Origin of the sequence: Acinetobacter guillouiae CIP 63.46 (assembly GCF_000368145.1) — a bacterium.
In the GTDB taxonomy this organism is placed as follows: Bacteria; Pseudomonadota; Gammaproteobacteria; order Pseudomonadales; family Moraxellaceae; genus Acinetobacter; species Acinetobacter guillouiae.
In genome coordinates, this window is sequence record NZ_KB849283.1 from 230,686 (window position 1) to 461,371 (window position 230,686).

Consider the following 230,686-nt stretch of genomic DNA (forward strand, 5'->3'; position numbering starts at 1 on the left):
TGTCGGTGCAACAACAACCAAAGTGAGACGATCCGCACGAAGATGTTTTTGAATGGCTTTTTGGACTTGCTTGGTGGTGACTTGGCTCAATTGCTTTTGATATTGAGTCAAATAATCCGCAGGAAGTTGATAAAAACCAATTGATGCGATTTGGGCATTGATATTGGCATTGGAACTAAAGGTCATTGGAAATGAACGTAACATGCCTTCTTTGGTTTCTTCGAGCTGTTTTCTTTGGATTGGATTTTTTACAAAATCACGTAAGGCTTGATGTGCAACTTTGATACTGTCCATCAATTGATTTTGTTCAGTAGAATAACTCAAACTAAAAAAACCCTGAGCCAATGTGGAGGTTAAATTACTATAAGCTCCATAGGTATAACCCCGTTTAACCCGAAGTTCTTTCATTAAAATGGAATTAAATCCGCTTCCGCCAAACATTTGATTGGCAACTTCTAATGCAACACGATCAGGATCGCTGCGCTGAATAGCTAAGTGTCCCATCATCACATTGGCTTGCGTTGAGTTAAACGGAATGTAATGGATATTAAAATCACTTTGATCTTGTGGTTCAGGAAGTGCTTGAGCAGCTTCACCTTGGGTTAGATTTTGACTGATTAAATTGGCCAGTTGGGTTGCATCGGCTGAAGTTAAATTACCAGTAATGGCAATATTCATGTTTTGGGCAACAAGCAGTTTCTGTCGATAAGCCCTAAGTAGTTCTGGGGTAATTTTTTTAAGGCTCCCATTGGTCCCCACAGTCGGTTCGGCATAAGGATGTTGTCCATATAACGCACGATAAAAGCGAATATTCATAATCCGACTTGGATTTTCTTGGATTTGCTTTTGCCCAACCTTGGTATTATTTAGCACAAGATTTAAACCCGATGGATTAAATTGTGCATGATTCAGCACATGCAACATGGTATTGATAGCAGGGTTTAATTTTTCAGGATCTGACAAGACCCGGAGTCGGACGACAAACATATCACGGTACGCGGTAACGCTAAATTGAGCGCCTAATCCTTCAAATGTAGATGCGATCTCTTTTGCTGTATATTGATCTGTGCCTTCAGTGATCAGCTTGGCTGCCATATTTGCCATACCATACAGACCTTTTCCTAGTGCTTCATCCTGTGACGAACCTGCATTAAAGGTGAGTTGAATATCCACAATAGGCAGGTCGGTGGCTGAAACAAACAGTGTTCTGACTTTTTGGTTGTTGGAGAGGTCTTGAACAAAGGGCGCTTGGTATTGTTGATGTTTATCTAAATTTTTTAAACTTTGTAAGGTCAAATTTGCCTTAAGTGCTGAATCATCTATAACCGCATCGGTTTCATCATGATTGTCTAATTCAACCTCCGCATGGTTAAGAGGAGAGTAGAGTAAGCTGATGAACACAAACAGGGGTATTTTTATCGAATAGGTCGAAAATGGATTAAAATTCATGAGAGATCCTTTTTTATTCTTTTGTACTTTCAGGCATTAAATACAAACTACTCAGATTGGCTTTGACAAAATAAATATTGGCAATTCGTTGTAAATCTTGTGGCGTCACTTTGTCATAATGTTTGGGTAACTCATCCATTAAACGAAAACTTAGGCCGTTTACTTCCAAATTCCCAATCATATTGGCTTGTCCACCAATATCATCCTGACTATAGATTAAATTTGAAACGAAGTTGTTTTTGACACGATCGAGTTCAGCTTGATTGACCAATTCTGTTTTAAATAAATTCATCTCTTTTTCAATCGCTTTTTGTGCCTCATCCAGAGAAACATCATCACTTGGGATCGCGGAGATCATAAATAAACTGTCGCCGCGATTATAGGGGTCGTATCTGACACTGATTGCGGTCAGCACTTTTTTATCTCGAATCAGACGGTCTTGTAAGCGAGCGGAGATTCCGCCATCCAGTAAGGACTGGATAATGGTCAGGGCGTAGGCATCTTGTGGGTTTTTTGCTGTAGCAATGGATTTGACATTCCAAGCCATAAACAAGTTGGGGACTTGTACTGGCAACTGCACTTCCATGTGTCGATAACCCATTCGATCAAACTCTAAAACATCATTACGGTCAGGAAGTTCCTTTTTGGGAATTGCCGCAAAATATTTTTCAACCTGTTTAAGTGCTTGTTCTGCATTGACATCTCCCACGATGACCAAGGTCGCATTATTGGGGGTGTACCAAGTTTGATACCAATGTTTAAGATCATCCAGACGAATATTCTGTAGGTTTTTCATAAAGCCAATCACCGGTTGACGATGGTGACTGGTTGGATAGGCGATCCATTTAAAACGTTCGTAGGCTAGATTTCGTGGATTATCATCTGTCCGTTGTCGTCTTTCCTCCATAACCACTTTGATTTCAGGATCAAAGTCTTGTTGTTTGAGGACCAGATTTGTCATACGGTCTGCTTCAAGTTCCAAAGCCAATGGAAAATACTTCTTGGGGTAAAGCTGATAATAGTTGGTGTAATTTGTATATGTGGCAGCGTTGGTGCGGCCACCATAAATTCGACTCAAACGCGCAAACTCATCATCAGGAACTTTTTTGGTTCCTTTAAACATCATATGTTCAAGCACATGCGAAATACCCAGTACATTACCTGACTCATCACTACTTCCCACGCCGTACCAGATTTGGGTCATAACAATTGGTGAACGATGATCTTCACGGATAATCACTTTTAAACCATTTTTCAGTGTGGTTTCAAAGGTGGTCCTAGAAAGTTGGCTTTGAGGTGCTGCCTGAAGTTGCGTATTTACCGTGTTAAAAGATAAAAATAAGAGTGGCGCAAGGATAACTTTGGATTGTCTAAGAAGATTTAAGAATTTAGATTTCAGAATATACACAGATAACCCAAAAATTTATTTTAATTTAGAACTATTCTTAAAAAATTAATGATTTAAAGCAAGGCTGGAATGTTGCATTTTGGTTTGCTTGTTTTATCGCTGCTTTAACGCTAAAAATGATGCAATCTATGCTAAACTCATTCTTTTTTAACGCTATGCTTTTCAAGGAATCGGCATGCAAGAACAGCAAAATAAATTCTTGATTGATGCGGATATCGGGGATGACGATGTCACATTACCTAGTTTACCAGCCGTCAATGTGCCTATTATTGAAAATAATGTAGAAACACCTAAAACGGAACCTGTTCAAACTGAGAGCCAAGACGCACAGATTGAATCGGCAGATGAAAAATCTAAAGGTGGCTTTTTTAGCCGCATGAAAGAAGGTTTGACCAAATCGCGTAAAAGCCTTGCCGATGGTATGGTCAATATCCTGATTGGTGGTAAAGAAATTGATGATGAGTTGCTCGAAGAAGTAGAAGAGCAACTTTTGGTTGCTGATATCGGGGTAGAGGCGACTAAAACCATTATTGCGAATTTGACTGAGCGTACAGAACGTGGTGATTTGATTTACTCACATTCATTGTATAAAGCGCTACAAGAAGAGCTGGTTGCTTTACTTGCACCTCGGGTAAAACCATTGCATATCGATCCCAATAAAAATCCATTTGTGATTTTGGTGGTGGGGGTAAATGGTGTGGGTAAAACCACCACGATTGGTAAATTAGCCAAACGTTTACAAGGTGAAGGCAAGAAAGTCATGCTTGCAGCAGGAGATACCTTCCGCGCAGCGGCAACTGAACAACTTCAAATCTGGGGTGAACGTAACAATATTGCTGTCGTGGCTCAAGGTCATGGTGCAGATAGTGCTTCAGTCATTTTTGATGCCTTTGAAAGTGCACGTGCCAAAGGTGTGGACGTTTTAATTGCTGATACAGCAGGGCGTTTGCATAACAAAAGTAACTTAATGTCTGAGTTGACTAAAGTAAAACGTGTGATGCAAAAAATTGATGCAACTGCGCCACATGAAGTGATGTTGGTGGTGGATGCTGGTACTGGTCAAAACGCGATTAACCAAGTTGAAATGTTTGACGAAGCTGTAGGCTTAACAGGTTTAACCATTACCAAATTAGATGGAACGGCAAAGGGTGGTGTGTTGTTTAATATTGCCAGTCGTACTCATGTACCAATTCGATATATTGGTGTGGGTGAGAAGATTGATGATTTACGTCCATTCTCTGCAAAATCATTTGTCGCTGCACTGTTTGAAACAGATAAGTAATTTAGAAAATTATTTATCTTAAATGAGACTCCGCTTTATGCGGAGTTTTTTATTTTCTAAGATTGTGATTGATGGTGGTATGTTATTGAAAGAAGGCATCATAAGAATGTCATCAAGTTGTACTTTAATGCGATGTCTAGAATCGTATGTCCAGATTTGCAATATTTTTACCACAAAACAAGCAATGAAAAGTATATAGGATATTTGCCATATTCTTATCGTTGTAAAGCTCAAAGCAATAGGCTGGGTTTAATGGTAAATTTTAATTGAATTGTTTGATTAATAAATACTTTAATTGCAATTTAAAAAGGGGACCACATAAACACGATGGCATTTATAAATGCCCGATTTCACATATTGTTCTAAATATAGAACACATTGTTATGTATATAAGCATGACGAAACTAAGAATGATGCAATACACTCAAACCATGTTAAATAACACGACCCATTTGGTCATAGAAGGATTAACACAATGTCATTTTTAAATCAAATCAAACAACGCCGTACAATTTATGCAATTGGTAGAGATTTAAGCTTAGACCAAGCGAAAATTGAAGAAATCATCAAAGATGCAATCAAGCATAGCCCATCCTCATTTAACTCACAGTCTTCTCGTGCTGTGATTTTATTTGGTGATTCACATGTTAAATTCTGGACAATCGTTTTAGAAACTTTACGTAAAATCGTTCCAGCTGAAGCATTTGAAGGAACTTCGGGTAAAATTAACAGCTTTATCGCTGGTGCTGGTTCAGTGTTGTTTTATGAAGATTTAAGTGTGATCAAAGCTTTACAAGAACAATTCCCATTATATGCAGACAATTTCCCAGTATGGTCTGAGCATTCAACAGGTATTGCACAATTTGCAACTTGGACTGCATTGGCTGAAGCGGGTATTGGTGCATCTTTACAACATTATAATCCAATCGTAGATGAAGAAGTGGCGGCAACATTTGATGTACCTGCTGACTGGAAACTTCGCGCACAATTAGTATTTGGTTCAATCGAAGCACCAGCGGGCGAAAAAACATTTATTGATGATGCAACACGTTTTAAAACTTTTAACTAAGTGAAACATTTTGTTTTAAGCTGAGGTCTATTGCTTATTTAGCTTAGACCTTGCTATTCCAGAAACCTGTTTAGAATGTAAATTTTAAACAGGTTTTTTATGTGCAGTGCGTTATCCCTGCTTGTCGCCAGACAATAGGTAGAAGCCGTATGATTAAATAATCTAAAAAAGCTTAAGTGGTTTAAAAAATTATGCGATTCCATCTTGTTGCTAAAGATTCTAATCATCTAAATTGAAACAATAAGATGAGATTTGAACAAACAGAAAAAAATATAAGTGAATCGAACAATTCTTTACACAGAATTATGGATTGGTTTTATCGACATTTAGCGCTATTCATGGCTTAATCTTTGCTCAAGGAATAAAAGTGTATAAAAAAATGGGGAAATTAGGGTTGATTCAGCACTTTGGTCTAATTTAGACATTTTAAAAAATTTATACACTGTTAAAAAGCGATTTAAGTTGATGATTTAGTTGAGGGTGTTGCTGTATTTTTGATCGTTATTTTTTAAGTTAATATAGCTATTTTTTTTAATTAAAATGATCACTATTTAGCAATGTGATAATACTATTCAGCATGGTTTAAATCGGTATACTAGAAACTCTTGTTATAAAAAGTAGCAATATCAGGAAAGACAATGACTGCACGTATTCAAAAAGGCAAGTTAGCGATTGCTAAAGAACTTTACGATTTCATCGAAAATGAAGCACTACCAGGTTCTGGTTTAGATAGTGAAACATACTGGAAAAACTTTGAGCAAGTTGTTGTCGATCTTAGCCCTAAGAATAAGGCGCTTTTAGCGAAGCGTGACGAGATTCAGGCTAAAATTGATGAATGGCACCGCAACAATAAATTTGAACTCCAAGCTTATAAAGCTTTCCTTAAAGAAATTGGCTACTTATTACCAGAAGTAGAAGATTTTCAAATCAGTACAGAAAATGTTGATGAAGAAATCGCATTATTGGCTGGTTCGCAATTGGTGGTACCTGTGCGTAATGCACGTTATTGCTTAAATGCGGCAAATGCACGTTGGGGTTCTTTATACGATGCGCTTTACGGTTTTGACGTGATCTCTGAAGAAGGTGGCGCGGAAAAAGGTAAAGGCTATAACCCAGTTCGTGGCGATAAAGTTATCGCATTTGCTAAGAATTTCTTAAATGAAACATTCCCATTGGCAAATGGTTCACATGCAGATGCAACAAAATATGCTGTTGAAGGCAAAAAACTTGTTGTAACCCTTAAAGACGGTTCAACCTCGACTTTGGCGAAAGAATCACAATTTGTCGGTTTTAATGGCGACGAATCTGCACCCGTTGAAATTGTACTTTTAAATAACGGCTTACACGTTGTTATTGAAATTGATGCAAATAGCCCAGTGGGTAAAACTGATGCGGCTGGTGTTAAAGATCTTGTTTTAGAAGCTGCTGTTACCACGATTCAAGATTTGGAAGACTCGATTGCTGCTGTAGATGCAGAAGAGAAAGTAGAAGGCTACCGTAACTGGTTAGGTCTAATGAAAGGTACGCTTGAAGAATCAATTGAGAAGAACGGTAAAACCGTGACGCGTACATTGAATAAAGATCGTACACATAAGAATTTGATCGGTGGTGAAACAACACTTCATGGTCGTTCATTGATGCTTCTTCGTAACGTTGGTCATTTAATGACGAACCCTGCGATCCTTGTAGATGGTGCTGAAATCTACGAAGGTATTATGGATGCTTTAATTACACCATTATTGACTTTCGCAGACATCAAAGGTCAAAACGAAAACAAAAACTCGCGCAAAGGGTCAATGTATATCGTTAAACCAAAAATGCATGGTCCAGAAGAAGTTGCATTCGCTGTTGAATTGTTTGAACGTTCTGAACAAGCACTGGGCTTACCAGCGAAAACTTTGAAAATCGGGATTATGGATGAAGAACGCCGTACATCTGTAAACTTGAAAAACTGTATTGCACAAGCGAAAGACCGTACTATTTTCATCAATACTGGTTTCATGGACCGTACAGGTGATGAAATTCATACCTTTATGGAAGCAGGTCCTTTCGTTCGTAAAGGCGAAGTGAAAAGCCAAATTTGGTTCCCAGCTTATGAAAACCGTAATGTGATGGTAGGTCTACAAGCAGGTTTACGTGGTAAAGCACAGATTGGTAAAGGTATGTGGCCTAAACCTGACATGCTTTTAGACATGTATAAAACCAAAATTGAACATCCTGAAGCGGGTGCGAGCTGTGCATGGGTTCCTTCACCATCAGGTGCTGTGATTCACGCGATTCATTATCATCAATGTAATGTTTCAGCACGCCAACAAGAGTTATTGAAAACTGAAGCGCTTCCGTTAGATGACTTGTTGACACCGCCTTTAGCGACAGATACAAACTGGACTGAAGAAGAGAAGACCAAAGAGCTTGAAAATAACCTTCAAGGTATCTTGGGTTATGTTGTTCGTTGGGTTGATTTAGGTGTGGGTTGTTCTAAAGTGCCAGACATTAACAATGTCGGTTTAATGGAAGACCGTGCAACGTTACGTATTTCTTCTCAACACGTTGCGAACTGGTTGCGTCATGGTATTGTGACTAAAGCGCAAGTTGAAGAAGTTATGCAGCGTATGGCGAAGATTGTTGATGAGCAAAATGCCAACGATCCTGAATATAGCAACATGGCGCCTGGTTTTGACGGTTATGCATATAAAGCTGCTTATGATTTAGTATTCAAAGGTGGTGAACAGCCGTCTGGTTATACTGAGCCATTATTGCATGCGTATCGCTTAAAGTTAAAAGGCTATACAGGCGATTAATTTTATCGTCTAATTTATCCTATTAGCTTATCAATAAAGCCTCTTCGGAGGCTTTATTCTTTTTATGGTTTATTTTAAATGTTGCTTTGCTTTCATATATAAAATTTGTAGACCCGACTTTGAGTTTTAAGCCAATAAGATAAAATCTCTGATACAATTTAAGGGAATTAATCATTAAGCTGAATTATAAATGACATCAATTCTGAAATTAGATGCGCTGAAAAATGCTGAAGTTGCAAGTACGCCTTATCCGTATTTTGTGGTTGAAAATGCTTTGGCTGACAGTGAAGTCCAGGCAGTAATCCAAGACTTTCCTAAAATTGAACAGGGCGGAAGCTTTAACATCGAAGATGTAGAAATTAAGCCTAATTTTGATCGCTTTCTAAAATCATTGGATACACCAGAATTTCGTCAAATTTTAACAGATAAATTTGATGTCAATGTGATGGAACATCCGATGATGATTACTTTACGTGGCTACTCTCGTCAAAAAGATGGGCGGATTCATAGTGATTCAAAAAGCAAATTGTTGACGGTTTTGATCTATTTAAATGAATCTTGGGATGCACCAAATGGACGTTTACGTATCCTCAATGACGATAAAGACATCAATAACTATGTGACTGAAATCAATGCAGGACCAGGCTCACTGGTTGCATTTAAAGTGACTGACAATGGTTGGCATGGCTATATTCCTTATGAAGGGCAACGTCAATCTATTCAAATTAACTTTTTGACCAGCGAAAAAGCCAATGCAAAACATAAGTTTTTCCATGGTTTAAGTGCCAAGGTAAAAAAGATTTTTGGATAAAAGCAAAGAGGATAAATTTCGGTTTATCCTCAATTTAAATTGCGAACTGTCTCAACTTTTTATCAATGTCTAAGGTTCTTATCAATGGATAGCGGCGATAGATAGATTCCACAATTATAAATTAATCATTTAAAATCTTATTATTATGTGTGCTAATTTTAAACCGATCAGCTTAATACAAGTTCAGCAGCTTGGCTTACCCGCGATACCTTTCTCGTATGAAGATGAAATATTTCCAAGCTTTCAAACGCCGTTATTATTTAAATCTAATCAAGGGATTGAATGGCGTTTAGTCAACTTTGGTTTAGTGCCAAAATGGGCTGAGGATAAAGAAGCAGCAAAACATACTTATAATGCAAGAAATGAAACCCTGATGGAAAAGCGCAGTTTTGTCGAGGCTTTTAGCAAGTGCCAGTTTGGCGTGATCCCCGTGACAGAGTTCTATGAATCCAAATACATCAATGGCCGACCACAGCGTTGGGGGGTAAGGCGTAAAGATGATCAAGCTTTTTATATTGCGGCATTGTATGAGATTACCCGATTAAAAACCGGTGAAGTTGTTCGTTCAGCGACCATGATCAGTATGGACGCCCACACCCATCCGATGATGAGTGAATTCCATGAACCTCGAACAGATAAGCGTTCGGTGGTAGTCATTCCACATCATCGACTTGATGAGTGGTTGGGTTTACAACAGCCCAATATTTCGAGTTTTATTGAGGGTTTCCCTGTGGCGGAGTTTGAGTGTTTTTATTGCCCCAAAATATCAAATAACAAAAACTCGCCACAGTTGAACATCTTTGATGAAGAATCTTAAGGATTAATGTGCAAGATTCTTAAAGATGATTTTTAAATTTTCCATGGTTTTTTCAATTTGTAGTGGTGTTAAACCGTCAAATGACTGTTCAAGTACAACACTCATTAAATCATTAATTTTTAGCGTCATTTGTTGACCAGCTTCTGTTAAATGTACCCGTGTAATACGTGCATCATGTTCACAAGAGTAGGTATCTACAAAGCCTTCCTCTTTTAAGCGATAAACAATTTTGGTTGTCGTCGACATTTTTGAAACGATCATTTCCGAAAGCTCAGAAACACTTGCATCTGGTTTGGCTTCTAAAGCAACTAATAATCGTCGTCTAGAATTGTCTACCCCATACTTTTTAAGTACGTGATCTAAATTTAAAACATACTGAGAATGAACTTGGCTGATCCAATAGTATGGGAAATTTTCGATATTAAAATTTTCAGCTGCAGGTAAAAATTTTGCATATTTTTTAGTCATTTAGAGGTCCCTGTTTTTTGTAATTATTGCCATATATTAAGCGGTAATCATATTTTACTTTGAATACTTGAATCAATATGTGATAGATCACTTAATGAAAAAAACAAGTAAAATCGACGAAATGTAAATTTTGCTTGAACCAAACTTAAGTTAAAGTATTCAGTAAAGGCATTGTATAACTGTCTTAAATTAGATAAAAAGTAGTAATACCTTGCGTAAATTTAGTCGCTTCTTCATGCAATTTAGAATGAACAGAGTTCATTCTCTAGTTGTTAGTGTGGAATCGAAAGTTTCAAAACAACCGCAAAGGTTGATTTTATTGAAAGTCATTGAATGTCCCTGTGTCATAGTGGCTCCTCCTACGTATATTTCAGCTTGCTTAAGTATGAAAATTACCAAGAAGATGTTGTTAAAAGCAAGCTTATTAGTTAAAAAAATTAACATCTGATGTTATTTTAACTGAAAAATAAGAAAAATCAACTTGGCTTTACTGTTAATAATTAGGTTTGATTACGTCATAATGGGAATAAATCTAAGTATTTCCTCCCTAAATGCCCATATATCCGATTGAAAATCATTAATTAAATTAAAGCGATTTATACCGTTAGAAGGTAAATAGCATTTAATAACTATAGTTATACACAATTTATATTGAAAAAAGCTAATGACATTTTTGTTAGATTGAGTGAAAAATAATTTGAATAAGATGAACCGGCATCTGTAAAGCATCGAATTGATCATGCGAGGCAGGGATTACTTACAATTCACCCGTATCGCAAGGTTAATCATAAGAAAAATCTTAAATAAATGTAAAATTTTTGTGAAAATTAATTACAACTGCAAGATATTGTGCATAATTAATCTAATTTAGTTGAAAAGGTTTCATTCATGGATCCGTCGTCGTGTAGGTCAAATTTATTTTTCTTCTTATATATTGATAATAATAAGCAGGAGCTCTAATAATGGAATTTTTATTAGACCCTGGAATTTGGGTTGGTCTTTTAACCCTGATTGTTTTAGAAATTGTACTGGGTATTGATAACCTGGTCTTTATCGCCATTCTTGCAGATAAACTTCCTCCTGAACAACGAGACAAAGCACGTATTATTGGTTTATCTTTAGCCTTAATTATGCGTTTAGGCTTGCTGTCTATTATTTCGTGGCTGGTCACATTAACCAAGCCTTTAATCGCTTTTGGCGGGTTGTCTTTCTCAGGTCGAGACTTAATTTTATTATTCGGTGGACTGTTCCTTGTCTATAAAGCTGTCACTGAACTACATGAAAAAATGGAAGGAAAACCTGAGGTTAAAAGTTCAGGTGCAGTTGTTTATGCAAGCTTCTGGGCAGTTGTGGCGCAAATCATCGTTTTAGACGCAGTATTCTCTCTTGATTCGGTGATTACCGCGATTGGTATGGTCGACAATATCTATGTGATGATGGCCGCTGTAACGATTGCTGTGGTTGTGATGTTGATTGCTTCTAAACCGTTAACAGCATTTGTCAATAAGCATCCGACAGTCGTGATTCTATGTTTAAGTTTCTTATTGTTGATTGGTGTGAGTTTAATCGCTGAAGGTTTTGGTTTCCATATTCCGAAAGGCTATATTTACTCGGGTATTGGTGTGGCAATTTTAATTGAAGCCTTTAACCAATTTTCCAGCCGTAATGTTGAAAAGCATCAGTCGAAAACGCCGTTGCGTCATCGTACCGCAGACTCAATCTTAAAATTGATGGGAAGTAAGCTGGATGCAGATTTATTACAAAGCCCTGAAGCTTTAGCTGCTCAAAAAGCCTTTGGTGATGAAGAGCGCTATATGGTTGGTGGTGTATTGACACTTGCTGAACGTTCAGTTGCCTCAATTATGACGCCAAGAAATCAAATTTCGTGGATCAATCTTGAAGATGATGCGGAAAGTATTCGTCAGCAAATCTTGGCTGTACCACATAGTTTATTCCCAGTATGTCGCGGACAATTGGATAAAGTGGTTACGGTTGTACGTGCTAAAGAGTTAATTGATGTACTGGATGAACCAGAACAATTACAAGCCTTGCTTAAACGTAGTCGTCCGATTTTTATTTTTGAAAAAATGAAAGTGATTGATGCTATTCATACTTTAAGAACGTCTAAGGGTTCTTTGGTCTTGGTGAGTAACGAATTTGGTAATATCCAAGGTTTGATTTCTCCGTTGGATGTGTTTGAAGCAATTGCGGGTGAATTCCCAGATGCAGATGAACAGTTAGAGTTGATCAAACTGAATGATACAACGTGGAAAGCATCAGGTATGCTTGACTTGTATCAGCTTGAGCTGGAACTTGGCATGTTGGATCTAGTTCAAGAAGACTCAGGTTACTTTAGCGTAGCAGGTTTGATTTTAGACAAAACTCAAGGCGAAGCAAAAGTAGGCACTCAGATTGAACAAGAGGGCATTTGGTTTGAAGTCATCGAAATGGATGAAAATCGGATCAAGACGGTAAAAATTACCCGTCCAGAGCAATTTTCGTAACTGTTTTACGATTAAATCGCAAACAGATATAAAAAACTAAAAAAAATGCCTCATTAATGAGGCATTTTTTTTGAATAAAAAGAGCACTTAGATAGGATTACTTATCTAAGTATTTAAAACTAAAAATTAATTTAAAATATTTTGTGCCATTGTTGGCCATAAATTTTGATGTGACTTCTTAAACATTAACATATGACCAATGGCTTTATGACCTGTATCTTTCGGTTTAAGCTCTATCATTTCTGTGGTGGCTTTTGGATACAAGCGAAGTAAGTCTTTGACATTGGCTTCAGTGGCGATCTCATCATCCGATGACCAATACACAGTAATTGGGCATTGAATTTCGTTGTGATAGTCCTCGAAAATCGTTTTACCTATAGCGTTCATCACATAACCGGGTTTACTGCAAAATTCAGCCCATTGTTTTGCAACATTTTTGGGTAAATTTTCTCCCATGCCTAAAAACTTGGTTGCGCCATAGCCTTTGACTAAGCTTGAAACAGGGAAGATCATTTTAAACATGACAGGCGCCATACGTTTGGTTCGCCCTTTAAGTCCTTTTACATGTCCTGTAGAGCCTGAAATTGCAATCACTTGTGCCACTTTCTTGTAATTAGAAACAATGCCTAGTAATTGTCCTCCAGCACTATGACCTAAGAGTATGACTTGTTCTTTGCCTGTTTTATTCAGCAATGTTTCAATAGCAGCAGGAATATCCAGTTGTCCCCAGTCTTGGATACTTACAGTGGACTGACGAATAGGACCATGTAAGGACTCACCTATACCACGAAAATCGAAGACCAGCACATCTGAACCTTGTTGGGCAAGCCATTCTATAAAATGATGATAGAAACCTTGGGTAATACCTGTTGCAGGACAAACCAAAATAGGCAATTGATGGGTTGATTGTTTTGCCGGATAAAAACGTGCAGTTAAGCTATAGCTATCTGCACAAGTTATGGTTAAATTTTCAAATGTATTCATGACAATTCAATGGGTATGCTTTAATGATTACTTTACATAAGTTCTAAAAAGAAACTTGATGAAAGTATGACTTATGAGTCAAAGGTAATATAAATATTTTAAGCTGTTGGAATTAGGATGTTTTAAATGGATTTAGTGTGTTTAAGTTTGTCGGTAAAGTTAGCTTTAATATTTAGTGGGATTTATCTATGGGTGGGTATGCTAACAGGGGTTTGGAAATATTACCAAATTAGTCGATCAGAAATGGCTCGAGCTCATTATTATGTCGATATCGCACATCGCAGTAGCTTGCTTTATGCTCCAGCTACTTTGATTTTAGCGGTGATGGCCTATTGTTCAAGCTGGACAGAAACCACAAATTTAATATTTGTCTTGATTAATTTATTCTTTTTTAGCTTTTCAATTGCCAGTTATGTTTTGCATGGTTTTTTAAAAGATACGACAAATCAATTCAAAGAGCCGCACCAATTAGGAACAATGCACTTACCGAAAATATTGTTACGTATAGCAATGCTGTTATTGGTACTCGGGGAGATTGTTGCGACTGGAGGATTATTACTAGGAATGTTTAATACTTTGTTTTAATACTTAAATTTTTATGATTTTCTTATTTAAGATGGATGCATGGCATCCATCTTTTATTCTGTAATCTTCGCGAGTTTACGAGATTTATGGTCGACTACATCCCAAACATAGAAGGCAGCAGAAACGACTAATGCATAGGCAAAAAATTCAGGTTTTAAATTGCCTTGAATGAGTCCATGAATAAACAGAGTCACTAAAAGTGCAAGTGTTGTACTTAGATAGATGACCAGTTTTGTATTTGTCTTCAAAGAATTAATGAAGACTTGCTTATTGAAATGTATTGATAACATCCCCATTCCTCCTGTCTGCTCGACAAAAACCACATTGTTTTAGTCTGGATTGGTTTATTCAGTTGTACCATATCTAATTATTATTTCAAGAGCAAATAGCTCTATTATTCAAAATAATTATGACATATTTATTACAAGTGATGATTATTTTATAAAAAAAGAAAATATAAGTGATTTTTTTGATAAATGATGTAATTGTTGTTGAAGTAGTGTGAGCTAGTTATCAAAATAAAATACAATAACTGAATAGGTCTTGAAAGTATTTTCGACTAAAGTTGATAAAAATTATGCAATATTTATGCAAAAATCGAAAAAAATGACTATTTTTTCAAAATAATTCAATTTTGGCATGGAGAACGGTTCACTCATTCAAAAAAAGCAACAACGCGACTGAATTTATCTTTGTTGAATTAAAATTAAGTTTTAGTATTTTTAGCCAAATGTTTTTTATACATAGCGCAAAGCTTGATTTGATCTATTCAGGTGCATTGATCACATGTTTGAAGCACTAAGATGGATCAAACAACGCTTTAAAAATTGTGTCGCAAACAATAACGGCCTGTGGGGTAAACATGACAATTATTGATCACTGTTAAAATAAGATTTGGGTAAAATCAAATTTTAAGGATGATAATTAAAAAGCTTTATTTTTTAACTTTATCAATTACGACACAGATGATTAACACGATCAATGATGGGATCACCCATGCAAGATTCTGTTCATTTAACGGTAAGTTTTGAATCATCAAAGGTAAGCTGTCTTTAAAGCTTGTGACTTTAATTCCTTCAATAAGACCAAATAAAAATGCAACGCCAGTAACAGGTGCGATAACCGTGGTTGGGTTATTGAATTTACCCCAAAAGAAGCTCAATAGAATGACCACAATTGCGGGTGGGTAAATTGCACTGAGTACGGGAACTGAAAAAGCAATCAGTTTGGTTAAACCTAGATTTGAAATCACCAATGAAAACAACACCAAAATAACCACTAAAACTTTATATGGAATTTTTGTCAGTTCAGAGAAGTATTCAGCACATGCGCAGGTTAAACCAATCGCAGTAACCATACATGCAATAAAAATCAAAGCTGTCAGGAATAAAGAGCCTAAGTCACCAAAAGCATGTTGAACATAAGCATGCAGGATCACTGCGCCATTTTCAGCATTTGGAGCAGCATCATGACTGCCTAAACCAAGTTTAAATAAGCTGAGATAAACCAGCGTTAAACCTACACCAGAAATCAAACTTGCAATAATGGCATATTTGGTTACGAGCTTTTTATCTGTGACACCACGAGAGTGGATAGCGTGGATAATCACAATACCGAAAACCAAAGCGCCTAAAGTGTCCATGGTTAAATAACCATTTACAAAACCTTCAGAAACAGGGCTGGTAGCGTAATTGTTGATCGCAGGAGAAATTGAACCAGTCGGGATCAGAAATGCTGCAATACCTAAAATTGCCAGTGCAATAATTTTTAGCGGCGCAAGAATATGACCCACTGTATCCAATAATTTATTTGGATAAAGAGAAACTAAAGTCACAAATGCAAAATAGATAACGCTATAAATGAATAATGCTGTACCACCATTTCCAAAGTATGAGGAAAAACCAATTTCATAAGAAACAGTTGCAGTACGAGGTGTAGCAAATAATGGCCCAACCGAGAGATAACACACTACAGTCAATATTAAACTTGCAACTTTACCTAAAGGCGAGCTTAAAATCGCAATAGAACCTTCAGTTTTAGAAAGTGCCATAATGGTAATAACAGGTAAGCCTACAGCTGTGACTAGAAAACCTAGCGCTGCGAGCCATACATGTTCACCGGCTTGTTGAGCAACAATGGGTGGAAAAATAATATTACCTGCCCCAATAAATAAGGCAAAGGTCATAAAACCTAAAGCAATAATATCCTTTGTACGGAGATTAGTCATAAACTGTGGTTGAAAAAGCAAAACAGCGATTTTAGTAGAAATAGCTTATTTTTTGTATTTTATTTTATGGATAATATTCCCGTTTTTTATAAATTTTAACCAATTAGTCATATTGATTATATTTATGTGGATGATTCACAGTTAATTTTCAAAAATTGAAAAAATCAAAATTTTCAAAAAATATAGAATAGATAAAATCATCATATGGAAAGATTATACTTATTCTAAAATTTATGTGTTTGATTTTGCATTTTTATTGAATAAGATAGGCGGTAAATTGCCCTAAATGTATTGAAAAGGCATATAATATTTTTTCACTTTTGCGGACAGATCCAATGAAAGCTTCTACAGTCACCATTAAAACCGAACAAGACCTTGAAAAATTAAGAGTGTCGGGGCGTTTAGCTGCTCAAGTTTTAGCAATGATTGGTGAATATGTGGAGCCAGGGGTGACGACTGAGTATTTAGACGATATTTGCAATGATTTTATTGTCAATACGCTGAAAGTGATACCTGCAAATATTGGATATTATGGTTATACCAAAACCACCTGTATTTCTCCAAATGAAGTGGTCTGTCACGGTATCCCATCAAAACACAAGGTTTTAAATGATGGTGATATTATCAATATAGATGTTGCGATTATCAAAGATGGTTATTTTGGTGATACCAGCCGTATGTACTATGTGGGTACAGTTAAACCTGAAGCGAAAAGACTGGTTGAAACGACTTATGAGGCAATGGTGGCTGGGATTCATATGGTCAAACCCGGTGCAACACTCGGGGATATTGGCCATGCGATCCAACAAGTTGGGCAACGTGAAGGTTATACGATCGTTCGTGAATATTGTGGTCATGGGATTGGTAAGATTTATCATGAGCAACCTAACGTATTACATTATGGTCAACCCGGACAGGGCTTAGTGCTTAAAAAGGGTATGGTTTTTACCATTGAACCAATGATTAATGCGGGGAAATCCAGTGTCAAAGAGTTGAAAGATGGCTGGACTGTGGTTACTGCAGATAAGTCACTGTCAGCACAATGGGAACATATGGTTGCTGTTACAGATACAGGCTTTGAATTGCTTACACCTTGGCCTGAAGGCACTGGCAGCTACCCTGAGATTTAATCTTTAGACTTTGGTCTAATGAATGAATTATGATCGGCGATTTATTGTTTTTTTATCTTTGAAAATGAGATTTTTCTCACTTTATTTGCTGGAAATGTGGTTCTTTTAGGGGATGTTTTCGGTTGAGAAATATCCAATAAGTGTTTTTAAGTATTGGTTTAAATATTAACCAATCGCTAAGATAGCTTCCAGATTCTCGCTGTAGTTTCTATTGTTGTTTCAAGCTTTCTAGCTTACCCATCCTAGGGTAAGCTTTTTTTTGTCTATCGCTTCTCGATTTGCTTTGATTCGACGATTGAAAATTTAAAATAAGATGAATGAGCCTCCATTCATCTTATTGATCAAAATGCTATTTTTTAAGTTTAAAGTTTAAAATAAATGAAACAGCGAAGCCAAATAGTAGTCCCCAAAAAGCGGAACCAATACCAAAAAACTGAACACCTGATGCACTGAATAAAAAGGTGAGCAGTGCGGCTTCACGATCTTTGACTTCATGAAATGCAATCGCAATATTATGGCTAATCGTACCAAACAAGGCGATCCCCGCTAATGCCACGATAAAAAGATGTGGAAAAGACATCAATAGACTTGTCAATGTTGCCGCAAATAGCCCCATCAAAATATAAAAGAAACCACAGCTAATGCCAGCAATATAACGCTTTGCAGGGTCTGGGTGAACTTGGTCATCCAGACTGACAGCAGCACTGATTGCCGCAATATTCACGGTATAACAGCCAAATGGTGCAAGCAAAGTCTGCGCTGTACCAGTCCAACCAATAAGTTGGTTAACATGGGGTTTATAGCCATAACTTTTAATCATCGCAATCCCCGGTAAATACTGAGATGCCATATTGATTACAAATAAAGGCAGTGCCAATCCGAGAATTGCAGACCATGTGAACTCAGGTGTCATCCATACTGGTTTTGCCAATCCCCACTGTAAGGTTGGAACATGAAACTCCATAAAAAATGGACAAATGGTGATTCCAGCGATCACGGTAATCACAATACAATAACGTGCCCATAGCCGTTTAGTGATGATATAAACCGCCAAGAGGCTAAGAATAAATGCCCAGTCGTTTTGCATACTGGCAAATAGAGCAATACCAAACTTGAGTAATACACCTGCCAGCATGGCACTGGTCAAACTCTGGGGAATATACGAAATAATTTTTTCAAATATGCCTAAAAAGCCTAGTGTGGCGGTCAGTAAACCACTCACTAAGAAAGCACCAATGGCTTCATAGAGTGAATAGCCGCTGGCAGTGGCAATGATGAGTGCAAGTGCAGCGGTTGACCATGAGGTGGCAACAGGATATTTGAATTTCCAAGAAAGAATTAATCCTGAAAGACCTATACCTAAACCGAGTGCCCAAAACCAAGAGGTAATTTGTTCAGGGTTTGCGCCAAGTAATTGAGCCGCTTGTATGACGAGTACAGCCGAAACACTGATACCAATTAAGAAGGTAATGAAACCTGCAAATACAGCAGGTATAGAGAAGTCTTGGAGTAACTTTTGCATGATCCCTTGCTTTTAAATTTGATTGAATGGTTGAAAATGCAACCATCATACATGGATCATTTTAAAGCTTATAGGGTTAATTGGAATTAAATAGCAAAAGGAAAAATAAAATTGAATAAATTCTCATTTTGGGAGAATTTGGCTTTTTTAATCTAGAACTGTTTTAGTTGAAAGTAATTTATACTTACTTATAAAGATTAGATATTGCCTTGAATAGAAAGCGCAGTTTATCCAAAAGAACGATCCAAAAAGAATGCTTTAATCGGGAGATTTATTTAGCTAAAGCAGCTTACATCGTTGAAACAGCAAGCTTTATTCCAAAAGCACAGAACAGTAAGCCTACACAAGCAACACAACCTGCAGCAATTTTGTAGCGTGTATTAAAAAAAGTGGCGAGTTTAACGCCTGAGAAGATCAAGATCGTCAAATAACTCATACTGATGATTTGCAGAATCACTGAAAGTGCTGCAAAGCTTAAAGCAGGGTAAGGGTAATCAGGGTCAACAAACTGAACAAAGAACGAGAGATAAAATAAAATTGCTTTTGGGTTGAGTAAGCTAATGGTTAGCGCTGTTCGAAATGGGTGGAATTGTTTGTTAGTTGCAGTATTCGATGTATTTGTTTGTAGCGTTTGTGGTTTGCTCTGCCAAGTTTTGATACTTGCGATCAGTAAACGAATACCGAGATAAGACAGATAGCTTGCACCAACAACTTTGAGAATGATAAATAACCAAGGAAAGGCATGTAGTAGAGAGGCAGCACCTAAAACAGTGCAGAGAATCAGGATTAAATCTCCTGTAAATACGCCTAAAGCACCGATATAGCCCGTTTTAATTCCAAATCGAGAGGCAATTGACATCACATACAATGAGTTAGGACCGGGTAAAATGACGATAAAAATAGTCCCTAGTATATATGTCACAATATCGGTAATACCAAACACAACATTCTCACTGTATAAGAAAAGCGAAATAAAAAAGCCGAGTGTTTATGATAACAAACTCGGCTTTAGAGTGTGAGCGATTTTAGTGCAATTTTAACCAAAAGCGCATCTACAATTTAGATTTATATAAATCATTCTAAATACATAGATTAGTCAATAAAATCAGCATCTAGGCCAAAAGATTGACGCAATAATAATGCAAGTTGTTCACGCGCTTTGATAAAACCGTCAATCCCGCTTTGCAATAATTGGAATGCCATTAAATCAGCTTCCAATTGTTGTTTAAATTCTGCTTTAGAGATCTCTTGATGTTCTTGAGCAGTCTGATCAGTGTCTAAGCTGAGTTGAGAAACAACATGACGTTGATCATTGTTCAATTTTTCAAGCAGACCCGGTGCAACGGTTAAAAGGTCGCAACCTGCTAAACCTAAAACTTGGTCAATGCTACGGAAGCTTGCGCCCATCACTTCAGTTTTGATTTGATGTTGCTTGTAGTAATGATAAATTTGTTTAACAGACAATACGCCTGGATCTTTCTCAATTGGATAGCTTTCTACATTTTCAGCTTTTTTAAACCAATCTAAAATACGACCGACAAATGGAGAAATCAAAGTAACATTGGCATCTGCACAGGCTTTGGCTTGGTGTAAACCAAAAAGCAGGGTTAAGTTACAATGAATACCTTCTGCTTCAAGTACTTTCGCTGCCTGAATACCTTCCCATGTAGAGGCAATCTTGATCAAAATACGGTCTTGGTCGATCCCATATTCTTTATACAATGCAAGTAGCTCTTTAGCCTTGGCAATGGTTTCTTCGGTATTATAGGAAAGGGCTGCATCCACTTCTGTTGAAACACGACCTTCTACAACATTTAAAATTTCGACACCCAATTTGACGGTGAGAATATCGATGGTGCGTTCGACGAGTGCATCTAATTCATAACCTTCTTTTTTTGCTTGAGCATAGGCATCTTCAATTAGCTCACGACTTTCAGGCTGTTGTGCTGCTGCTGTAATGAGTGAAGGGTTAGTCGTTGCATCCAAAGGGCGAAATTGTTGAATTGCGTTTAAATCACCTGTATCAGCAACGATAGTGGTTAAGCGTTTTAATTGATCTAATGCAGATTGTGTCATTACCGATTATTTCTTAGTTAAAATATTTGTGATTTATTTATAACACAATGCGATTTGAGCAAAACAGGAAAATGTACTGAAAGGCCTATTATTTTGTATGAATTCTTTGATTTCGAATGTAATTAATCAAAAAACGAGCAGCTGAGCCTAAGTTGCTCTCACGACTCCAGACTAAGTCGACAAAATATTCAAATTTTGGTGTGAAATCGAGCAAATCTAAGATTTTTAACTTATGTTTGAGCTCTGGATTTTCATTAAACATTTCTAAGGGAAGTACCCCCCAACCCAGTTCTTTTAAAATTAAAGCACATGCTGAGTGGTGATTGTCTGTCCGCCAATAGTTTTTAGAATAGAGTAATTCGGGTTTAATGGTTCGATCACGACTTGCCACGACAATTTGTCTGGATTGTAGGATTTGTTCAAAAGTAACTTGTTTATGTGCTGATAATGGGTGATGAATAGCTGAAACAGGAACCAAGGCTTCTTTTTTAAATTCGACAAATTGCTCACGGCTTTCAAGTATTTCACGTTCAAACATCAATGCCAGTTGTGCCGTCTGATTCATCAGCATTTTCAGCGCATCTTCTTGTGGTGCTGAGAAGATATTAATTTCTAAAGTTGGAAAGTGCTCTCCCAGCAGTGCAATGTATTCAGCCCAGTCTGTATGCAATAATTCTGAAACCACCACGATATTTAATGAGGATTCCAAGCCTTCGCTAAGCGCAATCGCTTGTTGTTTCCACTGATTCATTTCTACCAGCAGTTGTTCAGTTTTTTCATATAAGCGTTGAGCTTGAGGTGTGGGTATTGGTTCCCGCCCTACACGATTAAAGAGTTTTAGATTTAAGTCTATTTCCAAGTTGGCGATAGACATACTGACAGCGGAGGGAACTTTGCCAAGCTGTCGTGCTGCTGCTGAAAATGAACCTGTTTCCATCACCGTTTTAAAGATGGTGAGTTGTTCTTGGTTGATATTCATGCGCTTGGCACCATTATGTTTAGTTTTTCAGTCATTAAATTTACTCCAATTCACGCAACCTTTCAATAAAATTGAAAGAACCTGACTCGATTGATCAATATTATAAAAATATAATGCAACCATCGAATCAAGAAAGAGTAGTTTTAAATGATGATTTCCAAAAGAAGGATTATTCATGCATTAAGCTATGAAGTCATCCTGTTGGTGATCATAGCGATTGCATTAAGTTTTATTTTTGAAGTGCCAATGGAAGTTACCGGCGTATTAGGTGTTGCAATGGCCGTGACTTCAGTGGTTTGGAATATGGTGTTTAACCATTTCTTTGAGCAATTTGAACGTAAGAGAAAGCTTAAACGTACCATTGGTGTACGTATTCTACATGCCATTGGTTTTGAGGGTGGTTTGATGTTAGCCACGATTCCAATGGTTGCTTACGCAATGGATATGTCTTTGTGGCAAGCAATTTTATTGGATTTCGGAATGACCACCTGTATTTTGGTGTATACCTTTATTTTCCAATGGTGTTATGACTTGATTGAAGAGCGTATGGGGGCAAAACCTGTACATTCTTAATTAAGCCTGCAATGCATTTATTTTAAATTTTAGTGAAAATTTCAGATGTGTTGCGATAAAGCTCCCCTTAGTTTTATTGAAAACTAAGGGGAGCTTTTTTATAAAAATTTAATTAAATCAATTTTCTGGAAAATTTGTTTGATTATAAAAAACTGCAATGCCACACCTTACATTCAAAGTTTAAATGCCTTTGCGTAGGCGATGCCTCACTTTTCGTAAGAGATTCCAAACCTTGCGCTGCAAACAAAGCTATGCTTTGTTTTTGCTCATGTTTGGCGAGGGGTACGTCCTTTACCCCCGCCCAACGGCGACATCCCTGTCGCCCCACTATAGGATCACCATCTATGATTCAAAAGTACAAAAATGAATTGATAACCAATTGTTACTCAAAGTTCATATAAAAACATAAGCTTCATTTATGATCAGTTGCTTGATAGAAGTCACTTGTATAAATAATTAGGTGGTTTGACTATAAGGAATAAAAACTAGGTAAAACATAATCAATAAAATAAAAACCCGTTACACGATCACAGCTCAGTTTAAACAAACTTTTGCAAAAGATAATTGAATTCAATTTGTTTTGTAAAATTGTTCGCCTACAATAGGGTCTGTTAACATTTCATAAATGGCTTGCGTTGTAGGCTAAAATTGAGCAGGCAAGGCATGAAACGAAGAGAAGAGCGAGACTATTTTCGAGTTTCATAACACAGACTGAGATAATTTTAACCACAACCCTTCGGGACTAGAGTTTTTTTGTCGCTACGTCGTTACGAACTACTCATTTAGCTGACTAAATTTCGTATTTCGTGCCTCGAATCGTCTAAAAAAACTCGTTGTCGCAAACATAGAAGAAGTGGCAACAGACCCTAATAAATTCAATATATGTAAGAGATGGATTGAGGCAAATATGGTGCAGACAGTTCAGGAGCAGCTGCCACATAGACACCAGCTTGCTGCTCAAGAATTACTTCAGGTTTCAGCAAATTTAAATAAGATTTATCTTGATCAATTTGACTATTTGTCCGAGATTACTGCGCACAACTTTTTCCAGTTTGATCCACAACAGCATAAATTCAGTCTGGCAAATCAGTTACTCAATATCTATTTTGATGAAGAAAAGGGTTTAATTTTTGATTTAAATTTTGAAAAGTTACCGCGTTCTTTAGAAAATAAAATCAATATCAATCGTTTTGTTCAATATTTCTCTGAAAATATTTATTTTTATACAACAAAATATCATGAGATACATCTGACTGATTTAAAGACCAAAGCCCAAATCATTCGCCAAACACTGATTGAACAGGTTTTTGAGTGGGTGGATGGTGAAAATCGGGTAGAGCAGTATTTATATAATATTAGTGAAGTAGATGCAGAACGTATTGATCAAATTTTGCTGCACTATGAATATTTTGATTATGCCTATGTTTCTGATTTTGCTAAATATGGTAAAGCAATCCCTTTAAGTGTTGAAATTAATATTAAGCATTTAGTGCTGATTAATTCTGTATTGGGTCAAGAGTTTTTACCGATTCAGTCATTGGTACCTAAATTTCAACAGGCCATTTTTTCTTTAGATCAGTTTATTCCAGCGCATTATTTGCGTATTTTAAAGATTTTCCACCCAGAATCATTACGCTTACACGAACTCAGTCAGTATTTTGCAAGTTATCAATTACTGGCTGTACATGCTCAAGAACAACCGCAAATGCTTGCTTATGCAAAATATATGAAACGGGGCTTTTGGCAATATCAGGATTTATTGAGCAAGCAGCACTTTTTACAAAAAGATGCTGAATATTGGGAACAGGATCAAGTTCCACAATTTCCAATTTGTAGCCTTAAGCGCACTGCAAATTGGCTATTTAAACAAGATGAACAGGTCAATGATTGGATTAGTCGACATATAAAGGATCCCAATGTCAGGATCACGATCACAGCATTAAGTCTGATTGATACTTCAAAGATTTATCCTGAAGTCACTATAAGTGTTTTAAAGTATTTTAAAAATATTGTAGCGCGGCTATTTTTAATTGAATGTCATTCCTTTGCAATTACAAATGAATGGCAAAATCACCAAAAGAACAATCGTTATAGTTTTTTAAAAACAGAGATTGAAAATAAATCGAATAAGAAAATAATTTCTAATTCTTATTTATATATCGAAGAATGGTTGGATTTCGCTGCGTTGATGTTGGCGGATCAACCACAGATGTATAAAAAAATATACCTTAAGATAAATCGTATCATTCAAGCATTTATGCTGTTTGTACAACACATTGCTCAGGGCTTGCCCACGCAACTGATTAAGTTTATTGATCCGCAACGACAACAACATGCTGAATTTTTTATTCAGTTGCAAAAGCACAATATAACAGTCGATGATTTCCGTAAAAAACTGAAACACATGCAGATTGGTCGTGCATCTAACCATAGTATTTACGACAGCTTTGTTTTGGACTATGTGATGCATTTATTTAATGATCATCACGATATAGAGCGGAATGTCACTTGGTCTGGTCTATATCAACAAGCACAGCGTTGGCATCAACATCATTATTTTGTTGATACCTTATCAACACTTAAAGAAAAAATAGATGTAGAGCATTGGGATCGCGTTGCACCAATGCAAAAGATTTATTTTGAAGAGTGGTGCTATGAAGAACTGAATAGCCTAAAACGAATTATTCAAGAGTCGTTGGTGTTTAAACACTGTTTGGCATTGTCCTATTGTGCACGGATTGTAGATCGTGAATATGTAGCATTTCATGTATCGAAAGTTGATGATGCGACTCAGGAAATGACTTTGGGTTGTTATTATAAATTAGGACGTTTGGTCTTTGATCAATTGCGTTTACCCAACAATCATATTCCTGATGAGTTTTATATATTGAAAGCTCAAGCTTTTATTGATGATGTAAATCAGCATTTAAAATGGAAAAGCAGTATTCAACCCAATGAAGAATTGGGGAATTTATAGTTTGACGCAGATCATTTTTGAGTGAGCGACTTGGCTTTAATTCACTTTTCATGATGCATTTGGCTTAACTTTTTATGCAAAAATCGTTAGGCTATAGCCGTCCCATCCTGTTTAGGTAATTCAAGGCTGTTATGAAACAAGAAACTGCACTCAAACTTATGAAAGCGGGTGAAAATGTCTTTTTGACTGGATCTGCTGGTGCAGGAAAAACCTATACGCTTAATCAGTACATCAATTATTTAAAAGCACGCAAAGTCCCTGTTGCAATTACAGCATCTACGGGGATTGCAGCAACACATATGAATGGCATGACGATTCATACTTGGGCAGGCATTGGGATTAAAGATACGCTGACTGATGATGATTTAAAGCGTATGAAAGAGCGTAAATACTTAAAAGAGCATTTAGAAAATGCCCAAGTCTTGATCATTGATGAAATTTCAATGTTACATGCCAAACAGCTTAATTTGGTCAATCAAGTTTTAAAATATTTTAAAGAATCTGATGATGCTTTCGGTGGTATTCAAGTGATTGCAGCCGGAGACTTTTTTCAGCTGCCGCCTGTAGGAAAAAATAGCGAACTAAATCGAGATAAATTTTGTTTTATGTCAACCGCTTGGGTTGAAGCAAAATTTCGTGTTTGCTACCTGACAGAGCAGCATCGTCAAGATGATTCGGCATTGAATGATGTACTCAATGCGATTCGTGCCCAGAATATTCAGCCACAGCATATTCAAGCGCTACAAGATACCCGTAATCAAGACATTGGCGATACCTACACGCGTTTATATACCCACAATATGGACGTGGATAGCATCAACTTTCAGCATCTCAATGCGATTGAAGGGGATGATTATCAATTTGTAGCGGTGACAGATGGTAATGAAAAGCTGATTGAAACATTGAAATCTTCTGTACGTGCACCTGATGAGTTGACGCTTAAAAAGCATGCCAAAGTTATGTTCGTTAAAAATAACTTCGATATGGGCTATATCAACGGTAGTTTAGGTGAAGTTATTGGTTTTGAAGAAGACGATGAACTAGGAATGTTACCTAAAGTCAAAATGACCGATGGTACAACCTTGTTGGTTGCGCCAGAAACATGGTCTGTTGACAATGAAGGTGGTAAAACCATCGCCAGTCTACAACAAGTGCCATTACGGTTAGCTTGGGCGATTACTATTCATAAATCACAAGGGATGACCTTGGAAGCCGCGGAAATCAACTTAAGCCATACCTTTGAAAAAGGTCAGGGTTATGTGGCTTTATCCCGGCTTAAATCGATTCAGGGTTTAAGATTATTGGGTTTTAATGATCAGGCGTTGGAACTGGATAGTCTTGCAATTAAAGCAGATCGCCGTTTTCAAGAGTTATCCAATGAAGCCGAAGTGCATTATGCAGATTCAGACTTAACCACACAGCACAATGCCTTTATTCGTCATTGTGGCGGGACGTTAAATACCACTGAAATTGAACGTAATGAAAAGAAGCTGGCGCGTAATAGTGGTAAAACCAATTATGCTTCGGCAACACTTGATGAAACACGTGAATTGTTTGAAAGTGGCTATGAGATTCAGGATATTGCGGTTGAACGTGGATTAACTCCTGCGACGATTATCAATCATTTGGCTCGTTTACATCGAGAACAAGGTTTAGATATCTCGATTGCAAATCCCGGTGAAGAAGTTGTAGAAAAAATTCGTGTAATTTATAAAAAATTAAAGAAACGCCAAGATCCAAGTCATTTTAATGATGATGGTGCGATTAAATTGCGTCCAATCGTTGATTTAACCAGTCCCAAAATGGGCTATGATCAGGTACGTTTGGCATTGTTATTTGTTGAGTGATAGATGTTTTTAGTGATGAATTAATGGCTAAATTTGAGAAAAAGTTATTAAGTCCACGTTTAGCTATTTTGTCTAAATGCAAATATTCTAATAGTTATAATCTCTGCTTTCAGTTGTGCCCATTTTATTATGCGCATGAATTGATAGATTCAAATATTTCTTTTGAAGGGTTGGAGCTACCATATCCATTTTTAAAAGATTTGCTTGGTTGACGTTGGTTTTTGATGAAAATGAATGTGATGCATTTAATGGGTGTTTTACCATTAAAAGTATCCATAATCCTGTCGATTTATACCAATTGGCATTTATTGAAAGTCGTGACGGTTATCTAAAAGTGATTGCGAAAATCAAGATTGATTTTGAGTTTGAGCAATTTGATGATTTTGAAAATCTAGAATTGGTGATCAATGCTACTGTTGCATCTCAGATCTTATGATTCAATCGTTTTAAGTGAAAAAGAATGCATTAACACAGATGCTTATTGATGATTTTGTTAAGGTCTATCAATAGAATACAATAGATGTCGTGCTTTGAATGAGATAAAGAACCATAAAGCGCCCTAGTCCAGAAATGTTTCATCTCATGGTTATTCATATTCTAAAATTAAAGTGAATTTCAGCATCGTATAGCTGTGTAGTAAATTTGGATGCTATACTCGCACTTTAACTTCCTTCAAAACCAGCGCTTTTTTATGACACTTACGCCACCTTAAGTTTATTTACCTCTTCTAATTTGTAAATAACTCATCACTGTCTAGTGATGTGGTGTAGTCGTTTGTGTGTCGTATATCACATCACTAGCCTATCAAAAAATCAAAAAAATAGGCGCTATTTATGTTATCTAATATCCGAGAACAATGGTTCTCTAACATCCGTGGGGATGTGCTTGCTGGACTTGTTGTGGGGCTTGCACTCATCCCCGAAGCTATCGCTTTTTCAATTATTGCTGGTGTAGATCCAAAAGTGGGTTTATATGCATCATTTTGTATCGCCGTCGTGATTTCGTTTGTTGGGGGACGGCCAGCAATGATTTCGGCAGCAACAGGCGCTATGGCATTGCTTATGGTCACTTTAGTAAAAGAGCATGGCCTTGAATATTTACTTGCTGCAACAATTTTAACGGGTGTGATTCAAATATTTGCAGGCTATTTGAAGTTAGCGAAGTTAATGCGGTTTGTTTCTAAATCTGTAGTGATTGGCTTTGTGAATGCTTTAGCTATCTTAATTTTGATGGCTCAGTTGCCTGAATTTGTGAATGTGACGTGGCATGTTTATGCTTTGGTTGCATTAGGTTTGGTAATCATTTATTTATTTCCGCTCATTCCAAAATTAGGAAAAATACTGCCTTCACCGCTTGTGTGTATTATTGCAATTACGATATTGGCAATGAGTCTTGGATTTGATGTGCGAACAGTTGGGGATATGGGGGCTTTGCCTGATACGCTTCCAATATTTTTACTTCCAGACATCCCTTTGAATGTTGAAACATTGAAAATTATCTTGCCGTATTCATTCGCATTAGCGGCAGTTGGTTTACTTGAATCTATGATGACAGCGACGATCGTGGATGAAATGACTGATACACCAAGTGATAAATATCAGGAATGCAAAGGGCAAGGAATCGCGAATATTGCATCTGGTTTTATGGGAGGAATGGCGGGTTGCGCAATGATCGGTCAATCTATGATTAATGTGAAATCAGGCGGTTTTTCTCGCTTATCAACATTCTCAGCGGGTATTTTTCTTCTTATTCTTGTTGTGTTTATTAGTGACTGGCTCAAAGTGATTCCAATGGCTGCATTGGTTGCTGTAATGATTATGGTCTCTATTAGTACCTTTGAATGGCGTTCTCTAACTAGCTTTAAAGCAAATCCTAAAAGTAGTAATGCTGTGATGATCGTGACCGTCATAGTGGTCGTGGCTACTCATAACCTCGCATTAGGTGTACTCAGTGGCGTTTTGCTTTCAGCGCTATTTCTTGCCATTAAATTAGAAGATGATATTCAGGTGAAGTCTGCTTTTGAAGGATCAGCACGTTTATATGATTTAAGCGGTCAGATTTTCTTTAGCTCTTCTGAAAAATTTATGCAAAGTTTTGACTTCAAAGAGAAAATTTCAGATGTCATTATCGATTTGACTCACTCCCATATTTGGGATGTCACATCTGTTGCGATGTTGGATTCTGTTGTAAGCAAATTTCGTAAGAATGGAATCAACGTCACAGTACGTGGTTTAAATGAAGCGAGTTCAATTATGATCGATAAGTATGGCACACATGCCAGAATTTAAATTAAGGAGACTCTATATTTATGTAGAGTCTCTAAAATCGGTATAATCTTAATTATGCAAGTACTTCGTAATATGAATTAGCTAAGATTCATTTATGGGATATATGCCACAAATGCTAAAACTAAAATTAGCAAGAGAGAATGGTTTTAGCTTGTGGAACAGTGATACAGCTGAAAAATATAATCAATGTAGTGTAAAAAAATAAAATGTTTGAAATAGTTAAGATGTTAACTTAAGCCCAATGTCTAGCTTTTAAAAAAGATTCAAACTTAAAGTAATATTTACAGATTAAAATCAACGAAATATAGATTAGTATTTGATTTATCTCGAATTCCTTATTATTTAGAAAATTTAGTATTTGGAAGTAAATTTGTAGAGCTAAAAGTAAGCTAAAAAAAATAACACCTCTATGACTTGCTTTTTCTTTTACAGTTCTCATAAATCTAAGCGCTAAAATGCTAATTTAGTGTTAATTTTACAGTTTTTTTATATGTTAATGCTATAATTCTTATCAATATCTAGTGCTTTCAAACGGTTAATACCATGCCACAAATGTTTATTGATTATTCTGACAATATTCAAAATTTAGATAAAAAGAAATTGATGTTGGGCTTAAATCATGCACTGTTTGATACAGGTTTAGTGGGGCAAGCACATGATATTAAATCCCGTATTCAATCAGTTTCGGATTATTTGATTGGCTTTGGGGATGAAAGTGGCGAGCAGAGTAATCAAGCATTTATTTTCGTACGTTTACAAGGTCTAAGTGGTCGTACTGAACCACAAAAAGACTTAATGACTGAAAATTTATCGCAATTTTTACAGTCATTTGAAGATTATTCTGCACAGGGTTTAGAAATTCAGCTCTGTGTAGAGTTTGCTGAAATGCCACGAGAAATTTATAAAAAAGTTTTCGTGCAAAAATAATCAACTTGGGGCTTAAAAGATAGGCCCCAATCTTTTACTTATTCATTTCTGAGTTCGCATATTGCTTTAACCAGTTTTGGATATCGCGCTTGTAACTCAACACCATTGAGTAAATCTCTTTCAATCTCGCCCGCCGCAAAATCATAGTGATGTTCTGGATGTTGTAAATATACCGCATCACGAATCTCAGACTCTTCTTCATTTTCATGATGGACGCTATATGCTTCATCAGCAACATAGAGTAGACCCTCAGCCCAAGTGTCGCCTATATCAAAACTATATTTCCCGCTAACAAAGTTTTGAATATCTTCTTGTATGTCATCAAAGAATTCCTTGCCTTTGAGGATTAACCAACATCTAAAATAAATAAAACCATCATCAGATAAATAGGCATCGAAATTGAAAATACCATCTTTTTCAGTAAAATCAGATTCTAAAATTGTCGAGAGTTCTGCGATTTCAGCGCTATAGAGTTGTGAGAGTTTGAGCTGGAGTGTTTTTTCAAAAGTAATCAGTTGTTGTTTATCTAATTGAGATAAATATTGCACAAGATCTTGTAAATGCTGGTCAATATCATAATCAGACCAGTGAGCATCTTTGTTGTGGTTCGACTGGTCTATTGCATCCCAAAACAATTTTTCTTCTTCTCGTAATGACATCAGTGATTCCATCGGTTTAAGCTTAATTTTAATGCTAAAAAGCAAGTTTATCTGTTTAGTCTAAAGACTTAAGACTTCTATGTCTGCATATTGCCAAATTTTATCTGCACTCATTTGATATATTTCATCTAAAAATGCGACATTAAAGCTTCCAACAGCTTGGGCTTTTTCAAAAGCTAATTTTCCTGCAATCGCAAAATGGATATGTGCAGAGATTGTTGCAATCGTGGCTGTTGTGACTGCACTATAAGCTGCAATTAATGCGCCTAAAGCGCAACCTGTTGCAGTGACTTTCGGCTGTAAAAAGCTTCCACCATTGACCTGAATCACACTATTAAATTCTTTAGATAGAATAAAGTCAGATTCACCAGAAATTGCAACACATTCGGTATGGGTTAAAAGTGCTAAAGCCTGTAAATACACTTCATTGCTTGATACAGTACTGTCTACACCTTTGGATTCAACTTGATTGCCTGCAAGTGCACTGATCTCTGAGGCATTACCACGAATAACAGTTGGTTTGAGCAAAATCAATTGATCGACCATTTCACTGCGCCATTTGAGAAATGCACCATAACCAACAGGGTCGAGCACCCACGGTGTATTTTTACTTGCTACAGTTTGTGCTGAAATTTGCATGGCCTGCATTTGTTCAGAGGTTGGTGTTCCCACATTGATACTTAATGCCGCAGCAATAGAAGCAAAGCTTTCCGCCTCAAATGGGTTATCAATCATTGCAGGTGAAGCCCCAGCAGCCAATAAGACATTGGCAGCATAATTTGCTGCAACACTGTTGGTGATACACTGGACTAAGGGCTGTTGAGTTTGTAACTCAGTCCAAGCATCCACAACTTTTTGTAAAATGACATCAGTGTGGGTATGAAGTTGATCCGTTTGAGAATGTGTAATATTTTCAGGATGATTCATAAATGCTCCTTACTGAGTAAAGTAGTGGTCTTGGTGTTTGCAACTGCGACAAAATAATGTCACATAATTTTGTGCATCATACTCAACCGTTAATTCGTTTGAGCCACAATACATACAGCGCTTTTGCGAATAGAAATTTAAGCGTGGTTCAATCTTTTTCCAAGATTTCCACACAGGTTGAAAGAAGATACCTTCATCGTAGCCTAAAAACCGATAAAACAGTATTTCACTCATCCTACTTAATGGAATATTCGGTGGACGTGGCAGGGTTGAGGTTTCCCATTTTTCTGCAATTGCGCGTTCTCGATATTGTTGCACTGTTTTTTTGAGAATATTGGTATTAATAAAGTTTTCGTTACGAACTTGTAGCGCCTTTTTTTGATATAAATATTCAAGCGCAGTTTGAATGAGATAGAAAATTTGCCCAACGGCTAATGTGTCGAGTAGGTGATAACAGAAGATTTGGAAGTTTTTATTGCCCGAAATCTGGATACCCCACGTGCGACAATAATGTTGGGTAAACTGTACAATTTCTTGATACAGCACAACATAGAGTGCATTTTTGACTTCTTCGGATGTTTTAAATGGGATACCTTGGCTTAGATTTTCATAGAACCAATGGCGTAGTTGTGTTGCGATACTAAACATACTCGGTTCGGAATAACCATCCAAACGAACATTGATATAGTATTGATGTGCATCATCACTAAAATCTTTGGCAACAAAAACATTGTCTTTAATCAGTTGATTGAGAAGTTGACTTTGAAAATAGTAATTGGGGGTAATGGGATGATATTTAATCACTTCCCAATCAATAAACTCTTGATGGTTGGTATTTTCATGCACCTGATTGTCTAAAATACTCAGTAAAAATAATTTATGTAAAAAACTGAGCTGGTCTAAACCTAATTCAAAATTATCTTTTTTCTTTAGCTTACGGGTTTCTTGCAAGCGAGTTTCTTTAATCAGTTTACGCCGTTTGCTTTGGCATGTTTCACAATGACAGTTGCGTTGATTGTTTTGAAAAACTTGATGATTGCAATGGCTACATTGGTGAAAACTCACTTCTTTCTCAAATTCTTCAGCTTCAACATAATACATACTTGCCTGACAAAGTGGGCAAAATGTACTTTCATCCAGCTGTTTTTGCAGAATTTGAAGCATAGAGATAAATATATAAATTATTAAGGACTTTTCATTATACACATCTATATAGATGAAAGCTGATTGCTTAAAATGAATGTTTTATAAAATATACAATTCAATGATGATTGAACCCATTGTATGATTATTCAATGATATTCAAAGACTAAATCTCAACGAGCGAATCCATTTGAGTGCAAGTTTAGATGTTTCGGAATGGGATCATTTTTTAATCTTTTTATCTGGACTGTACGTAGAATGCCATTATGGTATTTTCTTGCTCAAAGCACTTAAAAATATTCAAATTGATCCGATTGAGAACCGTTATATGGGGCGCTTCGTTGCGTCAAAACATATTGACCATTCGGAATTATTGCAGGATAAAATAGCGCAGTCTGGTTTACATTATCATTTTGAAAAGCAAATATTCGTAATCCCTTTACAAAAGTAACAATGTGGAGCTTTGGGGAAATGAAGATTGTATGGTTTATCAGTTTATATGGTTTAAATGCGGTAAATAGAACGTATCTATTGATTCTATTTACCGATAAAAGGTGATTTAAACAATAATCCTAACGCTTATCTGCCTCAATAAGCAGCAGGGCATGGTAATTCAGAATCCTCAAAATGCTCCATTTTAGCCTGAAGCAATGCCTTGGCTTTTTTAGCTGGAACTTTGTGCTGTCCTAGCATTTCATATTGTTTTAAAAGCGCAGTCACTTCACTGGTTTTTAAAGGAATGCCTTCACAAGTCATAAACATCGCAATAACCTGATGATCTAACTTCGCTTTATCCAGCATTTGCATCGTTTTAATGTTTTCAACACGGACTATATGGTCTTTAAAAATCATGTTGCACCTCATTTTTTGTTGAGTATTTTTATTGTGCGATATACACAACATTAAACAAGCAAGAACTGTGCTCAAAATGTAGTCGCTTTGAAAAAAGTGTAATGTTGTGCATCGAGGTGTTTAATGATTTATCGCGCACCAACGGGTTGGTACAATCCATTACCCTTACCAATATGTGATTGATAGATTGGAATCCATGGTGCGAAGAATATATTTTGTTTCCATTCATTTAGCACATTAAAACCGTTACGTGCAATTGCGATACGATGTTGTACATTGGCCAGATTGGTTGCTGTGAATGGTGCGCGTATAATCAGATAGGGGGTGAAAATTAATTTAAATTTATTGATGCCCACAAAGATATCACCACGTAAGCCTAAATTCTCTAAACTCAGCGAGAGCATAAAATTATTAATTTTAGCAAAATCACGCATTATTGGCTTATCCCACATCGGCTGTAGAATTTTTTCCTGTTCATGAATACTAAAGCTGATAGCTGCATCTGTAGCCAACTTTTTAAATTTTGATGAATAAATACCTGATCTAAGCGCTTCTTCATCTGCGATTTTTTGTAATTGAAACGCTTGTGTCAGGGTTGATCCATAGCCAGTCAGTTGTTGTGCTAACACCAAAGCATCATAGTGTTGATGCATAATACTGAGTCCACCAATATCTGCCATCACATTGGCTTGCCCATTAATTAATTCATTATTGGCTTGGGCAATGGTGGACTGTAATGTCGGTACATTCATCCCTGCAATAATGACACTTTGACCATTGGTGACATTTAAGGGATCTAAAGCATTGGACAATGAGAAGGTTAATGCATACGTAGAACGGACATCATTGGCTACAAAAATACCCAGATTTGGCCAGAAGAATTTTGGATTGTTACGACTGAGTGCATCGTAATACATTAAAATAAAAGCATTAGTTGCAAGTAATATTTTTTGTTGTGACTGGTTGCCATAAGTATTTATAGCAAGCTGCCTAACTGTGGAAAATTGCTGGCGAATTTTGCTTCGGATACTTTCGTACTGTTGAATAGTGGTAGTAATGGATGGGTCGAATAGAAAGGTTTGATTATTGGCAATGTTGTAAAGTTGCTGGTACAGGTTTTTTTCAGATGTGTTGAGGTTACGTTGTGCCATATTGGCATTCATCTTGTATGCAAGTTTTGAGAGCTGTGCTGGGCTCGCTTGAGTGGCATAGCTGGTTGCTGCCATTGTTTGTGTGGCATAAGGTACGACCAAAACAGCTGTAATACCGATGATACATCTCGTTAATATTGCTTTAAATCTGGATATGGTTTTCTTATTCATGGGGAACATCCTGTTAATTTGTTTTTTAGAATTATGCTTATTTTGAATGTGTGCTATTCAAAGGGTATAGGGTCTGCTGATAATTCGTCTATGTTTGCGACTACGTGTGTTTTTTAGGTGATACTAGGCGCGAAATACGAAATTTAGTCATTCTAAATAAGTAGTTCGTAACGACGTAGCGGCAAAAAACACACAAGTCCCCCGCTGCGCCTTGCGCTGCAAACAAAGCAGTGCTTTGTTCTTGCTCAGGGTTGTGGCTAAAATTATCTCAGCCTACGTTATGAAACTCGAAAATAGTCTCGCTATTCTCTTCATTTCCTGCCTTGTCTGCTCAATTTTAACCTACAACGCAAGCCATTTATGAAATGTCAACAGACCCTAGTTATAAATAAGAAAAAATAAATTTAAAATGTGCTTTTAGGACAAGCAGATGAATGGTTTTTCCAGTAAATGATAAAATTATGTGATAAGTAAAATGAATATAGTTTCATTATAAAAATCAGAACAAATCGCCATTGTCATAAAACTGTCATCACGACATTGCATAGTGCAATAAATTTTACATATATTTGACATAAGAGTAGAGCAATATGGCATTTAAATACGGCGTTGCTGCATTAGCTTTAATGCTAAGCGGATCAGTTTTTGCAGCAGTCACCTTATCTGCGCCAGAAGAAATTGTAGTATTGGCGGTGAACGATCAAGAAGTGAATTCAGGTTTAATCCGTAAAAAGAATGAATATAAAGTCGATGCAGGTCAAGTTGCGGTAAGTGTTCGTTATCAACAATATTTTGAACATTTAAATGGTGAACATGATATTTTAAAGTCGGGTGTGGTTACAGTGACTGCGCCAGATTTAAAAGATGGTCAAACTTATAAAATTGCTTTAGTGAATCCGCCTCAGCGTTTTGAAGATGCAAAAAAATATGCAGAACAACCAACGATTGCGATTTATGACAATAAAAACCGTCTCGTGGTGCAACAGACTGGTGTAAATACTGAAGCGAAGCCTTGGTTAGGTTCTGGTTTATTTGGCAAAGTGATTGATTTAACTTCAAGTAAAAAAGCGCCAGTAAATCAACCCGCAGCTGTATATGCAACAACGACAAGCCAATCACCAGCAACAACCTCAGTTGCTAAGACTACTCAAACCGTGAGTGATGCGAATTCAGCAGATCGCCAATTGATTCAAATTTGGCAAAATGCAACTAAGGCGGAACGTCAGAAATTTATGACTTGGTTAGCTGAGCAATAATTTTAAGTACATGTAAACGACCATTTCGATGGTCTTTTTTTGTATCTAACTGAATAATACAATTTTATAAAAGTTAATTTATAGTACTGTGGGGTTTGCAATGCCACATCTTTCCTTGAAAATTTAAATATCTTCGTGTAGGCAATGCCTCACTTTTTAGAGATAAAAAGTGACAAAAATCTTTCGTTTGGCGAGGGGTACATCCTATACCCCCGCCCAACGGCGACATCCATGTCGCCACACGACAGACACACCAGATATGATTAAATAATGCAAAAAGCATAAATGGATTGATTGATATAATCTTCATCATCTTGATGAGTATAAATTATTCTATGGGTAAGACGGAATTGAGTGAGAATAAGGCTTTTCTCTCTATCATTTTTGTTTTATAAAATACTTTGCTCAGCCTTAAAATGATAGAAATAAAACTTGATAAAATATCAGCTTAATTTTAGAACAGCACGAATATCTGATATTACAAATTTAGTTGATTTGATTAATTCTGCTTATCGACAACAAGACGGTCGTAGTTGGACGAGTGAATCAGAGATTGTCACGGGTGATCGAATCAATACCGAGCAATTAGAACAAGCATTGGCTCAAGATAATTTTCAGTTATTTGTTGCTGAATTGGATGAGCACATTGTGGCATGTATTGGTCTGACTTTTATCCAGTATGATGTGGAAATCGGCACATTTTGTATTGCAGCTCAATTACAAAATCAAGGTATTGGCAAATATGTTTTAGATTTTGCTGAACAGTATGTGCATGGCAAGGTTCTATCCAACCATTGTCATTTTACGCATTTCGTTATGTGGGTTTTAAGTGTACGTCATGAATTGATTGCTTATTATCAGCGCCGTGGCTATATACGAACAGGAAGAGTGGAGGATTATCCTTTAAATGCAAATGTAGGCATACCTATTGTAGATTTGCATTTAATCGAAATGAGAAAGAGTGTCGCGAGTAAAGCTTCATCCAATTAAAATAAAACCCTGAATAAATCAGGGTCTTATTTTTTCAAATATAGGACTTAGCTAAAGAACCAAGTGTAATAGCCCCATAGCATGAGTGGCCATGCGACATAGGGACTAAATAACCATTTCCATAACCAAAACTGTGGTAGAAATCCTACCCCATGTATAAAGCCACCTGAAATACCAATCATCACCATCATGAGCGCACTATGGTTATAGTGACCATTGGCATCAAGCATGGCGCCAGGGTGAATCAACAATACCGCAGCAAGAGGCAATGCCATCAAAAACGAAATGGCCATTGCAAACTTATTCGGCTTTCTTTGTTTTGTTGTCATTGCGATCTCTGTCATGGTTTATTCCTCATCCAAATCTTGATGATGTTCAATATAGAGTGCACTTAACACACCTGCAAAACACGCCATCAAGATCCCAAGAATCCAAGCGAAATACCACATAAATATTCTCCTATTTGCTTAGACACAGCCTTAGTACAGGCTGTGTGAGTTATCTTGAACATGTTTGTTGGTGATAACGCCCCACATTTTGTAATAACACCATGTGGTATAGATTAAAATAATTGGCACAAATATAGAAGCAACCACAGTCATTACTGTCAATGTATTCTTACTCGAAACCGCATCCCACATTGTTAAACTTACAGTTGGGTTGATACTTGATGGCATTAAGAATGGGAACAGTGCAAAACCAGCAGTTAAAATTGAACCAGTCACCGCTAAGGTAGAACCTGTAAAGCTCACGCCAGCTTTGTTTTTACCAGCACCAAAGATAATCAGGATTGCGCCAAGGATTGCAGAAATAGGTGCAAGCATTGTGATTGGGTAGATTGAATAGTTATTCATCCAACCATGGTTACCTGTTGTTAATACTTCTTTCGCAAGCGGATTGGCAACAGCATTGGTATTAAATGGCTGTACCAAAGTATATCCTTCGATGCCACCAAAATATAACCAAGCACCCACGCCCAAGAAGGTAACTAAGAAGAGTATACCCATCAATTGCGTTGCTTTAGCAGAACGTTGACGTAATACACCATCTGTACGTAGCATTAACCATGCGCCACCATGTGCACACAGCATCGACAAGCTTACTATACCGCAAACCAATGCAAATGGATTAAGCAGGGCAAAGAAGCTACCTGTATAAGTTGAACGTACAGTCTCATCTAAAGTAAACGGTACACCTAAGAACATATTACCAAATGCAACACCGAAAACTAGCGCAGGTACAGCACCGCCGATACATAGGCCCCAATCCCAGGAATTGCGCCATTGGGTATTTTGCAGTTTAGAGCGATAGTCAAAGCCAACAGGTCTCAGGAAGAGTGCAAATAAGACCAGCAACAGCGCCCAATACATACCGGAAAAAGCCGTTGCATAAACCATAGGCCAAGCAGCAAATAGTGCGCCACCCGCAGTCACGAACCAAACTTGGTTACCTTCCCAATGCGGTGCAATGGTATTGATTGCTGCACGGCGTTCATCATCAGTTTTACCTACAAATGGCATCAGTGCCATTGAGCCCATATCGAAACCATCTGTGAGGGCAAAGCCAATCAGTAGAACACCGACTAAAACCCACCAGATAATTTTGAGAAGTTCATATTCGATCATGATTGATTCTCCCCAGTTTGAGCTTGCTGAGCTTCAAGTTTCTCGAAGTGATATTTACCTGTATGTAAAGAGCTTGGTCCTAAGCGTGAGAATTTGATCATTAAATACATTTCAATAATCAATAACACAGTATAGAACGCGGCTAATGCAATGATTGATCCCCATACATCGCCAGTGCTTAAACTTGAGGCAGAGAGATGTGTAGGCAACACTTCACCAATGGTCCACGGTTGACGACCACCTTCTGCTACATACCAACCTGTTTGTGCTGCAATCCAAGGTAAAGGTAGTGCAAACAATGCAAATTTAAGTAACCATGGTTTATTTTCTGCATTGCGTTTTGCCACAGCAAATGTTGCAAGAATAAACAGGAGTAGCATTAAGAAACCAGAAGCGACCATTGCACGGAAAGAGAAGAACAATGCGGTTACATTTGGAATGGTATCTTTTGTTGCTGCTTGAATATGTGCTTCAGAAGCATCTGTTACATTTTCAGTATATTTTTTAAGAAGTAAGCCATAACCTAAATCTTTTTGGTTTTCTTTGAACGATGCCATAAGTTCAGGTGAGCGGTCACCAGCACGAAGTTTTTCAAGTTCGCTATATGCCACCATACCATTACGGATACGGGCCTCATGTTGAACCATCAAATCTTTAAGCCCAGTGACTTCTTTATCGAGTGAACGTGTGGCAATAATACCCATCGCATACGGGATTTTTATGGCATAGTCAGTACGTTGTTCTTCCTGATTTGGAATACCAAATAAAGTAAATGGCGCAGGTGCAGGATGTGTTTCCCACTCAGACTCAATTGCAGCCAACTTGGTTTTTTGAACATCACCAAGCTCATAACCAGATTCATCACCCAATAAGATGACTGAAAGTGTAGACGCTAAACCAAAGATTGCAGCGATGGCGAAAGAGCGACGCGCAAATGGTAAATCACGTTTTTTCAATAAGTAATAACTTGAAATGGCGAGAACAAAGATTGCACCAGTCACATAACCTGCAGACACCGTGTGAACAAATTTCACTTGAGCAACTGGGTTAAAAATCAAAGCACCAAAGTCGACAAGTTCCATACGCATGGTTTCAAAATTAAATTCTGAACCGACAGGATTTTGCATCCAACCATTAGCAACTAAAATCCATAATGCGGATAAATTCGAACCCAGCGCAACTAACCACGTCACACTTAAATGTTGAACTTTTGAAAGGCGATCCCAGCCAAAGAAGAATAAACCAATAAAAGTTGATTCTAGAAAGAATGCCATCAATCCTTCAATGGCAAGTGGCGCACCAAAAATATCACCCACATAGTGAGAGTAGTACGCCCAGTTTGTACCGAACTGGAATTCCATGGTCAGACCAGTGGTTACACCTAAAGCAAAGTTAATACCAAAAAGTTTGCCCCAGAATTTGGTCATGTCTTTATAAATTTCTTTACCAGAAATCACATAAGTGGTTTCCATAATGGCAAGAATAAAAGCCAGACCTAGAGTAAGTGGTACAAATATAAAGTGATACATCGCGGTCATTGCAAATTGGAACCGCGAAAGATCGACCACGCTTTCAGAAATCATCAACGTGTCTCCTTGATTTGGGAAGGACTGCCAGCAATACGCTCAGCAACTTGGTTATCAAAATCTTTAGGAATAGTCGGCGCATCAAACCAGATATGTTTGATCGTCATTAAAAGGGCAATCTTAATTATTAATATGACTGCAATTTCTCTGACAAGCCGACGGTTTAAATCGTTAGGTTTTAAGCTCATGCGTTAAGCCTATTATTTAAATATGCTTATATTATTAAACAAAACGCAACAAGAAATAAATAGATAAAACAGTTAAAATAAAAATATATTATTAAATTTAAATTAAACAATGACTTAAAAAATTGTGTTGTTAAAAAATATACTAATTTTTATTGATTTTAAAGTTGATTAAAACACTTGTAATTAATAAAAATAAAACCTAGTAAAATAGTATTGTTTAGATTTTATTAAACCAACCAAATTGGTTTGAATTAAATTTGGTGAAAAATTATTCCGATTAAAACGGTTGGTTTTAAAGCTCAGTTAATTGTTATTTAAAATATGTTAATCAATGGATCTCTTTCATAAACAAAAAAAATGATCGTGTTGACTGAATCGCATTGGTCTTGAAAGTTACTTTTTCTTTTTGAGAGAAGGTTAGGATGAGAGGTGTTTATGTTGATTTATGGTTTTAAAAAGGATTGATGAAAGAAGCTTAATCATTGCTGACTAAAAATTTATTGAATGACTTTCATCTACTCGAATATTTTTATGTAGTATTTAAATTTTGCTATAGATCTCTGAAAGAATTGATCATGAATTGCCGTTTTTGATTTGAAGGGCGCGTTAAATTTTGTTTATTTTTTCGATGTAAAACTATGACTTCATTATGTTTTATGGAAGTAACTAAGTTTAAAAATACAATGAGTCATTGAGCCTATGCGTTACACAAACGAAGGTTGAGTTGAAAGAAGACATTGGAAATTAATGTTGTAAATTAATACTGATCTGAACTAAATAGATGATTTGAGGTCGAAATTTTCTTGGCAATATAATGTGATTTTCTAAAACGTATTAAGATGATTTGCGATTGAAATTCTAATTCACCAAATTCTGGTTCGACTTGGATATAGTGCAGTTGTCCATTTTCATCACGGACCCGTGCTTGAGCTGAAAACCCTGGTCGTGCATTACCACTAGAGACTGTGGCCAGTCGTCCAAGCAAGTCAACTTGATTCAATGCAACTTTAGGTTTTATCACCTGATCCAAACAATGAATCATAAACACGGTAAAGAAGATTGCAATCACCAATGCGGGTAAAACCACATAATACCAAGCGGCAAATACTTGTTTGCTTGCAAAGATAGAGAGCTGTAAAAAATAGCCTGCAAAACTAAAATTTAATAATAAAAAAACGAAAATAAGTACTTTAGAAAATTTGACTTGTAACAGAGGCGACTCAATGAGCCAATCTGGTGAAATTTTTTTCAGAAAGGTACTTGGCCGTAAGCCAATATAGTAGCCAAAAGTTTCTGCCATACTCAGCAGAATTAAAGCCAAGACACTGAGGTGAAAGGGCATTAATTCATGTTCAAATAAGAATCCAAGCATGGCAGTTTCCAACCTTATTCGTCCTCGATGTAAATACCACCATCTGAATGGACTGAAATATTTACTTTTTCAAGTTTATCACCCAGACATGGTCCTGAAATACATTCACCTGTTTCAACTTCAAACAAAGCACCATGCGTAGAGCATTGAATATATTCGCCGTCTTGGTCTAAAAACTGATTTTCAAGAAATTCTAGTTCAGTTTGTAGGTGAGGGCAGACATTTTGGTAGGCATAAAATGCACCATCACGTTGAGTGATAAAAATGGTGTCGCCAGTCATTGTGTCAAACGCACGTGCCTTACGCTCTTCAATTTCATCGGTCATTGCAATTTTTTCAGACATTTATGCACATTCCTTTTTGAACGTTTCGAGTAGATCTGCGTATTCTGCAACGTCTAGGCGTGGTCCAAACTTAGACACCACTTCACTTGAAATAAGAATAGCAAGTTGTGCCGCAGTTTGTAAATTTTCACCATTATTTAAAGCATATAAGAAAGCACCTGAGAATGCATCACCAGCACCATTTGCATCTACTGCATTTACTTTACGACCTTGAGCATAAAAATGCTGTTTTTGATCTGCGACTAATGCACCTTTTTCACTTAGTGTAATCACCACATCAGTACTTAGTGTTTTTAATTTATTCAGCGCAGCTTCAACAGAGTCAGTTTCTGTATACATCATGGCTTCTTGTTCATTACAGAAAATTAGATCCACACCATCATCGATTAGTTCATTTAGACCTTGACGTGCATATTGCACCATTGCCGGGTCAGATAGGGTCAATGCGATTTTAACCTTGTGATCACGGGCAATTTGACGTGCTTGTTTTACGGCTGCGCGTGCTGAATCACTTGTAGACAAGTAACCTTCGATATATAACCATTGCGCTGTTTTTAAAGGTTCAAAATCCATTTGTAGATCTGAAAGTTCTGCAGTAATGCCGAGATAAGTTTGCATCGTACGTTCTGAATCTTCACTGACCAGAACCATACATGTACCCGTAACACCTTCACTGATCGATTTTTTCGAAGTTTTGATGCCTGCTTCATTTAAGCCGTCGAGATAAATTGTGCCTAGATCATCATTTCCAACACGGCATGCATAAAATGCTGAAGAACCTAATGCACTGAATGCCACTGTGGTATTGGCGGCTGAACCGCCAGATGCTTGACCTTTATAATTTTGGCTGGCTTTTAAATTATTGTATAGCTGAGTTTGGGACTCACCATCTGCGAGTTGCATGGTGCCTTTTTGCAAATTTTGTTCAGCTAAAAAGAGATCTGATACTTTAAATTCTTGGTCAATGAGCGCGTTACCAATTGCAAAAAGGTCAACTATAGCCATGTTCTTCATCACATCAATGTTAAAAATATAAAGTTTACACGAATGCTCAGCTTTACAGTAGTTTGTTGAAAAAATTTCAATTACATTTGTCAAATATGGTTTGTTGGAATTTTATAACTTGATGGTGTGCTGAACAAAACCTGTTTTTGAGATGATTATTACGTAATTTAAGCCATTGTGTTGATCAGTGTGCGTGATTAAATTAGATTGTTTCACGGTGATTGATTGAGATCGCTGGGGTAGGTTTTGTTTAGAAATAAACATAGGCATAAAGTTAAAACTGTCTACAGACCCTAAATATATTGGAGGTTGAGTGAATATTTTAATTCAACAGGTAGATCAATTGCCTGCGCAAATTCAAGATTTAGCCGTAGTTGCTGAAAAAGAAGGGTTTCATTTTATTCAACGTTTGGTTGATGAATTTCAGCAAGGCACCAATAAATTTAATCGACATGGTGAATTTTTATTGGTTGCGTTTGATGGAGATAAACTGGTTGCATGCGGTGGTTTAAATATTCAAATCAGTGAAGATGGTGATACAAAGCAGAACCCTGAAACTCAGCATAAAATTGGTCGGGTACGTCGTTTCTATGTATTGCCTGAATACCGAAAAACTGGATTGGGTAAAAGTTTATTGCTCGAACTTGAAAAAAGAGCAAAATCTAATTTTTCTGCCTTGTGCTTAAGTAGTGAAAAAGATGCAGCGCCATTTTATCAAAAGCAAAATTATGTTTTTGTCTCAAATCACCCAAATTATAATTACTTTAAATATTTAATTTAGTGAATTTGGAAATCCCTTGGCCTATAGCGCTTAACTTTGAGTAGCAGCATAATTCGATCAAGGGGCTGCTGGTTTATAGCTATAGGCTTTAAGATACTTTTTATTCTTGGAGATGAATCCATGTTGATCTCCAAAAATTTTTCTTGGTAAACATACTATAAATAGCCTAAGCAATTCTTTTCTATAAAAAGCTCTTAATACAGATAACACTTGTTTAATCATTTTCAGGGAAAGCCTATTTAGATTGGTTCACAATCTTTACTCATTATCAGAATACATAGAAAACATTAGCCTAAAAAGGCTCGAAGCATCACTAATTAAAATATTGAGTTAAAAAAGTTAAGTTTTACAGTGATGATAGAATCTTTTGATCATCACTTTTTTATTTATCTCATTGCTGATTCTTGATATTTGAACAGCAAGTCGCGATGAATCCTGATTGATTTACTAAGAATTAGTGTTAGGAATGAATCGCATTTATTAAAGTTTCGGTTATACTTAAACGTATAGATAAACATTTAATATTGGAGATCGCATGACTGTAGATGTCACTGAAACCTTATCTCAAACTGTTCATCCTGCGTTTCAGCTGGTACGTCAACACCATGTAGAAGCTTTAGACATTTTAGTGTCTGAATATAAACATAAAGTGACTGGTGCAATGCACTACCATTTAGCAACTGATCACGACGAAAATGTGTTCCTTGTTGCTTTCCGTACTCAACCAATGGATTCCAAAGGTGAGGCACATATTCTTGAACATACAGCATTGTGTGGTTCAGAGAAATTCCCAGTACGTGATCCATTCTTTTTGATGATTCGTCGTTCATTAAATACTTTTATGAATGCGTTTACAGCAGCTGATTGGACCGCTTATCCATTTGCAACCCAAAATAAAAAGGATTTCCAAAACCTTTTGGAAGTCTATTTGGACGCGGCTTTTGCGGCCAATTTAAATCCATTGGATTTTGCTCAAGAAGGTATTCGTATTGAGCTGGAAAATGGTGAGCCTGTTTATAAAGGCGTGGTATTTAATGAAATGAAAGGGGCAATGAGTTCACCGTCAGATCAGCTTTATCATCAGCTTGCGCATCATTTGTTCCCGAAAACAACCTATCATTATAATTCTGGTGGTGATCCGAAGGATATTCCTGACCTAACTTATGATGAGTTAGTGGCGTTTTACAAATCACATTATCATCCGAGTAATGCAGTATTTATGACTTTTGGTGATGAGCCTGCTTATAAACTGCAAGAACAATTTGAAAAGTTGGCGCTGTCTAAATTCAGCAAAGGTGAAACGATTTACTCTAAAGAAGAGCAAAGACTAACAGCTCCGATTGAAGTACAAGAAACCTATGCTGTTGATGCAGAAGATTTAACAGACAAGACCTATCATATTTTGTCTTGGTTATTGCCAAAAACCAGTGATGTTAAACTTCGCCTGGGTATGCGTTTGGTTGAAGGGATTCTTTTAGAAAACTCTGCTTCGCCGTTGCGCCATTATTTAGAAACATGTGGTTATGCACAGTCTACAGGTCCAATCATGGGTGTAGATGATTCTAACTATGAAATGACGTTCTATTGTGGAGTTCAAGGTTCAAATCCTGAGCATACTGAAGAATTTAAAAATGGCGTGCTTAATATTCTTCAAGATGTTGCGTCTAAGCCTATCGATAAAGACATGGTTGATGCAATTTTGCATCAAATTGAATTACATCAACGTGAAATCAGTGGTGATGGTACGCCGTATGGTTTAACACTGATCCTCAATGGTTTGGGCAATGCAATTCATCATAATGATCCAATCCATGCTTGGGATGTAGATACTGCCATTGCAGAAGTAAAAGAAGAACTCAAAGATCCGATGTGGTTATCTAACTTGATTCAAGTTCATTTATTGGATAACCCGCATCGTGTACAAATGACTTTAGTTCCAGATGCAAATAAATCTGCTCAAGAAGCAGAAGATGAAAAAGCACGATTGGCGAAAATTGGTGAGGCTTTGTCAGAAGCAGATAAAGCTGAAATTATCGCACAAACTGAAGCTTTAAAAATTCGTCAAGAAACTCCAGATGATTTGAGCTTATTGCCTAAAGTCGGTTTGGAAGACATTCCAGCTGAATTGGCCATTGTTCAAGGTCAATTGCGTGAAGTGATTTGCAATGGGGTAGATACACCATTAAATCTGTACCATGCAGGTACAAATGGAATTTACTACCAACAAGTATTGATTCAAATACCAGATCAAATTGTAAAATCGCCTTATTTTAACTTACTGTCTGTTCTCATGGGAGAAGTCGGTGCGGGCGAATATGATTATCTTGAACTTCAACAGTTACAGACGGCAGTCAGTGGCGGTTTGGGAATGGGCGCTTCACTTCGTTCTAAAACCGATGACAAAGGTCAAATTAGTGCATGGTTGACCTTAACAACCAAATCTTTAACGGATAAGTTTGATGCAATTCAGTTGCTTAAATTGGCTTTTGAGCAACTACGTTTTGATGAAAAAGATCGTATTATCGAACTTTTACAACAACGTAAAACACGTTGGGCTTCTCGTTTATCGGGTTCTGGACATAGTTATGCCATGCAAATTGCCTCACGTCATATGAGTGCGTTGGCAAAACGCGATTATGACAATACAGGCCTGGGCGCATTGAATTGGCTAGGTGATTTGATCGCAAAAATTGAAAAAGATGATGCGGCATATGATGCGTTTATAGATGAGTTAAAATCAATTCATAAGGGCTTAATGCTTGCACCAAAACAATTTTTATTGGTGTGTGAAGAGCATCATTCAGAGCGTTTAGTTGAAGAAGTGCAAACGGTTTGGGATAAAGTTGCAGTTGATCAATCTCCTGTCTATTTAACGCAAGTGGCTATGGATGAGAGCAATGCAGATCAAGCTTGGTTAATTCAAGCCAATGTTCAATTTTGTGCTTCTGCTTACCAAGCTGTAGATGTTGCCCATCCAGATGCAGCGCCGTTGATGGTGCTTGCAGGCTATTTACGCAATGGTTTCCTACATAGTGCTATTCGTGAAAAGGGTGGTGCATATGGTGGGGGCGCAAGTTATGATGGCAATGCTTGTTCGTTCCGATTCTATAGTTATCGTGATCCACGCCTTGCAGAAACTTTCCAAGACTTTGAAGCAAGTTTAGATTGGTTGTTAAACAAAGAGCAGCATGATTATCAGCTTGAAGAAGCTATTCTCGGTCTGGTTTCCAGTATGGATAAACCTGGTTCACCAGCAGGTGAAGCCATTACTGCATGCTATGCATTGCTTCATGGACGCACACCTGCGTTTAGAAAGCAATTACGCGAGCGCTTATTAAACGTTACTATTGACGACCTTAAGCGTGTCACACAAACTTATTTACTTGAGCAAAAGCCTGTAAGAGCTGTAGTCGCTCCAGTTGCCAAAAAAGAAGTGTTGGAACAATTAGGTTTTGAAATTAAGAAAGTAAATTAACCCTATAAATTCTTTCTGGAGAATTCTATGTCGTTCAAAAATTTTGAACGTACACCATTGAATCTGAGCATCTTAATGATGCTCAGTTTTGGTTTGGTGACCATTGCTCATGCAGATGATACTGCACAAGTGAATCCTGCAAGTACGCAAGCCTGTGTTGCACTCGAATCTAATGCTGACCGTTTGGCTTGTTACGATAAAATATTTAAAATACCTACAGTTGCTCCGCAAGTTTTGGTGTCAGAGCAACGTGCTGCTTTAGATATTCAAAAAGCCGATGTTGAACCTGAAACCCTCAAAGATAAAATCACCCAGAAAGCAGAAAATTTATTTGCGATTCATGGCGATAAAATTGATCCGAATACCTCATTACTTGATCGACGTTGGGAGCTTTCTCAAGACAGTAAATTAGGTACGTGGAATATTCGAGCGAACCAACCTGTATATTTACTTCCCGCATTTTGGACCAGTAAGAAAAATGAATTTCCACAGAGTCCAAATCCTCAAAACACCGTGGATGAAGATCAAAATTTAAAGTCGATGGAAGCGAAATTCCAGATTTCTTTAAAAACCAAAGCTGCCGAAAATCTGTTTGGGAACAATGGTGATGTTTGGGTCGGTTATACCCAATCTTCTCGCTGGCAAGTTTATAACAGTGAAGAGTCTCGTCCATTTCGTGAAACAAATTACGAACCTGAAGCGAGTTTGATTTTTAGAACCAATTATAATTTATTAGGTTTAAATGGTCGCTTACTGGGTCTGACTTTGAATCATCAGTCAAACGGACGTTCTGATCCGCTATCACGTAGTTGGAATAGGGTCATTTTAAATCTTGGTTTTGAAAAAGATAATTTTGCCTTAATGGTACGTCCGTGGTATCGCATTGAAGAAGATTTTCAGGATGACAATAACCCTGATATTAAAAATTATATCGGTCGTGGTGATTTGACCGCATTCTATCGCTGGAATGACAATGATTTTTCTTTGATGCTACGTCACTCTTTAAAAGGTGGGGATGACTCGCATGGTGCAATGCAATTTGATTGGGCATTTCCAATTAAGGGCAAGTTACGTGGGCATTTTCAATTGTTTGATGGTTATGGTGAAAGCTTGATTGATTATAATCACCGTGCGACCTATGTTGGTCTAGGTGTTTCGTTAATGAATTGGTATTAATCATTTAAAATAGCGTTGATTGGCTAGATTTAAATAAGAAGCTGTCTTTATATAAGGATATAAGACAGCTTTTTTGCTTCTGATTATTGAGTTATAGGGAAGAGTTGTTGTTTTATTTGGATAAGTAACGGGAAAGCTCAAGAGTGCTGTTTGCAGTATAAGATGAGGCATAGACTACGCAAAGAGATTAAAATTTTAAAAGTAAACTGTGGCATTGCTAACTTTTTTATAATCAAATATTTTTACATATAATTGATTTAATTTAAAATATTAATTATGAAAAATTATATTCTTGAGTCTGAGTTTTTCGACAGGTTGACTATATAATAAAAAACCACGCTATTTTTAACATGGTTTTTATAATTTGGCTATTTAAACACTTTATTTACGAAGTGCTGACTGTTGAATCTTCATCTTCTGTGGCTTTTGGTTCAGGTTCAACTAAAAAACCACCAGTCTGTCTATGCCATAAATGTGCATAAATACCATTTTGTGCAATCAGTTCCTCGTGAGTACCTTGTTCTGCAATTTGACCTTGATCTAACACAATCAAACGATCCATTTGAGCAATGGTTGAAAGACGGTGAGCAATCGCGATCACAGTTTTATTTTGCATTAACTCATCTAAGCTCGATTGAATTGCAGCTTCAACTTCGGAGTCTAAAGCACTGGTTGCTTCATCCAAGATTAAGATAGGTGCGTCTTTTAAAAATACACGTGCAATGGCAATACGTTGACGTTGACCACCCGAAAGTTTTACTCCACGCTCTCCGACATAAGCATCGTAGCCAGTACGACCTCTTAAGTCTGAAAGTTGTGGAATAAACTCATCTGCTTTGGCTTTTCTTACTGCTTCATACATTTCTTCATCAGTCGCATCAGGACGACCATATTTGATATTTTCCGCAACTGTACGATGTAATAAAGAGGTATCTTGGGTCACAAGCGCAATATTTTTTCTTAAACTATCTTGAGTGACTTCTTCAATATTTTGACCATCAATGGTAATTTTTCCATTATTGATGGTGTAAAAATGTAAAAGTAATTGAATTAATGTAGATTTTCCAGCGCCTGAACGTCCAACAATACCAATTTTTTCACCTGGTTGAATGTTTAAATTAAAGTGATCAATGACTTTTTTGCTGTTATAAGCAAATGTGACATCACTAAATTTAATATTGCCTTGAGTCACAACAAGTGGTTTGGCATCTTCTTTGTCTTGGATATTAATCTGACGACCTAAAGTTTGCATGCCATCTTGAATTGTGCCGACATTTTCAAATAGGGCAGAAGTTTGCCACATCATAAACTCAGCCATACTGTTAAGTTTAAGAATCATGGCTGTTGTTGCTGCAATCACACCAATCGCTGCTTGACCCTGTAACCATAACCAAACGGCAGTACCTAAAACACCAAAGAATAAAACGGCTGTTAGCAAATTGATGCAAAGTTCGTATGCAGTGCCTAAACGCATTTGTTTGAACACTGTACGCATAAACTCTTTCATTGACTCTTTTGCATACTGGCTTTCGCGGCCTGCATGTGCAAAAAGTTTTACTGTCTGAATATTGGTATAGGCATCGGTTACACGCCCAGTCATCACCGCACGCGCATCGGCTTGTTCTTTGGAAATTCGTCCTAATCTTGGAATGTAATATAAGGCTGCACTAATAAACAACGCCAACCATAATAAAAGTGGAATCAATAGAATAGGAGAAATTGATCCCAATACAATGCTGATGGTGATGAAATAGATGACAACATAAGTCACCATGTCGCCCAAAATCACCCAAAACTCACGTACCGCTAGTGCCGTCTGCATGACTTTGGCAGATAAACGTCCAGCAAAGTCATTATGGAAGAAGTCTAAGCCTTGGCGTAGCATTAGATTATGGAATCTCCAACGCAAACGCATTGGAAAACTACTGTATAAAATCTGATGTCTGATAATGGATTGCATACTGGCAAAAAAGATATTTGCCAATAAAATACAGCTTAAAAAGATCAAATTTTCACGATGATTTACTAAAAAGTCTTGAGGTTTAGACTGTGTTAACCAATCGACTAAATGTCCGATTTGTGAAAAAAACAAAGCTTCAAAACTTGCTGTTGCAGCAGTGAATAATATTAAAATCAATAAATAACGCTTAACACCAGTCGCGGCTTGCCAAACAAATGGAAAGAACTTGGTGGGTAATGGTTCGTTTAAACCTTTCGACGGATATGGATCGACTAACTTTTCAAACCATTGCAGCAACATAAAATCCTCGTGGAAATTTTATAGATTGATTAAATTGTAAAATATTGAAATGAAGTTACAACCTGAATAGCTTAAATTATTTTAAGGCAAATTCAGCAGAAATTGGGAGAATAGTGGGGTAATGTAGATTGTATAGTTTTCGCGGAAATTACACCAGTTATTTATATCGAATAAAAACGATTTATAGTATAGCCAAAGATAATTAAAAAATTATTGTACTTTGACAATCTAATCGTAAATTGAACATTAATCTTCTAACACTTTAACAATCATAAGAAAGTAAAAACACTGCTCGAATGTTTTTTACATGAGCGTTCAATTCTTAAAAGAAACTTTGCCTTTCTATAAGTACTATATTAAAATATAGATTACAGTCTATATTTCTAGGTTTCGCATGTGGACAGTCATTACAACGGATTTGTTTAATGAATGGCTTGAACAGCAAGATGATTCAACACAGGAAAAAGTCTTAGCTGCATTGGTCGTTCTACAACAGCTGGGGCCAAGTTTAGGTCGCCCTTTAGTTGATACCGTAAATGACTCGAAATTCACGAACATGAAAGAATTACGTGTTCAGCATAGAGGTAAACCACTAAGAGCCTTTTTTATATTTGATCCATTACGACAGGCTATTGTGCTTTGTATTGGTAATAAGGGCGGTAAAAAGCGTTTTTATAAAGAGATGTTAGATATTGCAGAACAGCAATACGAACTTCATCTTTCAACCCTAGGAGATCAATCTAATGGCTAAAACCTTACAGGAACTATTGGCTGGTCGCTCTCCAGAGAGTCAAGACCGAATTCAAAAAATGGCTGATGAACTACGTTTACAAACGCAGCTGCATCTTATTCGAGAAGAATTAGAGATTTCGCAAAAAGAATTAGCTGAGATACTTGGAATCAAGCAGCCTTCACTTTCAGCAATTGAAAATCGTGGTCATGATCTTAAAATTTCAACAATAAAGAAATATGTTGAAGCAATGGGAGGGAAGCTTCGCATTGATGTAGAGCTTCCCACAGGAAAACATATTGAATTTAATGTTTAACTGTTGAAAATGGAAGCGATAAGCTTCCTTTTTTTGATAGGAATGAGCACGATTATGCTGAAAATTATCTAAACTTAAATTTAATTGAGTCTAGAGCTGTGTTAAAACGCTAAATGTCTACTTTTTTATTTTGGGTTTTAAATCATTTACAAAGAGTATCAATCCAAACAGTATTGGACTACTCAGTATGCACAAGGCCACAAAAGAGATGCTATTGCCATAATTTAAACTGAATAAAAATAAAGCCAAGATGATCAACGCAAACGAGATAACTTTTACCAATTTCACATGTTGCGCTAAAACAGACAATTTACTTTTCTGAGTCTTGGCGATCTGCTTTGAGCTGATCAAATACAAGCTATAACTGGCAATCAGGATCAGGAGAAATGCAAATACCAATATCATGACACAGACTCCTGCGCTGATTTTTGTTCCAGTTTTTTCTTGATCTTCGCCACAGCTTTGTTTTGAATCGGTGTGATTCTTTGATGTAAAAAAATCGCTAAAATGGCAAATAACCAGATCATTAAGTCCACACGTAAAAATAACCAATAGTCCTGTAATGAATGAATATATTGATTAGAAATTAGATAATAGACATTTAAAATAGGCAAGGCTAATGTCATGGCAATCAGCAACTTGAGCTGAGTTTTCCAGAGATATTGTTGTTTTGTACAGAGCGCAATTATAAAACTGAATAACCACAAAGTGAAAAATGTATAGACTTCATAATTCGGTGTATCTGCTTGAAGTTGCACAAAACGATTAGCATATAAATAACCCAACATCGCAATGGGTAAACCAATAATCATCGTGGTATTAAGTCGATTTACCAGATAATGCCCAAAGTGAAAATGATCATTTTTCTTTTGTAATTGTCGTTTTAAACTCCAGAGCAATAAGCCCGAAGCAATCATTGCACAGCCCAGAAGACCAGAGAAAAATAAACCTAAACGCAATAAAGGTTGGGCAAAATTCGCCATATGCAGTCCATACATACTGGCATTTAATGTTGCTATTGCACTGTTATTACGAGTATTCCCAATTAAAGCACCAGTAGCGCCATTAAAGCTAAGTTGTGCTTGATTACGTGTAATCGAATGATCTTCTAAGGCAGTAATCGTGAGCTTGGCAAGCTGTGTATTGGGTTGATCTACGGTAATGTTATCAATATTAGTTTTTCCCCATTGCTGTTGGGTTTGTTGCAGGAAATGTTGAATAGATAACATATTCTTCGGCTGTGCTTCTTGAGCCTTGTTAGCTGTTGAAACATGACGAATTTCATCAAAATACTGATATGGATTATCTGGATAGGCTTTTTTCATCCCTGCGGGGAAAAGCAGATAGAAAAAGATCGCTAAGCCGGTAAATGTAATGGTTAAGAAAAAGGGCAATGCGATTACCGAACTTACATTATGAAAATCTAAATATGAACGCTGACCTTTAAATGCTCTTAAGGTAAAGAAATCGGTAAATATCTTTTTATGGGTAATAATGCCTGAAATTAAGGCTATAAACATGATTAAAGCTGCAAAAGTCACAATCAAACGCCCAATCGAATAAGGCATTCCATAAAGCTGATAATGAAACCCATAGAAGAAATCACCGCCTTGTGTGGCAGAAAGACTCAATTCTTTACCTGTATTGGCATCTAAAGTTTTACTTTCATAACCACCATCTGCTTTTTGCCAATAAATTTTATTTGCAGGGGTATTCTGGTTTGCAACGCCGATATACCAACTTTTTGCATCTGGCGCATTTTTTTGCAAATAAGTAAACGCAGACTGTATAGCGGATTCCTGTTTGATTTGCATACTCGCGAATTGTGGTTGCATCCACATACTAATTTCATGGCGATAATATGTTACAGAACCCGTCAAAAAAATTGCAAATAACAGCCAGCCGAAGGTAAGCCCGATCCAAGAGTGTAACCATGCCATAGATTGACGAACAGATTTATGCATGAGTTAACCTATAAACTTGGAAAATAGGAAAAAAGTAGCGACCAGAGCTAGGCTGATCAGCGTAAGTTTCTTTAAAGAATGTATGCAAAAGCTTAGAATCACAAAAAAAATGTAAAAAATAAGTGCGCTAAATGCCGCCAAGTAAATAGATTCAGCTTTGGCAAAATAAGGATAAAACACATCAATTAAAGCTAAGGATACTAAATAACTGCACACATAGCCCATACCAAAAGCCAGTATAAAACGATAGAGCACTGATAAAGGGTAGAGCACAATCTGCATAACGATCACTTTCTTGCAATTGAAAACGCCTTAATCTTAAAAGATTAAGGCGAATTCAGATTAGTATTTAAATTTTACAGCAACACTATAGTTTGCAGATGGGCCATAAAAAGCCTGACCATCTGGGAAGCTATATAAATATTTTTTGTCTGTCACATTGTTTGCATTTGCCTGTAGCGAAATATGCTTATTCAAGTCATAGCTACCCATCAAATTCACTAAAGCATAAGCATCTTGGGTAATTGTACTCTTTACAGAAGAGTCATACAGCTTGGTCGCATCTTGCCATTGTAACGCTGCGCCAATTTTCAGTTTAGGTATAGCTGGAATAGTATAGGTGGTTAAAAGATTAATGGTTTGGTTAGGGTTGTAAGTACGTGCCTCTCCACCATTTTTTAAATCTTTTAAACTAAATTGGCTATAACCGAATGTCAGATTTAAATGATCTGTTAATTGTCCAGCCAGTCCAACTTCTACCCCTTGAGAACGCAAGTCACTGGTTTCAACTTTTCGATTGAGAGGGTTTCCGTCAGAGTTACGTAATGGGTAATTACTTTGTTCTGTACGAAACACCGCCAAAGTTCCAGTGAGTTTGTCATCTAGCCATGAACTTTTAATACCTGCCTCATAGCTTTCGCCTTCAACTGGTTTGAGTGCTTTATTATCAGTACCTAATCCAGATTGTGGGCGGAAAATGGAGGTATAGCTTAGATAACCCGTGTATTCAGGGTTAAAGTTATAGGTAATGCCAGCATAAGGAGATACTTTGTTTTCATCATAGGCCATTGATGAACCATAACTTTCACCTTCACTTTTAGCTTGAACATAATTTAAACCGAGTAAAAGTTTTAAATCATCGTTTAAGTGTAGGCGTGTTGCAGCATATACAGAATTGAGCTTTTGAGTATAGTTTGCAGCATCACTAAACGCTGACCAAGTTACTGATTGAGGTGTCCAGCTTGCCCAGTCCGTGGTTTGATTATTATTTATATTGCTGTCATTAATTGTGCCTGAAGTCTGTTGATCATATTGTTTACTTTGTAGATAACTATAACCCAGTGTCGCTTCGTGTTCACGGCCAAATAATGAATATGAGCCTTGTAGATTTAAGTCAGCAAAATGTCTTTTTAGACTTTCTTTTCCGCCCCAAGCGGTAAGGGCTACACCCGCTCCATTTTGATCAGGGTAACCAAAATAATAGAGTAAGTTACTGTTGTGATCGGTTTGGGTATAATTATAGCTAAGCTTTGCTGTCCACTTATCATTAATTTTTTGCTTTAGCTCAGCAAAAGCATTTTGTGACTTATTGTCCCAATAGGCCCAATCTGGATTAGGATTATAATTTCGGTTATAAGAAAGTTGATTTCCATCTGCACCGAGAAGTGGTAAAGCACCCCAATTATTTGCATTAGGTTTGTTTTGTTGTTGGCTATAACCGACTGTCAATAATGTGCTATCACTTAAATCCGCATCAATGATGCCAGAAAATCCATTTTTCTCGGATGAATAGCGATCTAGATAAGAATCTCCAGTTTGTTCATAACCCATCAAACGTCCGCGGATGCTGCCTTCTTTGTTTAATGCACCTGAAACATCTGCTTCATAGCGTTGGGTATTCCAAGAGCCATAACTTAGCCCAGCATTGGCTTGAAATTCTTGGGTAGGACGCTTACGGATATAATCGATTGTTGCGCTTGGATCACCAAAAGCATTGGTTAAGGCATCTGCACCTTTAATCACATCAATACGATCATAAAAATATGTATCAGGGTTGGTATTATTATAATTGTAGCTGCTAGAAGGGAAGCCGACACCATCAGTTAAAATATTTGAGATTTCAAAACCACGAGCAGTGTAGGTTGAACGTTCGGTTTCTTGACTGCTGACAGTAATCCCAGGTGTATTGCTTAAAGCTTCACGCGCACTATTGAGCGCAAAATCATTTAATTGCTGACGTGTCACCACATTCACTGTCTGTGGTGTTTCTTTAACAGGAATATTCAGCTTGGCAGCGCTTGCAGATTTTTTAACGATATAAGATTTTGATTGTTCAGAGCTTAATTCAGTTTGATCAGCTGTGGCTTGAACTGAAATCGTGGGTAGATTTTCAATATCTGCAGCAAAACTCTGCTGAGCACTGAATACCGCTAAACTAAGAAGAGAGAACTTAAAACTGTGTGGGAGAGAATTCAGCATTGCTTATCTTAAATGATAATAATTATCGCTTAGTTTATTGTTAGTAGCATGAGCTTACAATAGTCGTGCAATTGAAAATATAAATAGAAAATAAAATAACGATAGAAAATTAGATGAATTGTTATATAAATTCACGCATTTGCCATACCAGTATCCTGTTTTGACTATTCACAATTAAATCCTATGAATATGCTATCATGCACTTATAGTGCTGATCAGGAAGAATATCTTGCAAAATCGAAAGCTTAAAATTGGAATTGTCGTAGGTGAGGTATCGGGGGATACTTTAGGCGCAAAACTTATTCGTCGTTTTCGTGAACAGGGTATTGATGCAGAATTTGAGGGGATTGGTGGTCCTCAAATGATTGCAGAAGGATTTAACAGTTTTTATTCAATGGATATTTTATCTGTGATGGGAATTGTTGAAGTGCTTAAAGATTTAAAAAAATTATTTGCAGTACGTGATGGTTTGGTCGAGAGATGGTCTGCCAATCCCGTAGATGTTTTTATCGGTATTGATGCGCCAGACTTTAACTTACGCCTTTCAAAAAGTATAAAACAGAAAAACTTGCCTATTAAAACGGTGCAATATGTCAGTCCATCTGTATGGGCTTGGCGACAAGGACGGGTGCATGGCATCAAAGCCAGTGTTGATTTAGTGCTTTGTCTATTTCCTTTTGAAAAAGGCTTTTATCAACGGTATGACGTACCAGCAGCCTTTGTTGGGCATCCACTGGCAAGTCAATTGCCATTACAAAATCCAATTTTGGATGCAAAGCAAGAGCTTGGTTTAGATATCAGTCAAAAGCATATTGCCTTGTTACCGGGAAGTCGGCGTGGTGAGATTGAACGACTTGGACCGTTAGTTTTGGATGCAGCAAAAATTCTTTATCAAAAATATCCAGATTATCAGTTCCTGATTCCTGCTATTAATGATTTACGCAAACAGCAAATTCAGGAATTATTAAAGCATTATCCAAGTGATTTGGTCGCAAAAATTCATTTACTGGAAAATACCGATAAAGAATCAAAAATTGGTCGTCAGGTCATGAATGCTGCCAATATTGTGGCTTTGGCATCAGGGACAGCGACACTTGAAGCATTATTGTTACATCGCCCAATGGTGACTTTTTATAAGTTGAATTGGTTAACTTATGTGATTGCTAAATTTTTAGTGAAAATTCCGTATTATTCATTGCCGAATATTATTGCGGGTAAAAAAGTGATTCAAGAGCTTATTCAACAAGATGCCACAGCAGAAAATTTGGCCAATCAAATTGAAAAATTAATGAATATTGAAACTGCACAAATTCAGGTGATGCAATTGATCACCATGCACAAGCAACTTTTGGCTGGAAATAGTGAAGATCCGGTTCAGGCGATTTTAGCAATTTTAACACCTTGATTTTTAACGCTAGCAACTGATTAAGCAAATATTCGTTTGCTTAATCAGTTGCTGGAAAACCTTGTAATCAGTTTAGAAAACATTTAACCAATAAAAACTCCTCTAAATCTAAGATAAAGAGGAGTATGTATGAATCAATTTTTGGGTTTGGGGGTAAAACTATTCCGCCCGAACTTTAAGTTCATAACCTGTATATTTACGAATATTGATGACACCCGTATCCATAATCAAGTATTGACCTTTGATTCCTTGTAGCTTGCCCCGAATGATTGGGGTTTTATCTAAATTGTGCGATTTAACTTTTTCAGGGTAAATATCGACAGGGTAGATGAATTCACGAGGTAATTCATTTTCTAACAATTCAACCGTCTCATTAAATTCAAGATTTTGTGCAAATTCATCGCGAATACTTTGAATCTTAGGGGAAAATTCTTGAACCAATTCATTACGAATTTCAATCAGATCAATCGGTTCAGCTTCACCTTTAAGTAGCTTTCGCCAATCCGTTTTATCTGCAACCTGTGTTCCAAACATGACTTCAAGTTGACCTGAAAGACGGCGCGAACCGACTTTTAAAATAGGCAGTGCTTGGGTCGCACCTTGGTCTAACCAGCGTGTTGGCATTTGACCTAGACGGGTAATCCCCACTTTTAAAGCACTTGAATTTGCTAGATAGACAATATGTGGTTGAAAGCAAACTTCATGAGCAAAATCATCTTCACGGCAAGTACCTAAATGATAATGGCAAGTTTCAGGCTTCATGATACACATGTCGCAAGACGCCTTGGTTTTCATGCATTTAAAGCAGTGGCCTTGCGAATAAGACTTCGGTGTTTTTGCGCCACAAGAAACACAATAAATATTTCCTGTCGCTTCAATCTCAATTTCCTGGCCTAAACTAAATGGTAGCTCGGTTTCTGAGCGATCTAATATAAATTTATATTCAACATTTGCCTTATGTGTTTGTTGATCAGTTACACTAAGGTCTTTAAGACCTGCATGCATTTTATGACAAATGCCTTGTAGTTCCATGTTTAATTACTCGCTTCAAAAAAGGTGCAGTTATGGCTGAGCAAAATGTCATCACTTCAATGCTAGACGATTTATCGCAAGAACAGCCAATTCAAACTGCATTGTGTATTGGGCAAAATTTGGCGCAATACCCTACAAATTATTCAATTCAATGGTCCTATTTTAACGTATCTGAGTTTTTAAGTCTGCCTTTTACGCAACGATATGATTTAGGATTTGTACTTTTAGATACAGATGAAATGTCTGGGGTGACTGATTTGCAGAAATCCCAGTTATTGGTCAAGTTGCGTGATTTACTGGCAAAACGAATCGTCGTGGCATGTCAGTTAAAAGATGAACAGTTGCTCAGATCGCTTGGTTTTACTCAACTGATTGATAAAACCTTACATCAAAATGATTTTGCACTTTGGCAGTTTAATATTTTGACCTATAAACATGTACCAGATTGGTTTAATTCTAAGTTCTGGGCCAACCCAGAAAACTGGAATAAATTTCGTTGGTAATGCTTTTATTTTGGTTATAAAAATCAGCCTTAAGCTATTGCAAAATTTAACAATTCCAATTTTGGTGAATAGGTTAAAGCCAAGTATGCTGTACTTGTCTCATAAAACTTAAAAAAGGAAAACTCATGACAGATTTAACCAATATTGTGGAAATTCTGGCAAAACAAGCACTTGGCGGACAACAACAATCACAAGGCGGGCTTGGTGGTGGATTGGGCGGGGTACTTGGTTCAGTACTCGGTGGCTTGGGTGGGCAGCAACAACAATCACAAGGTGGATTGGGTGGCGTACTCGGTTCAGTTTTAGGTGGTTTGACAGGTGGACAACAACAACAAGCACCACAAGCGGGTGGTTTTAATGCCTCATCTTTATTGATTGCAGTTGTGCCATTAGTCTTGGGTTGGATTCAACAAAATGGTGGCCTACAAGGTGCTTTAGCTAAATTACAAGGTGCAGGTTTAGGTGGGCAAGTTCAAAGTTGGGTCGATCCGTCACAAGGTAATGGTGCTGTAAATGTAGAGCAAATCCAGAGTTTATTTGGAGGTCAGCAAGTTGAACAAGTTGCTCAACAAGCTAATGTTCCGACCAATGAAGTATATGGTGCAATCTCTACAGTATTACCGCAAATTATTGATTCACTCACACCACAAGGTGATGCAACAGATCACACTGAAGCCAATGGTGATATTCAAAATGTCATGAATTTGGTATCAGGCTTTTTAAAGTAAAATCGAACATAAAAATGATCAAAGCCAGTCAATAGGTGTTGACTGGCTGATTTAAATTAAGGCTGTGGGTCATCGCCAATTGCTTCGCTACTTTTTACGTCGCCATTCTGTTTCTTTTTAACATATTTAATTTGCCCATATCCTTCAGCATACCATTCATCCAATGTTTCATCTCCGATTTGAGAAATGAAATGACATGCATTATCGAACTTTAAGGTATTGTCATCATTGTCAATTAAAGTCAGATCCTCAAACCCTACAAATACTAAGTCAATCGTCTTATTGTTTTCAGACTTATCATTGTTATCCATTTGCGACTCAATGACTGCATTATAAGTCATTTGAAACTTTTGCTGTGGTTTGAGATTGGATGGGAATGTTGGAAGCGGGGCTTGATAGGTGGTTTTTACCAGCACATCATTAGGATTTGATCCGAGCGCAGCAATACCATAGTCTAAGTTTGCAAGCATGGTACGGCCAGTTAAATCGTAGATATAATCTGTGCGCACACCTGCGCCTTGTCTAACGATTGCTATTGCCTTCTGATTGTTAAAGGTTGTGGGAACAATCTGGATTTCTGTCTCTTCATTGTTGTTTAGAGTAAACTGTTTGTTGGGTTCTAACTTAAAGCAATTATCTGAATTGGCTGCTTTATGTACTTTTTTAACCACTGGTGCTTCTGCTTGATGTTCAGAACTGTCATGCGGTTTGTTTTTAGAACAAGCAACACTAAAAATAGAAAGTAAGCTAAGTAAAACAACAGTTTTGTTCATTTTTATCCTAGACGATAAAGTTTAAATTTCACGAGGCTATTTTTCACCATGAGCCAATAAAAAACAACCATATTCTTACGAAATATGGTTGGAGTAAACTTTATATTTATGAATGGCTTATTATTCGGCTAAAACAGTTTTGTCTTCCTCTTCATCATCTTCAGCAGAATCCATGCCTAATTCTTTGAGTTTGCGGGTTAAAGTGTTACGCCCCCAACCTAAGAGTTCAGCAGCATGACGTTTACGGCCACGGGTTTGTTGAAGTGCTGCGATGATCAAAGTACGTTCAAACATTGGGGTGGCAATGTCTAAAATTTTCATTTCACCATTTTTAAGCTTTTGAATCGCCCATTGCGCCAGTAACTCATCCCAATGATGTAATGCAACACGGTCGATACCAGCTTGCGCTTGACCTTGATCATCAGATTTATTGATTGGAATTTGTTTTAATTCTGACGGTAAGTCTTCTGGATAAACTTCACGGCCTGTGATCATCACAGTTAACCAGCGGCAGGTATTCTCGAGTTGACGTACGTTGCCTGGCCAAGGCAGTTTTTGAATATACTCTTGCGTTTCTGGGCGTAAAATTTTTGGACTAACCCCGAGTTCTTTACCCGCGCGTGCCAAGAAGTGTTGCGCCAACATCGGAATATCTTCAGAACGATGAGCAAGTTTAGGAATATGAATACGAATTACATTTAAGCGATGATATAAGTCTTCACGGAAACGGCCATCATTGACCAATTTTTCTAAATCTTGATGTGTTGCTGCCACGATACGAACATCAACACGAACTGGAATATGACCACCAACACGATAAAATTCACCATCTGCCAAAACACGGAGTAGACGTGTTTGTGTTTCAAATGGCATATCACCAATTTCATCTAAGAATAAGGTTCCACCATTGGCTTGTTCAAAACGACCTTGGCGTTGAGTATTGGCACCAGTAAATGCGCCTTTTTCATGACCAAATAATTCAGTTTCAATCAAATCTTTTGGAATAGCAGCCATGTTTAAAGCAATAAATGGTTTACTGCTTCTTGGTGAGTGGCGATGTAAAGCATGCGCAACTAACTCTTTACCTGTCCCAGACTCCCCGTTGATCAATACGGTAATATGCGATTGAGATAGACGTCCAATGGCGCGGAAAACTTCCTGCATTGCAGGGGATTCACCAATAATCTCAGTAGATTGAATTGGGGTGACTTTGGCAGATTCTTGTTGTTGCAGCTTGTTGATGTGCAAAATGGCACGATTCACCAGTGCAAGTGCTTCATCAATATCAAATGGCTTTGGAAGATATTCAAAAGCACCTGTTTGATAGCTCGATACTGCAGATTCTAAATCTGAGTGTGCTGTCATAATAATCACAGGCAGATCAGGATAACTTCCTTTGACTTTTCCTAGGAAGGTTAAACCATCAATGCCGGGCATACGAATATCAGTGAGAATGACATCTGGCGCATTGCTTGGAAGCTGATCTAAAGCAGATTGTGCTTCTTCAAAACTGGTGACATCGAAGCCTTCTTCTTTAAATGTTTTTTCCAAGACCCAACGCATAGCACGGTCGTCATCGATCACCCAAATTTTATTATGCGACATGGTTAGACTCCCAAGGTAGATATAAGCTAAATACTGTTTTTCCAGGAACGGATTGGCATTCAATCATTCCGTTGTGTTGATGCATGATATTTTGTGCGATGCTTAAGCCAAGACCTGTTCCTTTGGCACGGCCAGTCACAAGTGGATAAAACACGGATTCTAAAATTTCTTCAGGAACACCAGGGCCATTGTCTTCAATATCAATACGAATGGCTGATTTATTCAGTACGCCATTAATCGTCACCAAACGTTGAATGCGTGTACGCAACATCAGTTCAGGTTGATGATCAATAAAAAACTCACGATTCTCAGTCATCGCCTGTACCGCATTGACACTAATATTGAGCATCACTTGAATCAGTTGATCGCGATCTGCTTTGACATCAGGCAATGAAAGGTCATAGTCTCGTGTGATTTTAATTTTTTTCTTGGTTTGATTTACAATTAAAGAGCGAACACGTTCAAGCGGTTCATGCACATTGACCAATTCGTAGCTCGGGAGCTGACGTGAACCCAGCATAGTATCAGCAAGGTTTCTTAAACGATCGACTTCACTGATAATAATATCGGTAAATTCTGCGTATTGTGGATCGTTTAAACTACGAGCAAGCAGTTGAGTTGCACCACGAATTCCACCTAATGGGTTTTTGATTTCATGTGCAACACCTCGAATCAGTTGCCGTGCAACTTGGTGTTGTTGAATCAGGTTTTCTTCTTTAGAAATTTTAAGCATCCGATCAATCGGATTTAATTCAATTAATAGTAATGGGTGATAGGGTCTTCCTGTATTTAACTGCGATACGGAATAATCAACATGCATGTCTTTAAAGTTAACATTGATAATCGCTTCACGGCGTGTATAGGCTTGACCTGTTTTTATTGAGTTGTTTAATGCTTCCAAGGTATTAAAGCTATCATTTGGTGCATGTAAAATATTAATCACTGGCTGACCTGCCGCACGAAGCAAGCTAATATCAAACAATGCTTCGCATGATGAATTAAGATAAAAAATATTTAAATTACAATCGACCAAAAGAATTGCAGTGGTTAAATTATCCACCAGCAATCTATAATCAATTGTTGGGTATTGATCCATTAGCAGAGCTTTCCTGTCTTTAAATAGCGCAATGGCATCTGCACCTCGTTTTCTATTTTCCCGAACATGGGTGATTGAATCGGTTAAATCGTCCTGATATAAAGCAAGATGCACGCCAACTTTTAAATACTGCGCAGTTTTCTTACATGAATGATAAAAATTGCGCATTTACTGCGCTTTATTCAAGTGTAAAAACCAGCATTCATATTACGCTATCATTATATTGTTCCAAAATGGTGCATTGTAGTAATTTAATTATTGGATTGGATGTATTTTGGTGCATTATACAAAGAGTGCAGTTTCCACCTGTTTTTATCTCTTGAAAAGTCATACAATACGCGGATTATAGTGGAGCGCAGATTCATGAAGTCCCCCAAAGTCGGTTTTGTATCTTTAGGTTGTCCTAAGGCATTGGTAGATTCTGAACGCATTTTAACGCAGTTAAAGACTGAAGGTTATGATGTTGCATCAGATTATGAAGGTGCTGATTTAGTTGTTGTGAACACCTGTGGTTTTATTGAATCTGCAGTACAAGAGTCTTTAGACGCAATTGGTGAAGCCATGAGCGCCAATGGTCGTGTGATCGTCACAGGCTGTTTGGGTAAAGATGAAGATAAAATTCGCCAGATGCATCCAAATGTCTTAAAAGTGACAGGTGCGGCTGCGTATCAAGATGTGATGGAAGCTGTCCATCAGTATGTTCCAGAACCACCGAAACATAATCCTTTTGTAGATCTTGTACCTGAACAAGGTATTCGTTTAACACCTAAACATTATGCTTATTTAAAAATATCAGAAGGCTGTAACCATCGTTGCACATTCTGCATTATTCCAAGCATGCGTGGTGATCTTGTGTCACGTCCTGTTGGCTCTGTACTAAATGAAGCGCAGGCGTTAAAAAAAGCGGGTGTAAAAGAAGTCTTGGTGATTTCTCAAGACACCTCCGCTTATGGTGTAGATACCAAATATAAGCTTGATTTCTGGAATGGTCAGCCTGTTAAAACCAAATTCTATGACATGTGCGAAGCGCTCGGTCAGTTAGGGATTTGGGTGCGATTACATTATGTTTATCCATATCCACATGTGGATGCGGTGATTGACTTAATGGCACAGGGTAAAATTCTTCCATATTTAGACATTCCTTTTCAACACGCCAGTCCGCGCATCTTAAAATTGATGAAGCGACCAGCTCATAGTGAAAATACCTTGGAACGTCTAAAATTATGGCGTGAAAAATGTCCTGAATTGGTTATTCGTTCAACATTTGTCGTGGGTTTCCCTGGTGAAACTGAAGAAGATTTTCAAATGTTATTGGACTGGTTACAAGAGGCGAAACTTGATCGTGTAGGTTGCTTTACCTACTCACCTGTAGAAGGTGCAACAGCCAACGATTTGCCTGATCATGTTCCTGAAGAAATTAAGCAACAACGCTATGAACGTTTTATGGAAGTTCAACAAGCGATTTCTGCTGAAAAACTGCAAAGTCGTATTGGTCAAACCATGACGGTTTTAGTGGATGATCTTGAAGAAGAATTCCCAGTCGCAGTTGCACGCTCTTATGCAGATGCACCTGAGATTGATGGTAATGTTTTTGTTGAAGATATTGATAAGTCAGTGATTAAAGCTGGTGATTTACTTGAAGTCGAAATTACAGATGCAGATGAATACGATTTATTTGCCAAGTTGATTCGCGTTAAATCAGCTTAAGTATTGCCGATTTCGATTTGATTAAATACGAATAAAATTGTAGATATAAGTATTGGAGTTTTGTGATGTTAGATTCTAAAAAGCCACGCTATGAGCGAATTTTGCTGAAACTTTCGGGTGAAGCGCTTGCGGGTAATAAAGACATGGGGATTGATGCCCAAGTCTTAGATCAAATGTCTTTATCTATTGCTCACTTGGTTGGTTTGGGTGTGCAAGTGGGTATCGTGGTGGGTGGTGGTAACTTATACCGTGGTAGTCAATTGCAAAAAGATGGTTTGGTTGGCCGTGTAACGGGTGACCAAATGGGTATGCTTGCCACAGTAATGAATGGCTTAGCATTACGTGATGCTTTGGTTCGCCGTAACATCAAAACCCGTTTAATGTCAGCATTACCAATTGGTGCAGTAGTTGAAGCCTATTCAAGCCGTGATGCAATTCGCCACTTAACTCAAGGTGAGGTGTGTGTATTTGTTGCAGGAACAGGTAATCCATTCTTTACAACGGATACTGCAGCGTGCTTACGTGGTATTGAAATTGAAGCAAATCTTATTTTAAAAGCCACTAAAGTTGATGGTGTCTACAATAAAGACCCAAGCAAATATGATGATGCTGTTAAATATGACCATTTAAGTTTTGATGAAGTTTTAGATGAGAAACTTGGTGTCATGGATTTAACTGCAATTTGCTTATGCCGCGATCACAATGTGCCACTTCAAGTATTTGATATGAACAAGTCTGGTGCTTTGCTTTCTGTGGTAATGGGCGAAAAAGAGGGCACTCACGTTACAAACTAATGTACGTGGGTAGTAAAGCTCTTTATACTACTGCAATTTTAGATTAGGGTGTATTGACACTTCGCCTGTTTATGAAATGTCATTAGACCTCATACACATTTAGATAAATAAGTAAGGAAGATCATATGATTAACGATCTTAAAAAAGACGCAGAAGACCGTATGAATAAGTCATTGGAGTCTTTGGAACATGGTTTTGCAAAGGTTCGTACAGGTCGTGCGCATCCATCGATCCTAAATGGAGTTATGGTTCCTTACTATGGTTCTGACGTGCCGTTAAACCAAGTGGCTAACGTGGGTGTTGAAGATTCGCGTACCTTGTTGGTACAACCATTTGAACGTTCAATGGTTTCTGCAATTGATAAAGCAATCCGTGAATCAGATTTGGGCTTAAACCCAGTAACTGCTGACGCGATTCGTGTACCAATGGCAGCTTTGACAGAAGAAACACGTAAAGATATGCAGAAAGTTGCACGTAATGAAGCAGAAAATGCCAAAGTTGCGATTCGTAACATTCGTCGTGATGTTTTAGGCGATATTAAATCATTATTAAAAGATAAAGAAATTTCTGAAGATGATGAGCGTCGTGCAGGTGATGATATCCAAAAAATTACCGATAAATTTGTTGCTGAAGTGGACAAACGTCTTGCTGCGAAAGAAGCTGAATTGATGAAGGTCTAAGATTTAAATGACCACATCTGAAGACAACCATCTTCCAAAACATGTTGCCATCATCATGGATGGCAACAATCGTTTTGCAAAAAAGAAACAACTGCAAAAAGGTGACGGACACCGTGAAGGTAAAAATGTCCTAGATCCGATTGTAGAGCATTGTCGTAAAGTTGGCGTTCAGGCGCTTACTGTGTTTGCTTTTTCAAGTGAAAACTGGAATCGACCACAGTATGAAGTTGATTTGTTAATGAAATTGTTGGAAGACACAATTCATGAGCAAATTCCACGGATGGAAAAATTCGAAATTTCGTTGAGATTTATTGGTGATCGTAGTCGGCTTTCTCCAGAGCTACGTGAATTAATGTTGCATGCTGAACAAAGGACTGCTAAGTTCAGTAACATGACTTTAACAATTGCAATTAGCTATGGTGGTATGTGGGATATCGCAGATACTGCACGTAAACTTGCGCAACAGGTTAAAGATCAACAAATTGATGTGAATCAAATCAATACTGAGTTATTTGCACAACAAATAAGTTTGGGGGATTTGCCACCCGTGGATTTATTGATTCGTACAGGCGGTGATTACCGACTGTCTAATTTCTTACTGTGGCAGGCTGCATACGCTGAGTTATATTTTACTGAGACATTATGGCCAGAATTTACAGTGCAAGAGTTGGATCATGCATTCAATATTTTTTCAGGGCGTGAAAGACGTTTCGGAAAAACCTCTGAACAAATTCAACAAGAACATATAGAGAATTTATAATGTTAGAGCGGATTATAACCGCATTGGTATTGGTGGCAGTTGTACTGAGTTGTATGTTTGCAACAAAATCTCAATATCCAATGTTAGTGTTAATGATTATCGCAGCTGGGGCAGCAGGTTATGAGTGGTTTAAACTCATGCCACATGAATCTGACCATGTGAAGAAAATTAAAGCTGCTGGATTCGGTGTATTAACCGCTTTTTTTTCAGGGTTAGCATTATATTTTAATGATTTGGCGCTTATTCTTTGGAGTGCCTCTATTCTCACTTGGTTGTGTAGTCTGTATTGGGTAAAACATTATCCTGAATACGATGGCTGGTACAATATCACTTTAAATATTGTTGGCTTGGTTTTAATCAGTGCCGCAGTTACCGCTATTTTTGAAGTTTGGAAAAGCTCACCTTGGTGGTTGATGTATCTGTTCCTGTTGGTTTGGGGCGCGGACAGTGGTGCATATTTTGTTGGGCGTAAATTTGGTAAGCGTAAACTTGCGCCAGATGTGAGTCCAAACAAATCAATCGAAGGCTTAATTGGTGGGATTGTCACTGTTGCGATTGTGATCATTGTGGTTCAATCGATTTATCTACATTTAACGCTTCCACAACATATTCTTTTCCTAGTTTTGTCTATTGTGACTGTGTTTAGCTCTGTGCTTGGCGACTTGTTTGAATCTATGATTAAACGTCGTGCTGGAATTAAAGACTCAGGTCGTATCCTTCCAGGACATGGTGGGGTGCTTGATCGTATAGATTCATTGCTTGCTGCGGCTCCGTTTTTTGCGGCTGGCATGTATGTTTTAAAACTTATTGGTGTAGATTTATAGATGTCACAATCTGTTTGTATATTAGGTGTTACAGGTTCTATTGGGCGCAGTACTTTAAAAATTTTACAACAGCATTCGGACCAGTATTCAGTTTTTGCAGTGACTGGATTTAGTCGAATCAAAGAACTCAGTGAAATATGCAAACAATATCGACCGAAATGTGTTGTTGTACCATCGGATAAAGTAGATGAGTTACAACAGCTACTTGCTATACATCATATTTTTGATATCGAAATCCTCACAGATGAAGCAGGGCTTATCACCGTATCGGAACATCCTGATGTAGATGTAGTGATGGCAGCAATTGTTGGTGCAGCAGGATTGTTGCCTACTTTAGCCGCAGTGAAAGCAGGTAAGCGCGTTTTACTTGCCAACAAAGAAGCCTTGGTGATGTCTGGCGATATTATGCTTCAAGCAGCTAAAGATCATCATGCTTTGTTACTGCCTGTCGACTCTGAACATAATGCTATTTTTCAATGTCTTCCTCAAAATTATTTACAGATTCAATCCAATGGTGAGCCTCAATTGGGGGTCAAGCAAGTTTTGTTGACTGCTTCAGGCGGCCCATTTTTAAATTTTAGTTTAGAACAATTAAAAACCGTAACACCTGCACAAGCCTGTAAACATCCAAATTGGTCGATGGGACAAAAAATCTCGGTAGATTCTGCAACCCTGATGAATAAAGGTTTAGAATTGATCGAAGCATGTCATTTATTTTCAATTAAAGAACAATTTGTTACAGTTGTTGTTCATCCACAAAGTATCATTCATTCAATGGTTCAATATGTGGATGGTTCAACTTTGGCTCAAATGGGTAATCCTGATATGTGTACGCCGATTGCGCATGCACTTGCATGGCCTGAGCGGATTCAAACTCATGTCCCGCCTCTGGATTTATTTGTCCATTCACAACTCGATTTTCAAGCGCCAGATATTACGCGTTTTCCATCGCTTAAACTGGCTCGAAATGCTATGCAGGCGGGTGGATTGGCACCTTCTATTCTCAATGCTGCTAATGAAATTGCTGTGAGTGCTTTTTTACAGCAAAAAATTGCGTTTTTAGAAATTTCACAAGTGGTTGAACATACCTTAAATCACGTTCAAAATGGTTTGGCAGATTCGATTGACACGATTTTGCAGACAGATCAACTTGCGCGCCAAGTTGCTTCACAACGCATTACACAATTGGGAAGCTGATCATGAGTGTTTTATTTATCATTGTCGCAGCCATATTCTTACTTGGTCCGCTGATTGCGATTCATGAATTTGGACATTATTGGGTTGCACGTAAACTCGGTGTAAAAGTACTGGTCTATTCGATTGGTTTTGGTCCAACTTTGTTGAAGTGGACATCGAAAAAATCAGGCATCCAATATCAACTTTCAGCATTACCACTGGGTGGTTATGTCAAAATGTTGGATGAGCGTGAGGGGAATGTTAGTGCGGAAGATTTGCCGTTAGCATTTAACCGTCAGCCACCATGGAAGCGTATTGCGATTGTTGCTGCAGGTCCATTGATCAATTTGATTTTTGCAATAGTCCTATTTTGGATTCTATTTCTTCCTGCACAAGAGCAATTAAATACTCGTGTTGGTATAATTCTACCCAATACACCTGCTGCAACAGCTCAAATGCAGATTGGCGATAAAATTGTTGCTGTAGATGGAACAGATGTCAGCACTTGGGAAAAACTCAACTATGCCATTGTTGATCGTGTTGGTGAAACAGGTCATATCGATGTTCAAGTTGAGCGCAATGGTCAGCCACAGAGTTTTGCTTTACCGATCAAGAATTTCTTAAAAGACCAAAGTCAGTCACCATTTGATGTGCTAGGTTTTACCCCATATCGTCCACAGATTCCTACAACTGTTTATAAGTTAAGTAGTGATGGCGCTGCGATTCGTCAAGGGATGAAAGAAGGTGACCAAATCATTTCAATCAATCAGGTGAAAATGAAAGATTGGTTTGATGTGGTAGATGTGGTACAAAAATCACCTGAAAAGTTACTTAAAGTTGATGTGTTACGCCAAGGGCAGATTGTACATTTACAAGTAATGCCGCAAGGTAAACGTGACAATATGGGAAATGTAACAGGTATGTTGGGTGTGCAAGCACAGACTGATAAACTGACAATTCCTACTGAATATAAACAAACAATTCAATATAATCCTGCTGAAGCTTTTGTTGTTGCTGTTGAAAAGACTGGACAACTTTCAGCAATGATTTTGAATTCGATGGTGAAGATGGTGCGTGGTTTAATTGGCTTAGATAATTTGTCGGGTCCAATTACTATTGCAAAAGTCGCCGGTCAAAGCGCTGAAATGGGGTGGCAGACATTCATTTCATTTATGGCTTTGATGAGTGTGAGTTTGGGGATTTTAAATTTATTGCCTATTCCGATGTTAGATGGCGGTCATTTGGTTTATTACATTATTGAAGCAATTCGTGGTAAGCCTGTTTCTGAACAAATACAATTGGTTGGGTTAAAAATTGGTATGGTACTGCTTGGTAGCATGATGCTTCTTGCAATATTTAATGATTTTATGCGTTTATAACGCAATTGTGGATTAACTTACTGGAAAATAATAGGCATGCAGCACTCACATTTATTTATGCCATTAGCGCTCGTTAGTGCGATGGCAGCTGTACAGCAAGTACAAGCGGCAGATGAGTTCATTGCACGTGATATCCGTGTGGATGGCTTGGTTCGTTTAACGCAACAAAATGTTCTTGCACTTTTACCAATAAATAGTGGTGACCGTGTCAATGATCCTGCAATTGCGGATTCAATTCGTGCTTTGTATGCTTCAAATCTTTTTGATGATATACAAGCATCGAACCAAGACGGTGTCTTGGTGTTTAAAGTAATTGAACGTCCAGTAATTTCAAAAATTAATTTTAAAGGCAATAAACTAATTCCGAAAGAAGCTTTAACGGATGGTTTAAAGAAAATGGGCTTGGCCGAAGGCGAAGTGCTTAAAAAATCTGCCTTACAAACTTTAGAAACTGAGTTGGAGCAACAATATGCTCAACAAGGTCGTTATGATGCAGATATTAAAGTTGAACAAGTTGCTCAACCAAATAACCGCGTTGAATTGAATATCAATTTTAATGAAGGTAAGCCTGCAAAAGTATTTGATATCAATATTATTGGTAATACCGTATTTAAAGAAGACGACATTAAACAAGCGTTTGCAGTAAAAGAGAGTGGCTGGTTATCGGTTATTTCTCGAAATGACCGTTATGCACGTGAAAAAATGTCAGCAAGTTTAGAATCATTACGTGCGCTATATCTCAATAAAGGTTATATCAATTTTGATATTAACAGTTCGAATTTAAATCTTAGTGAAGATAAAAAGCATATCTTTATTGAAGTTTCAGTCAATGAAGGCGAGCAATTTAAATTTGGCGAAACTAAATTTTTAGGCGATGCCCTTTATAAGACTGAAGATCTACAAGCGCTGCAAATCTATAAAGATGGCACAACGTATTCTCAAGAAAAAGTCAATGCTGTAAAGCAGTTACTACTCCGTAAATATGGTAATGCGGGTTACTACTATGCAGAAGTAAATGTAGTCCCTGAAATCAATAATGAAACCCATATTGTTGACTTAAATTACTATATTAATCCTGGTCAACAAGTGACTGTGCGTCGTATTAACTTTACCGGTAATACCAAAACTGCGGATGAAGTATTACGTCGTGAAATGCGCCAAATGGAAGGTGCTTTAGCGAGTAATGAAAAAATTGACTTGTCTAAAGTCCGTTTAGAACGTACTGGCTTCTTTAGTAAAGTTGATGTTAAACCTGTTCGTGTACCGAACTTACCAGATCAAATGGACTTGAATATTGATGTTGAAGAGCAACATTCCGGTACCAGTACATTGGCTGTGGGTTATTCTCAGAATGGTGGTATCACATTCCAAGCAGGTTTAAGTCAAACCAACTTTATGGGTACAGGTAATCGAGTTTCTATCGATTTATCTCGTTCAGAAACCCAAGATTACTATAATTTAAGTGTTACTGATCCATATTTTACTATTGATGGTGTCAGCCGTGGTTATAACATGTACTACCGTAAAACCAAGTTGAATGACGACTATAACGTTAACAACTATGTGACGGACAGTATCGGTGGTGGTGTTACATTTGGTTATCCAATTGATGAAAACCAAAATATTAGCGCGGGTCTAAACGTTGACCAAACTAAAGTAACAACTGGCGCTTATGTTTCAACTTACGTACGTGACTATTTATTAGCAAATGGTGGTAAGAAAACCCATACATCAACATATTGTACAGTTGATTTAGTGCCTATTAAGGATGACAAAGGTAATATCACTGGTTATGAGGATTGCCCAGCTGATAAGTTATCTTCATATGATGATGCATTTGAAGGCAAATACCTAACTTATAATTTAAATTTAGGTTGGTCATATAATACACTGAATCGTCCAATTTTCCCTACAAATGGTACTTCACATCGTGTTAATGCTGAAATCGCATTACCAGGTAGTGATGTTGAATATCAAAAAGTCACTTACGATGCACAGACTTATTTCCCATTAGGCCGTGATTTCGTGTTACGTGGCTATGGTAAGTTGGGTTATGGTAATGATTTACCATTCTATAAAAACTTCTATGCGGGTGGTTTTGGTTCAGTCCGCGGTTATGACAACAGTACATTAGGTCCAAAATACCCTGGTGTGACCTATAACGAAAGAAAAACCAGAGATTACGATCCAGAAGAAGTCGGGGGTAATGCTTTAGTACAATTCGGTACAGAATTGGCTTTACCTGTTCCATTTAAAGGTGATTGGGCACGTCAGATCCGTCCAGTGATTTTTGCTGAAGGCGCACAAGTCTTTGATACAAATTGTAGTACTGCCACTGGAAAACTGTACTGGAATGGGGGTACTGCTGATCAAGGTGTAGATGCAAAACAATATTGTAAAGATAATTACGATTTTGACTTTGGTAACATGCGCTATAGTGTTGGTGTAGGCTTTACTTGGATTACCATGATTGGCCCACTTTCGTTGAGTTATGCATTCCCATTGAATGACAAACCGGGCGATGAAACTAAAAATATTCAATTCGAGATTGGTCGTACTTTCTAAGTACGATCTTTTTACGAGATTTAACTTAATATAAGGAACAATGATGAAAACAATGAAAATGGCCATTATGGGCCTAGGTTTGGGTTTTGCTGGATTGGTTCAAGCGGCAGGTTTTGGTGTAGTTGACCTAGAAAAAGTTGTAGAAAGTAGCACCTACTTAAAGCAACAGAATGCAAGTTTAGAACAATCGGTTAAGCCGCAAACCACGAAGCTTGAACAAATCACCAAAGATATTGAAGCATTGAAACAAAAAGCACAGGCTCAAGGTGCAAATGTTCAACAAATTAATGCGCAATACCAAGCAAAAGTGAATGAATTCCAAACGATTCAGCAAGGTGTTCAGGCGAAAGTACAAAGTACAATTCAAAACACTAATGCAACTTTTGAGGCTCGTGTAAAGCAAGTTGCTGAACAATTGCGCCAAGAAGGTGGATTAGACTTTGTTTTGAATAAAAATTCAGCACTTGCTTATGACGCAAAGAGTGATTTAACTGCTAAAATGATTCAAAAGGTTAATGCAATTAAATAATCAATGAAATCAAATCGTTTTCATCTCGATGAATTAGCTCAGCTTGTACAAGGTGAGCTAATTGGTCAACCCAATTTTGTTTTAGATGGGCTTGCAAGTTTAGAACATGCGCAATCCAATCATATTTCTTTTGTAAATAACGACAAATACTTGAATGAAGCTCAAAACTCTAAAGCTGGTGCTTTGATCGTCACGGCAGAGTTAAAAGAACAGCTTACAAATTGCCAAAATTTTATTGTTGTCCGCAATCCCTATCTTGCCTTTGCAATTTTAACCCATCAATTTGAAGTTAAAGTAAGCAAACGGGGTATTGAAAGTACTGCGCAAATCTCTCCTTCAGCAATTATTGCAGATGATGCTTATATTGGTCATTATGTTGTGATTGGTGATGATTGTGTGGTCGGTGCAAATACAATTATCCAATCGCACAGCAAAATTGATGATGGTGTTGAAATTGGCAAAGACGGTTTTGTCGATTCTCATGTGACCATTACAGGCCAAACAAAAATCGCAGATCGTGTTCGGATTCATTCCAATACTGCAATTGGCGGAGAGGGCTTCGGTTTTGCACCTTATCAAGGAAAGTGGAATCGTATAGCTCAATTGGGTTCTGTACGTATCGGAAATGATGTGCGTATAGGCTCAAATTGTAGTATTGATCGTGGTGCTTTAGACGATACAATCATTCATGATGGTGTCATTATTGATAACCTTGTGCAAATTGCCCATAACGTGCAGATTGGCGAGAATACTGCCATCGCAGCCAAGTGTGGTATTGCGGGCAGTACGATTATTGGCAAAAACTGTGTTCTTGCAGGTGCTGTTGGTATCGTAGGGCATGTAAAAATCACGGATAATGTCACAATTACTGGAATGTCAATAGTCACAAAAAGTATTTCTGAGGCAGGTTCTTATTCTTCAGGTACTGGACAATTTGAAACAAATCATTGGAAAAGGACGGTTGTGCGCTTAAGACAATTAGCAGATGTGCCATTGACCAAACTGGTGAAACAAATAGATCATATGCAGGCTCAAATTGAGTCCATTGAATCAACTTTAAAGTCGCGTAAATAATTATGACTGAGTCTAAATCTCTACCTTTTACGGTTCCTGAATTACCAATGCAAACCCAAACGATTCGCGAGTATTTGCCACATCGTTATCCATTTTTGCTTGTCGATCGTGTAACTGAAGTTACAGAGAATGGGATTGTAGGATACAAAAACGTTTCAATTAATGAAGAATTTATGCAGGGTCATTTCCCTGGCTATCCAATTATGCCGGGTGTTTTGATCGTTGAGGCGATGGCACAAGTTTCTGGTGTGCTCGGTTTTATCATGAATAATGAAAAACCAAGACCAGGTTCTTTGTTCTTATTTGCAGGTGCTGAAAAAATACGATTTAAAAAACAAGTCGTACCAGGCGACCAACTCGTGCTAAAATCTGAATTACTCATGCAAAAACGTGGCATTTACAAGTATTTATGTACTGCCAGTGTTGACGGCGTGGTAGCAGCAACCGCTGAAATTATCATTTCTCATCAGAAATTAGAGCAGGCATGAGCAATAACGACTTAATCCACCCAACCGCTATTATTGACTCTTCTGCAGTGATAGCACCAGATGTCCAAATTGGACCATATTGTATTATTGGTCCGCAAGTGACGATTGGTGCTGGTACCAAACTTCACTCACATGTTGTGATTGGAGGCTATACACGTATTGGTGAAAATAACGATATTTTCCAATTCGCAAGTGTAGGTGAAATTTGTCAAGATTTAAAATACCAAGGTGAAGAAACTTGGTTAGAAATTGGCGACAACAATAAAATCCGTGAACATTGCAGCTTACACCGTGGCACTGTTCAAGATCGAGGCCTAACCAAAATAGGAAGCAATAACCTATTGATGGTGAATACGCATATTGCACATGATTGTTTGATTGGAAATAACAATATTTTTGCAAATAATGTCGGCATCGCTGGCCATGTTCACATTGGCGATTTCGTCATTGTGGGCGGGAATTCAGGTATCCATCAATTCTGTAAGATTGATTCTTATAGTATGATTGGTGGTGCATCACTGATTCTTAAAGATGTTCCTGCTTATGTCATGGTTTCAGGTAATCCTGCGCATGCTTATGGTATGAATGTTGAAGGGATGCGTCGTAAAGGCTGGTCTAAGAATGTGATTCAAGGCTTAAGAGAGTCGTTTAAATTGATCTATAAAGAGAATTTAACCACTGAACAAGCCATTGAAAAAATTCGTCAAGAGATCCTTCCAGAAGTTGAAGAAGTCCAGTTATTGATTGATTCAGTATTAGAATCTAAGCGCGGTATCGTGCGTTAATTGTTAAAGATTTCAATAAAAAAATGCCTCTATTGAGGCATTTTTTTATTGTCTAAATTGTGAATAAGCGGATTAACCTTTTTTGAAAAAACCTGCTTCTTCTGATTTAGGATAGGTGCTTAACAGTTTGTTTTTATAGACATTTGCTGTTTGTGTGTTCTTGTTGACATCTTTGGCAATACTATAAAGTTGGTATAAAGCACGCGGTGCTTTAGAGGAGTTTGGAAATTTAGCTGCCACGATTTCATAGTTTTTCTTAGCTTCATTGTAATTTGGTGGATCAATTGCCAATTGAAACTCAGCTAACCAAAAATAAGCATTTCCAGTATAAATGCTGTTTGGATAGTTTTTAATAAAGTTTTGCATTGGGGCGATGGCTTGTTTTGCACCGCCTTTTTTATAAGCATCTAAAGCAATGGTATAAGCTGCTTTTTCCAGTGCAACAGGATCACTGGTATTGTTGCTACTGTTGGCTGGTGTTGCTGGATTTTGAGCCGTTGTTGGTGCCGTGCTATTCGTTGTAGCTTTGCTTGCAGTGGTTGTTTGATCGGTTGCGGTTGAACTATCGACAGGTGCATTTTCAGCAGGTGCTTGTTCTGGTTGATTACTTTCAGGTTCAAGTTTCTGATTGAGCAGTTCAAGACGCTGATCTAAATCGGTATAGCGGTTGGTGAGTTCTTTGTTTAGTTGATCAATGGCATGATCTTGTTCTTCAATCTTGCCACGTAATTCACGAATTTGATTTTCTAATTGTTGATTCTTTTGTATTAAATCCCAATTCATATTTCCAGCAATGGGTGCTGGTGAATTTGCTACATCATTTCGAGATGATGCAGTATCACTTAATCCACGAGATTCTATAGGGATTGCATATAAAGATGCTGAACTGAGTAAAGCAATAGAAAACAGGGCATGCTTTTTTAGCATAATTTAAAATCCATCAAAGTCAAAATTTTTCAAATAGACTGATATGGGCTATTTGAAAATCAATAATTGTTATCATTAAAAACGGCTAGGGGCGGAATTGCAAGATGCTTTTACAATCTTCAGCTAATTCTAATGCAATATGAAGCTTTTTTGTATTTTAACGCCTGCAATCTATGAAATGATGCCTTTAATAGATGAAGTGGAGCTGATATAAATTTCAGTCGCATATTTTCTGATGCTTGATAAGTTCAATGAAGTATTAAAAGGAAAAGTTAGAATTTCTGTTAAAAATTAACCATATTGATGATGAAATAAGCAAACGAATGAATAACTTGAGAAAATCACAATGTTTGGCTTGAAAGAAAATAAAAAATCTCTATACTCTGTTCTTGCAATGGTAGCCCTGCTGGTGGTTTCGCAATTGTACTCTGAAAACCCCGCCAGGACCGGAAGGTAGCAACGGTATCAGAAATACGATGTGCCGAGATTTTGCTAGTAGGGCTGCCACCAGATTTCTAAATCTACCAATAATAACTCAATATATCCATTCGATTTATATACTACATTTTAAAACAATCTCTGATATTTAATCCCTGAAAATTTATATTCTTAATCTTTAGACCATCTTATTTAATTCAACCATCATTTTTTAGTCGTGACTAAAGATCTATCACTCTTATTGAGCTTATATTGAAAACACGCGTATAGTTTTATCGATGAATGAAATGATAGCTTGTACAGCGCTAAAAGATATTGGATCTGCTTAGAATTTATAAGAAATCAAAAGTGAGGAGGGAATTCTATCAATAGATTTTCAACCTAAGATTCTAACCCTACCTATTAATGAAAAGTTGATCTTGAATTGTATCGACTAGCCATCATCAATCATCACTTGGTTTTTTTGAAATTGCTTTCATAATCGCATCCATTTCAAAACCACGATATTGTAAAAAGCGAATTTGTTTGGCTTTAATTTTTGGATCTTTACTGACCTCTGTACCATATTTTTTAACTTTCAATTGATAGGCTTGTTCATACCAATCAATTTCTGCAATATCCTCTTGTACTAAGGCTTTATCCAGTTGTTTGGCACGTAAAGCCAGTTTGATTCGATTCGGGCCCTTACCTCTACGGACTTGGCTACGCACAGTCATTTCCGCGACACGTTGGTCACTTTGGTAGTTATTCGCTGACAACTCTTCAACCAAAATTAAAACTTCTTCACGGCTTTGCGCATAGGTCATCAGCTTTTCAATCAGATCAGCTTTGGAATATTCTTTTCGAGTCAACACTGCAAAAGCATAAGAACGCAAACGTGTACCTGTTAAGCCCTGTGGTTTGGGTGCAAGATCCTGTTCCGCATTAAAGACGTGTTCATCATTTGCAATGCCAGAATCAAGTTCTGCAGGTTGGGATATAGAATGCTGATACGCTGTTGTTTCCTGTTCACCAAATTGCTGTTTGAGTTTTTGGTAATCTAACAATTTGGGAAATTTTGCTTGGCTCATAGCTATTGATAACAATCTATTTATTTCAGAGATAAACGCTAGTTTAGCTTTAATTCACTTTTTTAACAGTGCAAATGCTATACGGATGAATTTTCCTTCTCCTAAATATCAGAGGATATAAGGGAGTATAAAGGGGAAGATAAGCAGATATCAGGATTTAAATTTTTATTTAAAACACTTCATGTCGGAGCTTAATAACGTCTAAACTGGTTTACCGATACTGTCCGTTTCTATTCGATCAATGATTCGAATTGATTTAGGACGAAGGTAGCGTGGCGTTTGGCCGCTAATCCATAATTGTAATTCTTCAATATTGAGTACCTGATTGAGAATAATGTCTACTGCCAAGCATTGTCCAAGATCAGCATCATCTATAGCATAAGCGCGTGCAAATTTGATTGCGCTATGGGTATATAAAATATTTTCCAAATCAATCGGGTAAACATTTACTCCACCGCAAATTAACATATCATCAGAGCGACCTTTTAAATAATAATAACCTTCAGCATCTTGTACGGCTAAATCACCGCACTGTAGCCATTGATTCGGTGTAATTGACCAAGCACATTTGCTCCATAAGATACCGATATTGCCATTTTCTAAAGGCTGACCCGTAGAATCGACAATTTTAATTTGTACACCTTGAATAGCTTTTCCAATACTTTCAGGATTTCGTTTTAAATTAGCTGTTGTTGCCAAGAGGTTAATTCCACTTTCAGAGCTGCCATAGAGATTGAACAGTTGTATCTGAGGATAGTGCTGTAGGGCGTGTTTGACTAAATTCGCACTTAAAGGCGCGCTACCTGTAATGATGTATTGTACTGAGCACAGAGGAGCGTTCAGTTCAATTAAACGGTATAAAATAGTGGGCACTAAGTTTAAACAATCAATTTGATGGTGTTTAATCAGTTGCTTGGCAGATTGTGGATCAAAACGTTTTTGCAAAATCACAGTTTTATGAAAGCTTAGCGCCATCAAACTCGCAGTTAAACCTGCCGCATGGCAGAGTGGTGTCATCACAAAAATTTGCTTAATTTTAAAAAATTTTAGTTTCCTGAGCATGAGGTCTAACAAAGGTAAACTTTGTAGTGGTTTAGATTGCCTTGTCGCAACTTTAGGAATTCCTGTTGAACCAGAAGAACAGACACTTATTTTATTAAAATAAGTCGGTTTTATACGAAATTTCTGCTGAGTACTTGGTGGAGGAATAAGCGTAAAATTTTGGATATTGAGTTGAGTGAATGTATCTAAACCGCCAATAAGATGCAGTTGTTTCTGGTCAATTAAAGCTTGAAGTTTATGCTGTACGAGGCTGGGGTTAACGATAATGATATCTTTACCTAAACGGCTCAGTGCAAACAAGGCCGCCAAGCTATCTAGGTCTTGTTGCATCATTAAACCAATCTGTTGCGGAAGTTGCTTTTGCTTATGTGTTTTTTGCCATTCACAAATAAGTTGGTCAGTTCTACATTTTAATTCTAAAAAGCTAATTTGACGATCATCAATAATAAATGCTGTTTTATCTTTTTGAATACGTGTCTGTGAATCTAAAATACTGTATAAATTAATACCATGTTGAATAGTGCTATAGCATAAACTTATGCACCATCTTAACCAAAAGATCCATTTCATCTTATAACTTTCGCTTGAGTAAATGTTTATAGAAATAATAAATCGGTGTGATCAACAATATTGAACCAATCTGTGCAAGCCCTAACCACCAAGGTTGCCATTGTCGTTTACGATAAATTAGGCATGTAAGAATCGCTTGAGCAGCGTCTTTTGCTTGCATCGCTGGCATTTGCTGATATTGTTTGGTGGGTAAAATCATTCGTGTACGAACTAAGGGCAAGTAGACTAAGCCTGCGTGTACTTCATGAACCGCCAATTCTGGTTGAATGGCAAGAATCCACTGTTGCATTGCGGTTTTCGAAGCTTGATAGGTTGACCAAAATGGCGGGGCAAATAGTTTGGCATTGATGGTTGAAACCACAATAATTTGTCCTTGCTTGTGTTTTAAATCAGCTAACAATAAACGGGTGAGTTGGGCAGGGTTGATATAGTTAATCGCAATGGTTCGATTGATATCCTGTGGGCGATACAAGCTATCCCAAACAGAGCGCTGAATTGATTTTCCTGCATTATGGACCAATACATCAATCTGAATATTGCGTGCTTTTAGGCTTTGAAAAATATCTTCTGCGGCATCGGATTGATATAAATCTGCGCAGATGATTTCAATATGGCATGAATAAGATTCTAATTCACTTTTGAGTTGTATAAGCTTATCTGTGCTACGTGCAATCAGCACAAGCGTGCATTGTGTATTAGATAACAGCCTTGCACATGCTTCACCAATCCCAAAACTTGCCCCTGTAATTAAAATGGTTTTATTTTGAAAGTGTTGTTTGAGTTTATTTTTTTGAATTCGTGGAGCTCGAAAAAATAAAAATTCAGTGATTGTTCTGATTTTTTATACATAATAATGAAAGAATCTGATTCATACGGCTTTAGCTTAGTTATAACTGAAATTTATATTAAATCAAAACGACTGTTGTTTAATTTGGTTTTAAGCATAAAAAAGCACCTCGAAAGGTGCTTGATATACTTAAAAATAAAGTTTGAATTTAAACATCTAAAAAGTCAGGCTCTTCTTCTTTCTCTTCTGCTGGTGCAGCATTGGCAGTAGTCAAAAGCTTTTCACGAATCATACGATCAAGTTCTTGAGCCAATTGAGGGTTTTCCTCTAAATGTCGAATGACATTGTTTTTACCTTGACCGATTTTGTCGCCTTGATATGAGTACCAAGCACCTGCTTTTTGTACAAGTTCTTGTCCAACTGCAAGATCAACCAATTCACCTAAGTGGTTTACACCTTTACCATACATAATTTGGAAAAGTGCTTCACGGAAAGGAGGCGCCATTTTGTTTTTAACAACTTTGACTTTGGTTTCAGAACCTACAATTTCATCGCCTTCTTTAACTTGTCCAATACGACGAATATCTAAACGTACAGAAGCATAGAATTTCAACGCATTACCACCAGTTGTGGTTTCAGGGCTACCAAACATCACCCCAATTTTCATACGAATCTGGTTAATGAAGATAACCATACAGTTTGAACGTTTGGCATTACCTGTGATTTTACGTAAAGCTTGGCTCATCAAACGTGCTTGTAGACCCATGTGAGAGTCACCCATTTCGCCTTCAATTTCGGCTTTAGGGGTTAACGCTGCTACAGAATCGACAACGATCATATCGACTGCACCTGAACGAACCAACATATCTGCGATTTCAAGTGCTTGCTCACCATTATCTGGCTGTGAAACTAAAAGGTTGTCTATATCTACCCCAAGTTTACGTGCATATTGTGGATCTAAAGCATGTTCCGCATCAATAAAGGCACATGTTCCACCTGCTTTTTGGCATTGCGCAATGGCTTGTAGCGTCATTGTCGTTTTACCAGAAGATTCAGGACCGTAAATTTCAACGATACGACCTTTTGGTAAGCCCCCAATACCCAATGCAATATCAAGTGTTAAAGAGCCTGTAGAAACCGCTTCAACCGCTTGAACAGTGTTATCACCTAAGCGCATCACTGTGTTTTTACCAAATTGTTTCTCAATTTGGCTCAGTGCCGCATTCAGTGCCTTGCTTTTGTTATCATCCATCTCATAAACCTCAAACGATGTAATATCACTAATATCTTAAGTGGATGTCATTAAATTTGATCTTTCGTCCACGGCAGTAATAGTGACAGAAAATAAAAAATGGTTCTATATTAAAAAACATTAGTACGACATAAGATGTCGTACCCAACCTAAACGAATTCAGTCATCATCATAGGACCAAGATTGGTCAAATTGTTGATCATTTTCTTGTTTAAATTTGCTAATTTGTCGTCGATCTTTTTTACTTGGTCGATGATCAGGGCGCGCTAGATTATGCAATTTTCTTTGGGATGAAATCAACTCTCTACGTGCCACACTCACCTCAGTTTCTTCATAAAGTTGTTGGGCAATCGGTGCGCCGCCACGAACAACGGAGAGTGCTTTAATCACTACCGTTTTACGATCAAAACCTTGTTGTATGGTGAGCTCCATTCCAACACGAATCTCTTTTGAGACTTTAACACGTTCATTATTATGATGAACTTTACCACCCTCGATTGCATCTTTGGCAATAGAGCGTGTTTTAAAAAAACGTGCAGCCCAAAGCCATTTGTCTACACGCATTGTTTCAAGTTGTTGTTTCTCAGGCTGTTTTGACATCGACATCCTTATGTTCTAAATCTGTTGACTGTAAATTTGCTAACGCTACGTTTTTCAGTAAAGGTAAAAGCTCAGTTAAATGATTGATTGCAGGGTATTCCAATTCTAATTGATGACGCGCAGCACGACCACTGGAAGGTTGAGTAATCGTGATTAAGTGTGCTATACCAAACTTTTCAGCACCTTTTAATACTGGGATGGTGTCATCCACAAAACATGCATTTTGTGGGTCAAATGGATGCTTTTGCTGCAGGATTTGCCAAAACTCAATAAACTCTTTGGAATAGCCAATTTCTTCACTACTGATCATTACTTCAAAATAAGGGCTGAGATCAACATTTTCAAGTTTAAGTTTTAAGCCAGCACAATCTGCATTGGTCAGTAACCAACAACGATAACCTTGTACTTTTAATTGTTTTAATAATTCAAAACAGCCAGTTCTTGGGGTGATTTTATCTTTAAAATCATATTGTAATTGTAGGACATCAACCCCAACTTTTTCAGACCAATATTTTGAAGAATACCAGCAGAGGGTATGATTATGTTGTTGATAAAATGCATTTAGAATGTTTTGACTGTGCTCTAAACTACATTGATGGGTTTCTGCATGCCGTTCAGGGAGTTTTGTGTTCCAGATCAGATCATCAAAAGCTAAATCAAGGAGTGTGCCGTCCATGTCAAAAAAGATGATCGGTTTTTGCATTCAAGGAACTCCAAAGTTTTTTAAAGTTTAACAAAGACTCTATGAACGTGTAAATTTTAATAAAATAAATGTGAGATGATGAGCACGGAAACTCATCATTTGCGGATTTCTTTTACTTATCACTAATCGCTTAGCTATGCTCTCAAAATTTGATCCAACTACATATATTACAATTTAAAGCGCTAGATCTAAATGCTATAACATTTAGATCCAAACGATATAAATGAGACTTTAATGAACGTATTAGATACGATAAATTCTGAATTACATCAAGCAGCGATGCTATTAGATAATATTTCAGGAAAAATCCAAGAAGCACCAGAATTGGAAAATAGGGAAAATATTTTGCTTATCGGCAAAGCGCTCAGTCATATTTTTGAACTGTAAAAAAATATATATGAACATAGACCCGATTTAAAAAATATTCATTAACAAAACAACGATTAAAATTCAAAGCATCTGAAGCCTGAATGTTAAAGTTGTGAGGAGTTATATAAATACAATTAATGAAAATAATATGTTATTGGTTAATTCATCCATATTAAAATGGATTTCATTGGATAAAATTTTAAATAGGTTGAATAGACTTGGACTAATCTAAATCAAATGAAAATTTAGAAGTCTATATCGTGTTCAAAAAGCATATCTAATCTCAGGATATTTATTAGTTAAAAGCTATTGTTTTCATGCACTCAACATAAAAAAATGGTAGGCTTGTGGACAAAAATCAGACATCCTACAGGTCGGATCAATGTTTATTACCACTCAAGCACCACAAGATGAACAAATTTTAAAATTAGTTCCAGTTTTGGCATCTGCAAGTCAGATCTTGCTCGAGGAATACCAAAATTATTGTGCTGGAAATGCGTTTAATATTGATAAAAAGGATGATCAGTCACCTGTTACCCAAGCTGACTTAAAAGTGAATGCCTATTTAATAGAACAACTGGCGAAAATCACCCCTGAAATTCCAGTGCTATCAGAAGAGAGCGATTATTCTCAACGACATACATGGAATATCTGTTGGATGCTGGATCCTTTGGATGGAACTAAAGAATTTATTCATGAACGTGATGAATTTACGATTAATTTAAGTCTAATTCACAACCACCAAACCATATTTTCAATCATTGCTGTACCGACAGAGCAAGTGATGTATTTGGGATATTTAACAGAATTACCTTATAAATATTGCTTTATTCATCGTACTTGGGAACGTTATTGCAAGTTTAAAGCTGTAGAGGAAGATGCAATTCAAATTGGACTAAGCCATAGCAGTAAAAATCCAAAGTATCAGCAATATATTGATTATATTGAGCAAGAATCGCCTGTCATTAGACGCGAGGCGGGCAGTGCCTATAAGTTTTGTATGATGCTTGAAGGCGAAATTGATATTTATCCAAGATTTCATCCTACCTCTGAGTGGGATACCAGTGCAGGACAAGGATTATTGGAAAGTATTGGTGGCGGATTACTGAGTTTAGCTGCGGTACCATTTACCTATAATCAACGTGATACGGTGTTAAATGATGGGTTTATCGCATTTCGGAATGTCGAAAATAAAGAAATTGCTTTAGAAGCATTAAGCAATGTGAGCTTTTAATCTGATATAGATATGCATTTTATAGATAATTTAACACTTTGATATTAGGGTCTGTTGACAATTCGTCTATGTTTGCGACTACGTGTGTTTTTTAGGCGATACTAGGAGCGAATTATGAAATTTAGTCATTCTAAATGAGTAGTTCGTAACGACGTAGCGGCAAAAAACACGCTAGTCCCGAAGGGTTGTGGCTAAAATTATCTCAGCCTACGTTATGAAACTCGAAAATAGTCTCGCTATTCTCTTCGTTTCATGCCTTGCCTGCTCAATTTTAACCTACAACGCAAGCCATTTATGAAATGTTAACAGACCCTAGATTGAGCGCTTGGCTGCATATGTTATAGTAAGCTTGTATAAAAATGAGTTTTAAGTTGATATGGCCTTAGATTTATTGCCGAACAGTATGCTAAAAGCAATAGATTTATTGCCCGATGCGAAAACACCTGTAACCTTATTCACGCGTCATTCAATTCGTGAGGTTGTGAATGGGCAGGGGCTGGCAGGTTATGATCTGCAATTAACTTCCCAAGGTCGTGATTTAGCGCAAGCTTGGGGTTGTTATTTGATTGAAAATACAGACCGTGTGATCCAGCACTGTATTTCAAGCCCCATTCAGCGTTGTGTAGATACCGCGGCTTTGATGATTCAAGGTGCTGACGGAATTTCTCCTTATCCGAATACCCATCATATTGAAATTGTAGAAAAGGGTTTATTGGTTGAGCCGGGAAGCTTTGTGCTGGATATTAAACAAGCCGCTCCCTATTTTAGAGCACAAGGTGCTTTAGGCTTTATCAACAGTTTCGTAAATAATGCCTTACCTGGCATGAAACATCCGATTACGGGTGTGGTTGATGTACTTGAATTAATCTATGAAACACATCCTACGCTAAACAATGGCATTAGCTTGGCTGTGAGCCACGATACGATTCTTGCCGCGATTATTGCGGTGATTTCAAAACGTACCGAAATCAGTCAAAGTGATTGGCCTGAGATGATGGAAGGTCTATTTGTTTGGTTTGAAGGTGAGCGTTTTGCAGATAGTCATTTGAAATGGATTTGGCGAGGCGAACGTGGTGAATTGTCGATACGTGAGTTTCAGCAATAGATCCATTTTAAATCCAAAAATAATTATGTTGAGTAAATCATATTGATATTGAAAATTTCTTCTCCCTTTGTGTAGGCGATGCCTCATCTTGCGCTACTAAATCTGTATCCCCGCATACCCACACACAATGGGCGACATCCATGTCGACACGCGATAGCAACACGCTGTATGGTTAAACTCAATTTATTCGAGTAATGAAAAACTCCCTCCTTAAAAAAAGGTGAGAAGTATTAACTTCGCAAGGGGGAGGATTTAAAACCCCGGTGCCGATAAATAACAACCTAAAACTCAATGAATCCATAAAAGTAAAATTTATGGCAATACATCATTTTTATATTTTTTTAAATAAAAATCACATGATTACAAACAATATGATATATTTAAATAGTTGAAATATATAATTATTTTAATTTAATCTCAGAAACCAAGGATAGAGATAAGTCGTTATAAATATGGGGAAGATATGTGATGCAATTACGGTTTAAATATTTAACAATTTGTACGCTTTCAGCAATGCTTATCGCATGTGGGGGCGGTAGTGATAGCCATTCTACAAATGATCAGCCATCGAATATACCGCAAAATCCTGGCGATGGTACAAATGAGTTACCTGGGGATGGTACACCAGAAACCCCAGACAACGGTTCAGGTGGTTCAAATGGTGGTACAACTCAACCTCCTGAGAGTGGTTCGGGCGGTTCAAACGGTGGATCAACTGAGACTCCTCCTGAGAGTGGTTCAGGCGGTTCAAATGGTGGATCGACTGAGACTCCTCCTGAGAGTGGTTCGGGTGGCTCAAATGGTGGTACGACTCAACCTCCTGAGAATGGTTCGGGTGGCTCAAATGGTGGTACAGGCACAACACCACCTGTAGTAGAAAAATATCCAGAACCAGTTAAAAATAAAATCTCAAGCAGTGTATTAGGCTTTTATGATTTTAATGCACAGGGTGGAAATCGCTTATTGCGCAATGATTTAAATGGTGACTTTGCTGCAATGATTCAGTTTGCCCAAAGTCATGTGGTCAATCCGAAGAATAATGAACAGGATAAAATGCCACGCTTAACAACGCAAAAAGATGCATTGTTATTGGTTACACCTTTGGTTTCGATGGGAGATGTTGATAAATTACAAGCGGAAATCTATCAAGGTAACCAACTGATACGTACCGTAAATTTAAAAGAGCCTTCACGTCTTGCTGCTTCAGATCAATCTAATCAGGATGATCGAGCGCGGGTGATGTACTCTAAACAGGCGTGGTCAGTAGCGTTAAAGTGGGATGAGGTACGTTCAGGATTATCCATCCGTATTATCGATCCTGTAAACAATCGTAGTGGTTCTTTAGCTGCGACAGATATTGATTTTGCTGCACCAGGCGAGTTGGTGGTGCAAAGTATTCGTTTAGGTTTATTGACAGATGCACCTAAATCCAATGGTCACTATATGCTGCTGGAACCTGAAAAAGCAGGAACCGATTATTTCCAAACCATCCCTGCTGCAAAAATGATTGTCAGCAAATACGATGAAATGAAGCTTAATCGGGTTATGGTTGCAAGTGGTGTCATTTACGATTCTGTCAGTGCAACAAATGGTGGTGTCTATGATGGAGATATGCGTGAAAACACCGCTAAATCGACATTTAGTGTTGGAATTAACTTAGCGAATTGGGGTGTCACCAGTTCATCGATGCAAAGCCAAGAGCAACCACAAGTGACTCAAAGTGTGGTGATTCATCATGCCAGAGGTAAATATGCCAATGGTGAGTCCAATCACGGCTTAAGTGGTGGAAATGGTATTTTGACATTGATTGATTCGGTGGGGAATGAATTTAGCCATGAAATCGGGCATCACTATGGTTTAGGGCATTATCCTGGCTCAGTCGAAACTAGTGGAAGTCCCACAAATTATTTCTGGTCTGCACACCATGCGGATAGCGGTTGGGGATACATTGCATTTCGAAATAGAATGCGTGGCAATTTAAATTGGGGCAATACCAATTTAGGTGATGGCAGTAATGGTGTACCAAACTTCCAAAATCTCTATGCCTATGGTTGGGATGCCATGAGTGGTGGATCTAGCGCTAGCTCGATTTCCAAATATACCCACTATACTGGTTATAGTATGTGGTTAAAAATTCAACCTGCTTTTGATAAATACGTGTGGGATCCAAACTCTACAACAGGTTATAAAAAATGGAATGCAGCAACACGCGAAATGGTAGATGCACAACCCAAAACGCCAAACTCAGGCAATGTCTGGTATAACAGTGCCGATGGTAACTTTTTAAAACCACGTTTGTTTAGTGTGCCTGTTTATACGATTTTAGGTGGCTATGATCCAGTCAATCAGGTGGGGATTATTTATCCTGCGGCACGAGGCAATTGGGGCAATGTCTTTAATCTACCTCAGGCCAACACGACTGGCACAGCTGCAAGTTGTTGGTTAAATGTGCAGTATGCCAATAAAGTAGAAAATATTGCACTTGCTCCACAACGGGTAAATTCAGGTAGCAATGCCAACAAATTCCATATCAACCTTGCGCAAAGTGATACACCTCAAAATGTTGATCTTTACTGCCAAAAAGCAGGTCAGCAAGCAGTGAAATTGTCGAATATCAATATTCCAGTCACTACACAAGCAATGGCACCTTTTGTTTCTATTGGTAAAGAAGCAGAGTATTCGGCATTAAGAACACTTGAAATGCCACAACTCGAACAAGCTTTGCTGAATAATAAAGGTAAAGAGGTGGTTAGCCTAGATGCGGATTCACGCTTATTATTTGACTCTTATCGTCAATTTAAAACTGAATTGTCAGCGGACGCGCAAACAGAAATGGTCCGTTATACTCAACAACAAATTAAACTTTATCGTTTAAATCGTTGGATAAATGCATATCGAACTGATCTCGAAAGTGGCAATGTTGAAGCGATTGAGGCATTTAATCAGTTTGTGGCAAAGTTGGAACTAAGTACTGATTTCAATTTAAACCATGTTTCTAGCATTAAAAACGGGACAAATTGTCTAAAAGTTGAAACACTGTCTAATGGCAAATTGAATGCTTATATCAGTGGTAAGAGCGGCTGTACGGGTGATGACAGTGAACAGTGGATTTATGATGCAATGGGTAAAATCCACAGCAAAAAATATATGGATCAGTGTTTAGCCAATCAGGGTGGAGTGATTAATCTAAGCTCATGTAACCATGATGCAGCAAGCCAAGTGTGGGCGATGAATGCCACACAGCAACGTATCGAACAAGGTTCAAAATGTTTTGATTTGGAATATGGTTATTTAAGCAATAACCGAGCACGTTTGATTAGTTATAATTGCGGTACTGGTGGAAATCAAAAATGGACAAATCTTACTACCAATAACAGTTTGATTTTGGCTGCAACCCGTGCTGAAAATTTAGCTTTGATCAAGCAACTGCTGATCAAGTAAGCAAATCAAAAATTAATTTATCACCATAAAATAAGCGCCATAAGGCGCTTATTTCTGTTCATGTTGATGATTTTACTTAAATACGTCAATGATTGAACTGTTGTTATGCTGATTTAAGAAAACTGATCCGCATTCATCAAGGAGTGTTGTAAATCTTCAGTGGCTTTGCGCCCTTGCAGTTGTAAGGCAACAGCATGTATTAAACCGGTCCAAGTCTCATTGGGTTCCCAAATTTGATGCATCAACTCTTGTGCGGTTGGCATATTGATATCCATATAATATTGGCGATATAAATACATCAAACAACTTACCCGCATATTTTTTGCACAATGTACCCAAACAATTTTTTCCTGTACCAAATGCGCGATCAAATCTAACACAAATAAGCATTGATCATCTGCTGGTGTATCCCAATGGATTGGAATTTGAATGTAGTTGAGCCCAAACTCAGCACAGATTTTATCTTCATGTTCAAGGTGTAAGTTGGCATCTGTAAATGCCAGATTGATGATTGTATCTACGCCGTATTCTTTAATCTGTTTCAGTTGTTCAGCACTCGGCTGACCTGAAGTCAGTAAATGTTCGTGGACAAACTGGAAGTTTGCGATTTGACAGAGTTCTTGTTCAAGTTCGTTCATAGCATTCTTACAGAAAATGTTTAATAACATCATAAACAAAAACGCCATCTATGTAGATGGCGTTTTTATATTAATTAACGATTTGGTAAAATTTCTTTTAAAGCTGCATCCATTTCCAGAAGCGCTTTTTCAGTGGTTTCCCAATCGATACAACCATCAGTCACAGATTTACCATATTCTAAATCAGCCAGATTTTCAGGAATATCTTGGCGCCCACCTTTGATATGGCTTTCAACCATAATGCCGACAATAGATTTGTTGCCATCTAAAATCTGTTCGGTGATGTTTTTCAACACAAGCGGTTGTAAATACGGATCTTTATTTGAGTTGGCATGACTGGTATCAATCATGATTTTATTGCTGACTTTGGCTTTTGCTAACGCATTTTCCGCTTCAGCAACAGAACCCGCATCATAGTTCGGCTTACCATTACCACCACGTAATACAACGTGTGCATAAGGGTTACCACTGGTACGAATCACTGAAACTTGGCCTTCGTTATTTAAACCCAAAAAGCTATGACCATGTTTAACAGACTGCATGGCATTGGTTGCAACGGTTAAACCACCATCTGTACCATTTTTAAAGCCTACAGGTGAAGAAAGACCAGAAGACATTTCACGATGCGTTTGGCTTTCCGTTGTACGTGCACCAATCGCAGACCATGAAATAAGATCTTGGTAATATTGTGGTGAGTTTGGGTCAAGCGCTTCAGTCGCACAAGGTAAGCCTTTATCGTTTAACTCAAGCAATAGTTTGCGACCTAAACGTAGACCTTTTTCAATATTAAAAGAATCATTCATATCTGGATCATTGATCAAACCTTTCCAACCAACGGTTGTACGAGGTTTTTCAAAATAAACACGCATGATGATATATAAAGTATCTTTTACTTTTTCACTTAATACTTTTAAACGATTTGCATAATCATGTGCTGCAACAGGGTCATGAATAGAACAAGGGCCAATCACAACAAATAGACGTTTATCTTTACCATCTAAAATATTACGAACAGTTTCCCGACCATGAAGTACAGTTTGGTAGGCATTTTCATTTAATGGTAATTCAGCTTTAAGTTCCGCTGGGGTTACCAGCGTTTGAATGCTTTGGACATTCACGTCATCAATATCTGATTGAGTAATTGGATTTGAATTTAATGTATTCATTGCCGTCACTGGGTATTAGAAACATACAGAAAGTATTTTTAGTGGTCAGAATATAACACGAATTGGCCGAAGTTTTGTCATAAATAAATCATTAAAACTTTACGGTCAATTCATAATTATTAGTTATCAATAAAAGCTTAATTTTAAACCTATGGTTGTTGGACGGATGGCGTCACCATTGCAGCCTGTGGTTTTTCTACAGGTTTGGATTTAACAGGGTTTAAAATAAAGTTAATACCCAAGGCAAATAGGGTGATCCCCAAAACCTTGCGAATCATTTTTTCTGGCATTTTAGAACTGATCAAGGTCCCCACCACAATTGCAGGAATTGAGCCCACCAGTAACCATCCAAGCAGATGAAAATCTACATTGCCAGATGTCATATGTGCAAAACCAGCAACAGAGGTTAACAAAACAGCATGTACAACATCTGAACCAATGATACGAATCATCGGTAAATTGGGAAACATAAGGATCAGCGCCATGATACCAAATGCGCCAGCACCTACAGAAGAAAGGGTCACGAATACGCCCAGTACAATCCCCATAATCACAACATAAGTGCGTTTGCCTTCAATGTTGAAATTATTTGCCTCATGAAAATCTTGTTTTTCTGCACGAAATTTGGCAAAGAATTTTTCAATTCTAGAACGGAACACGATAGACAAGCCTGTTATGGTCAGCATAAAGCCTAACACCATGGTTAAAATGGCTTTGTAATGCGTTGAACTGCTGAGGTAATTGTCTAAAACCCAATGGGTGATAAATGAAGCAGGGACACTGCCCAAAGCTAACCAGAGAACAATCGGCCAAACGATATTCAGTTTTTTAGCATGGACCATTGAGCCACAAAACTTAGAAATAGCCGCATAGAGTAGGTCTGTTCCGATTGCGATGTGTGGTTCTATTCGAAATAAACTAATCAGGATGGGGGTCATAAGTGAACCACCGCCTACACCAGTAATACCTACACAGAAGCCGACTAAAACGCCAGCTAGAATAAACTCAACAGGACCAAACATGACTTATATTGCCAGATATCAAAAAACAGGCATATCTTATGACTTTTTTGTATAAGTGGTTGTCTTGATTGTTGATTTGCTTATGCAAAAAAATGCTAAAGTCTTTTAACTTTAGCATAATGCAGGTTTTTATATCTATCTAATTGATTATTATTCTAAATTTTGATTCGGTCTCTTTGATAGATTGAAAAATGATCATTTGAATTGAATCATATTCGTATTGAAAGTTCCTTCTCCCTCTGGGCATAGGTATCTACACATCTTTTGTTAGAGACTCTAATGCAATTTCAGCAATCAGCTTAAGGTCATCAACCGAATGTTCAGATAATAATTGTAGTGTATTCAGTAATATTGACAGACCAGCCAAGATTGCTGGAGCACTTTCCCTTGTTCCTCTTTTTTGTTGCCTTCCTGATAGACGTGTTAGAAAGACTCTAACTCTTGAATTTTTCTCATCATTTTCTCGCTGTATTCGCCAAGTTAATACACATGCCATACTTGCAATTAAGAGTCGTCTTAATATCGCTTGCGGAGTTGTTTGTAGCCATGACTCAATGTCATGGCCCGCCTGTTTTAACAACTTAAAATAGTTTTCTATTTTCCAACGCCAGTAATACCAAGTTGCCAATTCTATACTTGGAATTTCTGATGATACATTACTTAATAAGCTCCAACGAGAAAGTGATTTTCCTTGCTTATTTTTAACTTCAACTACAATCAGTCGAACGGTTAATGACTTTCCCTTTTGTGGTGGAATTCTTTTTCCCGTTTCATCTTTTTGCATTGGTCTTGCATTACGCGTAATACTGATTTGAGTTTCACCAACATAGAGTTGTTCGCAATTCCCTTTATATTGAATTGTATGGGTTTGTGTAGTTGGTATTTGGTCTGACACTTTCCTTAACTTAACATCTTCTCCTTGATATTCAACACGATTTCCTTCTTTACCTCGAATAAGAAATAAATGTTCTTGTTGATTCAATAATCTAAGATGAGCAATTGAATCTCCTTCACGATCAATAATATGTACGAGTTTCTTTTCTATTGGTAAAGACTCAATATGTTCGATTTGTTCACATAGTGCATTTAAATGGGTTTCTTTTATTTTATGCCCATCAGTAAATGTTGAATAACGTCCAGTAGCATCACATAAAGTTTGATCTAATGGTGCAATGGGTAAACCCGTTTCAGCATCAATTAATAAACTGCTTTGTAATTCATAGCCTTTGTCACTTGCATGTGTTCTTTTGAATCTATTTAACTTGTTGTTATGTTTGAAATATTGTAGTTGAGACCAATCATGAGCAACTAAGGCATAGTGGTGATTCGATAGAGCGATTTGTTCAAGCGCAAGTTTTTGAATAGGCTGATTGAGTTGTTGAAATGAAACGTTTTCGTTATTTAAGAAACGCCAAACTGCTTGGGTTGTAGCAAAGCTAGTCTTTTGGGTAGAAGCAATATCTTTAAGCGCTGGGGCTAATGAAGCAAGTGGATTCATATTAAGTTTTACAAGACGTCCGTAGCGTTTAACTAATCGGTTATCTAAGTGTGGAATGTTAAATTGGAGAGCATGCTCTCCAATTTAACTTAAATAGATTTAATTGTGTAGATACCTATGCCCTCTGGGAGAAGGCTAGGATGAGGGTGCTTTTATGTTGATTTATGCTTTTAAAAAGACTTGTGAAAGAAAGCTAATAAATATGCTAATTATTAAATAAAAATTAATATGCTCATAGAATTTATTCAGCAACCTCAACGGTTAGACCATAAGTAAAAATTTCACTTTCTGGCTTTTTGCTATTGTCAGGATTAGCCTCTGGATAAGAAGTCGTAATCAAATAAATTCCAGGTTTTTCAAATTTAACTTCCACTTCACCTTTTGCATTGGTTTTTACATGTGGTTGTTCACGTTGTGCACTGGTTTCATAACTACTGGCGCCTTTAAACACATCAACTTCAAGGTTTGGTACAGCTTTGCCATTGAGTAAAATCTGCGCTTTTAATGATTCACCAGCAAACAATTCATTTGGATGGGTTGTTAAAAACTTAACTTCAAATCCTTTATTGCTGACTGCTGGAACAGGGCTTGGTTTGCCTTTGGTGACAAAGCTTTCAGCAATAATATTGTTTTTAACCTCTAAGGTTTGTGCATTTGCAGGGACTTGGTCTGCTGAAACTGAACGTGGCGGTTGTGGTGGTGTTACTGGTTTTTTTTCAGCATCGGCTTTTTGTTGTTCAGATTTGGGCGCTTGAGCATTTGCATTTTGCGGACGTACAGGGCGGATACGTAACCAACGACCATCTATAAGGGCGTATTTACTACTATTCCCTAAAGCATTATCTGTACGGATACGGTAAGTCCCTTCACTTGGAAGATCAAACTCAGCAACATTAAAGCGTTTTAATTCGGCAGCAGGATTTATTTTTATTTGCTGACCTTTAGGATCTGTAAGGAGATAGCTGGTTTTAAAGTTAATGCTGGGAACAAAAAACTTTTCTAAGGTTAGTGAACTCTGGAAGCTTATATTTTGTGATGCGCTGGTATCAAAAACTTCAGGGAGAATAAAAGGGCTGATGGTATGCGCAGAACCAACAGCGGGTAATGCAGATAGCAAGGCAATTTTGAGCCATTGATTCATTTCAAGCGTCCTGTAAACTTAAGTTAAAATATTTTACATAATGTACTTGATAACAAGTATCATTATCAATATTATTTTAACAAAATTCAGAGACTATCCGTATGTCCTCATCAAGCAGACGTTCACCCTCAACTCGTGCTGTATTTCGTCTTTCGCCTCTGGTCATGGCATTAGCACTGATATCTCCACTACATAGTTATGCAGAAACAGTACAGGTTTCTGCTACAAGCAATAACCATGTTGAATTGGAAAGCCATCATTTCCATCGTGATCATGTTTTGGGTACATCTTTAGATGTGGTGATTACTGGAACTTCGCAACAAGATGCTGCACGTGCAACAGCTGCAATCGAAAAAGAAATTTCTGATTTGAATCAAGTGTTATCAACTTGGCAAAATGACAGTGAAATTTCGCAACTCAACCAACAAAAACAGCTCACAGCATCTTCGGATTTGTATCAAGTCATCGCTGCATGTGAAGCTTGGCGTGGTAAAACCTGTGGCGCATTTGATGCACGTTTGGGCAATTTGATCGTAATGTGGCAACAGGCCAATGGGGTGCTTGAAATTGATCAAAGTACACGTGATCAATTGCTTTCGCAGTTGCAAGACAACAGTGTTCGTTTGGATGAAAAAACAAAAAGTGTGAAAATGGATAGCTCAGTTACTTTTGCACCAGATGGCTATGCAAAAGGCTATATTATTGATCGAGCTTTAATTGCAGCACGTCAAGCGGTCCCTAATTTAAAAGGTATTTTACTGGATATCGGTGGTGACATGCGCGTTTGGGGAACCTCACCCAATCAAGCGGGTTGGAATGTTGGTGTACAAGATGCCTTTCATCACTATGACAATCTAGCACCAAGCCAAGTTTTAAACTTAAAAGACCAAGCGGTCGCATTCAGTGGTCAGGGTTATCGTAGTCTGGCTGGTCAATCTCATCTTTTAGACCCACATACCGGTTTGCCAATCCAACATGTTGAACAATGTGTAGTCGTTGGAAAATGTGCTGCGGATGCAGATGCTTTAGCAACAGCCTTGACTGTGATGAAGCCAGCAGAAGGCATGCAACTGATCGAATCTTTGCTCGGTTATGAAGCTCAACTGACACTATCAACGGGTGAAACGCATCAAAGCACAGGTTGGAATGCTTTGGTTCAACTTCCACAGCAAGCAGATTTTCATAATGTTGCAGCAAATGCTTCATCAAAATGGCCCGCAGGTTATCAAGCGGTGATCGATTTGGTTATTCCCAAATTGGTTGTGGAAAATTATCGCGCACCTTATATTTCGATCTGGGTGACCGACAGTGATAAAAAATTAGTGCGGACACTTGCAGCTTGGGGCAAAGACCCGAAATGGATTAATTCAAACTATGTATGGTGGCGCCGTTATGGCCGTCAAATAACGAACTTGGATGCAGTTGCTAAACCGTCACGCCAACCGGGTAATTATAAACTGGCTTGGGATGGTAAAGATGACAATGGTAAAACTGTAGATGCAGGGCAGTATCAAATACATGTTGAAGCTTCACGTGAGCATGGTGATCATTCTTATCAAACCTTTAACTTGGATGTAAAAGCAAAAGCTTCTTCTCAAAATTTACCTGCACAAAAAGAAATCGGTGTCGTCAAACTGAATTTCCAGAAAGTGAATTAATTTGCTGACTATGCCTGTTCGGATAAGCGTTTTGATGAAAATTTTGATGAGAATTTAATTGTGTATCAACGTCGAGATTTTTACCGCCATGCACGTTATGTGCATGGTTGGTTATCAGCTTTTGCTTTTATTGTCTTAATCTTTTTTGCTGTTACGGGATTAATTTTAAACCACCCTGAATGGTTTACCCCTGCAACAGATGAAAATACTGAAACGATTACCTTACCTGAAAATGTCCTGACTCAAATTAAAGGCCAAGAGAATCCAAGCACTCAAATTGTAGATTATCTACGACAACACCATGCAGTCATTGGTCGTTATAAGAGTGGTGAAGTCATGGATAATGAAGTCATGATTCATTTGGCAAGTCCAGCAGGTTCAACAGATATTTGGGTCACTTTAGACAATGGTCAAGCTGAAATTACGCTTAAACCCGCATCTACCGTTTCATTGATTAGTGATTTGCACCGTGGGAAAAATGCGGGTAAAGCATGGACTTGGCTGATTGATATCAGTGCAATCATCATTACGATCTTATCATTGGCAGGCTATATCCTATTTTTAAGTATTAAGACTCGCTTAAAAACACATCTTTTCTTGACGGTATTCAGCTTAGCGCTATTGATGCTTCTGGTTTGGACAGTAGTATAAAAGGTTAGAACAATGACACATGCTGTACTGACTGTACTTATATTTTTAGCAATCTTGTTTATATTTCATGGCATTTTTCTGTTACTTTTATTTAGACCTCAATCAAAGCGCAATTTAGCTCAAAATGCAGATGAATATTTGATTGTATATGCAAGTCAGTCAGGGCAGACAGAAAATTTTGCTTTACAAACAGCCCAGCAATTGTCTGCTTCAGGCTATTTGGTCCAGTGCTTGAGTATTGAACAGGTGAATGCCGCTTTATTTAAACGTAGCTTAAAGATTCTATGGATCGTTAGTACTTATGGTGAGGGGGATGCACCAGATTCAGCACGTCAGTTTGTTAAAAACGTAATGACAAAGTCATTTTATTTAAATGACATTGAGTATGCTGTATTGGCTTTTGGTGATTCGCATTATGCAAATTTCTGTAATTTTGGTAAACAATTGGATTTATGGTTAACTGAAAACCATGCACAAGCTTTATTCCCCATGATTTGTGTTGATCAACTTAACCCTACAACGGGTTTGACTGAGTGGCAAACTCAACTTGACCTAGTTTTGCCGCAATTTTCAGCTCAACCTGTTCAATTGACACAACATCCATTTCATTCTGTGGTTTTATCTGAACGCCATTTGTTAAATCAAGGCAGTTTAGGGCATCCAATGTATCATCTTGTGTTTACCCAAGTTGAAGCATTATGTTGGAAATCTGGTGATATTCTTGAAATTCAATGTGCCAATACAGATTCACAAATCAAGGCGTTTTTAGATCATTTTAATCTTCAAAACTCAAATGTGTTTCAGGCTAATCATCCAATAGAATTATTGCGGTTTAAGAATTTACGTTCATTTGATGCCATGCAGCATTCAACGGCATTTGAGCAATGGTTGGCACAGGCAGAAGACTTACCGATTCGTGAGTATTCGATTGCCAGTATTACATCACAAAGCCAGATTGAGTTGGTGGTCAGACGAGAAGTTCATCAAACAGGTTTAGGGCTGGGTTCGGGCTATCTTACCCATGCACTGGCTTTAGGTGAGCAAATTTCTTGTCGAGTTCGTTCAAATCCTGCATTTTATCTGGTTCAAAATGATCAACCTATTATTTTGATTGGAAATGGTTCTGGGATTGCAGGCTTGATGTCACATATTCGACAACGCGCAGAATGGTCTTTTCAGCAAAACTGGTTAATTTATGGCGAACGTCAGTACCAAATTGACCTTGGCTTTGCAGATCAATTGAATCTATGGCAACAACAGTCTGTACTGCCGCAAATTGATTATGCTTTTTCACGTGATACAGATAATCAGAAATATGTACAAGATTGTGTATTGGAGAAATCAGCGCAACTTAAACAATGGATTGAGCAAGGTGCATCAATTTACATTTGTGGTAGTTTAAAAGGGATGGCACAAGGGGTTGAAACAGTATTAATCGATATTTTAGGTGAAGATCAGTTTGAGCAGTTGATTGAACAAAAACGTTACTTACGTGATGTATATTAATTGCGTGATGTTTCTCATTTCTATATAGATGATTAAAGTAGCGAATTAAGAATAGTCTTACGAAAGCAAACTTTATAACTTATGGAAATTATACTCTTCTATAGAAATGAATATGTATGATTGAAAAGCTTGCAATGCCACGCTATTCTCAAAAAATATTCACACCAGTACCAGATGTCTAATGTGAATATTCATGCAGATAAAATTTATATCGCAATACCTTTATATTTAGCTGCCCAAGGTTGCGCTTGTTCTAATTGTGCCGCCAGTTGTAGTAACACATCCTCACGTCCAAAAGGTGCAATAAATTGTGAACCTAAGGGCATATTATCTTTATTCCAATATAAGGGTACTGACATGGCAGGTAAGCCCGTGATATTGGCCAATTGGGTAAATGGAACCCATTGCAAATTATTTTTAATCATTTGCTCAACCAGCTTACCTTTTGCCAGTAAGTGGGCTTGATCAACTTTGAGCAAGGCTTTTAAAATCGGAACTTGCCAAGATGGTGTTTTTACCTCGCCATTTTTCGGTGCAATTGAAGCTGTAGACGGAATTAGAAATAAATCATAACGCTCAAAGAAATGATTCATTCTTGCAACATAAACACCCCAATTATTGAGATTGTTGATATAGTCCACAGCAGAAGCTTTGGCACCAAATGCGGCAATTGCCAGTGTATCTAATTCAAAATCTTGATCTGTTGCACCAAATCGCTGTTTGACTTGATTCACTGTATAAGCGCATTGGCTAAACCATGTGGTAATAAAGTCTTTGGCAAGCGCCATACCGTCAATTTGAGGCGTTGCTTCTTCAACAATATGTCCTAAAGATTCTAAAAGTTTGGCCGTTTTTTGAATGGCTTGTACTGCATCTTTTGAAACTTTGGTTCCAATCGGTGAAACAGTGGAAAAACCAATTCGCAAGCGTTTTGGGGCTTTTTCAATGATGTCTAAGTAGCGTTCAGTCGGGCTTTGGATATTGAAAAGAGCAGTACGATCTGAGCCTTGAGTAGCATCTAACATAGCTGCACTGTCACGGACTGATTTGCACAATACATGTTGCATCGCAGCCCCATGCATTGCTTCACTGATTTCAGGTCCCCAAGGTGTACGTCCGCGACTTGGCTTTAAGCCAAATAAGCCACAATACGAGGCAGGAATCCGAATAGAACCGCCTCCATCACTTGCACCTGCAATTGGTACGATACCCGCTGCAACGCCAGAAGCAGAACCTCCAGAAGAGCCGCCACTATTGTGTTTTAAATTCCACGGATTTTTGCAACTGCCCCAAGCTTCAGGTTCAGTGATACCTTTAATGCCAAACTCTGGCGAATTGGTTAAACCAAAAGTAACCACGCCCGATTTTACCCAGCGATTGACGATTTCTGAGTTTTCTTTAGCAATATATTTAGCATTTTTAAATGCTTTAGAACCAGATGAGGTTGCGACACCCGCATATTCTTGATGTAGATCTTTGAGTAAAAATGGTACACCTGAAAAGGGGCCATTCGCATAATTTTGGGTATTTTTTAATGCGTGTTCATAGATCGGAATAACGATCGCATTAATTTTAGGATTTACCTGCTCAGCACGTTGAATTGCGATTTCTAATAATTCATGTGCTTGTACTTCTTTGTTTTGTACAAGTTGTGCTAAACCGATACCATCATATTGAATATATTCTGAAAATTTCATAGCTTTCCCTTGCTGTTTTGAGTTATTGGGCAAATATCTTTTGGTTTTGTTCGATCGTGGTTTCTAAACAAAGTTGATTTCTACCTTTTTCCTTGGCTAAATACAAAGCATCATCAGCCCGTTTAATCAGCTGTTGAAAAGGTATGCAATAGGGTAAAGTCTGATAACTTAAGCCAATACTGACGCTGATATTTAAGCTACGCTGATCATCTAAATGAATCGGGGTATTGAAAACGCTATTACAAATTCTTTGTGCAATGGCAACACTTTGTTCTAAAGATAGATCTTTTAATAATATAGCAAACTCTTCTCCACCTAAGCGACCAAATAGATCATTAGCACGAATTTGTGCTTTGACTTGATGGGTAAACTCTTGCAAAACATAATCGCCAATCACATGGCCATATTGATCATTAATTTTTTTAAAATGATCTAAATCTAAAACCAAAATCGTGACACTGTGTGCTTGTTGCTTTTCAACATCCTCTGCAATGGTACGTTCACTTTCTTCATAGAAATAACGACGATTGAGTGTGGTAGTGAGACCATCATGATTGGCTAAGTATAAGATTTGGTGATAAAGCTTTTGGCGATTTAAACTGATAATTGCAAGGGTTAAAGGTCCTAAAGCTAGCATCATTAAACCGATGCGTACAGACAGTGTGGTGCCCAAATAGGCATCTGGTGACTGAGCAATATAATATGCAGTCAATGCATTATAGAGCAGCATACACACAATACAGTTAATGATAGAGACAAAGAATAGGTTATAGCTTAGTGCAGCCCAAACCAATGCTGCAATGGGGAACATAATCGCACCTGGACCCAGAAAAAAATGGGTCAGAATGACGGATAAAACGACTCCCAACAGTGGAAGAAATTTTTCGTACTGAAAAGGCTGTTGTTTAAATTGTTGGATATGGCTTTGAATGGTTTTTTTATCAGGGATTGCCAATATAATCGGTAAAAAGGCAATGACATTGAGGATTTCTCCCGTCCACCACATACCAAAATCAATCCAGATTCTATCCATAACCATAAAGGTGTTTGGTAAATAAGGGACCGTTAAACTTGCGACGATTGGTGAAGCTAAACAACCGCCAAAGGCACTGATTGCAAATAAGTATAAAAATGTTAAGCCTTTATTATATTGTTTATAATCCAGTTTAAAAAATCGAATCAGTCCTAATGTGACCAAGGCATGAGATAGATTGGCTAAAGTCAGAAAGAAGGTGATTAAAAAAGAGTTTCCCGTAATCAGATCTGCAAGCATAAAGGCAGTAAATGCGCCAATCCACCCACCTATATTTTTTAAGCGATGAAACCTTAAAAAAAGTCCAAGTAAAACAGCATTTGCGGGCCAAAAAATGGCAAGAAAGGATAAGGGTCTACCAAATATTCCAGCCAATGCGCAGACAAAAATAATCATTGCAATAATAAAAAATGCAGAGATGTTGTCTTTAAGTGCTTGACTTAAATATGCGATAGCTCGAGGCAATTTGCGAACCTATTCTAAAGAGGGATTAATCTCTAAGCCAATATTTTATCTGGCTCTGCTAAGGTATTAATAAGTAATCATATCTATTTATATCGATAAATCAATAGTTTTAGTTACCTTAATTCGAGCCTGTCACAAAAATATTTTTGCTTAGAATAAACAATAAAGATTGTTCATATATGGTTAATTTTACATGTTTTATTCTAAATCTATGCTAATTTATGTCTGATGAAATATTACATACAGACTTGGTATGAAAAAAACAGCACTTATAATTTCTTTATTGCTTAGCCTTTCACCTTACGTTAGCGCTGAAACAGTTCAACCTCAAGCAACCAATCCTGCGACTGTGGCTGCAACCAATACCACAAGTACAATTCGTATAAATACTCGCCCTGAAATTTTAGGCTTATGGGGCATGGAAATTCCAGAAAATAAGAAATGTACAGAATATTATAATTTCCGCGGTTCCAATGAAGTGGTGGTGAATAGTGCCAAAGAGTGGTCAATCGGTCTGTTTGATTATCAGCCTTCACCCGATAATACGCTGGAAAAGCCACCCGCGTTAATCATGCAAATTCGCTATGAAAATAATGAAACAGATTGTTCGGGGCGTAAAGAAGATCAGTCTGGTGAAGTTACCCAATATTTTGTGAAGTGGATTAATAAGAACACCTTGAATTTTTGTATTTCTGACAAAGGCGATCAGTGCTTTGCTACTTTACGCAGAGTCTTGCCTTAAGTTGATTTAAAGCATGGATGCTTGTGTAAATAATCAAGAATTTGCTTTAAAATAAAAAACCTCTGATTTTACAGAGGTTTTTTATTGGTTTTTTTACTGGATTAGAGGATGCATATTAAGCATCTTTTTCATGTCCTTGAACTTGTTTTAACAAGTGTTTTTCAAGGTAGTGAATATCCATTGCTTGTGAACAGAAGTTTTTGTCTTCAAGGATCAGATCTTTATGTAAAGGAATATTGGTTTTAATTCCAGTTAAGATCATCTCATCTAAGGCTTGTTTCATACGGGCAATCGCAGTTTCACGATCTTTACCATAAGAAATCAACTTTGCGATCATTGAGTCATAATACGGAGGAATGCTATATCCTTGATAGATATGAGAATCTAAACGGATACCTGCACCGCCTGGCGCATAGAATGATTCAATTTTACCTGGTGATGGTAAGAAGGTCGACGGATCTTCTGCATTGATACGGCACTCAATCGCATGACCTTCGATTTTAATATCTTCTTGTTGAAGATTTAAACCTAGACCCGCAGCGATACGTAATTGCTGTTCAATAATATCTACACCAGTCACTTGTTCAGTGACTGGATGCTCAACTTGAACACGGGTATTCATCTCGATAAAGAAGAATTCACCATCTTCAAATAAGAACTCAAAAGTACCAGCACCACGGTATTGCATCAACTTACATGCATTGACACAAGCTTCAAGAATATGCGCGCGCGCTTCTTCTGGTAAACCCGGTGCAGGTGCTTCTTCAAGTACTTTTTGATGGCGACGTTGTAAAGAGCAGTCACGGTCATATAAATGAATCGCTTGACCATTACCATCTGCTAAAACTTGTACTTCAACATGACGTGGTTTTTGCAGGAAACGTTCCATATAAACCGTATCATCACCGAACCACATTTCAGCATCACGTTGTGCAGCTTGAACCGATTCAAGTAATGTATCGACACGTTCAACAATACGCATTCCGCGACCACCACCGCCTGAAGCAGCTTTTACAATCAGCGGGAAACCAATTTCTTTGGCTTCAGCCAACGCATTGTTGGGTGTCACAGCATGGGCTGAACCAGGAACTGTTGGTACACCTGCTTTACGCATCGCCGTAATTGCAGAAACTTTATTTCCCATTAGACGAATATGTTCAGGACGCGGCCCAATGAAAATAAAGCCTGAGTTTTCTACAATTTCTGCAAATTCAGCATTTTCAGATAAGAAACCATAACCAGGATGGATGGCATCTGCGCCCGTAATTTCTGCTGCGGTAATAATGGCAGGAATGTTTAAATAGCTTTCGCTACTTGCACCTGGACCTATACATACTGCTTCATCACAAAAACGTAAATGCATCAAATCTTTATCAGCATCTGAATAGATGCCGACAGTTTTGATTCCTAAAGTTTTGCAAGCTCGAGTGATGCGTAACGCAATCTCACCTCGGTTTGCAATTAAAACTTTTTGCAACATATCAACCCCCGAGGTATTACGCGCGGTAGCGGAATAAAGGTTGACCGAACTGGATTACATCACCATTTTTTACTAAAATTTCTTCAACTACACCACTTTGAGTTGCTTCAATCGGGTTCATAATTTTCATTGCTTCGATGATCCCGAGGGTTTCACCTGCAGAAACAGTTTGACCTACATTTACAAAGGGTGCTTCACCCGGACTTGGTGCTGAATAGAACACACCAACCATTGGAGACGTTTCTACTGCACCACGAGAGGCAGCTTTAACTACAGGCGCTTCAGCGGTTGGGAGGGCAATAGGTGCTACACCAGCAGCAACCACAGGATTACGGCGAGTTAAAGCAATCGATTGATCACCTTCTTTCACTTCAATTGCTTGAAGATCAGATTCGATCATCAAATCGATGAGCTTTTTAATTTTGCGAATATCCATGGGTTCGTATTCCTAAATTATGATTGGGTTGAAGATTTAAGTTTTTCGATAGCGAAATCAAGTGCAAAAGAATAGCCTTTGGCACCTAAACCACAAATGACGCCAACGGCTTTATCTGATAAATAAGAATGATGTCTAAATGCTTCACGTGCATGAACATTAGAAAGATGTACTTCAATAAATGGAATCGCAACGCCAAGTAGGGCATCACGTATAGCGACTGAGGTATGGGTCAACGCGGCAGGATTAATAATGATAAATTTTATGCCGTCTTGTTGTGCTTGGTGAATACGATCGACCACAGCACCTTCCCAGTTGCTTTGAAAAGTATCTAAACTTATATTGGCTTGACGTGCTTGGAGACTCAATTGTTGGTTAATGTCATCCAATGTGAGGTGACCATAGACCTCAGGTTCGCGCTTTCCTAGCAAGTTTAAGTTTGGTCCGTGAATGACCAAAATGGTCGAACTCATTGAGAGTGCTCCAATTCAAAAGTCGCAAAAAAAATTGCAAGATGTCTGCAAAGTTTGCATATTATGGCATATTTTTCCACAAATACTTTATATTTTCTTTGAATCGTCGCGGAAACGCAGTGCCTTGTATGGGCTATATAATGTTAATTTTGTCTGTAAATGGCAATGTTAAAATATGACATTTTTAGCAGATGTTTTACAGAGACTTCATTTTAAACTGAGTGACCAAAACTATTCATTTGATTTGTGTAACAGCCATATGGCTATCGTCAATAGATAAGATCTCACTACAACGTGTTGTATAGCTTGGAGACCGATTTTGCTGGCGCATTTTCCATGTTTCTTGGTTGGAATGATAACCTACTTGTATACAGTCTGAGCCAAAGCGTTGTTTCATGCTTGAGAGCGTATCCATAAGCTGATCACGTTGCTGAATAAAGTCTACAGGATGCCATAAGTCATTGATGTGTTGGCTTTTGCTATGCAGTGCTGAGAACATCACAGCAACTTTTACATACTTTAAATTTTCTTTAAATAAAACATCAATTTGCTGTAATGCTGACTTGGTTAAAATCATCAAATCGTCTGTTGCATACATCAAACCAATGACACTGCTTTGTGCCTTTTTATAGGGCGCCTGTGCAACTTTTTCATATAAGGAAACATGCACAACTGCACATAGTTGTCGTTGCTTGCTCAGTCGTTGATGTGCACGATTGACATGGAAAATAATGGCTTGTTTAATAATCTCAACATTGTTTAGAGCAGATGCAAAACTGCGTGAGGAAAGGATGCGTTTGGAGGGAATGTCTGCATCGTCCAAAGCAATGCAGGATTGACCTTTTAGTTCACGAATGGTGCGTCCAATGACCACTGAAAACTCGCGTGCAAGGTAATGTTCATTGGCAAAAGTTAAGTCATAGCAATTATAAATATTATAAGCTTGTAAGCGTTTGCTGGTTTTACGTCCAACGCACCAGACTTCTGCAACACTGGTTTCAAGCAGTAGGCCTTCAAAACTGCATAAATCTAAATCAGTCAGGTCACAGACGCTATCAAAGCCTCCACGTTTCTTGGCAAAATTGTTGGCAAGCTTGGCTTGGGTTTTACTATAGCCAATACCAATGCAACAGGGCAGACCAAGCCATTTTTGAATGGTTTTGATGAGTTTTCTACAATAATCCTGTAGATCGAATAAGTCTTGGTAAGAGCTGAGATTGATAAAACATTCATCAATAGAGTAGGCTTCCAAATCCTCATCTTTAAAAAAAATCTTTAAAATTTTAAAAAAACGATCTGAGAAATCACCATATAAAGCATAGTTACTTGAAAAGGCGAGCACGCCAGCTTTTTTAGCTTGTTGCTCAACTTCATGCCAAGGGATTGCCATATCTATGTTTAACGCCTTGGCTTCATTGCTTCGTGAAACGACACAACCATCATTATTGCTTAAGACGACAACTGGCTTATTATTTAAACTGGGGTTAAATACGCGCTCGCAACTGACATAACAATTGTTAATGTCAATCAAAGCAAAAATTTGTTCGCTCATGGGCTATCTTGAAAAAGTTACAAATTCAAGTGAAATATTAAGAGATGTTTAAAATAAATTCAAATTAAATCTAGTGTGGATTTGTTCATCCTTTGGGCTGGATGATTAAATCGTCGGTGTGGTGAGAGACAAAACTGACTAAGCACTGTTGAGCTTCGTGGTGGTTTAAGTAATTTAAGTAAAAATGCTGAATAGAGAAGTGGTTCTTTTAAAAGGTATATCTTAAATTGCAGCTTACAATGTCGAAAAATGAAACATCTCAATCCTTGTATAGAAAACTGAGAGGGCTAAATTAACAGTTGTCGTCGATTTGTACGGCATATCCCAATATTGAAAAGGATGGATATGAAAATGGCTAATCAACAACACAATCAGCAACAGAATCAACAACACAATCAGCAACAAAACCAGCAGAATGACCAACAAGGTCAACCTAACCAATCTAATCAGCAGCAGAAGCAACACAGTCAGCAAGATCAACAATCAAATCAACAAAACCAGCAAAAGCAACAATCCAACCAACAGGCTCAACAAAATCAGCAAAGCCAGCACAAGCCTCAGCAAAAATAGGGCTTTGAACTCATCTTAATCGTAGCTTATAAATGACAAAACGCCTCAACTGAGGCGTTTTGTCATTTTAGCTATTTTGAATTTTAAGCTTCTTCATTTTTAAGTGTCTTGATTTTAAGCTTACGTTGCCGATCACTTGAATCGTTTATTACTTTGATCAAGAATTTTATGGAGACCTTCATTTATATTTATACATTGATTAAATTGGGCAAAATGGTGTATTTCAGTGTTTAGTGCGCTAAAGAAATGTGCTGGGTCTGCAATAGTATGATTGAGATGCTGGGGTTCAAGATGTAGGCTGATGACTTCAAATTGATTTTTTGCCCGATGTGCTTTGCAATCTATACGTCCGACAATTTGATCCCCATATAAAATAGGTAAACAAAAATAACCAAATACACGTTTAGGTGGTGTCACATAACATTCCAACCGATAATCAAATTTAAACAGGGTATTTAAACGGTCACGATGTATCACCAGATTGTCAAAAGGAGAGAGAATTTTGACTTTTAACTCAATATTGGGGATCTGTTCTAAGGCCTCGGTTTGGATATAAAGATTTTGACTCTCTTTGTCACTACTGCCTAATTGAGCTAAAGTGGTGATCACACCTGCATCTAATTGTTCATTGACGATGTCACGCATTGCCTCACGAATCTTTTGCCCAACTTTTAAATGCAACAATTGCTTCCATGCAAACACGCCATGTGCGCGGAGCGTGGTATTGAACAAGTAGCGGGCATATTCCTCTAGTGTAGGAACACTCAGATCAAGATGACTTGGGATACAATATTCGGTCAGTTGATAGACTTTTTCCATACCATTACGTTCAGAAATCATCAAATCGCCTTGCATAAACAATTGCTCAATCGAACGACGCGCTAAACTTGAGTTCCACCAGCCCCCTGAATTTTGCTTATTGCCTTGTCCAATGTTGCGTAATCGAATACTGCCTTCAGCTTTCGCCCGAGCCAGAATCTCATTCATAAAAGCTTGATCACCACGATTAAAATAACGATGCTCACCATTTCTAATCGATGTCATATGAGGAAGTGCATAGCGATAATCTTGCATTGGTAAATAAGATGCTGCATGAAACCAATATTCAAAAATATGCTGCTGTTTGACCAGTTGATTTAAGTGGCTTTGCTGATAATCTGGAACACGGCTCCATAAAATATGGTGGTGGGCACGTTCTACTACAGAAATTGTATCAATCTGAACATAGCCAAGATGTTCAATCGCATGGCGTGTTCCAGATAATCCTGTACCAAAGGAAGCAGGTGAAATTAGGCCTTGATGAGAGAGTGCCAGACGTCTTAATGATTCAATCATAACAATTATTTTTTAACCTATTTTTAGTGATTCTTGGTTGCCACGTGGGTATCGCAAATGAAGCTTGAAGATGAGTAGCACAAACAAAGGCTATGACGTTCAATGATCATTTTAATTTTTTAAGAATACAAGTAACAACACCCCAAATCATAATTTGTTCTTCACTGTGTGGGTGAATATCTGGAAAATCAGGATTTTCTGCTTTGAGCCAAATATCATAAATTCCTGTAGATACTTTAACTTGCATAAAGCGTTTGACTGTAAATTCATTGTTGATTAATGCCAAAACAACATCGCCGTGTTCAGCCTCTAGGCTACGGTCAATTAAAATTTCATCTCCAATTTCAATACCTGCATTTTTCATTGATAAGGAGTTAACTTTTAACATAAAGGTTGCAATAGGGTTATGAATTAAGTGTTCATTTAAATCAATTTTCTTTTCTGTATAGTCTTGAGCGGGTGATGGAAAGCCTGCTGCAACGGTTTCCAAAGGATAGGGGATACTGATGTTGCTACGAAATTCAATTGTACGTAAATCTTGCTTTGAAATAGGCTCGATAATAGAAAGAAGAGAATTGATTGTCTTAAAATTTTCCCTTACAGAGCGATCACTTAACTTCGATGGTGGAGTCAAATTTGGCGGCATCACGATTCACCTTGAAAATGTAACATAATCAAGTTTAACAAAATAAACGCGTGATGCAAGATTCTTTTGGTGAATTGATTGTGATTGTCAAACTGTCGGCTTACAATTTGACAAAATCCAATCGTTCGGAAATGTACATGTTGCAAGATTTTGTAGAAGAACAGAAATTAGTGTGTGAAGAATTTGACTCTCGATATATCAAAGTCAATGAAACGGATCTCGTGGCTATCGCTAAGCAAACCATAAGTAAAGAACCGATCGTGGGTTTACGTAAACAGCCTGATGCTGAAAATGTGTCATGGTTTATTTATGGTGGTGAGTTGGAAGAGGGTGAAGATTTTTTTGATGTGATCAGTGTAAAAGAGCTTGAAGAGGTTTTTCCTGATGCGATCCCTTATCTGGCTTTGGAACAAGGCTTTAGATTTATGATAGATGCTGATGAATACGAAGATGTATGGAAAGCAGATATTTTATAAATAAAAGGTTTGCTCAAGCATGATCTATAGATTTAGTTTGACCCTCTGCAGTATTGTTCTGAGTAGTGGATTGAGCACGCAAAGTTTTGCTGAACCATCCACGCAAAAACTCACCCAAGAACAGTATGACCAACGTATTCAAACCTATACTGATCAAGTCAATGAAACTAAACATATCTTGGATGAGGCGCATAGCACGATCACTGCGATTGAACAGCATCAAGCATTTTGTTCACGTTTAGATGCTTATCAAGCGATTGCTAGGATTTCGAAAGAAAATTTAGAACTTGATACGGCCAATATGATGTTGGTGATCGCCAATAATTTTTTAGATCGACAAAAGCAAAGTATTGAGCAGTCAGGAATGACGTTTGAGCGATTTTGTTCGATTAAGAAATAAACAAAATGTCATTTAAGCCTTATTTTAGTCAGAAAATGATATTTAATTGGCTGAAAATGATAAGTTGTTTTTAAAAAAATGATCAATAATAGACGCATTAAAGCAGTACAAGATTTGATTTTCCCTGGTCTGTATTTTGTGTGGCTTTAAGCGTCAATCGTATGATTGACGCACCCTAAACTCGCTTAATTGCGAGTTTTTTAATGCATTTTTTTATGGATTTTATTTACAAAATATCGGAAAAAGATAGCAAACCGATTAAAAAGAAAAATAACCATTCAAAGAGACACTGACAAATCAACAATAGTTTACTTTTGAGCAGAATGTTTAAAAAGAATAGAAAGACAAGTCATGATCGTGCATAAAGCCAAACAGGCCGAAGCACTTGAACAAAAGCTGAAAATTTTGCTATATACTACAATCATATAAATAAAGTGAGTCATTCATTTTGTTGACGATTTTTTATTCTATGCAACAAGCATTACCACAATATTTTTATTTTGGGCAGATGTTGTTACTGTAAGATTGTTCGCATGAGCAGTATAAATTTTTTATTATCATTTTGTAGTCAAGAGAATATGGATTTGTATGAATTCACTCATCAGTCAAATCGTGAGGCTATTGCAATATATGTATTGAATAAATTCTTTAATTAATCAATTTTTAGGGTCTGCTGACAATTCGTCTATGTTTGCGACTACGTGTGTTTTTTAGGCGATACTAGGCACGAAATACGAAATTTAGTCATTCTAAATAAGTAGTTCGTAACGACGTAGCGGCAAAAAACACGCTAGTCCCCGCTGCGCCTTGCGCTGCAAACAAAGCAGTGCTTTGTTCTTGCTCAGGGTTGTGGCTAAAATTATCTCAGCCTTCGTTATGAAACTCGAAAATAGTCTCGCTATTCTCCTCGTTTCCTGCCTTGCCTGCTCAATTTTAACCTACAACGCAAGCCATTTATGAAATGTCAACAGACCCTAATCTCTCTATAAATTTTTATTTAAAGGGTTTTTATGAAACCGATTCGTGTATCGCCATCTCTGACTTTAGCTTTGTTACAAGCGCGAGAAGCTACAATGATGCATTTTAGACCGATTTTAAATGAAATGGGTTTGACTGAGCAGCAATGGCGTGTGATTTCTGTACTTTATCAATATGATGAACTTGAAAATAACCACTTGGCTGATTTGGCATGTATTTTAAGACCCAGTTTAACGGGGATTTTAAATCGTATGCGTGATCAAAATCTGATTAAGAAACGAAAAGACCTACATGATCAACGGGTGAGTTTGATTCAGCTGAGCGATGAAGGTAAAAGATACTTTGAGACACAAGCGGTGAAAATGGAAGAAAGCTATACAGATATTCAAACACAATATGGTGCAGAGAAAGTCCAGCAGCTTATGGAATTGTTAAACGATCTCTCAAAAATAAAACCACGATAAATTTAAAGTAAAACAAAGGTTTATGGGGTGAAGTGTAAAACTGCATGTCACTCAATTCATTTTAAATATACAAAACACCCTAATCAAAAATGAGTGGGTTTTAATCACTCATTTTTATCATTGTTTAATCAAATAACTTTTTAATGTCTTTCGGTGCGCCTTGCTGGCTTTGAATTTCACCTTTTGCATCTTTCCATACCATTGCAGGAGTAGCATAAAAACCGTATTTATCCATGAGTTTGGTATTTTCATCTAACTTTTCAGATAACGCCTTAGGAATACTCTTCATTTCTACCAATTTATTCTTACCGTTGCTTAAATTGTATTGTTTGAAAATTTCTGCAGGATTGGCATTGTTTAAAATCGTTGCGGCTTGTCCTTTACTGCTTGGACGAATGACTCCAACCATAATATGACGTAATTGAACTTTTCCTGAATCTACATAGGGACGTGCTTGTTGCCAAAAGGTATGACAGTAGGGGCAGTTTGGGTCATTAAATACATAAACGACTTTTGGCGCATTGCTATCGCCGTCTTGAATCCAAGTTGATTTTTCTAGGCTTTTCCAAATTTCATCTAATACGGCACCTTTAACATGGGTGTTAATCGCTTCTTCGGTTAAATTTTTTCCTGAAGCATTAAATAGGTCACCGACGATATAGTGCTTTTGATCTTTTGAAATAAAGATTGTCGATGGATATTCATCTTTATAGCCCGTCCAACCTTCTAAACCCTCGGGTGCATCTATTTGCTTAACAAAGTTATAACCTTCTTTTTCCAATTTATTTTTAAGGAAATTTGCATCAGCAGCAAACAAAGAGCCACTTAACACCAAACCAAGCGAATAAATACCGAGTGTTTTTAAATCAATCATCAAGATGACTCCTAAGGTTAAAAGCAATAATTCTTTAATCAATGCCAATGAAATAGATTATTCCGAAACTATCTTTTGAACTTTTTGGTGAAGCGCAGCATGGGTAAGTTCCCCCATATGTGTATCGATTAATTTGCCTTGTGCATTAAAAAATAAGGTGCTGGGTAAGCCAAACATTCCCATTTTTTGTGCCGTTACGCCGTCAAAGTCCAGTAGAACCCAATGCAAATTAAGTTTGTGTTGTTGCAAATACGTTTGCACCGTTTTGGCATCTTCATTCTGATTAATAAAGACAAATTGCACATTGGGATATCGTTGTTGAGCATCATTTAACACCGGCATTTCACGTCTGCAAGGCGGACACCAGCTGGCCCAAAGATTAATTACGGTGGGTTTGCCGAGGAATTGAGTCAGCTCAACATGCTCTTGTTGAAGATTCACTAAATTAACTTGAGGAAATTGTTGGTATTGCAATTGTACCTGTTGATAGAAATATTGACCTGAAATGAAAAACAGGGCAAAAGCTGCAAAGCATAGTGCAATAAAGCTTTTCTTTAGAGATCGATTTTTCCAAATCATCCATAGCCCAGCACAAGCAATTCCTACATAAAGATGAAAACCTTTATCTTGAATCTTCAATATTTCAATTGGATGCTCTAAATAAACATCTAAATTGAGTAAGACAAAGCCAAGTCGTGCAGATAACAAGCCAACCAAGAATGCAGACCAAATCGAGTCTTTAAACGCAGCCCATTGAAAATTTGAAACAGCAAAATATTGAAAGCTAAACTTTCCAATTACTACACTTATCAGTATCGCAAGCATGAGGATGGTTAATCCCCATGGCAACATAATTGGTCCTAAATGAATTGCTTGTGCAGTGATCATGGAAAGTTTGCTTAACGTCCTGTGTGTATTTTTTCAGTTTGTTGAATAAGTTGTGGTGCTGAGAAGGTACCTGTAAAGCGCAATTCACGGATTTCTTGTGCATTGCTATTTAAAAACAGCATGGTTGGCGGACCTAAAATTTCACGTTGTTTTAAAATGATGTCTTGTGAGGCGTTGTATTCGGTTAAGTCTAATTGGATAAGCGTGAAGTTTTTCAATGCCTCTTGTACATCGGTACGTGGGAATACCTCTTTTTCAATCGGTTGACACGCCACACACCAGTCCGCATAGACATCAATAATGATTGGTTTGCCTTGCTGTTTGGCATTGACCAAAGCCTGTTCTAATTGTTCAGCTGTGGTCACTTTGTTCCAAACTAAATGTTCTGTTTGGCTATGTTGAATTTGATAAGCAGAATAACTTTGTTGAATATTCCAAAAACCAGCCACTAAACTGGTAATAGCGATAATGGCAAGAATAACTTTATTGACTGTTTTTTCACTGTCGCGTAGAGCAATAAAGAGATAGATTGCCAATGCGATACACAGCAAGGCAAAAATTGCAGCATACACAGTCGAAGGCAGCATAGGGCGAATAAAGTACAATGCAACCATCAGCATAATAAAGCCAAAACTGACTTTAATCCGATCCATCCATTTACCTGGTTTTGGTAATAATTTAGAACCAAATACACTGGCGATAAATAAAGGTAAACCGATACCTAGACCGAGAATAAATAAGTACAAGCCACCTAACACAGCACTTTGAGTTTGTGAAACAAATAATAATGCACCAGCAAGTGGGGCACTCATACAAGGGCCAACAATGAGTGCTGATAATGCACCCATAACCACAGCACCGAGCACTGTCCCAGCTTTTTGATTATTTTGCAGATGACTTAATTTATTGGTGATGAATTGCGGTAAGTTTAATTGATATAAACCAAATAAATTTAAAGCTAACACAACAAATAAAACTGCAAATAATGAAACGATCCAAGGGCTTTGGAACCAACGTTGAAAGCTATAACCAATTTCAGCAACTACAATCCCCATAATGGCGTAAACCACAGCCATACTCACCACAAAGCACAAGGCAATCACAACAGCTTTATAACCTTTCGCGCGCTGAATGATGATGCCAGAGAGAATTGGAATAAGTGGCAGCGAGCAAGGTAAAAACGCCAGTAAAATACCTAAACCGAAAAACACCAATAAATTTAGAAACAGAGAATCTTTAGACAATAGTTTAAAGAATGATTGATCATCATTCCATTGTAATGACGATGTATTGTCTTTAGTGTCCGTATTGCTATTTAAATCAGCAGAATTTTCCGTATCTGTAATTGCATTGCTGCTTGCAGCAGAAGCGTTGAGATCAATTGGATTTGCAGTGTTGTCTGCTTCATTGGCAGTTTTTTGTCCAAGCTGAGTGGTTTGATCATCCAATGCTTTGTTTGGAAGTGGTTTTTCAACAGTTGAATTGACTTTAGTTTCAGTGCTTTCTTTGAGTTTTTTATCTTGAGTTGGAACATTATCAGACTGGTTGAGTAATGAGCTATTTGAATTATTATTGAATAGGTGCTTAGACGATGTATTGCTTTGTGGTAATAAGCCATCTGCATCAGTTGCAATAGTTTTTCTTTGTAATGGATAACATAAACCATCCGCAGAACAACCCTGATACATCACTAAATATTGTGAATTTGGTTTGACCTGAATTTGTGTAGTCACATTTTCATAATGAACTTCTGTTTTCCCAAAGGTTGGATCATCTTTGATATGACCTTTTGGGAGGCTTAAAGGTACAGCTTTATTGTTGACTGTTACTTTAAATTGATCATGATAAAGGTAATAGTGAGGTGCAACTGTCCATTTCAATTGTGCTTTATTTTCTGAAATTGATTCAGCAGAGAATTGAAAAGCTTGATCTGGGGGGAGAAACTCAGGGTTTGCGTGGCTGATGGTACTTAGACTCAACAAAGTAAAACCACATACACTGAGCAAGGTTCGCAACTTCATAATTCCATATCTTTGTTTCATTTACAGCCATTATCCATAATTTCAGATAAAGAAGGCATTATTCTAAGTTTTTCTTTGTAAAAATACCGTTAAAAACATTCAACCCCATTTTGCTTAAGTTTTTGAAAAATTAGTTCATCATCCGGATAGAGTCTGTCGAATTGGGTCATTTTCTTGGTTTTTTTGCTGGTGTAATTGACATTGTAAAGCACAGCACCTTGATAAACGATTTCATAATTTCCAGTTTCTTTCTGGTTGATTATTTCTTTATAGAAATCGTGAAATTCACTTGGTCTACCTTGTGCTGTATCAACAGCATCATAGTGAGTAAATTTTAACGAGATTTTTTTCATATAAGGATAATATTGAACTGTTTTAACTTTTGGAAATTCTTCCTCAGAAATAAGCAGAAGATTATTGTTTTGACTTTCTTTAAAGCAAAAATATGGAGTAGTTTGCTTTGCATAAACAGGCAAAGGGAGAAGACACATTACCGTTATAAATAGCCTAAGCGATTTCATATATTTTCCTCAAAGTTTTTCTTGTTATTATTCATAGATTTTCCCAGCCATTAAAATATCTGCAAAAATTTTCCATGGGATGTGCTCTGGTTGTGGCTGTTGGGTATTTGCATAAAAACCCTCCATATCTTCCATCCAATTGTGCATTGCTGCTAAAAAACTTTGCAAATCTTTATTTTCCCATTGTTGAATATTTTCAAGATGATCTTGTTTGAGTTTATCTAAAAATGTTAAAAAATCTTGTTTGGTTTTTATTGCATTAATTTTCATAAGCATCATTTCTAATTTACAGGATAAATTGTTGTATAAATATAGGCCATCTCGCACGTTTTTTGCATTCCAACAATTGAAATTAATTTCAACTAGACCCATATAGAAATTAATCAACAGTACAGAACAGACACTTTGTGAAATTTGATTGATGATCAAGCTCACGATAACAAGTCGAAGCTCAACAATAGGATTAGGACATCATATGAATATCGCGGCAAACCCAGTAGTTGAAGCAGATCAAACTATATATTTAAAAGATTATCAAAAACCTTCATATGTTGTAGATTCAATCAATCTCGATATTCAAGTTTATGATGACCGTACCAATGTAAACAGCAAATTAGTCATGAAACGCCAAGCAGCAGGAGATATGGTATTGCTTGGACGTGATCTTGAGCTTAAATCAATTTCTATTAATGGTAAGCAACTTACCCAAAGTGAGTATAAGGTTGATTCTGAGCAGTTGGTGATTGCCAATGCACCAGATGAAGCCATCGTTGAAACATCTGTGGTTATTCATCCTGAAACCAATACACAACTCGAAGGATTATATCTTGCGGGGAGTGATTTATTTGTCACTCAAAATGAGCCAGAAGGTTTCCGTAAAATTACGTTCTATCCTGACCGTCCAGATGTCTTATCTGTGTTTACCACTCGTGTAGAAGCCGATAACAAATATCCTGTACTTTTGGCAAATGGTAACTTGATTGAAGCGGGTAAAACTGGTGATGAGCGCCATTATACCATTTGGGAAGATCCAACCAAAAAACCAGCTTATTTATTTGCCTGTGTGATTGGTGATTTAGCGGTTTTAAAAGACCGTTATACCACTTCAGAAGGTCGTGATGTGGCATTAGAAATCTATGCAGAAGAAAAAGATATCCCAAAATGTCATATTGCGATGGAAGCATTAAAGCATTCTATGCGTTGGGATGAAGAACATTATGGACGTGCATACGATCTGGACAATTATATGATTGTGGCAACCAGTCAGTTTAATATGGGCGCAATGGAAAATAAAGGCTTAAATATTTTCAATACATCATGTGTGCTTGCTGATGAAGAATATACCACTGATGCCGCAATCATGCGTGTACAGTCTGTGATTGCACATGAATATTTCCATAACTGGACAGGTAACCGTATTACTTGCCGTGATTGGTTCCAATTGTGTTTAAAAGAAGGTTTAACGGTTTTCCGTGATCAGTCTTTTTCAGAAGATTTACAATCAGCAGCAGTACAACGTATCGACGATGTTGCGGTGCTTAAAGCGCATCAATTCCCAGAAGATGCAGGCCCATTATCGCATCCGCCACGCCCAGATCATTTTGTGGAAATCAATAACTTCTATACTGCGACAGTGTATGAGAAAGGTGCGGAAATTAACCGCATGATGTCAACTTTATTAGGCAAGGAAAAATTCCGTAAGGGAACCGATGAATATTTTCAACGTCATGATGGTCAAGCGGTCACTGTTGAAGATTGGGTTGCTGCCTTAACTGCGGGTTCAGGTGTCGATTTATCTGCATTTTTAATCTGGTATAACCAACCAGGAACGCCAAAGCTTGAAGCGAAAGGTGAATATGATGCGAGTACTCAAACTTATCGTCTAAGCTTTAAACAAAGTTTAAAATCCCATCCTAAATATCCAAATTTAAAAGCTGTACCTATTCCTGTGGCTTTAGCATTGTTTAATGCAGAAACAGGTGAGCAGTACACCTTGCATTCTGAGGCTTTATTTGAAAATGGGGTAAAAGATGGGGTGTATTTGTTTGATCAAACAGAAGCAAGCATTGAATTTACAGGCGTGACCGAAAAGCCTGTAGCATCTTTATTACGTAATTTCTCAGCCCCAGTAAATCTTGAATTTAACTATTCAGATGAAGAACTTGCATTCTTATTGCAATATGAAACCAATGGTTTTAACCAGTGGCAAGCAACACAGACTTTGCTTGAGCGTATTTTGCTTAATGGTCATGATGCTCAAATTTATGTAGATGCAATTAAACAGACCTTACCAAGTGTAATTGAAAAAGACCCGCTATTGGCGTCACGCTTATTTGATGTCCCAAGTGAAGGTTATTTGGGTAGTCGTATCGACCAAGATTATAATCCTTTGATTGTAAATGAAGCACGTGAAGCCTTGTTGAATCAATTAGCAAAAGTCTTGGGTGACTTTGTTAAAGAAACGTATTTATCACTTGATCCAGATTCACAAAATGAATTTTCACAAGCAATGGGTGTCCGTGCTCTAAAAAATATCATGTTGAGTTTTATGGCGCGTCAGGGGGATACCGCAGTATTTGATTTGGCTTATGCACAGTATGAAAATTCTGTGAATATGTCTGAGCGACTTGGGGCACTTAAAGTATTGGTATGGAATGATGCACCACAAGCAAAAGCAGCCTTAGAGGACTTCTATAAGCGCTTTAAAGATGAAGCATTGTCATTAGATCAATGGTTTATGATTCAAGCAGCGCATCCGAAAGCAACGGCTGAAACGATTCAGTATTTAACTTCACATGCTGATTATGATTTAGGTACACCTAACCGTATTCGTTCGGTAAGCGGTGGTTTAAATGCCAATCCTGTCAACGCATGGAGTTTTGGTGTTCAGCATTTTGTAGATTTGGCGAAGTATTTGGATGAAAAGAATCCAATTGTTGGCTCTCGTTTACTTCAAGTCCTTACACGCTGGTATACATTAGCTGAACCACAACGAAGTGAAGTAAAAGCCGCACTTGAAGGATTAAAATCTCAAGTGAAATCAAAAAATGTCAGTGAAACCTTAAATAGTATGTTAAGTGTTTAATGGCTTATAATTTTTTGATTTAATTATATTTGTAGTGCTATTTCTCTTATTTTTATAGGAGAAATAGTATGTTTATAAAGTTGTTGAACCTATTAATATGTATATTACGAACTATTGATAAAAAAGTTAATCAATTAGTGTGTAGTCCGAGTTTGAAATCGTTTTGTAAAAATAAGGGTTTTTAAAAATTATTAATCCTTGTTTTGTGAAGCTAATGTCTATCTTCTTGTTTGAATCTATTAATATCAAGCATTTATTTGTTCCGCATGTCATAAATTTAACATTTAAAAATTTCGGATTGGTTAATTTTTTTGATTTAAATAAATAATCAATACTATCATCTTTTATTGAAATACTATTAGTATCTGAGTAAATGAATTGATTTATAGCATCTGAAGTTCCTTTCTTTTCAATACCTGCCAAATAAAATACAGTTACTAAAATTAATAAATAAAAAACAACCAGATAAGCATAATAATAAATAATTTCTTTAAAGCCTTTGTCTATGTTTTGTGTATCAATAGAGTCGTTCCAGTTAATTTCATTTTTAGAAGTATTATGGGTTTTTTTAAACAATAGTTTTAATGGATATGAAATTAATGCAAAAAACAAACCTAATAATAAGATGATAGTTATAACTACTATTTCAATATAATGACAAGGAACTGGGAATTTTTGATAAAGAAAATTTGAAAAAATGGATATGATGTAATAAATTTTTCTTAAAATAAATAAAAAAGGTTTTATTGTTGTATAAAATAGTATATTAAACATTAATACAAATAAAAAAGTAGCAATATAAAGCCCACCTTTTATAAAAGACTTACTAATATTTTTGTTTGTCAATGTATTTGCTAAAGATATTAAAAGTAAAAGGAAAAAGCTAAACATTAATCCCTTTACACCTTGCAATCCACCAATGATTAAGTAGTTTTGAAAATCATAGCCCAATGAATGATGGGAATAGCCAAAATATCCAACATAATTTTTAATATAAAAAAAACCACATGCATATAAAAATATAGATAAGGCTGTAAAAAGTAGAGCTAAATCTACGCTAAAATTTGTTTTCAAAGTAATTTCTCTTTTTTGTTTAATATTCTATCTGATTTGTAATTTACTCTTTAAAAGTCTCATTTAGAGCCTGTTGCACAGCATCTACACGTGACTTACAGGCTTTATATGCAGACATGGATTCTTCCACAATCTTCATTAAATTATCAATATCAGGTTCTTCTTGAGATTCTAATAATTCTACATTTTTCTTTAGAACGTCATAACCTTCTTTAAATGTTAAATCTTGTTTAGCCATTGCTTAATACCTGTGTCACATTTGCATTGATCGTACCATCCAATAACTCTACTTGGATGTGATCAGTTGAAATTTGTTGAATAGAACGAATGGCTTTACCATCACTACGCACGATAGCATAACCTTTGGCCATGACATGACGTGGATTTTGCAAAAGCGTTTCGCGCATGAGTGATTCAACTTGATTGGATGCCAATTTAATCAGTTGTTGTGCCAAATACTGAACAGTACCTTTCATCAAATCTAAGCTTTTATTTGCCTCATTGATCTGCCCTTGAGAAAGCGTTTTAATGACTTTGATGTACTGATCATTCTGGCTTTGATAAGCAGTGATTTGATGCTGAGATAACAATTTAATCTTATGTAGAGAATCTAGCACATCTTGGGTACGCTCTACGATTAGATTTCGAATACCTCCAATCACTTTACTCGGTGTATCAAAAGAACGGTTTGCCACTTCATCTAAAATGGTTCTATCTTTTTCATGACCTATACCTACCCAGATCGGAACAGAGCGTTTGCAAAGTAGCGCAGCGAGATTGTAGTCATTGAGATAGGCCAGATCATTGACTGCACCTCCACCACGAATAATCACAATAAGATCAGGTGGTGTATTGAGGTCTTTCGCCCATTGTCGTAATGCATTTGCTAAAGCCTCAGAAATACTTGTCGCTGCAGTGTTCCCCTGAAACGTTGCCGTATGATAGACAAAATGACAAACCCCAGCTTGATCGAGAGCATCTGCATCTTTCTTAAAGTCACCCAAGCCAGCAGCATTTTCAGGAGCAATAACGAGGACATTTTGAATATCAAATGGGGTAGGCAGTAATTTATTTTTATTGAGCAGACCTTCGCTGATCAGTTTTTCTAAAATTTGTTGATAACGCCGTGCAATATCACCAAGGGTATAACTTGAATCTATTGCTTCAATATTGACTGAAAAACCGTATTGGGGACTAAATACAGCTTTTACTTTAATCAGTACATTGAGATCACGAGAGAGTTCAACACCACTTTCTCGTTCAAACTTTAACACCATTTTGGCAGCAGAGAATTTCCAGATTGTTGCCTTACAACTGGCAATGACTTTATCAGTATCTTCTTCCTTTTCTGCAAGTTCTAAGTAGTAGTGGCCGCCTTTGATACTCAGATTTCTAATCTCAGCTTTCACCCATATTGCTTCATCAAAAGTTACACGTATAACTTCTTGAACAGTTGCAAGGTATTCGCTTAAGGAAAGTTGTAAGTCTGACATACAAAGGTAATTACGGTAAATTTATCTAAAATAGTATATAACATGGTGGCTTAATGCGGTGAAGATATATCGATCTTGTGTAAAGTGAAATAGCATCTTTTTTGTTACGATGAAGCAAATGATTTTGCTTCATACAGTTTGACAATGTGTATCCCGACTTCCCCAAAAAGTGGATATTTTCTAAAAGTATTTTTTGAAAAAAAGTTTATCTAGAGTGAAAGAATCTGGCTTGTTTGTAAAAATAAAAAGTAAAATGAAAATATAAAGCAAATCATGGATATAGAAAAACCAGCTTATCCAAGTGATCAAATTAAGACCCGGTGGGATTGTATAAATACCAACGGTTACGAGTGCTACAAAGCAAATAAAGATCAATATAAGGCTGGTTAACTGAGTAAATAATCCTATGGTTAGCAATAGCCCGAATACAAATTCAAATAAAGAAACAATGATAGCTGTCATTTCTGGAAAAGGTATACCTGCCGAAACAATCGTTTCCAACATGATTTGTTGATTTTTCTCTACAAATAATTTGTTATAACCCGTTGTAAAGAAAAATAAACCGATCGAAATTCTGGCTAATATTAAGGCGAAGTGACTAAATTTTGGCGAATTAAATGGATTTTTAAAGAGAAAACCAAGCATGTGTCTATGATTCTGAAAATTAGAAAATATCTTAATAATCTGAGCAGACTTTTTAAATGTAAGCATTGTTGGTGAGTGTATATAATTTGTCATTTATACAAATTTAAAATGTTGCTAAGGTTGTTCGAAATGTTACGTAAGTTTCACAAAATACACATCAAGAAGTTCATACTTTGATATGGTGTATTTTTAAGCAAAACTGAGCGAACTATGAAAATATTTTCAATTTTAAGTTTAGCTATGCTGATCGGCTTAACAGCATGTCAAAAAAGAGATTCAGATACACAAAAGCAAGATCAAACAACAACGCCACATTCAGTCGATAAGGACAGTTAACCCAACGCCCACTGATACAGTGGGCTGATTGATATGAGTGTGAAGGCTATTGATATAGCATGAGATTCCTAGATTTTTTTCAAAACAATGCTGTATAATTTTTAGACTTAAGAAAGCTATAGAGCAATTATGAATCTAAAATACTTTATAAAAAATTTATTAGCCTCATTTATTGGGCTATGTGCGTTGGCTGGAATAGTTAAAGTTATCTTTCTATACAGCAGTAATTTATATGAGCAAGCGCTAACTGTTCTTGTGGTAATGATCATGATTCTTGGATTGATGATCGTTGGTTATCTTAATGTTGTTACTGCAATAGGCAGTAAAATCAAACAACCCTTTTATTTACATTTAATTTTAGTGGGTTTTCTTTTTGTAACCGATTTAGCTTTTGGTAGTTCAAGTATTACTGAAGTTATTTTGAGAAATTTGGGATATTTTGCTGTATTACAATTAGGGGTTTACCTTTATATGAAACGAAGTGCTCCGAAATTATTGCTGAATTAATATTTTAATAAAATAATGAATAAACTAGCCTCTTAATGGAGGTTTTACGCTATAGAAAAGTGGGAGAATTATTAATTTTAAAGCAAAGTTTTATTTAGATTTTTACATCCAATTCAAGTAATTTTTAGGCTTTCTATATGAGAAATCATACTGTACGCATAAGCTAAGATAGCGTAGTAATTTTCTTTAATGATATAAAGCCGTCTCGTTCTAATCTGCAATGACCGTACTCATCTAGGCTTAATACATCCTATTCATTGATCAAAGAATAAAACTAAATATTTAAATTAAAACAAAATTCAAGCTTAAAATGTATAAGGTTCTAAGTGATTGTTATAATTTATGTAGACAACAAGTAGTTATTCGCAATAAGTGGTTGGATTGCTCTAAAGCGCTATGTTAGAACTTAACTTCCATATTTATTCGAGATTAAACATGAAAAAATTATTATTAATTTCATCTTTTTTAGCTGTTGTTTTTGTTGCTGGGTGTAGTGCAAAAGACAAAGATAAAGCGACATCTCCTGATAATGAGGTAAGTAGTAGTGCCGTTGCTGTTGATACAAATGAGTCGGCTGAAAAAACGGTGAAGTATGAAACTGCTGATAAGAAACAATTTACACTTAAGACCAGTGATAATTTTGTTACAGCGACATTAACGGATAGCGATGGAAATAACTATTCATTGAAAGAAGTACCTGCTGGAAGCGGTATGCGTTTAGAAGGTGACAATGGTGTTTCAATTCATTCTAAAGGCGATGAAGGAACCATTGAACTTGCTAAAGATAAATCTTTTACAGTAAAAGAAGTTAAATAGAATTATGATGTAAATAGCCCCACCATTTGGTGGGGTTTTTTATTCGTAGTTCATCAATCAAAAAATATCGTATTGAGTGAATTATATTGGTGTTAAAAGTTTTTACTCTCTTTGAGAGAAGGCTAGGATGAGGGGGAGTTTATGCTGGCTTATTGCCCTAAAAGGACTTATGAAAGAAGCCGAATAGGTTGAGAGAAAACTGTACACATTAAAATTAAGTACTTTAAAACCCATTCAAAAATAAGATATTTACGGGCATTTCATTATTTATGCACTTGAATAGACCGACTAATTGTAAACAATTGGCGCAATATCTATTGAAATGAACAGATTAAAGTAATTTTACCGTGGCATGAAATTTGCTGAAAACACCTTTGCAATATTTTTATTTTTCAATTATTAAAGGTATTTTTATGTTTAAGCACACGGTTCTTTCACTGTTTATTTTCAGTGCTATCAGTACTTCAGTCGTTCATGCTGAAAGTTTTAATGTTCTTAAGCAATTATCCAATAAGCCAGTTCAACTAAAAGACGGTGAATACAAAGGCAATTATTACGTACCCTCGACTTTAAACACCATTACTTGGGGCTACTTACCGAATAAAGATGCTAAGCCTGTGATTTCTGTTCCATCGGGAAGTGTTGTGACTTTCGATACAGTTTCACATGAAGGTTTACTTGAAGATCAAGGGCGGGATGCGGAAAAATTCTTTAAATCAAAAGGGGTGAAAGATGAATACATTTTAGATGAAGCAAAAAATATTACAAAATCTTCTCTAAAACATGATTTTAATAAAGATGGACCTCATATTGTGACTGGCCCAATTGAAATTCAAGGCGCACAAGCCGGTGATATTTTAAAAGTAGAAGTCATTAAAGTAGAGCCTCGTGTTCCCTATGGCGTCATTTCAAATCGTCATGGTAAAGGTGCTTTAGTGGGCGAATTTCCTAAAAGACCACAACAAGAAAATGCTTCGGCTGAACATCCTGAACGATATGGAAATGTTTCAGTCTTTACCCCAATAGAAAAAAATACCAAGGGTGAATATGAGGGGGTACTAAAAACACAATCAGGTAAATCGATTCGTTTCCCGCTAAGCCCGTTTATGGGCATTATGGGGGTCGCACCGAATACATCACAGCCAGTTCATTCAGTACCACCAGCGATGTATGGCGGTAATATTGATATTAATGAGTTAGGTGCTGGATCAACTGCATATTACCCAGTACAAGTGCCGGGTGCATTGTTCTATACAGGTGATAGTCATTTTGCCCAAGGTGATGGCGAAGTTGCTTTAACTGCATTAGAAGCTTCAGCAAGAGCAACACTCAAGTTCACTTTATTAAAAACAGGTAAAGATAGAATCCCGGGTAAAGAAATTGTACAGCCATTAGCTGAGAATGCTGAATTTTGGATTACACCAGGATTAGATGAAGATTTAGATGAAGCAATGAAAAAATCTACACGTGAAGCGATTCGTTTTTTAAATCAAGAATATGGTATTGATGAAGCGATTGCTTATGCTTATCTGAGTGCTGCTACTGATTTTGAAGTATCGCAAGTGGTCGATAAGACCAAGGGGATCCATGCCAAAATACGTAAAGCTGACTTTAAAGAGTTTGTTGAAGACACTAAGTAAAACTAAAGTTGAAATTTAACCAGAACTGACAGATACATCAAAAATGAGTAGCTGTCAGTTCAGATTTGGGTGAATATGCCTTAACATACAAGGATTGATGAAAACGATATACAACAGAACTATGAGAGGAGTAAAAAATGATTTGGTTAAATACTTTTTTTTATTTCTTGTTTTATAGCATTTTTCTTTTGCTAGGCTCTTTTTTGTATGGCGAGGCACTTCTATACTTTGTGAAAAGGAAATCTATTTTTAAGATTTTTTTTATATTTTTAACTTATATTATTTTTATATTTTTTATCGTGTGTCCTATTTTCTTAATTTTTGATTTAATTAAAGAATTTAGATTCTATTTTTTGGAAAATAATTATTTTTTATTCTTTGTTTTAAGCTGTTTTGTTTTTTCAATAATACCAATGTTCATTTATTTTCAAAGAAAATACTTAAAAGATCTACAAACTTTTGGTTTATTTAAAAACTAAGTTTAAATAATGAAAGCGAAACTAAGATCACATTCAAAATAAGCCTTGTCTTTTATTCTAAATATTTGGGTTTTTGTTTTTGCAAATGAATATCATTTGAAAGTTTATGTTTTATAGTATAAAGTATTTTATAAATAAGTTTAACTAAATAATAAATATGACTTAATCATTTGACTGTCAAATTCAATCAGTATAATTCTAGCGCTGTTGGCTTGCGATAAGGATTTATGTAATTCAATTTTCAGAGCAACTGGTATGGATGCTCGTTGTAAAAATAAGTAAGCCTGATAGGGAGAAAATTTTGGAAAACGATGAATTAATACAAACAGCCCGTGAGTTAGTAAAACAAGCTGTTCCAGACTATGAACAAGCTTATAAATTATTGACCTTGCTTATAAACAAGGATCTCCAGAGGCAACTTATGCCATTGCAACATGGTATTTACATGGCGGTCATTTTTTGAAACAAGATTATGTCAAAGGGACTAAATATCTAAAAAAAGCAACAAAAATGAAATGGCCAGATGCCATTTATGATTTGGCAATTAGCTATGAAGGAGGAACGTATGTTTCTAAAAATAAAAAAAGGCTTTTTTATTATACTTACAGGTAGCTTTAAGAGGTTGCTCTGAAGCTGTTTATGAAGTTTCAAGATGTTATTATTTTGGTATTGGTACGAGGAAAAATAAAATTCTAGGGGCCATTTGGTATGATCGAGCAGAGGAGTTAGGAAGTGTTCGAGAGAATGATTAACTTTACTTATTGAATTCTTTGTGAATTGAATAAAAACAATAGACACAATGAGGACGTGATAATGAAGTTTACTCATCCAATAGATCAAGATCTTAAATTAAACATGGTCTTTGTCGCTTTAAGTTACCTGTTGGCATGGCTTTTTAGTTATAAATTTTTTACTAGACATATTGCCCACCAACATCCTCAGCTACTTTTTTTATTATTATTTATTTTTTCAATATGTGTTGCTTGTAAATTGAGCCGATTAAAGCTTTTTATACCAATTAAAGCCATAATTACCATGATTATATCCTTTACAGTTTCTCTTATTATTGTGTCATTTTTGACAAAAGAGTATTGGCCATATGTGTTTAGCTTGAATACCGTTTATGCAATTGCTTTTGCACCAATAGGAAGTATTGAGTGGTTAAAATTATATTTTGTATTTCCAATTTTAGTAACCTTCTATTTGATGGTTTTATTCTTACTTAAGCTTAAAAATAAATTTTAAAGAGGAAATTTTTGTGAGTGCTTAGAATGGAGGAAATAATATGAAAAAATTAATCTTTTATGTCTTCTTTATAGCTGTATTAGGAATTATAACTGTTATAGGAACAAAGATACTTCATAGTGAACAAAATCAGCAATATATAGAAAAAATTTTTCGTGAAGATATTAAAGTACAGAATAAATTAGGAGAAATACGGAACTATAGAATACGTAAAGTCGGAAAATTTTATGGTAATCCTCCCTATCAACAAGGCTATGATTATTATACTTTAAAGGTTAATGGTGAAAAGTCATCTGCTTTTATATATTTAAAGCTTTATAAAAACAACAATGGAGAAATAGAAAGCTATAAAGTGGAAATGGATGAATAGTAAAATAAATTTAATAAATTTTTTAATTAGATATTAAGTGTATTTTTAAAATAAATATTTAACTGTACTAATTTTTTTGATTTAAATTTCATCTAATAATTAAATTCACATTTTGTGCTATTCATCACGCTTTTAATTTGGCTGATAAAAGATTATATAAGGCAAGCTAGAATTAAATTTAGAGAAATCAGATGTAGTATTTAGATATTTAAATTTTCTCTCTGCTTAATATAATCTTTATCGAATCAGTATGTTTAGACACGAATCATACTTTTACTGTTTATATCCTCCATCCAGTCATTTAAATCCAAATCGTTGGTAAATGAATGTTCACCATCAATCTTAAAGACTAACAGAGAGTCATGAATGCTAATAATACTCGCTAAATGTTGGCGAATGATGTTGGCTTCATAGCTTGTGTTGATCAGCCAAGTGGAAGGGTTCACCCGAATTGAAGCATCATAGTCACAGATGAGCTTATGGACTTCATCTAAATGATGTACTTGTGAGGAATTTAGAATAATCAAATAATTCATATTAACAACCTCCATAAAAGAGATTTAGACAAAATAACTTTTATTATGAAATGTGATAAGTATCACGATTTATTCAATCTAACATCAAAGTATTTTGATCAATTGAAAAAATGTCGGACAATCTAAAGCTGAATTTTGATGATGTGTTAGATTTTTTTTATTGTATTGTTCAAGAAAATTCTTAGTGGTTATTCCTTTTGTTACATAAAAAGCAATCAAAATTTTTAAATACTGGCTAAATTGAAGTATGATTAAGTTTAAAATATTTAAACAATAAGCTCATCAAAAGATGGGCTTTTTTGTCTTACCCTCTCTGTGTTATAAAGTTTGAGGCTTAAAATGCTGGTTAAAATAGAAGATGGTTTTTACCTAAATTCACTGCATATTATCGCGATATATGTTTCTAAAGATATGATTACGCAAAATTTTTCTATAAGTATAGAATATACACCGCACAATCAAAATGCCAATGGCTTATATCATAAAAAGTGCCAGACCAAAGCTGAAGCGGATTTATTTTTGCAAAGTCTACATCAGCAAATCGCGCAAATATAAATTTAAATTTTTTAGTTTTTTTTGCATTGAAATTAAAAGAAAAGGAATTCATTTTTTAAGCTATATTAGGCTCACAATTGAATGTATCGATAATGTGAAAATCACAATGATTGAACATTTTTGAGGTCAAAATGCATAAACTAAAAATTCTTATTTGTATACTTTCACTATTCACACTGTCTGCCTGCCAAAATGTGCAAAAAAATAACAAAATCATTGCCAAGGCATTTGATACTTCAACACATTTTCAACGCTATCTGATGGATAAACATGCGCCAGAGAATGTCATTGTTACCCATAATATAACTTACCAAGAACAACCAAAACTCAGTTTAGATCTCTATCAGCCAATAGATATTCAACAATTTGAAAAACGCCCAACAGTGATCTGGATTCATGGTGGTGGTTGGATTTCAGGTGCTAAAGATAATGCAAGAGGATATTTTAAACTGCTCGCAGCACAAGGTTATAATGTTGTTTCTGTGCAATACCAATTTGCACCGCAAGCAATTTATCCAACGCAGTTGTATCAAATCAATAACGCACTGCGATTTATCCAGCAAAATGCAAAACAATACCATATAGATGCTGATCAATTATTTTTAGCAGGGGATTCGGCTGGCGCCAATTTAGCCAGTCATTATGCAGCGCTTCTCACTAACCCAAATTTCGCCATAGAATCTGGATTTACAGTCTCGATTCAAGCTTCACAACTTAAGGGTTTAATTCTACATTGCGGAATTTATGATATGAACGCCTTTATCAATACAGCACCAGATGAAATCAAACTGATTGAATGGGGGGTAAATAATCTTGTCCAAGCTTATACAGGTAATCAAAAAGACAATCCTGAATATTTAAAACGTTTATCACCTATACAACATCTTACCAAAAACTATCCACCTGTTTTTATCAGTGGGGGTAATAAAGATTTTCTGACAAATACACAGTCCATTCCTTTTGTAAAAGCGTTGCAAGAAAAGCAAATCCCTATTCAAGCTGTTTTCTACCCTGAATCAAAAGAATGGTTGGTCCATGAATATCAATTTTTCTTGGGCAAAAAGGCGAGTCAGCAAACATTTGATCAAACTATTTTGTTTTTGAAGAAAAATGTTGATTCAAAATAAACTCAAAAAATAATGATTTAAACTGAATTGTCATAAAAGCATGTTATAAAAAATAAAATTGTAGCGAGAAATGAAAGATGGAAATCAGTGTTAAGCAAATCAACAAGCGTATAGATGAATTTCAAGAATCAAGTAAGAAAGCATCAACTTTAGAAATTGGCTATAAAACTTATGCTAAGTTAATGAATGAAGATAAATTTGCTGATGCACTCAAGAAAGATCCCAATAACACGATGGTTCGCTACTACAAAGATATAAAAATTAAATTGGTCACAGAGAAGCATCATTTTGAGGTGAAGTAAGCTTTTTAATCAATAGAATAACAATTTTTAAAAATTTACAACTCAAGGAATGAGTGTAATTTTTTTATCATATTTCATGAAAAAAGTTATATATCTTTAGAGTACTTAGTTGATTCTATAGTGATCACTTTTTGCCTGTTAAAATCAAAATTCAGTACATATAAAACATTGACTTGTGCTTCCATTGTTAAAAATAACTTGTAACAAATCCTGATAAATCCTTTGTTTTTTATTCACTTTATTTATAGGGTGTATCTAAATGTTTTATTTTTTTGATTTTTTTACCATGTGTTTAAAACATTAAAAACATATTCTGTTAAGATAATCTAATAAATTAGAATTTTTTTAATAAGTAGTATGCTGGTCTGATTATTGTGATATTAGTATCAAAAAATACGGAATAACTGAATAAAAACAAATATATGAGAATACTTATCATTTATAATAAGTCTTTTGAATATCTATTCATGCTGTAAAAATAGGCAGTTAGACTTAATTTTTAAGTGTTTTTTAATTTAATCAGACTTAATGATCTTACAAATTGTGACAAAATATATTAAAATAAATGCTGGTTTATTTTGTGACGAAAAATAATGGAAATTTTAAACTTTATAAAGAGTTTCAACACTGTAAACACGTATTTAATTTTGGCGATAATTGCCTTGTTGCTTATAATTTCATTTTTCTACTTTATTCATCCTACCTGATTAAGTAGAAAATTGAAGAAAAAAAGGTGAGTATCATATTGATAACTCGCCTTTTTTTATTTTTTAAAAATAATTTTTATCAAAGTGCAATTGCTTTTTATTCACCAAGTTTAATAGATGAGATTACAATTAGCTAAAGATTGTATTGTAAATTGAATTTATATAACATACCAATCAAATGGTATCTTTTGATGAATTTATGAATTCTATTGTTTTTGCCTATAGCTTGTTGGCGGTCGCTATCATCGCTGAAGTAACAGGTTCAACATTCTTAGTGAAATCGCAGGGCTTCACAAAGTTAGTACCGAGTTTACTGGTGGTATTTTTTTATGTGATTTCTTTTTATTTACTTTCTCACGTGATTAAAACAATTCCATTGGGTATTGCTTATGCAATTTGGGCTGGTGTCGGTATTATCCTCACTGCTTTGGTGGGTTACTTCATTTTTAAACAAAGCTTAGACTTTGCAGCAATTGCAGGCATTGGATTAATTATTTCAGGTGTATTGGTGATTAACTTATTTTCAACATCAGCAGGGCATTGATAAAAGCACGAAGCAGGTAAGATTTGAGTATGGATAAAATTGTAGAAAATGCTTATCAACGTAAAAAAGATCCTGAAGGTGTTAAAAAATTAATTTTAGCTAACACGATGAGTTTAGTTGCTGAACATGGTGTAAATGGCGTATCTATTCAAAGTATTGCAACGCGTTCAGGTGTAACTAAAGGTGGTGTATTTCATCATTTTGCCAATAAACAAGTTCTGATTGAGGCCATGTTGGAAGAGTTAATCCAACAATTGGACCAGCAAGTTAGTCTGGCAATTGAAAAAGATCCAGTTACTTATGGCTGTTTTACACGTGCATATATTGATGTCACCTTAAGTCCTTCATTTGGTGTCAACACGGTATGGAGTGCTTTAAGCATGACATTGATGACAGATAAATCTTATAGTGAGAAGTGGGATCAATGGCTGACACGGCGATTGTCTCAACATGCTGAAACGGATTATTCTGCCACATTAAAAATATTACGTTATGCAGCCGATGGGGCATGGTTTGTTGAAAGCCTCTCCCCAAAAATGCAGGATGATTATGAGGAAATTAAACAGGAGTTGTTGTTAAGGACTTATCCTGAATAGTGATTCATTTGCTCTGCTTTGTAAGCAAAACCAATAGCTACAGATCAAAATAAAAATCCAAAATAAAAAAACCAAGCCAAATGATATTGGCTTGGAATGGAAAACTTTCTTTAAACTAGGTTAAATCATTGCTTTATGATTTATTCACTGTCTAAAGTCATTAAACTTGCATTTCCGCCTGCAGCCGCAGTATTGATACTGATTGCACGTTCAATAAGTAATGGTGCAAGTGGAATAATTGTATTGGCATCCGCTAAATGAGTTATGCCAACAATTGCACCTTCACGATGCGCAATCAGAGTTTGTAATTCTTTTAGACCAGCACCTTGATGTAAAACAGCATCAAACTCTCCAACAGCCACATCATTGATCATCGAAAATTTTTGTTGCAACGCTTTTGGCATACTTTGAATCATTTTTAAAGCAATCGCATCGTCACTTAAAATACAGACTTGTGCATTGAGAGACAAAATTGCATTAAACTGATTCAGTAAAGCCTGTTCTTGCGCTGCGATTGCCAATATCCGATGACGTGATACAACATGGTATTGATTCAATTCACCTGTTGGACCCGGAAGTTCATATAAAGCAATCGGTGATTGATACTGATGCATAGCCCATTGCGAATGATGCTGTTTTGCCCAAGTGTGAAATTCTGTTTGAATCTCAGATGGTTTTAGATTGAGCTGTTCCGAAATATTTTTTACAGTACCAAAAGGGCGATTGGGTAGGGCTGTATGCTGCATTAATTTATATAAATAAATCGGACCACCAGCTTTAGGCCCTGTTCCTGATAAACCTTCACCACCAAAAGGTTGTACGCCTACAACGGCACCTACAATATTACGGTTAATATATAAGTTACCCACTTCCGCATGTTCAATGGTGGTTTGAATAGTTTCATCGATACGTGTATGTAAACCCATGGTTAGGCCATATCCTTTTGCATTGATATGTTCTAACAATTGCTTTAATTCACCATATTTATAGGTAATGACATGCAATACAGGTCCAAAAACTTCACGTTTTAAATCATTCAGATTTGGAAGTTCAATCACCGTCGGGACAATAAATGTGCCTGCATTTAGATCAGATGTTGGTGTTTCATAAGCAAGTTGATGTATTGCATAGCCCTTATTACGCATCATTTCGATATGTTTTTCAATATTCTGTTGCGCTTCACCATCAATCACTGGACCTATATCTGTTTTAAGCAAAATAGGTTGTCCAATGTTGAGCTGTTGCATGGCACCTTTAAGCATCTTAATCAAGGTTGCTGCATTGTCTTCTTGAACGCACAATACTCGGAGGGCAGAGCAACGTTGACCAGCGCTATCAAATGCTGAATTTACTGCATCAATTACGACTTGTTCTGTCAGCGCAGAAGAATCTACGATCATCGCATTTTGGCCACCCGTTTCAGCAATCAAAGGAATCGGTTGACCTGTTGGACTCAGGCGTTGTGCTACGGTTTTTTGTAAAATCTTAGCAACTTCAGTGGAACCTGTGAACATAATGCCTTGAATACGCTCATCTTGGCTGAGTTTTGCCCCAACTGTTTCACCACGACCAGGAAGTAATTGTACTACTGATTTTGGAACTCCTGCTTCCCATAAGATTTGAATTGCTTGTGCTGCAATTAATGGGGTTTGTTCAGCAGGTTTAGCAATTACGGTATTTCCTGCAACAAGTGCTGCTGAAATTTGTCCAGTAAAAATTGCAAGCGGGAAGTTCCAAGGGCTGATACATAAAATTGTACCCAGTGGGCTGAGTGTGCCATTTTCCTCAATGCTTTGCATTTGTGCTGCATAGTATCTAAGGAAATCAACGGCTTCACGTACTTCAGCAATACCATTACTATAAGTTTTACCACTTTCACGGCACAGTAAAACCATCAGTTCCTGAATACGCGATTCCATAATCGCAGCAGCTTTGAGCAATAACTCTGCACGAAAATCTTGAGATGCATTTTTCCAATTTTCAAAAGCTTGATGAGCGTTATCTAAGGCCAAATCGACTTGTGCTGTTTCTGCTTCGATCACATAACCAACTAGATCTGAATGATCAGCTGGATTACGGATTTCTTGCGAATTTATTTCAGCTAAGTCTTGTAAATCAAGCTGATCGACAAGGCTATAACTGTTCCACTGGTGTTTTAAATAGTGTTGAACAGTTTGATTTAAATCTTGTAATTTACTGTCATCAGCTAAGTCTAAACCTTGAGAGTTTTGGCGTATGCCTTGATATAAATCATGAGGAAGCGGAATAGCGGGGTGTTTTAACCCGACTGCGTGCTCTTTTTCTGCAGTATGTAAAATCTCTTGAACTGGGTTTTCAATCAAGTCTTCAATTTTAATATTTTTATCTGCAATACGGTTAACAAATGAGGTATTCGCACCATTTTCCAATAAACGTCGAACCAGATAGGCCAATAAGGTTTCGTGATTACCGACAGGCGCATAAATACGACATGGAACCCCTAATTTCTGATCTGAAACCTTGCCTACCACTTGTTCATAAAGTGGTTCACCCATGCCATGTAAGCATTGGAATTCATATTGACCAAGATAATATTTTTGTGGATCTGCTAACTCATAAATAGTGGCAAGTGTTTGCGCATTATGTGTTGCAAATTGCGGATACACCTGATCAGGCGCAGCCAATAGTTTTTTTGCACAAGCAATATAAGACAAATCTGTATGCACTTTACGGGTAAAGACTGGGTAGTCAGACATACCGTCAATTTGTGCTTTTTTGATTTCACTGTCCCAGTAAGCACCTTTGACCAGACGAATCATTAAACGTTTTTGACTACGTTTTGCCAGATCAATAATATAATCCACCACATAGAAACAACGCTTTTGATAGGCTTGGATCACAAAGCCTATACCTTTCCAGTTTGCCAGTTGTGGCTCAAAGCATAAACGCTCAAGTAATTCTAAAGACAGCTCTAAACGATCCGCTTCTTCTGCATCAATATTGAGACCAATATCATAGGTCTTAGCTAAAAGTGCTAAATTTAAAATACGAGGATAAAGTTCATGATGCACACGTTCGGTTTGAGAACGTTGATAACGTGGATGTAAAGCCGAAAGTTTAATTGAAATTCCAGGGCCGGTATAAACATCTTTACCTTCAGACGCTTTACCTATGGCATGAATCGCTTGTGTATAGTCTTCGAAATAGCGATCTGCATCGTGTTCAGTCAGTGCTGCTTCACCAAGCATGTCATAAGAATAACGGAAACCTTTGTCTTCAAGAGTTTTGGCATTGTCCAAAGCCTCTTCAATGGTTTCACCAGTAACAAACTGTTCACCCATCATACGCATTGCTGCATCAACTGCTTTACGGATGATGCCTTTACCTGTACGTGCTAAGAGCGAGGTGAGGATCCCCGAAAGGCTGGTTTGTTTAGGTGTTTCCATCAGTTTGCCAGTCAGCATGAGTCCCCATGCAGCAGCATTGACAAACATGAGATTACTTTGGCCTAAATGATCTTTCCAGTTACCTTGATTAATTTTATCGCGAATCAATAAGTCTCGGGTCGCACTATCAGGGATACGTAACAAGGCTTCAGCCAAGCACATTAATGCGATGCCTTCTTGTGAAGACAATGAAAACTCTTGCAGCAGACCTTGTACGATACCTGCTTTGCCTGACGAACTTTTACGGTCACGTAAGCTATGCGCTAAGTTAAATGCAATGTCATAAATTTTCTGATTCATTTCTTCAGAAATTTGACTGTGCTCAAGTAAGTTTTCAACGCATTCCGATTCAGTACGACGCCACGCATGATTGATTTCTTCTTCAAAATCAGTTTTGTCTTTAAATTCGGTAATGTAATCCAAACTTGGAAGTAGGTTTGCATTTAAAACTTGAGGCGAATCCATATTCATTGTCAACGTCCTGTGACTAGCAAATATTTTTGTTGAGCAGATAGGTTTATATAATTTATGATTACAGAATATTTAGTGAATAACTCACTATAATTTGAATAATATTTAGAGAATTATTCTATGGAAAGTGCTTATTTAAGCTTGGATCGTATAGATATTCGGATTTTGGATATTTTGCAAAAAGATGGAAAAATTTCCAATATTAAGTTGGCTGAAAAAGTTAATTTATCCCCAACAGCCGCGCTTGCTCGGGTGCAGAAATTGACAGGTGAAGGATTTATTTTGGGCTATGAAGCAAAACTAAATCCGAAAATATTAGGCGCTAATTTTGTGGTATTTGTTGAGATTCTTTTAGACAAAACTACACCCAATGCTTTGGATGCTTTTTCAGATGCAATCGTACAATATCCAGAAATTATGGCATGTCATATGATTAGTGGTGGTTTTGATTTTTTAGTGAAAATTCGGTGTGCAGATATGGAGGAGTTCCGTCGTATTTCAGGGCAGGTCCTGTGGCAATTGCCTGGGGTAAAGGAAACGCGTAGTTATCCAGTGATGGAAGTGATTAAAGACAGTTCACAATTACATTTAAATTTTAAAGTGAAAGTAAAGAAATAGAAAAGGGGCATGAATGCCCCTAACTCTAATGATTTATTCAAACATTTGAATTTACATATTTTTCATTTCACGGTTATAAATTTGCTCAGCATTTTCAAAACGATCAATTACTTCTTTTTCAGGGGCTTTGTCCATTAAACTGACCACAATGATGCTGATGAAAGAAAGCACAAAGCCTGGCACGATTTCATATAAACCCGTATGCGCCATGGTGTTTTTCCAAACAATTACCGTTACAGCACCGACAATGATACCGATCAATGCGCCATTTAAAGTCATACGTTTCCAAAACACAGACAATAAAATAAGCGGACCAAATGCTGCACCAAAACCAGCCCATGCATAAGCCACTAGACCAAGTACCTTACTTTCTGGGTTAAATGCCAAGATGATCGCGAGCACTGAAATGGCTAAAACCATTAAACGACCGACCCAAACCAACTCATTTTGTGAGGCTTTTTTACGAAGAAAAGATTTATATAAATCTTCAGTTAAGGTACTTGAGCATACCAAAAGCTGACAGCTTAAGGTACTCATGACAGCGGCTAAAATAGCGGCTAAAACAACACCAGCAACCCATGGATTAAATAAGATTTTGGTTAATTCCATAAACACTGTTTCTGGATTTTTTGCCACAATTGCAGCTGACGGAATATCAGGATGTGCTTGGAAATAAGCAATACCAACATAACCTACAGCAACAGCGCCCGCTAAACATAGAATCATCCACGCCATACCAATACGACGAGCATTAGGAATGGTTTTCACTGAATCTGCTGCCATAAAACGGACTAGAATATGCGGTTGTCCAAAATAGCCTAAGCCCCATGCCATTGATGAAATGATGGCGATAAAACTGACCCCTTGGAACATATTTGCTGCATGTGGACGTGCAGTTTCAATCAATTGATTGACATGTTGTAAATCACCGACTGCCAAGAAAGTCATAATCGGTGCCAACAGTAATGCAAAAATCATCAAGCCCGCTTGAAATGTATCCGTCCAACTGATCGCAAGGAAGCCACCAATACACACATAACTGATGGTTGCAATCGCACTGACCCAAAGAGCAGTGGTGTAGTTCATAGCAAAAATACTTTCAAATAAACGTGCACCTGCCACCATGCCTGAAGCACAGTAAATACCAAAGAAGATTAAAATGACCAGCGCAGAAATGATACGGATCACTTTCTTTTTATCACCAAAACGGCTGGTGAAATAATCTGGTAATGTTAATGCATTATTTTGTATTTCAGTATGGACACGTAAACGGCCTGCGACCAAATACCAGTTGAGCCAAGCACCAATAATGAGCCCGATTGCGATCCATGATTCAGATAATCCAGTCAGGTAAATTGCACCTGGGAGTCCCATGAGTAGCCAGCCACTCATATCCGATGCACCTGCTGAAAGTGCAGTGACAAAACTCCCTAAACTTCGACCTCCCAAAATATAATCTGAGAAATCGGTGGTTTTTCTATAGGCATATAAGCCTATACAAACCATTGCAATGATATAAAAGATAAACGTGACAACTGTGGGGTTGAGTGAGTCCATATTTAATTCAGTCCTTGTGGAGTAAATCTCCAAGTTTTATTTTTTATCGCATAAGTTTCACGAGCGAATTCTTTCACACAACTAAAAAATATCGCTGTGATTTTTATAAGGTGATTGTGCAAGATTTATGTATCCGATTGTAACTTTAGATACAAATGCAAAAAATCAGCAATTTATATCCAAAAAAATTCTACTGGGAGTGTTTAGAGACTGTGGGATTATACTTTACGCAAAGTTACATTGTTAACGTTTAATTGATAATTCCATAAAATTGTTTATCGAAATGACATATTTTGCTAGTACAAAAGCAGATAAGAAGGAATATTATTGTAACTGCACAACTATAGTGCATAAATATATAATGAGCAGATTACATGGAAACCGTTCAACCTGAAGTTACAAGAATAGAAAAAGATTTATTGGGAAGTAAAGAAGTTCCTATAAACAGTTATTATGGTATTCATACAATTCGGGCTTTGGAAAATTTTAATATTTCTAAAAATACCGTCGGTGAACAAAGCTTTTTTATCCGCGCTTTGGCTCAGGTCAAAAAGGCCTCGGCACAAACCAATTTGCAATTTAATAAGATCTCTGAAGAAATCAGTCTAGCGATTCAAAAAGCAAGTGATGAACTGATTGAAAATCCGCAAAATTGGAAAGATGCTTTTCCATCAGATGTCTACCAAGGTGGTGCAGGTACATCGATTAATATGAACACCAATGAAGTCATTGCCAATATCGCATTAGAGTCTTTAGGTTATGCGAAAGGACGTTATGACATCATCCATCCAAATGACCATGTCAATAAATCTCAATCGACCAATGATGTCTATCCCACCGCATTACGTTTAGCAACTTACTATTCACTGGATTTGTTATTTGAAAAAATCAATAATTTGATTAGTTCACTAACATTAAAATCTGCTGAGTTTCAGTATGTGTTAAAAATGGGACGGACCCAGTTACAAGATGCTGTCCCAATGACATTAGGACAAGAGTTTCATGCCTTTGCAACATTACTCAAAGAAGATGTGCGTTTAATTAAAAAAACCCGTGAACTTTTATTAGAAATTAATTTAGGCGCTACTGCGATTGGTACAGGCGTAAATACACCACATGGTTATGCTGCGCAGGTCAATGAAAATTTAAAAGCCTTAACAGGTTTAAACTTAATTGGTGCAGAAGACTATGTTGAAGCGACCAGTGACTGCGGTGTATTTATTATCCTTTCAAGCACCTTAAAACGTTTGGCTGTAAAACTCTCTAAAATCTGTAATGACTTACGTCTATTAAGTTCTGGCCCAAGAACAGGTTTATGGGAAATTCGCTTACCTGAATTACAAGCTGGTTCATCGATTATGCCAGCGAAAGTCAATCCTGTGATCCCAGAAGTCGTCAATCAAGTTGCATTTAAAGTGATTGGTAATGATTTAACCATTACCTTTGCAGCAGAAGCGGGCCAATTACAGTTAAATGTGATGGAGCCTGTGATTGCACTTACCATGAATGAATCAATTGAGTTACTGATCAATGCGATTCAAACCTTGGATGAGAAGTGTATTCAAGGTGTGGTTGCCAATGAAAAAACCTGTTTTGATGCTGTAATGCGTAGTGTCGGAATTATTACCTTACTTGATCCAATTTTAGGTCATGCGAAGTGTGATGAAATTGGGAAGCAATGTATTGCTGAAAATAAAACCATTCAAGAGGTTGTACTTGAACAAGGTTTATTGAGCCAAGAACGTCTAGATGAAATTTTCTCTTTTGAAAATATGATTTCAGAAATTGCAGTACAGCCATATGAAGAAATCGGTAAAGCAGGCTAATTGTTTGAATTACGCCTGTTGATCCGTGTAAAAAACGCTGATAAATACAGCATTTCGGTGCTGTATTTTTATGCATGGTAAAAAAAGTAAAGTTTCTTTATAATTCAACAAAATTTAAAATCACCAACAAAAGTCAATAATCTATGAATAATAAACATTTAATTCTCGCCTTAAGCTTGGTACTTCTTTCTGGATGTGCAAAAAAATCGGAAGAAGCTGCTGAAAGTTCGGCGTCTGCTCAAGATGCACAAGTTGTTGCTCAGGATGCTGCACAAGCGGCTGATGCCGCAGAAAAAAGTGCTGAACAAGCTACTGAAAATTCTGTTGATACCACACCTGTGACTGAACAAAAACCTGAAACTATTTTAAGTACCGATGTCAGTCAAGCAGAAAAAGCACGTCGTATGGTGCGTGAAGCTCAGGTTAATTTTACCGCCAAAGATGTGGTTAAAACTGCTTTAGAAATTGATAAGCTCACTTTTCAAGCGGGTGGCTTTATAGAGCAGAAAAATATCAGTTTTGATGTACTCGATGTAAAAACACAAAAAATTGCGGATGGTAAAATCCGAGTTTTTGAAAAAGTTGATCCGCATGCGGAGATCATTGTCAGAGTACCGAGTGATAAAGCTGCGGTATATGTCAATCAGTTATTGCCATTGATGTACTTTTTAAATCAACAACAATATTCTGCAAAGCGGTTTGAGTTAAAGCTTTTAGAAGAAAAAATTGGACAAACTCAAACTGTACCTAGTGATACAAAACAATCACAGCTGAATGAAATTTCCCGTTTAACCCAACTTGAAGTTCAAGATCGGGTGCGTTTTAGCACGATTAGTATTGCCATTAAGCAACCTGCAATGGTGAGAGAAAGTCTGGATGTTGATGTTGCTGCTGTGGCACGCTTAAACGGTGATAATTTTTGGAAGCGTGCTTGGGAAGGTGTTCAATATGGCTGGCAATTTATTTTGGATTTATTGGTTATTTTAGTCACCATTTGGCCACTTTATTTACTGGTATTTCTTGGCTTGATTATTTATCGAGTGATTAAGCCTTTAATGAATAAATTATTTGATGATTCATCTTCGACTAAACCTTCTAAAGATGTGAAAAAAGATCAGAGTAATTCTACAGATGACAATGCATGATTTTACTTAGTGCTATGCTGTAATTTTTAAAGCCAGTGCAATTGCACTGGCTTTTTAATGTGTTGTCAGTTTTTCAAAAAGCTGTTGCATCCCTTCAGTCGCACTCATTTTTAAACATTGGTATTGTTGGGGAACACGCTCATAACTGGCTTGTGGATCAATATAATACGCATCACTGTATTCTGGAATCTCGTGAATCAAACCTGCCACAGGGTAGACGGTTAATGTGGAGCCAATAACAATAAAAATATCAGCATCACGGATCATCTGTACTGCTTCTTCATACGCAGGAACCGCTTCACCAAACCAAACTACATGAGGTCGAAGTGGAAACCCTTCAGGACATTTATGTTGTTCTAGGTCCAATTGCCAACCATCTATAGGATAAAACTCATTTGTGTACTGCGCATTGGGTTTAGAACTTTTAGCAAGGCGGATATTGCCATGTAAATGAATAACCTGTTGGCTTCCTGCACGTTCATGTAGATCATCAATATTTTGAGTAATTACAATGACATCAAAATGTTGTTCGAGTTGAGCAATGATATCGTGTGCTTGATTGGGCTGAGCATTGAGAATATGTTGACGTCGTTCATTGTAAAAACGTTGCACCAAGGCAGGGTTACGCCGCCAAGCTTCAGGTGTAGCCACCTCTTGAATATCATAATTCTCCCATAAGCCATTACTATCTCGGAAAGTGCTGATTCCACTTTCTGCACTCATTCCTGCACCTGAGAAAACTACAATTTTTTTCATAGGATAAACAATTAAAATTTTTAAAATCCTAACATAAATATTGTGAAATATGAGTGAAACGTATTTTCTTAGAATTAATTTGTTATAAAATAACAGCAAGTCATACTTCGATCATTTCGAATATTTTTTATAAAAATCAAATGCACTAGAAATAAGTCAAAATGGAACAGCATGGAAACACGTGATATTGTCAATGCCCCTGAAGTGAAAAAAACAATTGTAGAGCGTAGTCAACGCCGTAAAGATGATCCAGAAATTACTCAGTGGTTTGAAAAAAAATTCTTTGAATATGTGATTAAACAATTCAATCCAGTTTTTTATGTAAATTCGGTCTCTGCTTGGAAAATTTGTCAACTTCCACAGCCTATTCCTACATGGTTTTTGAACAAGCTTGAACAGCAGCCAGAACATCAGATGTTGTATGTTGATCCTTTACATGAACAGATTTTGGAACTGGAAAAGCCCATTTTAGAGTTTTTTAATTCGCGTTTAAAAAGCAATTTAAAAGGCAAATTCATGAAAATGACCTATGAGCAAGTGTTAGACGCTTGGCATAAAGATCATGAAGCAATGAAAAAGCGTTTAGAAAAAGGGCAATGGGACAGCAGTGAGCAGGCAATTGATGAAGTTTTAACTGTAAATACAGGCAAGTTTATTGAAATTACGGCAACAGGAATGTTGTTGCGTAAGGAAATGGCTTTTGAATCACGTTATATGCAGCACTGTTTAGGGCAGTTTAGCAACCTGATTGAATTGAAAGATGGCTATGGTGAATACTATGTAACGCAAAAAGAGCAGGGAATATTTCGTTATTTTAGCTTAAGGGATTCAAGCAATAAGCCACATGTTACCATCAGTTTAGAATGGGATGGTGAAGTGTGGTGTATTGAGCAGATTAAAGGTAAGCATAATCAAGCACCAGTTAAAAAATATGCAGATGATGTCTTATTATTTTTAAATCATATTCTACCAAATAATAATCATAACCCAGATTGTTTAAGCATGGGGATCGTCTATGAACCTGAGATAAATGAGGGTTCAACGGATCATGTCAATCAAGCCTTGTATTTCTATTTTCATGAATTGGATGATCCTTGTAAAATTGAAACGTTATTGATGAAAAATCAACATTTATTGGAACAATATGATCATCAAACCCATGTGATTCAGCATCTTTTGCTGGGACTAAATCGTCCAGAACATATCAGGCACCCATCAGAAAAATATATAGAAGAGATCGTTGCTTATACAAATCAACAGCAAGCTGAGAAAAAATTTGATTTAAAGGTTGAGTTAAGTCAAGCAAAGTCAAACAAATCGCTGTGGAGCGTGATCTTTAAGCCTTATTTCTGGTTGATTCAGACTTTATATGAATTAAGCAAGATTCCATTGCTGGGCTGGATGATTAAAATTATCGTCTATATCATTGCCTTGCCTTGGGTGTTGTTAAATTTAAAGCAGGACAATCGTAAGCAATGGATGCTTGCAACTGGTGATCTGATTTATTTTCGTAATCATATTCAATGGTATCAGGTGGATAGCTTAACTTTAGCGCATTTTGAACAGCATCCAGAAATATATAAAAAACATTTAAATCAATTGTTAAATATCAAACAGAAAAAAGTAGGCTCTAAAGAGAAACAGATTCGTTATTTTTTAAATCAATATTTTCAAATCGCTCAATTAGAAAATCTTTATTCAAGTAGTGAATTTGGTACTGCAAGTTATTTAAGAGATATTTTGGTGTTTAGCCATATTCAAAAAATATTTACTATACGGTTATTGGTGCAGTTCTATGAATTACAGGAATATGATGCATGGCAATATATTGTTGCTTCATCGAAGATTATTCAAGACTGTTGTTCTAGCTGGCAGGATATGGGCGAGAAATATGTCGCAGGGCGTGAGCTGTATTTGATGTTTAAACATTCAGATTTTGAAAATTATGATCGCTCTGCAAAGCAAGACTTACACTAATATCAATCCATATATCCCAATAATTGGTCACTTTATTCATGGAATATTGATTTATTCTCAACCCATAATAAAAACAAAGTAGCTGAATGATGATTAAATCTGAATATACCCATGAAGTATTTCGTAAAGATATCCATTGTCCGCAAGGTTTATTGGAAAATAAAAACTATGCAGAATTGGAAAATTTTTTCAATGTGTTATGGCAAAGTCGAAGTCATAAATTGCCGCAGCTTTGGGAAAATGAATGGTTTGATCAGCCCAAACAAATGTTTAAGGACATATTCTTAAATCACGGCATAACAGCATTAAAACATATCAATGAATGGCATTTGGCTTTTCCAGAAAGCTTTTTCCCTTATATTGTTCGTGTGCGTTATTGGGCTTTTTGGGCAGCTGAATATCGTGGGCAAGAATGGTCAAGCAGTGTTACAGATGAAATGTGGGATTGTGCAAGAGAGGCGCAAAAGCAATTGTATGCTTCTGCAATGCAAGCTTTTGCATTTAGTGCGGAGACATGGACAATTGCACTGCATTTATTAAATTCGGCAGTTCACTTGGATGAACCTGAATGGTTTGCAGAGTGGATGCTTAAGCGTCGATATCCTTCAAATTTAGTCCATAAAATAAAACCTTCAGCCCAAGCAATGGCGCAAAAAAGTGGCTTAAATCAAGATTTAAAAATTGATTTACCCCAAGATGTGCCTCAACTTTTACAAAAATATCTAAATTTGAAAGAAGAAATTGATTTACCTCAAGCAGATGCCGCTTTTTGGTTAAAAATATTTATAGAAGAATCAGGTTTTGGCTTGCTTGCAGTAAGAGATTATTGCTGGTATCTCTTGCCACGATGGGGACACGATCATCAGGCCATAATTGATTTTGCTCAGTCGGATTGGTGTCAACATTTTAGCGAAATCGAAAAAAGTGAATTAAATTATATCGTGTGGTTTGATACGCTTGATACAAGTTTTGATAAAGATCAAACACTTGAAATAAAAAAATATATCCAAAAAGCCCAAGTAATCTTAAAACGCCCCTTAACGGAACGTAATCGAGCAGTCATCTATTTAAAATTGGCATATTTCTATTATCTGTTAGATGAAAATGATCCAAGAATTTTATCTTGTTATCAAAATGCTGCAGATTATCCTGTATTCGATGAGTATGAGCTTGATCGCGCAATTTATTTTTGGCGACATAATGCTCAAGATTCAGATTTTCTAGGCCGAATTGCATTGTCCAATCGGAAGCGGCTTGCCAGTGCTGCGGTTCTTTATGGTTTTCTATGCCAACATGGTTGGTCTAGTGTTGAAAAAAATCCATTGGTTGCTCAATCTTGGTACGAACAGGCAAAATTATTAGAAGCACCAAAAGCTTATCCTGAAGGGCGCTACTGTTGTTTTTTCCGTGTCGCAAACAATTTTGATGATGATCACGGCTATATTTTTATCATTGATTTATTACATCAAGGTGCAGATTTAGGTTTTGTATATTGTTGCTTTAGCGCGGGTTATATTCATTCTTTGGCTGAACATGCCTTATATGATGTGAATCAAGAATTGTATTATGCAAAAAAAGCAGCTGACCAAGGTCATTATATTGCCATGTATAATATGGGCATACACTATCTAAATTTAAGTATGGATGAAAACCAATCTCAACCTAAAGAATATTTAAAAAAGAGCTTAGGGTATTTTGAACAGAGCCGATTAGGCTTAGAGAAGTCGCAACAAGACCATCGTTATATTAATTCTGATTTGCTGAATGATCTGATTGATATTTATGTCACGCGCTTATTTAATTTTAGCTATTATCCTGAAATTGCAGAGCAAATGATTGCAGTTTTAAAAACAAAAGCACATAAACGCCATATTGCTGCAATGTGTGCGATAGCAAGACTACATTTTGATCTTAAAAATCGACCTCATTATTATGACTATGCTGAAGCAGTTAAGTGGTGTCAGGCGGCTTATCTACAAGATCCAGAGCATGACCTTGTCAAAGAGGTTTTATATGAAATCATGGGAAATACCAAGCGCAGTATCAAAAAGTATAACCAAACAATTGCCAATATTGCTGCTTCAGACATACCTGGACGCCAAGATGTTTTAATTTAGTTGATTTCTATTGATTTATTATTAACACATAAAGTCTAAGGATTTGATCCCTCTAAATTTAGAGTATCAAAATAAGGGCATAAAGCGCATGACATTTAGAAGGGTGAGCGGATTCTAATGTCATGATTTATTTTTAAATTATTCAATAAATTTGATTTGTTTAATGAAGTAAAAAGATTCATCTGCACTAGGACCAGCAACTCGATCTGCATTTTTTTCAAATTGAATATCTGCTTGGACCTTTTTTTCAATATATTCCTTTTTTAAAATTTGACCGCCTGTTTCTTCATCATGGTCAAACCATTGCCCGCACTTTTGATTGCAATATGCGTAAATGGTTTTACCTTGGGTATTTTTTAACAGCAAACCATTGTCATCAACACCACCGCCATTGGTCAGTATATAGTTTTGTGTTTTAGCATAGGCAAAATGACTGAATGAAATACAGGTAAGAACAAACAATATTTTTTTCATCTTTTCCTCAAGATTTAATAAGACTTTATTGTATATACGCGGATATTTTACAACAAAAGGCATGTATTAAAAGAAAAGGTCTGTAAAAACAGACCTTAAAATATTGAGCTTAATGATCATGGTGTAAATATTTCGGCTGTTTAGGGAGTTGCATGCTACAGAAAAGACAAATAATTAGCATGACAATCACGTAAACAAAGAAGCTATTCTCATGACCAATATCTTTTAGCTTTAATGCAACGGCAGGAGCAGAACCACCAAAGATTGCATTACCGACTGCATAGGCAAAACCGACTCCCAAGGCTCGAATATGTGGCGGGAACATTTCTGCTTTAACTAAACCACTAATTGAAGTATAGAAACTGAGTAACATCATTAAGAAGATCAGTAATAACGTCACGATAAAAGCTGAACCACTAAAATACGGCATCGCAATGACCATGACAGGATAGATAAAAATGGCACAGCTGCTACTAAAGAGCATCATTGAAGCACGACGACCGATTTGATCTGCCAGCATCCCGAACAAAGGTTGTGCACACATAAATACAAATAGGGCAATGGTCATCATATAGCCGACCGTTTTGTCGGCAAAACCAAGGCTGGTGATATAGGTTTTTGAATATACTGTGATGATATAAAAACACAATGAACCCGCAGAGGTATAACCAACAACCAGTAGGAAAGTATTCCAGTTCTTGCTGAGTAATTCTTTTAAACTGCCTGAACCCTCTTTTGCACTATCATCTTCAGATAAGGTTTCTTTTAAATGTCGACGCGCAAAGAATGAAAGAATGGCAACGACACCACCAATAACAAATGGAATACGCCAGCCACCGTCCATTAATTGTTCTTTAGACATAAGGGCCAACATAATCACGCCTAAAAGGCTTGCTAAAAGTTGTCCACCCGACAGTGTCACGTACTGAAAAGAGGAATAAAAACCGCGTTGACCTTTTAAAGCAACTTCACTCATATAGGTTGCAACAGTACCATACTCACCACCTACTGAAAGTCCTTGCAACAGTCGTACAGCCAATAATAGAAATGGTGCTGCCATACCGACTTGATCATAAGTTGGGAGTGCTGCAAATAAAAATGAACTGATTGCCATTAAGGTGATAGAAATGATCATGGATTTTTTACGTCCATAGGTATCGCCAATCCAGCCAAAGAGCCAACTGCCTATGGGGCGCATGAAAAAACTAGCAGCAAAGACGCCCCATACATAAATCGCTTTTGTGGAGTCATCCATATCTGGAGCAGTTAATGCGTGGGTGAAATAGGTTGCGAATGCTGCATAAATATAGAAATCAAACCATTCCACCAAGTTACCAGAAGCAGCCCCAACGATAGCCATGACACGATTACGTTTTTCATGTGGCTGATATATATGTGTTTCAGTCATAAAATATCCTTATTATGCTGCTGCGATTTTTATGTCTTGAAAATGTGAAAAATCAAATTTTTTGCATTTCAAACTGTTTGGATTTTGCATTTTGATTTTAAGATTAAAAGATTATACAAATACGGTGTTGGTACAAAAAATACACAGCTTAATACAGCTATATCTATAAATTAATGCACGAATGTTCTTGTATTAATTTGCGTAATATGAGAATTTATTGGTTAATTGTATATTGTAAAAATGAAAAAAATAATTAATTATCAAACTGGGTTTTAGATAGATTTGCTGTATGGGCAAGTTGGAATAGTAATGGAGAATATTTGGAATACACTGTTCCAAAAGGTAAAAAATTATACGCTCGGGAAGGCCCAGCAAAAAAATCTCAATCTCGTTATTTTGAACAAGGAGAAATTTTTCCAAAAATTGAAAATAGTGATTGGGGTGAAACGATTTGGTATTTAGAGATCACCAATAAGCAACAGTGAAATATTTTAAGATTTAACTGCCAGAAATGACGCTTTCATAAAGTGAAACTTGGTTATATTCCAGAACGTCTTATTACATAAAAATCCCATCGAACTGCGTGGGATTTTATACTGATTATTAAGTGAATATATTGGTTTATTGACTTTGCGGCGAGTCTTGTACTGGGGTTGGAATGACAGCCTTTGATTGTTGTCGAGTTAAAGTCAAGTGTGCGATCATGCCAATACAAATTCCCCAGAAAACCGAACTAAATCCTAAAAAATGCATACCCGATACAGTGGCAAGAAAGGTAATGATGGCAGCATCTCGTTGTGTTTCATCTTTCATTGCAATACCAAGATTGGTGGTAATTGCTCCGAGTAAGGCCAATCCAGCAAGTGCTGCAATTAGTTCTTTGGGAAGTATGCTAAATAGCATCACCAAACTGCCTGCAAATAATCCTCCTAAAATATAGAAGATGCCATTGGCAATACCTGCGATATAGCGTTTTTCTTTCAATTCATGCGAATCTTTACCCGTGCAAAGTGCAGCAGTAATCGCTGCTAACACAATCGTGATTCCACCAGTAAAAGCCACAGCAATAGAGGTGATACTGGCTATGCTTAAAATCGGTTTAGCAGGTGTGTCGTAATGATTCAGTTTGAGAATTGCCATACCCGGCAAGAACTGACCCGTTAAACTGACAATTGTAAGTGGAATTGCAAGGTTCAATGTAGAAGACCAGGTCCATTCTGGACGGATCAGAACAGGAACTGCCAATGAAAAATCCATTGGTACTGGATTGATTTTTCCAAAGATAAAACTGAGCGCAATACCTGAAAATAATACCCAAATTATGGCATAGCGAGGTGAAAAGCGTTTTGCCAGTAAAAAGCAGAACAGCATACCAAAAACCACATAGGGCATTGTGTCAGTAGCTTTAAACAGACCTAAACCAAACTGGAACAGAATTCCAGCCATCATTCCTGCTGCCAGCCCTTGTGGTATCCATTTTAAAAGTTTATCAAAAGAACCAGTAATCCCAATGATAAAAATAATGATTGCAGAAGTAATATAGGCTGCAACAACTTCATTCAGAGAAATATGCGGAAATAAAGCCACCAAGAGCGCCGTTCCCGGTGCTGACCATGCGGTAATAATCGGCGTTTTAAACTTAATGGATAAAATGATTCCAGTGATTGCCGCGCCAATAGAGCTCCCCCAGATCCATGATGCCATCATGGTTGAGGAAACATTGGCTTGTTGAGCGGCCTGAAAAAAAATGATCATTGGCCCTGCATAAGAAATCAGTACAGCTAAAAATCCTGCAACTGTCGCTGACAAAGACCAATCTTGTTTTAACATTTTGAACAGGGATGCCATTGGGCAAAGCCTCCATGCATTGAATTTCAATGATCCTGCTACATAAAAAAGAGACCAGTTTTAACCCTGATCACCACCACCTACAGGAACAATAGTACCTGTCATATAAGAGGATTCATCAGACGCAAGAAATAATATTGCATTGACTTGTTCCTGAATCGAACCATAACGGCCCATAAAAGTGCGATCAATGGTTTGATCTACCACATCTTGCATCCATTGTTTTTCATTTTCGGTCAATGCCATAGTATTACGAGGGACTTTACGTGGAGGTGCTTCTGTACCGCCAGTCGCAACAGCATTAACCCGAATACCATCTTTGGCATGTTCAAATGCAAGTGCTGTGGTTAGACCATTTACACCACCTTTTGAGGCTGAATAGGGCACTCGATGAATCCCACATGTTGCAATAGAAGATACATTAACAATGGTACCTTTCTGATTTTTGATCATTTCGGGCAGGACTGCTCGACAACACCATAAGCTTGGAAATAGTGAGCGATGCACTTCTTTGATGATTTCTTCTTCAGAAAACGTTTGAAACGGTTTCATCCAAATTGCACCGCCGACATTGTTAATCAAAATATCAACACGCTTATAGCGTTCAATAGCTTTAGCAACGACAGCTTGAGCACCCGCTAAAGTTTCCAGATCTGCATTGACGGTGATTGCATCACCGCCATTTTTGTTAATTTCAACAAGCACGTCTTCGACATATTCTGAACGGTCAGCCATAACCACATGCGCACCTTCCGCTGCCACTTGTAGGGCGACACCACGACCAATACCTTGTGCGGCACCAGTAACAATGACAACTTTGTTTTTAAATCTTTGGCGATCTGACATTCTTCTCAGCTCCTGAACAGTACGATTTTAGTTTGCAGAGAATTTCTCAAATAAGAAGTTTGCAGGTTTAATCCCTTCAGTATCCAACCAGCCTCGAACAGCTTCAACCATAGGAACAGGACCACATAAATAAACATCGACGTCACCGCCATTTAGCCAGTCATTGTCAATATGACCTGTCACATAACCTTTGCGTTCATGTGTTGATTCAGCATGTGCAACGACTGTACGGTATTCAAACCATGGCAGTTTATTTTGTAGTTCATTGAGCTTTTCAAGTGCTACAAGGTCAAAATCATTGGTTACTCCAAATACTAAGCGCACAGGGTGTTGTGAGCCTTTGTCTTCAAGCACTTGTAACATCGACATAAATGGTGCAATACCTGTACCGCCTGCCAACATAACGACAGGGCGAACTACATTACGAAGGTAAAAACTTCCAAATGGACCAGTAAAGGTCATTTTGTCGCCCGCTTTGGCATTTGCACTTAAAAAGTCACTCATCTTTCCATTTGGAACATTACGTACCACAAAGCCTGTTAAGCGATTTCCGGGTTTTGAACTGAATGAATAAGACCGCGTTTCAGTGGTTTGTGGAATTGCCACATTGACATACTGACCTGCAAGAAAATGAATATCGGGCTGACCTTCATCTAATTGAATATCGAAAGTGATGGTGGAATCAGAGAGCTTTTCCACACGAGATAATGTGCCTTGAAATGCATGAATTTCGGTTTTGCATACTTCAGATGAAGCTTGAATCTGGAATACTGCGTCAGAAGAAGGTCTACATTGGCAGGCCAAGATATAGCCTTGTTCAGCCTCTTCTGGTGTTAAAGCATCTTCAATATAACTTTCTTCAGGCATGTCAAATGAACCAGATTCACAAAAAGCACGACATGTACCGCAAGCACCATCACGGCAATCTAAAGGAATATTGATTTTCTGGCGATATGCTGCATCAGATAAAGTTTCACCTTGTGTAACTGAGATAAAACGCGTTACGCCATCTTCAAATTGAAGAGCAACATTGTGGTTTGACATGGCTGAAAATCCTATAAAAATCTTTAAAACTTTTGAGTGCTTTAGCCAACTTTCCATTTGGCTAAAGCAAACACCTCATATTTTTTACACAATTCGAGATAAAAAATTAGAGGTGGTAAATATCGATGACTTGATTGATGTAGTCATTTTTTAGCACCACATATTTATTCAGAATTTGTGGTTGTGCAGCAGAAAAGTCGATGACATAACGAGACATACCAAAGTAGCTATAACTGTTTTTGTAACGAAAGCTCAGTGTATTCCAGTTAAAGCGGACTGTGACTTTGTCACCATCTCTTTCGATAATTTCAATATTGCTAATATTGTGGCAAGTGCGTGTATCAGGCATGGTTGCCGAAGAACGTTCAGTTTTAATCCGAAAAACACGGTCTTCCAAACCTTGACGGTCAGGGTAATAAATCAAAGAAATTTCAGACTGAGGATCTTCGGTCAAACGATCATCATCATCCCAAGCAGGCATCCAAAAACATGCCGAGGGTGAGTAGCAGGCGAGCCATTGATCCCATTGTTCATCATCTAAAAAACGTGCTTCGCGGTAGAGAAATTGCGCAATATTTTCTAAAGAAACTTGATCGATGTTTGCAGTTGCATTCATGCTGTTGCTCCTTGCTGAGATGTTTCTTGTTGAGCAAGATTTTTTTCAGATTGAATGGCATGTTTCATCATTTCTAACCAGTATTGATGTTGGGCAAGATATAAGCCTTCATCTTCTGTTTTAATACCACTCAGTTTAGGTTTTAAGCCAATTTCATTGGCCGCATCATCAGGTCCTTGAATCCAGTGTTTAGACCCACGGCACATGTCATTCCATTCAAGCTCAATACCAGCATAACCCGCTTGACAGGCACGGAATTCTTCAAGGTCATCAGGGGTTGCCATGCCCGAAGCATTAAAGAAATCTTCATATTGGCGAATACGTCGTGTACGCGCTTCAGGACTTTCACCTACAGGTGCAATACAGTAAATCGTCACTTCAGTTTTATTGACTGAAATTGGACGCAATACACGAATTTGTGAACCAAATTGATCCATGAAATAGACATTTGGATAAAGGCATAAGTTACGTGAACGTTCGATCATCCATTTCGACATTGGCGCACCGAATTTTTCAGTGTACTCATCAGCTTTTGGATAATTAGGACGATCTTCAGGGTTTGCCCATTGAGTCCATAACAGCATATGTCCATGCTCAAAACCGTATGAGCCGCCACCTTGTTTGCCCCAAGCACCTGCACTCATTGCACGTACATTGTCATTTTCTTGCTGTTTTTCTTTACGTTGCTGTGTGGTCGCTGCATAGTTCCAATGTACAGCTGAAACATGATAACCATCTGCACCATTTTCAGCAGTCAGTTTCCAGTTACCTTCATAGGTATAGGTTGAAGCACCACGTAAAACTTCTAAGCCTTGCTCAGATTGATCAACAATCATGTCAATGATTTTGGTTGTTTCACCTAAAAATTCTTCTAAACTTGGTACATCTGGATTTAAACTGCCAAATAAGAAACCTTTATAGCTTTCAAAACGAGCTACTTTTTTCAGATCGTGTGAACCTTCTTTATTGAAGCAGTCTGAATAACCAGCATCGCTTGGATCTTTAACTTTGAGTAGTTTCCCAGAGTTATTAAATGTCCATCCATGGAATGGGCATGTATAAGTCGCTTTATTACCACGCTTATGGCGGCAAAGCTGTGCGCCACGGTGTGAACACGCATTGATCATGGCATTTAATTCACCATTGCGATTACGCGCAATCATAATGGGCTGACGCCCCATAGTGGTGGTGTAATAATCGTTGTTATTTGGAATTTGGCTTTCATGTGCCAAGTAAACCCAGTTGCCTTCAAAGATGTATTTCATTTCTAGGTCAAAAAGGGCTTGATCTGTGAAAACAGAACGATGAAGTTTAAATTCACCCGTTTCAAAATTATCGACTAAAAGTTCGTCAATTCGATCAAGATGGCTGGTATTTATAACAGGAATACGTGGCATATGGGTTCTCCGACTTTCCAAATGAGAGGAAGTCCCCGAAGTGCTGCAATTGTGCAAACATTTCGGTTCCGTGCGTGTGGGTTTAAGCGCTTGCGCGACGACGATCTACTTCTGTAGATGGTGCTTTAGATTGTTCTTTTACCAGTGCTACATTGAATGAAATCCGTTTAAATGGTTTGTTGAGACCACGACGGGCAATTTCAGCTTCATCACTGATATCAATAGCTGTTGCCACTAAGCCATCACGTGTTGCAAAAGCAAAATCATCCCAAAGGTATTGATCACCTTCGATGTTGAATTGTGTGGTTAATTTGCGATAGCCGGGTGCAGATACGAAATAATGCACATGAGATGGGCGGTTACCATGGCGGCCTAATTTGTTCAGTACAAACTGAGTCGTCCCTTGTGGTGGACAGCCATAGCCAACAGGCATAGTTGTTTGTGCAACGTACTGACCATTGCTATCAGTCAATATGCTACGGCGTAGATTAAAATCTGACTGTGATTTATCAAAGAAAGAGTAATTACCTAAACTGTTGGCATGCCAAATTTCAACTTTAGCATTTGGGATAAGATTGCCATCTGTGTCTGTTACTGTACCTTCAATAAATAGGGTGTCGATTTTATCGCTCTCTGAACCATCGTCCATGCGAGAAAAGCCGACGGACTCAGGCGCACCAGCGACATATAATGGGCCTTCAATGGTGCGTGGTGTGCCACCTGTGATACCTGCTTTTGCATCTGCTTCATCAGCACGTAAATCCAAATAATGTTCCAAACCTAAACCCGCTGCTAAAAGACCAAGTTCATTGGCTTGACCTGCATCAGTAAAATATTCTAGGCCTTTCCATAATTCACTTTGTGAAATGTCTAAATCTTCAATGGCTTGAAACAAGTCAGCTAATAAACGTACCACTACTTGTTGTACACGTGTATCGACTGCACCTGTTGCAGTGTCTACATTCATTTGTTTGACCAAAGTATCGATTTCTTGACGGTTCATACTAGATCTCCTGCAGTATGCGTGGTTTGGCATTGCATACGAAAAAAATCGTTTGAAACTTTGCTACCCACTTTCCATGTTCTTCATGTGCGAGATTTAAAGCTTGAACTGATAAAAGTGATTCATTGGGCTAACAGAATGAGATTCTTTGGCTGGCTGTGAATATCAAAAGTTTTACAGTCTTGCTTTACATCTTGCTTTTGATATACCTTAAAAGAATGGATGATCGCTGTCTAAGATCAAATTTGCATTTTTTTATATCTTAAAGGTATGGAGTTTGAGATGGAACTCAGGCATTTGCGCTATTTTGTTGCTGTTGTAGAAGAACAAAGTTTTACCAAAGCAGCAGAAAAGCTTTATATTGCTCAGCCTCCACTGAGCAGACAGATTCAAAACCTTGAAGGTGAATTGGGTATCGCGCTTTTTGAACGTGGAAGCCGTCCGTTAAAAACCACAGAAGCGGGGCAATTTTTTTATCAACATGCTGTTAAACTTTTGTCTAATGCCGAAGAAGTAAAGTCCATGACCAAGCGAATTGGCTTGATCGAAAAAACCGTAACAATGGGGTTTGTGGGTTCTTTATTGTATGGTTTATTACCCAAAATCGTTTATATGTTCCGTCAACAACAGCCGCATTTAAAAATTGAGCTGATTGAAATGAGTACCAAAGATCAAATTCAGGCGCTTAAAGAAGGGCGTATTGATGTTGGATTTGGACGTTTAAGAATTTCTGATCCTGCCATTAGGCGAGTTTTGTTACGAGAGGAGCCATTAATGTTGGCTGTCCATATCAGTCATCATCTCGCTACAGATTCTAAAGGCACTTATTTTGCCGATATTGAAGATGAGAACTTATTCCTTTACCCAAGTCACCCTAAGCCCAATTTTTCCACTCAAGTACGTCATCTGTTTTCCGAGCATGGTCTAGATCCTAAGAATCTAAAAGAAGTTCGAGAAATTCAACTGGCTTTGGGATTGGTTGCTGCAGGTGAAGGGGTATGTATTGTGCCCGAGAGTGCAAAGACCATTCAATTGCCGAATTTAATCTATATCCCATTGTTAGATAGCTCTGCAAAAAGCCCAATCTTTATGGCAATACGTTGTATGGATGAAAGTGAAAATATTCGGTCTTTATTTGATTGTATTTATCAGGTTTATGGTTTAGAAGGCTTTCAATATGATCGTGCGAGCTTTACGACCATCTATTAAACCGCTGTCATCAATCAAAAAATGCGCATATATTGTTAATAAATTAGCATTGAAAGTTCCTTCTCCCTTTGGGAGAAGGCTAGGAAGAGGGTACTTTTATATCGATTTATGATTTAAAAAGGGACTTAGGATAGAAATCCATTCAGTTCAATCATTGAATGAAAAGTTATTTATAGATGTTGTTTTGTGTGAAAAGTAACATATTGAAAAATCAGAACAAGTCGATTGATTTATTCTAAAACTCTAAAAATATCGAGATAATCATTAAAATAAAAAATAAATCATTAAAAATATAAAGCTCGATTTCTTTAATAATTCTTTTTAATCCCTTGTTTATTCATCAAAAAATATTAAACCGACTTTTAAGGTATGGATATATATGCAATCGGTTTTGGACAAAAAATAACAGCTGCCTCATTGTTTGAAAAAATTTCGTAGCGTTTCACCGCAGGAGGCAAAAGTGCAAACGAGCAAACTAAATATTAATCGCATCGTGGATGAAGCAAAATTCACCCCTTTTCATTGGGGGGTTCTATTGTGGTGTTTATTAATTATTATTTTTGATGGATATGATCTGGTTATTTATGGCGTAGCTTTACCTTTATTGATGCAAGAGTGGGGCTTAACTGCTGTACAAGCAGGCTTGCTGGCCAGTACAGCACTTTTTGGCATGATGTTTGGTGCAATGAGTTTTGGAACACTGTCTGATAAGTTGGGCCGTAAAAAAACCATCATGATTTGTGTGGCTATTTTTAGTGGATTTACTTTTCTCGGTGCATTTGCATCAACACCTGTTGAATTTGGAATTCTCAGATTTTTAGCAGGACTTGGTATTGGTGGTGTGATGCCGAACGTGGTGGCTTTAATGACTGAGTATGCGCCTAAACGTATACGTAGCACACTGGTCGCTGTTATGTTTAGTGGCTATGCCATTGGTGGTATGACATCTGCCTTGCTGGGTGCTTGGCTGGTGGTCGATTATGGTTGGAAAATCATGTTTTATATCGCGATTATCCCATTCTTAGCTTTACCCCTTATTTGGAAGTTTTTACCTGAATCATTGATGTTTCTAACTCACCAAGGCAAGACCGATCAAGTGCGAGAAGTGGTACAGAAAATTGCACCGCAGCAACAGATCCATTCCTCGACTCAATTTGAATTAAATGAAGTCACCGCTGGTGATGAAGCACCGTTACGTGCATTGTTTCAGCAAGGCCGTCGATCAAGCACAGTAATGTTCTGGATTGCTTTCTTTATGTGTTTATTGATGGTTTATGCACTCGGAAGTTGGTTGCCTAAATTAATGATCCAAGCAGGCTATTCACTGGGTGCAAGTATGATCTTCTTATTTGCATTAAATATTGGTGGCATGGTTGGTGCAATTGGTGGTGGTGCTTTGGCGGATAAATTTCATATTAAACCCGTATTGACCATAATGTTTACGGTTGGTGCGATTGCGCTCATTTTCCTTGGTTTTAAAAGCCCACAATTCATTCTCTATACCTTGATTGCAATTGCTGGTGCAGCAACCATTGGTTCACAAATTTTACTCTATACCTTTGTTGCACAATTTTATCCAGCAACAGTACGTTCTACAGGTATGGGGTGGGCATCAGGCATTGGACGAATTGGTGCCATTGTTGGACCAGTCTTAACAGGTGCATTGTTGACCCTAGAGTTACCTCACCAAATGAATTTTCTTGTTATTGCTGTCCCAGGATTTATTGCAGCACTGGCGATATTCTTTGTGAATTTAAATGCTTCAGTGGAAAAAACTCAAACGGCCGAAGCCCCAACAGCTCAGAAAAATATTGTTGGAAATACAATTAACTAAGCTCGTAAACCAAACTCACGCACAAACTGACTTGGTATTTCAGCCTGAATCATGAGGATTAAGGCTGGTTCAAAATAATCAGTCGTAGAGAATAGGATGCTTTCTACAATGAAAAAATTTAACTACAACATCATTTTGGTGTCAATGGGATTACTTAGCCTAAATATGGCGCATGCAGATTCGATGACAGAAGTTGAACAGTTACGTAATGAAGTTAAACAATTACGTGAAATGATTGAACAACAGCAACACATGCAAAATAAGCAAATTGTGGCATTGGAAAATAATGTTAAAGCGGCACAGGTTGTATCGCAGGCAAAAGATCAAAGCTTTGCACGAACAAAAGCAGGTGCAGAAGTAACACTATATGGGAATATCCGTGCGGATCTATTGTATCAGTCGGAAGGTGGAAGTGCCGATCGACTGTATAATCAGATCAATAGCGTACCGCTTAAAGGCCATAATGAAAGTAGTGATCAATTAAAATCAACACTTGCTGCGACTCGTTTAGGTTTAGATTTTAAAACTGCTGACAAAGATATTTCAGGAAAAATAGAAGTTGATTTCTTGGGTGCGAATGATGGACTTAGAATTCGCCATGCCTATTTTAATTATGGTCAGTGGTTGATTGGTCAAACATGGTCTAACTTTGCAATTCCCGATTATATGCCAGAAACAATTGATGCTTTAGGTTATGTGGGGGGCGCTGTTAAACGAGATGCACAAATTCGTTATACCCATAAATTTAATGCAGAAACACAGCTGGTAACGGCTTTGGAAGATTCCAAAGATGCCTTATCGAATATGCGGATCCCGGTTTTATCAACTCGACTAAATCAATCATTTGCTGATCGGGCGGGTGCATTGAGTTTGCGAGGCATGGTTAGTGAAAAGAGGACTGTTGCTGATAATGAACTCGCTTGGGGTATTGGACTTGGAGCAAAATACGACATTTCTGCAAAAACCACACTTAAAGCTGATTATTATCATGTTAAAGGTGATTCCAGTTTAGTGTCATGGACGAACCAAGGCTTTGCTATAGATGCCAATAAAAATATTATGGCGCTGAATCAATTTGACTCAATCACTGTGGGGCTGACGCAACAGTTTAACTCACAATGGCGAGGCACATTGGGATATGGCTATATGAAAGCAGATGAAAATCAGGATTATATTCGATATTTGAGTGATCCGACCAAAGCCAATAAAACACTTTGGCAAGCTTGGGCCAATGTATTTTATAGCCCGAAAAAACCGTTAAGTTTTGGTCTGGAATATGTTTATGGTGAGCGTAAAGCCTTTGTTGCAGCGCCTAATGGACAGGATACAGGTGAGGATAATCGTTTTAATGCGGTTGCGATCTATAATTTCTAAGTTATCCGTAGCAGTATGATCACCAAAGAAGCCCTGTTTAATATGCGTTAAACAGGGCTTCTGAAATTCAATTAAGCGGATTCTTTTAAAAATAAACGGATTGCTTGGCTAAATTTCACGGGTTCTGTAATAAGCGGCGTATGCCCTGAACGTTTAAAAATAATATTTTTCGCATTGGCCAAACTGTCAGAAATTTGCATTTGACCTTCAGCAGGATAGAGTGATGACTTTTCCCCAATAAAGAATGTAGTTGGACATTCCAATTGTGAAATTGCCTGACGATAATCTTCATCATGGTTTAGATAATTATCTATATACCAAGTTAAATAATCCATTCGACGAATAGGCAATAAATGTTTTTGTAATTGTGGATGTTTAAGCGCCAAATTAAACATAAATGGGCTTAATTTATTACTGCCTTGAATTTTAATAAAATTTAACCAAATTTGAATCAGTTCAGTTCGTGGTTCAATCGGTAACTCATCAACAAAACGATAGTTTGAATATTGATGTAAAAAATCAGAGAAGTCTTTTAGCAATCTTTTAATTTTAAAATATTTTTTCCCAAATAAACCAAATTCCCATGTTTCATCCGTTGGAATTTTAGGGGTTTGATCAATGTGTAGATAAGCTTTGAGTTTTTCAGCCAAATTGCCATATTGCATCCCATGCATGGCAGTGGTTGCTCCCATGGAATAACCCATAAGAATAAAATGATCTAAATTTAACTGGTCAATTAAGCTTTCAAGATCACGCCAATGGTTGGTAATCGCATCGATTTCTTGAGGGATCTTACAGGTTCTAGAGCCACCAAAGCCACGCCAATCTGGGATATAAAATTTATAATGTTTAATATTAGGCAGTAAAAAGGGAAGCCATTGCCAACTATGCATACCTAAACCAGACAGAACCAGTACAGGTTCACCCTGACCAATTTCACGAACAAATAATTTTTCGCCATCTGGCATTGTATAGTGTGGCATGCAGTTTCCTATGAATTCTCTTTATTCTCAAACGCTTTAAGCTGTGGGATGACTTGGTCGAGCCAATTGATCCAGCCCATTTCTAAGTCTATACCCAATTGTAAAATCATTTTGTGAATATATAAAGTTCGATCCAGTTGCTCGATTTGTTCAAAATCTTTGGAAAAAATCTGGCGGTATAGTTTTAAATTTTCACGATGTAATTCTAAATGACGCTCAAGTTCAGGTAAAACAGTATTTCCACCAAATTGTGCTTCTGCTCGTAAGCGAACCATAATTTCTTCACGTAGCTGGGCAGGTTGGCCTTGTTTGACCATCCAGTCAGCCAGTTCGACCCGTCCAAGTTGCTCAACTTGATAGGTTTTTTTTCGGCCATGATCAGACTGATCTTCAAGGGTGGAAATCCAGCCTTTCTTTTGCATACCGTTAAGTTCACGGTAGATTTGTTGATGCGTTGCATTCCAGAAGAATCCCATAGATCGGTCAAAGCGTCGTGCCAATTCAAAACCTGTACTTGGCTTCTCTATCAGACTGGTCAATAAAACATGGGCTAATGACATTGTGTAATATCACATCAACAAAATGAATATAAAGTCATTATGCAACATGTTGCATAAAAATCAAATCTCGATTATAAATACTCACACTATGCAACTTGTTGCATTAAACAGATATGAAGTGTCATTTAACAGATTGATAGCTAGCGAGAGCACGCCAAGGGAGTTCACATGTCTAATTATCCGCATTTACTTGCGCCTTTAGATTTAGGCTTTACCACATTAAAAAACCGTGTATTGATGGGTTCAATGCATGTTGGACTAGAAGAAGTTCAAGGTGGATATGAACGTATGGCTGCATTTTATGCAGAACGTGCAGCAGGTGGCGTTGGCTTAATTGTGACGGGTGGTATCTCGCCCAATGATCATGGGGTAACATTCTTTGGTGGTTCAAAACTGGATCATTTAGAAGAAGCAGAAAAACATAAGGTCATTACCAAAGCTGTGCATGATGCTGGCGGTAAAATTGCACTGCAAATTTTACATACAGGTCGTTACTCTTATCAGCCTGAAAATGTTGCACCATCCGCGATACAAGCGCCAATCAATCCAACTAAACCGCATGCTTTAACTTCAGCAGAAGTTCATCAAACCATTGCAGACTTTGCCAACTGTGCAAAATTGTCACAAATCGCAGGTTATGATGGTGTGGAAATCATGGGATCAGAAGGTTATCTGATTAATGAGTTTATTGCTGCACGTACCAATCACCGTGATGATGAATGGGGTGGGAGCTATGAAAATCGTATCCGTTTCCCGATTGAAATTGTCAGAAGAACACGTCAGGAAGTCGGCGAAAACTTCATCATTATCTATCGTTTATCTATGCTGGATTTGGTTGAAGGCGGCTCTACACTTGAGGAAGTGATTCAACTTGCGAAAGAAATTGAAAAAGCCGGTGCAACCATTATCAATACTGGAATTGGTTGGCATGAAGCACGTATTCCAACCATTGCCACCAAAGTACCGCGTGCCGCATTTACTTGGGTGACTAAAAAATTAAAAGGTTCCGTCAAAGTTCCTTTAATTACCTCGAACCGTATCAATACGCCTGAAATGGCTGAGCATGTCTTGGCTCAAGGCGATGCTGATATTATTTCGATGGCGCGCCCAATGCTTGCAGATTCGCATTTTGTATTGAAAGCTGAACAAGGTCGTGCTGATGAGATCAATACCTGTATCGGTTGTAACCAAGCTTGCTTAGATCATATTTTTTCAATGAAAATTGCAACGTGTTTGGTCAATCCACGTGCATGTTATGAAACTGAACTTATTTTTAAAGAATCGCCAGTAGCTAAAAATATTGCTGTGATTGGAGCAGGTCCAGCAGGACTTAGTTTTGCAACATATGCAGCTGATCGTGGACACAAAGTTACAATCTTTGAAGCATCTAATCAGATTGGTGGTCAGTTTAATATTGCAAAAACCATTCCTGGCAAAGAAGAGTTCTATGAAACTTTACGTTATTTTAAACGTAAAATTGAATTACAACCGAATATCAAACTGGTACTTAACCATACTGCAAGCTATGAAGAATTAGCGACAGGTGACTTTGATGATGTTGTGGTGGCTACAGGTGTAACGCCTCGTCATTTAAATATTGAAGGTATCGATCATCCAAAAGTTTTGTCATATATCGAGGTTTTACGTGAGCGTAAACCTGTCGGTAAAAAAGTAGCAATTATTGGTGCAGGCGGTATTGGTTTTGATACTGCTGAATATCTTTCCCATGAAGGCGAGAGTGGCAGCTTAAATCCACAAAAATTCTATGATGAATGGGGAATTGATACATCGTATGAACATGTGGGTGGCTTGAAACAACCTGAGATCGAACAATCTCCTCGTGAAATCTATTTACTGCAACGTAAAGCCAAATCTGTTGGCGCTGGTTTAGGTAAAACAACAGGTTGGATTCATCGTACTGGTTTAAAACATCGCCATGTCAATATGATTCCTGGTGCAAGTTACGACAAGATTGATGATCAGGGCTTACATATTACAGTTGGCGAAAAAACCATGATTTTAGATGTCGACAATGTGGTGATTTGTGCAGGCCAAGAACCCTATACAGCAATGTTTGATCAACTCCAAGCTGATGGAAAATCTGTACATTTGATTGGTGGTGCGAAAGAAGCGGGTGAGTTAGATGCGAAGCGTGCAATTCGCCAAGGTGCTGAATTAGCAGCTGTGATTTAAAAGGATTAACGCTGTTTGAACTCCTTCTCTTTAAGCCATGTGTAGTGCGAAGCATGCTGCGAGAGAAGGGATTTTATGAATGATCTTTAAAAATGATGGACATAAATTCAAAGTATTTCAAATCAAAGGGATATATAAAAATGAGCTATACAAATACCAAGCCTGCAATTCAAAAATGGCACAACATGCTGGAAAGTCGAGACATGAGTCTTTTAAATGAATTATTGGCAGACGATGTGGTCTTTCGTTCACCTGTGGCTTATAACCCCTATGAAGGTAAGCAAGTGGTCTTTTTCATTTTAAGCAATGTGATTCAAATTTTTGAAAACTTTACATATCATCGAGAATTTTTTACAGAGGATGAGCAAAGTGTTGTTTTAGAATTTTCTGCCAATGTGGGTGAAAAAAAATTAAAAGGGATTGATATGATTCGTTTTAATGAACAGGGTCAAATTGTTGATTTTGAAGTGATGATTCGACCAAAAAGTGGTTTAGAAGCATTGGCTGCTCAAATGGGGCAACGTATGGCCAGCTTTATACCTAAAACCTAATTGTGTATATACTGCAATAAATAAAATTAAGCGTGAAAAATTTCTTAATTTTTAAAATGATGATGAGTGATAAAAGAGTTGAGGTGGAAAATGTCTGTATTACATAAGTTTACTGAGATTAGCCAAGATTTATTGGATCAAGTGACAGGTGCTGAATTACCAAAGCTGTATTTTAATCAGCAAGGAAAAATGTCTGAGATTATCAAGAAACTGCCTTAACTACAGGATAAATATCGTCCTACACCATGGCTCAGCAATACCCATGCTCACCTGTTATATTTTGATTTAATTAAGAAAAAATCCATTAAGCTGGACTATGATCGAATTGATCAGCTGACCATGCAAGATGGTGGGGTCACGGCAATTGCTTGGTATGGCTACGATTTACCACAAGAAACCCCAACTATCGTGATTATGCATACGATTACAGGTACACCTGACAGTATGCGTGAATTGGTCAAAGATCTACATGAATATACAGGATGGCGTATTGCATTATGTCTACGCCGTGGGCATGCGGGCTTACCTATGCCTGTTCCACTAATGTCGATTTTTGGTTCAACCTCTGACTTAAAAGAGCAATTGGCTTCGATTCAAAACACGTTTCCACAATCTGATCTTTATGCAGTTGGTTCTTCCGCTGGTACAGGCCTACTTGTGCGTTATCTTGGCGAACAAGGCCTAGATACACCTTTTAAAGCGGCTTTTGCCATGTGCCCTGGTTATGATACTGAGCTTGGATTTCAAAATGTCCATCCTTTCTACACCAAAGTCATGACCAAAAAATTGTTTAAGGCATTTATTAAGCCTTATGAACAAATCTGGACACCATTACATTCTGTACAAAATGTTTTACAAACGAAAACCCTACAAGAGTTTCAGACTGAATATTTTGAAATGGCTGGATTTTCAGATTATGAAAGCTATTCAAAAGCCACCAATCCAATTTATGTATTTGAAAATGTTAAAATTCCATTAATGATTCTAAACTCAGAAGATGATCCTGTATGTTCAATCAAGAATTTAGAACCGTTTAAAGAAACCATTCAAAATATGGATAATGTTGTGGTGGTGACAACCAAAAAGGGCAGTCATTGTGGTTTTTATGAAGGTCTTAATACCAAATCTTGGGCTTCGCGTTTAATGGCTGATTTTTTAAGACAGTATTCATGATGATACGCACTATCAATAAATATTTATTTAAGTTAAAAAAAACTGACAGATCAAACTATTATCATTAGATCTGTCAGTTTTAATTGTTCAACTGGGGGGATTGATCCTAAGTTGTTAGGTCAAGGTAAATATTAAAAATAAATTTTTAAAATAAAGACCTATTTAAGCGCTAAATAATTCCAAACAAAATTTATCTTTTGCGAGTAAATAATATTGCTACGAACGATATAAATATCTTGAAAGAAACTATAACCATCAAGTATTTTTAATTTATTTTCATTTATTTCTTCTTCAATCAGTAAGCGAGGCAGCCAAGCTACACCTAAGCCTTGTAAAGCCAAGGCTTTTAAGTCACTGGCATTATCTGTTTCATATAACGTTCGGTAATTGAGTTTACTTTCTATAATTTTATCTACGCATTTTCTCAGATAAGCTTGTTTACTATAGGCTAAAAGGGGGAAGGATTGGTTAAGTTGGTATTTAGGTAATCCATTTTTGCTTGCTGTAACTGGCACAATTTGCATATTTACAATTTTATGATAAGTAAAAAGTGTGAGATCCAATTGTTGTAAAGTGAGTTGATCACAATAACAAATGAGAAAATCACAAGAACCTTCTTTTAATAAATGTATGCCTTGTTGCAGATTTGCAGCAATAATTTCCAACTTTAGATCATTATAGTCTGAGTATAGTTTTTGAATAAATTTGGGAAAAAACTGTGTGATGAGTGAGTGTGATACTGCAAATTTAATTGAGAGTTCATTATCCTTAATATTTTTTTCTAAATACTTTATTGTTGTATCCATTTGGTTCTGAATATTTTTTGCTGTTGAAAGCAAGACTTGACCAGCATCTGTAAAATCAATGTTTTTACTATAACGCTTTAAAATTTGAAACCCTAACGACTCTTCAATATTTTGTATTCTACGTGTAAAAGCCGATTGAGTGACATGACGTATAGCTGCTGCTTTAGAAATGGATTTTTCTTGGTCTAATGCAAGAAGATCCTCTATCCACCGAATTTCAAGCGTCATGTTCAATCACCAATAAATATTTAACTCAAGCAAAGTATAACAAGTGATATGCAAAAAATGCATACAGATATATTTTTTTACATTGGTCAAGTTTAGATTGTTTCACCTAAGATGAATTGATTATCTTCGTAGAGTTACATTGCAAATGAACATTGAAATTAAAACGAGAACTGAGAAAGATTTATTGGGAATGAAAGAAGTCCCATTTCATTGCTATTACGGTGTACAAACATTAAGAGCGGTTGAGAACTTTAACCTAAGTGCGCATAAATTAAGTCATTTTCCTATTTTTATTCAAGCGCTTGCTATGGTGAAGTCTGCTTGTGTAGAGGCTAATTTTAAATTAAATAAAATTGAAGAAAATAAATATAAAGCGATTCGGCATTCATGTCAGCAATTAATAAATGGTTCATACCATAATCAATTCCCTATTGATATGATTCAGGGTGGGGCAGGAACTTCTACAAATATGAATGCAAATGAAGTTATTGCAAACATTGGATTAGAGTTTCTTGGTCATGCAAAAGGCGAATATCAATATCTACATCCCAATAACGATGTAAATATGTCTCAATCGACCAATGATGTATACCCAAGTGCAATAAAAATAGGTCTATTATTTGCATTGGATCATCTCAACGTACCGTTTCAAAAACTAATTGAAAGCCTAGGTCGCAAAGCTGAAGAGTTCTCTGATATCTTGAAAATGGGACGTACTCAGTTACAAGATGCGGTACCGATGACATTAGGGCAAGAATTTAGTGCTTTTGCGCATACCTTACAAAATGATTTGCAAAAGTTAAATCATATTATGCCAGATTCACTTAGTGTGATTAATTTAGGTGGGACTGCAATCGGTACGGGGATTAATACCGAGGTTGAGTATCGCTTAAATGCGATTCAAGCTTTATCAGAAATCACCGGTAAAAACATTTCAAGCTCGCCTGATTTGATTGAAGCGACTACAGATATGGGTGACTTTGTACTTTTATCAAGTTTACTCAAACGTACTGCAACAAAGTTGTCTAAAATCTCTAATGATTTACGTTTGTTATCGAGTGGGCCGCGTACTGGTATAGGTGAGATACAATTGGAACCACGTCAGCCTGGTAGTTCAATCATGCCAGGAAAAGTAAATCCAGTAATTCCTGAAGCGATGAATTTGGCGTGCTATCAAATTATTGCAAATGATTTAGCAATTACTTTGGCTGCAGAAGGTGGTCAACTACAATTAAATGCGTTTGAACCATTAATTGCGCTTAAACTATTTGAATCTATTGAGTTATTAGGCAAAGCGATGCAAATGCTGAATGAAAAATGCATTCAAAATATTCGTGCCAATGCGGCGCATTGTCAGCATTTAGTGGATAACTCAATTGGTATCATTACCGTGCTAAACCCATATTTAGGTTATGAAACCACTACACGAATTGCAAAGATGGCAAATGAATCGGGTGAGAGTGTTTTGGCTTTGATCAAAGCTGAGGGATTACTTTCAGATGAAATTTTAGCAGATGTACTTGCTGTTCATAATATGGTTCAGCCAAAACAACATGCGGCTTAGTTTTTAAAAGCTAAAGGTACAATTAAACTCATTCATGACTTATTATAAGAAATTAAGTTTCATATGGCATATGCAACTTAATACTTATGTAGAGTTATAAAAAAAGGGAAATTATAATTTCCCTTTTTTTAGCGATGCAAAATCTTAGTTTTTCAAAGCTGGTGTAGCAGCAGCGATGGCAGCGGCAACAGCATCATCTTCAGATTGTGCTGAGCCAGAGCTTGCTTTTGGTGCTGGTGTTTTGGTTTGTGCAGTTTCAGTTTTTACTGACTCTGCTTTTGCAGGCTTCGCCTCAGTTGCAGCAGGTTTACTTTCCGCTTGTGCACTTGGCATAGTTGCATGGGCTTCATGCGTTGGCTCGCGTCGAATTTCTGTGGTTGTATTTGCTGTTTCTGTGCGTTCAACTTCTACATGTGCCGGAATTTCGACTTGTTGTGCATTATTCTGTTCAACGCTTGGTAAGCTTTCAAACTGTGTCGGTTCAGAAGTCGCAGGTTGAGCAGTTTCAACTTTCTCTTGCTCAGCTTCTTTAGGCTCTTCTTTTTTTACACAAGCAGATACCAAAAGCGCTGTCGCAATTGCACCACAAATTAAAAATTTCTTATTCATAATGACTCAAAACAAAAGGTATTAAAGAGATGTTACTTAGTATAACAGCAAAATGATATTTAAAAATCACCTTATCAAGTGCTAATTTTTTATTGGAAATGCTGATAGAATAGCCAATTGTTTATTGTTCTATGAATTGATGTGAATTGACTTTGCTTTCTTGGTACAAGGTAAAGTAAAATCGCACAACATTGTAGGCCAATTTAGGCTCCATTGTACGAGAAACTTAATGACCCATTTTATATTCGTAACTGGTGGTGTTGTATCATCACTAGGTAAAGGTATTTCAGCTGCTTCAGTTGCTGCACTTTTAGAAGCCCGTGGTTTAAAAGTAACCATGGTCAAAATGGATCCATACATTAATGTCGATCCTGGGACTATGAGCCCATTCCAGCACGGTGAAGTATTTGTCACAGAAGATGGTGCTGAAACTGACTTAGATTTGGGTTATTACGAGCGTTTCTTACGTCGTGCCAAAATGACCAAATTAAATAACTTTACATCAGGTCGTGTTTATCAAGACGTTTTAAATAAAGAACGTCGTGGTGATTATCTCGGCGGTACAGTACAAGTTATTCCACATATTACGGATAATATTAAAGAACGTGTTCTTCGCGCAGGCGAAGGTTATGACGTTGCCATTGTGGAAATCGGTGGCACAGTAGGTGACATTGAATCTCTCCCATTCATGGAATCTGTACGTCAGTTGATGGTTGAGCTTGGTCATAAACGTACCATGTTGATGCATTTGACTTTATTACCTTATATCAAGTCTGCTGCTGAACTTAAAACCAAACCAACTCAACATTCTGTTAAAGAATTATTGTCGATTGGTATTCAACCAGACATTCTGATTTGTCGTACTGAACATGATGTTGACGCAGATACCACCCGTAAAATTGCACTCTTTACAAACGTTGAAGCGCGTGCTGTTGTGGTGTGTAAAGATGCACGTTCAATTTATCAAATCCCACGTACATTCTATGAACAAAACGTTGATGATTTAATCTGTGAACGCTTTGGTTATGACAGCTTACCTGAAGCCGATCTTTCGGATTGGGATCATGTGGTTGAAGCATTATTGAATCCAGAGTACACAGTTCGTGTGGCGATGGTCGGTAAATATGTTGAATTGCCAGATGCATATAAGTCTGTCAATGAAGCACTTTTACATGCGGGTATTCAAAATCGGGTCAAAGTTCAAATTGACTATATCAATGCTGAAGAGCTTGAAAGCCAAAATCCTGCAGAAGTATTAAAAGGTATCGATGCAATCTTGGTTCCTGGCGGTTTTGGTGAACGTGGTACTGAAGGCAAAATGCAGGCAATTCAATATGCCCGTGAAAACAAAGTACCTTTCTTGGGTATTTGTTTAGGTATGCAATTGGCCGTGATTGAATTTGCTCGTCATGTTGCTGCTATGCCAGAAGCGACTTCTACAGAGTTTAATCGTTCAACAAAATTCCCATTGATTGGTTTAATTACTGAATGGTTAGATGAACGTGGTGAAATCCAGCATCGTAGTACTGAGTCAAACCTTGGTGGCACAATGCGTTTAGGTGCACAAAAATCAGAATTGGTTGAAGGCACTAAAACACGTGAAGTTTACGGCAAAGCTGAAATTACTGAACGTCATCGTCACCGTTATGAAATGAATGATCGTTTTATTCCTGCAATTGAACAGGCAGGTATGAAAATTTCGGGTTATTCTACAGCGCAACATCTTGTTGAAACTGTAGAAATTCCTGAACATCCTTGGTTTATTGCTGTACAATTCCACCCGGAATTTACAAGTTCACCACGTGATGGACATCCATTATTTGCGAGTTTTATCGATGCCGCTAAAAAGCAGCACCAAAACAGCAAGTAAGTATGTAAGAACTTAAACTAGGAAGTTTAAATGTCACAATTAAAACCACAAGAAATTGTACGTTTAGGCGATATACAAATGGCAAATCACTTGCCATTTGTATTATTCGGCGGCATGAACGTACTTGAGTCGAAAGACTTGGCTTTTGAAATTGCAGAAACGTATGTCGATATCTGTACTCGTTTAGAGATACCGTATGTATTTAAAGCCAGTTTTGATAAAGCCAATCGTTCAAGCTTACATTCGTTCCGTGGCCCCGGTTTGGAAAAAGGCATCGAATGGTTAGGCGACATTAAAAAGCATTTTAATGTTCCGATTATTACCGATGTTCATGAACCTCACCAAGCTGCAGCTGTCGCTGAAGTTGCTGACATTATCCAGCTTCCTGCATTTCTCAGTCGTCAGACTGATTTGGTTGAAGCAATGGCGAAAACTCAAGCCATTATCAACATCAAAAAAGCACAATTCCTTTCTCCTCGTGAAATGAGCCATATTCTAAACAAATGTTTAGAAGCGGGTAATAACAAGCTCATTTTGTGTGAACGTGGTACGTCATTTGGCTATAACAACTTAGTTGTTGATATGTTGGGTTTCGACATCATGAAAGAAATGAATGTGCCAGTATTTTTTGATGTCACGCATGCATTGCAAACACCGGGCGGTCGTGCTGATTCAGCAGGTGGTCGTCGTGCGCAAATCACGACCTTAGCACGTGCGGGTATGGCAACAGGGCTTGCAGGTTTATTTTTAGAAAGTCATCCAGACCCTGAAAATGCAAAATGTGATGGTCCTTGTGCATTACGTATGTCACAGCTTGAGCCATTTTTAGCACAGTTAAAAGAATTGGATACCTTAGTTAAAGGTTTCAAAAAGTTAGATACACATTGATGCGCTTAGAAAGCATCTTATTTTTAATCAACTGAGGAATTATTCATGAGCCAAATCGTTGACATTCGTGCACGTGAAATTTTGGACTCTCGTGGTAACCCAACCATCGAAGCAGACGTAATCCTAGACTCTGGCGTTGTTGGCCGTGCATGTGCACCATCTGGTGCTTCAACTGGTTCTCGTGAAGCTTTAGAACTTCGTGACGGTGATCAATCACGTTACTTAGGTAAAGGTGTTCGCACTGCAGTTCAAAACGTAAATGGTCAAATCAAAGACTTATTAAAAGGTCAAAACGTATTTGAACAAAAAGCGCTTGATGACAAAATGATTGCGCTTGATGGCACTGAAAACAAAGAAAAATTAGGTGCAAATGCAACATTGGCTGTATCTTTGGCGGCTGCACGTGCAGCTGCTGTTGAGAAGAAAACTGAATTGTTCCAATACATTGCAGATCTTCGTGGTCAAACAACTTTGTCTATGCCTGTTCCAATGATGAACATCTTGAACGGTGGCGCACATGCGGACAACACTGTTGATATTCAAGAATTCATGATTGAGCCTGTAGGTTTCACATCTTTTGCTGAATCTTTGCGTGCTGGTGCTGAAATTTTCCATGCTTTGAAATCTGTATTGAAAAAGCAAGGTTTAAATACAGCAGTTGGTGATGAAGGTGGTTTTGCACCTAACTTACGTTCAAATGAAGAAGCAATTACTGTTATTCTTTCTGCAATTGAAACAACTGGTTATAAAGCTGGTTCTGATATTATGCTTGCGCTTGATTGTGCATCTTCAGAATTCTACAAAAATGGTCAATATATTCTTGCGGGTGAAGGCAACAAAGCATTCACAAGCAACCAATTTGCTGACTATCTTGCTGGCCTTGTTAAACAATATCCAATTATCTCAATTGAAGATGGTTTAGATGAGTCTGATTGGGAAGGTTGGAGCTATTTAACTTCTATCCTTGGTGATAAAATCCAATTGGTCGGTGACGATTTGTTCGTTACAAACCCTAAGATTTTACAACGTGGTATTGATGAGAAAGTAGGTAACTCTATCTTAATCAAATACAACCAAATCGGTACTTTGTCTGAAACTTTAGATGCAATCTATCTTGCTAAAGCGAATGGTTATAGCACTGTGATTTCACACCGTTCAGGTGAAACTGAAGATTCTACAATTGCGGATCTTGCAGTGGGTACAGCAGCAGGTCAAATCAAGACTGGTTCACTTTGCCGTTCTGACCGTGTTGCAAAATATAACCAATTGCTTCGTATTGAAGAATTGACTCATGCTGCTTATCGCGGTAAAGCTGAGTTTAAAGGTTTAAATTAATATCTTTTATTGATTTAAATTAAAAAAAGCCATTCTTTTATTTGATATAGGGAATGGCTTTTTTATACGCTAAAAAATAATCATGAATAGTATGTTTTAAGTGAAATTTAATATTATGTAATTGATTGATAATAAAATTTAAGGTAAGAATTTAATTAACTTAGTTTATTGAAAAAGAAAATTTATAATAAATAATATCGCGATATGTGAGTTTTTAGCATAAAGATAATTTTTAGATTTTTAATTACAAAGTAGATTATTGATCACCCACTTATTTTTTATAAAGAAAGAAAAGTTATTTTGTTCTAGTTTTGCAGTTTTCGCATAGTTTAGTGTTCTTCATACAAAATATTTGATGTATATTAGCATCTTAATTTAATGCTGTTACTCAAGACGCAAATCCATGTTAGAAGTCTTTAAAACAACTTCAAGTAAAGTGATTGCAGTACTCGCGATTTTAATCGTTGTGGTATTACAATATCGCTTTTGGTTCGGTGAGGGTGGTCATTTCCCTCATCAAGCTTTACTACAGCAAATTGAACAGCAAGCTGAAGTCAATGCTGAGTTAAAAGAACGCAACCGAATTCTTGCTGCCGAAGTGTATGATCTAAAAAATGGTGCTGAAGCCATAGAAGAACATGCACGTTTAGACCTCGGTCTAGTTAAGCCACATGAAACTTTTGTACAGATGAGTACAATTAGTACCCATTACAAACCTATTTATACCGATCCAAGTGTAGATTTAAGAACCAATGAAGATGACAACGAACCTGCGCCAGAACAACCGTAAAATTTGGGCAATTGTTCCTGCGGCTGGCTCAGGTCGTCGTTTTTCAAAAACCGAACTTAAACAATACCAAGTCATCCAAAATCAAACAGTGTTAGCGCATACCATAGCGCGTCTAAACGATTTACCGCTTGCGGGTTATGTACTCGCTGTTGGTGAGCAAGACCATTATGCGCAAACATTGCCATTAAAAAATAAACATTTGAGCCATTTTTGTTTGGGTGGTGCAGAACGTGTTGATTCGGTTTTAAATGCGTTGCGTTATTTAGAACAATTTGCGCAAGCCGATGATTTGGTCTTTGTACATGATGCTGCGCGTCCTTGTGTGACACAGCAATGTCTTGAAAACTTAGTCGATACCGCAATAAACCTGAACAGCAGTGCAATTCTTGCAATTCCTGTAAGAGATACTTTGAAGTGTGTTGAAAATCAGCAGGATATCAATAAAACAGTAAGTCGTGATCAATTGTGGCAAGCACAGACACCACAAATTTCTACCTTTTCAAAGCTTAAAACTGCAATCGAAGCAGCTTTAGCGAATAATATTGTCATTACAGACGAGGCGAGTGCATTGGAATATATCAATGAACCTGTCAAAGTGGTCATGGGGCGTTCTGATAATATTAAAATTACTTATCCAGATGATTTGGAGTTGGCCAAGTTAATTTTGCAATCGCAGCAATAAAACTACGAAAATAAAAATAATTATGCATTGATTGATTTTCTCAACCGCTATTTATCTCTATAATTTGACCAGATTAAACTAGGTTTAAGATTTGTATTCATGACACCATCGCCACAGTATAAGTTTTTACGTCAATCAGTCAGAGATGGTTTAAGTATTAATCAAAAAGTTTCAAGGTGGGACAAACTACACCTTGATCCTTGGTTATTGGGCTTTTTAATTATCAATGCGATTTTGGGTTTATTGATGGTCTATAGCGCATCTTCTGAAGATATGTCTATGGTCATTCGACAAGCCGTGAGTTTCGGTGTTGGTTTTGTTCTGCTTTTTATTTGTGCACAAATTCCACCAAAAGTATATCAAGCGATTAGTCCTTGGTTTTATTTGTTTGCAATTTTGTTGTTGATTCTGGTTTTATTGGTTGGTGATGTTCGATTAGGCGCAAAGCGCTGGCTGACTATTCCCGGGATTGGCAGTATGCAACCCAGCGAATTTATGAAGTTTGCCATGCCACTGATGATGGCATGGTATTTTGCACGTAACCCGTTGCCGCCTAAGTTTAAACATATTGTAATTGCCTTGGTCATCATGATGGTGCCTTTCGTATTGGCGTTGTTACAGCCAGATTTGGCAATTGGTATCGTGATTGGTGGTGTGTTTGCTTTGTTTTTAAGTGGCATGTCGTGGACTCTAATTATTGGGACCTTAGCGGCATTGGCACTGGCTTTTCCTTTAATTTGGACTTTTGTATTACAAGCTTATCAAAAGAAAAGGATTATGACCTTATTTGACCCTGAGTCAGATGCGCTTGGTGCAGGATGGAACATTATCCAATCTAAAATTGCGATTGGTTCAGGCGGAATGACAGGGCGTGGATTCTTAGAAGGAACACAGTCTCAGCTGGGTTATTTACCTGAACATCATACTGATTTTATTATGTCGACCTATGCAGAAGAATTTGGCTTTATTGGGGTATTCTTCTTATTTGCACTTTATACCGCAATGATTTTTAGATGTATGATCATTAGCTTAAGCAGCTTCCATAACTATGGCCGTTTATTGGCAGGTACGATTGGTTTGTCTTTGTTTTTCTATGTATTTGTAAACTCGGGTATGGTCAGTGGGATTTTACCTGTAACTGGTGATCCATTACCGCTGATGAGTTATGGTGGATCAGCCGTAATTGCATTGTTAGCGAGTTTTGGTATTGTTATGTCTATCCATACGCATAAATAAAATCTTTGCAATTTATAATTTCTCAATCTAAAGCTATTCCTTCTCTTTTTTAAGAGAAGGATAGTATCAAACATAAAACACAAACTTTTTTTTAAACTTAAGCCCCTTATATAGTCAACCTGTCAAAAATTCAGATACAAAAATACAATTTCTCCTCATTAATAAAGATCTTTCATAAATCAAAAAATGATCATGTAGAGTGAATTATATTGGTATTGAAAGTTTCTTCTCCCTGTGGGCATAGGTATCTACACAATTAAATCTATTTAAGTTAAATTGGAGAGCATGCTCTCCAATTTAACATTCCACACTTAGATAACCGATTAGTTAAACGCTACGGACGTCTTGTAAAACTTAATATGAATCCACTTGCTTCATTAGCCCCAGCGCTTAAAGATATTGCCTCTACCCAAAAGACTAGCTTTGCTACCACCCAAGCAGTCTGGCGTTTCTTAAATAACGAAAACGTTTCATTTCAGCAACTCAATCAGCCTATTCAAAAACTTGCGCTTGAACAAATCGCTCTATCGAATCACCACTATGCCTTAGTTGCTCATGATTGGTCTCAACTACAATATTTAAAACATAACAACAAGTTAAGTAGATTCAAAAGAACACATGCAAGTGACAAAGGCTATGAATTACAAAGCAGTTTATTAATTGATGCTGAAACCGGTTTACCCATTGCACCATTAGATCAAACTTTATGTGATGCTACTGAACGTTATTCAACATTTACTGATGGGCATAAAATAAAAGAAACCCATTTAAACGCACTATGTGAACAAATCGAACATATTGAGTCTTTACCAATAGAAAAGAAACTCGTACATATTATTGATCGTGAAGGAGATTCAATTGCTCATCTTAGGTTATTGAATCAACAAGAACATTTATTTCTTATTCGAGGTAAAGAAGGAAATCGTGTTGAATATCAAGGAGAAGATGTTAAGTTAAGAGACGTATCAGACCAAATACCAACTACACAAACCCATACAATTCAATATAAAGGGAATTGCGAACAACTTTATATTGGTGAAACTCAAATCAGTATTACGCGTAATGCAAGACCAATGCAAAAAGACGAAACGGGAAAAAGAATTCCACCACAAAAGGGAAAGTCATTAACCGTTCGACTGATTGTAGTTGAAGTTAAAAATAAGCAAGGAAAATCACTTTCTCGTTGGAGCTTATTAAGTAATGTACCATCAGAAATACCAAGTATAGAATTGGCAACTTGGTATTACTGGCGTTGGAAAATAGAAAACTATTTTAAGTTGTTAAAACAGGCGGGCCATGACATTGAGTCATGGCTACAAACAACTCCGCAAGCGATATTAAGACGACTCTTAATTGCAAGTATGGCATGTGTATTAACTTGGCGAATACAGCGAGAAAATGATGAGAAAAATTCAAGAGTTAGAGTCTTTCTAACACGTCTATCAGGAAGGCAACAAAAAAGAGGAACAAGGGAAAGTGCTCCAGCAATCTTGGCTGGTCTGTCAATATTACTGAATACACTACAATTATTATCTGAACATTCGGTTGATGACCTTAAGCTGATTGCTGAAATTGCATTAGAGTCTCTAACAAAAGATGTGTAGATACCTATGCCCAAAGGGAGAAGGCTAGGATGAGGGAGCTTTAGTTTCAAAAGACATAAGCTTTATTTATCATCAGTGACTTGATAGAAATCACTTTTATGAATAATTAGATGGTTTGACTATAGCTTGCTAATAGTTTAAAAATCATGTGATATTGTGAATGATTTATCTATTTAAAGTTGAATTAAAGCTGACATTTCAACATCAAATCGGTATTGCTAAATCTGTTCTAAGTGCTAAATTAAAATAGTCATATAAATTATTTCTCTAACTACATCATTTTTATTATAAGACGATTAATTCGTATAAGGTTCGGTTCAGTATGCATATCATCATCATGGGGGCAGGTGTTATTGGTACAACATCCGCCTACTATCTAAAACAAGCAGGTCATGAAGTCACTGTGATTGATCGACAACCCAATGTGGCTTTAGAAACCAGTTTTGCCAATGCAGGGCAGATTTCTCCGGGTTATGCATCACCTTGGGCTGCACCAGGTATTCCACTAAAAGCGTTTAAATGGATGTTTCAACCACATTCACCATTGGCGATTAAGCTAACAGGCGATATGCATCAGTATCAGTGGATGGTCCGTATGTTGGCTGAATGTAATATCAATCGCTATCAGATCAATAAAGAGCGAATGGTACGAATTTCTGAATATAGCCGTGACTGTTTGGATGAGTTACGTGCAGAGACCAAGATTCATTTTGATGAACGTCAACTAGGCACATTACAACTTTTTCGTAAACAACATCAATTGGATGTGGCAGGCAAAGATACCGAAGTTTTAAAACATGAAGGTGTACCCTTTGAGTTGCTGGATAAAGCTGGGGTCATCAAGGCTGAACCTGCTTTAGCCCATGCTACAGTCGATTTTGTTGGTGGTTTGCGTTTACCCAATGACCAGACAGGCGATTGCCAAAAATTTACAACAGAGTTGGCAGAACTTGCAGCCAAACAAGGGGTCAATTTTTTATTTAATACGGTAATCGAATCAATCGAAAAAGATGCTGAACGGATTACCGCGATTCACTTGAAAGATGGTAGCAAAATCAAGGGAGATGCTTATGTCATGGCATTGGGCAGTTATAGTCATGAAATGCTCAAACAATTGGAAATAGATGCACCTGTATACCCATTAAAAGGCTATTCGATCACCACCAAAATTGTTGATCCTGCACTATCACCTGTTTCTACAATCCTAGATGAGTCTTATAAAATTGCCTTAACCCGTTTTGATGATCGAATTCGTGTAGGGGGGATGGCTGAAATTAATGGTTTTGATCGCTCTTTAAAATCTAGCCGTGAAGACACTTTGCTTATGGTTTTACAACAACTATTTCCAAATGCAAGTGACATATCAGATGCACATTTCTGGACGGGTTTAAGACCAGCCACACCAGATGGCACACCGATTGTTGGTAAAACAAGGTATCAAAATCTATATACCAATACAGGGCATGGAACTTTAGGTTGGACTATGTCATGTGGTTCAGCAAAATTATTATCCGATATTATTTCTGGAACCACACCACAAATTGAATATGATGATTTGAATGTGTTCCGATATGACTCAGTAAATCACTAAGACGATTGTTAAGGCGAGATGAATCAAAATCACCAAGTCGCGGAACAAGAAATTTCATTTTCCAATGTGCATTTTTGGCATTGGTTTCTGCTTTTATTTCGTGGTTTTGATGAAGAAAAGGAGCTGAATTTAGATGAGGCGATTCAGGAAGCGGTTGGCTTAGATCCATATAACAAAGAATTAGCCGCGTGGTATCAATCATTTCTACCCAGTGAAAATAATAGCATTCGAAATTATCAATTTTCCATTAGTGCGGATATTCGGGTATATATCCAGTTTGCTCAAGAGCAGATCAACTATTATATTAATGATCTATACATAGGCAATCTGGGTGGGCACTTTGAAGCATGGTTTTTTACGCTAGAAGAGTTTCTGAGTTTTCAATTGAATGATCAGCATTTCTTACTATTGTTAGCAATGCTGGGTGTTGAACCTCAACAGACTTTAGACGTTAGAATTCAAATATCAAAAAGATTAAATAACATTCCGTCATTTCAAGGACAACAAGATTACATTGCAAATTGTATCGTGAATGGTTTAAAGATGAATCAAGAATTTTATCAGGATGAACAAATCGGGATATTAAATCGACAAAATCATAGTATGCGCAATGTTGAGTTATATCCTGATGATTTGGAACATATAAAAACCATTAATCTTATTTTAAAGCATGATTAAATAGGAAAATAACAATGAAAGCGTTGTTTACAGCCATTAGATATAGGGAAATTGAAAATATTCAACGACTGATTGAGAAAAAGCCTGAATTGGTCAATTGTGTTGCTAAAGCACCTCCGAAGAAAGATGATGGTTTATCTCCATTATAAGTTGCATTTAAAACCTTCAACATATGGGCTGTGAGATTTTTTATTGAACATGGCGCAGATGTTAATTATATGGATCAATCGGAAGTTAATACTTGGAATATGCCTGTATTACATGATGCTGTGATGGCAATTGTGGCATTGGCTCGCTTTGAGTATCCAATTGATCCGTGGGATAAAATTAAAAAAAGTCAAATAGAAATTCGTGGGAAGAAAGAAAATTTTGATGCTGTACTTATGTTATTAGAAATAATGATTGAAAAAGGTGCTGATGTAAATTCTCAAGACAGTAAAGGTAATACAGTGCTGCATAGAGCTTGTTTAGATGTTGAAAATAGACGGTTTGATCAGCATCAATTGTCAGTTGCAACTTTGGAAGATGTCCGACAGCTTTTTCAATTACTGATAAAGTATGGCGCTGATTTGAATCAAGCAACAACAACGCGAGAGTCGCTGATCAAGTTATTTCCAAACCTATTTGAAGAACTTGATTTAAAAATTAGAGAATAATTAAACAATTTTACTTGTATTCGAACAAATTCATGGCATATTAATTGCTAATACAAGGAAAGATGATTGCAGGAGAGAAGTCTCTTGCGGACTCGCCGAAGGAGCAACGACCCCGGAAACTCTCAGGCAAAAGGACTGTAATCATTGTAAAACCTCTGGAGAGAAGTCATTCTATTGAAAACAAAAAAGAAATGACTCACCGAAGGGGATGGTAAGGCCTAAATAGTTTAGGTTTTTATCGAAGCTCTCAGGTACACATGACAGATGGGGCATACATTGACAATGTAATAAAAAAATATTGCATTTCAACGGAGTGTGCGTATGTGTCATGTCGTCATTATTGGTTCTGGTATTACAGGTGTTACCTCTGCCTATGAACTTTCTCAATTAGGTTATCAAGTTACTGTTATTGATAAACATTTATTTCCTGCTATGGAAACATCATTTGCCAATGGTGGACAATTGTCTGCGTGTAATGCTGAAGTGTGGAATCAAAAATCCACCGTGTTAAAAGGCATCAAATGGATGGCAAAAAAAAATGCACCATTATTGCTCAATCCGTCTTTTGATTTGCACAAGTATGCATGGCTGGTCGAATTTCTTGGCAACATCAAACACTATGAAGAAAATACTCAAAATACAGTGAAAATGGCACTTTTAGCACGTCAAAGGCTATTTAATATTGCTGAACAAGAAGGGATAGATTTTGACTTAGAAAAACGAGGCATCTTGCATTTCTATCATTCGGAATATGATTATAAAGTTGCAACTAGTGTAAATGAATTGCTATGTAAAGGTGGTCTAGAACGCCATGCAGTGACCAATGAAGAAATTAAATCCATCGAACCGAGTTTAATGGGTGAATACTATGGTGGTTTTTATTGCCCAGGTGATGCAACTGGTGATATCCATAAATTTACTACTGGACTTGCCAAAGCCACTGAAAAATATGGGGTAAAATATTTATTTGGTATGGAAGTTGTTGATGTAGAGCACACAGCCAACGGGGTGAATATTAAATACCACTCAAGTGTTGAAAATATGGAAGGCAGCTCAGTAGCAATCGAACAACTCAGTGCAGATGCCGTGGTGATTTGTGGTGGTGTTGGCAGTTACCAATTGGCCAATCAATTGGGCGATCGTGTGAATGTTTATCCTGTAAAAGGCTATTCAATCACCGTACAATTGGATGATGAAAAAAGTATCAATGGCGCACCTTGGGTCAGCTTGCTCGATGAAAGTGCGAAAATCGTCACGTCACGATTAGGCGCTAATCGTTTACGTATTGCTGGAACTGCTGAATTTAATGGCTATAATCGAGATATCCGCTCAGATCGTATCCAACCTTTAACAGATTGGGTTAATAAGAATTTCGATATTTCAACCGAGCATTGTATCCCGTGGGCGGGATTACGTCCGATGATGCCGAATATGATGCCTGTGGTAAAACGTGGAAAACGTGAACGGGTATTTTACAATACAGGGCATGGGCATTTAGGCTGGACGTTGTCTGCTGCAACAGCTGTGATGATTAGTCAGGAAATTGCAAGCTCGCATCCGATTTAATCATCTAGGCAATATTTTTGTATTTGCACTCTGGTGAATGTCCATATCCACCAGAGTGCTGGTAAAAATAATTAGGTGTGTTATGAATATAGAATCAACAACGCAAAAGCACTGGCATGAAACGAGTTATGCAAAGTTAGTTGAATCGATTCAATATATTGCACAAAATTATCATGATGTGTACGCCTTGGCCTTGTACTATTATTGTGACGACGATGAACCTTGTTTTCCCAAAGTTGAACTTAACTTTAATACCAATGAACAGTTTCAAGCGCAAATTTCTGAAGCTTCGAGTCAAGCTGAAGCGAAATGGAATTATGCCTATTGGTTACAAGAACCGTCTTGGGATATTGGTGGAGAGAATGATCAGCTTTTGGCACAATGGTTTGAGCAAACGCCATTTTATTATTCTCAAAAACAGATGGAATATGCTGAACAAGAAGATGATGCGCTATTTAATGAACTTTTAGAAAAAGGCGAGCAGTTTGCTCAATTGTTTATTACACAAATAATCAAAATGGTTCAGCAATTATTTTCTGAAAATATTCTTCAAGATACATTTGGGAAAAATCTTCCAGTCATTATTCATGAGCTTGAATATTATGAAGAACCCATTTCGTGGACCAAAAGAGCCAATCCAAGTGCATTAATCAATGAATTTATGGATGCCTGTGAAAGTGATTCCTCTTAACAAAATATGCTTATGATTCAATGCTGAGGGACGTGATGTGCCCCACAGCACTTATTGAGTGGAAGCAAGCACTTTAAACGTTATAGACGAGTAAAGACTTCTTCTTGGGTCAAACGAGACTTGGGCAATTTTGCATTAAAGTCAGTATCACTACGATAACCGAGTGTCATAATCACAGACGGGACCAAATTCTTTTCAATTAAGCCTAATTCTTCAGTCAGAATATCTTCGTCAAAACCACCGATTGGCGTTGCATCGATACCTTCAATACCTGCAGCTAATAGCATTTGACCCAGTGCGATAAAGGTTTGATTTTCCGCCCAGCGCTGAATATCACCTTTTTCATTGCGATAATAAGAGACATAGCCTGTACGACTGTCTTTTTGACCTTGCTTAGCCTTGTCATCTTTAAAGCGGCCACTGAGATCATCCTGCTGAAGTAAATTACTCAGGTGCTGTTCTGTAATATCTGCTTTGGTACAGAATAAAATCGTATGTGATGAATCTAAAACCTTTGGTGCGTTGTAGCTATATTTTCCGACTAAGGCTTTAGCAATACGTTGTTTAGCTGCATCATTGTCAGCAATAAAAAAATGCCAAGGCTGGATATTGATTGACGATGGGGTTAAACGCAGGATTTCAAGTAAACGTGCAAATTGTGCTTGAGGAATCTTTTTAGAAGAATCATAAGCTTTTGTGGTGTAACGTGTTTTTGCTACATTTAATACATCCATAAGGAGATCTCATATATCGTAAATTTTCGATATATTGTATGCTAAAATCGCGAAATGTGAATCTTCAAAACGTAAATAAAGGTGAAAAATCATGATTTTTAATCAATCGGTAAAGTGATTTTTATCTGAAATTGTCCATCTAATAAATTTCCAATCCGCATTTTCATCCACTTCTAAAATCATTGCTTCAGATGTTTTTTCACGCCAATCCCCTAAAACAATTCTAGCTTTACCATTTACATCATGAATTTCAGGGCGATGGGTATGACCATGAACCAACAGATCGACATTATTAATTGCTTTTTCAATAGCTTGTTGGTTAACATCCATAATTTCATAGGATTTATTTTGTTGAGACTCACGGCTTTTTTTACGGAAACCATTGGCAAGTTTTTGTCTAAAACCAAGTGGGGTGCTTTTTAAAAGTCCCAATACAATCGGATTGCGAATAATTTTTTTAAATCGTTGATAAGAGATATCATCGGTACATAAAGCATCGCCATGTTCAAGACGAAATTTTTTATCACCAATGTTAAATGTATAAAATTCAGGAAGTAATTTACCATTAAACTGATTTAAAAATGTCTGCCCTAAAGCAAAATCACGGTTACCCACTTGAAAATAAATTTGATTACCAGCTTGCAAGGAAAATTGTTTTAGATGCTCAATAATTTCATCTAACCAAGGCGCAGTATAATCATCCCCAATCCAAGCATTAAACCAGTCACCGAGAATAAACAGTTGCGTATTTTGATATTTATAGTGTTCTAATAAATCAAAAAACCCTCGAACCAGTCGAGGGTGTTCTGGTGACAAATGTAAATCAGCGATAAACAGATAGGTCACTTATTTTTCCTATTTAATAACTCCTCCCAAGCTTGCTTTGTAAGGGGAAAAGTATCCCTTTATTTAAAAGTCAGCTTCGGGAGGATTTATAAATTATTCAGAGATAATTTTTGCAGATTCAATCACAATGTTTTCTAAAGGAACATCAGCATGATAACCACGGTTACCTGTACGAACACCTTTGATTGCATCAACAATGTCTAAGCCTTCAGTTACTTTACCAAACACTGCATAACCCCAACCTTGAGCAGTTTTGCCTGTATGATTAAGGAAAGAGTTGTTTTTGACATTGATGAAGAATTGTGCAGAAGCAGAGTGAGGTGCTTGAGTACGTGCCATTGCAACCGTACCTTCATCATTGCTTAAACCATTGTCTGCTTCATTTTCAATTGAATCACGTGTGGTTTTTTCTTTGAAGTTTTCATCCATACCACCGCCTTGGATCATGAAACCTTCAATAACACGATGGAAGATTACGCCATCATAAAAACCATCACGAACATATTCTAAAAAGTTAGCAACAGTTTTTGGTGCTTTTTCAGAGTTAAGTTCAAGAACAATGCGTCCTTTGTTGGTGTTTAATTCGACTTGAGGAAAACTCATTCTATAATCTCCTAATCATGACTTAAAATGTCATGGGTTTTTGGTTGAGAGAAGCATAAGCAAACTGTAAACTACATAGCAAGTAAAAATGTGAAATTCTTTTGTTAAAAAAGGATAAAATCACATTTTCTATATTCAATTTTAACTTTTAGAAGTGATTTATCAACTATGAAGCCAAATGATGTTGTTTCAGAACTGCCAAAAACCCCGACAAATAGTCCAAGCCCTGTCGATAATGCGCAGCAAGAACAACAAGCGGGCTTAGATTTTGTACGCCAAGTCATTACAGAAGATTTGGCAGCGGGCCGTACACAAAAGGTTGTTACACGTTTTCCACCTGAGCCAAATGGTTATCTACATATTGGTCATGTAAAGGCTATTTGCTTAAATTTTGGCATCGCTCAAGAATACGATGGTTTGTGTAACTTGCGTTTTGATGACACCAACCCAGATGCTGAAGAACAAGAATATGTTGATGGTATTGCCAATGACGTAAAATGGTTAGGTTTTGAGTGGAATGGCGAACCTCGCTATGCATCAAGCTATTTTGACCAATTACATACTTGGGCAGTTCAGTTGATCAAACAGGGCGATGCTTATGTAGATCTACAAAGCCCAGAAGAAATTAGAATTAACCGTGGTAATTTTGTCGAGCCAGGTAAAAACTCACCTTATCGTGATGCATCTATTGAAGAAAACCTTGCTCGTTTTGAAAAAATGAACAATGGTGAATTGGCCGAAGGTGAAGCAGTATTACGTGCCAAAATTGATATGACATCACCAAATGTACATATGCGTGATCCAATTCTATATCGTGTACTTCATTCAGAACATCACCAAACGGGTGATAAATGGAAAATGTACCCAATGTATGACTATGCTCATCCATTGTCAGATGCGATTGAAGGGATTACCCATTCATTATGTACCTTAGAGTTTCAAGACCATCGTCCATTTTATGATTGGGTGGTTGAAAAAGTGCATTCACAATCAGTTCCACGTCAGTATGAATCTAGCCGTTTAAATATAGACTATACGATTACCTCTAAACGTAAATTACGTAAATTGGTAGAAGGTAACTATGTTCATGGTTGGGATGACCCGCGTATGCCAACTGTGGTGGGCATGCGTCGTCGTGGTTTTACCCCTGAAGGGTTACGTGAGTTCTGTAAGCGTGTAGGCGTGTCTAAAACAGACGGTATCGTTGATGTGGCTATGCTTGAGTTCTGTATTCGTCAATCTCTTGAAAATACAGCAGCACGTGGTATGGCTGTTTTAAATCCGCTGAAAGTAACTTTGACTAACTTGCCAGCAGATTTGGACTTAAGCCATGCACGTCATCCAAATGTAGATATGGGCGATCGTATTATTCCTTTAACCTCTGAAATTTTTATTGATCGTAAAGACTTTGAAGAAGTTCCACCAAAAGGTTTTAAACGTTTAGTTCCTGAGGGTGAAGTACGTTTACGCCATGCTTATGTGATTAAGTGTGATGAAGTGATTAAAGATGCCAATGGCGAAGTGATCGAGTTGAAATGTTCAATTGATCCTGAAACTTTAGGTAAAAACCCAGAAGGTCGTAAAGTGAAAGGCGTTGTACATTGGGTTTCTGCGTCGAAAGGGATTCCTGCTGAGGTTCGTGTTTACGATCGTTTATTCACTGAAGCTGCACCAGATGCAGATGATGATTTCTTGGCAAATTTAAATCCAGAATCTTTAACGGTACTTCAAGCGGTGATCGAGCCTGCTTTGGCCCAAGCGCAACCAGAAGATCGTTTCCAGTTTGAGCGTGAGGGTTATTTTGTTGCGGATCAATATGATCATACGGCAGATAAACCTGTGTTTAACCGTGTCTTAGATTTGAAAGATAGCTTTAAACCGGGTAAATAATTTTATTCAATCCTGAATAAAATCATGATTTAAGACCTAGCTTCGGCTAGGTTTTTTTATACTGTTTAAAATTGATTGAGGAATACTATAGAAAAGCGATATAGTAAATGCACAAATAATAATCAGGACAAATATATGTCTTCCCAATTTGATTTTGTTACGGTCCATATTAAACCTAATATTCATTATAAAGGGCGATCAATCAGTTATCTTATCGAATGCAAAGATGGTTCGAAGAAAACATTGGGGGTAATTTTACCCACAGAGAAACCTTTAACTTTTGAAACTCATGTGACTGAGCGCATTGAGATTGTCTCTGGAAAATGCTTGGTTCGGATAGCAGATCAAGAAGAAATGGAAGTTTACAGTTCTGGAGAGTCTTTTACTGTTCCTGCAAATAGCCGTTTTAGTCTGCAATCCAGCGAAGTTGTAGATTATGTTTGTCATCTGGAATAACGGATAACGTTAGCCAAATCATCATTAGAATTCTTTAAAGTAATCCTGTAAATACTCAATAAAAACTTTTACTTTATCAGAGATTAATTTTTTATCTGGAATAACAGCATAAATAGCAGTGGGTTCTACCCTAAAATCAGGAAGCACATGAACCAGTTTTCCTGAATCTAAATCGTTTTTGACATGCCAAAGCGAGTGATTGGATATGCCGAGCCCTGCCAAAGATGCCTGACGAATCCCTTCGCCTGAGTTGGTAATAAAATATCCATTTACCTGGATATCTAATCTTCTATTTGGGTTACTGTGATCCAGAAAGTTCCATGTATTGCTGATGCCTTGTTGATGACGCTGCACGATACAACGATGTTGTTGTAAATCTTCTAAACGTTTGGGGATACCAAATTTAGCGAGATATTCAGGTGCAGCACAAAGTAAGCGTTTATTGATAGATAATGGTTTTGCGATGAAAGAAGAATCTTGTAGTTTGCCAATGCGAATCGCAAGATCCATACCTTGGGTAATAAGATCTACATTTTGGTCATTTAAATCTAAATTGATTAATAATTCAGGGTGTTGTTTTAAAAACTCAGCAATAACCTGAACCAGTATCTGTGTTCCAAAGGTTGCGGAAGCCGTGATATTGATGCTTCCTGAAAGTTTTTGATCTTGAAGCTTTAAATTTTCGGTTAATGTCTGGAAACTATCGAGTAGTGGACGTCCTTGCTCAATCAATATTTTGGCTTCTTCGGTCAGACTCAATTTCCGTGTCGTGCGATAAAAAAGTTTAAGACTGAGCTGATTTTCAAGCCTTTGCACTCGTTGACTTGCCACTGAAACTGCAATATTGGCTTCTTTTGCCGCTTGGCTGATTGAACCTAAATCTGCGACACGTAAGAAGAATTGGAAGTCTTGTGTATTCATTTTCCATAAAATCGAAAAAGTAATTCCTCATTATCCTGATTTTTAAAATAATACCAAGTTGTTATTTTGTGATGAGACACATTATTCAATCAAGGTGAATGATCATGAAATATAATTTTTTAGGCAATTCTGGTTTAAAAGTATCTGAGTTGGGATTTGGTGCTGGAACCCTTGGAGGAAAAGGTCCTCTATTTTCTGCATGGGGACAAGCAGGGCAAAAAGAAGCCAATCAAATGATTACCACATGTATAGATGCAGGAATTAATTTCTTTGATACGGCCGATGTGTATTCAGACGGTGAATCTGAAAAAATGCTTGGAATTGCATTAGCACCTTATCGGCACAATGCGATTATTTCAACTAAAGTTGCGCTTCGTAGCAATGAACAAGTGAATCAGGTCGGATTGAGTCGTCATTATTTAATTCATGCAGTAGAACAATCGTTAAAACGCTTAAATACAGACTATATCGATGTTTTACAGTTACATCAGTTTGATAGCTTTACTTCGCTAGATCAGCTTATGAAAACTTTAGATGAATTGGTCCGAAGCGGAAAAGTTCGTTATATCGGGGCATCTAATTTTTCAGGCTGGCAATTGATGAAAGCGCAGTCGATTGCAGATCGTTATGGTTATGAAAAAATGGTGGCACATCAGGTGTATTATTCATTGATAGGTCGGGATTATGAATGGGAACTGATGCCTTTAAATCATGATCAGCATATTGGTGCTGTTGTGTGGAGTCCTTTGGGATGGGGACGTTTGACAGGTAAGTTTGATCGTAAGCATCCTTTGCCTGAAAATAGTCGCTTACATGAAACAGCACAATTTGCGCCACCTGTAAACGAAGAATATCTCTATCAAGTAATAGACGCATTAAAACAGATTGCATTAGACACGGGATATTCAGTCCCACAAATTGCTTTAAAATGGCTGTTAACACGAGCTACAGTGTCTACTGTACTGATTGGTGCTCGAAATCAACAACAACTGCAAGATAATCTAATCGCAAAAGATCTAGTGCTTACGGATTCACAATTACAGCGTTTAAATCAAGTCAGTGCGGTTCATCCAGCATATCCATATTACCCGTATTGGAATGGTCAATTTTCAGAGCGCTATCAGAGCATAGTTGAATCATCACTTATTCAAAACTAATTCGTTAAATTTGTTAACAAAAACATGATACTGATTACATAGCACTTATGTTATCAGTATCACTTTGTTATCCATATAGTTCTATATAAGCTTAGAAGAGTAATAAGAATGAATCCAACCATTGAAACTCAAATGTTAATTCGTAAACCCGTATCTGCGGTTTTTAATGCATTTATTGATCCTGAAATTACTTCAAAATTCTGGTTTAGTCGTTCTACAGGACCCCTAAAAGAAGGCAAAATTGTGCAATGGAGTTGGGATAAGTATCAAGTCAGCTCAAAGGTTATGGTATTTAACATTATTGAAAATAAATTGATTCAAATTACTTGGGGTGAACCCAAAACATCGGTAGATTTTATATTTGAAGAAATCAGCTCCGAGCACACCTATTTAAAAATTAGAAATTACGATATTTCGTTGCAAGGCTCTGAACTGATTCAATTTATTATCGATGCAACTGGGGGATTCACCACAGTGCTGGATGGTTTAAAAGCTTATTTGGAACACGGATTAGAACTCAAATTGGTTGAAGACAAATTTCCACCATTTTAATGGTGATTTAAAATCAGGGCTTTGCCTAAGGTCATGTGAACAACCTAGTTGAGTATTTTACTTTTTAGGTTGCTGTTCTTTAAGTGATAAATAGGTTGGAAGTTTTAATTTTGACTGAGCCCTGAGTTTCATTTTTATATATAAAACCAAAGCAAAACAGGTGGTTGCAACTGTTAAAAATAAGCCATTCATATAGGTCATGATTGAACTGATATAGCCAATCGTGGTTAAACGGTTCATCATTTTTACCACTTGAGGGCTACTTTCAACCCCTGTAATTGCCCAACTACACAGATGTTCACAATTATTGATAATCAAATGATAGCTGTTTTCGTTCATGCGTGTACGCATACGTCGAACTACATGACGACCAGAAAACTTAGGTTGATCATAGTAACGGACACGGATCACTTTACCATGTGAAAATTTTTCAAGTGAAGTGATTTCGATTGGGCGTTTTTTTACAAAATGTGCCAGCCCAGAATAATGTATAACACGACCTTTTCCAGCATAGATTCCATGATGGCTATAGCCAAAATTTTTGACGATTAAATGCGCACCTAAAGGGTATTTAGCTATTTGTTTTGTCTGCATATTCCACTCAGTTCAAATAAAGTGTACACATGTATTTAATTGAAAGGATAGTTTGATTATAACCATGCAAAATGAATTTGATAGCCCTTAAAGTGATAATTAAGTAAAAAAATGCATTAAAAGTGCTAATTAGCCTTCATTATTCAATAGATCACACGATAAAATATAACACTTTGCATGGGGATGTTATGAATTTGAAAACTGGGGTATATGCGCTGATAAGCATGATGGGATTGAGTGCACTTTCCTTTCAAGTCAATGCCAATACTGACTATATCAAAATAATCAAAGACAAGAAGGTGATCGCAGATGCTGTTCGTATCGATGATCTAGATCAGCTACAACTATTTTTAAAAAACCAACAAGGGCAAATCTATAAAAAGTTCGCAGCTGTGCAAAAAGAGCGTAAAAAATGCCAGATCAGTTTTGCCATGAATGCAGGAATGTATCACCCTAATTTTGCACCAGTAGGCTTGTACATTGAACAAGGTAAACAACAAATAGAATTAAACCAACAAAAAAACAAATTTGGTAATTTTTTTATGCAACCCAATGGTGTGGTTGCTTGGAACAATAAGCAAGCTGTGATTAAAACCACAGAGCAATATCTTAAATCTAATTTTAAAGCTCGCTATGCTACACAATCTGGTCCAATGTTATTGATCAATGGTGAGATCAATCCAATTTTCGTTAAAAACTCAGATTCTTTAAAAGTTCGCAATGGGGTGGGAATTAAAAATAATCAACTGTATTTCGTGATAAGTCGTGGAAAAATTAATTTTTATAATTTTGCTGATATTTTTAAGTCGCAGCTTAAAACAGATCAAGCTTTATATTTAGATGGTTCAATTTCAAGTGCATTCATTCCACAAGTGAAAAGGAATGATCAGACTTATGATTTAGGCCCGATGTTTATTTATAGTGAAGCAAAAAAATGTGACGATTAAAATGTAAAAATTAAAGTTTTGCTTATGATTTATAGGTTAAATCAAAATGGATGCCTGCAAATAGAAGCATCCATTTTTTGTAGATCAAGGATAAATTACTTAACCATACCAATGATTGAAGACTGCGCTTTACAGGCTTGAATAGCATCTTCTTTAGATAACTTTTTAATTTCTTCTTCAAAGGCTTTCTTCTGTTCTTTTAGTGAATCTTCAGGAATGCCACTTTGTTTTGCCAAGTCTTCCATATGCTTCCAAGATTCTTCACATTCCTTTGGCATACCACCACATGCGGTTAAGATAGTACCTAAAGCGAGAATTGGAATTAAACGTAATAATTTCATATTCTGATCCTTTAATTTAAGTTGGTTTTTTACTGAGGTTTATTCATATTGATCATTAAAATTTATAGCGTATACAAATGACGAAAAAATGAATTTGTCTTTGAATAAAAAGAAAAAGACTTCATTCTCAAGTATATACACTAGAATGAAGTCTACGCTAAAAAATAATTTTAACAAGATCATGCATTGAGCACTAGAAACGGTAACCTATTTTTAAACCATAGCCTATGGCATTGTTGTCTCGATAATCGCCTTGTTGGGCAATTTCTGAAGCACCGGGTACAGGAATGTAATAGGTACCATCTTGTGCCGTGGCATCCCCAATCCAAATATATTTGATGCCTCCTGCAATAAAGTAATTGTCAGCAGGATTGTATTGAACACCCAACCCTAAGCCCCAACCGCCTTTGGTAGGATTCAATACAGAAGCAGGATTTCCAGTACCTGAATCCCATGAAACATCAGCCGACGCAGCCCATTTTTGTGTAAATTGATGTCCTAAACCAACAGTGATGCTGTATTGGTCTTTTTGATAGTCATCAAGATTAAATCCACCAGCATATAGGCCTTGGCTTAACTCAGCCGTTGCCAGTTCGGTGAGTGCACCAAACTGTGTTGGACGGATTCTAAAATCTTTCCAATTTACCCAACGCGCATTTAAATATGCCAGCGTATCTTTATAAACACCTGTTTGAAAATCTAAATTTACCGATTGTGGCGTGTTGATTTCTGTGTCTTTATCAGTGGTGAATGCTAAAGGTTGTCCAAAAATGGTTTCTTGAGCATCTATTTTGTGCTTGATTTTAGAACGATAAGTCACGGCTGCCTTTAAAGCAATTTCAGGAATCTGAAAAGCAGCACCAGCAAGCCATCCAACAGCACTATCTTGTTTAAAGTTGGCATCATAGCCATTAAACACACTCATCGAATTACCACGCAAAGACACTTTACCTTTGACTGTCTGGTATACGCCACCGCCGTAGAGGTTAAAATGAGCATCTGGCTGAAAACCAAATAGCATCGCAATATTTTGAGTATCAACATCCGCAAGGGTGCCTTTCATACTGATTTCAGTATCAGAGAAGGTATTATTGCTACGTAAAGGATATTCGATTGCAGCACCATAAGGTTGATCATAGATGAGCCCAAAGGAAACTTTTGGCGCAATTTGCAGTTTTAATGCTGCATTATAGTATTGATATGATTGTGCCATATCACCTGTACTCAAATCATTGCTGCCTGCATTGACTAAATCAGGTCGATTTCGAACTTTACCTGATACTTTCGGGTCAACTGTGGCAATACTGGCTTCGAAATAATTCTTGTCTTCAAGAAACGCCAGTATCGATTGACCAGATTGATCCATCGCAGCTGCATGAGTATAAGCAGTGGGTAAAATGCTGAGGATACTGAGAATGAGTGATTGAGTTTTCATGCTTTTCTTTCCTTGAATGTTTTTTTTATTTCGCATATAAAATTCAGACAAAACTATAGTGAACAATAGAAGTTAAGCTATTAGTTTATTTAAGTTTTATCTGAAAGCTTTATGATTTTAGTGAATCATTTTTACTGGATTTAATAAAGGGGTGTAATGACCAATTTAAGGGGGGATTATCGGACAATTCATATGTGCATTGTCTTAAGAAGTTGCCTTAGATCATTGAAGAATATTGAAGGATAAATTGCTGATTTAAAAAAGATTATTTTCCAAAAAGAATTAATTTAAAATGACTGCTTTGATTGATCAGGAATTGATAGATCAGCAATGGTACAAAATAGCCTCAACAAGATCTGTAAGCTCATCAATGATTTATTAAATATTGAATGAAGCGATCAGGGTAGATAGCTTATTGCTGCAAAATTTATTAGTATTTAATCTGAATTACCTTGTGGTATCAGCAAGGACAAACTATTCATTGCCAGTTTATTTGGAAAGGAATTTACGTATCGCTATGAACTATAAAAGATCCTCTGTCATGGAAGAGAAAATGCAACAGAACCGCGAGATGATTTTATTGTCTGCACGAGAGCTGGTTGCACAAGGAGGATTTAAAGAGGCACAAATTCAAGCGATTGCGGATCGGGCAGGTGTATCAAGTGGTCTGGTCTACCGTTATTTTGAAAATAAAAATCAAGTACTGATTGAAGTTTTAAATGCGGCGATTCATATCGAAGTCAATATTCTCAATGATATTGCACATACCCAACTCAGCGCACTAGAAAAACTAGATCGCGCCGTTACAACCTTTGTAAAAAGGGCAATGAACAGCCCTCGACTGTCTTATTCTTTATTGTTTGAACCTGTCGATCCTCAATTTGAGTTAGAACGCTTTCAAAGTAAGCAATTGATTAAAGAAAGTATTATTAAAATTTTGACCGAAGGACGTCATTCAGGCGAGTTTATTTTTGAGGATCTAAACACCACGGCATTGTGCATCGTGGGTGCAATGACTTTTGTTGTGATTGAACCTTTAAGTATCGCCAAGACCAAGCGTTTTGATAAAAGCTATAAAGAGTATTTTGTAAAACAAATCGCTGATTTTTGTTTGCAGGCAGTGAAAGTCAAACATCCTCAGGAATAATAATATTAATCATCATTGCAAGGCTTAAAGAAATGGCAAAGGACTTTAATAATCCAGTTGTAGTTGAAGGATATGATGCACATATTCGTAAATTAATTCCTGGTTATGAACTGATACATTTACAAGTCCATGCTGTATTAAAGAGCTATGTATCGACTCAAGCGAAGATTTTAGTCGTGGGATGTGGTACAGGTTATGAACTGCAATATTTGGCTGAGCAATTTCCTCATTGGAATTTTACAGCAATAGATCCTGCAGCAAATATGATTGATAAAGCCAAACAACATATAGTAGATTTAGGGCTTTGTTCTCGAATTCAGTTTATACAAGGTGATACATCTGTTCTTAAACGAGTCGATGTGAGTTTTGATGTGGCTTTGGCTATCTTGGTTTCACATTTTGTTCCAGTTGATGCAAAAGCACAATTCTTAAAAGATATTGCAAATCACCTAAGCAGTACTGGTCTATGTTTAAGTTATGAGTTGATGGAAATTTCGTATACCAAACAATTACAAGCTTTAAAAAATCTGAGTTTAGCAACCGGATTAACAGAAAAACAGGCGCAACTTATGACCGATCGTATTGAACAAGATTTTGCTTTAATTTCTGTTGATGAAATGAGTGCTTTGTATTTACAAGCAGGTTTTAAGCGTGTGGAAAACTTTGCTCAAGTATTGAATTATCATGGTTTTATTGCATTTAAAACGGACTAAGAAAAACCTCTAAGTAATAACTAAAAATCATTTTTTGCTTTAAAGTAAATCAATCAGTCATATTTCTATGAGCTATATACGCTTATAAAAAAGTTCCTTATCCAAATGGTTGAAGGAACTTTTTTATTGCAGATCAAAACCAAAACATAAAGGATTATTTCTCTTTGCTTTCTTTTTCAGGTTCTTTCACCACATTGACATCATATAGATGAGCAAGGGCGGAAAGTAAACGAATTTTAGGATCTGCATTTGAAATCTTAATGCTTTGATCTGCTTCAAGTGTGATTAATTTCTCCGCAACAAAATAATCGACAATTTGTGTGATTTCACTCTCAATCTCAGACTCATCCCATTTTAAAAAGAAGGCTTTTTGTATAAGTGGGTATTGTTCGATGACTTGGGTATATAAATCAGATTTTGAAATCTCAAATTGCTGCTGCTCTGTTTCAACACGCAATACTTTGGCAATGAGTGCTGGCAGGATAAACGTGTGCAGAATGTTATTACTGAAATACTTAAGCAAGCCCACCTGTATATCACTGACTTTCACCCAGCGTTCATTATTATGCTCAATCAATTCAACTTGTTTTAGCTTCATGGCATATTGAATGATTTCTGTGTTGGAAAGCTCGGTGATTTGCATACGATCATCATAACGATGCTGTTTGAGTAGATTGCGGAATTGTTCTAAACGTACCAATACTTCACGCTCTGCCAAAGCATGCGTTGGTGCATTTAACAAGACCAGAGAAATCAAACTAATAGGATTAATCACCACGGCTTTATTGATATTTTCCAAAATATCAAATGCAACATCATTGACCGTGGCTTTAACAGACTCAGGTATCTCTTCATGCAAAGCAACACGTTGTGGAGCATTGTTCTTTTTTAAGATATCTTCAAGGAAAACCGGTTCACCTAAATTGACATGGACAACACCAAAGACTTTTTCAATTTTTTGAATAGATTTAAGTAGTCCAAATAGTGATTCAGCTTGTTTTTTCTGCCCACCCAGCTCTTTTATGTATGAACTGCCTTCGATCAGTTTTTCATATCCAAAGTAAGTCGGAATAAAGGCAATCGGTTTACTATTCCCACGCAAATAACTTTGGATGGTCATTGCGAGCATCCCTTTTTTAGGCGGCAATAAAAGTCCAGTACGAGAACGACCACCTTCAATAAAGTATTCCATCGGTGTATTTCGATTGAGCATACTGTAGATATATTCTTTAAAGACAGCGGTATAAAGCGCATTACCATTAAAGCTACGTCGAATAAAGTATGCACCTGCACCACGCATCAGTTGCCCAACCACTGGCATATTTAAATTAATACCTGCTGCAATATGGGGAACCATCAAGCCACGGTTATAAATCACATAAGACAATAACAAATAGTCAATGTGGCTGCGATGACAAGGGGTATAGACAATTTCATAATCTTTGGCAAGTTCACGAACCGTATCGAAATTATGTACTTCGATACCATCATAGAGCTGGGTCCATAATTTAGTTAAAGCAATTTCAGCAAAGCGTAAGGTCGAATAAGAAAAATCAGAGACGATTTCATCAAGGTATTTATGCGCGAGTGCTTCGGCTTCATTGATGCTGATTTTTTTATGAATGCTTTCATTGAGAATGGCTTCTTTGACTGCATCACTCAGCATGAGTTTGTTAATCACATTGCGACGATCTGAAATATCAGGACCAAGAATTGCTTCTTTATAGCCATTAAATTGTTTATTGAGCTCAGTCACCACATAATGCGCTGGTGAAAAATTGGGTGTGAGTTCAATGGCTGAGTCAATTAACTGGCGTAAAGAAACTGCTTGATGGAATTCAATATAATTATTACGGCCATACAGGGTAATGTTGAGTGCTTGTTTAATGCCCGTTGGCTTTGCCCAAGCATCAGTCATCAATGCTTTATACCAGCTATCTTCATTCTCTGGTGCACGTCCCCATAAAATCGTTGTTGGTACTAAAAGCACATCTTGCTCAGGATGTTTCAATAAATATTCGATTAAGCGAATAATTTTATCTGGGTAGTATGCAGAAGCATTGCTTTTGGTTGGTTCTAAAGTGATAAAATGATCATCTTCCTGATAATCTGACCCTAGGTTAAGTGGCGCAAAAGCAGGGCTGAGTTTTCTTTTTTCTGTTTCATTGTCAATCAAGACTTTATTTGAAGTTGAGTCATCTTGAATGACATAGCAAATCGGAAAATTAGCTGTGTTTGGATCATTAACTGTATTTTCAAGAGTTTTTGTATCGCCTAAAACTTGTGGGCTGACGATTTTATCTAAGATTTTTTTTGTAAATTGACGATAAAATTTTTGATAAGCATTGCTTGCCATAATATTCTCTAAATATGAGTCATATCGTTATTATGCTTGAAATAATATACAAATATATAGTTTGATTTGACGACAAATCGGTCAAACACTTTGCCTAAAAACTAAACTCATGATTTTTATCAATAAACTATTTCGATATTGGTATAATTAAATTCAGTTACTCAATATCAAAGTTTCATAGAAAAGCATTATGATAGATTGATATAAATTCATTTAAATTCAAGGAAAGGTCATGTCTACAGATCCAAATTTTCCAGCAACTGAAAACTTAGGTATTGCTGTTTATTCTAATAATGCTGAGGCAATTGGGAATACACCACTTATTCGTATCAATCGTCTTATTACAGGTGGCGCAACGGTCTTAGCAAAAATTGAAAGTCGTAATCCTGCTTTTTCTGTTAAAGATCGAATTGGCGCCGCACTTATTGCAGATGCAGAGGCGAAGGGGCTTTTGAAAAAAGGCATGCATATTGTAGAACCAACCAGCGGGAATACTGGTATTGCATTGGCATTTGTAGCAGCGGCAAAAGGTTATGCCATCACTTTAACCATGCCAGCAAGTATGAGTATAGAGCGCCGTAAAGTATTAAAAGCGTTGGGTGCAAATTTAATTTTAACTGAGCCCGCAAAAGGTATGAAAGGCGCAGTTGATGAGGCAGTACGTTTAGCAACTGAACAACCTGAAACATATTATTTACCGCAACAATTTGAAAACCCAGCCAATCCTAAAATACATGAGACAACAACTGGTCCGGAAATTTGGGCAGCCACTGGTGGTAAAGTCGATATCCTTGTTGCTGGTGTCGGAACTGGCGGTACCATTTCAGGTATTTCAAGTTATTTTGAAAAGGTCAAGCAGCAAGCGATTTACTCCGTTGCTGTAGAACCCGCAGATTCACCAATTATTGGACAAACCAAACGTGGTGAAATTTTAACGCCTGGGCCACATAAGATCCAAGGGATTGGTGCAAACTTTATTCCGAAGAACTTGGATTTAGACTTAGTTGATGAAGTTATTGCTATCGATAATCAAGAAGCGATTGATTTTGCTCGTCAAAGTGCCACTCAAGAAGGTATTTTTGTCGGTATTTCTAGTGGTGCGGCTTTAGCTGCTGCTGCACAATTAGCTGCTCGTCCTGAAAATGCTGGTAAAACCATTGTGGTGATTCTTCCAGATGCGGGTGAACGTTATTTGTCTTCCGTTTTGTTTGAAGATATTTCAGCAGATTAAGTTTAAATTAAATCGTCTATATCTATGCTGTGTATTATTGTCATAGACTAAAAAATAAACCCGCTCAAGTATCTGCAAGAGTGGGTTTATTTTATTGATATTCAGTTTCTATTCTTAAACTTCTATAAAGAAGACTTTAACTGTTTTTCATGTTGTTTGACTTGTTTCGCGTATCGTTTACCTTGACGTTTCATTTTACGATTTGTTTGGTAATTTGTGGGTCCAACATTGTAGTAGGCTAAGGCTTTTTTCCAGCTTCCTGCACTTTGATTGTATTTAGCCAAGATCATGGTGCCACAGCGTACATTGGTATATTCATCAAACAAATCACCAGGGCAGGCTTGTTGCCAATAACGCGGCATGATTTGGGTAAGCCCAACAGCACCAGATGGAGAGGTGACATAACTCCGATAACTCGATTCTTGACGGATGGTTGCTGCAATCAGTAAAGGATCTACATCATATTGATCTGCGCTTTGTACAATCATTGGGGATACACGATTGGCAACATCGGGAGAGACAGAATAGGCTTTTTGGATTCCAGTCGAAAGTTTAGCAGCACGTTTTTGCACAGAGCCGCCACCCAAAGACGAACATGCTGTGATCGCAAGTGTTAAACCCACTGTAGAAATTATTTTTAACTGATACTGAAAATTCAAAATAAAACCAATGTTATGTATCCAAGATTGCCCTGATGTTAAGTAGCTGATTTAAACCTGTCAATCTATGAAAATTGGTAGATTTATTCGTGATTTGTATCTTAAGCTGTTGGTTGCTTGCTATTTAGGCGTTATTTCGTCATTTTTGCTTGTTTTTTCTGTAACATTATTGCCAACATTAAATGCAATGGATTCTGAGCAGTATATTGGACTTCAAATTGTTGATTTCTATTGTGCTGGTACAGAGCATAAATTACTGGAATATTAAATTTATTTCCGTCAATCACATTTGAGTCTTTATTTAAAAGTTCTTTGGTCATATCTGCAAGTACATTGGTGCTAATCTCTTGTTGAATTACACCTTGGCAAATATATTGTGCACCTTCAAAGTGATCAGTAATCAAATCGATTAGATTTTGTGAATCCTGATTGTCTTTATCAGCCTGTAATTTTTCCAGATTTAATCGCTTTATTTTAGTTAAAGTGATTCCTTCTATAGAAGGTATGGTTTTTGTTGTTGTGTTTGCATTTGGATTAAATTGTTGAGTAAGTTGATTTAATTTTGATCCAAAACTGATATTTACCTGACTTGAGTAGAGTTTTTTTACACGATCAGTCACTTGTTGATTATTACATTCAGACTGATTAAATAAACTGCACCCTTGCAGACCAAAACCTACACAGAGCATTGTAAATATTATTTTGTAATTCATCTATATCTCTCACAATCATGTTTATTCACTAACTCCACCAATATCTTAAAATATGAAAGAAGATGGGTGCAGAAAAGCAGATAGAATCAATCCGATCTAACATCCCACCATGACCATGAATCAACTGTCCCCAATCTTTGACACCGCGGTCACGTTTGATGGCTGACATCACCAAACCACCGAAAAAGCCAAAGATACACACAACCAGTCCTATCAATGCAGCTTGTAGGTAGCTAAATGGAGTGAGCCATGCCATAGCAACACCTAAAGCTGTGGCTAAAACAATACCACCCACTAAGCCTTCAACTGTTTTTGATGGTGACAAGACAGGTGCAACCTTGTGCTTTCCAAAAAGCTTACCACAGACATATTGCAAAACATCGGATGCTTGAACGACCATAATCAGCCAGATTGCTAACCAAATCGGTTCACCTTTAAAACCATTTAGTTTTAAATTGAGTAATGCAGGAACATGGGAAATACAGAAAACACAGACCATGAGTCCCCATTGAATTTTAGAACTACGTTCAAGGAAGTGTTTGGTATCTTCTTGTTTTAGACTGGCTATTGGAATCAGTAAAAATACATAAAGTGGAATAAAAATTGAATATAAGCCGTACCAGTCGATATAGATCAAATAATATTGATAGGGAATAACAAAATAAAAGGCGATAAGTAAAGGGAAATAATCACCACGCCGTGTCGGCAATAGACTGGTAAATTCTCGTAGAGCAAACAGGGAAATAATCCCAAATAAGATAATAAATGCAGTTTGACCCAATAGGATGGCTGCACCAATGACGATCAACATCACCCACCAAGCATTGATCCGTGCGTTTAAATTATCAATCACTGATGAGGGTTTTTGCCCAGCTTTTTGCTTGAGAATAAAGCCCACGCTAGATGCAAAAACTAAAATTCCCGCAAAAATACCAAATAAAAGATAGGTTTTATTCAGATTATCTAAAATCATTGATTCTCAACCTCTTTTAATTGTAATAGCTGCTTCTGTGCATAATCTATAAATGTGGCTTTATCCATTTCTAAATGTTGTTCTAAAGGAAAGCCAAAGCATACGGTAGACAGTAACGGCAAAGGAACAAAAGAACCTTTTGGCATGACACGTCTTAGATTTGAAATCCAAACAGGGACAATCTCAATCTCAGGAAATTGTTTATGTAAGTTATAGAGGCCACTTTTAAAAGGCAATAGCTCAAGATCATCATCAAGATTTCGAGTACCTTCAGGAAAGAAAATAATGGAATAACCCTGAGCAAGAGCGTCTTTAACAGGTTGTAAAGGGTCTGCATTATCTTCGCGATTACGTTGAATCGTAACACCATTAAAGGTGTCTTTAATTAAAAATTGTCTAAAGCCATCTTTCAGCCAATAATCTGAAGCAGCAACAGGTTTAGTTTTACGACGCATCAGTTTTGGAAGTGAAGACCATAATAAGATAAAGTCGATATGACTATTGTGATTGGCGTAGTAAATACGTTGTTTCATCTCAGGCTGACAACCAACCCATAAGCTACGAGCACCAGTTAAGAGTCGTGCGCCACGGCGTGTCAAAAATGCAATAAAGCGAGCAATAGAGTGTGATGCTAAATTTCCATTAGATGAATCTAAGTGTTGAGTCTTTTGCTCTAAAGACTGTTTATTGTATGACTCTTTATCTTGTTCGGAACGTTGTTCAGGTAGTTGATTCATTCTCTAAGCCGATTGATATTGAAGCATTTTATTGTGGGGCAAGCTATATAATAGGATGATTAAAGTACAAAATTCTACTTTTTAAGTGACTAAAATAAAAATATAACCAACCTTAGTTTTGAATAAAAAGTAAAAAGCTTGGTTTCCATTTATAAATTTATCATTTCTGTTTTTTGAATCATAGAAGAATTTTATAGCATTTCAAGATATTCACTGCTGAGAAACTGAGAATTTTCTTGATTTAAGACGATTCAAACCATCATACGATAACAATTGAATATATCAGTTCAAACTGTATCAGTTGAGGTTAAAATCGCTTTAAATAATTCTAGAAATCAAAATCATTAAAACCAGATATTGTATCAATAATAAAGCAATTTGAAGTTTTAAAAGTTTAAAACATCCTGCAAAACGCTGTGACCAATCACGTCCTGCTTTGGATGCAGGCATCAATTTCATACTCATTAGAGTTTGATCAAATTGTAGGGTTAAGTTTTCAATAGATTCAGTTTGGGATTCACGTGCAATCATTTTAATGAGTTGAGCATCAAACTTAACTCGAAATGAGAGATAGTGATGAAGCCCAGATAATAACAATGTAATGACAATGAACGTCCAGAACTCAATGGATTGCCAGCCTTTGAACAGGATGGCAAAAATAGATAAGGCAAAAGCCAAATAACCTGAAAGCAATATAGCTGTGGTTGCTGATAACAGTTGCGCAACCACATAAAAATTCATTTTCATGGCACTAAACCTTTCAGTTTTAGATGGTAAATTTCTAATTCTTCCAGTTGGGCTTGTTTTAATACCACCCAAGGGCGAGCTTTACGAATAATGCTTACCATTTCATCAATATTGGCATCTTGGTTTTGTTGAATCAGCCAAGCAGTGAGTACAGCGCTACTTCTTGAATAACCTAAGGCACAAAAAATCAGAATATTTTGGGTAGAGCTATGTTCAAGCTTCGACATCAAATCATTTAATCGTGCTACGGCAAACTCAAGCTGATTGGCTTGTAATGGAATCAAATCTAGACTGAGATATTGCTGATATGCCATTGCATGATTTAGGGGTAACTCAGCAACACAATCAAATATTGCATTGTATTGGTGGTGATCTTGTTGTACTGGAATTCTTCCAATATAGATTTTTTTAAGTTCATGTTGAATGATAAAAGAATCTTCGGGATGCTTTTTGGTCCAAATACGACTATTAAGCCAAGCAAAGATTAAATAAGGCGCAAGCAGTATTTGCGCAGCAACAGTCATTTTACCATTTTCTTGTTTTTGAAAAAAATGTGGACGCACAAAACTATAGCTATGTGCAACGATAAATAGGCTCACAGCAGGGTAAATTAGCCACAATCCCCAAGGTCTAAACTCGTAGGCTAAGATAAAGAAAATCACTGAGCCACAAAGGTAATAACTACCAAGCTTTAAATGTTTTGCTGTTAACAGTTGCAGTCCATCTTTTCTAAATGGGGATTTTACTGAAATTGGAAATAACCATAAGCATAAAGCGCCAACCAGTATTCCAGTGGGAAGGTCAATAAAATGATGCTGCCATGTCGTGAGTACAGAAATTCCAATCAGCACACACCAAAAATCGACCACATATTTCCATGCCCCAGATACATGGCGACGATAGAAATCCCAAAGAATCATCAGCAAAACAATATGTAATGAGGGCGCTTGATTAAAGGGCTTATCAAAGCCCATGAGGACATCAAACCATAGACCGAAAAAACCATCTAAAGGTGGACGTTCAAAACTAAACTTTAAAGGGAACAGTAAGAAGCAACTAATCGAAATGACTTGCGCTAAAAATAGCCTAAGCGCTTGTTGTTTAAGCTCAAATTTGTTCCAACAAAGTAATAAGGAGAGGCCATAAAACAGGTCAATTGACCAATACGGCACAATCGTCCAAGCCCAAAGTGGAATATGCTTTTCCCAAGCAAAGACAATACTTGGAACATCACTAAGACCTGATGCATATTGATTTGCAAAGCCATAAGTGAGGAAAAAGAAAGGCGCAAGAAAAACTAAGCAAAGTACGCCCCATTTCCAAGTCCCAGTTTCTTTGATTAGATTATTGCTCATAAAATTTTTATTAAGTTGATAAGGTTGGAGATTTTTAGAATAATCAGAAACAATCTCTGTATCCGTAATGTGTGATTCAGAATCAGATAGAGTATTCATTTCAGTTATCGAATGATTTGGTTTTAAAAGTCTTTCCTTAGGTAGATGAACCTCTTGAGAAAGAATATCTTTAATTTCCAAAGCTAATTCTACGGTATCTACTTGAATCCAAATCGTAGAAAATGCAAAATCATTTCCTATTGTTATTTTTTCATCACCAATTAAATATGTAAGTTCAATAAAATCTTCATATGGTTCGAAAGGCGGTTCTGAAATGACCTCAATAGGATAAATTTTTTCTAATACATTTAAAATATGTGTTACACACTCACGCCATTCATAATTATCACCATCAAAATCTACATCATAATTCAGACGGAATTGGTTTTTAGGCCAAAGTGGAAATCTACGCATATCTTCAAGTGTGTACATATTCTTTAATCCATTTCTAAGTTAAGTGCGCATCCTTGCACATTTGATTGATCCTAACTTGATTACATGGTGTCAAAGTTTCTGTGCGACTGAGACGGTAAATATTCCAAACTCATCAATACATTGGTCGACCTTTTTAAAGCCAGCAGCTTCAACAAGTGCGTCCATTTCCGCTTGTGAGCGTAAACGCATTACCCAAGCATCACCTTCACGATGTGAGGTTAATGCACGCGCAATAAACTCTTGCTGTGGGTGCCAAATTTGACCGGTATAAATCAAGTAACCATCTTTAAGAATTGCTTTACTTAAACCTTCAAGTGATTGACGTAGCAAATCATTGTCTGCAAATAACTCATATAAACCCGAAACCACGGCAAGTGATGGTTTTGGTTTAACAGAGGCCAAAGACAGTGTATCAAATGCATCCGCTTGAACAAATTCAGCAATGTCATTCAGTCCACGTGCTGCAATCATTTGCTGACCAGCTTGTACATTGATATCGCTATAATCACGCAATAAAATCGAATCTGGTCGTTTTGGTAATTGAACCACAGCATCTAAAATATAACGTCCATGACCAGATGCAATATCCATGATTCTCAATGGTTTGCGTTTTTTAATTAGAATATCTGCATATTTCTGAACCAAATGTTCAATGTTTTGTTTACGAACACGGATCCCACGCCAACCAATCGCATTTAAATACTGGCGGTCAATGATTTTGCCAATAGGATTGCTACTTTCAGATTGGTTACGATAGACAAAATCTAAAGTACTTCCAGAGTCATAGCCTGTGTCTTCACCAATTTTTAAGCCTTTAGATAAATGGCTACCAATTTTTAGATTCTTTTTGGTGATTTCCCAAAATGCATTTTTAATTGATTTAGCGGGTAATGGCGAACTGAGATCTTCTGCTATAGCGCAACTTGGACCAATTTTGTCCGCATTTAAAACGTCTGGAGCTTGATATTCAACCGCAAAACATTGCTGGATAAATCGGCGTATTTTCTCTGTTGCTATATGGCGATCTTTTTCACCTAAAGTATCGTGAAAGAAGCCATCTAAAATATGTAATTCTTTTTTAGGATGCGGAAGCTTTTGGTAAAACTCACGTTGCGGTTTTTGAAAAACCACAAAATCTGAACCTGAGCATAACACTTGAGTTGGTACAAAGATGTTTTGTGAATCGGCAACAATTCGCTTAGAGGCATCATAGAGCCCAAGCAACATTCTCACCGAAATGGCTTTAGCAATTTTAGGATCGGTATCATAGCTTTGGGCACGTTCTTCATCATGGGTCAGCATTTTGGCTTTAACATAACTTTGGATGAAAAAATTACCGCGAATTTTTTCCATGACTCTTAAACTAGGTTCGGCAAATGGCACATAAAGCTTAATATCAAAAGCAGGGGAAGCGAGGCACAAGGCGCGAATTTTAGGCGCATAATCATGTACCCATGTTGCGGCTAATACAGCACCCACACTTTGTGCAACCACAGCAATATTCTTGACGTCGATACCATAGTTTTCTTCAATATGTTGGACAAAATATTGAATATCTTTTACACATGCTGAGAAGCTAGGTGCATCACCACGTTCACCAGGGGAATCGCCGTGACCGCGGGCATCCCATGCAAAGAAATCAAAATCACTTAAATTGAGTTCCTTGACCAAATGCGCCATACGTCCTGAATGTTCATGTCCACGATGAAACAGAAGAATGGCTTTTTTTGTTTCGTTCGGTGAGTTGGTTGCCCAATGTTGATAAAACAATTCTGTTCCATCATGACTCTTAAAGGTGTGATGACTGTTGTTATACATACGAATTTACCCTAAATATGAAACTGTTTTATAAAGCTGTTTTTAAGCTATTTTTAATTCGGTTATAGATGGTTAAACTAAGCAGTAGACCAATTAAAATGAGTATGCCATTACAGATTAAGCCGAGAAGTTGTAAATTTGTAGTGAATAATGGCAAGGCGACAATCACGACTGTGATTAAACTAAACCAAAATGCACGGTCACTTTTTCCCATTGGACCGTCATAACGACGTTCTTGCCCAATCAGTGGCGCCATTACACCAGTGTATTCACTTAGAATTGCAAGGAAAGCAATCAATAACAGTAATTTTGCATTGATAAAGCCAAAAGCAATCAAGCATAGATAGAGTGCTGTGTCCGAAATAACATCACACAACTCATTGTAAAACGCACCTAAGTTGGATTGTTGTTTAAATTCACGAGCAAGCATTCCATCGATGGCGTTGAAAGCCATTCGTAGCAACATCCACAAGGGAAAGAGCAATAACCACCCATTTACAGCATGATTCAGATAATACTGGTATAGAAAAAAGCTTAAACCGAGCGATATAAACATCGCTAACAAGGTGACTTGATTTGCTGTGATTCCGATATTAAAAAGCTTTTGAACAAAAGGGCGCAGTAAGTTTTGAAATGCTGGTTTTAATTGATAGATTGATGGCATTGTTCTAGTAATATAAGGTATATGACAGGATTTTAATCAAGTTTTCCATGATTTTACAAGTATTAATTTTCATCATTTAAATTTGTATTGTTATTTTAAAATTTATATAAATAGTCCTATAATTCAAATGTCTTCTTAATTTTGATCTTGTTTATTCTATGACACCTGCTTGCAAAGTTTTAAAATCAAATAAAATTGAATTTTCAATTCATGAATATGAACATGATGTAAATGCAAAAAGTTTTGGCTTAGAGGCTGCTGAAAAATTAGGTTTAAATGTCGAAGAAGTGTTTAAAACGTTGATGGTGACAGATGATAAAAACTATTTTGTTGCGATACTTCCTGTAAATCATCAATTAAATTTAAAGAAAGTGGCGAGTGCCTTTGCTTGTAAAAAACTACATATGGCTAATCCTAAAGATGCAGAGCGTTTAACTGGATATTTAGTCGGTGGAATCAGTCCTGTAGGTCAAAAAAAGCGTTTAAAAACGGTGATTTGTGAAAGTGCTCAGCAGTTAAGTAAAATGTATGTTAGTGGTGGGAAAAGGGGCTTGGATATTGGGGTTAATCCACAAGATTTAGCTAAGGTTTTGGGTGCGAATTTTGCTGATATTATTGATGAATAACCCATCCTTTTATTGATGAATTTTAATTAAAAATAATAATGTTACTCACTATGTTACTCACAAAAAGATTTGCTCAAAAATAAAGCCACTTAAGTGGCTTTATTTTTTGAATCTATATCTAATATTACAGACTGGACATATGAACTGAACCAATAACTCTTCCGACCATCCTTAAATGGCTTCGTGTAGCGTCCTTCTCTAATTCTGGCGTCTAGAGTTTCGGGTTCTATATTCAGCAAGTGAGCAAATTCGGCTCGGCCAATTCTACGTTCTTCTTTTTGGCTAACAAGTTTCTCAACAAGATTCGTTAAATGTTTGAGAGATTCAGAATCAATATTTAATACACCCATTTCATCACCTCAACAAGCTTTCTTTCTAGAGCATTTAATATCATTAGCCATAGAAAGAGTAGACTTTATAATTAACCTTTCAGCTTGATTAACATCATCAAGACTGTTCATATAACTAGCGATCGCATTACCAGCTATGCAAAATCCAAATTCAATTGCCATTCGTGGATCTGTCTTTTTTAGATGCTCAAACATAGGTCCAATCATTTGCTGGAACAGTTGTTTTGCAACTTCTGCAGGTGTTCCTTCAAGTTTTAAACTTGCTATATCCATTACTTCACCTGCTTATGTAGTTGATGTTTCATATTTTTGATCTTAGCCATTAATAGGCAGGATTCATTGCTATCTGGTGTAGCCAATTCATAATAGCTTTGACTATATCTAACCATTTCGGCCTTGCTCATTAGAATCAAATTTTCAATTCGACAATCTGTTTTATCCTGGTTCTTAAAGGCCACCACATAGCCTTCAGGAATAAGGCCTTTTTCCTTTTCCCAAACTATTCGATGTTTTAATTCAAACACGCTTGGCTCAGATGTTTTAACCAGAACATAACCATCTTTAGAGCAAATTCTTTCATAGCCGATGGGCTTAGCATTCCAAGTTGGCCGACCTTTTTTAAAACTGGTTTTGTTAGCTTTAGTAAGGCCTTTTGTACCAGTATTCCAAGGCTTTAAACCTTTCTCGAAACAACCGGTTCTGCCTGTGCTCCATTTTTTTCTCGTACATAGGGATTTTATTTGATCAACAGTAAAAGATGTACCGAATAGAGTATTAGTCTTTTCAGTTAACTCTTTTCGCCCCAAGATGCAATTTGATTTAATAAAATCCAATTGAGCTGGGGTATATTTAATAGCAGTACCTTTTGACATAAATCACCCAATCAGGTTTTGAGGAACTTCAATTGGATCGATATTTTTCAATCCCTTATGTTCAGCAACAAGCTTGGCAGCACTTAAGCGCATATTATTATTCTCAATAACCTGTTTACTAATTTTTTCAACTGCACCGGCTTTTTGGATTTCCGCTTGAAGGTCATCGCCTTTAAGATCTGGATTACTTAAACGATCAAGTTGTGCAAATAAAATAGAATTTAAATCTATAGGTGTATTCATTTTTTTATCTCCAGACTGCTTCTTTAAATTTAGCGTCAGCAATTAAACTGTCTATTTCCGAAAATGAAACATTGTTGAATATGTGGGTCATTCGGTTGCCAAATACGGTTAAGTTTCTAGTGACCGAAGAATATTTAAATTTCATTTTCCAGCACCTTTGAACCAGAATTCTCAAGCTCAAATCGACGTTTACGAACCAGTCCCATTAATTTTGGTTGAATATCCAGATGTCGGCCTGCAACATCAATTTCCAAAATATCCAAAGCTGTTAAATCAGATGCATTTTGGATCTGAACTGCTAAAGAAGGTGGCTGTTCAGGAGGTGTAGCAGTCGCATCCAATTCACTCAATCGTTTATTAATTGCATCCATCAATGGCTTACGCTGTTCTTCAGTCCAATTGACCGTATATTTATACAAGGCATTAGCTTCAGCAGGCGATTTTGATTTTTGAGCACATTCTATTAGTTCTGTTAACAGATTTTCATATTGATTATTCTGGATATTCTTTAATGCAGTCGCTTGAAACTCAGCAAGTTTAGAACATTTTGCAAGATTAATTTCTGAGAGTTGTTCTTCGCTAAAACCTTGATCACTCAAATCATGTAGTGTGGTTTTAATTTCTTCCTCTGAAACACATGCATTAATGCCATCTATATAAATTTGATGATCAATGTAACTTGGTTTTGGTGCATATTGCTCAGGATCAAGCTCTATCAACTTATTCTCAGTCAATTTGCATAGATGTTGAGTATGTTCACGCTCAAGATGACCATTGGCAAAAAACACCGGGCGTAATGAAAGTACAGCTTCTGTTGTAGTACAGTTTGCAATTTTCGCTGTAAATTTATCAATTATTAAGGCAGGATCTGTTTCAATTTCTGGGGTATCTTCAGTTATAAAAGCTTCTTTAGTTTTACGTGGAGTCCGAGTTTTTTTAGGCTTTTCACTGAAACCGTCTTTAATTTCAATTTCAGTAATCATATTGCCAAATGTTTTACCAAATGCCTGAAGCTGCAGCTGTGCATTTTCAGCATCTAATTGAGCAAACCCATTTGCCACACTCAAACATATATCACCATGTTCTGAATCGTATTTAGTACGCAAGATACATGTTGGCATCACAATAAAGATTTCTTGGCCATTCTCCAGATCGTGTGGTTCTACTGGCTTAGTAAATTGAATATCTGCCAAAGTTAAAGATTCACGTTTGATACAGAACTCATAACCAGGTAAAGCAAAAATCGTAGCAGGGAATTGATTTAAGTCATCAAAGTCCATCAATTCGCCAACAGCGCGGCACATAATATTTTTACCAGCCATGAGTGCTGAAAATGCTTCATTACTATTTAAAATATTCATGCGCTCCAACCCTCCATATCTGACTTTGCTTGGCATGCATTTAGAATTTGAGTTTCGTATTTAGAGCCACGGAAATACTTAGCAGGCTTATCTAAATTATTAGTAGATTTGGCATGCTCAATATCTTTGAGTGCAATTTGATAATCATTTTCTAAACGTGCATCATTTTCAGCTTGAAGCTGTTGTTCATTGGCTTGATGGGCTTGTTTATTTCTCTGAATAATTGATTGAATACCACTGCAGGTTTCGTCAAACTTTTGCTGCAAAACATCATGCAAGCTATTTAGTCCACGTTTAGCACAATATTTCTCTATGTCGATTCCAGCTTGTTGCATAAGAGCTTCAAGTTCAAAGAATTGATTACCATTTATGCAAGCATCAGCAGAACCCGAAATCAACCATTGCTTTAATGCAACGCCATCACTTTCAGTCAACTGACGTGGATCAAGAAATAAGCGAGTACGATCTTTTGTGGCAATAGCGAGATTGTCATGCGTTAGATCCAACACTGTAGTAAATTCATACTCAATGCCATCACGCTGTTCAGCTTTCATTCCAACTTTTTCTACTTTTTTCTTGCCGTTATTTTCTACCTGAATTGTTTCCATTTTAGAGCGCAAAGTGACAATTATATTAATGCTTGATTGGAGCATTGCATCTATAAACTTACGGTGACGTGGGGTAACTTGGCTCCAAGCACCCCAACTATTTCCCTTGAATGTAGTGCCGGCTAATTTATCAACTATTTCTAGACACCCACCCACACCAGACCATTCATGAGTAATACTGTCGATAATTAAAGTATCGAATCCAGCATTTTCAGCAGCCTTAATAACCTCAATAAATTTTTCTGGTGAATAGGGTGGTTGAATATTTGCATGTTCAAATAAAACTATATCGTCATATAGCTCAGCACTACTATTCTCTGTATCTGCAACAGCAATACGGCCACCAATACCTTTAGCTAAAAGTAGTGCGCCAAAAGTTTTACCTGCTCCAGTAGGTCCGGCAATTGCTAAGCGTAATTTTGCATTTTTGCGTTGAGCTTTCTTAAAAAATACAGTCATGATTATGCTCCAGTCCATCCCATACGTTTTTTATACGCACGACGTTCGTAAGAGGGGATATTTGAATTTTGAAGCCCAATAGCCAATGCTTTGCGCTTCTGAAACTTGCGCTCACGTTCAAAATTAAGGCTAATCCAAGGCTTCTCTAAATGTTCTGCGAAATCGATAAGGTACAAATAGCCTGATTTACTAACCCGGTAAATTTCGCCATTTTTCTGTAAATATTCAGATGAATAAATACGCATGCGAAATTCGCCGTTTTCATCGCTTATAAATTCTGATTTCTTGGGTGTAGATTTATTCATTAGACAGCCTCCACCAAACGGTTACGCTCGATATAACCGATAATTATCTGATTGATATTTCGGTGATCGTTGTAATCTGTGAAGTCGTTATATTCCTTGCCGTTAATGTCATGAATCTCATCAATTGCTAAGTTGGTGATATCAACTGCAGTGAATTCAGAACCTGGTACGCCGTAGTTATCTGCATGAGATTCAAAATCAAAGCTAACTTTAAGAAAGAAGCTATCAAGTTTTACTACAGCCATGCCAGATGAATCAGAAGTGACCTTTAAAGCTTGGATGCTATATGAAGAAGTGGATGTGTTAGGAACTAAAACTGCGGGTTTGTATTCAGTAGCTTTTTGGTCGTATGCAAGACCTATAATTCCAACAGTGAATAAACCACTGATTGCAGCTGCTTTAATAAAGCTGGATGGCTGTACACGATGTGTAACAGCAGGGTTGATAGAATTTGGATTTGTGTTCATAATTCACCTGTTGTATGGAAAAGCGCATTAGATTTCGAGGTCGGTGCGCTTTTTTTGTTATCTGGTGAATTTAGTTTAGTAAACTAAACAAATATGGTCAATAGTTTTGTTTAGATAAATGAACAATTTTGCTGTTAAGTTTAGATTTCTATTTTATACAACCCAATAAATCGCATAAAGCAGGGGATAGATAGGTTATACGAGTTATATTTCATCAATTTTATTCATAATTTTTTTTTAGTACTGATACATAAGTTATTGCAGCTGATACAATTACAGAAGAAATAAACACATAATAATTTTTAACTTATGAAAACGAATGTTATTTTTGCCTGGCCAGTTCTTACTACGATCTTTACAGCTTTTTTGTATTGGAGTGGTTTTTGGTATTACTTGGGATATACTGAATTCTATAACTACAAAATAGAAGTTTTTGATTTACCTGTTGCTAGTATGTTGATTGCTGGTCTAACAAAAAATGTTAATCATGTCCTCATATTATTGACAATTTTGATATTTATTTCATTTGCTTACAGTGTAAATAAAGAACAATGGAAGTACGTAAGCCTGTCTGCATTTTCAATTTTAATTAGTTTATTTGCTTTTATTTATTATTTGATAAAACCCTTACTTAAACTTTTACCTAGTGTGAATGTTGCAACTTTTGTAAATAGGTACACTCCTAATTGGTTGATTGAATTCAAACGTAGCTTGAGAAAACCTGCAAGATCATTAATTTTATCTGGTCATAGAACAAAAAGATTCTTGAAAAGGAACGAATTAACAGAACCAGATATTAGACGTAAATCTTTTGTAACTTCGACTCCAGCTTATAGTTTTTCTTTTTCTGTTTATTTCCATTATTTTGGAATGTTATTTCTTGTTGTATGCTTATTCTTTTTATTCAAATCTGCTTCTAATTCGGGTGAGTCTGCAATGAAAGAAGCAGAAAAGGATTTTAGTAACTTTAATAAAATGGCTAAAGTTCAAATAAAAGGCTTACCTGTTGATGAACTAAGAAATACAGGTATATGTTTTAAAGGCTTATGCTTAATTACTGATAAATATAAAAATGCTCAACTTTATGAAATGAAAGAAGTGAAAATAATCAATAAGATTGATTAAGGGGCCTTTTATAAAATCAAACTCTTTAAGGATATATGAATATTTTTAAAATTCATATTTTTAAGGTTTAACTAAAGCTAACTCCAATCGGCCAATAAAGTTAATTTCGTTAAGTTGTTCGTTTGTGATGAATTCATCTGGATACCTATTTTTGTCAGGATTATCACTAGTAAATTTTACTGTTTTTGAACCTGCGTAGCTTATAAAAACTCGCTTCATACGCAATTCATGATTATGAGTGAAGACATATACACTTCCATTTTTCAGGGTATCAGGATTCTTATCAGAAACGTCAACAAATAGTGGGCTATCAGGTGCAATAGTAGGGTACATACTATATTCAGCGGAATATATAATTCTTAAGTTACCTGGATTAGTCTGAATACCCATTAGTTTAAGTATTTGTGGATCTATATCTAAGTACTCACTTGGATCTTCTAAAAAGTTTTGAATACCCGAGCCACAAGATGCTTTTACATCTTTATGTATTGGTATGCGCACGTTTGATAGGTGTTCTTTAGCTTCAGCACTTCTGAATTCAACAGGAGCGAAACGTATATCACTGGAATTTTTATTTTCTATAGACGTACCATTGAGCAACCATTCAGAAGTTGTGTTCAAAGCTTGTGCTAATTGAATCAATCTCTTACCAGTTGGATTATTTACCCCACTGATCCAGTTTGTAACAGTCCCTTTACTTGCCCCAGTAGCTGCAACTAGGTCTTTATGTTGTAAACCTAATTCTCTCATGCGTAAAGAAATTCGATCAGATGTGGTTAGCATAATTGATAAACCTTATATTTGTTTAAAATACTAAACAAAAAAATTGACATGTTCCTAAACTTATAGTTCAATTAACTAAACTATTTGTTTTGGAAACTAAACATGACTGTTGATGATCTTAAAAATCATTTTCAAGCTAAAAATGACGCTGATCTTGCACGAATCCTAAAAAAAGACAGATCGGTAATAAGTTATTGGCGAAAAAAAATCCCTTTAAAAACTCAAGCTGTTTTTGAAATTCAAACTAATGGGAAATTAACCGCCGATCGTCAATCTTTGTACGACACTAGCTCTTTATAAGAAGAGTTTCCCAATTAAATACTCAAAAAAAAACGTGAAAAAATCAAAGGATTCACATATGGAAATTAATTTAAGCCGAGAAGCCCAAAACGCAATTTGGCAAATGATAAGTAATACACCAGGATTTACGCCTAAAGATATTGCGCAGGTACTTGGAGATTCACATAACACAATTTGTAATTACGCAAATATCAATATGCCGAACCATTTACCAAGTATTAAAAAGTTAGAAGCAATTCTCTATTACACCCAAAATCCAGCCTTATTAAAAATTTGGGCTCATGAACTTGGTTTTGCATTAGTTCCAGTGACTTGTGACCGCAGCAAACATCATGAGTTGTCGATCTTTGAAGCAATGATGCAGCACAACATTAAGTCAGGAAAGACTAACAAAGCTGTTTATGAAGCGTATGAAGATGGTGTGGTAACACCCCAAGAATATGAAGAGATTCATCAATTGACATTGCATCTGATTGAATTGGCGACTGCTGTAGATCAAGCAGCTTTAAAACAAATGAAGAAGTACACATCAGGTACTGAAATAGAAAAAGCCTGAGGATGGGACTCAGGCTTCAAATATTCACACATATCAGGAATGAATATGAAATCGAGTTTAGCACAAATTTTATTCATTTTAAAGAAGAAGCCTGACGTATCAGATCAGGCTTCCCGTAATTCACCGCGTACCCAATACACCCTAAACGACTTTTCGGAGTATCGAATGGACATCAATCTAGCACAAGAAAAAGAGCCAGGCAAATACATAAATGGCGATGTGGTTGTGTATATGAATCACATCAAAATAAAAGACTTACAAACGGTAGAAGCGTATCAACCGAACAATCATTACTGGTTAGAAAGCGGTAAGTTGGTAAAGGAAGCTGATATACGTACAGCCACTTTGCCAGAGCTATTTCATAAACGCCGTTCAGATGAAATCGAGCAATCTATTGCGGAGGTTTCATGAATAGCCATTTTCAAATTAAACCTGAGCATAAGCAGACTCAGGAAATCCAATCATTTTATGAACCAACTTTGCTTTTGTTGGACCATATTCATGACATCAAAAAAGGCAATCTAAGAATGCGTGGTTACAACGAAGAGAATGCAGCTGTAACCAAAGAAGAATTGGCCCAAAAGATGGCTTATCGATTCAAGATCACGATTTGGTTATCACATCAGGTTATTACGAGCTTGATCAAAGCTGAACAGGTCATTTCATTTGGTGGGTACGTAAAGCCTAAGGTCGGTGAATTATGAGCCTTGACGCAACTGTATGGGCTTGGAAAACAACTGTAGATGGTGCTAGTCAAAAGCTAGTACTTCTATCACTTGCTGATCGAGCTGGAGATGACCATAAGTGCTTCCCAAGTTTAAAACGGTTAGAGAAAGACACCACTTTAAATCGAAAAACGATTATCAAAGTTTTAGACGAACTTGAGCTTAAAAAGTTGATTAAATTTACAGGTGAAATTAAAGGGAATGGCGTAAAAGTCTATCAATTAATTGGTGTATTTGGTCGTGAAGATAGTTCAGATACCAATACCAAAAAGGGGACTAGTACCAAAAATGACACTGGTGTTGATTTAGGCACTGGTTCCAAAAACGGTACTAGTACCAATAATGGAACTGGAACCAGTACCTATATTGGTACCGAGACCAGTACCAATTTTGGGACACAGAACCTCCCAAGGAATCTCCCAATAGAATCTAAAAATAAAAAAGACTGGCTTTGCTTTAAAAAACTTCGTTCTGAATTAGATCAAGCTGATCCCACGGTAGTACCAAAATCGATTATCGAAGCAAGTTGGTTTGAGCGTGAGAAAAAAGCATTCGAGCTTTTCAATGCTGGAAATAATCTTTGTGATGATCTCTTGATTTACCACTTTGCTGACACTCTTTTGAAAAACCGTCACAAATACGACAAAGCGCAAAATGGCAAATCAAGCGGTGAATCTGATTTAGTATTTTTCTCATCACCTCAACAGATTTACGTGTTTGCCAACAAACTCGCTCAACTGTCAGACGTCATCGATGAATTCAGTATGCCTGGTGAATCCTTTGAAAAACTAGCAAGCCGCATTGCCGCAAAACTCTCTGATCCGAATGAACTCCAAAACTGGAAATCACATCTGCAGGCAGTTGGATTTAAACCTAAGAGTAGAGGTGCTGCGTAAGTGGAAAGTATCTCAATCGCTGAATACCAAAAACTTTGCGGTGGTAGATCCAAAAAGAAATCTAACTCGAAGCGCAGTACTCGAGTTAAAACTCATCAAAGTGAAAGTATCGGTGAATCAACGTTGGCCAACCAGTTACGAGTTTTAAAAATTAGCTTTGAACAGGAATATAAGTTCCATCCTAAACGTAAGTGGCGTGCTGATTTTCACATTGTGGGCAAGATGATATTGGTTGAGGTTGAAGGTGGTGTTTGGAGCGGTGGACGTCATACAAGGGGTAAGGGTTATATCGGTGATATGGAGAAATACAACGCTGCAGTGGTAATGGGATACCAGGTAATACGCTTTACTACAGAGCAAGTGAAATCAGGTTTAGCAGTTCAACAAATTGAGATGATGGTAGGGGATTTATAAAGATGGGTACTGTAGTTGCAACACAACATATTTTACAAGCAGTTGATTGGTCCCGTTTTGACTTGGAAGGCTGGTTATATCAGTTTGGTGCTTGGTTATATACCAATACAGCTCCTACAGGCAAAAGTGTAAATCCGATCGCTGTGGCAATGGATAATGCTGTTAAGGCAAAGAAGTATAAGAAGTTAAATGCAGAGCAAAAATTAAAAATTATTGCTGGTTACATGTTAGATAAGTTTGAAGAGCCAAAACCTAGAAAAACACGTATTACTTGCGAAATTGATGACAATGAAGCAAGAGCCGTACAACGTTTAATTTTAGACCTACAAGGTCTGTCAGAAATATTGGATGATTGGATGAATGCAGTGATTAGTCGTTATTTTTATAGTTGTTCATGGTCAGAAATGGTGACAAATGAACGCACGCAAAATGATGCACGTTCAGATGTGAAATGTGGTTTAGCAGCTTTGCATTGTAAGTATGGGTTTATTAATTATGCTGTCAATAAATCCATAAAAGCACATGAAGCCTAATTAAAGGCTTCTTTTTCTACTAAATCACTTAGATATAAAGGCCTTGTATAATTTTCAGGGAGATAGGTAATTATTTGCTTACTATCCAAATCGATTCCATAACACTTATAATTACCACATAAGATTGGAGTTGTTCTGACAATTTTATTATTTACAGATACATAGCCTTCCTTGTATTCACAACTAGTATTTGCTTGGATCCTCTTATATTCAGTAATTAATTCTTTTTTACCTTTAGCATAAAAATTTAGAATTATAAGAATCGTGAACAAGAAAATGCAGAAGTAAATTAAGCAAACACCCAGAAAACTATTCAGAAATTTAATAATACTAAATTTCCATTGTGGGAGGTTAAACTTAAATTGGTAATATAAGGCATCAATTCTATGACTTTCATTTGTACGTTCAGAGGGATGTACAGCGAGCATGTGTAAACCAAAAGCAATGAATGTAAAAATTACTATATAAAGAACAATCCATGCAGTTTCATTAAATGTTTCTAAGGCTAGTATTGATGTTTTTAAATATCCCATCAGCGAAACTTCACTGTAATTCAAACCTAATGTTGCAATCTGAACTCTCAATGGTTCACAAATTCCTGAATAATAGGCAAATTGGCAAGCAAAGATCAAAGCAGGTAAGTAGATTAAAAAGAAAGAAATTCTTTTAAAAAGATTTTCCATAATATTCTCTGATTAGTAATGTTATTAGACTGAATTAATTATTCGATAATTTTTTCATTAAGGTTCAAATTAGCAAGTATTAATTTTTTCTTATCTTGATAAGAATTCACAATGTGCATTTTCTTATGGCAATTAGGACATAAAGCAACTGTGTTCTCTATCGTATCAGTGCCGCCGTGTGCTAACCATTCAATATGATGAGTCTCTAGGTAGGGCTCTCCATTTGCATCTTTGAAAGGAGCGGACTCTTCACATAACTGGCAAATACCATTGGCCAAACGTTTTGCTAGCTGAGCAATAGAATCAGAACGGATGAAATATTTTGTCTGCGTATTACGATAGCTGACTTCAATCTGTGCTGAAGCTTTGGCATCTGCAATAAGTTGTTCAGTCTTTTTTCTCTTATATTTACGTTGTTTCTTCTGACTAGCTTTAACGATAGTTTCTGTACTAATAGCCGAATGAGGGTTAGATAGTTTAAGAGGGAAAATCCATACGGAACGATTTTCCTTATTAGCATCTTGTTGATTTCTTTGATATGGCTCACTTATAAGGGTAACAGGGCCTTGGTAGATATATTCTTTATCCGTAAATACTTCGAATAGATGAACAGAAATACTATTAGTATGAGACTCTGCAAGTGTTTTATTCTGGCTTTTAAGCTCCTGGTCTCCCAGTTGACCCATACCAGTGTAATGAAGCTCATCACCAATCCACCTATCTTCATAGATTGATTCAACGTGATTTGAAATGATCACTAAAGTTTTTGTCTTAAGAGACCTGCGCATTCCGCCTTGGGGCGAACAACCGAAATATTCACAAAGTCCTGCATTGTCTAAAACAGTACCAGGCAGTAAATCTTTATAATTTTTTAACATCTCAAATTTGATTCTCAAGTAAGTAATTAACTATTGGCTTATCAGCTGCGGCCCAATCTAATGATAAAAGTTCAGATGAATTTAACCATTCTACTTTTTTATGCTCTTGTATTATAAGATTATTGATAGAATAAGTTTCACAAAGAAAAGTAATTAATTCAATTTTAAAGTTCGGGTATTCATGAGATACCGTTATTAGATGTTTCTTCACACGGATTAGTAAATTAAGTTCTTCAAAAACCTCTCGGATTATAGCTTGTTCTGATGTTTCATTAAGCTCAACTTTTCCTCCAGGAAATTCATATTTATTCGATAAATAATCATACTTATGATCTCCTTTAAGAGCACATAATATTTTCTTTTCATGAAGTATAACTGCGGCAACAACTTCAACAATTTTCATGTCTGTTCTTTAAAAGTCTCATTCAATGCCTGTTGAACTGCTTATACAAGCAATTTTCATGCGTTGTAAACTGACATAGACTCCTCAACAATTTTCATTAAATTATCGATATCAGGTTCTTCTTGATATTCTGATAATTCTACATTTTTCTAAAAGACTTCATAGCCATTTTTAAAAGATATTTCTTTTTAGTCATAACTTTGTACCTTTTTCACATTTTCGTAAATGATACCATCCTGAATTTAAATTCGGGCAAAGTAATTTGAAACCTGTATGATTGAACAATTGGATTGATTTGTGATTGAAATTTAATTTTAATTAGTTAAGTGCGCTTCTTTTTATGATGGATTCACAGGTATGCTATATTGACCCTGTACAAGGAATATGGCATATTTCAGGTATAGTGGACGAAGTTATGGTAATCCACACAGTTTAATAGTTTTGTATACCCACTGATTCCATCAAGTGGGTATTTTTTTGGGATATACAGCTAATGAAATGGATTTTATCGTTACCTCTTATCATAATATCTACGACAAGTTTTGCTTATCAGATAACAGATTATTCAGGGAAGTGTTTTACACTAAATGAGAAAAAAACTTATTCCTGCTCAATTCAAAAAGGAGTAAGTGCTGGTGGAAAGTTTGTATACATAGAATTTGATCAAAATGAATATTTAATCGAGCAATCAACAACATGTGGTGGTAAATGTAAACCTTATTTAGGTACAACTCCAGAAAATGTATTGTTTGCTAAAAACTATAAAAAAGATCAATGGAATTGTTACAAGCAAGAGCAAGGCAATATGAATATTTGTTATAGGATAACTAAATAAATTAATTATAGAAGCTCATCGAAAGGTGGGTTTTTTATTTAAAACAATTCTGTAAGGTTTAGGTGCTAAGATACCATTGAAGAATAGGAAAACACATGAACATTTGTATTGGTGGTCCTTGGCATGGAAGTAAGTTGCTGGGGAATGTAAGTCATGAGAAGTTTTTCAAAATTAAAGGTTCTACATCAAATTCAATTACAACCTATTTAAAAAAAATAGTTAAGTTTAAGAACGAAGAGTATGTATTTTGGGTCTCTGATGAGTTATTAGATATGCAAGCTGATGAAATAATTAGAGGTTATTTAGTTAAAAAATTTCATACAAGCATCTGAAATTCTAGAAGATATAAAACGGGCTAATTTATTTTAATAACAAATTTATAGTGGAACATGATCACAAAACATTCTAATTTTGTACTTTAAAAGGAGTTGATTATGAAAAATATCTTAATCGTAGTTATGATGTTTAGTGGCTTAAGTCTTACGGCTTGCGCTGTACATACTCCTGAAGGAAGCATCGTTGTAGATCCTGATGGGCGTTACAATGGTGGGCATGGAAATGGTAAATTCTGTCCTCCTGGTCAAGCGAAGAAAAACAATTGCTAGAACATTCAAATATATTATAAAAATAAAAGATGCTTTAGGGCGTCTTTTATAAATTTTAATACATGCATAAGTTAAAATGTATTAATTTGCTCAAATTAATGCTTAAATGAGTTTAGTATCACAATTTAAGGATGCTAAGTATGCAATATAAAAATAAACTATTTATTGTTGATAATGATGGCAATGAACATGATATTTCTAAATTTGAAATAGGGAGTAATGGCGAAATATTAGTGAAAGATCCAGGTGTAATTATTGAAAAAGGCTTTAAGATAATTACAAAAAAGAAGGGGGTTTGTTCTCAAATATTTTTAGTCAATCAAGTGACTAAAATTTATAATGAATTAATCGTAATTAATGTTAAAGAGTTTTAGTTAAAAATATTAAATCAATAAATTTATATTGCATTACAAAAATAATGAGCGTATATTTTTTGCATACACATAGTAAAACAAATTCAATTTCCAAACCCATATTTCTAATCATATGGGTTTTTTTTATTTAGCAAAATATATTAATTTAGTAGCTTTTGGAAAAAACATCTAAATTAAAAATAAGCTCTATTGAATTTTAAAAATAATTTTTACATAAGAAAAAAACCTAATGAATTTTGAACCGTACCGGGTTTGTCGGAGAGTCAATATTCTGAGAGACTATCCCGATGACAAAATTAAAATATACCCCTGAAATCAGAGAAAGAGCGGTTCAATTATTGATTGAATCTGAAAAAGATTATCCATCGAATTGGGCTGCGATCACAGCTATTGCTCCTAAAATCGGTTGTACTCCTGAAACACTACGTGTTTGGTATCAAAAATATTTAGATAAACAAAATCCAGTTAAAGTACAGCAGCTTTCAGACCAAGAACGTATCAAACAACTCGAACGCGAAAATAAAGAACTGCAACGCGCCAATGAGATTCTACGTAAAGCAGCCGCTTTTTTCGCCCAGGCGGAGCTCGACCGCCCACACAAATAATGGTGGATTTTATCCATAATAATAAAGAGCTGTACGGAGTCGAGGCGATTTGTAGAATTTTACCGATCGCACCTTCAACCTATTACCGGACTCTAGATCTCTGCGAAAATCCAGAACATCGAGCAAAGCGAGATTTACATGACTTGCATCATGCTGAGGAGATTAAACGAATTTGGAAGGAAAGTTCAGGTCGGTATGGTGTACGTAAAGTCTGGCAACAACTGAAACGTGAAGGCTATATTATTGCACGCTGTACTGTTGCTCGATTAATGAAAAAGCTAGGTATACAAGGTGTTTGGCGAGGTAAGAACAAACAAACCACCCGTAGCCGAGATGACCAAAAACGAGCAGATGATTTAGTGAAACGTAATTTTACTGCTGATCATCCTGACCAACTGTGGGTCAGTGACTTTACGTATATTCAAACAAATTCAGGCTGGGTCTATACCGCCTTTATTATTGATGTGTTCTCACGAGCAATTGTTGGCTGGAAAGTATCTACACGAATGAATACAGATATGGTGCTCGATGCATTAGAGCAAGCATTGCATGATCGAGGCATGCCAAAGAATGTGATTCATCATTCCGATAGAGGTGTGCAATATCTTTCCATTCGTTATACCAATCGTTTAGAAGCAGCAAATTTACGAGCATCAGTCGGTACGACCGGTGATTCATACGATAATGCTTTGGCTGAAACGGTGAATGGCTTATACAAAACAGAGGTGATTGAATATCTAAAAGCAGGTTGGCAAGGTTTAGCGGATGTACAACTTGCGACACTAAATTGGGTAGATTGGTTCAATAAAAAGCGTGTACACAGTGCACTGGGTTATGTATCGCCTTTTGAGTTTGAAGCAATGTACTATGATAAGATTAACCCGTTAGGTCAGGTGGCCTAACTTAAATAAAAAAGTCTCCGACAAACCCGGTACGGTTCATTTCATATATTGTACAAATTTTAAGAACTTTAATTTTGTTACACCCACTTACAGCATATACAAAAAGTAGCTAAAGTGCTTTAGAAGACAACAAAATTGAATGGTATCTTAAAAATTATCATATATACATATTAGAGGTGAGTTATGAAAATATTAACCTTATTAAGTATAGGGATAATTAGTAGTTGTTTTTACAAAACCTTTAAAGCTAAAAGCTTAAAATCCGCAGAGTTGGATTTTGATAAATACGTTGAAAATATTATTCTTAAAGGTTTTTAGATTGTTAAATTTGTACGAGTGTGGGTAAAAATAAAGTTTTATATTTTATTTTTCTCATTAATTTTATGATCTTACAATGCTGTTACATCTTTTAGGAATATTCCATCTGGAGTATGGATTTATAAAAAATCATGGATATCTATAAGCTTATCAAAAGATATGCTTTTTAGTGAGTATATGGATGTGATTCAATACATTAAATGTTTCATTGGCTTACACAGAGTATTTGATACTCACTATTGTAAAGATGGTGAATTAACAGTCTGTCGTCATTGCCTTAAAGTTGTTAGTAACTAGTCTGACAAGTTCTAAAATAAAGCTAATTTTTTAAAATACTTAAAATTATTAGCCTTATTTTAGACTACTTAAAATTACTCAAATGAGAACATGTAATGTTAAACACAGCTATAGAAGAATCGAAAAATATTTCTAAAGAAACCCGATATAGTTCAATAGAGCAACTTAAAATTTTCTTGAAATCACAAGTTGTCAAAAAAGCGGACTTGGGTGAAATTTCAGTGAGTGAAAATATTTCTAAAGAGATCAATCAACATCAAATCAGAGTATTAAGTGAAGAGTTTAAGCAATCAGGATACAAAGTTAAAATTTCATCAACAAGTGATGAGACGATATTTTCTATTTTTTGGGATTAATATTGATAGTTCAGCTCCCTTGATATAATTAAGGTTGCATAGTCCCAAAATTAAATGTATATTTTTCATAGTGGTCATATTACATTTATCTGACACCTAACAAATTTACCTTTTAATATACCCATTGAGTCTAATCATTGGGTATTTTTTTATCTTAAATTTATGTGTTGTAATGAAACTCATTATCATTTATTGTATTTAATCTCAATCTAAGCTATGTAGATTGTGAATTTGTTGACAGCCCGGAAAGACGGGCACTTATTAAAATTTAACCCAGACCCCTTTATCATTTTTAATTTTTCTTCAATAACTTAAGTATGTGTAATTAGCATGAATGTTGCTTCTCGTGTATAATGTGTAAACAATTATTAGATAAGGTAGTAAAGTTATGTACTACTCTATGAATGCAATGTTTTTCTTTGCTATATTTCTTATTCTTACATTATTGATGTATCTATTTGGTGGTTTAAACTCAGGTTTAGTATTCTATAGATAGCTTTTGTAACCTAAATTAAAGCTCACTTTTCAGTGAGCTTTTTTGTGGAATACTATTTAGTTGGAGGTGTTTTGGGGGCTTTTGGTTTTAAATCAGATGACTCTGACTTATGTTCCCAAGCAGCTGGTTGATCTTTTTTAGGATTGGTATCCGTTTCGAGGAAATAATCTTTAACCTTTTGAATTAAGCTTTTCATGATCTTGCCTGTATTATAATAGGTAATTATTAATGCTAGTCCTATTGATCACTTACATTAAGGTAGTTGTGAGAGAGTTATGTAGGAATACCAATTTAAGGATTAAAACTTTTCACTGATGGAATAGACCAATCAAGAAATAATTGATGCAGTTCTATCGATAAATATGAAAACGGATGAGCATTTGTGTCATTGGTGAGCTAAATAGTCAAGTTTAGAGAAGAGTCCAAAGTATTACTTTCAACAGACAATCGTAATTGTTGAAATTTCATAAAAGTTTTGGTTCTCAGATAAAGTACGTTTTTATGATTCTTTATCGAACCTGAAAAGCTGGCAAGACAAATTTAAAATTGTTATTTATAAAGGTACCTATAGTTAGGTGTATTTAAATTTTTTTTGTTTACATTCATAATGATTATTAATTACAGTTACAAAAAAGGCTGTGGGATTGTTGGTTTTTTGATCTTTATTGTTAAGAATTCGTAAATAATATGTGTAATATATAACCGTTAGCTCCAATATCAGCGATTAAAAAAATGTCAAACGGCTTTGAATTACATGTATTAACGCAAATTTATGATTTTGTGAACGAAAGATCTAATTTTTCTAAAAAATCAGAGTTGGATCAAATTTTGGATTACTTTGTTACTTTGAACAAAGGTAGTGATTCAGATTTTAAATTTGTTTCACCATACAAAATATATGGAGATTTTGGAGAACATGAGTTCATTAATATTAGACAAGCACCTAATTTCAAAGATAAGGATAGATTTTTATCTTGGTTAAACATTCAGTTCAATCATCAACAAGAAATTTTGTAGGTAGGTTATAAGTGCCTAATAGACGAAAACGAATTAAAAGTGGCACTGATTGGTCAAGTGATCAAGATTGCTTACTTATAGAAAAAGCAAATTTCAGTATGGAAGATCTATTGGAAATTCTGCCATATTCGGAAGATGAAATTAATGCCCGGAAAAAAGACTTGGGAATTTTAAAAAATATAGAGTCAGTTGAAAAGACAAGATGATTATAATTAACGTTGTGCTTGTATTTAAATAATATTTTAAGAACAAGAAAGACTCAATCTAATGTAAGCTTTATATACCCACGAACTCCAATAAGTGGGTATTTTTTTAGCTAAAATAGCTTTTATATCTTGTAGTTAAGTCCGCCTAGTAGTATCTTTCCCTTGTGATCGAATAACATCTTATTTAGTCATTCGGTTTTTAATCGATCATTCGTTTTGTGTTTGGACGAGAAGCCCACCTTAAGGTGGGTTTTTTATCTTGTAGCTTATCCATTTAAAGCGGGTAAAAGAGTCCTTGGTGGAAACAGAGAAATAAATTCCGAGTGGAAACCTTTAGTTTGGTGCAAGTCCAAATCAAGATCCCCATTAGGCTTACTTTTCAGTGGGATTTAATTTTATAGAGAACTCAACATGAAAAAAATAATTTTACTTTTAACATTTATCCCTGCACTTACTCATGCAAGTTATTGTGAAAATATTGCTCAATTCCATGTACTTTCAGGATTTTGGAAAATTGATGGTGTGTCAAAAGAAGTTGCACTAGAAAGAGTTAAGGGGTTAGGGGTTTTATATACAGACTTAGAATCTGGTAAACCCCTAACTAAAGAGTTTAATGAAATAGTTGAAGATACATATAAAAATGATTACTTTAAAAGTAATGATCAGGATGTTTCTGGGTATACATCTAGTATGACGTATGGCTATGCGACGATATTGGCAACATGTTTAGCCGAACATCTTTAATATTACGTTATTCAAAATTCATTGGTGTTAAACTCCTACTGCTAAATAGGAAAACACATGAATATTGCATCGGTGGTGAGCTGGGGGGGCAAATTGTACAGAATAGCCCAAACGATTACCTCCAGCAGTCAATGGTAATTGGCGACAAGACCTATAAGTTTTGGTTTTCAGATAAAGTAGGTTTTCATGATGCGTTTGTCGAAGCTGAGAAGCTGGCAAGGCAGGGTTGAAATAAGGGGCGCTTAGGCGTCTTTTTTTACGTCTAAACTTTATAAAGATACTTGTGACGTGCACAAGTAATCTATTGAGGATTGACTCATGAAAGATCGTTAGCTTTAAAAGCAACTTGGATTTGTGACGTTTACCAAAATAATGGTGAACTATAAGCGCAAACGGTGGGATGCAGAAACCAGCCGTATAAATCGGTTTGAATCCTATGTGGTTTCGTCACACATTGAGTTAGCCTCAGAGCCTTAAATTGTGGGTGACTCCCCGACCAAAGAGATTGAAAGACACAGAGCAGATCAATAGCTAACTTTGAGAAGTTTGTTGTGTTGTGTTGAGTAGCGGTAGATCGGTAGCCGAGCTGATCAATATCGTAATCTAAGGCAAGGATGTGGCAGATCACCACATCCTTTTTAATTTTATTAGAGGTATCTATGCTCCGAATCAAACAAATCTTCTGCCGACACGTGTGGGAATATTCAGATTTCTTTACGTTGAGAGAGTGTCGGAAGTGTGGGAAGGTGGTCGGAAAAAATAACACATGACAATAAAATGTCATATTATTCAATATTCTGTACAAATTCTATCCTTGATATGCGGTGTTTCTTATTATAGATTTAAGACTAATGTTTTATTTAGGATTAAGTCTATGGGCTTTCAAACTCATATCAATAGAGAACCACCATTAAGCAAGCAAAACTTTCATCAAATTGACTATACTGCTAATGGTGTTAGTTGCAAAGATAATGTCAGGACAAGTCAAATAAAGGATGAAAAAAGTGCAATCAGTATAAGCATGATTATGTCTTTTTTATTAAGCAAACACCCAGCAGAAACCGAAATAATACTGCAATCTATATTAGATCGAGGTCTGCAAAATGTTGAAGTGCTCTAAAACTGTATGATAATTAGTAATTTTAAGCCCCTTCCGAGGGGTTTTTTAATGCCTAGAAGAAACTATGACAGACACAGTACAGGCTAGAAAAGACTTAGAGCGCTGCTGTATTGAGCTGTCTAAGTATCAAAACCTTAGTAGATCAGGATTACGACATAGTGAATTAATAGCAATAGACAATGTTATGATTCGATTGAAAGAACAGATTAAAAATTTAAGAATAGTTTTGTATGGTTGATATATCTGATACAAGTTGATAAATTATTGTTTCTAAATTGATTATAGCATTAATGGTAATAGTGGAAATTTTAACTAAGTCTATAGTGGTGAAAGATTTAAATGGCGAAACCACAGAAGCAAAAGGTTGGATTAAATTAATAGGCTATGAACCAGGTGACGATCCTGATGATGCTCATGGAATATTGATTGCAATTGAAGTGAATGGAAGAAAAATAGAAAGATCAGGATCCCTGGATCACACATTCTATGATGATGTGACTGGAAAAACTTATACTTTGTAAAAGCAGACCTCCTCCAGGAGGTTTTTTATTGGAGAGTCCTTTATGGAAATTAACCAATACATTAGCTTAACTAAAATGCCGCCCATTAAAACAAAACCAAGAACAAGACCATTACCTAAGGCAAAAGAAGCATACTTAGAAGCATTTAAAGACTTTGAGCAATCTCTCAATGTATTCAAAATCAAGTATGAAAAATTATTCCAATTTGAATCAACAAAGAATTGGCGATTCGATTTCCATCTTATTGAGCACAGAATTTTAGTTGAGATTTCTGGTGGCCCTTGGTCGGGTGGTCGAAAAGGTAAGCTTAAAAACAAGGCTTGGGGTATGGATCGATATGATCATGCAAACGAGATGGAGTATAGCGTAATAAGAATAGAATCAGCCAATAGATATTAGATTGATGAACTTTGTCCATTGCAAATTGAAACTACTCTTACTTCTCAGTGGCTTAAGAATCTAAAGACACACACATTAAATTGAGAAAAACATAATTTTTCAAAGATATATGTCAATTATGAATTTTTACAAAATTATAGAATGTTACGTATTTCATTAAGATAGAATTTATTGAGCATTGTATATTTAGATATTTAAAGGATAATTATGTTTTCTTCCATGGTTTTTACATGCCCATCGTTAATGTTAAAAAGCTTGATAATATTCTTAGTAAATTGATTGAAACTAAAAGAATTCCAAAAATAATTTTAATTGGTTATAAATCATATAGTGAGCTTATGAAAGACCGTAAATTTTTTGAAGATGTAGTCGGTTCATCAATGAAACCCAGCAAAAGAACTTATAAAAATATCAAAATAAAAGTCACCCAAGATGACAATCAACTTGAAGTTAGATGTTTTTCTTGAATTTTTGAAAACTCTATTAACATAAAATTAAAATGGGTTTGCTTATTTTTCAAATTGAGAGCAATAATAGATCAAAATATTGTATTAGTATCGTACTCTAATGAATAAGAATAAATTGTTAGTGGTTCTGATTGCTGTATTAATCGTTAGTATCTTTTTACTAGGTTTTACTGTTTTTAAGATTTCTCAAGAAAAAAATAAAAATAACCTTTTAAAACTTGTTAGTGATGCTAAAAATTCTTTAGTCGATATAGTTAAATAGAGTTACTATGTTTATATGTATTTAAATAATGAAAAAACCATATAAATGGTTTTTTCAAAATTATTAAGCTATTTAGTGATTAAATCTTTTTTTTCTTGATTTGGTTTTTGTTTCTGTGGCTCTTTATTAGGAGCCTTTTCATCATCTTTAGCTGGATTTTGAGGCTGATCACTTGAGTTTGAATTAAATTTGCTTCCATTAGCAAAGGTAGAGTATTGATTGAAAGAAGACTTTTTAGCAGAGTTTCTATTTACTAACATGATTTTCTCGATTTCTCTTGCCGAATATTCGACTTAACTACATTGACATATAAAAGATAGTTACATTGATGCTTTATCAGAGTGCCTATGTAGATAAGTGTGAAGATTAGATTTATTTTTCTCATTTATATTTCACGAATTTTTTTAAGTATTTTTATAGTTTGATGAAATATAAGATTAATTTAATTATCTTTTTAAAAATTTAAAATATATGTTGTATTTTTATGTTATTTTTTATTGATGGTTTTAATTTTGTATTACATTTAAGAATAATTAATTGGTTAAAATAATAGTACTGAATTTTCAGTAGATGAATAAAGAGTACGAAATGAAAAATGGCATTTATTCGTTAATTTTTAAGAGTGAAGGGAAAGATTTTGGAAACGGAATTTTAGTTGTTGAGGATGAGCGTGCTTTAGGAGGGGATTTAATATATGTATATAAAGGTGAAGTTGAAGGAAATACATTAGTTTTAGAATTAACTCAACACAATCAACATGCTCATTCAATTTTTGGAAACTTAAATGCATTAAAAGTAAACTTAAATTTATATTCAGAATCAAATGGTTATATTCTTAAAGGAAATGTTGAAAATTTACAGACTGTACCATTGATTGTTGATGCTAAGTTTATTGGGGATTTAAGTTAATTATTATTATGTTACTGATATAACTAAAATTATTGTTTCTTTATGTTAGGTGCGGAATGCTGAAACAAAATACACAGAATGAAGGAATTTCGTTCTGTGTATTAAATAGCTCAATAGTAATTAAGGATAATTTCAAAAATATCATGGTTTTATCTTCGAGTTTGTGAGGTCGGTTTTCCATTGTTTATCGTACTATGTTTTGGAAAGGGTGTGTTTAGATTAGGTTGATCAAAATGATCTCTATCATCAACAGAAGATTCTACTATTGGCGAATCTTTATTGTGAGGAGTGGGATCAAAATTTGTTCTATTAATGTCCTGATCAGTTGGTTTTTTTGGACCTCTGAAATTGTTACTTGATTTTAACATTTTATTCACGCTAATTTTAATAGTGAATAATAATTGTATTCTTGTTTTATCGTTACATTGATATATTTTTAAGACTATTTAGTTGGTTTGTGTTTTCTTTATTTTGGTTAGTTTTATAGTTTATTTTATTAAAATAATTTTAGTTTTTAATTTCTTCAATAATACTTTTTAAATAACATTATTTTTATTTAGGAAATTCAATGGAGCAGATCAGACCATTTCCACCAACTGAGCTAATTGATCAAGCAGATGAAGAAGAAGCAATACGATTATCACCTGCAGCAGATCTTAAAGAATGGGTGGTAAACAACTTTCTAACGCTTGGTGGTGCATTATATAACCCTGACCATGATCACATAGCAGAGCTATTACACGACGATGAAACCTTTTTAGCTTTAGCTTGGGCGTCATCTGCCGCCGTTGCTAAAAAGAGAATGGTATTAGGTCAATGTGAAAAAGTTATGTTTAACCAAGGTGGATGGCGCAAAGCTCGGCAAGAGCAGCAAATGCGCGACTGGTTTGGATTTGTTCCTGTTTATCTCATCACTATTGATGCAAGCTTTTGTGAACGTGCGAACGATCGTGAATTCTGTGCTTTGATTGAGCATGAGCTTTACCATATCGGTGTAGAACGTGATGAGGATGGAGAAATACTCTATAGCGATCATACAGGCTTACCTAAGCACTATTTAGCTGGCCATGATGTAGAGGAATTTATCGGGGTGGTCAAACGCTGGGGAGCAAGCGAGAACGTCAAGCGATTGGTTGAGGTAGCTCAAAACCCGCCGTTTGTATCAGATTTTAATGTATCTGCGTGTTGTGGAACTTGTGTGATCAATTGAGCCTCTTGGCTCTTTTTTTTGCCTATTTACCCTTACGTAGTCTTACGAAGGGGTGGTTATGGCAACACTTAAAGAGCCTGTGAAAATATTTATAGTTCAGTCTCTTGCTTGCTTTGAAACCCCTCAACAAGTTGTAGATGCTGTAAGAGAAGAATTTGGTATTGAAATTGAA

226 protein-coding genes, 1 other RNA gene, 3 pseudogenes, 1 riboswitch and 1 other annotated feature (2 of these 232 running past the window's edge) are annotated in these 230,686 nt (G+C 36.7%); of the genes and pseudogenes, 123 read left to right on the top strand and 107 right to left on the bottom strand.

Features of this window, described 5'->3' with window-relative positions:
• Together F981_RS06140 and F981_RS06145 are read right to left on the bottom strand one after the other, a co-directional pair.
• Positions 1 to 1,449, bottom strand: the 5' portion of a protein-coding gene (locus F981_RS06140; protein ID WP_004719610.1) for a M16 family metallopeptidase. 162 nt of this gene lie to the left of the window's left edge; 1,449 of the gene's 1,611 nt are visible here — the first part of the coding sequence; its start codon is at positions 1,447 to 1,449; its stop codon lies off the left edge, out of view.
• Positions 1,450 to 1,462: 13 nt separating this feature from the next.
• The gene (locus F981_RS06145; RefSeq protein WP_004719611.1) at positions 1,463 to 2,857 is read right to left on the bottom strand and encodes a M16 family metallopeptidase; all 1,395 of its coding nucleotides are present in this window, start codon (positions 2,855 to 2,857) and stop codon (positions 1,463 to 1,465) included.
• Between the two features lie 175 nt (positions 2,858 to 3,032).
• Between F981_RS06145 and ftsY the strand changes: the two genes are divergently transcribed.
• The 5 genes from ftsY (at position 3,033) to F981_RS06170 (ending at position 9,637) form a co-directional block, all read left to right on the top strand.
• A complete protein-coding gene (gene ftsY, locus F981_RS06150; protein ID WP_004719613.1) occupies positions 3,033 to 4,139 on the top strand; it encodes a signal recognition particle-docking protein FtsY in 1,107 nt (368 codons plus the stop codon).
• 475 nt (positions 4,140 to 4,614) lie between these two features.
• Positions 4,615 to 5,208 (top strand): nitroreductase family protein, encoded by a 594-nt coding sequence (locus F981_RS06155; protein ID WP_004719619.1) that lies wholly within the window; start codon positions 4,615 to 4,617, stop codon positions 5,206 to 5,208.
• A gap of 638 nt (positions 5,209 to 5,846) precedes the next feature.
• On the top strand, positions 5,847 to 8,009 hold the full coding sequence (locus tag F981_RS06160) for a malate synthase G (RefSeq protein ID WP_004719622.1): 2,163 nt from the start codon (positions 5,847 to 5,849) through the stop codon (positions 8,007 to 8,009).
• Between the two features lie 190 nt (positions 8,010 to 8,199).
• On the top strand, positions 8,200 to 8,820 hold the full coding sequence (locus F981_RS06165; RefSeq protein WP_004719624.1) for a 2OG-Fe(II) oxygenase: 621 nt from the start codon (positions 8,200 to 8,202) through the stop codon (positions 8,818 to 8,820).
• A 145-nt stretch (positions 8,821 to 8,965) separates the two neighbouring features.
• Positions 8,966 to 9,637 carry an SOS response-associated peptidase gene (locus tag F981_RS06170; RefSeq protein WP_004719625.1) on the top strand — a complete coding sequence of 224 codons (672 nt, stop codon included), beginning with the start codon at positions 8,966 to 8,968 and terminating at the stop codon, positions 9,635 to 9,637.
• Positions 9,638 to 9,640: 3 nt separating this feature from the next.
• Here the strand turns inward: F981_RS06170 and F981_RS06175 are convergent, their stop codons facing one another.
• The gene (locus F981_RS06175) at positions 9,641 to 10,105 is read right to left on the bottom strand and encodes a MarR family winged helix-turn-helix transcriptional regulator (protein ID WP_004719627.1); all 465 of its coding nucleotides are present in this window, start codon (positions 10,103 to 10,105) and stop codon (positions 9,641 to 9,643) included.
• A 962-nt stretch (positions 10,106 to 11,067) separates the two neighbouring features.
• Between F981_RS06175 and F981_RS06180 the strand changes: the two genes are divergently transcribed.
• Positions 11,068 to 12,609, top strand: coding sequence for a TerC family protein (locus tag F981_RS06180; protein ID WP_004719629.1), 1,542 nt, complete (start codon positions 11,068 to 11,070; stop codon positions 12,607 to 12,609).
• 126 nt (positions 12,610 to 12,735) lie between these two features.
• On the opposite strand, the gene F981_RS06185 is transcribed toward F981_RS06180, so the two are convergent.
• Positions 12,736 to 13,593: an alpha/beta hydrolase family protein gene (locus F981_RS06185; RefSeq protein ID WP_004719631.1), complete on the bottom strand. Its 858-nt coding sequence runs from the start codon at positions 13,591 to 13,593 to the stop codon at positions 12,736 to 12,738.
• A 126-nt stretch (positions 13,594 to 13,719) separates the two neighbouring features.
• Here F981_RS06185 and F981_RS06190 point away from each other — a divergent pair, with 126 nt between their 5' ends.
• Positions 13,720 to 14,178 carry a hypothetical protein gene (locus F981_RS06190; RefSeq protein ID WP_004719633.1) on the top strand — a complete coding sequence of 153 codons (459 nt, stop codon included), beginning with the start codon at positions 13,720 to 13,722 and terminating at the stop codon, positions 14,176 to 14,178.
• A 53-nt stretch (positions 14,179 to 14,231) separates the two neighbouring features.
• Here F981_RS06190 and F981_RS06195 read toward each other — a convergent pair whose 3' ends face one another.
• Positions 14,232 to 14,468: a hypothetical protein gene (locus F981_RS06195; RefSeq protein ID WP_004719635.1), complete on the bottom strand. Its 237-nt coding sequence runs from the start codon at positions 14,466 to 14,468 to the stop codon at positions 14,232 to 14,234.
• Positions 14,469 to 15,112: 644 nt separating this feature from the next.
• Positions 15,113 to 16,405 carry a branched-chain amino acid transport system II carrier protein gene (gene brnQ / locus F981_RS06200; protein ID WP_004719637.1) on the bottom strand — a complete coding sequence of 431 codons (1,293 nt, stop codon included), beginning with the start codon at positions 16,403 to 16,405 and terminating at the stop codon, positions 15,113 to 15,115.
• A 335-nt stretch (positions 16,406 to 16,740) separates the two neighbouring features.
• Between brnQ and map the strand changes: the two genes are divergently transcribed.
• The gene (gene map, locus F981_RS06205; protein WP_004719639.1) at positions 16,741 to 17,535 is read left to right on the top strand and encodes a type I methionyl aminopeptidase; all 795 of its coding nucleotides are present in this window, start codon (positions 16,741 to 16,743) and stop codon (positions 17,533 to 17,535) included.
• 349 nt (positions 17,536 to 17,884) lie between these two features.
• Here map and F981_RS06210 read toward each other — a convergent pair whose 3' ends face one another.
• From F981_RS06210 to aceR, 4 genes are all read right to left on the bottom strand, one after another.
• Positions 17,885 to 19,057, bottom strand: a complete 1,173-nt coding sequence (locus F981_RS06210; RefSeq protein WP_004719641.1) for a benzoate/H(+) symporter BenE family transporter — start codon at positions 19,055 to 19,057, stop codon at positions 17,885 to 17,887.
• A 289-nt stretch (positions 19,058 to 19,346) separates the two neighbouring features.
• A complete protein-coding gene (leuE, locus tag F981_RS06215; RefSeq protein WP_004719643.1) occupies positions 19,347 to 20,000 on the bottom strand; it encodes a leucine efflux protein LeuE in 654 nt (217 codons plus the stop codon).
• Positions 20,001 to 20,149: 149 nt separating this feature from the next.
• Positions 20,150 to 21,133, bottom strand: coding sequence for a transaldolase (gene tal / locus F981_RS06220; RefSeq protein WP_004719645.1), 984 nt, complete (start codon positions 21,131 to 21,133; stop codon positions 20,150 to 20,152).
• An 88-nt stretch (positions 21,134 to 21,221) separates the two neighbouring features.
• On the bottom strand, positions 21,222 to 22,112 hold the full coding sequence (gene aceR, locus F981_RS06225) for an HTH-type transcriptional regulator AceR (protein ID WP_004719646.1): 891 nt from the start codon (positions 22,110 to 22,112) through the stop codon (positions 21,222 to 21,224).
• Between the two features lie 147 nt (positions 22,113 to 22,259).
• On the opposite strand from aceR, the gene aceI reads away from it, so the two are divergent.
• The 6 genes from aceI to F981_RS06260 all read left to right on the top strand — a co-directional run bounded on the left by aceI (position 22,260) and on the right by F981_RS06260 (position 30,724).
• Positions 22,260 to 22,685 carry a chlorhexidine efflux PACE transporter AceI gene (gene aceI / locus F981_RS06230; protein ID WP_004719649.1) on the top strand — a complete coding sequence of 142 codons (426 nt, stop codon included), beginning with the start codon at positions 22,260 to 22,262 and terminating at the stop codon, positions 22,683 to 22,685.
• A 907-nt stretch (positions 22,686 to 23,592) separates the two neighbouring features.
• The gene (locus tag F981_RS06235; protein WP_004719651.1) at positions 23,593 to 25,662 is read left to right on the top strand and encodes a hypothetical protein; all 2,070 of its coding nucleotides are present in this window, start codon (positions 23,593 to 23,595) and stop codon (positions 25,660 to 25,662) included.
• A 131-nt stretch (positions 25,663 to 25,793) separates the two neighbouring features.
• Positions 25,794 to 27,509 (top strand): AAA family ATPase, encoded by a 1,716-nt coding sequence (locus F981_RS06240; protein WP_004719652.1) that lies wholly within the window; start codon positions 25,794 to 25,796, stop codon positions 27,507 to 27,509.
• Positions 27,510 to 27,717: 208 nt separating this feature from the next.
• Positions 27,718 to 27,945: a hypothetical protein gene (locus F981_RS06250; protein ID WP_004719654.1), complete on the top strand. Its 228-nt coding sequence runs from the start codon at positions 27,718 to 27,720 to the stop codon at positions 27,943 to 27,945.
• 397 nt (positions 27,946 to 28,342) lie between these two features.
• The gene (locus tag F981_RS06255; RefSeq protein WP_004719656.1) at positions 28,343 to 29,797 is read left to right on the top strand and encodes a SulP family inorganic anion transporter; all 1,455 of its coding nucleotides are present in this window, start codon (positions 28,343 to 28,345) and stop codon (positions 29,795 to 29,797) included.
• A 543-nt stretch (positions 29,798 to 30,340) separates the two neighbouring features.
• Entirely contained in the window at positions 30,341 to 30,724 is a 384-nt protein-coding gene (locus F981_RS06260; protein WP_004719658.1) for a 5-carboxymethyl-2-hydroxymuconate Delta-isomerase, read from the top strand.
• Positions 30,725 to 30,762: 38 nt separating this feature from the next.
• Here the strand turns inward: F981_RS06260 and F981_RS06265 are convergent, their stop codons facing one another.
• Genes F981_RS06265 through F981_RS06275 form a run of 3 tightly spaced genes read right to left on the bottom strand, consistent with a single transcriptional unit; the run spans position 30,763 to position 33,474 of the window.
• A complete protein-coding gene (locus tag F981_RS06265) occupies positions 30,763 to 31,383 on the bottom strand; it encodes a DUF4240 domain-containing protein (RefSeq protein WP_004719659.1) in 621 nt (206 codons plus the stop codon).
• Positions 31,384 to 31,443: 60 nt separating this feature from the next.
• Positions 31,444 to 32,310: a hydroxyethylthiazole kinase gene (gene thiM / locus F981_RS06270; protein WP_004719662.1), complete on the bottom strand. Its 867-nt coding sequence runs from the start codon at positions 32,308 to 32,310 to the stop codon at positions 31,444 to 31,446.
• A 9-nt stretch (positions 32,311 to 32,319) separates the two neighbouring features.
• Positions 32,320 to 33,474 (bottom strand): hypothetical protein, encoded by a 1,155-nt coding sequence (locus tag F981_RS06275; RefSeq protein WP_004719663.1) that lies wholly within the window; start codon positions 33,472 to 33,474, stop codon positions 32,320 to 32,322.
• Positions 33,475 to 33,643: 169 nt separating this feature from the next.
• Between F981_RS06275 and F981_RS06280 the strand changes: the two genes are divergently transcribed.
• Positions 33,644 to 33,904, top strand: coding sequence for a DUF6678 family protein (locus tag F981_RS06280; RefSeq protein WP_004719665.1), 261 nt, complete (start codon positions 33,644 to 33,646; stop codon positions 33,902 to 33,904).
• Positions 33,905 to 34,041: 137 nt separating this feature from the next.
• Here F981_RS06280 and F981_RS06285 read toward each other — a convergent pair whose 3' ends face one another.
• Both F981_RS06285 and F981_RS06290 read right to left on the bottom strand, forming a co-directional pair.
• Positions 34,042 to 34,305 (bottom strand): hypothetical protein, encoded by a 264-nt coding sequence (locus F981_RS06285; RefSeq protein ID WP_004719666.1) that lies wholly within the window; start codon positions 34,303 to 34,305, stop codon positions 34,042 to 34,044.
• 128 nt (positions 34,306 to 34,433) lie between these two features.
• Complete coding sequence (locus F981_RS06290) at positions 34,434 to 35,627, bottom strand: hypothetical protein (protein WP_004719668.1); 1,194 nt, start codon at positions 35,625 to 35,627, stop codon at positions 34,434 to 34,436.
• 590 nt (positions 35,628 to 36,217) lie between these two features.
• Between F981_RS06290 and F981_RS06295 the strand changes: the two genes are divergently transcribed.
• Positions 36,218 to 36,883, top strand: a complete 666-nt coding sequence (locus tag F981_RS06295; protein WP_004719670.1) for a DUF2057 domain-containing protein — start codon at positions 36,218 to 36,220, stop codon at positions 36,881 to 36,883.
• A 432-nt stretch (positions 36,884 to 37,315) separates the two neighbouring features.
• The gene (locus tag F981_RS06300; RefSeq protein ID WP_004719671.1) at positions 37,316 to 37,873 is read left to right on the top strand and encodes a GNAT family N-acetyltransferase; all 558 of its coding nucleotides are present in this window, start codon (positions 37,316 to 37,318) and stop codon (positions 37,871 to 37,873) included.
• Between the two features lie 47 nt (positions 37,874 to 37,920).
• On the opposite strand, the gene F981_RS06305 is transcribed toward F981_RS06300, so the two are convergent.
• The 8 genes from F981_RS06305 to F981_RS06340 form a co-directional block, all read right to left on the bottom strand.
• Positions 37,921 to 38,217: a cyd operon YbgE family protein gene (locus F981_RS06305; RefSeq protein WP_004719673.1), complete on the bottom strand. Its 297-nt coding sequence runs from the start codon at positions 38,215 to 38,217 to the stop codon at positions 37,921 to 37,923.
• 3 nt (positions 38,218 to 38,220) lie between these two features.
• Entirely contained in the window at positions 38,221 to 38,322 is a 102-nt protein-coding gene (gene cydX, locus F981_RS23230) for a cytochrome bd-I oxidase subunit CydX (RefSeq protein WP_002120988.1), read from the bottom strand.
• A 30-nt stretch (positions 38,323 to 38,352) separates the two neighbouring features.
• The gene (gene cydB / locus F981_RS06315) at positions 38,353 to 39,498 is read right to left on the bottom strand and encodes a cytochrome d ubiquinol oxidase subunit II (RefSeq protein WP_004719675.1); all 1,146 of its coding nucleotides are present in this window, start codon (positions 39,496 to 39,498) and stop codon (positions 38,353 to 38,355) included.
• On the bottom strand, positions 39,495 to 41,081 hold the full coding sequence (locus F981_RS06320) for a cytochrome ubiquinol oxidase subunit I (protein WP_004719676.1): 1,587 nt from the start codon (positions 41,079 to 41,081) through the stop codon (positions 39,495 to 39,497). The genes cydB and F981_RS06320 overlap by 4 nt, the downstream gene beginning before the upstream one ends.
• Positions 41,081 to 41,272 carry a cytochrome oxidase putative small subunit CydP gene (gene cydP, locus F981_RS06325; protein WP_004719678.1) on the bottom strand — a complete coding sequence of 64 codons (192 nt, stop codon included), beginning with the start codon at positions 41,270 to 41,272 and terminating at the stop codon, positions 41,081 to 41,083. The genes F981_RS06320 and cydP overlap by 1 nt, the downstream gene beginning before the upstream one ends.
• Before the next feature lie 757 nt (positions 41,273 to 42,029).
• Positions 42,030 to 42,644: an OB-fold-containig protein gene (locus F981_RS06330; RefSeq protein ID WP_004719680.1), complete on the bottom strand. Its 615-nt coding sequence runs from the start codon at positions 42,642 to 42,644 to the stop codon at positions 42,030 to 42,032.
• 14 nt (positions 42,645 to 42,658) lie between these two features.
• Positions 42,659 to 42,970 (bottom strand): Rieske (2Fe-2S) protein, encoded by a 312-nt coding sequence (locus tag F981_RS06335; RefSeq protein ID WP_162242519.1) that lies wholly within the window; start codon positions 42,968 to 42,970, stop codon positions 42,659 to 42,661.
• Positions 42,971 to 42,988: 18 nt separating this feature from the next.
• Positions 42,989 to 43,993, bottom strand: a complete 1,005-nt coding sequence (locus F981_RS06340) for an adenosine kinase (RefSeq protein WP_004719683.1) — start codon at positions 43,991 to 43,993, stop codon at positions 42,989 to 42,991.
• Between the two features lie 313 nt (positions 43,994 to 44,306).
• Between F981_RS06340 and F981_RS06345 the strand changes: the two genes are divergently transcribed.
• From F981_RS06345 to F981_RS06355, 3 genes are all read left to right on the top strand, one after another.
• Complete coding sequence (locus F981_RS06345) at positions 44,307 to 44,774, top strand: GNAT family N-acetyltransferase (protein WP_004719686.1); 468 nt, start codon at positions 44,307 to 44,309, stop codon at positions 44,772 to 44,774.
• Between the two features lie 535 nt (positions 44,775 to 45,309).
• Positions 45,310 to 48,249 (top strand): insulinase family protein, encoded by a 2,940-nt coding sequence (locus F981_RS06350; RefSeq protein WP_004719688.1) that lies wholly within the window; start codon positions 45,310 to 45,312, stop codon positions 48,247 to 48,249.
• 27 nt (positions 48,250 to 48,276) lie between these two features.
• Positions 48,277 to 49,425, top strand: a complete 1,149-nt coding sequence (locus F981_RS06355) for a phospholipase A (RefSeq protein WP_004719690.1) — start codon at positions 48,277 to 48,279, stop codon at positions 49,423 to 49,425.
• A 385-nt stretch (positions 49,426 to 49,810) separates the two neighbouring features.
• On the opposite strand, the gene F981_RS06360 is transcribed toward F981_RS06355, so the two are convergent.
• Positions 49,811 to 51,682, bottom strand: coding sequence for an ABC transporter ATP-binding protein (locus tag F981_RS06360; RefSeq protein WP_170266074.1), 1,872 nt, complete (start codon positions 51,680 to 51,682; stop codon positions 49,811 to 49,813).
• Between the two features lie 397 nt (positions 51,683 to 52,079).
• Here F981_RS06360 and F981_RS06365 point away from each other — a divergent pair, with 397 nt between their 5' ends.
• The gene (locus tag F981_RS06365; RefSeq protein ID WP_004719695.1) at positions 52,080 to 52,436 is read left to right on the top strand and encodes a type II toxin-antitoxin system RelE/ParE family toxin; all 357 of its coding nucleotides are present in this window, start codon (positions 52,080 to 52,082) and stop codon (positions 52,434 to 52,436) included.
• Positions 52,429 to 52,731 (top strand): helix-turn-helix domain-containing protein, encoded by a 303-nt coding sequence (locus tag F981_RS06370; protein WP_004719697.1) that lies wholly within the window; start codon positions 52,429 to 52,431, stop codon positions 52,729 to 52,731. Before F981_RS06365 ends, F981_RS06370 begins: the two co-directional genes overlap by 8 nt.
• Positions 52,732 to 53,132: 401 nt before the next feature.
• On the opposite strand, the gene F981_RS06380 is transcribed toward F981_RS06370, so the two are convergent.
• The 3 genes from F981_RS06380 to F981_RS06390 are packed head-to-tail and all read right to left on the bottom strand — an operon-like array spanning position 53,133 to position 57,173.
• Complete coding sequence (locus F981_RS06380; protein ID WP_004719702.1) at positions 53,133 to 54,695, bottom strand: PepSY-associated TM helix domain-containing protein; 1,563 nt, start codon at positions 54,693 to 54,695, stop codon at positions 53,133 to 53,135.
• A gap of 3 nt (positions 54,696 to 54,698) precedes the next feature.
• Positions 54,699 to 54,977, bottom strand: a complete 279-nt coding sequence (locus F981_RS06385; protein ID WP_004719704.1) for a hypothetical protein — start codon at positions 54,975 to 54,977, stop codon at positions 54,699 to 54,701.
• Between the two features lie 60 nt (positions 54,978 to 55,037).
• The gene (locus F981_RS06390; protein ID WP_004719707.1) at positions 55,038 to 57,173 is read right to left on the bottom strand and encodes a TonB-dependent siderophore receptor; all 2,136 of its coding nucleotides are present in this window, start codon (positions 57,171 to 57,173) and stop codon (positions 55,038 to 55,040) included.
• A 229-nt stretch (positions 57,174 to 57,402) separates the two neighbouring features.
• Here F981_RS06390 and lpxB point away from each other — a divergent pair, with 229 nt between their 5' ends.
• Complete coding sequence (gene lpxB, locus F981_RS06395; RefSeq protein WP_004719709.1) at positions 57,403 to 58,578, top strand: lipid-A-disaccharide synthase; 1,176 nt, start codon at positions 57,403 to 57,405, stop codon at positions 58,576 to 58,578.
• Between the two features lie 159 nt (positions 58,579 to 58,737).
• On the opposite strand, the gene F981_RS06400 is transcribed toward lpxB, so the two are convergent.
• The gene (locus F981_RS06400) at positions 58,738 to 59,610 is read right to left on the bottom strand and encodes a DUF2797 domain-containing protein (protein ID WP_004719710.1); all 873 of its coding nucleotides are present in this window, start codon (positions 59,608 to 59,610) and stop codon (positions 58,738 to 58,740) included.
• A 32-nt stretch (positions 59,611 to 59,642) separates the two neighbouring features.
• Between F981_RS06400 and F981_RS06405 the strand changes: the two genes are divergently transcribed.
• Together F981_RS06405 and F981_RS06410 are read left to right on the top strand one after the other, a co-directional pair.
• Positions 59,643 to 60,113 carry a DUF6231 family protein gene (locus F981_RS06405; protein WP_004719712.1) on the top strand — a complete coding sequence of 157 codons (471 nt, stop codon included), beginning with the start codon at positions 59,643 to 59,645 and terminating at the stop codon, positions 60,111 to 60,113.
• A 125-nt stretch (positions 60,114 to 60,238) separates the two neighbouring features.
• Positions 60,239 to 60,841 carry a YidB family protein gene (locus F981_RS06410; protein WP_004719714.1) on the top strand — a complete coding sequence of 201 codons (603 nt, stop codon included), beginning with the start codon at positions 60,239 to 60,241 and terminating at the stop codon, positions 60,839 to 60,841.
• 56 nt (positions 60,842 to 60,897) lie between these two features.
• Here the strand turns inward: F981_RS06410 and F981_RS06415 are convergent, their stop codons facing one another.
• The 3 genes from F981_RS06415 to glnL all read right to left on the bottom strand — a co-directional run bounded on the left by F981_RS06415 (position 60,898) and on the right by glnL (position 64,315).
• Positions 60,898 to 61,614, bottom strand: coding sequence for a hypothetical protein (locus F981_RS06415; protein ID WP_004719717.1), 717 nt, complete (start codon positions 61,612 to 61,614; stop codon positions 60,898 to 60,900).
• A 120-nt stretch (positions 61,615 to 61,734) separates the two neighbouring features.
• Entirely contained in the window at positions 61,735 to 63,219 is a 1,485-nt protein-coding gene (gene glnG, locus F981_RS06420) for a nitrogen regulation protein NR(I) (RefSeq protein WP_004719719.1), read from the bottom strand.
• On the bottom strand, positions 63,209 to 64,315 hold the full coding sequence (glnL, locus tag F981_RS06425; protein ID WP_034613940.1) for a nitrogen regulation protein NR(II): 1,107 nt from the start codon (positions 64,313 to 64,315) through the stop codon (positions 63,209 to 63,211). The genes glnG and glnL overlap by 11 nt, the downstream gene beginning before the upstream one ends.
• 363 nt (positions 64,316 to 64,678) lie before the next feature.
• Here glnL and rimO point away from each other — a divergent pair, with 363 nt between their 5' ends.
• The 12 genes from rimO (at position 64,679) to lpxA (ending at position 77,076) form a co-directional block, all read left to right on the top strand.
• Positions 64,679 to 66,022: a 30S ribosomal protein S12 methylthiotransferase RimO gene (gene rimO / locus F981_RS06430; RefSeq protein WP_004719723.1), complete on the top strand. Its 1,344-nt coding sequence runs from the start codon at positions 64,679 to 64,681 to the stop codon at positions 66,020 to 66,022.
• A gap of 65 nt (positions 66,023 to 66,087) precedes the next feature.
• Positions 66,088 to 66,816, top strand: a complete 729-nt coding sequence (pyrH, locus tag F981_RS06435; protein WP_004719725.1) for a UMP kinase — start codon at positions 66,088 to 66,090, stop codon at positions 66,814 to 66,816.
• Between the two features lie 125 nt (positions 66,817 to 66,941).
• A complete protein-coding gene (gene frr, locus F981_RS06440; RefSeq protein WP_004719727.1) occupies positions 66,942 to 67,496 on the top strand; it encodes a ribosome recycling factor in 555 nt (184 codons plus the stop codon).
• 7 nt (positions 67,497 to 67,503) lie between these two features.
• Positions 67,504 to 68,256, top strand: coding sequence for a polyprenyl diphosphate synthase (gene uppS, locus F981_RS06445; RefSeq protein ID WP_004719730.1), 753 nt, complete (start codon positions 67,504 to 67,506; stop codon positions 68,254 to 68,256).
• Positions 68,256 to 69,080, top strand: coding sequence for a phosphatidate cytidylyltransferase (locus F981_RS06450; RefSeq protein ID WP_004719733.1), 825 nt, complete (start codon positions 68,256 to 68,258; stop codon positions 69,078 to 69,080). The genes uppS and F981_RS06450 overlap by 1 nt, the downstream gene beginning before the upstream one ends.
• Positions 69,081 to 70,277, top strand: a complete 1,197-nt coding sequence (gene ispC / locus F981_RS06455; RefSeq protein ID WP_004719735.1) for a 1-deoxy-D-xylulose-5-phosphate reductoisomerase — start codon at positions 69,081 to 69,083, stop codon at positions 70,275 to 70,277.
• 2 nt (positions 70,278 to 70,279) lie between these two features.
• On the top strand, positions 70,280 to 71,635 hold the full coding sequence (gene rseP, locus F981_RS06460) for an RIP metalloprotease RseP (protein WP_004719738.1): 1,356 nt from the start codon (positions 70,280 to 70,282) through the stop codon (positions 71,633 to 71,635).
• A 36-nt stretch (positions 71,636 to 71,671) separates the two neighbouring features.
• Positions 71,672 to 74,200 (top strand): outer membrane protein assembly factor BamA, encoded by a 2,529-nt coding sequence (bamA, locus tag F981_RS06465; RefSeq protein ID WP_004719739.1) that lies wholly within the window; start codon positions 71,672 to 71,674, stop codon positions 74,198 to 74,200.
• 43 nt (positions 74,201 to 74,243) lie between these two features.
• The gene (locus F981_RS06470) at positions 74,244 to 74,729 is read left to right on the top strand and encodes an OmpH/Skp family outer membrane protein (protein ID WP_004719741.1); all 486 of its coding nucleotides are present in this window, start codon (positions 74,244 to 74,246) and stop codon (positions 74,727 to 74,729) included.
• Between the two features lie 3 nt (positions 74,730 to 74,732).
• Positions 74,733 to 75,803: a UDP-3-O-(3-hydroxymyristoyl)glucosamine N-acyltransferase gene (gene lpxD, locus F981_RS06475; RefSeq protein ID WP_004719742.1), complete on the top strand. Its 1,071-nt coding sequence runs from the start codon at positions 74,733 to 74,735 to the stop codon at positions 75,801 to 75,803.
• 2 nt (positions 75,804 to 75,805) lie between these two features.
• Positions 75,806 to 76,291, top strand: coding sequence for a 3-hydroxyacyl-ACP dehydratase FabZ (gene fabZ / locus F981_RS06480; RefSeq protein ID WP_004719745.1), 486 nt, complete (start codon positions 75,806 to 75,808; stop codon positions 76,289 to 76,291).
• Entirely contained in the window at positions 76,288 to 77,076 is a 789-nt protein-coding gene (lpxA, locus tag F981_RS06485; protein WP_004719746.1) for an acyl-ACP--UDP-N-acetylglucosamine O-acyltransferase, read from the top strand. Before fabZ ends, lpxA begins: the two co-directional genes overlap by 4 nt.
• A 72-nt stretch (positions 77,077 to 77,148) precedes the next feature.
• On the opposite strand, the gene F981_RS06490 is transcribed toward lpxA, so the two are convergent.
• Positions 77,149 to 78,003 (bottom strand): YbgF trimerization domain-containing protein, encoded by an 855-nt coding sequence (locus tag F981_RS06490; RefSeq protein WP_004719749.1) that lies wholly within the window; start codon positions 78,001 to 78,003, stop codon positions 77,149 to 77,151.
• 404 nt (positions 78,004 to 78,407) lie between these two features.
• On the opposite strand from F981_RS06490, the gene ffs reads away from it, so the two are divergent.
• An RNA gene (ffs, locus tag F981_RS23235) (signal recognition particle sRNA small type) lies at positions 78,408 to 78,504 on the top strand.
• Between the two features lie 380 nt (positions 78,505 to 78,884).
• Here ffs and F981_RS06495 read toward each other — a convergent pair.
• From F981_RS06495 to F981_RS06520, 6 genes are all read right to left on the bottom strand, one after another.
• Positions 78,885 to 79,511: a regulatory protein RecX gene (locus tag F981_RS06495; RefSeq protein ID WP_004719750.1), complete on the bottom strand. Its 627-nt coding sequence runs from the start codon at positions 79,509 to 79,511 to the stop codon at positions 78,885 to 78,887.
• Positions 79,512 to 79,712: 201 nt separating this feature from the next.
• On the bottom strand, positions 79,713 to 81,143 hold the full coding sequence (locus F981_RS06500; protein ID WP_004719753.1) for a class I adenylate-forming enzyme family protein: 1,431 nt from the start codon (positions 81,141 to 81,143) through the stop codon (positions 79,713 to 79,715).
• Between the two features lies 1 nt (position 81,144).
• Complete coding sequence (locus F981_RS06505; RefSeq protein ID WP_035371739.1) at positions 81,145 to 81,981, bottom strand: SDR family NAD(P)-dependent oxidoreductase; 837 nt, start codon at positions 81,979 to 81,981, stop codon at positions 81,145 to 81,147.
• A 157-nt stretch (positions 81,982 to 82,138) separates the two neighbouring features.
• Positions 82,139 to 83,182 (bottom strand): recombinase RecA, encoded by a 1,044-nt coding sequence (gene recA / locus F981_RS06510; protein ID WP_004719755.1) that lies wholly within the window; start codon positions 83,180 to 83,182, stop codon positions 82,139 to 82,141.
• A gap of 159 nt (positions 83,183 to 83,341) precedes the next feature.
• Complete coding sequence (locus F981_RS06515) at positions 83,342 to 83,782, bottom strand: RNA-binding S4 domain-containing protein (RefSeq protein ID WP_004719756.1); 441 nt, start codon at positions 83,780 to 83,782, stop codon at positions 83,342 to 83,344.
• Positions 83,766 to 84,485: an HAD-IA family hydrolase gene (locus tag F981_RS06520; protein ID WP_004719757.1), complete on the bottom strand. Its 720-nt coding sequence runs from the start codon at positions 84,483 to 84,485 to the stop codon at positions 83,766 to 83,768. The genes F981_RS06515 and F981_RS06520 overlap by 17 nt, the downstream gene beginning before the upstream one ends.
• Positions 84,486 to 84,719: 234 nt before the next feature.
• On the opposite strand from F981_RS06520, the gene F981_RS23865 reads away from it, so the two are divergent.
• From F981_RS23865 to F981_RS06535, 4 genes are all read left to right on the top strand, one after another.
• A complete protein-coding gene (locus tag F981_RS23865) occupies positions 84,720 to 84,872 on the top strand; it encodes a hypothetical protein (RefSeq protein WP_004719758.1) in 153 nt (50 codons plus the stop codon).
• A gap of 364 nt (positions 84,873 to 85,236) precedes the next feature.
• Positions 85,237 to 86,088, top strand: a complete 852-nt coding sequence (locus F981_RS06525; RefSeq protein ID WP_004719760.1) for a 3'(2'),5'-bisphosphate nucleotidase CysQ family protein — start codon at positions 85,237 to 85,239, stop codon at positions 86,086 to 86,088.
• A gap of 376 nt (positions 86,089 to 86,464) precedes the next feature.
• Positions 86,465 to 87,193, top strand: coding sequence for a histidine phosphatase family protein (locus F981_RS06530; protein ID WP_004719762.1), 729 nt, complete (start codon positions 86,465 to 86,467; stop codon positions 87,191 to 87,193).
• A gap of 468 nt (positions 87,194 to 87,661) precedes the next feature.
• The gene (locus F981_RS06535) at positions 87,662 to 90,634 is read left to right on the top strand and encodes a M66 family metalloprotease (RefSeq protein ID WP_004719764.1); all 2,973 of its coding nucleotides are present in this window, start codon (positions 87,662 to 87,664) and stop codon (positions 90,632 to 90,634) included.
• Between the two features lie 113 nt (positions 90,635 to 90,747).
• On the opposite strand, the gene F981_RS06540 is transcribed toward F981_RS06535, so the two are convergent.
• The 5 genes from F981_RS06540 to F981_RS06560 all read right to left on the bottom strand — a co-directional run bounded on the left by F981_RS06540 (position 90,748) and on the right by F981_RS06560 (position 96,099).
• The gene (locus F981_RS06540; protein ID WP_016539703.1) at positions 90,748 to 91,272 is read right to left on the bottom strand and encodes a protein tyrosine phosphatase family protein; all 525 of its coding nucleotides are present in this window, start codon (positions 91,270 to 91,272) and stop codon (positions 90,748 to 90,750) included.
• Positions 91,273 to 91,346: 74 nt separating this feature from the next.
• Positions 91,347 to 92,438 carry a 3-deoxy-7-phosphoheptulonate synthase gene (locus tag F981_RS06545; protein WP_004719768.1) on the bottom strand — a complete coding sequence of 364 codons (1,092 nt, stop codon included), beginning with the start codon at positions 92,436 to 92,438 and terminating at the stop codon, positions 91,347 to 91,349.
• 149 nt (positions 92,439 to 92,587) lie between these two features.
• Positions 92,588 to 93,460: a sulfite exporter TauE/SafE family protein gene (locus F981_RS06550; protein WP_004719769.1), complete on the bottom strand. Its 873-nt coding sequence runs from the start codon at positions 93,458 to 93,460 to the stop codon at positions 92,588 to 92,590.
• A 253-nt stretch (positions 93,461 to 93,713) separates the two neighbouring features.
• Positions 93,714 to 94,958: a transposase gene (locus F981_RS06555; protein WP_004719772.1), complete on the bottom strand. Its 1,245-nt coding sequence runs from the start codon at positions 94,956 to 94,958 to the stop codon at positions 93,714 to 93,716.
• Between the two features lie 241 nt (positions 94,959 to 95,199).
• The gene (locus F981_RS06560; RefSeq protein ID WP_004719774.1) at positions 95,200 to 96,099 is read right to left on the bottom strand and encodes a DUF4198 domain-containing protein; all 900 of its coding nucleotides are present in this window, start codon (positions 96,097 to 96,099) and stop codon (positions 95,200 to 95,202) included.
• Between the two features lie 101 nt (positions 96,100 to 96,200).
• Between F981_RS06560 and F981_RS06565 the strand changes: the two genes are divergently transcribed.
• From F981_RS06565 to F981_RS06575, 3 genes are read left to right on the top strand one after another with little or no spacing between them, the layout of a single operon-like run.
• Complete coding sequence (locus tag F981_RS06565; RefSeq protein ID WP_004719775.1) at positions 96,201 to 97,757, top strand: DUF2271 domain-containing protein; 1,557 nt, start codon at positions 96,201 to 96,203, stop codon at positions 97,755 to 97,757.
• A gap of 60 nt (positions 97,758 to 97,817) precedes the next feature.
• Positions 97,818 to 98,408, top strand: a complete 591-nt coding sequence (locus F981_RS06570; protein ID WP_004719778.1) for a PepSY-associated TM helix domain-containing protein — start codon at positions 97,818 to 97,820, stop codon at positions 98,406 to 98,408.
• 12 nt (positions 98,409 to 98,420) lie between these two features.
• Complete coding sequence (locus tag F981_RS06575; protein WP_004719780.1) at positions 98,421 to 99,914, top strand: sulfite reductase subunit alpha; 1,494 nt, start codon at positions 98,421 to 98,423, stop codon at positions 99,912 to 99,914.
• A gap of 206 nt (positions 99,915 to 100,120) precedes the next feature.
• Here F981_RS06575 and F981_RS06580 read toward each other — a convergent pair whose 3' ends face one another.
• A complete protein-coding gene (locus tag F981_RS06580; RefSeq protein ID WP_004719783.1) occupies positions 100,121 to 101,611 on the bottom strand; it encodes an amidase in 1,491 nt (496 codons plus the stop codon).
• Positions 101,612 to 101,633: 22 nt separating this feature from the next.
• The gene (locus F981_RS06585) at positions 101,634 to 103,109 is read right to left on the bottom strand and encodes a GGDEF domain-containing protein (protein WP_004719785.1); all 1,476 of its coding nucleotides are present in this window, start codon (positions 103,107 to 103,109) and stop codon (positions 101,634 to 101,636) included.
• Positions 103,110 to 103,362: 253 nt separating this feature from the next.
• Between F981_RS06585 and F981_RS06590 the strand changes: the two genes are divergently transcribed.
• Complete coding sequence (locus tag F981_RS06590; RefSeq protein ID WP_004719787.1) at positions 103,363 to 103,851, top strand: hypothetical protein; 489 nt, start codon at positions 103,363 to 103,365, stop codon at positions 103,849 to 103,851.
• A 115-nt stretch (positions 103,852 to 103,966) separates the two neighbouring features.
• On the opposite strand, the gene accC is transcribed toward F981_RS06590, so the two are convergent.
• The 4 genes from accC to F981_RS06610 form a co-directional block, all read right to left on the bottom strand.
• Positions 103,967 to 105,331: an acetyl-CoA carboxylase biotin carboxylase subunit gene (gene accC / locus F981_RS06595; protein ID WP_004719789.1), complete on the bottom strand. Its 1,365-nt coding sequence runs from the start codon at positions 105,329 to 105,331 to the stop codon at positions 103,967 to 103,969.
• A gap of 16 nt (positions 105,332 to 105,347) precedes the next feature.
• A complete protein-coding gene (locus F981_RS06600; protein WP_004719790.1) occupies positions 105,348 to 105,767 on the bottom strand; it encodes an acetyl-CoA carboxylase biotin carboxyl carrier protein in 420 nt (139 codons plus the stop codon).
• A gap of 17 nt (positions 105,768 to 105,784) precedes the next feature.
• Positions 105,785 to 106,240: a type II 3-dehydroquinate dehydratase gene (aroQ, locus tag F981_RS06605; RefSeq protein WP_004719793.1), complete on the bottom strand. Its 456-nt coding sequence runs from the start codon at positions 106,238 to 106,240 to the stop codon at positions 105,785 to 105,787.
• Between the two features lie 235 nt (positions 106,241 to 106,475).
• Positions 106,476 to 107,792, bottom strand: coding sequence for a Y-family DNA polymerase (locus tag F981_RS06610; protein WP_004719796.1), 1,317 nt, complete (start codon positions 107,790 to 107,792; stop codon positions 106,476 to 106,478).
• A gap of 351 nt (positions 107,793 to 108,143) precedes the next feature.
• Between F981_RS06610 and F981_RS06615 the strand changes: the two genes are divergently transcribed.
• Positions 108,144 to 108,362: a hypothetical protein gene (locus F981_RS06615; RefSeq protein ID WP_035372363.1), complete on the top strand. Its 219-nt coding sequence runs from the start codon at positions 108,144 to 108,146 to the stop codon at positions 108,360 to 108,362.
• Between the two features lie 132 nt (positions 108,363 to 108,494).
• Here F981_RS06615 and F981_RS06620 read toward each other — a convergent pair whose 3' ends face one another.
• Entirely contained in the window at positions 108,495 to 109,697 is a 1,203-nt protein-coding gene (locus F981_RS06620) for a winged helix-turn-helix domain-containing protein (RefSeq protein WP_004719800.1), read from the bottom strand.
• Positions 109,698 to 109,803: 106 nt separating this feature from the next.
• Positions 109,804 to 110,343, bottom strand: coding sequence for a LexA family protein (locus tag F981_RS06625; RefSeq protein ID WP_004719801.1), 540 nt, complete (start codon positions 110,341 to 110,343; stop codon positions 109,804 to 109,806).
• 137 nt (positions 110,344 to 110,480) lie between these two features.
• Here F981_RS06625 and F981_RS06630 point away from each other — a divergent pair, with 137 nt between their 5' ends.
• The 3 genes from F981_RS06630 (at position 110,481) to hpaR (ending at position 112,661) form a co-directional block, all read left to right on the top strand.
• On the top strand, positions 110,481 to 110,819 hold the full coding sequence (locus tag F981_RS06630) for an immunity protein Imm33 domain-containing protein (protein ID WP_016539663.1): 339 nt from the start codon (positions 110,481 to 110,483) through the stop codon (positions 110,817 to 110,819).
• 19 nt (positions 110,820 to 110,838) lie between these two features.
• Complete coding sequence (locus F981_RS06635; RefSeq protein ID WP_004719805.1) at positions 110,839 to 111,219, top strand: hypothetical protein; 381 nt, start codon at positions 110,839 to 110,841, stop codon at positions 111,217 to 111,219.
• Between the two features lie 1,010 nt (positions 111,220 to 112,229).
• Complete coding sequence (gene hpaR, locus F981_RS06640) at positions 112,230 to 112,661, top strand: homoprotocatechuate degradation operon regulator HpaR (RefSeq protein ID WP_004719808.1); 432 nt, start codon at positions 112,230 to 112,232, stop codon at positions 112,659 to 112,661.
• 124 nt (positions 112,662 to 112,785) lie between these two features.
• Here hpaR and dsbG read toward each other — a convergent pair whose 3' ends face one another.
• From dsbG to F981_RS06665, 5 genes are all read right to left on the bottom strand, one after another.
• Entirely contained in the window at positions 112,786 to 113,535 is a 750-nt protein-coding gene (dsbG, locus tag F981_RS06645) for a thiol:disulfide interchange protein DsbG (protein ID WP_004719809.1), read from the bottom strand.
• A gap of 57 nt (positions 113,536 to 113,592) precedes the next feature.
• On the bottom strand, positions 113,593 to 114,423 hold the full coding sequence (locus tag F981_RS06650; protein ID WP_016539664.1) for a TlpA disulfide reductase family protein: 831 nt from the start codon (positions 114,421 to 114,423) through the stop codon (positions 113,593 to 113,595).
• An 11-nt stretch (positions 114,424 to 114,434) separates the two neighbouring features.
• A complete protein-coding gene (gene dsbD, locus F981_RS06655; RefSeq protein WP_004719816.1) occupies positions 114,435 to 116,465 on the bottom strand; it encodes a protein-disulfide reductase DsbD in 2,031 nt (676 codons plus the stop codon).
• 68 nt (positions 116,466 to 116,533) lie between these two features.
• On the bottom strand, positions 116,534 to 116,965 hold the full coding sequence (locus tag F981_RS06660; RefSeq protein WP_004719819.1) for a hypothetical protein: 432 nt from the start codon (positions 116,963 to 116,965) through the stop codon (positions 116,534 to 116,536).
• Positions 116,966 to 116,992: 27 nt separating this feature from the next.
• Positions 116,993 to 117,235, bottom strand: coding sequence for a DUF7660 family protein (locus tag F981_RS06665; protein ID WP_016539667.1), 243 nt, complete (start codon positions 117,233 to 117,235; stop codon positions 116,993 to 116,995).
• Positions 117,236 to 117,440: 205 nt separating this feature from the next.
• On the opposite strand from F981_RS06665, the gene pepN reads away from it, so the two are divergent.
• A complete protein-coding gene (pepN, locus tag F981_RS06670) occupies positions 117,441 to 120,050 on the top strand; it encodes an aminopeptidase N (protein ID WP_004719825.1) in 2,610 nt (869 codons plus the stop codon).
• Positions 120,051 to 120,176: 126 nt separating this feature from the next.
• Here the strand turns inward: pepN and F981_RS06675 are convergent, their stop codons facing one another.
• The 4 genes from F981_RS06675 to F981_RS06690 form a co-directional block, all read right to left on the bottom strand.
• A complete protein-coding gene (locus F981_RS06675) occupies positions 120,177 to 121,124 on the bottom strand; it encodes a hypothetical protein (RefSeq protein WP_004719828.1) in 948 nt (315 codons plus the stop codon).
• Between the two features lie 43 nt (positions 121,125 to 121,167).
• The gene (gene xseB, locus F981_RS06680) at positions 121,168 to 121,362 is read right to left on the bottom strand and encodes an exodeoxyribonuclease VII small subunit (RefSeq protein WP_004719830.1); all 195 of its coding nucleotides are present in this window, start codon (positions 121,360 to 121,362) and stop codon (positions 121,168 to 121,170) included.
• Positions 121,355 to 122,617 (bottom strand): exodeoxyribonuclease VII large subunit, encoded by a 1,263-nt coding sequence (gene xseA / locus F981_RS06685; protein ID WP_004719831.1) that lies wholly within the window; start codon positions 122,615 to 122,617, stop codon positions 121,355 to 121,357. Before xseA ends, xseB (F981_RS06680) begins: the two co-directional genes overlap by 8 nt.
• Before the next feature lie 180 nt (positions 122,618 to 122,797).
• Positions 122,798 to 123,262 (bottom strand): DoxX family protein, encoded by a 465-nt coding sequence (locus F981_RS06690; RefSeq protein ID WP_035372364.1) that lies wholly within the window; start codon positions 123,260 to 123,262, stop codon positions 122,798 to 122,800.
• 210 nt (positions 123,263 to 123,472) lie between these two features.
• On the opposite strand from F981_RS06690, the gene F981_RS24325 reads away from it, so the two are divergent.
• From F981_RS24325 to F981_RS06730, 8 genes are all read left to right on the top strand, one after another.
• Positions 123,473 to 123,598, top strand: a complete 126-nt coding sequence (locus tag F981_RS24325) for a hypothetical protein (protein ID WP_004719837.1) — start codon at positions 123,473 to 123,475, stop codon at positions 123,596 to 123,598.
• Between the two features lie 129 nt (positions 123,599 to 123,727).
• Positions 123,728 to 124,105 carry a hypothetical protein gene (locus F981_RS06695; RefSeq protein WP_004719838.1) on the top strand — a complete coding sequence of 126 codons (378 nt, stop codon included), beginning with the start codon at positions 123,728 to 123,730 and terminating at the stop codon, positions 124,103 to 124,105.
• Positions 124,106 to 124,540: 435 nt separating this feature from the next.
• Positions 124,541 to 124,921 carry an MliC family protein gene (locus tag F981_RS06700; RefSeq protein ID WP_004719841.1) on the top strand — a complete coding sequence of 127 codons (381 nt, stop codon included), beginning with the start codon at positions 124,541 to 124,543 and terminating at the stop codon, positions 124,919 to 124,921.
• Positions 124,922 to 125,334: 413 nt separating this feature from the next.
• Positions 125,335 to 126,561 carry an acetamidase/formamidase family protein gene (locus F981_RS06705; protein ID WP_004719844.1) on the top strand — a complete coding sequence of 409 codons (1,227 nt, stop codon included), beginning with the start codon at positions 125,335 to 125,337 and terminating at the stop codon, positions 126,559 to 126,561.
• A gap of 780 nt (positions 126,562 to 127,341) precedes the next feature.
• On the top strand, positions 127,342 to 127,503 hold the full coding sequence (locus F981_RS24165; protein ID WP_016539670.1) for a hypothetical protein: 162 nt from the start codon (positions 127,342 to 127,344) through the stop codon (positions 127,501 to 127,503).
• Positions 127,467 to 127,652 (top strand): SEL1-like repeat protein, encoded by a 186-nt coding sequence (locus tag F981_RS24170; RefSeq protein ID WP_228129038.1) that lies wholly within the window; start codon positions 127,467 to 127,469, stop codon positions 127,650 to 127,652. Before F981_RS24165 ends, F981_RS24170 begins: the two co-directional genes overlap by 37 nt.
• Positions 127,653 to 127,853: 201 nt before the next feature.
• On the top strand, positions 127,854 to 128,285 hold the full coding sequence (locus F981_RS06725) for a hypothetical protein (RefSeq protein ID WP_004719849.1): 432 nt from the start codon (positions 127,854 to 127,856) through the stop codon (positions 128,283 to 128,285).
• A 40-nt stretch (positions 128,286 to 128,325) separates the two neighbouring features.
• On the top strand, positions 128,326 to 128,655 hold the full coding sequence (locus tag F981_RS06730) for a hypothetical protein (RefSeq protein ID WP_004719851.1): 330 nt from the start codon (positions 128,326 to 128,328) through the stop codon (positions 128,653 to 128,655).
• 254 nt (positions 128,656 to 128,909) lie between these two features.
• Here F981_RS06730 and F981_RS06735 read toward each other — a convergent pair whose 3' ends face one another.
• Positions 128,910 to 129,191, bottom strand: a complete 282-nt coding sequence (locus F981_RS06735; RefSeq protein WP_004719854.1) for a hypothetical protein — start codon at positions 129,189 to 129,191, stop codon at positions 128,910 to 128,912.
• Positions 129,192 to 129,530: 339 nt separating this feature from the next.
• Between F981_RS06735 and F981_RS06740 the strand changes: the two genes are divergently transcribed.
• The 5 genes from F981_RS06740 to F981_RS06760 all read left to right on the top strand — a co-directional run bounded on the left by F981_RS06740 (position 129,531) and on the right by F981_RS06760 (position 133,022).
• On the top strand, positions 129,531 to 129,746 hold the full coding sequence (locus F981_RS06740; RefSeq protein WP_004719856.1) for a hypothetical protein: 216 nt from the start codon (positions 129,531 to 129,533) through the stop codon (positions 129,744 to 129,746).
• 131 nt (positions 129,747 to 129,877) lie between these two features.
• On the top strand, positions 129,878 to 130,873 hold the full coding sequence (locus F981_RS06745; RefSeq protein ID WP_004719858.1) for an alpha/beta hydrolase: 996 nt from the start codon (positions 129,878 to 129,880) through the stop codon (positions 130,871 to 130,873).
• A 77-nt stretch (positions 130,874 to 130,950) separates the two neighbouring features.
• Complete coding sequence (locus F981_RS06750) at positions 130,951 to 131,175, top strand: hypothetical protein (protein ID WP_004719860.1); 225 nt, start codon at positions 130,951 to 130,953, stop codon at positions 131,173 to 131,175.
• A gap of 906 nt (positions 131,176 to 132,081) precedes the next feature.
• Complete coding sequence (locus F981_RS06755; protein WP_035372365.1) at positions 132,082 to 132,426, top strand: DMT family transporter; 345 nt, start codon at positions 132,082 to 132,084, stop codon at positions 132,424 to 132,426.
• A gap of 29 nt (positions 132,427 to 132,455) precedes the next feature.
• Positions 132,456 to 133,022, top strand: a complete 567-nt coding sequence (locus F981_RS06760) for a TetR/AcrR family transcriptional regulator (RefSeq protein WP_004719864.1) — start codon at positions 132,456 to 132,458, stop codon at positions 133,020 to 133,022.
• A gap of 140 nt (positions 133,023 to 133,162) precedes the next feature.
• Here F981_RS06760 and putA read toward each other — a convergent pair whose 3' ends face one another.
• On the bottom strand, positions 133,163 to 136,918 hold the full coding sequence (gene putA / locus F981_RS06765; protein ID WP_004719866.1) for a trifunctional transcriptional regulator/proline dehydrogenase/L-glutamate gamma-semialdehyde dehydrogenase: 3,756 nt from the start codon (positions 136,916 to 136,918) through the stop codon (positions 133,163 to 133,165).
• Between the two features lie 120 nt (positions 136,919 to 137,038).
• On the opposite strand from putA, the gene F981_RS06770 reads away from it, so the two are divergent.
• The gene (locus F981_RS06770; RefSeq protein ID WP_004719868.1) at positions 137,039 to 137,536 is read left to right on the top strand and encodes an Lrp/AsnC ligand binding domain-containing protein; all 498 of its coding nucleotides are present in this window, start codon (positions 137,039 to 137,041) and stop codon (positions 137,534 to 137,536) included.
• A gap of 51 nt (positions 137,537 to 137,587) precedes the next feature.
• Here the strand turns inward: F981_RS06770 and putP are convergent, their stop codons facing one another.
• Complete coding sequence (gene putP, locus F981_RS06775; protein ID WP_004719871.1) at positions 137,588 to 139,093, bottom strand: sodium/proline symporter PutP; 1,506 nt, start codon at positions 139,091 to 139,093, stop codon at positions 137,588 to 137,590.
• A gap of 374 nt (positions 139,094 to 139,467) precedes the next feature.
• Here putP and aspA point away from each other — a divergent pair, with 374 nt between their 5' ends.
• Positions 139,468 to 140,919 (top strand): aspartate ammonia-lyase, encoded by a 1,452-nt coding sequence (gene aspA, locus F981_RS06780; protein WP_004719873.1) that lies wholly within the window; start codon positions 139,468 to 139,470, stop codon positions 140,917 to 140,919.
• A 143-nt stretch (positions 140,920 to 141,062) separates the two neighbouring features.
• On the top strand, positions 141,063 to 142,064 hold the full coding sequence (locus F981_RS06785) for a DUF4349 domain-containing protein (protein WP_004719875.1): 1,002 nt from the start codon (positions 141,063 to 141,065) through the stop codon (positions 142,062 to 142,064).
• 54 nt (positions 142,065 to 142,118) lie between these two features.
• Here the strand turns inward: F981_RS06785 and F981_RS06790 are convergent, their stop codons facing one another.
• Positions 142,119 to 142,820 (bottom strand): SIR2 family NAD-dependent protein deacylase, encoded by a 702-nt coding sequence (locus F981_RS06790; protein ID WP_004719877.1) that lies wholly within the window; start codon positions 142,818 to 142,820, stop codon positions 142,119 to 142,121.
• A gap of 171 nt (positions 142,821 to 142,991) precedes the next feature.
• Between F981_RS06790 and F981_RS06795 the strand changes: the two genes are divergently transcribed.
• Both F981_RS06795 and F981_RS06800 read left to right on the top strand, forming a co-directional pair.
• A complete protein-coding gene (locus F981_RS06795; RefSeq protein ID WP_004719879.1) occupies positions 142,992 to 144,797 on the top strand; it encodes a DUF1266 domain-containing protein in 1,806 nt (601 codons plus the stop codon).
• Between the two features lie 86 nt (positions 144,798 to 144,883).
• Positions 144,884 to 146,914: a DUF4034 domain-containing protein gene (locus F981_RS06800; RefSeq protein ID WP_004719882.1), complete on the top strand. Its 2,031-nt coding sequence runs from the start codon at positions 144,884 to 144,886 to the stop codon at positions 146,912 to 146,914.
• A 138-nt stretch (positions 146,915 to 147,052) separates the two neighbouring features.
• Here F981_RS06800 and F981_RS06805 read toward each other — a convergent pair whose 3' ends face one another.
• Positions 147,053 to 147,388, bottom strand: a complete 336-nt coding sequence (locus F981_RS06805; protein WP_004719884.1) for a hypothetical protein — start codon at positions 147,386 to 147,388, stop codon at positions 147,053 to 147,055.
• A gap of 109 nt (positions 147,389 to 147,497) precedes the next feature.
• Entirely contained in the window at positions 147,498 to 148,796 is a 1,299-nt protein-coding gene (locus F981_RS06810; RefSeq protein WP_004719886.1) for an MFS transporter, read from the bottom strand.
• A 320-nt stretch (positions 148,797 to 149,116) separates the two neighbouring features.
• Here F981_RS06810 and F981_RS23870 point away from each other — a divergent pair, with 320 nt between their 5' ends.
• Positions 149,117 to 149,281, top strand: coding sequence for a hypothetical protein (locus F981_RS23870; protein WP_004719888.1), 165 nt, complete (start codon positions 149,117 to 149,119; stop codon positions 149,279 to 149,281).
• Between the two features lie 136 nt (positions 149,282 to 149,417).
• On the opposite strand, the gene benE is transcribed toward F981_RS23870, so the two are convergent.
• The 6 genes from benE to catA form a co-directional block, all read right to left on the bottom strand.
• On the bottom strand, positions 149,418 to 150,644 hold the full coding sequence (gene benE / locus F981_RS06815) for a benzoate/H(+) symporter BenE (protein ID WP_004719890.1): 1,227 nt from the start codon (positions 150,642 to 150,644) through the stop codon (positions 149,418 to 149,420).
• Between the two features lie 60 nt (positions 150,645 to 150,704).
• Positions 150,705 to 151,490, bottom strand: coding sequence for a benzoate diol dehydrogenase BenD (gene benD, locus F981_RS06820; protein WP_004719893.1), 786 nt, complete (start codon positions 151,488 to 151,490; stop codon positions 150,705 to 150,707).
• A 27-nt stretch (positions 151,491 to 151,517) separates the two neighbouring features.
• On the bottom strand, positions 151,518 to 152,534 hold the full coding sequence (gene benC, locus F981_RS06825) for a benzoate 1,2-dioxygenase electron transfer component BenC (RefSeq protein ID WP_004719894.1): 1,017 nt from the start codon (positions 152,532 to 152,534) through the stop codon (positions 151,518 to 151,520).
• Between the two features lie 106 nt (positions 152,535 to 152,640).
• The gene (gene benB / locus F981_RS06830) at positions 152,641 to 153,150 is read right to left on the bottom strand and encodes a benzoate 1,2-dioxygenase small subunit (protein WP_004719895.1); all 510 of its coding nucleotides are present in this window, start codon (positions 153,148 to 153,150) and stop codon (positions 152,641 to 152,643) included.
• On the bottom strand, positions 153,147 to 154,547 hold the full coding sequence (gene benA, locus F981_RS06835) for a benzoate 1,2-dioxygenase large subunit (RefSeq protein ID WP_004719896.1): 1,401 nt from the start codon (positions 154,545 to 154,547) through the stop codon (positions 153,147 to 153,149). Before benA ends, benB begins: the two co-directional genes overlap by 4 nt.
• 82 nt (positions 154,548 to 154,629) lie before the next feature.
• Positions 154,630 to 155,550, bottom strand: coding sequence for a catechol 1,2-dioxygenase (gene catA, locus F981_RS06840; RefSeq protein ID WP_004719897.1), 921 nt, complete (start codon positions 155,548 to 155,550; stop codon positions 154,630 to 154,632).
• 282 nt (positions 155,551 to 155,832) lie between these two features.
• Here catA and F981_RS06845 point away from each other — a divergent pair, with 282 nt between their 5' ends.
• The 3 genes from F981_RS06845 to F981_RS06855 all read left to right on the top strand — a co-directional run bounded on the left by F981_RS06845 (position 155,833) and on the right by F981_RS06855 (position 159,967).
• Positions 155,833 to 156,759, top strand: a complete 927-nt coding sequence (locus tag F981_RS06845; protein WP_004719898.1) for a LysR family transcriptional regulator — start codon at positions 155,833 to 155,835, stop codon at positions 156,757 to 156,759.
• 460 nt (positions 156,760 to 157,219) lie between these two features.
• Positions 157,220 to 158,593: an MFS transporter gene (locus tag F981_RS06850; protein ID WP_004719899.1), complete on the top strand. Its 1,374-nt coding sequence runs from the start codon at positions 157,220 to 157,222 to the stop codon at positions 158,591 to 158,593.
• A 108-nt stretch (positions 158,594 to 158,701) separates the two neighbouring features.
• Positions 158,702 to 159,967 (top strand): DcaP family trimeric outer membrane transporter, encoded by a 1,266-nt coding sequence (locus F981_RS06855; protein ID WP_016539674.1) that lies wholly within the window; start codon positions 158,702 to 158,704, stop codon positions 159,965 to 159,967.
• Between the two features lie 71 nt (positions 159,968 to 160,038).
• Here the strand turns inward: F981_RS06855 and F981_RS06860 are convergent, their stop codons facing one another.
• Both F981_RS06860 and F981_RS06865 read right to left on the bottom strand, forming a co-directional pair.
• Positions 160,039 to 160,950 (bottom strand): alpha/beta fold hydrolase, encoded by a 912-nt coding sequence (locus F981_RS06860; protein ID WP_004719901.1) that lies wholly within the window; start codon positions 160,948 to 160,950, stop codon positions 160,039 to 160,041.
• A gap of 8 nt (positions 160,951 to 160,958) precedes the next feature.
• Positions 160,959 to 161,510, bottom strand: coding sequence for a PadR family transcriptional regulator (locus F981_RS06865; RefSeq protein ID WP_004719902.1), 552 nt, complete (start codon positions 161,508 to 161,510; stop codon positions 160,959 to 160,961).
• Between the two features lie 168 nt (positions 161,511 to 161,678).
• On the opposite strand from F981_RS06865, the gene F981_RS06870 reads away from it, so the two are divergent.
• From F981_RS06870 to F981_RS06880, 3 genes and pseudogenes are all read left to right on the top strand, one after another.
• Positions 161,679 to 163,703 (top strand): NADPH-dependent 2,4-dienoyl-CoA reductase, encoded by a 2,025-nt coding sequence (locus F981_RS06870; RefSeq protein WP_004719904.1) that lies wholly within the window; start codon positions 161,679 to 161,681, stop codon positions 163,701 to 163,703.
• A gap of 140 nt (positions 163,704 to 163,843) precedes the next feature.
• Positions 163,844 to 164,254: a nuclear transport factor 2 family protein gene (locus tag F981_RS06875; protein ID WP_004719906.1), complete on the top strand. Its 411-nt coding sequence runs from the start codon at positions 163,844 to 163,846 to the stop codon at positions 164,252 to 164,254.
• Between the two features lie 90 nt (positions 164,255 to 164,344).
• Positions 164,345 to 165,427: pseudogene (locus F981_RS06880) on the top strand (YheT family hydrolase).
• A gap of 158 nt (positions 165,428 to 165,585) precedes the next feature.
• Here F981_RS06880 and F981_RS06885 read toward each other — a convergent pair.
• Positions 165,586 to 166,461 (bottom strand): LysR substrate-binding domain-containing protein, encoded by an 876-nt coding sequence (locus tag F981_RS06885; protein WP_004719911.1) that lies wholly within the window; start codon positions 166,459 to 166,461, stop codon positions 165,586 to 165,588.
• A 145-nt stretch (positions 166,462 to 166,606) separates the two neighbouring features.
• Between F981_RS06885 and F981_RS06890 the strand changes: the two genes are divergently transcribed.
• Positions 166,607 to 168,025 carry an aspartate ammonia-lyase gene (locus F981_RS06890; RefSeq protein ID WP_004719917.1) on the top strand — a complete coding sequence of 473 codons (1,419 nt, stop codon included), beginning with the start codon at positions 166,607 to 166,609 and terminating at the stop codon, positions 168,023 to 168,025.
• 144 nt (positions 168,026 to 168,169) lie between these two features.
• Here F981_RS06890 and F981_RS06895 read toward each other — a convergent pair whose 3' ends face one another.
• Positions 168,170 to 168,634 carry a hypothetical protein gene (locus F981_RS06895; protein ID WP_004719918.1) on the bottom strand — a complete coding sequence of 155 codons (465 nt, stop codon included), beginning with the start codon at positions 168,632 to 168,634 and terminating at the stop codon, positions 168,170 to 168,172.
• A gap of 229 nt (positions 168,635 to 168,863) precedes the next feature.
• Between F981_RS06895 and F981_RS06900 the strand changes: the two genes are divergently transcribed.
• The 13 genes from F981_RS06900 (at position 168,864) to F981_RS06955 (ending at position 182,221) form a co-directional block, all read left to right on the top strand.
• The gene (locus F981_RS06900) at positions 168,864 to 170,504 is read left to right on the top strand and encodes a CTP synthase (RefSeq protein WP_004719920.1); all 1,641 of its coding nucleotides are present in this window, start codon (positions 168,864 to 168,866) and stop codon (positions 170,502 to 170,504) included.
• A gap of 30 nt (positions 170,505 to 170,534) precedes the next feature.
• Complete coding sequence (gene kdsA / locus F981_RS06905; RefSeq protein WP_004719923.1) at positions 170,535 to 171,392, top strand: 3-deoxy-8-phosphooctulonate synthase; 858 nt, start codon at positions 170,535 to 170,537, stop codon at positions 171,390 to 171,392.
• Between the two features lie 45 nt (positions 171,393 to 171,437).
• A complete protein-coding gene (eno, locus tag F981_RS06910) occupies positions 171,438 to 172,727 on the top strand; it encodes a phosphopyruvate hydratase (RefSeq protein WP_004719930.1) in 1,290 nt (429 codons plus the stop codon).
• A gap of 403 nt (positions 172,728 to 173,130) precedes the next feature.
• Positions 173,131 to 173,517, top strand: a complete 387-nt coding sequence (ftsB, locus tag F981_RS06915) for a cell division protein FtsB (protein ID WP_004719933.1) — start codon at positions 173,131 to 173,133, stop codon at positions 173,515 to 173,517.
• On the top strand, positions 173,480 to 174,199 hold the full coding sequence (gene ispD / locus F981_RS06920) for a 2-C-methyl-D-erythritol 4-phosphate cytidylyltransferase (protein ID WP_004719934.1): 720 nt from the start codon (positions 173,480 to 173,482) through the stop codon (positions 174,197 to 174,199). Before ftsB ends, ispD begins: the two co-directional genes overlap by 38 nt.
• Positions 174,200 to 174,298: 99 nt before the next feature.
• Positions 174,299 to 175,435 carry a rod shape-determining protein RodA gene (rodA, locus tag F981_RS06925; RefSeq protein ID WP_004719936.1) on the top strand — a complete coding sequence of 379 codons (1,137 nt, stop codon included), beginning with the start codon at positions 174,299 to 174,301 and terminating at the stop codon, positions 175,433 to 175,435.
• Between the two features lie 359 nt (positions 175,436 to 175,794).
• Positions 175,795 to 177,039 (top strand): hypothetical protein, encoded by a 1,245-nt coding sequence (locus tag F981_RS06930; protein ID WP_004719941.1) that lies wholly within the window; start codon positions 175,795 to 175,797, stop codon positions 177,037 to 177,039.
• A gap of 322 nt (positions 177,040 to 177,361) precedes the next feature.
• Positions 177,362 to 178,630 (top strand): D-amino acid dehydrogenase, encoded by a 1,269-nt coding sequence (locus F981_RS06935; protein WP_004719943.1) that lies wholly within the window; start codon positions 177,362 to 177,364, stop codon positions 178,628 to 178,630.
• An 18-nt stretch (positions 178,631 to 178,648) separates the two neighbouring features.
• Positions 178,649 to 179,308, top strand: a complete 660-nt coding sequence (locus tag F981_RS06940; RefSeq protein ID WP_004719944.1) for an Imm19 family immunity protein — start codon at positions 178,649 to 178,651, stop codon at positions 179,306 to 179,308.
• A 14-nt stretch (positions 179,309 to 179,322) separates the two neighbouring features.
• Entirely contained in the window at positions 179,323 to 179,457 is a 135-nt protein-coding gene (locus F981_RS24330) for a hypothetical protein (RefSeq protein ID WP_004719945.1), read from the top strand.
• Positions 179,458 to 179,526: 69 nt separating this feature from the next.
• Positions 179,527 to 179,964 (top strand): ankyrin repeat domain-containing protein, encoded by a 438-nt coding sequence (locus F981_RS06945; RefSeq protein WP_016539729.1) that lies wholly within the window; start codon positions 179,527 to 179,529, stop codon positions 179,962 to 179,964.
• Positions 179,965 to 180,023: 59 nt separating this feature from the next.
• A riboswitch (glycine riboswitch) is annotated at positions 180,024 to 180,112 on the top strand.
• A 173-nt stretch (positions 180,113 to 180,285) separates the two neighbouring features.
• Positions 180,286 to 181,530 (top strand): D-amino acid dehydrogenase, encoded by a 1,245-nt coding sequence (locus F981_RS06950; protein ID WP_004719949.1) that lies wholly within the window; start codon positions 180,286 to 180,288, stop codon positions 181,528 to 181,530.
• Between the two features lie 82 nt (positions 181,531 to 181,612).
• Positions 181,613 to 182,221, top strand: a complete 609-nt coding sequence (locus tag F981_RS06955) for a DUF4303 domain-containing protein (protein ID WP_004719951.1) — start codon at positions 181,613 to 181,615, stop codon at positions 182,219 to 182,221.
• Between the two features lie 80 nt (positions 182,222 to 182,301).
• Here the strand turns inward: F981_RS06955 and nfsB are convergent, their stop codons facing one another.
• The 3 genes from nfsB to F981_RS06970 all read right to left on the bottom strand — a co-directional run bounded on the left by nfsB (position 182,302) and on the right by F981_RS06970 (position 184,404).
• Positions 182,302 to 182,955 (bottom strand): oxygen-insensitive NAD(P)H nitroreductase, encoded by a 654-nt coding sequence (nfsB, locus tag F981_RS06960; protein ID WP_004719955.1) that lies wholly within the window; start codon positions 182,953 to 182,955, stop codon positions 182,302 to 182,304.
• A gap of 102 nt (positions 182,956 to 183,057) precedes the next feature.
• On the bottom strand, positions 183,058 to 183,801 hold the full coding sequence (locus tag F981_RS06965) for a UDP-2,3-diacylglucosamine diphosphatase (protein WP_004719957.1): 744 nt from the start codon (positions 183,799 to 183,801) through the stop codon (positions 183,058 to 183,060).
• A 93-nt stretch (positions 183,802 to 183,894) separates the two neighbouring features.
• Positions 183,895 to 184,404, bottom strand: coding sequence for a peptidylprolyl isomerase (locus F981_RS06970; protein ID WP_004719959.1), 510 nt, complete (start codon positions 184,402 to 184,404; stop codon positions 183,895 to 183,897).
• Positions 184,405 to 184,572: 168 nt separating this feature from the next.
• On the opposite strand from F981_RS06970, the gene F981_RS06975 reads away from it, so the two are divergent.
• Both F981_RS06975 and F981_RS06980 read left to right on the top strand, forming a co-directional pair.
• Positions 184,573 to 186,294, top strand: a complete 1,722-nt coding sequence (locus F981_RS06975; protein WP_004719961.1) for a glutamine--tRNA ligase/YqeY domain fusion protein — start codon at positions 184,573 to 184,575, stop codon at positions 186,292 to 186,294.
• 135 nt (positions 186,295 to 186,429) lie between these two features.
• Complete coding sequence (locus F981_RS06980; RefSeq protein WP_004719963.1) at positions 186,430 to 186,750, top strand: pyrimidine/purine nucleoside phosphorylase; 321 nt, start codon at positions 186,430 to 186,432, stop codon at positions 186,748 to 186,750.
• A gap of 24 nt (positions 186,751 to 186,774) precedes the next feature.
• On the opposite strand, the gene F981_RS06985 is transcribed toward F981_RS06980, so the two are convergent.
• A complete protein-coding gene (locus F981_RS06985; RefSeq protein WP_004719965.1) occupies positions 186,775 to 187,671 on the bottom strand; it encodes a LysR family transcriptional regulator in 897 nt (298 codons plus the stop codon).
• A gap of 104 nt (positions 187,672 to 187,775) precedes the next feature.
• On the opposite strand from F981_RS06985, the gene F981_RS06990 reads away from it, so the two are divergent.
• Entirely contained in the window at positions 187,776 to 188,828 is a 1,053-nt protein-coding gene (locus F981_RS06990) for an aldo/keto reductase (RefSeq protein WP_004719971.1), read from the top strand.
• Positions 188,829 to 188,936: 108 nt separating this feature from the next.
• Positions 188,937 to 189,380 carry an SRPBCC domain-containing protein gene (locus F981_RS06995; RefSeq protein WP_004719972.1) on the top strand — a complete coding sequence of 148 codons (444 nt, stop codon included), beginning with the start codon at positions 188,937 to 188,939 and terminating at the stop codon, positions 189,378 to 189,380.
• 57 nt (positions 189,381 to 189,437) lie between these two features.
• Here F981_RS06995 and F981_RS07000 read toward each other — a convergent pair whose 3' ends face one another.
• On the bottom strand, positions 189,438 to 189,974 hold the full coding sequence (locus tag F981_RS07000) for a lecithin retinol acyltransferase family protein (RefSeq protein ID WP_004719973.1): 537 nt from the start codon (positions 189,972 to 189,974) through the stop codon (positions 189,438 to 189,440).
• A 188-nt stretch (positions 189,975 to 190,162) separates the two neighbouring features.
• Here F981_RS07000 and F981_RS07005 point away from each other — a divergent pair, with 188 nt between their 5' ends.
• A complete protein-coding gene (locus tag F981_RS07005) occupies positions 190,163 to 190,921 on the top strand; it encodes a phosphodiester glycosidase family protein (protein WP_004719974.1) in 759 nt (252 codons plus the stop codon).
• A gap of 95 nt (positions 190,922 to 191,016) precedes the next feature.
• Here F981_RS07005 and F981_RS07010 read toward each other — a convergent pair whose 3' ends face one another.
• Complete coding sequence (locus tag F981_RS07010; protein WP_004719975.1) at positions 191,017 to 191,262, bottom strand: hypothetical protein; 246 nt, start codon at positions 191,260 to 191,262, stop codon at positions 191,017 to 191,019.
• A 193-nt stretch (positions 191,263 to 191,455) separates the two neighbouring features.
• Complete coding sequence (locus F981_RS07015; RefSeq protein ID WP_004719976.1) at positions 191,456 to 192,697, bottom strand: outer membrane protein transport protein; 1,242 nt, start codon at positions 192,695 to 192,697, stop codon at positions 191,456 to 191,458.
• 517 nt (positions 192,698 to 193,214) lie between these two features.
• Between F981_RS07015 and F981_RS07020 the strand changes: the two genes are divergently transcribed.
• Positions 193,215 to 193,844, top strand: coding sequence for a TetR/AcrR family transcriptional regulator (locus F981_RS07020; RefSeq protein WP_035372456.1), 630 nt, complete (start codon positions 193,215 to 193,217; stop codon positions 193,842 to 193,844).
• 32 nt (positions 193,845 to 193,876) lie between these two features.
• A complete protein-coding gene (locus tag F981_RS07025) occupies positions 193,877 to 194,557 on the top strand; it encodes a class I SAM-dependent methyltransferase (protein ID WP_004719978.1) in 681 nt (226 codons plus the stop codon).
• A 154-nt stretch (positions 194,558 to 194,711) separates the two neighbouring features.
• Here the strand turns inward: F981_RS07025 and plsB are convergent, their stop codons facing one another.
• Positions 194,712 to 196,913 (bottom strand): glycerol-3-phosphate 1-O-acyltransferase PlsB, encoded by a 2,202-nt coding sequence (gene plsB, locus F981_RS07030; RefSeq protein WP_004719979.1) that lies wholly within the window; start codon positions 196,911 to 196,913, stop codon positions 194,712 to 194,714.
• A gap of 232 nt (positions 196,914 to 197,145) precedes the next feature.
• Between plsB and cysK the strand changes: the two genes are divergently transcribed.
• Positions 197,146 to 198,144 (top strand): cysteine synthase A, encoded by a 999-nt coding sequence (gene cysK / locus F981_RS07035; protein WP_004719980.1) that lies wholly within the window; start codon positions 197,146 to 197,148, stop codon positions 198,142 to 198,144.
• 122 nt (positions 198,145 to 198,266) lie between these two features.
• Here the strand turns inward: cysK and F981_RS07040 are convergent, their stop codons facing one another.
• The 8 genes from F981_RS07040 to F981_RS07075 all read right to left on the bottom strand — a co-directional run bounded on the left by F981_RS07040 (position 198,267) and on the right by F981_RS07075 (position 206,284).
• Complete coding sequence (locus tag F981_RS07040) at positions 198,267 to 198,803, bottom strand: lytic transglycosylase domain-containing protein (RefSeq protein ID WP_016539727.1); 537 nt, start codon at positions 198,801 to 198,803, stop codon at positions 198,267 to 198,269.
• A gap of 131 nt (positions 198,804 to 198,934) precedes the next feature.
• Entirely contained in the window at positions 198,935 to 199,516 is a 582-nt protein-coding gene (locus F981_RS07045; protein ID WP_004719982.1) for a hypothetical protein, read from the bottom strand.
• A 28-nt stretch (positions 199,517 to 199,544) separates the two neighbouring features.
• Positions 199,545 to 200,489, bottom strand: a complete 945-nt coding sequence (locus F981_RS07050; RefSeq protein WP_004719987.1) for a phosphatidate cytidylyltransferase — start codon at positions 200,487 to 200,489, stop codon at positions 199,545 to 199,547.
• Positions 200,486 to 201,226: a lysophospholipid acyltransferase family protein gene (locus F981_RS07055; protein WP_004719989.1), complete on the bottom strand. Its 741-nt coding sequence runs from the start codon at positions 201,224 to 201,226 to the stop codon at positions 200,486 to 200,488. Before F981_RS07055 ends, F981_RS07050 begins: the two co-directional genes overlap by 4 nt.
• 318 nt (positions 201,227 to 201,544) lie before the next feature.
• On the bottom strand, positions 201,545 to 201,973 hold the full coding sequence (locus F981_RS07060) for a hypothetical protein (RefSeq protein WP_004719991.1): 429 nt from the start codon (positions 201,971 to 201,973) through the stop codon (positions 201,545 to 201,547).
• A complete protein-coding gene (locus F981_RS07065; protein ID WP_035372462.1) occupies positions 201,970 to 203,328 on the bottom strand; it encodes a phosphatase PAP2/dual specificity phosphatase family protein in 1,359 nt (452 codons plus the stop codon). The genes F981_RS07060 and F981_RS07065 overlap by 4 nt, the downstream gene beginning before the upstream one ends.
• A 543-nt stretch (positions 203,329 to 203,871) precedes the next feature.
• Entirely contained in the window at positions 203,872 to 205,620 is a 1,749-nt protein-coding gene (locus tag F981_RS07070; protein WP_004719995.1) for a bifunctional alpha/beta hydrolase/class I SAM-dependent methyltransferase, read from the bottom strand.
• A 28-nt stretch (positions 205,621 to 205,648) separates the two neighbouring features.
• Positions 205,649 to 206,284 (bottom strand): CDP-alcohol phosphatidyltransferase family protein, encoded by a 636-nt coding sequence (locus F981_RS07075; RefSeq protein WP_004719997.1) that lies wholly within the window; start codon positions 206,282 to 206,284, stop codon positions 205,649 to 205,651.
• A 158-nt stretch (positions 206,285 to 206,442) separates the two neighbouring features.
• On the opposite strand from F981_RS07075, the gene ybaK reads away from it, so the two are divergent.
• Positions 206,443 to 206,910 carry a Cys-tRNA(Pro) deacylase gene (gene ybaK / locus F981_RS07080; protein ID WP_004719999.1) on the top strand — a complete coding sequence of 156 codons (468 nt, stop codon included), beginning with the start codon at positions 206,443 to 206,445 and terminating at the stop codon, positions 206,908 to 206,910.
• 89 nt (positions 206,911 to 206,999) lie between these two features.
• Here ybaK and F981_RS07085 read toward each other — a convergent pair whose 3' ends face one another.
• The 8 genes from F981_RS07085 to F981_RS07120 form a co-directional block, all read right to left on the bottom strand.
• Positions 207,000 to 207,260, bottom strand: a complete 261-nt coding sequence (locus F981_RS07085; RefSeq protein ID WP_004720001.1) for a hypothetical protein — start codon at positions 207,258 to 207,260, stop codon at positions 207,000 to 207,002.
• Between the two features lie 9 nt (positions 207,261 to 207,269).
• A complete protein-coding gene (locus F981_RS07090; protein WP_004720003.1) occupies positions 207,270 to 207,533 on the bottom strand; it encodes a hypothetical protein in 264 nt (87 codons plus the stop codon).
• Complete coding sequence (locus F981_RS07095) at positions 207,533 to 208,132, bottom strand: HNH endonuclease signature motif containing protein (RefSeq protein WP_004720004.1); 600 nt, start codon at positions 208,130 to 208,132, stop codon at positions 207,533 to 207,535. Before F981_RS07095 ends, F981_RS07090 begins: the two co-directional genes overlap by 1 nt.
• 3 nt (positions 208,133 to 208,135) lie before the next feature.
• Entirely contained in the window at positions 208,136 to 208,375 is a 240-nt protein-coding gene (locus tag F981_RS07100; RefSeq protein ID WP_004720005.1) for a hypothetical protein, read from the bottom strand.
• Between the two features lie 134 nt (positions 208,376 to 208,509).
• Positions 208,510 to 209,736: a hypothetical protein gene (locus F981_RS07105; RefSeq protein ID WP_004720006.1), complete on the bottom strand. Its 1,227-nt coding sequence runs from the start codon at positions 209,734 to 209,736 to the stop codon at positions 208,510 to 208,512.
• Positions 209,733 to 210,803 carry an ATP-binding protein gene (locus tag F981_RS07110; protein ID WP_004720007.1) on the bottom strand — a complete coding sequence of 357 codons (1,071 nt, stop codon included), beginning with the start codon at positions 210,801 to 210,803 and terminating at the stop codon, positions 209,733 to 209,735. The genes F981_RS07105 and F981_RS07110 overlap by 4 nt, the downstream gene beginning before the upstream one ends.
• A 2-nt stretch (positions 210,804 to 210,805) precedes the next feature.
• The gene (locus F981_RS07115) at positions 210,806 to 211,108 is read right to left on the bottom strand and encodes a hypothetical protein (protein WP_004720009.1); all 303 of its coding nucleotides are present in this window, start codon (positions 211,106 to 211,108) and stop codon (positions 210,806 to 210,808) included.
• Entirely contained in the window at positions 211,108 to 211,575 is a 468-nt protein-coding gene (locus F981_RS07120) for a hypothetical protein (protein ID WP_004720011.1), read from the bottom strand. The genes F981_RS07115 and F981_RS07120 overlap by 1 nt, the downstream gene beginning before the upstream one ends.
• A 309-nt stretch (positions 211,576 to 211,884) precedes the next feature.
• On the opposite strand from F981_RS07120, the gene F981_RS07125 reads away from it, so the two are divergent.
• The gene (locus F981_RS07125; protein WP_004720012.1) at positions 211,885 to 212,700 is read left to right on the top strand and encodes a hypothetical protein; all 816 of its coding nucleotides are present in this window, start codon (positions 211,885 to 211,887) and stop codon (positions 212,698 to 212,700) included.
• 60 nt (positions 212,701 to 212,760) lie between these two features.
• Here the strand turns inward: F981_RS07125 and F981_RS07130 are convergent, their stop codons facing one another.
• Positions 212,761 to 213,483 carry a S24 family peptidase gene (locus F981_RS07130; protein WP_004720013.1) on the bottom strand — a complete coding sequence of 241 codons (723 nt, stop codon included), beginning with the start codon at positions 213,481 to 213,483 and terminating at the stop codon, positions 212,761 to 212,763.
• Positions 213,484 to 213,585: 102 nt separating this feature from the next.
• Here F981_RS07130 and F981_RS07135 point away from each other — a divergent pair, with 102 nt between their 5' ends.
• From F981_RS07135 to F981_RS07165, 7 genes are all read left to right on the top strand, one after another.
• Entirely contained in the window at positions 213,586 to 213,783 is a 198-nt protein-coding gene (locus tag F981_RS07135; protein WP_004720014.1) for a helix-turn-helix domain-containing protein, read from the top strand.
• A gap of 58 nt (positions 213,784 to 213,841) precedes the next feature.
• The gene (locus tag F981_RS07140; RefSeq protein ID WP_004720015.1) at positions 213,842 to 214,339 is read left to right on the top strand and encodes a phage regulatory CII family protein; all 498 of its coding nucleotides are present in this window, start codon (positions 213,842 to 213,844) and stop codon (positions 214,337 to 214,339) included.
• 165 nt (positions 214,340 to 214,504) lie between these two features.
• Positions 214,505 to 214,750 (top strand): hypothetical protein, encoded by a 246-nt coding sequence (locus tag F981_RS07145; protein WP_039910576.1) that lies wholly within the window; start codon positions 214,505 to 214,507, stop codon positions 214,748 to 214,750.
• Positions 214,747 to 215,043 (top strand): hypothetical protein, encoded by a 297-nt coding sequence (locus F981_RS07150; protein ID WP_004720017.1) that lies wholly within the window; start codon positions 214,747 to 214,749, stop codon positions 215,041 to 215,043. Before F981_RS07145 ends, F981_RS07150 begins: the two co-directional genes overlap by 4 nt.
• Entirely contained in the window at positions 215,040 to 215,960 is a 921-nt protein-coding gene (locus F981_RS07155; RefSeq protein ID WP_004720018.1) for a helix-turn-helix domain-containing protein, read from the top strand. Before F981_RS07150 ends, F981_RS07155 begins: the two co-directional genes overlap by 4 nt.
• On the top strand, positions 215,961 to 216,374 hold the full coding sequence (locus F981_RS07160; protein ID WP_004720019.1) for a PDDEXK family nuclease: 414 nt from the start codon (positions 215,961 to 215,963) through the stop codon (positions 216,372 to 216,374).
• A 2-nt stretch (positions 216,375 to 216,376) separates the two neighbouring features.
• A complete protein-coding gene (locus F981_RS07165) occupies positions 216,377 to 216,907 on the top strand; it encodes a hypothetical protein (protein WP_004720020.1) in 531 nt (176 codons plus the stop codon).
• On the opposite strand, the gene F981_RS07170 is transcribed toward F981_RS07165, so the two are convergent.
• From F981_RS07170 to xseB (F981_RS24175), 4 genes and pseudogenes are all read right to left on the bottom strand, one after another.
• Positions 216,904 to 217,590 (bottom strand): hypothetical protein, encoded by a 687-nt coding sequence (locus tag F981_RS07170; RefSeq protein WP_004720021.1) that lies wholly within the window; start codon positions 217,588 to 217,590, stop codon positions 216,904 to 216,906. The two genes, F981_RS07165 and F981_RS07170, sit on opposite strands and share 4 nt — an antisense overlap.
• A 38-nt stretch (positions 217,591 to 217,628) precedes the next feature.
• Entirely contained in the window at positions 217,629 to 218,468 is an 840-nt protein-coding gene (locus tag F981_RS07175; RefSeq protein ID WP_004720024.1) for an HNH endonuclease, read from the bottom strand.
• A gap of 1 nt (position 218,469) precedes the next feature.
• Complete coding sequence (locus tag F981_RS07180; protein WP_004720025.1) at positions 218,470 to 218,871, bottom strand: (deoxy)nucleoside triphosphate pyrophosphohydrolase; 402 nt, start codon at positions 218,869 to 218,871, stop codon at positions 218,470 to 218,472.
• Between the two features lie 59 nt (positions 218,872 to 218,930).
• A pseudogene (gene xseB, locus F981_RS24175) lies at positions 218,931 to 219,053 on the bottom strand (exodeoxyribonuclease VII small subunit); the annotation flags it as partial.
• A gap of 311 nt (positions 219,054 to 219,364) precedes the next feature.
• Between xseB (F981_RS24175) and F981_RS07185 the strand changes: the two are divergent.
• The 6 genes from F981_RS07185 to F981_RS07210 all read left to right on the top strand — a co-directional run bounded on the left by F981_RS07185 (position 219,365) and on the right by F981_RS07210 (position 223,163).
• The gene (locus tag F981_RS07185; protein WP_004720027.1) at positions 219,365 to 219,706 is read left to right on the top strand and encodes a hypothetical protein; all 342 of its coding nucleotides are present in this window, start codon (positions 219,365 to 219,367) and stop codon (positions 219,704 to 219,706) included.
• Positions 219,707 to 219,801: 95 nt separating this feature from the next.
• Positions 219,802 to 220,038 carry a hypothetical protein gene (locus tag F981_RS07190; protein ID WP_004720029.1) on the top strand — a complete coding sequence of 79 codons (237 nt, stop codon included), beginning with the start codon at positions 219,802 to 219,804 and terminating at the stop codon, positions 220,036 to 220,038.
• A gap of 102 nt (positions 220,039 to 220,140) precedes the next feature.
• On the top strand, positions 220,141 to 220,311 hold the full coding sequence (locus F981_RS23875; protein ID WP_004720038.1) for a YlxR family protein: 171 nt from the start codon (positions 220,141 to 220,143) through the stop codon (positions 220,309 to 220,311).
• 140 nt (positions 220,312 to 220,451) lie between these two features.
• Entirely contained in the window at positions 220,452 to 220,685 is a 234-nt protein-coding gene (locus F981_RS07195; RefSeq protein ID WP_004720039.1) for a hypothetical protein, read from the top strand.
• 287 nt (positions 220,686 to 220,972) lie between these two features.
• Positions 220,973 to 222,192, top strand: a protein-coding gene (locus tag F981_RS07205; RefSeq protein ID WP_085944122.1) for an IS3 family transposase whose coding sequence is annotated in 2 segments (ribosomal slippage) — positions 220,973 to 221,249 and positions 221,249 to 222,192 — 1,221 coding nt in all. Because the reading frame shifts where the segments join, the coding sequence is not laid out codon by codon here.
• Positions 221,248 to 221,364 (top strand) — a sequence feature (AL1L pseudoknot). It overlaps the preceding gene by 117 nt.
• 710 nt (positions 222,193 to 222,902) lie before the next feature.
• Positions 222,903 to 223,163 (top strand): hypothetical protein, encoded by a 261-nt coding sequence (locus tag F981_RS07210; protein WP_004720041.1) that lies wholly within the window; start codon positions 222,903 to 222,905, stop codon positions 223,161 to 223,163.
• A 548-nt stretch (positions 223,164 to 223,711) separates the two neighbouring features.
• On the opposite strand, the gene F981_RS23880 is transcribed toward F981_RS07210, so the two are convergent.
• Positions 223,712 to 223,855 carry a hypothetical protein gene (locus F981_RS23880; protein WP_004720043.1) on the bottom strand — a complete coding sequence of 48 codons (144 nt, stop codon included), beginning with the start codon at positions 223,853 to 223,855 and terminating at the stop codon, positions 223,712 to 223,714.
• Between the two features lie 536 nt (positions 223,856 to 224,391).
• Between F981_RS23880 and F981_RS07215 the strand changes: the two genes are divergently transcribed.
• The 7 genes and pseudogenes from F981_RS07215 (at position 224,392) to F981_RS07250 (ending at position 228,133) form a co-directional block, all read left to right on the top strand.
• A complete protein-coding gene (locus F981_RS07215; RefSeq protein ID WP_004720044.1) occupies positions 224,392 to 224,676 on the top strand; it encodes a hypothetical protein in 285 nt (94 codons plus the stop codon).
• Between the two features lie 11 nt (positions 224,677 to 224,687).
• The gene (locus tag F981_RS07220) at positions 224,688 to 224,882 is read left to right on the top strand and encodes a hypothetical protein (protein ID WP_004720045.1); all 195 of its coding nucleotides are present in this window, start codon (positions 224,688 to 224,690) and stop codon (positions 224,880 to 224,882) included.
• 411 nt (positions 224,883 to 225,293) lie between these two features.
• Entirely contained in the window at positions 225,294 to 225,626 is a 333-nt protein-coding gene (locus tag F981_RS07225) for a hypothetical protein (protein ID WP_004720046.1), read from the top strand.
• An 874-nt stretch (positions 225,627 to 226,500) separates the two neighbouring features.
• The gene (locus tag F981_RS07235) at positions 226,501 to 226,746 is read left to right on the top strand and encodes a hypothetical protein (RefSeq protein WP_004720052.1); all 246 of its coding nucleotides are present in this window, start codon (positions 226,501 to 226,503) and stop codon (positions 226,744 to 226,746) included.
• A gap of 290 nt (positions 226,747 to 227,036) precedes the next feature.
• A complete protein-coding gene (locus F981_RS07240; RefSeq protein ID WP_004720055.1) occupies positions 227,037 to 227,267 on the top strand; it encodes a hypothetical protein in 231 nt (76 codons plus the stop codon).
• 42 nt (positions 227,268 to 227,309) lie between these two features.
• A pseudogene (locus tag F981_RS07245) lies at positions 227,310 to 227,750 on the top strand (hypothetical protein).
• Between the two features lie 146 nt (positions 227,751 to 227,896).
• The gene (locus F981_RS07250; protein WP_004720058.1) at positions 227,897 to 228,133 is read left to right on the top strand and encodes a hypothetical protein; all 237 of its coding nucleotides are present in this window, start codon (positions 227,897 to 227,899) and stop codon (positions 228,131 to 228,133) included.
• Positions 228,134 to 228,463: 330 nt separating this feature from the next.
• On the opposite strand, the gene F981_RS07255 is transcribed toward F981_RS07250, so the two are convergent.
• Positions 228,464 to 228,655 carry a hypothetical protein gene (locus F981_RS07255; protein WP_004720060.1) on the bottom strand — a complete coding sequence of 64 codons (192 nt, stop codon included), beginning with the start codon at positions 228,653 to 228,655 and terminating at the stop codon, positions 228,464 to 228,466.
• Positions 228,656 to 228,983: 328 nt separating this feature from the next.
• Here F981_RS07255 and F981_RS07260 point away from each other — a divergent pair, with 328 nt between their 5' ends.
• From F981_RS07260 to F981_RS07270, 3 genes are all read left to right on the top strand, one after another.
• Positions 228,984 to 229,304: a GrlR family regulatory protein gene (locus tag F981_RS07260; RefSeq protein WP_004720061.1), complete on the top strand. Its 321-nt coding sequence runs from the start codon at positions 228,984 to 228,986 to the stop codon at positions 229,302 to 229,304.
• A 568-nt stretch (positions 229,305 to 229,872) separates the two neighbouring features.
• The gene (locus F981_RS07265; RefSeq protein WP_004720062.1) at positions 229,873 to 230,514 is read left to right on the top strand and encodes a putative metallopeptidase; all 642 of its coding nucleotides are present in this window, start codon (positions 229,873 to 229,875) and stop codon (positions 230,512 to 230,514) included.
• 58 nt (positions 230,515 to 230,572) lie between these two features.
• Positions 230,573 to 230,686 carry the 5' portion of a DUF2280 domain-containing protein gene (locus tag F981_RS07270; protein WP_004720063.1) on the top strand. The gene runs 408 nt beyond the window's last position, so the window shows 114 of its 522 coding nt (coding positions 1-114); the start codon lies at positions 230,573 to 230,575; the stop codon falls past the right edge of the window.

Bases quoted from the DNA above. Each gene is read 5' to 3' on its own strand.
- aspA (WP_004719873.1), top strand. From the start codon at position 139,468: ATGGAAACCGTTCAACCTGAAGTTACAAGAATAGAAAAAGATTTATTG.
- F981_RS06650 (WP_016539664.1), bottom strand. From the start codon at position 114,423: ATGATCACTGCACAAGCAATTCATTTAGGACCAATTATGTTGCCATGG.
- F981_RS06520 (WP_004719757.1), bottom strand. From the start codon at position 84,485: ATGCAAAAACCGATCATCTTTTTTGACATGGACGGCACACTCCTTGAT.
- plsB (WP_004719979.1), bottom strand. From the start codon at position 196,913: ATGGCAAGCAATGCTTATCAAAAATTTTATCGTCAATTTACAAAAAAA.
- F981_RS06180 (WP_004719629.1), top strand. From the start codon at position 11,068: ATGGAATTTTTATTAGACCCTGGAATTTGGGTTGGTCTTTTAACCCTG.
- F981_RS06750 (WP_004719860.1), top strand. From the start codon at position 130,951: ATGGAAATCAGTGTTAAGCAAATCAACAAGCGTATAGATGAATTTCAA.
- F981_RS06790 (WP_004719877.1), bottom strand. From the start codon at position 142,820: ATGAAAAAAATTGTAGTTTTCTCAGGTGCAGGAATGAGTGCAGAAAGT.
- F981_RS06555 (WP_004719772.1), bottom strand. From the start codon at position 94,958: ATGAATCCACTTGCTTCATTAGCCCCAGCGCTTAAAGATATTGCTTCT.
- F981_RS06800 (WP_004719882.1), top strand. From the start codon at position 144,884: ATGATGATTAAATCTGAATATACCCATGAAGTATTTCGTAAAGATATC.
- F981_RS06330 (WP_004719680.1), bottom strand. From the start codon at position 42,644: ATGCTTGGATTCTTATTTGAACATGAATTAATGCCCTTTCACCTCAGT.
- F981_RS06805 (WP_004719884.1), bottom strand. From the start codon at position 147,388: ATGAAAAAAATATTGTTTGTTCTTACCTGTATTTCATTCAGTCATTTT.
- F981_RS24330 (WP_004719945.1), top strand. From the start codon at position 179,323: ATGAAAGCGTTGTTTACAGCCATTAGATATAGGGAAATTGAAAATATT.
- F981_RS06885 (WP_004719911.1), bottom strand. From the start codon at position 166,461: ATGACGCTTGAAATTCGGTGGATAGAGGATCTTCTTGCATTAGACCAA.
- F981_RS06525 (WP_004719760.1), top strand. From the start codon at position 85,237: ATGTTTATTACCACTCAAGCACCACAAGATGAACAAATTTTAAAATTA.
- bamA (WP_004719739.1), top strand. From the start codon at position 71,672: ATGCAGCACTCACATTTATTTATGCCATTAGCGCTCGTTAGTGCGATG.
- F981_RS07140 (WP_004720015.1), top strand. From the start codon at position 213,842: ATGGAAATTAATTTAAGCCGAGAAGCCCAAAACGCAATTTGGCAAATG.
- F981_RS06350 (WP_004719688.1), top strand. From the start codon at position 45,310: ATGACTGTAGATGTCACTGAAACCTTATCTCAAACTGTTCATCCTGCG.
- F981_RS07010 (WP_004719975.1), bottom strand. From the start codon at position 191,262: ATGAAATTATTACGTTTAATTCCAATTCTCGCTTTAGGTACTATCTTA.
- F981_RS07180 (WP_004720025.1), bottom strand. From the start codon at position 218,871: ATGAAAATTGTTGAAGTTGTTGCCGCAGTTATACTTCATGAAAAGAAA.
- F981_RS06530 (WP_004719762.1), top strand. From the start codon at position 86,465: ATGGCCTTAGATTTATTGCCGAACAGTATGCTAAAAGCAATAGATTTA.
- F981_RS07095 (WP_004720004.1), bottom strand. From the start codon at position 208,132: ATGTCAAAAGGTACTGCTATTAAATATACCCCAGCTCAATTGGATTTT.
- F981_RS24325 (WP_004719837.1), top strand. From the start codon at position 123,473: ATGAAAATATTTTCAATTTTAAGTTTAGCTATGCTGATCGGCTTAACA.
- kdsA (WP_004719923.1), top strand. From the start codon at position 170,535: ATGTCACAATTAAAACCACAAGAAATTGTACGTTTAGGCGATATACAA.
- F981_RS07110 (WP_004720007.1), bottom strand. From the start codon at position 210,803: ATGACTGTATTTTTTAAGAAAGCTCAACGCAAAAATGCAAAATTACGC.
- F981_RS07150 (WP_004720017.1), top strand. From the start codon at position 214,747: ATGAATAGCCATTTTCAAATTAAACCTGAGCATAAGCAGACTCAGGAA.
- F981_RS06740 (WP_004719856.1), top strand. From the start codon at position 129,531: ATGCTGGTTAAAATAGAAGATGGTTTTTACCTAAATTCACTGCATATT.
- accC (WP_004719789.1), bottom strand. From the start codon at position 105,331: ATGTTGCAAAAAGTTTTAATTGCAAACCGAGGTGAGATTGCGTTACGC.
- benA (WP_004719896.1), bottom strand. From the start codon at position 154,547: ATGCCACGTATTCCTGTTATAAATACCAGCCATCTTGATCGAATTGAC.
- catA (WP_004719897.1), bottom strand. From the start codon at position 155,550: ATGAACCGTCAAGAAATCGATACTTTGGTCAAACAAATGAATGTAGAC.
- F981_RS06985 (WP_004719965.1), bottom strand. From the start codon at position 187,671: ATGAATACACAAGACTTCCAATTCTTCTTACGTGTCGCAGATTTAGGT.
- fabZ (WP_004719745.1), top strand. From the start codon at position 75,806: ATGACTGAGTCTAAATCTCTACCTTTTACGGTTCCTGAATTACCAATG.
- benE (WP_004719890.1), bottom strand. From the start codon at position 150,644: ATGGCATCCCTGTTCAAAATGTTAAAACAAGATTGGTCTTTGTCAGCG.
- map (WP_004719639.1), top strand. From the start codon at position 16,741: ATGAAAGCTTCTACAGTCACCATTAAAACCGAACAAGACCTTGAAAAA.
- F981_RS07235 (WP_004720052.1), top strand. From the start codon at position 226,501: ATGGGCTTTCAAACTCATATCAATAGAGAACCACCATTAAGCAAGCAA.
- F981_RS06500 (WP_004719753.1), bottom strand. From the start codon at position 81,143: ATGAAATGGATCTTTTGGTTAAGATGGTGCATAAGTTTATGCTATAGC.
- F981_RS06700 (WP_004719841.1), top strand. From the start codon at position 124,541: ATGAAAAAATTATTATTAATTTCATCTTTTTTAGCTGTTGTTTTTGTT.
- F981_RS06560 (WP_004719774.1), bottom strand. From the start codon at position 96,099: ATGAATCAATGGCTCAAAATTGCCTTGCTATCTGCATTACCCGCTGTT.
- F981_RS07045 (WP_004719982.1), bottom strand. From the start codon at position 199,516: ATGAATTACAAAATAATATTTACAATGCTCTGTGTAGGTTTTGGTCTG.
- F981_RS06890 (WP_004719917.1), top strand. From the start codon at position 166,607: ATGAACATTGAAATTAAAACGAGAACTGAGAAAGATTTATTGGGAATG.
- glnL (WP_034613940.1), bottom strand. From the start codon at position 64,315: ATGGATCAATACCCAACAATTGATTATAGATTGCTGGTGGATAATTTA.
- F981_RS06665 (WP_016539667.1), bottom strand. From the start codon at position 117,235: ATGAAAATTAATGCAATAAAAACCAAACAAGATTTTTTAACATTTTTA.
- F981_RS06265 (WP_004719659.1), bottom strand. From the start codon at position 31,383: ATGTCATTACGAGAAGAAGAAAAATTGTTTTGGGATGCAATAGACCAG.
- F981_RS07100 (WP_004720005.1), bottom strand. From the start codon at position 208,375: ATGAATACACCTATAGATTTAAATTCTATTTTATTTGCACAACTTGAT.
- benC (WP_004719894.1), bottom strand. From the start codon at position 152,534: ATGTCAAACCACAATGTTGCTCTTCAATTTGAAGATGGCGTAACGCGT.
- F981_RS06155 (WP_004719619.1), top strand. From the start codon at position 4,615: ATGTCATTTTTAAATCAAATCAAACAACGCCGTACAATTTATGCAATT.
- F981_RS06990 (WP_004719971.1), top strand. From the start codon at position 187,776: ATGAAATATAATTTTTTAGGCAATTCTGGTTTAAAAGTATCTGAGTTG.
- F981_RS06170 (WP_004719625.1), top strand. From the start codon at position 8,966: ATGTGTGCTAATTTTAAACCGATCAGCTTAATACAAGTTCAGCAGCTT.
- F981_RS06660 (WP_004719819.1), bottom strand. From the start codon at position 116,965: ATGAAATCGCTTAGGCTATTTATAACGGTAATGTGTCTTCTCCCTTTG.
- aceR (WP_004719646.1), bottom strand. From the start codon at position 22,112: ATGAATATCAACCAAGAACAACTCACCATCTTTAAAACGGTGATGGAA.
- F981_RS06365 (WP_004719695.1), top strand. From the start codon at position 52,080: ATGTGGACAGTCATTACAACGGATTTGTTTAATGAATGGCTTGAACAG.
- cydB (WP_004719675.1), bottom strand. From the start codon at position 39,498: ATGATCGAATATGAACTTCTCAAAATTATCTGGTGGGTTTTAGTCGGT.
- recA (WP_004719755.1), bottom strand. From the start codon at position 83,182: ATGGATGATAACAAAAGCAAGGCACTGAATGCGGCACTGAGCCAAATT.
- F981_RS06550 (WP_004719769.1), bottom strand. From the start codon at position 93,460: ATGTTTGGTCCTGTTGAGTTTATTCTAGCTGGCGTTTTAGTCGGCTTC.
- F981_RS06690 (WP_035372364.1), bottom strand. From the start codon at position 123,262: ATGCTTGGTTTTCTCTTTAAAAATCCATTTAATTCGCCAAAATTTAGT.
- F981_RS06160 (WP_004719622.1), top strand. From the start codon at position 5,847: ATGACTGCACGTATTCAAAAAGGCAAGTTAGCGATTGCTAAAGAACTT.
- F981_RS06285 (WP_004719666.1), bottom strand. From the start codon at position 34,305: ATGATTTTTAAAGACCATATAGTCCGTGTTGAAAACATTAAAACGATG.
- F981_RS06995 (WP_004719972.1), top strand. From the start codon at position 188,937: ATGAATCCAACCATTGAAACTCAAATGTTAATTCGTAAACCCGTATCT.
- F981_RS07165 (WP_004720020.1), top strand. From the start codon at position 216,377: ATGGGTACTGTAGTTGCAACACAACATATTTTACAAGCAGTTGATTGG.
- F981_RS07135 (WP_004720014.1), top strand. From the start codon at position 213,586: ATGACTGTTGATGATCTTAAAAATCATTTTCAAGCTAAAAATGACGCT.
- xseB (WP_004719830.1), bottom strand. From the start codon at position 121,362: ATGGCTAAACAAGATTTAACATTTAAAGAAGGTTATGACGTTCTAAAG.
- F981_RS06935 (WP_004719943.1), top strand. From the start codon at position 177,362: ATGCATATCATCATCATGGGGGCAGGTGTTATTGGTACAACATCCGCC.
- F981_RS06930 (WP_004719941.1), top strand. From the start codon at position 175,795: ATGAATCCACTTGCTTCATTAGCCCCAGCGCTTAAAGATATTGCCTCT.
- F981_RS06565 (WP_004719775.1), top strand. From the start codon at position 96,201: ATGTCCTCATCAAGCAGACGTTCACCCTCAACTCGTGCTGTATTTCGT.
- F981_RS06165 (WP_004719624.1), top strand. From the start codon at position 8,200: ATGACATCAATTCTGAAATTAGATGCGCTGAAAAATGCTGAAGTTGCA.
- F981_RS07240 (WP_004720055.1), top strand. From the start codon at position 227,037: ATGGTAATAGTGGAAATTTTAACTAAGTCTATAGTGGTGAAAGATTTA.
- F981_RS07005 (WP_004719974.1), top strand. From the start codon at position 190,163: ATGAATTTGAAAACTGGGGTATATGCGCTGATAAGCATGATGGGATTG.
- ispC (WP_004719735.1), top strand. From the start codon at position 69,081: ATGTCACAATCTGTTTGTATATTAGGTGTTACAGGTTCTATTGGGCGC.
- F981_RS06730 (WP_004719851.1), top strand. From the start codon at position 128,326: ATGAAAAAATTAATCTTTTATGTCTTCTTTATAGCTGTATTAGGAATT.
- F981_RS07025 (WP_004719978.1), top strand. From the start codon at position 193,877: ATGGCAAAGGACTTTAATAATCCAGTTGTAGTTGAAGGATATGATGCA.
- F981_RS07090 (WP_004720003.1), bottom strand. From the start codon at position 207,533: ATGGATATAGCAAGTTTAAAACTTGAAGGAACACCTGCAGAAGTTGCA.
- F981_RS06860 (WP_004719901.1), bottom strand. From the start codon at position 160,950: ATGCCACACTATACAATGCCAGATGGCGAAAAATTATTTGTTCGTGAA.
- lpxD (WP_004719742.1), top strand. From the start codon at position 74,733: ATGAAATCAAATCGTTTTCATCTCGATGAATTAGCTCAGCTTGTACAA.
- F981_RS06320 (WP_004719676.1), bottom strand. From the start codon at position 41,081: ATGATTTCTGAAAGCGTGGTCGATCTTTCGCGGTTCCAATTTGCAATG.
- F981_RS06190 (WP_004719633.1), top strand. From the start codon at position 13,720: ATGGATTTAGTGTGTTTAAGTTTGTCGGTAAAGTTAGCTTTAATATTT.
- F981_RS06575 (WP_004719780.1), top strand. From the start codon at position 98,421: ATGACACATGCTGTACTGACTGTACTTATATTTTTAGCAATCTTGTTT.
- F981_RS06305 (WP_004719673.1), bottom strand. From the start codon at position 38,217: ATGACAGAGATCGCAATGACAACAAAACAAAGAAAGCCGAATAAGTTT.
- F981_RS06895 (WP_004719918.1), bottom strand. From the start codon at position 168,634: ATGAATAAGAAATTTTTAATTTGTGGTGCAATTGCGACAGCGCTTTTG.
- F981_RS06390 (WP_004719707.1), bottom strand. From the start codon at position 57,173: ATGCTGAATTCTCTCCCACACAGTTTTAAGTTCTCTCTTCTTAGTTTA.
- F981_RS23875 (WP_004720038.1), top strand. From the start codon at position 220,141: ATGAAAAATATCTTAATCGTAGTTATGATGTTTAGTGGCTTAAGTCTT.
- F981_RS06980 (WP_004719963.1), top strand. From the start codon at position 186,430: ATGTCTTCCCAATTTGATTTTGTTACGGTCCATATTAAACCTAATATT.
- F981_RS07130 (WP_004720013.1), bottom strand. From the start codon at position 213,483: ATGCTAACCACATCTGATCGAATTTCTTTACGCATGAGAGAATTAGGT.
- F981_RS06635 (WP_004719805.1), top strand. From the start codon at position 110,839: ATGATCTATAGATTTAGTTTGACCCTCTGCAGTATTGTTCTGAGTAGT.
- F981_RS06290 (WP_004719668.1), bottom strand. From the start codon at position 35,627: ATGAATAAGAAAACCATATCCAGATTTAAAGCAATATTAACGAGATGT.
- F981_RS06845 (WP_004719898.1), top strand. From the start codon at position 155,833: ATGGAACTCAGGCATTTGCGCTATTTTGTTGCTGTTGTAGAAGAACAA.
- F981_RS07210 (WP_004720041.1), top strand. From the start codon at position 222,903: ATGTTAAACACAGCTATAGAAGAATCGAAAAATATTTCTAAAGAAACC.
- F981_RS07015 (WP_004719976.1), bottom strand. From the start codon at position 192,697: ATGAAAACTCAATCACTCATTCTCAGTATCCTCAGCATTTTACCCACT.
- F981_RS06620 (WP_004719800.1), bottom strand. From the start codon at position 109,697: ATGATTGAATCATTAAGACGTCTGGCACTCTCTCATCAAGGCCTAATT.
- hpaR (WP_004719808.1), top strand. From the start codon at position 112,230: ATGAAACCGATTCGTGTATCGCCATCTCTGACTTTAGCTTTGTTACAA.
- F981_RS06580 (WP_004719783.1), bottom strand. From the start codon at position 101,611: ATGAAATTTTCAGAATATATTCAATATGATGGTATCGGTTTAGCACAA.
- F981_RS06185 (WP_004719631.1), bottom strand. From the start codon at position 13,593: ATGAATACATTTGAAAATTTAACCATAACTTGTGCAGATAGCTATAGC.
- F981_RS06370 (WP_004719697.1), top strand. From the start codon at position 52,429: ATGGCTAAAACCTTACAGGAACTATTGGCTGGTCGCTCTCCAGAGAGT.
- glnG (WP_004719719.1), bottom strand. From the start codon at position 63,219: ATGTCGCATAATAAAATTTGGGTGATCGATGACGACCGTGCTATGCGT.
- F981_RS06865 (WP_004719902.1), bottom strand. From the start codon at position 161,510: ATGTCATTAGCCCATGTTTTATTGACCAGTCTGATAGAGAAGCCAAGT.
- F981_RS06490 (WP_004719749.1), bottom strand. From the start codon at position 78,003: ATGCTAAAAAAGCATGCCCTGTTTTCTATTGCTTTACTCAGTTCAGCA.
- F981_RS06385 (WP_004719704.1), bottom strand. From the start codon at position 54,977: ATGCAGATTGTGCTCTACCCTTTATCAGTGCTCTATCGTTTTATACTG.
- F981_RS07145 (WP_039910576.1), top strand. From the start codon at position 214,505: ATGGACATCAATCTAGCACAAGAAAAAGAGCCAGGCAAATACATAAAT.
- F981_RS06630 (WP_016539663.1), top strand. From the start codon at position 110,481: ATGTTGCAAGATTTTGTAGAAGAACAGAAATTAGTGTGTGAAGAATTT.
- rimO (WP_004719723.1), top strand. From the start codon at position 64,679: ATGAAGTCCCCCAAAGTCGGTTTTGTATCTTTAGGTTGTCCTAAGGCA.
- xseA (WP_004719831.1), bottom strand. From the start codon at position 122,617: ATGTCAGACTTACAACTTTCCTTAAGCGAATACCTTGCAACTGTTCAA.
- F981_RS06795 (WP_004719879.1), top strand. From the start codon at position 142,992: ATGGAAACACGTGATATTGTCAATGCCCCTGAAGTGAAAAAAACAATT.
- thiM (WP_004719662.1), bottom strand. From the start codon at position 32,310: ATGAATCATCCTGAAAATATTACACATTCTCAAACGGATCAACTTCAT.
- F981_RS07105 (WP_004720006.1), bottom strand. From the start codon at position 209,736: ATGAATATTTTAAATAGTAATGAAGCATTTTCAGCACTCATGGCTGGT.
- F981_RS06235 (WP_004719651.1), top strand. From the start codon at position 23,593: ATGGTGCAGACAGTTCAGGAGCAGCTGCCACATAGACACCAGCTTGCT.
- F981_RS06785 (WP_004719875.1), top strand. From the start codon at position 141,063: ATGAATAATAAACATTTAATTCTCGCCTTAAGCTTGGTACTTCTTTCT.
- cydX (WP_002120988.1), bottom strand. From the start codon at position 38,322: ATGTGGTATTTCGCTTGGATTCTTGGGATCTTGATGGCGTGTTTTGCA.
- frr (WP_004719727.1), top strand. From the start codon at position 66,942: ATGATTAACGATCTTAAAAAAGACGCAGAAGACCGTATGAATAAGTCA.
- lpxA (WP_004719746.1), top strand. From the start codon at position 76,288: ATGAGCAATAACGACTTAATCCACCCAACCGCTATTATTGACTCTTCT.
- F981_RS06900 (WP_004719920.1), top strand. From the start codon at position 168,864: ATGACCCATTTTATATTCGTAACTGGTGGTGTTGTATCATCACTAGGT.
- F981_RS06725 (WP_004719849.1), top strand. From the start codon at position 127,854: ATGAAGTTTACTCATCCAATAGATCAAGATCTTAAATTAAACATGGTC.
- dsbD (WP_004719816.1), bottom strand. From the start codon at position 116,465: ATGAAACAAAGATATGGAATTATGAAGTTGCGAACCTTGCTCAGTGTA.
- F981_RS07195 (WP_004720039.1), top strand. From the start codon at position 220,452: ATGCAATATAAAAATAAACTATTTATTGTTGATAATGATGGCAATGAA.
- ftsB (WP_004719933.1), top strand. From the start codon at position 173,131: ATGTTAGAAGTCTTTAAAACAACTTCAAGTAAAGTGATTGCAGTACTC.
- F981_RS07170 (WP_004720021.1), bottom strand. From the start codon at position 217,590: ATGGAAAATCTTTTTAAAAGAATTTCTTTCTTTTTAATCTACTTACCT.
- ftsY (WP_004719613.1), top strand. From the start codon at position 3,033: ATGCAAGAACAGCAAAATAAATTCTTGATTGATGCGGATATCGGGGAT.
- tal (WP_004719645.1), bottom strand. From the start codon at position 21,133: ATGACACAATCTGCATTAGATCAATTAAAACGCTTAACCACTATCGTT.
- F981_RS07255 (WP_004720060.1), bottom strand. From the start codon at position 228,655: ATGTTAGTAAATAGAAACTCTGCTAAAAAGTCTTCTTTCAATCAATAC.
- F981_RS23865 (WP_004719758.1), top strand. From the start codon at position 84,720: ATGAACGTATTAGATACGATAAATTCTGAATTACATCAAGCAGCGATG.
- benB (WP_004719895.1), bottom strand. From the start codon at position 153,150: ATGAATGCAACTGCAAACATCGATCAAGTTTCTTTAGAAAATATTGCG.
- F981_RS06625 (WP_004719801.1), bottom strand. From the start codon at position 110,343: ATGCCGCCAAATTTGACTCCACCATCGAAGTTAAGTGATCGCTCTGTA.
- F981_RS06340 (WP_004719683.1), bottom strand. From the start codon at position 43,993: ATGGCTATAGTTGACCTTTTTGCAATTGGTAACGCGCTCATTGACCAA.
- F981_RS06175 (WP_004719627.1), bottom strand. From the start codon at position 10,105: ATGACTAAAAAATATGCAAAATTTTTACCTGCAGCTGAAAATTTTAAT.
- F981_RS06255 (WP_004719656.1), top strand. From the start codon at position 28,343: ATGTTATCTAATATCCGAGAACAATGGTTCTCTAACATCCGTGGGGAT.
- uppS (WP_004719730.1), top strand. From the start codon at position 67,504: ATGACCACATCTGAAGACAACCATCTTCCAAAACATGTTGCCATCATC.
- aroQ (WP_004719793.1), bottom strand. From the start codon at position 106,240: ATGAGTTCGACCATTTTGGTCATTCACGGACCAAACTTAAACTTGCTA.
- dsbG (WP_004719809.1), bottom strand. From the start codon at position 113,535: ATGATTGATTTAAAAACACTCGGTATTTATTCGCTTGGTTTGGTGTTA.
- F981_RS07060 (WP_004719991.1), bottom strand. From the start codon at position 201,973: ATGAAAATGAATTTTTATGTGGTTGCGCAACTGTTATCAGCAACCACA.
- F981_RS06870 (WP_004719904.1), top strand. From the start codon at position 161,679: ATGTCTAATTATCCGCATTTACTTGCGCCTTTAGATTTAGGCTTTACC.
- F981_RS06955 (WP_004719951.1), top strand. From the start codon at position 181,613: ATGAATATAGAATCAACAACGCAAAAGCACTGGCATGAAACGAGTTAT.
- F981_RS06590 (WP_004719787.1), top strand. From the start codon at position 103,363: ATGAAAAAAACAGCACTTATAATTTCTTTATTGCTTAGCCTTTCACCT.
- aceI (WP_004719649.1), top strand. From the start codon at position 22,260: ATGATGATTTCCAAAAGAAGGATTATTCATGCATTAAGCTATGAAGTC.
- F981_RS06810 (WP_004719886.1), bottom strand. From the start codon at position 148,796: ATGACTGAAACACATATATATCAGCCACATGAAAAACGTAATCGTGTC.
- F981_RS06705 (WP_004719844.1), top strand. From the start codon at position 125,335: ATGTTTAAGCACACGGTTCTTTCACTGTTTATTTTCAGTGCTATCAGT.
- F981_RS06260 (WP_004719658.1), top strand. From the start codon at position 30,341: ATGCCACAAATGTTTATTGATTATTCTGACAATATTCAAAATTTAGAT.
- F981_RS07265 (WP_004720062.1), top strand. From the start codon at position 229,873: ATGGAGCAGATCAGACCATTTCCACCAACTGAGCTAATTGATCAAGCA.
- F981_RS06405 (WP_004719712.1), top strand. From the start codon at position 59,643: ATGGCTGAGCAAAATGTCATCACTTCAATGCTAGACGATTTATCGCAA.
- F981_RS06970 (WP_004719959.1), bottom strand. From the start codon at position 184,404: ATGAGTTTTCCTCAAGTCGAATTAAACACCAACAAAGGACGCATTGTT.
- brnQ (WP_004719637.1), bottom strand. From the start codon at position 16,405: ATGACTAATCTCCGTACAAAGGATATTATTGCTTTAGGTTTTATGACC.
- F981_RS07185 (WP_004720027.1), top strand. From the start codon at position 219,365: ATGAAATGGATTTTATCGTTACCTCTTATCATAATATCTACGACAAGT.
- F981_RS07050 (WP_004719987.1), bottom strand. From the start codon at position 200,489: ATGATTTTAGATAATCTGAATAAAACCTATCTTTTATTTGGTATTTTT.
- F981_RS07020 (WP_035372456.1), top strand. From the start codon at position 193,215: ATGAACTATAAAAGATCCTCTGTCATGGAAGAGAAAATGCAACAGAAC.
- F981_RS07125 (WP_004720012.1), top strand. From the start codon at position 211,885: ATGAAAACGAATGTTATTTTTGCCTGGCCAGTTCTTACTACGATCTTT.
- F981_RS07085 (WP_004720001.1), bottom strand. From the start codon at position 207,260: ATGGGTGTATTAAATATTGATTCTGAATCTCTCAAACATTTAACGAAT.
- F981_RS06540 (WP_016539703.1), bottom strand. From the start codon at position 91,272: ATGAACGAACTTGAACAAGAACTCTGTCAAATCGCAAACTTCCAGTTT.
- F981_RS06240 (WP_004719652.1), top strand. From the start codon at position 25,794: ATGAAACAAGAAACTGCACTCAAACTTATGAAAGCGGGTGAAAATGTC.
- rodA (WP_004719936.1), top strand. From the start codon at position 174,299: ATGACACCATCGCCACAGTATAAGTTTTTACGTCAATCAGTCAGAGAT.
- F981_RS23880 (WP_004720043.1), bottom strand. From the start codon at position 223,855: ATGAAAAGCTTAATTCAAAAGGTTAAAGATTATTTCCTCGAAACGGAT.
- F981_RS06380 (WP_004719702.1), bottom strand. From the start codon at position 54,695: ATGCATAAATCTGTTCGTCAATCTATGGCATGGTTACACTCTTGGATC.
- F981_RS07070 (WP_004719995.1), bottom strand. From the start codon at position 205,620: ATGTATAACAACAGTCATCACACCTTTAAGAGTCATGATGGAACAGAA.
- F981_RS07260 (WP_004720061.1), top strand. From the start codon at position 228,984: ATGAAAAATGGCATTTATTCGTTAATTTTTAAGAGTGAAGGGAAAGAT.
- cydP (WP_004719678.1), bottom strand. From the start codon at position 41,272: ATGAGCTTAAAACCTAACGATTTAAACCGTCGGCTTGTCAGAGAAATT.
- F981_RS07155 (WP_004720018.1), top strand. From the start codon at position 215,040: ATGAGCCTTGACGCAACTGTATGGGCTTGGAAAACAACTGTAGATGGT.
- F981_RS07055 (WP_004719989.1), bottom strand. From the start codon at position 201,226: ATGAATCAACTACCTGAACAACGTTCCGAACAAGATAAAGAGTCATAC.
- ispD (WP_004719934.1), top strand. From the start codon at position 173,480: ATGAAGATGACAACGAACCTGCGCCAGAACAACCGTAAAATTTGGGCA.
- F981_RS06470 (WP_004719741.1), top strand. From the start codon at position 74,244: ATGAAAACAATGAAAATGGCCATTATGGGCCTAGGTTTGGGTTTTGCT.
- F981_RS06515 (WP_004719756.1), bottom strand. From the start codon at position 83,782: ATGTCAAAACAGCCTGAGAAACAACAACTTGAAACAATGCGTGTAGAC.
- F981_RS06945 (WP_016539729.1), top strand. From the start codon at position 179,527: ATGGATCAATCGGAAGTTAATACTTGGAATATGCCTGTATTACATGAT.
- F981_RS06600 (WP_004719790.1), bottom strand. From the start codon at position 105,767: ATGGATATTCGCAAAATTAAAAAGCTCATCGATTTGATGATCGAATCT.
- F981_RS06975 (WP_004719961.1), top strand. From the start codon at position 184,573: ATGAAGCCAAATGATGTTGTTTCAGAACTGCCAAAAACCCCGACAAAT.
- F981_RS06275 (WP_004719663.1), bottom strand. From the start codon at position 33,474: ATGCTTCAAATTCTGCAAAAACAGCTGGATGAAAGTACATTTTGCCCA.
- F981_RS06295 (WP_004719670.1), top strand. From the start codon at position 36,218: ATGGCATTTAAATACGGCGTTGCTGCATTAGCTTTAATGCTAAGCGGA.
- ybaK (WP_004719999.1), top strand. From the start codon at position 206,443: ATGACACCTGCTTGCAAAGTTTTAAAATCAAATAAAATTGAATTTTCA.
- F981_RS06495 (WP_004719750.1), bottom strand. From the start codon at position 79,511: ATGAGCCAAGCAAAATTTCCCAAATTGTTAGATTACCAAAAACTCAAA.
- F981_RS06875 (WP_004719906.1), top strand. From the start codon at position 163,844: ATGAGCTATACAAATACCAAGCCTGCAATTCAAAAATGGCACAACATG.
- F981_RS07075 (WP_004719997.1), bottom strand. From the start codon at position 206,284: ATGCCATCAATCTATCAATTAAAACCAGCATTTCAAAACTTACTGCGC.
- F981_RS06210 (WP_004719641.1), bottom strand. From the start codon at position 19,057: ATGCAAAAGTTACTCCAAGACTTCTCTATACCTGCTGTATTTGCAGGT.
- F981_RS06855 (WP_016539674.1), top strand. From the start codon at position 158,702: ATGAAAAAATTTAACTACAACATCATTTTGGTGTCAATGGGATTACTT.
- F981_RS07000 (WP_004719973.1), bottom strand. From the start codon at position 189,974: ATGCAGACAAAACAAATAGCTAAATACCCTTTAGGTGCGCATTTAATC.
- F981_RS06545 (WP_004719768.1), bottom strand. From the start codon at position 92,438: ATGAATACATTAAATTCAAATCCAATTACTCAATCAGATATTGATGAC.
- F981_RS06535 (WP_004719764.1), top strand. From the start codon at position 87,662: ATGCAATTACGGTTTAAATATTTAACAATTTGTACGCTTTCAGCAATG.
- putA (WP_004719866.1), bottom strand. From the start codon at position 136,918: ATGAATATGGATTCGCCTCAAGTTTTAAATGCAAACCTACTTCCAAGT.
- F981_RS06610 (WP_004719796.1), bottom strand. From the start codon at position 107,792: ATGAGCGAACAAATTTTTGCTTTGATTGACATTAACAATTGTTATGTC.
- F981_RS07190 (WP_004720029.1), top strand. From the start codon at position 219,802: ATGAACATTTGTATTGGTGGTCCTTGGCATGGAAGTAAGTTGCTGGGG.
- F981_RS06335 (WP_162242519.1), bottom strand. From the start codon at position 42,970: ATGACCGATGAAATTGAAGAGCGTAAGGCACGTGCGTTTGACACAATG.
- F981_RS07065 (WP_035372462.1), bottom strand. From the start codon at position 203,328: ATGAGCAATAATCTAATCAAAGAAACTGGGACTTGGAAATGGGGCGTA.
- pyrH (WP_004719725.1), top strand. From the start codon at position 66,088: ATGTTAGATTCTAAAAAGCCACGCTATGAGCGAATTTTGCTGAAACTT.
- F981_RS06770 (WP_004719868.1), top strand. From the start codon at position 137,039: ATGGAAAGTGCTTATTTAAGCTTGGATCGTATAGATATTCGGATTTTG.
- F981_RS06735 (WP_004719854.1), bottom strand. From the start codon at position 129,191: ATGAATTATTTGATTATTCTAAATTCCTCACAAGTACATCATTTAGAT.
- F981_RS07115 (WP_004720009.1), bottom strand. From the start codon at position 211,108: ATGAATAAATCTACACCCAAGAAATCAGAATTTATAAGCGATGAAAAC.
- F981_RS06755 (WP_035372365.1), top strand. From the start codon at position 132,082: ATGAATTCTATTGTTTTTGCCTATAGCTTGTTGGCGGTCGCTATCATC.
- putP (WP_004719871.1), bottom strand. From the start codon at position 139,093: ATGGACTCACTCAACCCCACAGTTGTCACGTTTATCTTTTATATCATT.
- F981_RS07215 (WP_004720044.1), top strand. From the start codon at position 224,392: ATGTCAAACGGCTTTGAATTACATGTATTAACGCAAATTTATGATTTT.
- F981_RS07175 (WP_004720024.1), bottom strand. From the start codon at position 218,468: ATGTTAAAAAATTATAAAGATTTACTGCCTGGTACTGTTTTAGACAAT.
- F981_RS06695 (WP_004719838.1), top strand. From the start codon at position 123,728: ATGAATCTAAAATACTTTATAAAAAATTTATTAGCCTCATTTATTGGG.
- F981_RS07120 (WP_004720011.1), bottom strand. From the start codon at position 211,575: ATGAACACAAATCCAAATTCTATCAACCCTGCTGTTACACATCGTGTA.
- F981_RS06615 (WP_035372363.1), top strand. From the start codon at position 108,144: ATGGCTAATCAACAACACAATCAGCAACAGAATCAACAACACAATCAG.
- F981_RS06400 (WP_004719710.1), bottom strand. From the start codon at position 59,610: ATGGAACTACAAGGCATTTGTCATAAAATGCATGCAGGTCTTAAAGAC.
- F981_RS06410 (WP_004719714.1), top strand. From the start codon at position 60,239: ATGACAGATTTAACCAATATTGTGGAAATTCTGGCAAAACAAGCACTT.
- benD (WP_004719893.1), bottom strand. From the start codon at position 151,490: ATGTCAGATCGCCAAAGATTTAAAAACAAAGTTGTCATTGTTACTGGT.
- rseP (WP_004719738.1), top strand. From the start codon at position 70,280: ATGAGTGTTTTATTTATCATTGTCGCAGCCATATTCTTACTTGGTCCG.
- F981_RS06760 (WP_004719864.1), top strand. From the start codon at position 132,456: ATGGATAAAATTGTAGAAAATGCTTATCAACGTAAAAAAGATCCTGAA.
- F981_RS06415 (WP_004719717.1), bottom strand. From the start codon at position 61,614: ATGAACAAAACTGTTGTTTTACTTAGCTTACTTTCTATTTTTAGTGTT.
- F981_RS06195 (WP_004719635.1), bottom strand. From the start codon at position 14,468: ATGTTATCAATACATTTCAATAAGCAAGTCTTCATTAATTCTTTGAAG.
- F981_RS07225 (WP_004720046.1), top strand. From the start codon at position 225,294: ATGAAAAAAATAATTTTACTTTTAACATTTATCCCTGCACTTACTCAT.
- F981_RS06745 (WP_004719858.1), top strand. From the start codon at position 129,878: ATGCATAAACTAAAAATTCTTATTTGTATACTTTCACTATTCACACTG.
- F981_RS06355 (WP_004719690.1), top strand. From the start codon at position 48,277: ATGTCGTTCAAAAATTTTGAACGTACACCATTGAATCTGAGCATCTTA.
- pepN (WP_004719825.1), top strand. From the start codon at position 117,441: ATGAATATCGCGGCAAACCCAGTAGTTGAAGCAGATCAAACTATATAT.
- F981_RS07250 (WP_004720058.1), top strand. From the start codon at position 227,897: ATGCCCATCGTTAATGTTAAAAAGCTTGATAATATTCTTAGTAAATTG.
- eno (WP_004719930.1), top strand. From the start codon at position 171,438: ATGAGCCAAATCGTTGACATTCGTGCACGTGAAATTTTGGACTCTCGT.
- nfsB (WP_004719955.1), bottom strand. From the start codon at position 182,955: ATGGATGTATTAAATGTAGCAAAAACACGTTACACCACAAAAGCTTAT.
- F981_RS06450 (WP_004719733.1), top strand. From the start codon at position 68,256: ATGTTAGAGCGGATTATAACCGCATTGGTATTGGTGGCAGTTGTACTG.
- F981_RS06950 (WP_004719949.1), top strand. From the start codon at position 180,286: ATGTGTCATGTCGTCATTATTGGTTCTGGTATTACAGGTGTTACCTCT.
- F981_RS06940 (WP_004719944.1), top strand. From the start codon at position 178,649: ATGAATCAAAATCACCAAGTCGCGGAACAAGAAATTTCATTTTCCAAT.
- cysK (WP_004719980.1), top strand. From the start codon at position 197,146: ATGTCTACAGATCCAAATTTTCCAGCAACTGAAAACTTAGGTATTGCT.